The sequence below is a fragment of the Streptomyces sp. NPDC031554 genome, assembly GCF_055580685.1.
Genome location: NZ_JBVIKX010000007.1, coordinates 201468 through 420995, shown reverse-complemented (window position 1 = coordinate 420995; position 219528 = coordinate 201468). Strand labels below are relative to the sequence as shown.

Here is a 219528-nt window from a genome sequence, read left to right as displayed (position 1 = left end):
CCACCCGCTACGACAAGACCGCCGAGTCCTACCAGGCAGCCGTCACCCTCGCATCGCTCCTGATGTGGGCGTGACATTTGAAGACAGAACCTAGGGTGCCCCCGGCCGTTTCCGCCGGGCGCGCGACATCGGCCGGGCGCGCGGCGCCCGGCACGGTTCCCCCACGCCCGGCTCCGCTCGCGCGGGAGGGACCCCCACCGCCGCGTCGCCGGATCACCCGCGTGCGTCCCGTACGCGGGTGATCCTCCGCCCCCGTGACGCCTCCCCGGCGCCCGAACGGCGTGGGGGCACCGGCGCCGGGCGCCGCACGCCGGTGCGACACCGACGGCGGACACGCCCTGAGGGGCGACGGCCCCGTGGTGCGCCCGCGCGCACCTGGCCGTGCACCACCCTGCGGGCTCGCTCCCCGCGCGTTAGTTTGGCCGTGTTTCTCCGGTCACGGGCAACCGACGGGAAAGGGAGCGGACATGGCCGACGGCAGGAACGCCACGCTCGCCGGCGCGCGACGGAGCACGCCGGCGAGTGCGCCCGGCGCGTCCTGGCGGGCGCACGGCTCCCGGGCGCTCGCGGTCGTCGCCGCGGCCTTCACCGTCGCCCAACTGGTCCTCGTCGGGCCGGGCCTGGACCTCGGCTGGGACGAGACGGTGTACGTCAGCCAGATCTCCGCCCAGGCCCCGCCCGCCTTCTTCAGCGCGCCGCGCGCCCGCGGCGTCTCCCTGCTGGTCGCGCCGGTGACGTCCTGGTCGACCTCGACGGAACTGCTGCGCGTCCACCTCGCCGTGCTGTCCGGGGCGGGGCTGTACTTCGCCCTGCGGGTGTGGCGCCCCTTCTTCCCGCCCCGCGTCCTGGCCGCCGCGGGCGCCCTGTTCGCCTCCCTGTGGGTGACGCTGTTCTACGCCCCGACGGCCATGCCCAACCACTGGGTCGCGATCGGCGCCCTCGCCTGCGTCGGCTGCTTCCTGCGGGCCCGCGCCGACCGCGCCGACCGGGCCGCCCTGTGGGGCGTCGCGGCGGGCGCCGCCCTCATGGCCTGGATGCGTCCCACCGACGCCGTCTGGACCGCCCTGCCGCTGCTCGCCCTGCTGATCCCGGTCCGCAACGGCCGCCTGGCCCTCGCCCTCCTGGCGGGCCTCGCCACCGGCGGCGGCCAGTGGATCGCCGAGGCGTACCTCAGCCACGGCGGTCTCGGACGACGGCTGTCCGAGGCCTCCCGCATCCAGGGCGGCCTCGGCCTGAACCTCGCCGTCGACGACCAGTTGCGCAGCCTGGTCGGCCGGACCCTGTGCCGCCCCTGCACCGTCCCGGCCCCCGACCCGGTGGTCGTCGCCTGGTGGTGCCTGCTGCCCCTGGCGGCCGCCGCCGGACTCGCCGTCGCGGTCAGGGCCCGCCGCGCCACGCCGACACTGCTGTCGCTGGCCTGCGCCGCGACCGCCGCCGTGCCGTACCTCTTCCTGATCGGCTACGCCGCCCCGCGCTTCCTGCTGCCCGCCTACGCGCTGCTCGCCCTCCCGGTCGCCGACGCGCTGTCCCACCTGGTCACCGCGCCGGGCGGCCGGGTGCGCCCGCTCGCCGCCGGGCTCCTCGCGCTCGGCCTCGCCGGACACCTGGCGGTGCAGTACGCCGTCCTGGACCGGACCGTGGCCCGCACCGCCGCCGACCGCCGCGACTGGGCCCGCACCGCCGCCGACCTGCACCGGTCGGGCGTACGCCCGCCCTGTCTGGTCACCGGCACGCAGGCCGTCCCGGTCGCCTACTACGCCGGCTGCTCCTCCGCCAACCCGCGCGGCCACGACGCCAACACCACCGAGGCGGACATCGCGCGCACCGCCCGCCGCATCCCCACCGCCGCCCTCTCCCCGCCCGGCGGCCCGGCGCCGCCGTACGCCCGTGGCTGGCGCACCCGGCCGTCCGCCGGGCTCGACCTGCACCTCGCGCCGTCACCGCCCGGCGACGGGAGGCGACCGCCTCCGGCCGGCGGGTGACGCCGGCCCCGCCGTCCGGTCTCCGGGGAGCGACGGACGGCCGGCGTCCGGGTCCGCCCGCGCGGTGGGCGGCCGCCGCGGCCGGGGCACGTGTGGGGCGCGTGCGACGGGATACGCGGACGGGGACAGAGCAGCAGGAACACCCTCCGGGAGGCACCCATGGGCACGGAGCCCGAGACGACCGCCGACGACGCCTACCAGCCCACCGGCACCAACGAGGAGCAGGAGGACGCGGCGCCGCTCGACCTCCAGGACGCGCTCGACGAACGGACCTACGACGACCTGCTGGACGAGGGCTACTCCCCGCCGGAGAGGCCGCTCGGCGTCACCAAGCACGGCACCACCGCGGCCGAGCAGCACGAGGGGGAGAGCCTCGACCAGCGCCTGGCGCAGGAGGTCCCGGACGTGTCCGAGCCCGCCGGTGACGGCGTCGGCGACCTGCCGCGGGGCGAGGGCGAACCGGTCGACCCCGAGGCGGGCGGGGCACGGGCGGGCCGCCTGGTCGCCCCGGACGAGGGCGCGCACGAGGACGCCGTCAAGGAGGAGATCGCCGAGGACGTCGGCATCGACGGCGGCGCCGCGGGCGCGGAGGAGGCCGCCGTGCACATCGTGGACGAACACGACCTTCCCTAGGGCGTGGGCCGGGGGAGGGCACGCCGGAGGCGGGCGCCTCCGGGGTCCGGGGCGCCCGGGGACCGTCCGGGAGAGGGTGAACCGGCCGCGTCCCGGCACCGGGCGGGAGCCGGTTCACCGCGGGGTCAGGGAAGCATCTTCTCGATGCTGTCCGGCCCCTCCGCCTCCAGCTTGCGCCGGGCCCACTCGAGGTTGCGCGGGGTGATGTCCCGGCCGGCGGCCAGGACCATGTCCTCGGGCGACACCTCGGTGCCGGTGCGGGTGTGGAGCAGGTTGTCCGGGGTGGCGCGCTCGGAGGGCGGCCGGGAGGGATCGGGCTCGGTGGTCGGCATGGTCGGGGCTCCTCGGTCCGGAGGGCTGCTGCGGACCCGGTGCGGTCATCGGGTCCACTAACACCATTCATCGCGGGAGCGAAGAGCGCATCCCGGGGCCGGACGCCCACCGGACGGGCCGCGGGCGAGCCCCCTCCGCCGCCCGGGGAACCGGGCCCGGTGCGGGAGTCCGGTGCCGAAGGGGGGCGGACCAGGGGCCGTCCGCCCCGGATGCCCACTCGGGCCGTCCGGCGTCTAATGGGTCGTATCGGGGCATGGTGAACCACTTCCGGCAGCGAAGGCGCGACCCATGGATTCCAGCGGAGCGCCGCGAGGCGGCGCGCTCCGGCGGCTCGGCACCTGGTGCGCCCGCCACTTCCTCGTCGTCATCATCGGGTGGCTGGTCGCCCTCGTCGCCCTCCAGGTGCTCAGCCGCGCCTACGGCGGTACCTACTCCGACGACTTCTCCCTGCCGGGCGTCCAGTCCCAGCAGGGCCTGGACGTGCTGGAGAAGCACGATCCCCAGGCCGGCGGCTACGGCAGCCAGATCGTCCTGCACGACAGCGGGCAGCCCGTGACGGCGCTCGGCTCGCAGATGTCCACCACCGTCACCGACCTGCAGAAACTCCCGCACGTCCTGTCGGCGCAGAACCCCCTCACCCAGACCTCCTCGAAGGTCGGACCGGTCTCGGGCGACGGGAGGACCGCCTACATCACCGTCCGTTTCGACGTCCAGCCCTCCACCCTCGGCGACGGCTACCTCGACGGCGTCGACCGGGCCGTCCAGCCCCTGCGGGCGGCGGGCGCCGACGTCGAGTACGGCGGCCCGCTCGGAGAACTGGCCCGCCCCGACCCCGACGACCGGATCAGCGAACTGATCGGCTTCGCCGTCGCCGTCGTCGTGCTGCTCATCGGTTTCGGCAGCGTCATCGCCGCCGGACTGCCCCTGCTGACCGCCCTGATCAGCGTCGTCGGCGGTCTCGCCTGCCTCGGCCTGCTCGCCGCCGCCTTCACCTTCGCCACCGTCTCGCCCACCCTCGCCACCATGATCGGACTCGGCGTCGGCATCGACTACGCCCTCTTCCTGGTCACCCGGCACCGGCAGAACCTCATGGACGGCGCGGACCCGGTGCGGGCCGCCGGACAGGCGACCGCCACCAGCGGACGGGCCGTCCTGGTCTCCGGCTGCACGGTGATCGTCGCGCTGACCGGCCTGTACGCGTCCGGGGTGAGCTTCATCGGCAAACTGGGCCTCGCCGCCGCCGTCACCGTCGTCTCCGCCGTCGCCGGCGCCCTCACCCTGGTGCCCGCCCTGTTCGGCCTCATCGGCCGGCACATCGACCGCTACCGGGTGCGCACCCCCGTCGCGGAGACCGCCGGCGGCGTCGACGCGCCCGGCGCCCCGGCCCAGGGCACCTGGCACCGCTACGCCCTGCGCGTGGAACACCGGCCCTGGCACTACCTCGCCGCGGGCCTGGTCACCATCGCCGTCCTGGCGATCCCCGTCTTCTCCCTCCAGCTCGGCCACATCGGCGACGGCGCCGACCCGACCTCCTTCACCGACCGGCGCGCCTACGACCTGATGACCGACGCGTTCGGGCCCGGCTCCAACGGCCCCCTCACCGTCGTCGTCGACCAGAGCGCCGTCCCCTCCGACCAGCGCTCCGCCCTCTCCTCACAGGCGCAGAAGACCCTCGACGCCGTACCGGGCGCGGCCACCGTCACCCCGCTCACCCCGACGCAGGACGGCGACGTCCTGCTCGCCACCGTCTACTCCGAGAAGTCGCCGCAGAGCGCCGGCACCACCGACCTGACGAACCGTCTCGTCGACGACACCCTCCCCGAAGCCGTCTCCGGCACCGCCGCCGAGACCTATGTCACCGGTACCACGGCCGCCCAGGTCGACTTCCGCGACATCGTGGCGAGCCGGCTGCCCCTCATCATCGGCGTGGTCGTCGCGCTGGCCTTCCTGATCATCCTCGCCGTCTTCCGCGGCCTCCTGGTCGCCGTCAAGGCGGCCGTCCTCAACGTCCTGTCGATCACGGCCTCCTACGGCGTCGTCGTCGCCGTCTTCCAGTGGGGCTGGGGCGGGCCCGCCCTGGGCGTCTCCGGCACGGTGCCCATCGAGAGCTACGTGCCGATGATGATGTTCGCGATCATCTTCGGCCTGAGCATGGACTACGAGATCTTCCTGCTCTCCCGGGTGCACGAGGCCTGGCTGCGCACCGGGGACGCCAAGGCCTCGGTCGCCCACGCCCTGGAGATCACCGCCCGGGTGATCACCTGCGCCGCCCTGATCATGGTGAGCGTCTTCGCCGCGTTCCTCGTCAGCGACAACATCGTCGTGAAGATGCTCGGACTGGGCCTCGCGGTCAGCGTGCTCGTCGACGCCACCGTCGTACGGCTGCTCATGGTGCCGGCGGTGATGACCCTGCTGGGGCCGCGTGCCTGGTGGACCCCGCGGTGGCTGGACCGGATCCTGCCGCACATCGACGCCGAGGGCGAAGGGGCGGCCGAGGACGAAGGGGCGCCGAAAGGTGAGGGGACGGAGCGGGAGCGCCCGGGAGCGCACCGCCGTGACGCGTCCCGACGGCCCCGATGACCGGTGAACGGCACTTCCCCCGCCCGCCGGTGACGGCCGGCACGGACCGACAGGTTTGCGATTCCCCTCGCCGTGCATTCGGAAGACGTACACGCTTTCAACGGAGATGGGAGGAACCGTGGGCATCATCGCCTGGATTCTGATAGGCCTGCTCGCCGGTGCCATTGCCAAGCTGCTGCTGCCCGGGAAGGACCCCGGCGGCATCATCGTCACCATGCTGATCGGTGTCGCCGGCGGTCTGCTCGGCGGCTGGCTCGGCAAGGTGATCTTCGGCGTCGACTCGATCGACGGTTTCTTCGACCTCTCCACCTGGATCGCCGCGATCGTCGGCTCGCTCATCCTGCTGGTCCTCTACCGGGCCGTCACCGGCAACAAGCGGACCCACCGGCACGCCTGACCGGCCCTCGGCGGCCGTGGCCTCAGCCCGAGCCGCAGGCCGACAGGCCCTCGGCCTCGGCGAGGATCTCGGTGACCCGCAGGCCGAACGCCGCATCGCACGGATGCGGACGCCCGTCACGGGCCGCGGCGCACAGCGCGTCCGCGGCCCGGCCGAGCGCCGTCCCGGCGTCCGCGGCACTCTCGGGGAGGCACGCCACTCCGGCCTCCCCACGGATCTCCACACGTGAACCGGCCGCCCCCGACGGGGCGGTCAGACTGAGCGTCAGCGTGCTGGAGGCACCGCCACAGTGGTCCAGGACCAGGTGGACGGTGTCACCGGGTCCCGGCGCCGCGGCGGTCACCCGGCGGACGTCGCCGAGGACCGGCAGCAGCACGGACAGCGCGTGCGGGCCGACGTCCCACAGGGCGCCCTTCCGCCGCCGCCAGGGAGTGGCGAACGGATGCCCCCCGCCCTGGTCCCCGCCCGTGAACACCGAACCCAGCCACTGTGCGTGCCCCGTGAACCAGCCGCCCACCCGGGCCTGTTCGACGATCCACGCCTGCGGCTCGGGGAGGAAACGGGTCGTGAAGAAGACCACCGAGGCGACCCCCGCCTCCCGCACGGCGCGCACCACCCCGCGCGCCCCCGCCACCGTCGTGGCGAGGGGCTTGTCCAGCAGGAGATGACGGCCGGCCCCGGCGGCCCGGACCGCGAACTCCGCCTGCACGTCCGGCGGCAGCGCCACCGCCACCGCGTCGACCTCCGCGAACAGCTCGTCCACGTCGTCGAAGGCCCGCGTGCCGTGACGGTCCGCCAACTCCCTCGCGGCGGCGGGGCGCCTGCCCCACACCCCGACGAGGTCGAGACCCTCGTGGGAGCTCAGGACGGGCGCGTGGACCATCCGCGCCCAGGGGCCGGTGCCGAGCAGACCGATGCGCATGCCGCTGACTCTCCTCGCCGCCGTCCGGGGTGACGCCGGACGCCGCGCCGGGCGCCGTCCAGGGCGAGCCTCGCACACGAACGGCGTCCCGCCCCACCCCTGCTGCCCCGCCCCGCCGCTCCTGCCGTGACCCGTCCCGCCCCTCCTGCCGTGATCCGCCCCTCCCCGGGGGCCGCGCCCGTCCCTCCTCGGGGGGCCGCGCCCGTCCCTCCTCGGGGGCCACGGCGGCCGCGGTCAGGCCCCGCCGTCAGGCGGCGCGAGGCCCGGCGGCGCTCCCGTCAGCACCCCTGCGGGCGCCCTTGTGGGCGCCCTTGTGAGCGGCCGGCCCCGGACCGCGCGAGGCGCCCCGCACCAGGTGCAGATGCCTCCTGCGCCCGGCGTGCCGCCGCCCGGGCCGGGCGCGGGCGGGCATCCGGTCCTCCACGCGGTCCATCACCACCAGCAGGACGGACAGTGCCGGCAGCAGCAGTACGGCGACCCAGAGCACGGCGTTCCTCCTCGTCCGGCGACCCGCTCCGGGTGCACCGGTGCGCGCCGTCGATGCGTGCGGACGCCCGGAAAACGCCGTCAGGGACGTGAGGGATGTGTGAAACCGTCCAGCAGCGCGTCCGCCCGGGCGGGCCCGCTCCCCGCGACACCTCCCGCAGCGGCCGGTCGCCCCGTACGGACACCGTGCGGGTGGCGACCCGGGCGCGGGCGTGGGTGAGCGCGACCCGGCGGCCGCCGGCGTCCTTCGCCGGAGTAGGAGCCGTCGGTGTCGGCGGGGCGGACGCCGTCGTCGGCGGGGAGCGCCGCGGGAGGGCCTTCTTCGGGGCCGGGCGGGGGGCGGTCACCTCGAGCTTCGTCCCGCGCGGGGGAGCACGGCGACCGCGGACGGTGCCGCGGGCGGCGGGGCGGGCGGCGGGGCGGGCCGCACGAGACCGGCGACATTGCCGGTCCCCCCGGCGGCGATCGCCCCCACAGTGGCACGGCCAGCCCCCACGAGGGCCCGCCCTGCCGGGCGGGCCGCCACGGCAGAGAGGACCACTCGTCGTGCAGCAGCATGCGCGCGCCGGTGCCGCCCACCGGGTGCCCACCGGTTCCCCCCACCGCAGACGCGGCCGGTTCGCCGGCCTCGCGACGGCGATCGCCGCGGTCGTCGGTCTCACCACCCTCGGCCAGCCCACGGCGCAGGCCGCGGCCAACCCCTACGAGCGCGGCCCGGCGCCGACCACGTCGAGCATCGAGGCGGCACGGGGCCCGTACGCCGTCTCGCAGACCACCGTCTCCTCCTCCGCCGTCACCGGCTTCGGCGGGGGCACGATCTACTACCCGACCAGCACCGCCGACGGCACCTTCGGCGCGGTCGCCGTCTCGCCCGGCTTCACCGCCAGCCAGTCCTCCGTCGCCTGGCTGGGCCCGCGGCTCGCCTCCCAGGGCTTCGTCGTCTTCACCATCGACACCACCTCGACGCTCGACCAACCCGCCTCGCGCGGAAAGCAGTTGCTCGCCGCCCTGGACTACCTCACCGGGAGCAGCTCGGTGCGGACCCGCGTCGACGCCACCCGGCTCGGCGTGATGGGCCACTCGATGGGCGGCGGCGGCAGCCTGGAGGCCGCCAAGTCCCGTCCCGCCCTCCAGGCGGCCATCCCGCTGACGCCGTGGAACACCGACAAGACGTGGCCGGAGGTCCGCACGCCCACCCTGATCGTCGGCGCCGACGGCGACAGCGTCGCCCCCGTGGCCAGCCACGCGGAGCCCTTCTACACCTCGCTGCCGTCCTCCCTGGACCGCGCCTACCTGGAGCTCAACGGCGCCACCCACTCCGCCCCGACCAGCTCGAACACCACGGTCGCGAAGTACAGCGTCTCCTGGCTGAAGCGGTTCATCGACAACGACACCCGCTACGAGCAGTTCCTGTGCCCGCTGCCGAGCCCGAGCTCGACCATCGAGGAGTACCGGGGCAACTGCCCGCACACCTCCTGATCCTCCCCGGAGCCGCACGAGGACGGCGGCGGCCGCGCCCACCCGCGCGGCCGCCGCCGTCCGCCGTTGTGCACGATCACGGCGCGGACGGGCGGCAGTTGGGCACCGGCACAAGCCCGCGCACCGGGCGCCAGCCGCGAACGCCCAGGTGACAGGCCGGAATCGGGGCCGCACCCGCACGGACGGGTGACTTCCGCCTCACCCTACGCGTGCGTAACGTCACGAGGATGACCGAACGGACGACCGCGACCCCCGGCCCCGAGCCGCACCGGGCGAGCGCCCCCGCGGACCGGCTCCACGGCGGCGTGCACGTCGTCACGGGCGAACCGGGCTGTGGCCGCACCCGGTTCCTCGACCGGGCCGCCCACGCCTTCGCCGGCACGGCCGTGCGGGTGGGGGCGGACCCCGCCGGCACGGCCGTCCCCGGCGGCGGCCTGCGCGTCCTGCTGCGCGCGCTCGGCGACGCCACCGGCCGCACACCGGCCGGCGGTTCCGGGGCGGCCCTGCTCGACACGCTGTCCACCGCCCCGGCCCCGCTGCTCGTGTGCGTCGACGACGCCCACCTGTGGGACCCGGTCTCCCGCGCCCTGCTGGGTGCCGCCGCCCGGCGGCTGTGCCGCACGGCGACGCCGGCGCGCCTGCTGCTCACGGTCCCCGGACACCGCCCGCCCGCACCGGAGTTCGCCGGCCTGCCGGTGCTGAGGATGGACCCGCTCACCCCGTCCGAGGCGGCGGCGCTCCTCGACGACGTCACCGGACGGGCCCTCGACGGGGGAGTCCGGGACGCGATCGTGGACGCCGCCGAGGGCAACCCGGCCCTCCTGCTGGCCCTCGTCCGGCGGCTCTCGCCCGCCCAGGTGCGCGGGGACCGTCCGCCGCCCCACCCGCTGCCCGGCGCCGAGGTGCTGACGGACCTGGCCGGCGGGTGCCTGGACGGACTCACCCCGGCCCGCGGCGACCTCCTGCTGACGGTGGCGGCCGCCGCCCGCGACGACGAGGACACGGGCGTCGGTCTCGGCCTCGTCCGGCGGGCGGTGGCGCACCTCGGGCACGACGGCGCCGTACCGCTGCCCGATCTGCTCGCGGCCGCCGACGGCGAGGTGCGCTTCCACAGCGAGCTGCTGCGCCGGACGGTGTACGCGGCGGCGCCCGACGAGCGGCGGCGGGCCGTGCACCTCGCGCTGGCCCGGGAGTCGTACGAGGGCGGCCCGCGGGCCCTGCTGCACCGGGCCTGGGCCGGAGCCGCGCGCGGCGACGAACTGGCGGCGGTCGCCGGGGACCTGCCGTCCCGCCGGCTGCGCTGCGCCGCGTACACCCGGGCCGCCGAACTGTGCGACGACGCCCCGCGGCGCGCCGAGCTGTACACGGCCGCCGCCGGACAGGCCCTGCTCGCCGGAGGCTCCCACCGGACGCTGCGGCTCCTCGACGCGGCCCGGATCGACGGCGCGCCCGTCGGCGTGCGCGGCCGTGCCGCACTGCTGCGCGGCACGACGGTGCTGCGCGACGGGCCCGTCGACGAGGCCCACGCCTCCCTCCTGCTCGCCACCGCCCTGCTCGCCGACCGCTCCCCGGCCGACGCCGCGACCGCCGCGCTGGCCGCCTGCGACGCGGCGTGGGCGGCGGGCGACCCGGCGGGATGCCTGGCCGCCCTCGAACGCTGCGGGCAGGTCACGGCGGCGCCCGCCCCGGACGACACCCGCGCCGACTACCGGCTGGGGCTGCGGGCGCTGCTGGAGGCGCGGTTCGAGGAGGCCGCGGTCCGGCTGCGGCGGGTGGTGCCCGGCCCGGACGGCTCCGGCGACCCGGAGGACAGCATGAGGGCCGCCGCGGCGGCCCTCATGCTCGGCGACCTCGACGGCGCCCGCCGGGCGGGCGCGCGGGCCCTGGCCGCCGCCCGCACCCTGGACACCGTCACGGTCGTGCCCCGGGCGCGGGAGTACCTCGCCTACGTCGAACTGCGCGCCGGACGGCACGCGCTGGCCCGCACCCACGCCGAGGAGGGACTGCGCGCCGCGCAACGGGCCGGACAGCGCAACACCGCCGCCCACCACCACGCCGTACTGGCGCTGGCCGCCTCGATCGAGGGGGAGACCGAACGGGTCGCCGGGCACGTGGAGGCCGCGCTCGGCACCGCCCGCCGGCACGGCCTCGCGCAGGCGACGACACTGGCGGAGTGGGCGGCGGCCCGCGCCGACCTGGGGTGCGGGCGGCCCCAGGAGGCCGCGGACCGGCTCGGTCCCCTGGTGCGGCCGGGCACCCGGCGCGGGCACTTCGCGCTGTGGATGCTCGCCGTCCCCTGCTACGTGGAGGCGGCCGTCGGGGCCGGGCAGCCCGAGGGTGCCCGGGGCGTCGTCGAGGACTTCGCGCGGTGGGCGGCCTTCGGCGCCGACCCCCAGGCACCCGCCCAACTCCTGCGCTGCCGCGCCCTGCTGGCCCCGCAGGACCGGGCCGACGCCCTCTACCGGCGCGCGCTGGACCTGCACGAATCGGCCGGCGGCGACTTCGAGAGGGCCCGCACCGAACTCCTCCACGGCAAGTGGCTGCGGCGCCGGCGACGCCTGCGCGAGGCCCGCGACCGGCTCGGCGCCGCCCTCGTCGGCTTCGAACGGTGCGGGGCCCGCGCCTGGGCCGAACAGACCCGTGACGAACTGCGCGCGGGCGGCGCCGCGGCCGCCGGACCGCGCCCGCACGGGTCCGCCGGCCTGACGGGACTGACCCCGCAGCAGCTGCGCATCGCCCGCCGCGTCGCCGAGGGCGCGACCAACCGGGAGGTCGCGCTGACGCTGTCCGTGAGCACCCGCACCGTCGACTACCACCTGCGGAAGGTGTTCGCCACCCTCGGTGTGCGGTCCCGGCTGGAACTGGCCCGGCTGGTCGAGCACGCGGAAAAGACCGGTGCACACCCCTAGGGACCGACCGGACGGTATGTCATCCTTCGGGGCAGGACCCGCCAGCCGGCGGGACCCGCGCGGACCTCCCCGGCCGGCCCGGAGCCGGACGGGGCACCGCCGTGCGGGAGCCGCCGGGTCACCGACCCCTGGGGGAGGACCGCGATGCACCACGCCCTTCGGCCACGGATTGCGGTGCGCCCGGCACCGGCGGGGCCCACCGGGCCGGGCCCGCGGCCGCGGCCGCGCGTCCGGTCGCTGATCGACGCCGACGCCCTGCGCGTGCTGCACCGCGCCGCGCGGGTGCTCCTCGACGATCTGCCCGACCTCACCGACCGGCTCGTCGCCGCCCTCCAGGACCAGGAGCCCGCCTACCGCACCGCCGTGGAGAGCGACCCCGCCGCCACCTGGCAGGAGGTCCACCGCTCCCTGCGGCACAGCGTCAACTCGCTCCTCGACCCGCGCGGCAACCGGGACGCGGCCCGCCGCTGCTCCTGGAAGATCGGCGCCAACCGGGCCGAGCAGGGCCTGCCCCTGGACGCGCTGCTGCACGCCTTCCGGCTCGGCGGCTCCCTGGTGTGGCAGGGCCTGGTCGAGGAGACCTCCCGATCCGCCCCCGAGGACGTGCGCCTCCTGGTGCACGTGGCCGCCGACGTGTGGAACTTCGTCGACGAACACTGCACGCTCGTCGCGGACGCCTACCGGCAGGTCGAACGGCAGCTCGCCTGGCGGCGCGAGAACCGGCTGCGACTGCTCGCCGCCGCCCTCCTGGAGGGCACCAGCCGCATCGTCGACCTGCCCGAGGCCGCACAGGCCCTGGACCTGCCCGAGCAGGGCCGCTACGTCGTCGTCGCGGTGTCCGGCGGCTCCCCGTCCGAGGCGGCCGGTGCACGTGCCGCCGTGGGACGCGGCGCGCGTGTGCACTGGCACACCGGGGTCGAGGTGGACTACGGCATCGTCCTGCTCGGCGACGGCCGGGACGGCACGGCGATCGACGGCGGCCCGCCCTCGGGCGCGCGCGTCGGCGTCGGCACGGCCGTGTCGGGCCTGGCCGCCGTCGGCGACGCCCGCCGGCTCGCGGACACCGCGCTGCGCATGTGCCCGGGGACCGGCGGCACGATACGCCTGACCGAACACCTCCCCGCCGCCCTGGTGATCTCCTCGCCCGACCTCGCCACCGCCCTCGCCGACCGGGTGTTCGGCCCCCTGAGATCCCTGGAACCCGCCGACGCGGCCGTCCTCCTGGACACCCTCGCCACCTGGCTGGCCTGCGACGGCTCCGCCCAGCGCGCGGGCGAACGCCTCTACTGCCACCGCAACACCGTCCTCAACCGTCTCCGCCGTTACGAACAGCTCACCGGCCGCAGCCTCTCCCGCCCGACGGACGTCGTCGAGATCACCCTCGCCCTGGCGGCCCTGCCGGCGCCCCTGACGGCGCCCTGACGGCCCCCCCGGCAGAGCCCCCTGCCGGCCCTCCTCCGACAACCGCCGGGGCGAGGCGGCGGCGCGGCGGACGCGGTACGGCGGTGGCGGCCCGCCGCGCCGCCCACCGACCCGTGCGCGCGTCCCCCTCGCGCAGGCGCCCCGGCGTCTGCCCGGCGCCGCCGGTGCTTTCCGGCCGGTGCTCCCGTCGGGTCCGGCCCGGTCGCGGCGACCCGGCCCACCCGTCGGCGGCCACCGCGGTGGGGCGGTAGGGCGATCCGGCGAGGCGATCCGGTGACCGGGCCGTGCCGCCGTACCTCCGTGCCCCGCCGCGTGCCCTGCCCCGTGCGTGCCCATGTCCCCGCCCTGCCCCGTGCGTGCCCATGTCCCCGCCCTGCCCCGTGCGTGCCCATGTCCCCGCCCTGCCCCGTGCGTGCCCATGTCCCCGCCCCGTCCCGCGCGTGCCCGTGCCCCGCCCCCGCGGCGGCCCGCGTTCCCCGCCTGGGCACCCGCACAAGCCCCCGCCCCCCGCACTGGGCCCGCGCAGCGACCCCGTCCCCGTGCCTGTACCGGCCCCGGCGCCCCGTGCTGTGGTGAGCGCCCCCGTCCCCCGAAGTGCCGTGACCGGCCGGCACGGACCCGAGGAGCCGCGATGCCCGAAGCACCACCGCAGGATCCGCCCGCGCTGCGCGTCGAAGGGCTCGACGTCATGTACGGCCGGGCCCTGTCAGCCCTGCGTTCCGTGTCCCTGACCGTCCCGCACGGCGCGGTCGTCGCCCTGCTCGGCGCCAACGGCGCCGGCAAGACCACGCTGCTGAGGGCCGTCTCGGGCACCCTGCGCCTGCACCGCGGCACCGTCACCGCGGGCCGCGTCCGCTACGGCGACACGGAACTCGACGGACGCGACCCGGTCGCCGCGGTCCGGGCCGGAGTCGTCCAGGTCCCCGAAGGCCGACGGGTCTTCGCCGGTCTCACCGTCGAGGAGAACCTGCGCGCCGGCGGTCTCGGCCTGGGCCGGCGCGCCCCCGCCCTGGTCCGGGAGTCCCGCGACCGCGTGTACGGCCTCTTCCCCGTCCTCGCCGAACGCAGCCGGCAGGCGGCCGGCCTGCTGTCCGGCGGCGAGCAGCAGATGCTCGCCATCGGCCGCGCCCTGATGGCCGCCCCCCGCCTGCTCCTGCTCGACGAGCCGTCCCTCGGCCTCGCCCCGCAGATGGTGTTCCGCATCGCCGAGGTCGTCCGCGAGATCAACGCGCAGGGCACCGCCGTGCTGCTGGTCGAGCAGAACGCCGGCATGGCCCTGTCCCTCGCCGACCACGCGCACGTCCTCGAGGTGGGTGAGATCCGGCTCTCCGGCCCCGCCGGTGAACTCGCCCGCACGGACGCCGTACGCCGCCTCTACCTCGGCGAGAGCGCCGACGGACCGGCCGGCGAGCAGGGGGCCGCGTGAACCTCCGCACCACCGGCCGTACGGCCGCCCGCGCCACCGCCGGCCCCCCGGCCGCACCCCCCGCGCTCCACGTCCGCGACGTCACCGTCCGCTTCGCCGGCCTCACCGCCCTCGACGCGGTCTCCTTCACCGTGGCCCCGGGCTCGGTGCACGCCCTGATCGGACCCAACGGCGCGGGCAAGTCCACCTGCTTCAACGTCCTGTCGGGCCTGTGCCGCCCGGCCGCCGGCCGGGTCCTGCTCGGCGACACCGACCTGACCGGACTCGCCCCGCACCGGATCGCCGCGCTCGGCGTGGCCCGCACCTTCCAGAACATCGTCACGACCGAGGGGACGGTCGCCGACAACCTCATGCTCGGCCGGCACGCCCTGTCCCGCGCCGGCTTCGCCGCCAGCGCCCTGCGCCTGCCGGGCGCGGTGCGCGAACAACGCGCCCACCTGGAACGGGTCCACGAGATCGCCGGACTCACCGGCCTCGCCGCCCACGTCGACACCCCGGTGGCCCTGCTGTCGTACGGCGACCGCAAACGCGTCGAACTCGCCCGCGCGCTCTGCCTGGAGCCGCGCGTGCTGCTGCTCGACGAGCCGGTGGCCGGCATGAACGGCGCCGAACGCGCCGCCACGGCCGACGTCGTCCGCACGGTCCGGGAACGGCTCGGCCTGTCCGTCGTCCTCGTGGAGCACGACATGGGCCTGGTCATGCGCCTCGCCGACGAGGTCACCGTCCTCGACTTCGGCCGCCGGCTCGCCCACGGCACCCCCGAGGAGATCCGCCGCCACCCCGAGGTGCTGCGCGCCTACCTGGGCACCGGCGCCCCCGACGAGGCCGGTGCCCCCGGCGCCCCCGACGAGGCCGGCGTCCCCGGCGCCCCCGACGAGGCCGGCGTCCCCGGCGGGACCGGCGGGACCGGTGGAGCCGACAGGACCGGCGGGTCACGGTCCGGGACCACCGGGACCACCGGTGCGACCGGCACGGCCGACGCCGCCGCGACCCGTGCAGAGACCGACGTGACCGAACCCCCCGGGGAGAACGCCCAGTGACCACCCTCCTCGACACCCTCCTCAACGGCCTCGCCCTCGGCGCCGTCTACGCCCTCGTCGCCCTCGGCTTCGTCGTCATCTTCAAGGCCTCCGGCGTCCTCAACTTCGCCCACGGCTCGCTGCTCCTGCTCGGCGGCTACCTCGTCGCCGTCCTCCACGACGACCTCGGCTTCGCCGGCGCCCTCGCGGTGGCCGTCCTGGCGACCGCGGCCGTGGCCGGCGCCGTCGACCGGCTGCTGCTGCAACGCGGCGACCCGGACCCCAAGGCCGCCCACGTGCAGACCATCGTCACCATCGGCGTGGACATCGTGCTGGTGACCGACCTGGCCCGGCGCATCGGCGGCGACCTCCTCACCCTCGGCGACCCGTGGGGCGACGCGGTGACCGGCCTCGGCCCGGTGACCGTCGCCGACAGCCGGCTCGCCGCCGTCGCCGTCTCCGCCGTCGTCATCGCCGCCGTCTTCGCCCTCTTCCGGTTCACGCCCTGGGGCCTGTCCCTGCGCGCCGCGGCCGAGGACGTGGAGGCCGCCGCCCTGATGGGCGTACGGCTGAGCCGGGTCCGCATGCTCGCCTGGTGCCTGGCCGGCGCGCTCGCCGCCCTCGCCGCCGTGTTCCTCGCCGCCTTCCCGGCGCCGGGCCTGGAACGCACCACCGGCCAGATCGCCCTCAAGGCCTTCCCCGCGGCCATCCTCGGCGGCATGGCCTCACCGCCCGGCGCCCTCGCCGGCAGCCTGCTGATCGGCCTGACCGAGGCCCTCGTGGCCGGCTACCAGTCCGAACTGCACGTCCTCGGCGAGGGGTTCGGCGACGTCGCGCCCTACGCCGTGATGGTGGTCGTCCTGCTGGTGCGGCCCACCGGCCTGTTCGGCGCGAAGGGAGCGGTCCGTGTCTGAACTCGTCCCGAAGTGGGCCAGGCTGCTGCTGCCCGCCCTCGTGCTGTGCGCGCTGCCCTTCTACCTCGACGCCTTCTGGCTGCGCATCGGCCTGTTCTCGCTGGCCGCCGCCATCGGCGCCGTCGGCCTCGGCCTGCTCAGCGGCACCGCCGGCCAGCTCTCCCTCGGCCACGCCTTCTTCCTCGCCGTGGGGGCGTACGGCTACACCTGGCTGGCCGGCGATCCCGGCCCGGCCCTGCCCCCGGTGCTCGCCGCCGTCCTCGCCGTGCTGCTGGCCGGTGCGGCGGGCGGCCTGTTCAGCCCCGTCGCCGGCCGGGTGCGCGGCATCTACCTGGGCATCGCCACCCTCGCGCTGGTCTTCCTCGGCCACCACCTGCTGCTCACCGCCGACTCCGTCACCGGCGGCTTCAACGGCCGTTCGGTCCCGCCGCTCACCCTGGGCGGCTTCGGCTTCACCGCCGACGACCCCGAACTCACCGTGCTGGGCGTGCCGTTCGGTGCCGAGGAACGCCTCTGGTACCTCGGCCTCGCCCTGTTCGCCCTCACCTGGTACACCGCGCGCGGACTGCTGCGCGGCCGCCCCGGCCGGGCCCTCGCGGCCGTCCGCGACAGCGAGACCGCGGCGGCCGTCATGGGCGTGAACGTCGCCCGCTACCGCTCGGCCGCCTTCGTGGTGTCGTCGATGTACGCCGGCCTGGCCGGGGTCCTGCTGGCCCTCTCCTTCCGCCGGGTCGTGCCCGACTACTTCGGCCTGGCCCTCTCCGTCGACTACCTCGCCATGATCGTCATCGGCGGCCTCGGCTCCGTCGCCGGAGCCACCGCGGGAGCCTTCTTCGTCACCGCGCTGCCCCTGCTGATGACCCGGTACGCCGACCAGCTCCCGCTGGTCGCCGCCCCCGGCACCGGCGGCGAGGGCGCCGTCGGCCCCACCGAGGCCGCCCGCTACCTCTACGGCGCCGCGATCGTCGTCATCCTCCTGTACGCCCCCGACGGCCTGCACGGCCTGACCCGTCGCGTGCGCGCCCGCCTGCGGCCCGCCCGCTCGCCCGACCGGACGCCGTCCGCACCCCCGCCGGCCACCACTGACACCTCACCGGACTCACCCGCCTCACCGGACTCACCCGCACGAGCCAAGGAGCACACCCCGTGAACCCCAAGCACCGCACCCGCGGCACCGCCCTCACCGCGGCACTGGCTGCCCTGCTGATCGCGGCCACCGGCTGTAGCTCCAAAGCGGACGGCGACACCACCTCCGACGGCGCCGACGGCGTCAGGTCCGGCCCCGGAGTGACCGACAAGGCCATCAGACTGGGCGCCCTCACCGACCTCACCGGCCCCTACGCCACCCTCGGCAAGTCCATCGTGCAGGCCCAGCAGATGTGGGCCGACGAGACCAACGCCGCGGGCGGCATCTGCGGCCGCAAGGTCGAGATCGTCGTCAAGGACCACGGCTACGACGTCCAGAAGGCCGTCACCGCCTACGCCGACATCTCCCCGGACGTCGTCGCCCTGCCCCAGGTCATCGGCTCCCCGGTGGTCGCGGCCCTCCTCGACGACATCGAGCGCGACCACCTGCTCACCTACCCCCAGGCCTGGGCCGCCTCCCTGCTGGGCAAGGACTCCGTCCAGGTCATGGCCACCACGTACGACCTCGACATGATCGCCGCGGTCGACTTCCTCACCCGCACCAAGGGCCTGGCGAAGGGCGACACGATCGGGCACGTCTACTTCGAGGGCGACTACGGCGCCAACGCGCTCCAGGGTTCCACCTGGGCGGCGCAGAAGGCCGGGCTGAAGATCGCGGGCCAGAAGATCAAGGCGACGGACACCGACCTCTCCGCCCAGGTGACGGCGCTGAAGAAGGAGGGCGTGAAGGCGATCCTGATCAGCGCCGGGCCCGCCCAGACGGCCTCCCTGGTCGGTGTCGCCGCCTCCCGCGGCCTGCGCGTCCCCGTCGTCAGCAGCGCGCCCGGCTTCGCCCCGCAACTGATGAAGACCCCCGCCGCGCCGGCCCTGACGGCCATGCTGAGCATCGTCAGCGGCGCCCCGGCCGTCAGCTCCGACATCCCCGGAGTCAAGAAGATGGCCACCGCCTACACCGCGAAGTACCCGGCCTCCCCGGTCGACTCCGGGGCGCTCTCCGGCTACAACGCGGCCCAGCTCCTGGGCGCCGACCTGAAGAAGGCCTGCGAGGGCGGAAGCCTCGCCCGCGAGGACGTGGTGAAGGCGCATCGTTCGCAGAAGAGCGTCGACACCGGCCTCGGCAGCCCGCAGGACTTCACCGACGTCGGCCGGCCCGCCGCGCTGTCGACGTACGTGCTGAAGCCGGACGCGAAGGCGGCCGGCGGTGTGGTGGGCGTCGAGGACGCGCACCGGGCGCCGGGGGTGGAGGAGTACCTGACGTCGAAGTCCTGAACCGGGCCCGCATTCAGCGGCCCCGCTGCTGAATGCGTTCGCTTTCTTCCATTGGACCTCCGAGGCCCGCCGGGGCCAGGCTGGAACGCGTCCGGTGCACCGCGCTCACCTTCCGGTGCACCGGACTTCGTCACGCCCACCGCCCGGAGAGGTCACGACCCATGCACACCCGCCGCATCGGTGACGTCGAGGTCAGCGCGATCGGGCTGGGGGCCATGCCCCTGTCGATCGAGGGCCGCCCCGACGAGGCGCGCTCCCTCGCCACCGTGCACGCCGCGCTGGACGCCGGCGTCACCCTGATCGACACCGCGGACGCCTACCACCTGCACGCCGACGAGGTCGGCCACAACGAGACCCTCGTCGCCAAGGCCCTCGCCTCCCACGACCGGGGCGCCGAGGTGCTGGTCGCCACCAAGGGCGGTCACCTGCGCCCCGGCGACGGCGGCTGGACCCTCGACGGCAGCCCCCGGCACCTCAAGGAGGCCTGCGAGGCCTCGCTGCGCCGGCTCGGCGTGGAGGCGATCGGCCTCTACCAGTTCCACCGCCCCGACCCGCGCGTCCCCTACGCCGACTCGGTCGGCGCGGTGCGCGAACTGCTCGACGAGGGAAAGATCCTCGCGGCCGGCGTCTCCAACGCCGACCCCGACCGGATCAGGCTGGCGAACGAGATCCTGGACGGCCGGCTGGTCTCCGTGCAGAACCAGTTCTCGCCCGCCTTCCGCTCCAGCGAGCCCGAACTGCGCCTGTGCGACGAGCTGGGCATCGCCTTCCTGCCCTGGAGCCCGCTCGGCGGCATCTCCCGCGCCGCCGGACTCGGCTCCGCCCACGCGCCGTTCGCCCGGATCGCCGAGCGGCACGGGGTGAGCCCGCAGCGCGTGTGCCTGGCCTGGATGCTCGCCAAGTCGCCGGTGGTGGTGCCCATTCCGGGCGCCAGCCGCCCGGAGACGATCCGCGACTCGGCCGCCGCGGCCGAGTTGACCCTCACGGCCGAGGAACTGGCGGAACTGGACGGGGCCTGACCGCCCGCGCCGACGGGACGACGGGACGGGCGGGACGCGGGAACGGGCCGGACCGCGCCGGGGCACGCCGCTCGGGTGCCCTGGCGCGGTCCGGTCGCCCTGGACAGAAAGCGCTTGCTCTACGCTCGGGTCCCGCACGCCCCACCCGATTCCCGCATCCCGAACCCGGGGAAGGACCACCGCCGATGGCGTCGTCGCTCGACAGACCCCTCGACCACCGCTACCGCGACGAGCACCCGATCCGCACGCTCGCCTACCTCTTCCGCGCCGACCGTCACCGACTGGCCGGCGCGGTCGTCGTCTTCACCGTCAAGCACAGTCCCGTCTGGCTGCTGCCGCTCATCACCGCGTCCATCATCGACACCGTCGTCGAGCACCAGCCCATCGGCCGCCTGTGGACCAGCACCGGCGTCATCCTCTTCATCCTGATCGTCAACTACCCGCTCCACCTGCTCTACGTCCGCCTCCTGTACGGCAGCGTCCGCCGCATGGGCACCACCCTGCGCTCCGCGCTGTGCACCCGCATGCAGCAACTGTCCATCGGATACCACTCGCGGGTCAGCGCCGGCGTGCTCCAGGCCAAGGTCGTCCGGGACGTCGAGGCCGTCGAGCAGATGGTGCAGCAGACCGCGGAGAACGGGCTCGGCGCGATCACCGTGCTCACCGGCGGCCTCGTCATCATCGCCGTGCGCACTCCCGAGTTCGTGCCCGTCTTCCTGATCGTGGTGCCCGTCGCCGCGTTCGTCGTGGCCCGCCTGCGGTCCCGGCTGCGCACCCACAACGAGCACTTCCGCCACGAGGTGGAGACCCTCTCCTCGCGCGTCACGGAGATGACCCGCCTGATCCCGGTCACCCGCGCCCACGGCCTGGAGGGCAAGGCCCTCACCCGCATGGACGGCACCCTGCGCCGCCTGCTGACCTCCGGGATGCGCCTCGACCTGGTCAACGGCCGCTTCGGCTCGATCTCCTGGGTCGTGCTCAACGTGGTGGGCGTCCTGGTCCTGACGGGCGCGGCCCTCGTGTCGTACTACGAGGTCTGGGGCGTCACCCCCGGTGACGTCGTCATGCTCAGCGCCTTCCTCACCACCCTGACCAACTCCACGACCACGCTGACCGGCTTGGCGCCGGTCATCACCAAGGGGCTGGAGTCGGTCCGCTCGGTCGGCGAGGTCCTCCAGGCGCCCGAACTGGAGGACAACGCGGGCAAGGCCGAACTGACCGCGCTGCACGGCGCGGTGGCCTTCGAGGACGTCGGACACGCCTACGACGGCGGCCGGCCCTCGGTGCGCGACTTCACCCTGTCCGTGGCGCCCGGCGAGACCGTCGCCCTGGTCGGCGCCTCCGGCGCGGGCAAGTCCACCGTGCTCAACCTCGTCATCGGTTTCATCCGGCCCACCTCGGGCCGGCTGCTGCTGGACGGCACCGACATGAACACCCTCGACCTGCGCACCTACCGGCGGTTCGTCTCGGTGGTCCCGCAGGAGTCGATCCTCTTCGACGGCACCGTCCGCGAGAACGTCGCCTACGGCATGGAGGACGAGGCCGACGAGGAGGCGGTGCGCGCCGCCCTGCGCGACGCCAACGCTCTGGAGTTCGTCGACCGGTTGCCCCAGGGACTCGACACCCTGGTCGGCGAGCGGGGGGCACGTCTGTCGGGCGGACAGAAGCAGCGGCTGGCGATCGCCCGCGCGCTGATCCGGGACCCCAAGGTGCTCATCCTGGACGAGGCCACGTCCGCGCTCGACACCCGCTCGGAGGCCCTGGTCCAGCAGGCGCTGGCCCGGCTGCTGCACGGGCGCACCACCTTCGTGGTGGCGCACCGCCTGTCCACGGTGCGCGGCGCCGACCGGATCGTGGTCATGGGCGAGGGACGGATCCTGGAGACCGGCACCCACGAGGAACTCCTGCGCCGCGGCGGCGCCTACGCGGCCCTGCACAGCGGGCAGGCGGCCTGACGCCGCGGGGCGGCCCGCGGCCGTGACGACCGCGCGCGGAGGCGGGGAGCACGGGGCCGAGTGGCGAAAAACGTACCCCCGGAGGGTGACACGCGCCCCATCCGCGCATGAATCGCCCCGGTCCGGGCACACGGAGCCCACCACACCTGGAGAAAGGGGCGCTCGTGATCGTTCCGGACCCGAAGACCGTCAGGACGCTGCTCACCCGCTACGCCACGCTGAGGATCGCTCAGACGGAGCGGGAGACGCCGCAGACGGCCCGCGAGTTGGAGGACGTCACCTACACGCTGTGCGTCCTCATGGCCACGTCCGACGTCCGTGAGGCGGTCGCCGCCGCGGACGCCCTGCTCGCCGCCGGGGCGCCGTCGCCGACGGCCCTGCTGCCCCAGCAGGAGAAGGACGTGGCGAAGGAGGTCACGACGAGGGACGGCGAGCGGGACGAGGAGAGCGGCCTGTCCCTGGCGGTCTGATCACGTCGCCCCCGGCCCGGCTCACGGCACCGCGCAACCACAGCGGTCCGCGTGCCGGGCCGGCCGTCGCGGGGGAGTCCCGGCCAGCCAGTGCGCGATGGCGTGGGCGATCGGCTGACCGGTGTCCACCTCGACGAAGCCGAACTGGCCCGCCTGGTTGCACTCCAGGAACCACCACGTGCCGTCGGCGTCCTCCGCGAAGTCGAAGGCCCCGTAGGCCAGTTCCGCCTCGCGCAGGTAGGTCCGCACGGCCTCCGCCAGGCGCGGCGGGACGTCGACCGGGCGCCACGGCGCGGTGGACGGCGCGAACCGTACGTCCACCACCTCCGGGTCGTCGTCGGCGCCGGCCGCCTTGCGGGCCGCCAGTAACCGGTCGCCCACCGCCGTCAGCCGGATGTCGGCCCGCTTGGCGACCCGCCGCTGCAGCAGCGTCGGGCCGTAGGCGACGGCGGCGAAGTCGGTGCCGGGCGGGACCCGGGTGGTGGGCACCGCCCGGGGCGGGTCCTGCGGGTGCGCCCCGGACACCGGCTTGACCACCAGGTCGGGGTAGCGCTCGGCGAAGTCCCGCGCCGCCTGCGGGAACGTCGTGATGAGCGTGGCCGGCACGGGCAGCCCGCTGCGCTGGGCGAGCCGCAGCTGCCACGGCTTGTGACGGGCCCGCCGGGACGCGTCCGGATGGTTCATCCAGCGCGCCCCACCGCCGCGCAGCATCCCGTACAGCGCCTGCGAGGCCTCCTCCGTGAGCCACGCGGACGGTTCGGGGGCGCGGGCCGCCGCCGTGCCGGGCCGGCGGACCCACACCGAGCGCAGCGAGTCGATGCTCACCAGCCGCCCCGCGGACGACAGATGGCCCCGGAAGGCGCCGTGCACGTACTCCCCGGAGAGCGCGACGGAACCGGTCAGGTCGGCGGGATCGAGCCGCACGACGGGAACGCCGGCGGCGTTCAGGTGCACGACCACCATGTCCGCCGTGACGTCCTCTTCGCTGGTGAGGATGAGCACGGTCATCTCGGCCGCCGCGCTCAGTCGTCGAAGTGCGTCTTGGAGCCCGCTGTGGAGGTCGTCGTACCGAGCTCTCTCAGCAGGGCGTGGTCGCGGGCGGCGATCCGGCCGTCGAGGAGCACGTTCAACTGCATTCCTGGGTCGTAGGCGTACGGAGTGGTGAAGTCCAACTCCGCCGCCGGGCGTGCGTAGTTGAGCGCGAACGGTTGCATCGTCTCTCCCTCGTCGGTACTGCGTCGATCAAGCGGTGCCGCCGTGCGACGTCACTCGGGCCCGCTGCTGTGGTGCGACCTTCAGTCACTTATACGAATCGAACGCGTGGTTGGTTTCCTTACTCTCCGTGATCGCCGCCGGGTCGGGTCGGGCACGGGGAGCTGAGCAGGGGCGATGAGCCTCGTACGGGGTGAAAACGTCTTCCCGGACGGTCAGTCGGCGGTGTCCGCGTGACCGGGGGCGCGGCGCAGGGAGCGCAGGGCGAGGAGCAGGACGCCGATGTCGTCGAGGTAGACCGGGTCGGGCAGCAGGTCGGCCGGGAGGACGAAGTACGCGACCGCGCCCCAGAACACCCAACGCGGTCCGGTCGGCAGACCCGCCTGCCGCAGGCCGCGCCGGGCCCGGACCAGCCGCACCATGACGGTGGCGGCCACGGCGAACAGCGCCACCGCCACCACCGCGGCGACGGTCACGAGCGTGGTGGTCGCATCCACGGGCCCTCCCTGTGTGCGGTCCCTCGCGCGGTGTGTCCGGTGGTTCCCCGACTGTCGGTTTCCCCGTTCCCCGGTGCCGGATGCCCCGTCGGGGAAGGGAAATCGCGCCGATCGGGTGGCGTTCGACACGGCCGCGCGCCCGCCCCGGCCGGCTGCCGGGCGCTCACACGGTTGCCGCGTCCGGGTGGCGGCGGCGCCGGGGGTCCGTCGTAATGGTCAGCGTCACGCGGCGTGTCACATCCGGGGGCGCAGGTGGCGGCCGCAGCCTGCAGAGAGAGCCAAGCATGATCACCCGCTCCGTACGGCAGCCCGTCCCGGACGATGCCGTTCCGCCCCTTTCGCCCTCCACCGGCGCGGACCGCGCCTCGTCGTCGGCGGCCGGCGCGCCGGCCCCGGCCGAGGACGTCCGCACCGCCTACCCCGACCCCGTCGACGGCCTGCTGCACGCCGCCGCGGCCCACCGGCCGCTCGAGGACGTCGTCCGCCTCGTCGCCCTGCTCGAGGAGTCCGAGGAGGGCCGGCAGGCCGCGGCCGACGTGCTGCGGGCGATCGGCACGGACCGCCCGGTGGAGGACGTCGCCCGTCTGGTGGCCGTACTGTCCCGGTCGCCCCACGACGCCGGGCACGCCGACCACGTGATCCGCGCCGCGGCCGGGAGCCGGCCGGTCGAGGAGGTGACACGGCTGATGACGCTGCTGTACCGGGAACCGCTGGAACGGCACTGCGGCGACGAGGCGGTCCGGGCGGCCGCCGCCCACCGGCCGGTCGAGGAACTCGCCGAACTCGTCGCACGGCTCGCGCGGCACCGCCGGGAGGGGGCGGCCGGCCCCCGGCCCGTCACCGGACCGGTGCAGGCGGCCCCCGAGGAGCCCTCGGCCCCCTCCGACGCCGTCGAGAGCCCGGCGCGCGTACCCGTCGGGCCGTCGACCGCACCTGCCCGGCTGACGGTCGTGCCCGTCGAGCGGTCGGTCGTGCCCGTCGGGTCGTCGGGCGCGACCGTCGAGGCCCCGGCCCGCCGGGTACTCGCGTTCGCTTCCGCGCCGGCACCCGCCGTCACCGCGCCCGCCCCGCCGCCCCCGCCGGCCTGGACCGCCCGGACGGACCGGGCGGCCGCGGTGACGCTGGCGCTGTGCGGCGTCGCCCACATCGCCGTGCACCGGCAGGGCGTCTCCGTCGGTGCCCTCGCCGCCACGCTGGCCCTGTCCGGGCTCTGCCTCCTGCTCTCCCTGGCGCTGCTGCGCCGGCCCGCCCTGCCGCTGCTGGTGCCGGGCGTGCTGGTGCCGGCGGTCTTCGCGGGCGCCCAGGCGTCCGTGGGCGGCACCGACGTGATGGGGCTGCTGCCGCTCGCCGGGGCCACCCTCGCCCCGCCGTGGATAGCGGCCCCGGTCGCCGTGACCACCGCGGTGACCGCGGCGGCGGCGCTCCTCGTCCGGCTGCGGGGCGACCGGCGGACGGCCCCCGCCCGGGAACCCGACCGCGCGGCCGCGGTCCTGCCCGTACGGGACTGACCCGGCACCGGCCGATCGCCCGCCCCGGCCGCCCGCCCCGCCCGCGCGGACGCACGCGGCCGGGGCGGGCGCCGCCTCAGCGGCCGGACTCCGACAGCGCGGTGAGCACCCGGTCCGGGGTGAGGGGGAGTTCACGGAAACGGACGCCGGTCGCGTGGTGGACCGCGTTGCCCACCGCGGCGGCCGTGCCGACGATGCCGATCTCCCCGATGCCCTTGCTGCCCATGGGGTTGAGGTGCGGGTCGTCCTCCTCGACCCAGTAGGCCTCGACGTCCGGCACGTCGGCGTGCGCGGGCACGTGGTACGACGCCAGGTCGGACTCCGCGAAGTCGCCGAAGGAGGCGTCCATCGTGCTGCCCTCGGTCAACGCCATGCCCAGGCCCATCGTCATGCCGCCGACGAACTGGGAACGGGCGGTGCGGGCGTTGAGGATGCGCCCCGCCGCGTACACCCCGAGCAGCCGGCGCGCCCGCACCTCGCCGGTCACCGTGTCCACGGCGACCTCCGCGAAGTGCGCCCCGAACGCGTGCCGGGCGTACCCGGTGTCCGCGTCGGCGGTACCGGTGGTGTCGGCGTGCTCGACCAGGCCGTGCTCGGACACGGGCCCCGGGAAGGCGGCCAGGCGGTGCGCGAGCCGCACGCACGCCTCGTGCACCGGCCCGCCCCAGGACGCCGTACCGGAGGAGCCGCCGGCCAGCGGGGCGGACGGCAGGTCGCTGCTGCCGAGCCGGACCCGGACGCGCTCCAGGGGCACGTCGAGGGCGTCGGCGGCGATCTGCGCGAGGACGGTACGGGCCCCGGTGCCGATGTCCGTGGCGTTGACCTCGACGAGGAAGCTCCCGTCGGGCAGGGCGCGGGCCGCCGCGGTCGACGGCGACACCAGCACCGGGTAGGTGGCCGCGGCCACGCCCGTCCCGACCAGCAGCGGGCCCCGCCGGCCGGAGCGCGGCCGCGGATCGCGCCGCTCCCAGCCGAACCTGCGCGCCCCCTCACGCAGGCACTCGACGAGGTGACGGCTGCTGAACGGCCGGCCGCTGTCCGGCTCCGTCTCCGGCTCGTTGCGCACCCGCAGCTCGATCGGGTCCACGCCCAGCTCCGCGGCGAGTTCGTCCATGGCCGACTCCAGCGCGTACATGCCCGGCGCCTCCCCGGGCGCCCGCATCCAGGAGGGGCTCGGCACGTCGAGCGGCACCACGCGGTGCGCCGTACGGCTGTGCGGGGCGGCGTACATGACGCGGCCCGGTACCGCCGCCTGCTCCACGAACTCCTTCACGCGGGAGGTGTGCGTGGTGACCTCGTGGTCCAGGCAGGTCAGCCGGCCGTCGGCGTCCGCGCCGAGGCGCAGCCGGTGCAGGGTCGGCGCCCGGTGCCCGACCACCGAGGGCAGGAAGCGTCGCGGCAGGGCGACCGTGACCTGCCGTCCGGTGTGCCGCAGGGCGGCCATCACGGCGAGCACCACGTCCGGCCGGGGCGTGCCCTTGGAGCCGAAGCCGCCGCCGACGTGCTCGGCGACGACGGTGATCCGCTCCGCCGCCAGCCCGAACAGGGCGGCGAGCACGTCCCGTACGGTCGTGGTGCCCTGGCTGGAGGTGTGCACCGTCAGGTGCTCCCCGTCCCAGCGCGCGGTGCTGGCGTGCGGCTCCATGGGGTGGTTGTGCAGCGGCGGCACCCGGTAGCCGACGTCGACCCGGACGGCCGCGGCCGCGAACGCCTCCGCCGGGTGCCCGCGTTCGCGGACCGCCGGATACCCGCCGTTGGCCTCCTCGGGCACGTAGGCGTCCGGGTGCGTCGCGGACAGCGCGACGTCGTGCGGCTCCGCCGCGCAGTCGACGCGCACGGCGCCGGCCCCGTCCCGCGCGGCCTCCGGGCTGTCCGCCACCACCAGGGCGACGAACCAGCCCCGGTGCGGCACCCGGGCGTCCTGGAGCACGGCGAGGGTCGGATCGTCCGGCTCGGCGAGCCGCGGCGCGTTCTCGTGGGTGAGCACGGACACGACGCCGGGCAGGGCGAGCGCGCCCGAGGCGTCCACCCCCGTCACCCGGCCGCGGGCGACCCGGGCGGGCACCGGACGGGCGAACAGCCGCCCGGAGGCGGGGAACTCGGCGGCGTAGCGGGCGGTCCCGGTGACCTTCTCGCGGCCTTCGCGGCGCTCGGCCGGAGCGCCCGTGGCGGGGGTCCTCACGCGTCCTCCCCGGGTCGTGGTGCCGGGCCGCCGCGCGCGAGCCGGTCGAGGACGTCGACGGCGAGACCCCGCGCGAGGGGCACCTTGTAGGCGTTGCCGGGCAGCGGCCGGGCCTGCTCCAGTTCGAGGCCGACGGCACGCTCGCACGCCGCCCGGGTCGGCGCCGCCCCCACGAGCGCCTCCTCGGCCCGCCGGGCCCGCCAGGGCCGGTGCGCCAGCCCTCCGAACGCGATCCCCGCGTGCGCGACCACGCCGTCCGACACCTCCAGGACCACCGCGACGGAGGCCAGCGCGAAGGCGTACGACGCCCGGTCGCGCGCCTTGCGGTACGCGGACGGCATCCCGGCCGTGGCGGCCGGCAGCAGGACCGCGGTCACCAGCTCGCCCGGCTCCACCACGGAGTCCCGCTCCGGGTGGTCGCCGGGCAGCCGGTGGAACTCCGCCGCGGGCACCCGCCGTACGCCCGCCAGGCCGTACAGCTCGACCTCGGCGTCCAGCGCGGCCAGGGCGACCGCCATGTCCGAGGGGTGGGTGGCGACGCAGTGCTCGGAGTGGCCGAGCACCGCGTGATCGCGGTGCACCCCGGTCAGGGCGCCGCAGCCGCTGCCCGGCTCCCGCTTGTTGCAGGGCTTGGAGACGTCCTGGAAGTACGGGCAGCGGGTGCGCTGGAGGAGGTTCCCGCCGGTCGTCGCGGCGTTGCGCAGCTGGCCGGAGGCACCGGCGAGCAGCGCCTGCGACAGGACCGGGAAGCGCTCGCGGACCAGCGGATGCGCCGCCAGGTCGCTGTTGCGCACCAGCGCGCCCACCCGCAGCGAACCGTCCGGCAGCTCCGTCACCCCGTCCATGGGCAGCCGGGTGACGTCGATCAGGGTGGTGGGCCGCTCGACGCCGAGTTTCATCAGGTCGACGAGGTTGGTGCCGCCGCCCAGGTAGCGGGCGCCGGGGTGGGAGGCGTAGGCGTCGGCGGCCTCGGCGAGACTGCCGGCCCGTACGTAGGCGAAGGATTTCACCGGATCACGTCCTCGACCGCGTCGACGATGCGGGGATACGCCCCGCACCGGCACAGATTGCCGCTGAGCCGCTCACGGATCTCGTCCCGGTCGAGCGGCACCGGGCCGTGGACCGGGCCCGCGCCGGTGACGTGCGAGGGGTGGCCGGCCTCCGCCTCGGCGAGGGCGCCGACCGCGGAGCAGAGCTGCCCCGGCGTGCAGTAGCCGCACTGGAAGGCGTCGCGTGCCAGGAAGGCCCGCTGGAGCGGGTGCGGCTCCTCGCCGTCGCCCGACAGTCCCTCCACGGTCGTGACGTCGCAGCCGTCGGCGGCCACGGCGAGCAGCAGGCAGCTGTTCACCCGCCGGCCGTCGACCAGGACCGTGCAGGCGCCGCACTGGCCGTGGTCGCAGCCCTTCTTGGCGCCGGTGAGGTCCAGGTCCTCCCGCAGGAGGTCCAGCAGGACGCGCCGGTGGTCCACCGTCAGGGTGTGCGGTTTGCCGTTGACCCGCAGGGTCGTCTCGGAACGGTACGGAGGCGGTGCGCCGGCGTCGTGCGCGGGTTGCTGCTCGCTGCCCATGTCGTGGACCCCTTCGGAAGACCCGTCGTGCGATGGGGACCGCGTATCCAGCGGACGCCGCCCGACACGTCCCGGAGGGCCAAAAACGGCCTCGTCGCCCGCCGGACAGGCCCTACCCCGCCTCGTCGCCCGCCGGCCCCCGCTCCCGCGCGCCCTCGGCCGTGGCCGGGCGCAGGCCCTTCGCCGTCTCGCGGAGGCGTTCCAGGGTCCGGCCCAGCTGCTGGAACGGCGAGCCGGCGGGTCTGGCGGCCGGCTGCGGGGGCTCGTCGGGCCCGGCCGCCTCCCGGTAGGCCTTCAGCGCCTCGTGCGCCTGTTCGGCGGCTTCCCGGTACAGGTCGCGGGACTGCGTCATCGCCTCCAGTGCCTCCCGGTACCTGACCACGAGGGCGCGCTCGCGGGCCAGCTCCTCCTCCGGCGTCAGCAGCCGCCACTCCTCCCGCAGCGCGGTCAGCGCGGCCTCGCCGCCGTCCGGCAGCGACGTGGGCAGGGCGGCGAACCGGTGCACCGCGTCCAGCAGCTCGGTGGGGTGCGTGCCGTCCAGGAAGACGCTGCGCACCGAGAAGTCGGCGGCCTCGTACCCGGCCGGGGCCGGGGACCCCGGCAGCACCAGCGCGCCGCCGCGGGGCAGCTCCACGCCCGACTCGCGCAGCGCCCAGTTCGCGGTCCGCAGCTGGTGCGGCGCCGCGCGGTGCTCCACCACCCGGTGGTGCAGCCCGGGCGGCAGCAGCCGGATCAGGGAACGGCGGCCCCGCTCGTCGGGGGTCATGGCCTCGTGCACCAGCACGTCGATGGTCCAGGTGTCGCGCTGGGCGCCGCGCAGCACCCGCCGCAGTTCCTTGTCGTCCGCCGGGAGCGGGCTGACGTCGAGGTAGCGGCCGCCGGCGACCGTCTCCTGACCCCACGGGGAGTCCTCGTCCCAGGGCCAGAACATGGCGGCCGGCGACGGCCAGCGCAGGTCCCACGGCCGCTCCGCCTCCGCGACCAGCGTCCATTCCTGCCCGCGCCCGGACCACTCGCCGAGCGTCAGCCGGGCCCGCACGGTGATGTCGTCGAGCACCTGCCAGCGGGCTTCGAAGACCAGTTCGCCCTCGGCGGTGTCGGCGTCGGGGACCTCCAGGAAATCCTGGAGCCTGCCGGCGTCCTTGAGGGATCGGAGGTTCTTGCGCAGGACGTCCGGCGCGGTCGGCCCGGTGTGACGGCCGCGGGTCAGCCACACCGTGGAGGGCGTCGGGACCGGGACGGTCGGGGAGGTGAGCATGAGTCCCTTCGTGAGGAGCGAGGGCGACGGGGGAGTGCCAGTATCGCCGTCGCGACGGGCGGGTGATCGAGCGGGGTCGGCGCATATCGGGTCGTGGTGCGCATTCCCGTCCGGGCCCCGCGCCACGCGCGGAGTGGGGCATCCGGGCGACGCCCCGGCGGGGGCGGGCGGCGGGGCCCGGCCGACCGTACGCAGGAGGAACACCCCGACGACACCCGATCTCACAGGGCGGACCGCGCCGGTGACCGCCTCGGTCTCGCGTCCCGGCCCGGGGGCTCCGTTCGGGGCCTCGGCCTGCTGGGACCTCGGCTCGATGCCCGGTCCAGGGGCTCCGCTCGGGGTCCCCGTCCGGCGCCTTGCCCCGGGGTCTCCGTCCGGCGCCTTGCCCCGGGGTCTCCGCCCGGGGCTTCGGCGCGGTGACCGCCGCCGGTCCCGCCGCACCGGATCGTCCGGCCGGGGGAGACCGCCGGCCCCGTCGTCCGCCTCGTCCCACCGCCCGCCCCATTTCGCCGTGCACCACCCGCCGTGCGCTGCTCGCCACTCGCCACTCGTCATGAGCTGCTCGCCGCCTGCCGTGCGCCGTGCGCCGCGCGCCGTTCGCCTCCGTGAGGGCGGGCGGCGTGCCGCGCGCGGGCGGCACGCCGACCCGGTGCCGCCGTGATCCGCGCGCGGTCCGTACACGGCCCGTACGCGAGGTGTGCGGCGTCCACCGCCGGACGCGGACGCGCACCCGTGGTGCGCGCCGCGGCGGCCGCCGCCGATCGACCCGGCGGACGGTCCTCACCCGCCGTCCGCGTCGGGGCGGGCCCGTTCCCGTGCCCGCGGCAGCCCTCGTGCGGAGCCCGCGGACCGTTCACCGGAACCGGGCCGCATGTTCCAGAGGAAAATGCCGAAGAGCCCACCCGGGACCGCCACTTTCCGTAACCTCGAGGTCACGCCCCGGTGGCCGCCCGCCGCCGGCCCCGCCGGACCGGCGACCGCCGCGCCGCCGACCCGCGCCGAAAGGAGACCGGTCATGGCCGTCGAGGCCGAGGTCCTGAACGAACTGCACCGGCTGCGCTCCCGCATGCCCCTGCTGACGGGGGCACTGGCGGCCAGCGTCGACGGACTCGTCCTCGCCCAGGACATGCCCGGCGTCCAGCCGGAGGGCCTCGCGGCCCTCACCGCGGCCGCCCTCGGCGTCGGCCACCGCATGGTGGACCTCACGGCGCGGGGCGAGTTCCGCGAACTCCTCGTGCGCGGGGCCGGGGGATACGTCGCCACGTACGCGGCCGGCCCCACCGCCGTCCTCACGCTGCTCGCCGACGACCGCGCCAACGTCGGCCGTCTGCACCTCGAGGGCCGGCGCAGCGGCGCCCACATCGCCGGCCTGATGGCGGCCCGGCCCGCGCCGCGGCCGGCGCGCCCGGCCGTCCCCACCGTCCCGCCCCCGCCCGAGAACCGTCCCCTGGGCGCCCTGCCGATGCGCATCCCCCGGCAGCTCGGACCCCAGCGGGGCTCGGAGCACGGCGGCTGAACCGGGCTCGGGCCGGACCGCGGAGCGGCCCCGCGTCCTCACCTCACGGCGGCCCCTCACCTCTTCGTGGAGCAGCCCTACGCGCCGCCGCCCCCCGCCCGGCCCCGGCGGCGGTCGGCGCCGCGCCGCCGGCCCACGGCCCGTTCCGCACCGCCAGGAGCCGCGCCGGGCGCGCTGAAGCCGCCGGGCACCAGCCGCGGCGGTGCCGCGGCCGACTCCGGGCCGACGTCCGCCACCCGGCCGCCGGCCGGATCCGGGCCGCCCGCGCGGGCCGCCGGCGGCGCGGCACGGCCGATGACGCGGGTGTGCGGCATCAACGCGGCGCAGGCGGAGCAGACCTCGCTGAGCGTCCACACCTGGCCCACGGCCGGATCGTGCCGCAGCACCAGCAGGACCGCGCCGGCACAGACGACCCGCGTGTCCTCGTGCAGGGCGCACCGCTCGCGCCGGCACCCGCAGGCGGCGTCGTGGCGCACCGACGCCGCCCGGGCGTGCGCGGCGGCATGGGCTTCGGCGAAGCGGCGCAGGGCCGTGAGATCGCGCGAGCGCGACGGCATCGCGCACGCGGAGGAGCAGGTGACCGACGCGGTGCGGTCCCGGTGCCCGACCACGCGGATGGTCCAGGAGCGGCCGGGACGGCGGGCTGACGGCGCCTCGGGGTACGTTTGAGCCAAGACCTGATTCCTTCATGCGACGCGGGCGGGAAGAGGGGGAGGGCACTGCGCTCCGGTTCCGGTACGGACCACCGGAGGCGACCTCGCCCAGAGCATGCCCGCACCCCGACCACGCCATTCCCGCCGAGCCCGTACGGCGGGTGCACGGGAGGTCGCGCCGGGGCACGGGCGGGCGCGCCCTGGGTGTGTCGGCCCGCCTCGACAGCCCTGTGGGTCGGCACACCCAGCCCGGAGCCGCCCTTCCGCGGGCACGGGGGGATCCGACGGACGGGTCGTGGACGCCCGGTCCGCGCGGGTCGCGCAGTCCGCCCGGACCGAACGGCCCGGCGGCGGGGAGCGGGCCGGGTGCGGCGGGCCCACGGCCTCGTGCCGCACCGCGGCGTCCCCGTGAGGAGGCGCGGCCCCCGGATCCGTACCCGCCCGGGCACGGCCCCGAAAGCGCCCGCACATCGCGCGAGCGCGCCCCGCCGGAGGGCGTCCTGAGCGGGTGCGCCCCGCGGGAGGGCGTCCGCGGAACCGGTCCGCGACCGCCTCCACTTGCGGCACGTCCGGCGCGGCGTTTCGGTTGAAGGGACCCGTCGCCGCACCGGGAGCCACTCCTGTCGATGCCGTCGCCGGGTGGTGCTCCGTCCGGCGGCCCGCGCGTCGCCGAGGCGCGGGACGACTCCCTCCGGCGCACCGCGCGCAGCGGCCGCGCGGACGTGGCGGAGGAGAAGGAGGGCGAGACGGTATGACGCATCACAAATCCAACCGCGCCGTCGAGGGCGATCCGTACTCCGGCCACGGCAAAGGGCTGCCCCTGCGGCCCGACGAGGAGGAACTCGCGCGGCGCACCGCCCTGGACCGGCAGGAGGCGGGCCTGCCGGACCGGCCCGCGGAGAACCCCGACCTCGTGTACCGGGAGGTGCACGAAGCGGTCGACCAAGCGGTGGACGACGGGATGATCCCGGGAGCCCCCGCCATCCGGCGGACGAGGGAGGACTGAGCGCACAGGGCGGGCCGGCCGGGGCCGGCAGAGGACTCCGGCCGGCCCGCCCCGACAGCGGGAAGGGCCCGCGGACGGCAGTCCCGGACCCTTCCCCGACGATCACGCGCCGCTTCCGCGGCCGGTCAGGCGCCGCTCTCGCGGAGCATGTCCTCGCGCTCGACGATCTTGACGCGCTCGCGGCCCTGCGGCTCGCCCAGCGCCTTCTCCGCGGCGTCCAGCTTGTACCAGCCCTCCCAGGTGGTGTAGCGGACGTCGCGTTCGGCGAGGAACGCGTCCACCGCCTCGGGAGCGGGGGAGGACGGCGTGTGCAGACGGCCGTGGGCGAAGTCGTCCAGCAGGTTCGACACCGTCTCGTTGGCGTCGCCCTTGGTGTGGCCGATCAGACCGACCGGGCCGCGCCTGATCCAGCCGGTGACGTACGTCGACTGCAGGTGCGCGCCGCTCTCCTCGATGACCCGGCCGCCCTCGTCCGGGACCGTGCCCGAGTCCATGTCCCAGGGCAGCTTCGGCAGCTTCTCCGACAGGTAGCCGACGGCGCGGTAGACCGCCGTGACGTCCCAGTCCTTGAACTCGCCGGTGCCCTTGACGTTGCCGGTGCCGTCGAGGGCGGTGCGCTCGGTGCGCAGGCCCACGACCCTGCCGTCCTCGCCGAGGATCTCCGCGGGCGACTCGAAGAAGTGCAGGAACAGCTTGTGCGGACGGTCGCCGGTGTCGCGGATCGCCCAGTTCTCCAGCGTCTTGGCGACCATGTCGGCCTGCTTGTTGCCGCGCCGGGTGGCGATCGAACCCTCGTCGTAGTCGATGTCCTCGGGGTCGACGATCACCTCGATGTTGGGGGAGTGGTCCAGCTCCCGCAGCTCCATCGGGGAGAACTTCGCCTGCGCCGGGCCGCGGCGGCCGAAGACGTGGACCTCCAGCGCCTTGTTGGCCTTCAGACCCTCGTGGACGTTCGGCGGGATCTCGGTGGGCAGCAGCTCGTCCGCCGTCTTGGCGAGGACGCGGGCCACGTCCAGGGCGACGTTGCCGACGCCGAGGACGGCGACCTTCTCCGCCTCCAGCGGCCAGGTGCGCGGCACGTCCGGGTGACCGTCGTACCAGGACACGAAGTCGGCGGCACCGTAGGAGCCGTCGAGGTCGATGCCCGGGATCGACATCTCGCGGTCCGCCATGGCGCCGGTCGAGAAGATCACGGCGTCGTAGAAGGCGCGCAGGTCGTCCAGGTTCAGGTCGGCCGGGTAGTCGACATTGCCGAAGAGACGTATCTGCGGCTTGTCGAGGACCTGGTGCAGGGCGGTGATGATGCCCTTGATCCGGGGGTGGTCGGGGGCCACGCCGTACCGGATCAGACCGAACGGGGCCGGCATGCGCTCGAAGAGGTCGATGGAGACACCGGGCTCGGTGGCCACATCCGACTTGAGCAGCGCGTCGGCGGCGTAGATCCCGGCGGGGCCGGCTCCGACGATGGCTACCCGCAGGGGGCGGGGCATGATCAGGTTCCCTTCGAGCGGTGACAGGTCGACTCGGGGGAAGCCTAAACTGAGGCAAACCTAACCCGGTACGCGGGTCCGGTCTATGGACTCATAAGCGCCGTTTATGGGACGTGGGCGGCTTCGCGGGACGTCCCCGCCGGACACCCCCGGCCCCCGCGCGCCGATCGGTTCAGGGCAGCGGCTGCTCCGCCCAGATCACCTTCCCCGTCGGCGTGTAGCGGGTCCCCCAGCGGTCCGTGAGCTGGGCGACCAGGAACAGCCCGCGCCCGCCCTCGTCCGTCATGGCCGCGTACCTCAGGTGCGGCGAGGTGTTGCTGCTGTCGGAGACCTCGCAGATCAGCGTGCGGTCGCGCAGCAGACGCACCCGGACGGGCGGGCTGCCGTACCGGATCGCGTTGGTGACCAGCTCGCTGAGGATCAGCTCCGTCGTGAACGACAGCTCCTCCAGCCCCCAGCGCGCCAGCTGCCGGGCCACCGCCGCCCGCACCTCGCCGACGGCGGCCGGGTCCACCGGCACCTCCCACTCCGCGACCCGGTCCGCGCCGAGCGCCCGGGTGCGGGCCACGATCAGGGCGATGTCGTCGTCCGGACGGGCCGGCAGCAGCGACTCCAGGACGACCCGGCAGGTGTCCTCGGGCGAGCCGTCACCGTCCCCGAGCGCGGTGCGCAGCCGTTCCAGACCGGTGTCGATGTCCTGCGCGCGGTCCTCCACCAGGCCGTCGGTGTACAGCACCAGCCGGCTGCCCTCGGGCAGTTCCACCTCGGCCGTCTCGAAGGGCAGCCCGCCGAGCCCCAGCGGCGGGCCCGCCGGGACGTCGAGGAACTCCACCCGCCCGTCCGGACGGACCAGCGCGGGCGGCGGATGGCCGGCGCGGGCGACGGCGCAGCACCGGGACACCGGATCGTAGATCGCGTACAGGCAGGTCGCCCCCGCCACGGGCGCGGCGGTGCCGTCGGCCGTCTCGTCCTGGTCGATGCGCGCGACCATCTCGTCGAGCAGCGACAGGAGCTCCTCCGGCGCCAGGTCCAGGGCGGAGAAGTTGTGGACCGCGGTGCGCAGCCGCCCCATGGTGGCCGCCGCGTGCAGCCCGTGCCCGACGACGTCCCCGACGACCAGCGCGACCCGGGCCCCCGACAGCGGCAGCACGTCGAACCAGTCGCCGCCGACCCCCGCCTGCGCCGGCAGATAGCGGTAGGCGACGTCCAGGGCGCCCTGCTCGGGCAGGGTGCGCGGCAGCAGACTGCGCTGGAGGGTGACGGCCATGCCGTGCTCGCGGGTGAAGCGGCGCGCGTTGTCGATGGAGACCGCGGCCCGCGCCACCAGCTCCTCCGCGAGGGCGACCTCCTCGTGGTCGAAGGGCTGCGGCCGCTCCGAACGCCAGAAGCTGACCACGCCCAGCACCAGCGCCCCGGCCCGCACGGGCACGGCGATCAGCGAGTGGATGCCGTACTCCACCACCTGCTCGGTCCGTTCCAGGTCCTGCGCCCGCCAGCCCGGCGACTCGGCGAGCCGGGTCTCCAGCACGGGCCGGCCCTCCGCCAGGCTGCGGGCCTGCGGGGACGACGCCACGAACCGGATCCGTCCGTCCACCGCGTACAGCGGCGCACCCTCGCGGACCGCGCTCACCGCCGTGCGCCGCAGGGTGCCCCGCGTCCCGGGCTCCTCGCCCTCCAGCACGGCGTCGAAGAGGTCGACGCACGCGAAGTCCGCGAACCGGGGCACGGCCAGCTCCGCCAGCTCCTCGGCGGTCCGCGTCACGTCCAGGCTGGTCCCGATGCCCACCCCGGCCGCGTACAGCATGTCCAGGCGCTCGCGTGCCGCCTCCGCCCGGCCGGACAGGGCCCGCAGCTCCGTCGAGTCGCGCAGCGTGGCGACACTGCCGGCCGGGCCGCCCTCGGCGTCGGTGGGCCGCTGGTTGATCGCCAGCAGCCGCTCCCCGACCAGGTGCACCTCGTCGGTCGCCGTCCGGCCGGAGGCGAGCAGCTCGGCGGTGTCGGCGTCCAGGCCCAGATCGAACACCTTGCGCAGCTCGGCGTCCTTCGGCAGGTCCAGCAGCCGGTGCGCCTCGTCGTTGGCGAGCAGCAGGTCGCCCTCGCCGTCGACGATGATCACCCCTTCGCGCACGGAGTGCAGGACCGCGTCGTGGTGCTCGTACATGCGGGTCATCTCGCGCGGGCCCAGGCCGTGCGTCTGCCGCAGCAGGCGGCGGCTGACCAGGGCCGTGCCCCCGGTGGCCAGGGCCAGCGCCACCCCGGCCGTCACCAGCACCAGCGGCAGCTGACGGTCGGCGTCGCCGCCGACCCGGGCGGTGGTGATGCCGGCCGACACCAGCCCCACGACCTCGCCGTCGGCCGCCTTCACCGGCACCACGGCCTGCACCAGCCGCCCGATCGTCCCGTCGACCTCCTCGACGACCGTCCCGCCGGCCTGCGCCGGGGCCAGCGTGCCGACGAACTTCTTGCCGATGCGGTCCGGCTTGGGGTGGGTGTAGCGGATGCCGTCCGGGTCCATGACGACGATGAAGTCGACCTCCGACGCCTCGCGGGCGGCCTCGGCCCGCGGCTGGAGCACGGCCGTCGGGTCGGGGCTGCGCAGCGCCGCCAGGATGCCGGGCGAGTTCGCGAAGGTCTGCGCGACGGCGAGCGAGCGGTTGCGGGCCTCCTCGGTGGTGTCGCGCCGGGCCTGGAGCACCAGGGCGACGACCGCGGCGACGACCAGCAACAGGACGACGACCACCTGCAGGACGAACACCTGCGCGGCGAGACTGCGCCCGCCGAGCGAGCTCTCGGGCGTGCGCCGCACCAGCGGGGCCCGGGGACGACGGGCCGGCCGGGCACCCGATCGCCCCAGGAGTCGGACCATGTGCCATGTCTACACTGCCCGGCCCCGTCAGGCGAGAGGCATCACGCGGGGTGACGGACCGGGGCGGCCCGCACGGCGCCGACGACACCGGTGACGCGGGCCGGTGGCGGCGCCCCCGACGGCCGTCGCGGGGCGGGGCGCTCCCAGCGGCCGGCCCGACTGCCGTCGAGGGGTCGAGGGGCGGGGCCGGGTGACGACGGTGGCGGTCCCGGGGCGGTCGGCGGCACGGCCGATGCCGGAGGCAGGACCGATGCCGGTGGCGCGGGCGGTCCCGGTGGCGCGGGCGGTTTCCATGGCCCGGCCGGTCCTGGTGGTGCCGCGTCGCCCGCGGCGCGGGCGGTCTACGGCGGCGGGCCGCGGCGGGTGGCGAGCAGCAGGGCCATGTCGTCGGGCCGGTCGGGCGCCTGACGGGCGGACGCGGTGAGCCGGTCGGCCAGGTCCGCGAGGGAACGTCCCCGCGCGGCGCCCGCCTCCGCCAGCGCCGCCCGCAGGGTGCCGATGCCGTCGTCGATGTCGTACCCCGGCCGCTCGACCAGCCCGTCCGTGTACAGCGCCAGCACGGCGCCCGGCTCCAGACGCAGCTCCGCCACCGCGTACCGGGCGCGGGCGTCGACGCCGAGCACCATTCCCTCCGGCAGGCCCACGACGCGCGTCCCTCCGTCCGGGTGACGCAGCAGCGGCGGGAGGTGCCCGGCGTTGGCCACCCGGGCCAGACCGGTGGCCGGGTCCAGACGGACGTAGCAGCAGCTGGCGAACTGGCCGGGGTCGAGGTCGATCAGCAGGCGGTTCGTGCCGCCCATGACCTCCTGGGGCGGCCGGTCGCTCAGCGCGAAGGCCCGCACCGCGCTGCGCAGTTGCCCCATGGTCGCGGCGGCCTGCACCCCGTGGCCCTGGACGTCTCCGATGACCAGCGCCAGGCCGTCCCCGGCCTCCACGACGTCGTACCAGTCGCCGCCCACCTCCAGGCCCTCGGTGCCCGCCAGGTAGCGTCCGGCGGTCTCCACGCCCGCGTGCTGCGACAGCCGCCGGGGGAGCAGCGCCTGCTGGAGACCGCGGGCCAGGGCCGCCTCGGTGTCGTAGCGCTGGGCCTTCTCCATCGCGTGGGCGATCAGCCCGGCGAGCGCGGTGAGGACCGTGCGCTCCTCGGAGCTGAAACTGCGCGGGCGGTCGAAACCGAGGATGCACGAGCCGACCGCGCGGCCGGAGGCGATCAGCGGGAGGAAGGCACGGGCGCCCTCCGCCGCGTCCATCGCGATGCCGGGGTAGGCCTCGGCGATCTGCTCCATCGAGTCGAAGAAGAGGGGGCGGCCGGTGGTGAGCGTCTCCACGCCCGGCAGCCGGGCGTCCAGCGCCACGCCCTCGAACGGCGCCAGGAAGCCCTCGGGGAAGCCGCTCTCCCACGCCAGGCGCAGGTGCCTGTCCTGCAGCAGGTAGATGGCGATGCGCCGGCCGCCGAACGCGGGCAGCAGCTCCTGCATGACCACCGCCGACACCTGACGGGCGGTCACCGCCTCCGTGAGCGCGATGGCCAGCGCGATCGGCCGGTACGGCGGGGCCGTCGCGGCGGCGAGATCCGGGGCGGGAACGTCGGCCTCCGGGTCGACGGAGGACCCGGCGGCCGCCGGGACGCCGGCCCCGGCGGCCCCCGGGGCCTCCGGCACCCGGTTCGCCGGGACGGCGGTGCAGGTCAGGACGTCGGGACCGGGGTACACCGCCAGGCTCAGCCAGTCGCCCTCGTACGGGCGCGGGGGCGGGGGCCGGTCGTACCCCGGCCGGCCGCCGCCGTCGTGGGGGCGGGACTCACCGGGGTCGGGCCGGCGGACGTGGAAGTGCACCGGCTCCGGGGACAGCAGCGCGCCGCGCAGGTGTTCCTCGCAGACGGGCTGGTCCAGCCACGGCACGGCGTCCCAGAGGGACCTGCCGAGCAGCCCGCTCGGGGGGACGCCCAGGAGGTGCGCGGCGCGGGGGTTGGCGTAGACGACCAGCCCGAGCCGGTCCAGGCAGAAGACGCCCTCGGGCAGCAGGTCGGCGGCGCCGTCGGCCAGGGCGCCCGGACCCGGGTCGAACAGCACCCCGCTGACGGGAAGCGGGCCGCGGACGGGTGCCACCGTGCCGGAGGGCCGCAGCTCCAGCAGGCGCAGGCCGCCGTCGGCCAGGCGGAGCCGGACGGGCCGGGGCGGGGGCCGGCCGTGGGCGGTCTCCCGCAGCAGGGCGGGCAGCCGGTGGGCGTCGGCCGGGTCGACGGACCGGGTCAGGACGGACGGCGTGCCCGGTTCCCGGTCGGGGGGAAGACCCAGCAGGGCGCGGGCGGGACCGTCGGCGGTGACGGCGTCCGTCGCCGGGTCCCAGGTCAGGTGGCCGAAGCGGCCGGGGGGCCGGTCCGCGGCGGGCGGGCGGACGCACAACGGTTCGCCGTCCCAGGTCACGCCGTCGCCCGCCGCGTCCCTCCGCAGCAGGGCGACGCCCAGGTACTCGGCGACGCGCTGCAGGCGGTCGCTCTCGGCCAGCACCGCCGCGGCGTCGGCGGCGGCCGGCCGCAGCACGGTCATCACCCCGAAGGTCCGGCCCGCCGCGCCGACGGGCACGTTGAGCGTCCCGAACTGGAACGGCAGCCCGGCCGCGAACTGCGGATAGCGGCGCATGGCCTCCGTGGCGTTGGCGAGGACCACCGGGACGCCCAGCCGGTAGGCGTCGGCCACCGGGAACGGGCGGTCCACCGCCACCCGGTCCCACGGACGGAACAGGGGGCCGGGCAGACCCGAGAGGACGGCGAGCCGCAGGAGTCCGGGCGTGCCGGAGCACAGGTACAGGCCACCGGCGCGGCCGCCCGCGGTCCGCAGCCCGTCCGCCACGGCCCCGGCCAGCAGCGAGGCCGGCGGAGCGGGCGGTTCCCGCCGGTCCCCGGCGCTCCCAGTCATCGACCCACCTCGTCCGTGCGCCGCCCGGAGGGCGACACAGCAAGAATGCGCCCGGCGGGGACGGATGTGCATCCGCGCGGAGGCGGCGGCGGGGGCTCCCGCGGACCGGGGCGCCGGGCGGCGGGCCTGTCGGGCCGCCGGGCCGCGGGTCCACCAGGTCGCCGGCCCACCGGACCGCCGGTCCATGGGTCCGTGGCTCCGCCGGGCCGCCGGGCCGCCGGGCCGCCGGGTCGCCGGGCCGCCGGGCCGCCGGGCCGCGGGTTCATGGCTCCGCCGGGCCGCCGGGCCGCCGGTCCGCCGGTTCGTCCCTCCGGGGGAGTCCGGCGGCTGACCTCCTCCGTCCGGGGTAACCGGCTGCCATGGGAGAGATACTGATCGGCTCCTGTTCGTGGACGGACCGGGCGCTCCTCGGCAGCGGCTGGTACCCGTCCGGACGGCGGGACGCGGAGGGGCGGTTGCGGCACTACGCCGAGCACTTCCCCCTGGTCGAGGTCGACGCCACCTACTACGCCCTGCCCTCCGAACGCACCAGCCGGCTGTGGGCGCAGCGCACGCCGGACGGGTTCGTGTTCGACGTGAAGGCCTTCTCCCTGCTGACCGGCCACCCCACCCGCTCCGCCGTGCTGCCGCCGGGGCTGCCCGACGACGTCCGCTCGCCGAAGGCGCTCGACGAGGTGTGGCGGCGCTTCTCGGACGGCATCCGGCCGCTGCGCGACGCGGGACGGCTGGGTGCCGTCCTGTTCCAGTTCCCGCCGTGGCTGCGCCCCGGCCCCCGGGCGGACGCCGTCCTCGCCGAGTGCCGCGAGCGCACCGCCGGGTGGCCGGTCTGCGTGGAGTTCCGGCACCCCGACTGGTGGCACGAGCCACGACGGCGTACCACCGAGGACCTGCTGCGGTCGTACGGCTTCTCCGCCGTCGCCGTCGACATGGAGCCGTCGCTGCCGTCCGCGATCCCGCCGGTCACGCCCGTGACCTGCGAACGGCTGGCGGTCGTACGGTTCCACGGCCGCAGCCGTGCCTGGGGGACCGGCAGCAAGGAGGACCGCTTCCGGCACGAGTACACCGACGGCGAACTGCGCGCGTGGGTGCCCAGGGTGCACGCGCTCGCCGGCCGGGCCGAGCGGGTGCACGTGCTGTTCAACAACTGCTGCGCCGACGCGGCGGTGCGGGCCGCCGCCCGGATGCGCGAACTCGTCGCCGCCGGGGAGACCTGACGGGAGCCGAGGGCGGGAGGGCGGCGACCAGCGGGCGGGACGAGGGAGGCGGGAGGACGGACGCGGGAGGGCCGGCGGGCTCCGTCAGGCGGTCACCTCGAGGCTTTTCTTGGCCAGTTCGTACGCCGGCAGCATCGCCTCGTGCTCCTCGGTGTCCATGCCCCCGAGGTGGACGACGACCGGGCCGTCGGGCGTGCTCACGGCCAGGGCGCGTTCCTTCTTCGTCTCCTCCAGCAGCTCGCTCGTCGTGGTGTACTCCACCTCCGTGCCGGAGAGCGAACCGGACGTGAACGAGCGGTACTCCGCCCCGCTCGCCCCCTCCTCGGCGGTCACGAAACCCTCCAGCACGGCGCGGGCGTCGGTGTCACCGGGCCGGCCCGTCCACACCCGGAGGAAGCCGAGCTTGCCGGCCGGCTTGGCGTCGACCTCGCAGGCCATGGTGACCCGGCCCTGGTGCAGGAACGCGTCGGAGAGGTCGTCGACGAGCTCGTTGCCGGTCTCGCCCTGTTGGGAGGCCGCGTCGATGGCCTCGGCCTCCCAGAACTCGGCGATGTCGAACGTGACGGGCAGCTCACAGGCCGATCCCGCGGCGCCGATGCTCTCCCCGCGCGCCGCGACCTCGGCGCCGGCCGACGCCTTCGCCTTCGCCTTCGTGCCGGAGGAGTCCGGGCCGTCGCCCGAATCCCCGCACCCCGCTGCCGCCAGCCCCGTCACCAGGGCCGCCGCCACCAGGCCCCGCCATCCGTTCCCCACCCCGAAGCGCACCGCTGTCCCTCCTCCGTTCGAAACCGGTTTCCTGTTCGACACCGGCGGAGCACTGTAACCGAGGCGGGGGCGGTGCCGGAGGGGCAGGCCGGTACCGCCGCGCACGCCCCCTCTCCCGCACGCCACCGCGCCCCACTCTCCCGCACGGCGGCCGCCGCCCTCCTCGCCGACGCCGTCCTTGCCCGCCGCCCGCCCGCGCCGGACGCCATGGAGGTGGTGTGCGGCAGGGCTCCGCTCCAGATCGCCGCGCCGGTCCCGGCGGTCGTGGGAGGAGTCCCGCCACACCGCCCGTGCCGCCGGCCGCCACGCCGCCCGTGCCGCCGGCCGCCACGCCGCCCGTGCCGCCGGGCCGGGCCGGCCGCGCCCCGCCCGGCGCGGGAATGCCCCGTCCCCCTCCGCTGTTGTACCGCGCGACTGGCATGCACCGCTCAATGAGGGCGATGCCGGTGAAAGGAGGCCCCCATGGCACGCAGCACGGCGCGCCCCGTCGTCACCCTGAGGTCCACGGCCGGTACCGGCGCGACCTACGTGACCCGCAAGAACCGCCGCAACGACGCCGACCGCCTGGTCCTGCGCAAGTACGACGCCGTCGTCGGACGGCACGTCACGTTCCGCGAGGAGCGCTGACCGAGGACCACCGGCCGGGAGCGCGCCCGCCCGCGACGGTGCGGGCGCGCCGGCCCGGAGACGCGGCACAGGAGGAGGCAGTCATGAAGGTGCGCAGTTCCCTGCGCTCCCTGAAGTCCAGGCCCGGAGCGCAGGTCGTGCGCCGGAAGGGGGTCACCTTCGTCGTCAACAGGAAGGAACCCCGCTTCAAGGCCCGCCAGGGCTGAGGCTTTGTGGCGGCCCGGTGGGCCCGGGTTCCGGCACCGACCGGAACCCGGGCCCACCGGCCCGTCCGCCGCCGGTCACCCGCTCCGTCCGCCCGCCGCCGGTCACCCGCTCCGTCCGCCCGCCGCGCGGACACCGCGCGGCCGTCCTACGGTGGAGGAGCGGCCGGTTCCCCCGGGAACCACGGCCGTTCCCGGCCGGCGCCGACTTCCCCCGTGTCCGATCCGGCCGGGACCCCCCTTGCCACCGGCAACGCCGAGCCGGGCCGCCCCGGCCGAGAGCCGCTCCGTGGCATTCGCTCCCGGAGGGGAACTCCCGCACGCATGGGCAACACCGCACTGATCGTCATCGACATGATCAACACGTACGACCACCCCGACGCCGACCTGCTCCTGCCGTCGGCCCGCGAGGTGGTCCCGGCGGCGGCCGGACTGCTGGAACGGGCGCGCGGGTCCGGCGTCCCGGTCGTCTACGTCAACGACAACTTCGGCGAGTGGCGTTCCCACCACGGCGAACTCCTCGACACGGCGCTCTCCGGTCCGCACGCCGGCCTCGTCGAGCCGCTGGTCCCCGACGGCGATTCCCTCTTCGTGGTCAAGGCCCGGCACTCGATCTTCTTCGACACCCCGCTCGCCTACCTGCTCGACCAGCAGGGCGTCGACCACCTCGTCCTGTGCGGCCAGGTCACCGAGCAGTGCGTCCTGTACTCCGCGCTCGACGCCCACATCCGCCACCTGGAGGTGACCGTCCCGCGGGACGCGGTCGCCCACATCCACGCCGACCTCGCGGACGCGGCGCTGCGGATGATGGAACGCAACATGGGAGCGGAACTGTGCGACAGCGGGGAACTGTGGAGCTGACCCACGTCCGGGGCACGCCTTCGGCGGCACGACCGCGCGGGACGACCGCCCCGGTGGACGGCGCCCGGCCGGTCCGGACCCGGCGTTCTTCCTGATCACGGCTCCGGAGTGATCCCGGAAGGCCTTCTCGGCGTCTACATGGGCGTACGACCCGGCGCGCGGGTCCGGCCCCCGGGCCGGCGCCGCGCGCCGGGTGCCGGATCCGGCCGTGCGCTCCCCGCGCGCGGCGAGCGGTGGGGGAGACCTTGAGGACCGTGCGTCCAGGACAGGAACGGCGGCGCGGCGCCGGTGAGGGCCGTGCCGTGCGCGGCGGCGCGAGGGACGGGCGGCCCGGCGCGGCGGCCCGCGTCACCGGCGCGGGCGCGTTCGTCCTGCGCACGCTGCGCGCCGAGGCGGACGGCATCGTCGTCGACCCGGTACGGCGGCTGCTCCGGCGCGGACCCGCCGGGCTGCTGCTCGCCGGTGTGGCCGTCGGGGGCGTCATCTTCTTCCACGCCCTCGCCCAGCGGCCCGCCGGGGCGGACGTCGTGCGTGCCGTCGGCGGCGTCCAGGGCGACCTCCCGCTGTGGCTGACCCTCCTGCGCACCCCGGTCTCGCTGTACGTCCCCGCGCTCGACCTGCCGGTCTGGGCCGGCATCACCCAGCTGTTCCTCGCCTTCGCGCTGGCCGAGAACAGCATCGGCCGGGCCCGCACCCTGGCCGTCGCCTACGCGACCACGCTGGCCGGCACCCTCACCGCACGGGTGATGATCATGGCGGGGCCGGACCGGTGGGGGTTCGGTCTGCCGCCGGAGGCCGGACAGGTGCTCGACACGGGCCCGTCGGCCGCGGTCGTGGGCCTGTTCACCTACATCTCCGTCGTCCGGCGGGCCCCCGTCGTCTTCACCCTCACCGGCGGCTCGATGGTGTGGGAGTCGGTGGCCAGGCCCAACCTCGCGGGACGCGAGCACCTGATAGCGGTGGCCGCCGCGATCGTGCTCGGCCTGCTCCACGGCCGACGACGCCCCGCCCGGCTCCGTGCCCGGCTCCGTGCCTGGTTCCGTACGTGGTTCCGGGTCCGGTCGCGTGCGTGGTCCCCCTCCCGCGCCTTCGCCGGCCCCACCGCCACGGGCGAGCCGACCGCCGCCCGCGAGACCGTCGCCCCGGCCGCCGCGAAGGGTCCCCCGTCCAGGGCCGAAACCCGGATACGTGTGGATGTCTGAGAAACTCCCATGAATTTCCGGGGCGGTTGAACACTCCCGGGTCCGGCTGCGTACAGGGGCACGGGGATCTCATGTCCTTGCCGCCGACGACGTTTTTTGGAGCACTTCGTGGGAGACAACAGGCGCAGGCGCCCGACGGGCGGACGACGGGCGACGTTCGCCGCGGTCGCGCTGATGCTCGGCGGCGGAGGACTGATGGCCGTGAACGTCTACGCCTCCGCCACCGAGGGCGGTCAAGGGCCCTGGACGTCCGGTTCCGTCACCATCGACTGTCCGGACGTGGGCAGCCGGCTGACCTCGGTCCCGGAGGCCGCGGGTGAGGAGGTCGACCGCGAACTCGCCCTGCTGGACCAGCAGACGGCCGCCGCCTACCGGCAACTCCAGGACTCCGCCCAGGCCGTGCGCGACGACGCCGGCTTCGCCGACAACGCGGTGATGAACCCGTTGAAGGAGAAGCGCGCCGCGACGATCGACCGCATCGGGATCGCCATCGACCGCGTGGGCGACCGCCCCGAGGGCCTCGCCGATCTCGCCGCCTGCACGCTGCGCACCGCCGACGACAAGGCGGGCGAGGAGGCCGGGGACGGCCAGGACCAGGGAGACGGCGAGAACCAAGGGGACGGCCAGAACCAAGGAGACGGCCAGAACCAGGGAGACGGGCAGCAGGGCGGAGACGGGCAGCAGGGCAACGGCGGCGGGGGCAACGGCGGCCAGGGCGGCGGGGGCAACGGCGGGCAGGCGGGCAACGGCCCCGTGGCCGCCGACTTCGCCGACATCACGTCCGTGCAGCCCTCCGGGCAGGCCGCCGACCCCGGCGCCGGCCCCTCCAAGGGCACCTTCGCCACCAGCTGCGGCGTCAACGCCAACGGCGTCTTCAACTCCGACAACGTGATCGTCGCGCCCGGCGTCACCAACGGTGCCCACCACTTCCACGACTACGTGGGCAACCAGGCCAACGACGCCTTCGCCTCGGACGGAGACCTCGCCGACGCTGAGACCACCTGCGTCGACCAGGGCGACAGGTCGTCGTACTTCTGGCCCGTGCTGCGGCTGCAGAACGGCGCCCAGGAGCAGGACGCCCAGTCCCCCGGCGGCGGGGTCGAGGGCAACGCGGGCGAGATCGTCACGCCCAAGGAGGTCACCATGACCTTCGTGGGCAACGCGCGCTCCACCGTCACGGCCATGCCCCGGCTGCTGCGCATCATCACCGGCGACGCCAAGGCCTTCGTCAACGGCACGGCCAACGCCAACGCCTCGTGGAGCTGCACCGGCTTCGAGGACCGGCAGCTGAAGGACAAGTACCCGGTCTGCCCGAACGGCAGCGACGTCGTGCGCACCTTCCGCTTCCAGAGCTGCTGGGACGGCAACAACATCGACAGCGCCAACCACCGCACCCACGTGGCGTTCGCCGCGGCGGACGGAAGCTGCCCGGCGGGCTTCAAGGCCGTTCCGCAGCTGGTGCAGCGCATCGTCTACGACGTCGACGCGCCGAGCCTCGAGGACGGCGGCCGCACGACCCCGCTGTTCGCGGTGGACTCCTTCCCCGAGCAGCTGCACAAGCCGGTCACGGACCACGGGGACTTCATCAACGTCTTCGACGAGGACCTGATGAACGAGATGGTCGCCTGCATCAACGAGGGCCGCACCTGCGGCGCCGGCACGGGCGGCGACAACGGCGGCGGCGACAACGGCGGTGCCGACAACGGTGGTGCCGACAACGGCGGCGACAACGCCGGTGGCGCCGACAACGCCGGTGGCGCCGACCAGGGCGGTCAGAACGGCGGCCAGGACCAGGGCGGCCAGCAGCCCCCCGCCCAGAACACGGAGGAGCCCGGTACCGAGCCCGCCGCGGGCGGCGCCGGCTCCGTCGACACCCCCCGCACCGCGGAGCCCCGCGTCGACACGAAGCCGACGGCCGGGTCCACCGGGCCGGCGGCGGAGATCCCCGCCCAGGACACCGGCGCCGGCGCCGTGGGCGAGGTCGGCGCCCCCGCCACGGCCCCCGAACAGAGCCCCGTCGCCGCGGACACGGGCGACACCCCGCCCCCCGTCCCCGCACCGCAGGCCCAGGGCGGTCTGGCCGACACCGGCGCCGACCTGTGGCCGGCCGCCGCGGGCGCGCTGCTGCTGATCGGCGGGTTCGTGCTCCTGCGCCGCTCCGCCAAGCGCGCGTACTGAGGTTCCGCCGGACAACCGCCGCGCACGGGCACGAACGGGTGCTCCCCGCCGCGAGAGACCGCCCCGCCACCGGGCCGCACGGTATATGTCGCTCGGAGTGACCGCACGGGTCGCTCCGGGCGGCGCCGGCCCCGGACCGGCGGGGCGGCCGCACGACGAGGGGAGCCCCATGCAGGACGGAAACGGGACCGCGGACACCGACCCGGAGTACTACGACCTCGGCGACCACCGCCGCACGGTCACCACCTCCTCCGCCGAGGCCCAGCGCTGGTTCGACCGCGGCCTGGTCTGGTCGTACGCCTTCCACCACGAGGAGGCCGTCGTCTGCTTCGAGAACGCGGCCCGCGCCGACCCGGACTGCGCGATGGCCCACTGGGGGATCGCCTACGCGCTCGGCCCCAACTACAACAAGCCCTGGGATTTCTTCGACGACCGGGACCTGGCCCGGACCGTGGCGCGCACCCACGCCGCCGTGGAACTCGCCCACGACAGGGCCGGGCGCGCCACCCCCGTCGAACGCGCCCTGATCGGCGCCCTGCGCGCCCGCTACCCCCGGGACCGGCCGGCCGAGGACTGCTCGGTGTGGAACGCGCCCTACGCCGACGCCATGGCCGCCGTCCACGCCCTCGCGCCCGACGACCTCGACGTCAGCGCCCTGTACGCCGACGCCCTGATGAACCTCACCCCCTGGCAGCTGTGGGACCTGCGCACGGGCGAACCCGCCCGGGGCGCGCGCACGCGTGAGGCGCGGGCCGTGCTCGACGCGGCGCTCGCCACGGAGGCCGGGACCCGCCACCCCGGCGTACTGCACCTCCACGTCCACCTGATGGAGATGTCGCCGGCTCCCGAGCGGGCGCTGCCCGTCGCCGACCGGCTGCGCGACCTCGTCCCCGACGCCGGCCACCTCCAGCACATGCCCTCGCACCTGGAGGTGCTGTGCGGCAACTACCGCGCGGTGGTGGCGGACAACACCCGCGCGATCGCCGCCGACGAGAAGTACGCGGCCCGGTCCGGGGCGATGAACTTCTACACCCTCTACCGCGCCCACAACCACCACTTCCGCATCTACGGCGCGATGTTCCTCGGCCGGTCGGACATCGCCCTGGAGGCGGCCGCCCGGCTGGAGGAGTGCCTGCCGGAGGAACTGCTGCGGGTGGAGAGCCCGCCCATGGCGGACTGGCTGGAGGCGTTCCTCGCGATGCGGGTCCACGTGCTGATCCGCTTCGGCCGCTGGGCCGACGTCCTGGCGCTGCCGGAGCCCGCCGACCCGCTGCTGTACAGCATGACGACCGCGATGCGGCACTACGCCCGCGGCGTCGCCCTCTCCGCGACCGGCCGGATCCCGGAGGCGGAGGCCGAGCGCACCCGGTTCGGGGAGGCCGCCGCCCGGGTCCCGCGGACGCGCATGCTGTTCAACAACACCTGCGCCGACATCCTCGCCGTCGCCGCCGCCATGCTCGACGGCGAACTCGAGTACCGCAAGGGCCGGTACGAGGCCGCCTTCGCCGCCCTGGAACGCTCGATCCGCCTCGACGACGACCTCCCCTACGACGAACCCTGGGGCTGGATGCAGCCCACCCGGCACGCCTACGGGGCCCTGCTGCTCGAACAGGGCCGGATCGCCGAGGCGGAGGCGGTCTACCGGGCCGACCTGGGCCTCGACGACTCGCTGCCCCGGCCCTCCCAGCACCCCGGCAACATCTGGTCCCTGCACGGACTGCACGAGTGCCTCGTCCGGCTCGGCAAGGACGGCGAGGCGCGGATCGTGGCCCAGCAGCTGAAGTTCGCGGACGCGCTGACGGACGTACCCGTCGAGGCCTCCTGCTTCTGCCGTCTCGACACCGCGTCCGGGGCCCCGGACGCGAGCGGCTGCTGCGGCGTGGACAATTGACCGAGCGCCCGCCCGGGATGCCGGGCCGCCCCGCCGTCCCCACCATGGACGCGGAGGGCGGTCCGGGACCCCGGTGCGGACATCCGCAGCGGACGGCGGCACGGTGGCCCGGGCCACGTGGGACAGGGGGACCTCGGAGCATGGCGGGCGCGGGATGAAGGAGACGGGCACGAAGGGGACGACGGACACGAGCCGGCCGCACGGCGGGATCGGCCGCGCCCGCGGCTGGGCACGGCTGGCCCTGGTCCTGCTCGCGGGCTGCGTCGCCGTCGTCTTCTCGGGCGTCGACTCCGGCGGCTGGCTGGTCCTGCTCACCGGGTTCGCCGGGCTCGCGCTCGCCGGGGCCGGCATCTGGTGGATGCTGGCGCACCGCGGCGGGGCCCGGCTGGCGGGCGCCGCGCTGGCCGTGGCCGCGCCCGTGGGCGTGCTGGTGCTGTACGCCGCGTCCGGGCTGTGGGTCGTGGCCGTCGGCGCGCTCGCCCTGTGGACGGCGGCCTTCGCCTCGGCCCGCTCGGCGCTGCGTGCCCTGCGCCGCCCGCGCGGCATGCACACCCGCAGGGTCCCGCCCCCGAAGCGGCCGGTGCTGCTGATGAACGTGCGCTCGGGCGGCGGCAAGGTCGAACGGTTCGACCTGGTCGAGCGGGCCCAGGCACTGGGCGCCCGGGTGATCGTGCTCGGCCCGGACATCTACCCCGACCCCGCGCTGGTGGCCCGGCAGGCCGTGGCCGACGGCGCCGACCTGCTCGGGGTCGCGGGCGGCGACGGCACCCAGGCGCTCGTCGCGGCCGTGGCCGCCGACCACGGACTGCCCTTCCTGGTCATCGCCGCCGGCACCCGCAACCACTTCGCCATGGACCTCGGCCTGGACCGCACCGACCCCGCGCGCAGCCTCGACGCCCTGACCGACGGCGTGGAACTCCGCGTCGACCTCGGCGACGTCGACGGCCGGCCGTTCGTCAACACCGTGTCGTTCGGGGCGTACGCGGAGATCGTGCAGAGCCCGGCGTACCGCGACGCCAAGGCCGCCACCTTCCTGGAGCACCTGCCCGACCTGCTCGCGGGCGAGGCCGGCGCCACGCTCGACGTGCGCACCGACGACGGCGTCCGGCTGCACGCCCCGCAGGCACTCCTGGTCAGCAACAACCCCTACGCCCGCGCCGACCCGCTCGGCGGGGGCCGCCGCCCCCGCCTGGACACCGGAAAGCTCGGCGTCATCGGCGTCCGCGTGGAGGGACCGGGGCAGGCCGCCGAACTGGTCCTGCTGGGCGAACGGGCCAGCGGCATCACGTCCGTGGCGTCCCGCCGGGTCACCGTGGAGGCGCCCGTGGGGCACATCCCGGTGGCCGTCGACGGCGAGGCGCTCGACCTGCCCGTCCCGGTCGTGTGCACGCTGCGGCCCGGCGCGCTCCGGGTCCGGGTGCCCCGCCACCGTCCGGGCGCCCCCTACGCGCCGCCCGCCGTCGACTGGCGGCGCATCGTCGCCCTCGCACTCGGCCGCACCGACACCCGCACGATCCAGGAGACGCACGATGTCTGACCGCCGAACCGAGCCGCGCAGCCGCACACCGCACCTGGTGCGCGACCTCGCCCTCCTCGACCAGGCCCTCTACGAGACCGTCGCCGTGACCAGGACGCCCACCCTGGACACCGCGCTGCGCCGGCTGTCCGCCGCGTCGGACCACTCCAAAGTGTCCTTCGTGATCGCCGGCGGGCTCGCGCTGAGCGGCGGCCGGGCCCGGCGCGCCGCCGCCCTGGGCGTCGCGGCCGTCGGGGTCGCCTCGGCGAGCGCCAACCTGCTCGGCAAGCGCCTCGTCCGCCGTCCGCGCCCGCACCGCGCCGTCGACTCGCCGTTCCCGGGACGGCACGTGCCGATGCCGGACTCGGCCTCGTTCCCCTCCGGGCACACCGCGTCGGCCGTCGCCTTCGCGGCCGCCGTCGGCCAGGCGTTCCCGGTCGCCGCCGTCCCGCTGGGCCTGCTCGCCTGCGCGGTGGGCTACTCGCGCGTCCACACCGGGGTGCACTACCCGGGCGACGTCGTGGCCGGCGCGCTCCTCGGGACGGGGGCGGCGGCCGTGGTGCTGGGGACGGCGGCCCGGCTGGACCGCTGAGGCCGGGGCGCAGGGGCGGGGACCGAGGCGGTCAGGGCCGGCCGCAGTGCAGGAAGACGTGCGGCTCGGGTACGGCCTCGGGGTGGTCGGGGGTGAACAGCAGGTTCTCCTCGGCCAGCACCGTCAGCCCCGCGTCCCCCACCATCTCGACGAGGTCGTCGCGGGCGAAGCTGGTGACCCGCACCGGCTGCCCCATGAACACCGCGTCCACGCCCTCCACGTCCAGCGGCACCGTGGCGAGGACGAGGCTGCCGCCCGGCACCAGGGCCCGTGCCAGCCGGCCGACCAGGGCGCTCTGCTGGGCGCGGTCCATCTGGAGCAGGGAGAAGTAGACGCAGACCGCGTGGAACGAGCCATCTTCCAGCGGCATCTCCCGCACGTCGAGACACCGGAACGTCGCTCCCGGGACCTGCCGGGCGGCGATGCCGACCATGACGGGGGAGACGTCGACGCCCAGTACGTCGTGCCCGGCGTCCACGAGGGTCCCGGCCGTCGGCCGGCCCGTCCCGCTGCCCACGTCCAGCACCCGGCTGCCCGGTGCGAGCCGCCCGAGCAGCCACCGCAGCGATCGGTGGTGCCCCTCGGAACGGGCGAAGGCCTTCTCGTACTCCGAGCCGAGCGCGTCGAACACCGCCGCCGCGCGCCGCTTCCCGTCCTCGCCGGTCACGCCGGCCTCCCCTCGTGGTGGGCGGGCCCCGCGCCCGCGCGGCCCTGACGGTGCTCCAGCGTAGGGGCGGGCCGAAGGAGCCGTGGCCGGTTTCCGCGAGCGGGCGGAAGCCGAGTTTCCGCTACCGTCAGTAACATGATCCACTCTTCTTCCTGAGATGGGGCTACTGGCCGGTAGGTGGGGCCCCGAGACCGTCGTTCCCTTCGGAGGACCCCCGATGACCTCGCCCGAGGACGCCCTGCAGCAAGCCCTTGCCACCTACGAGGAGCACGCCCGTACGTGTCGGCAGTGTCACTACGACGCCGTGCCGTGCGCCGTCTCCAAGCACCTCCTGCGTGCCTACAACAACGCCCGCCGCGGGCAGATGCGGGCGAACTCCGGCGTGCGGTGAGCGATCCTCGTCACACCGGGTGACCGGTCGGGGCGGTGTCAGGCAGGCCGCACCGCGCCGCGCAGGGCGCCCTCGCCGAGCGCGTGGACCGGCTCCTCGCGGATGGCCGCGCCGGGGCCCGGAGCGTGGATCATCATGCCGTCGCCCGTGCACAGACCGGTGTGGCTCAGGTCGTCGTGGAAGAAGACCAGGTCGCCGGGGCGCAGGTCGTCCAGGGCGACCCGGGTGAAGGCCCGCGCCTGGTCGAGCGCCGTGCGCGGCAGCGTCACCCCGGCGGCCCGCCAGGCGGCCTGGGTGAGGCTGGAGGAGTCGTACGACTCCGGCCCCGTGGCACCCGTCACGCACGGCCTGCCGAGCTGGGCGCGGGCGAAGGCGAGGGCCTTGTCCGCCTTGCCGAGGTACCCGGTCCCGGTCGTGCGGACGGTGACGTCGAGGGGGGACGGTGCGGGTACGGCGGACGGTGCGGTCGGGGCGGGCGCGGCCGCCGGCGCGGTCGGGAGGGTGAACTCGGGCAGCGGCAGGCCGATCCCGGGTGCGGGGAGGGCGAACCCGGCCCCGGAGAAGGCCGGTTCCGGTGCCGGGAGCGTGGCCTGGACCGGCTGGGGCGGGACGGCCGGTGCGGCGGGTCCGGGCACGGCGGCCAGGAGATCGCCGTAACTGGCCGCCAACAGGCCCGTCTCGGGCTCCGGGAAGGAGTTCCGGGGCGCCGCCAGCGGGGGCTGGGGCACGGCGAAGTCCGAGGTGGGGGCGGGGAAGCCGTAAGCGGGCGTGCCGGACTCCGCGGCGGGCACCGGCGAGCCGGTCCCGGCGGCGGGACGGACGACGGCGTTGCGGCCGGTCGACGTGAGGACGTCCTCCCCGCTGCCGGTCCACTGCCCCGCCCACGTGCCGGTCCCGGCGTCGTAGGTCTGCTGCAGCCCGGTGTCCCAGGCCTGCTGCCGCCCGGTGTCCCAGGTCTGCCGCTGCCCGGTGTCCCAGGTCTGCCGCTGCCCGGTGTCCCAGGTCTGTCCGGCGGGCCGTGACCCGGCCGCGGGGAGTGCCGGCACCGGCTGTGCGGCTGCGCGGGCCAGCACCTCGCGGGCGGCGGTGAGCTTGTGCCGGACGGCCTCCTTGCCGCTGTGCAGGGCCGCCCGCGGAGCGGCCGGGGCGGGGGAGGGCGCGGTGGCGGCCGGAGCGGGCGGCAGCGCCCTGGGCGCCGGCGACGGGGTGGCGGGAGCCGCGGGCAGTGCGGCCGGGGTCCGCCCGGTCAGCTCCGGCGTGCGTCCGCCGCCGGCCTCCAGTTCGAGCCGGCCCCCGGTTCCCGGCTCCCGTGCGGCGCCGCCGCCGGGCGGCAGTTCCGGTGCGCTCCGCGGGCGCGGGAGGGCGGCGGGCCGCTCCGGCAGGCGGTCGGCGGGCAGGGTGGCGGGGGTGGTCGGCCCGATCCGGCTGCGTGCCATGTCGAACCACTGGCGGGTCACCGCCTCCAGCGAGGGATCGGCCGCCGGCCGCCCGCTGTTGGCGACGGAGGTGACGGTCCGGCGGCCGCCTCCGCCCGACCTGGCGCGGGTGGCGTTGAACGTCCCGGTGTCGGTCTCGGCCCGGTCGTACAGGGCGCTGACCCGCCGCTGGACCTCCGCACGGCTCGGCGCGTCGGCGTCCTCGACGCGTGCGGAGCCGGTGCCCGCCGGGAGCGCGGTGCGATCCGTCGCCATGGAAGACGTACTCCTTCCGTGCTCCGCCGGCCGGGTGGGCGGTGGGCCGGGGAGCGGCCCCTGCGGTGAGGTGCTCCCGCGCCCGCCGTCCCGTCGGGCGTCCCGCCCGGGGGGGCGGACGGTCCCGGCTCCGGCCGCGGCACGTGGTGCCCCGGACCCGGCGGAGGCCGCGCGGCCGGCGGGGTTCGCCGGAGTCGGTCGTGCGGCCTTGCGTCAACCTAGCCAACTTGTGTGGCTGGTGTGAAGGTTCAAGGGTTAAATGTCCGATACGTATTCGTGACCTTGGTCTCTCTTCGCCGCAACGGCGTTTGGCGACGCGCGAGTTGGCGGACCGAATCGACCGCCCGGGCCGACCCCTCGGGCCGACCGCCCGGGGGGATCGGCGCGGCCGGTCGGCGCCGGGCCGCGACGACCCGTCCGGTCAGGCCTCGTCGGGGCGCGGCCCCGGGGTGCGGGCGCGGTGCGCCTCGTCCTGGACGAGCAGGGAGAGCAGGGCCGCCACCGCCAGTCCCGCCTCGGCCGGGTGGCGCAGCACCTTGTCCGGTTCGATCCGGTAGATGTTGCCGCGCCCTTCCCTGGTGTGGGACAGGTAACCGTCCTGTTCCAGGTCGGCGATGATCTTCTGGACGGCGCGTTCGGTCAGCCGGCAGCGCGCGGCGATGTCGCGGATCCGGGCCGTCTGGTCGTCCGCGATGACCGCCAGCACGCGCGCGTGGTTGGTCAGGAACGTCCAGCCTGTGTGCGATCGGGGCACTCCTTCCATGAGGTGATCGTACGACTTAGGATTCACGTAGACAAAAACAGGAACTGCATTTCGTGTATCGGTTGACGCATCACGTGTGCCGGAGCGAGCCTGGGAGGGTAAGTACGGTGACCGGGGAGGCGGTCATGGCGGAGCCTGCGTACGACACGGGTCACGGCGCGGGAGAGGACGGCCCGGGAGCCGGGGGGAGCGGCACGCCGCACACCCGGCCGGTGCCCTGGGTGTCCCTGCACGCGCGGGGTGAGCGGGTGGCCGTGGAGATCCGCGGCGAGCTGGACCTGGACGCCACCGAGCAGCTCGAGCACGCCCTGCGGGCGGCGCTGGCCGGTGCCGCCCGTGCGGTGGACCTCGATCTCGGGGCCGTCGAGTTCTGCGACTGCGCTGTTCTGAACGTCCTGCTCGAACTGCGCGAGCGGGGCCTGAGCCAGGGCAAGGAGGTCGTCATCCGCTCGGCCTCCCCCGTGGTGGAACGGCTTCTCGAACTGACCGGCACCGGCCGGCTGTTCGCCGACCCCGACCCCGACCCCGCCCCCCGTCCCGCGGGCGACGCGCTCGACCCCGGCCCGCCGCAGGACCCCGACGGCGAGCAGGACCCGCGCGTCGAGGTCGTCCAGCTGCGGCGGGCCATGCGGACCCGCCCGGTGATCGACCTCGCCCGCGGCATCCTCATGGCCTCGTTCGCCCTGAGCGCGCAGGAAGCCTGGCGGGTGCTGGTCGACGCCTCCCAGCACACCAACACCAAGCTGCACCACCTCGCCCGCGACCTCGTCGGCGCCGTGGAGGGGGGCCCGCCGCCGGAGGCCGTCCGGGAGCAGGTGGCGGCGGCCGTCGCCAGGGTCCGCTCCGGGGCACCGGCGGGGGAGGGGACCGGCCGCACCGGCGGCTGACCCGCACGGGGCGGCCGTGTCGGCGACACGGCCGAGGGGTACGGCGATCGCGCCCGTGCCCGGTCCGCCGGCCGCCCCTGGACCCGCCGCACCCGGTACCGCTCCGCCGCTCCGCCGCCCCGCCGCCCCGCACCGGCACCGGGGTCGCGACGGCCGGCGACACCGGACCGGAGGACCTCCTCCACCCCTGCCGCGCCCACCGGGGCGTCCTGCTCACCCCGTTCCCCGGCATGGCACTCATGCGCCCGACACGGATCGACGTCGGCCCGCCCCACCTCACCCCGGGCAGCGGCGACCCCGCCCCACCTCATCCCGGGCGGCGGCGACCCCACCCCGATCCCGCGCCGGGCACGGGCGCCTGACGCCGCGTCGGCCCCGGCCGTCCGCCGCTCCGGCGACGGGCGCCGGGGGCCGAGGGCTGGAGCCGCTCCGCACAGGTGACCGAGGGGCGTTGTCAGTGGTCACCGATAGCTTCGTTCTCGTCGCGCCGGCTCCGGTGCGACAGCCCCCCTGTGCTGCGCCGACCCGGCGCGACCGGGCTCTGTGCTGCAAAGGAGATGGTGCGTTGTCGCCCTGGGAGAGGTCGAGCACGGCCCGCGTGGTGCCGCCCGCGCGGCCCCGCAGACTCGCCAAGGTCCCCTTCGTCGAACTGGCCGACGGACGCCTCCAGGGCGTCGTCTCCAGCGGCTCGGACATCGAGCGCGTGTACGTCTCGTCGGTGGCCGCCGGGACGTACGCGTTCGCGTGCAGCACCAACAACAACCGCCCCTGCGGCGGCGCGCGCGGCTCGTACTGCAACCACATCCGCGCCCTGATCACCGAGGCCGCCCTGCAGTACGGCGCCGATCGGGTCGCCCGCTACCTGCGCGTCGAGCCGGCCGGCGGGGAGGCCACGGTCCCCGGCATCACCGACGCCATGACCGCCACCCGGCCCGCCCCGGCCGACGGGAAGACCTCGGCGGCCTCCGTCTTCAGCCGCTTCCTGCGGCACCTCGCCTACCTCGAACTCGAGCCCACCACGGTCCCGTCGCCCGAGATGCAGTGGTTCCCGCCGACCAGGACGGCGGACGCCCCCGGAACACCCGCGGCCGGGCCAAAGGCCGCGTCCGCGACCGGGCCCGTCGCGGACGCGGGCTCCGTGGACCTGCTGGCCGCCCCCGTCGACGGACTCGACGAGGCGCTGGCGGCGGTCGACGCCTTCGACCGGGCCCTCGTCGCGGGCCTGCTCCGCCCGCAGCCCGCCCGCGTCGCCGACCTGACGGAACTCGCCCGCGCCGTGGCCGGCTCGCCGCTGGCCGCCGGGGCCGCGGAAGCCGTCGAGAAGGCGGCGGCGGGAGCCGCGGGCGAGGACCACCTCGTCGTCCTCGCCGCCGCCCGCACCGCCCTCCTGGGCGCCGCCCACGACGCCCTGGCGGCCCGCGCCGACGAGAGCGCCGGCCGCACCCGCGGCGAGGCCGCGGCGCCCGCTCCGGCGCCGGGACGGACCGTCAACCTGCTGCTGGCCGCCCGGACCTGGCTCGCCGACCTGGCCCGCGCCGGCTGGCAGGGCATCGACCACGAACTCGTCGGCTCGGCCGCGCAGATCGTCTCCGCGATGCTGCCCGACCCCGGGCTGCGCCGCCTGGCCACCCTGCTCGACGGCTTCGCCGCCGAACTCGCCGCCTCCTGCCCCGGCGCCGCCCTGGACCGCTTTCCCGCCCGCCGCTGGGGCGACCTGTGGGCGCGCGCCCTGCTGCTGACCCGGCCCGGCGCCGCCGGCCCGGCGCCGACCGCCCCCGCCACCGGCCGTCTGCTCCCCCTCGGCGTCGACCTGCACGAACACGCGACGGCCGCCCAGGCGCAGGTCCACGCGGTGTTCGAGCCTGCGGACGGCGGCCCGGCCCGCCTGGTGCGCGCCGCCGTCTCCGTACCCAAGCCGGACACCGTCGTCGCGGCCGGCGTCTGGCAGCTCCTGCGGCCCCACCTGGCGCTGCTGACGGCCCTCGGCGAAGGCCGGTCCATGCAGCTCACCGACATGCCCCTCACCGAGGACGGCGACCTGATCTGGGACGACGGCCTGGCCCGCGCGGGCGGACCCGCCGACGCCTTCGCCACCGCCCGCGTCGCCCTCCCGACCGCCACGGCGGCGCCCACCGCACCGCTGGACCGCCACCCCGCGCGTCTGGCCGAACCGGTGTTCCTGGAGGGCTACACCGTCCGGCAGGACGACGACACCGCGATCACCTTCGGCTTCGCCGGACACTCCCTCGTCGTGGACACCGACCGCATCCCCGCCGCCGGTCCCCTCACCCCCGCGGCGGTGGCCGCCTCCACCGCCTGCATCGGCCTGCTGCGCTGGGACGACGGCGCGTTCCGCCTCCAGCCGCTCGCCGTCGAGACCACGGTGCGCAGGAGGACCACCGCCCTCCAGGCGGGCGCCTGGGCGGGCGGCACCACCGACAAGACCGGCGCCCGGGCCGAGAAGGCCGCCACGGACGCCGTGACCGTCCTGCGGGAGCGGGCGGGAAGGCTGCTGCGCACATGACCGAGCCCGAGACCGGTGACCGGCACCCGGCCGAGACCGGGGCCGCACCGCACGACAACCGCCGACAGGTCCTCTACTGGCGTCTCCTGGCCCGTCTCTTCGACCCGGAGGAACAGGCCGCGCTGGAGTCCGCGAGCCTCGCCGTCGTCGAGGACATCGGCCTGCCGCCCGCCCTGCTGGACCCGGGAACCTCCGTCGACTCCGTCGTGCAGCGCCACCCGGAGCTGGCCGCCGAGTTCGACGGCCTGATGGTCCCCGAAGCCGAAGCCGACCCGGCCGCCGAGACCGAACCCGGCCCGGCCGCCGGCCCCGACGACACGCGTGACCGTCCGGCCGAGGTGCGGCGCGCGGCCCTCGTCTCCAAGGTGCTGCTCAACGTCTTCGCCACCGGCACCGGAGCCGTCAGCGCCGGTCGGCTGGCGCGCTGGCAGGCGGACGCCGGCTGGCTGGAGCGGGCGCTCGGCTGCGCGCCCGGCGACCTGCGCGGCGGACGGGCCGGCGGCGGCCGCGGTGCCGGCCCGACCGGCTCGGGCGGCAACGGCCGCACCCCCGACCTCAGCCGGCTCGTCCCGCAGATCGGACCCGAACTCGGCGCCCTCGAAGCCGACCTGGTCAAGCGGATGCACCTGCGCGAGGTGCTCGCCGACCCCGCGCTCGCCGCCCGGCTCACCCCGAGCATGTCGCTGATCGAGCAACTGCTGCGGGACAAGAACAACCTGTCCGGAGTCGCCCTCGCCAACGCCAAGGCGCTGATCCGCCGGTTCGTGGACGAGGTCGCCGAAGTGCTGCGCACCCAGGTCGAGAAGACCACGGTCGGCGCCGTCGACCGGTCCGTCCCGCCGAAGCGGGTGTTCCGCAACCTCGATCTCGACCGCACCGTCTGGAAGAACCTCACCAACTACAGCCCCGAGGAGGAACGGCTCTACGTCGACCGCCTCTACTACCGGCACACCGCCCGCAGGACCACACCGCAGCGGCTCGTCGTCGTGGTGGACCAGTCCGGCTCGATGGTCGACTCCATGGTCAACTGCACCATCCTGGCCTCGATCTTCGCCGGGCTGCCGAAGGTCGACGTCCACCTCATCGCGTACGACACCCAGGCGCTCGACCTGACCCCCTGGGTGCACGACCCCTTCGAGACCCTCCTGCGCACCCACCTCGGCGGCGGCACCGACGGCACCGTCGCCATGGCCCTGGCCCAGCCCAAGATCGCCGAGCCGCGCAACACCGTCGTGGTGTGGATCTCCGACTTCTACGAGTGGCGCGGCGAACCCCTCTACGACAGCATGGCCGCCCTGCACCGCTCGGGGGTCAAGTTCATCCCCGTCGGCTCGGTGACCAGCTCCGGCCGCGGCAGCGTCAACCCCTGGTTCCGCGAACGCTTCAAGGACCTCGGCACCCCCGTGCTCTCCGGTCACATCCGCAAGCTCGTGCACGAGCTGAAGACGTTCCTCACCTGATACGCCCGCTCCGCCCCTCTTCCCCCTCCCGTCTTCCCGCCCTTCCGCTGAAAGGCCTGCCGATGTCCGACCTGTTGCGCGCCCCCGCCGAGATCAAGTACGCCGAGGAACTGGACTGGCTGGAGTCGGTGGACGACCACCCCAAACCGTTCTCCTGGCGGCTGTCGCCCAAGATGATCCGGCTGTTCGTCCTCGGCTCCGAGCGGGCGGACGGCCTCGACCGGGACGTCTCCCAGAAGTGGTTCGGCGACCGCAGCATCGTCGAGCGGGCCATCGTCACCCTCGCCTCCGACCGCGGCCTGCTCCTCATCGGCGACCCCGGCACCGGCAAGAGCTGGCTGGCCGAGCTGCTGGCCGCCGCCGTCTGCCGCAACTCCACCCAGGTCGTCCAGGGCACGGCCGGTACCACCGAGGACCACATCAAGTACTCGTGGAACGTGTCCATGGTCATCGCCAAGGGCCAGTCCCGCGAGTCGATGATCCCCTCGCCGATCATGACCGCGATGGAGACCGGCACGATCGGCCGGTTCGAGGAGCTCACCCGCTCCACCAGCGACGTCCAGGACGCCCTGATCTCCATCCTCTCCGAGAAGTACATCTCGGTCCCCGAACTCGACAGCGACGGCATCGTGTTCGCCAAGCCGGGCTTCTCCGTCATCGCCACCGCCAACAGCCGCGACCGGGGCGTCAACGACCTGTCCTCGGCCCTCAAGCGCCGCTTCAACTTCGTCCGCATCCCCGTCGTGACGAACAAGAAGAGCGAGGCGGAGATCGTCCGCTTCCGCACCGAGGAACTGCTGCGCCGCCACCAGATCGAACTGGACGTGCCGCCCACCCTGCTGGACGTGCTGCTGCAGAGCTTCGCCGACCTGCGCGCCTCGGCCGCCGCGGCGGCCGGCGACGACGAGAAGCTGGAGTCCGCGCTCTCCACCGCCGAACAGATCGGTGTCCTGGAGGACGCCGTCCTGCACGGCGACTTCTTCGGCGAACGCGCCCTGAGCGCACGGACCCTCGCCTCCTCCCTGGTCGGCTCCCTCGCCCGCCGCGACCCCGAGGACCTCGCCATCCTCAACAAGTACCTGCACGGCGTCGTCGAGCCGCGCAGCAAGGAGGAGGGGGGCTCCTGGCCGGAGTTCCTGGAGGGCGGCCGCGACGCGATCGCGACCCTGTCGTGAGCGCCCCGTCCGAGGGCACGTTCGGCGCCCTGCGCACCCAGCTCCACGACGCGGCCACCGCGTTCGCCGACGGTCCCGGCGCCCTGGAGGGACTCCTCCGCGGCATCGTCGACGACGTCGAGCGCGCCGTGCGCGAGCCGCTGGAGATCTTCCCGGTCTGCCACCACTCCCCGGCCTCGGCGCTCGCCATGGCCCGCCGGCTGCGCGAGAAGCAGCCGAAGGTGGTCTACCTGGAGCTGTGCGAGGACATGGCGCCCCTCCTGACCGAGCTGCGCAACTGCCGCCTCCCGGTGGCGGTGCAGGCGTTCGCGACCGAGGTCGAGGGCTTCCCCGCCGACTGGTCGCCGCTGTCGGTCGTCGCCCCGGTCACCGAGGCCTCCGCCGAGTACCAGGCCATCGCCTACGCCCTCGACACCCCGGGCGTCGAACTCGTCCTCGTCGACCGCTCCTCGGACCACGTGTTCCAGTGGGAGACCCCGCCCGCCGCGGAGCCCGACCCGGACGCGCCGGCGGCCGACGAGGAGAGCGTCCTGCACGGCGACGCGGTCGGCGTCGAGATCGGCGACCTGCGACCGCGCTTCGCCGAACTGGAGGAGCACCTGCTGCGCCACGGCCGGGTGCGGCACTGGTCGGAGTGGTGGCACCAGTACGTCGAACTGCCGCTCGGGGACAGCGACCACGACACCTACCGGCAGGTCATGCTGCTCATCGGCAGCCTCTTCCGGCGCCTGGCACCCGGCGACCCGCGCCGCCTCCGGGTCGACGAGGACCGCGAACGGTACATGTGGACACGGATGCGCGAGCACCTCGCGGCCACCGGCACCGACCCCGCCGACTGCCTCTACGTCTGCGGCGCGTTCCACGCCGCCAGCCACGTCGAGGAGTTCGGCGTCGAGGGCGGCGGCACCTTCACCGTCACCCCGCCCACCGCCACCACGTGGCGGCACGGGCTCATCCCCTCCAGCCACGCCGCGATCGAGGCGCAGTTCGGCCTCGCCGCCGGATCCGTGTCCATCGCCGCCTCGGAATGGGCCAAGAACCTCAAGCGGACCGGTGTGCGGCCGTACCGCCTGGAAGGACAGGCCGGCACGAGGAGGAGCGCCCGGCCGAGGAAGACGGCCGTGCCCGCGCCACCCGCCTCCCCGGCACCGCCGGCCGACCGGCTCACCGGGTTCCTCCGGCGGCCGCCCGCCCTCGACCCCCTCGACGAGGCCGAACTGCTCGGCTGGTCGGTGGAGATCGTGCGGGCCGCGCGGCGCAACGGCTACCTCGCCTCCACCGCCGACGCCATCGCCGTGTTCGAGACGTCGATCCTGCTGGCCGGGATGCGCGACCGGGTCCGCCCGACGCCGTACGACTTCCAGGACGCGGCCGTCACCTGCATCGAGAAGGAAGCCGTACCGGGACGGCGCGACGTCGGCCGGCTCGTCGAGATCATGATGGGCGGCGACCGGATCGGCCAGGTCGGCTACGACGCGCTGCCGCCCCTCGCCCGGGACGTCCACGACCGGCTCGCCCCGCTGGACCTCGGGCTCGAGCAGCGCGGCGTGCGGCGCGCCCTGCTCGACATCGCCGCCCGGCCCGAACTGGAGCGCTGCTCCGACGTGCTGTGGATGCTGCGCCGCCTGCTGCCCCAGGGCGCCGCCCGGCCGATCATGGGCGACCGGCGCCTGGGGGAGCGCGCCATCCAGGAGTCCTGGGACCTGGCCCTGGGCACCCACCAGCGCGCCCTCATCGAGCTGGGCTACGAGGGCGTCAGCATCGAGCAGGTCCTGGAACAGCGCCTGCGGCGCGCCGCGTACGCCCCGCAGGCGACGGCGGCCCAGGTCCTGGAGACCGTCGAGGACGCCATCCTCCACCTGCGCGGCCGTCGCCTCGCCGACGAGCTGGGCACCCGCGCCCTGGAGGTCCTCGCGGCGGAGCGCACCGTGGACGGCGCCCCCGAGGTGCTGCGCCGCGTGCGGCGCCTGCTGGCGTACTACCGCACGAACGAGCCGGCCCTGCCGCCGTGGATCGAGTCCTTCGTCACGACCGGCTACGCCCACTACTGCACGCTGCTGCCGACGGCGTTCACCGACGAGGACGCCACCGTCCGACAGGTGGCCGCCATGCTGGGCTTCCTCTTCGGCATGGAGGGACTCGCCCTCTCCCTGGGCTGCGACCGCACCCAGCTGGAGCTGGCCCTCGCCCGGTCCCGTCCGGGGGAGCCCTCCCGCACGGCACTGCTGTGGGCGGCGCAGACCCACCTCGGCACGCTGTCCCGGACGGAGCTGCGGGCCCGCTGCGACGAACTGCTCGGCAATCCCCTGGTGGTGCCCGCCTACCCGCGCTACCTCAGCGGGTTCGTGCACGCCCTGGAACCGGTGCCGCAGCTGGCGGACCTCGTCGTCGAGGCGGTGTCGAACGCCTTCGCGCGGCTCCCGGACCCGGTGCTGCTGCCCTGGCTGCCGACGCTGATCACCAGCCTGCGGGCGGGCGGCGCGGAGCTGGCCCCGCTGCTGATCCGCGAGGCGGGCCGCGTCTTCCCGGGACGGCTGGCGGAGCTGGACTCCTGGGTGCCGCCCTGGCGCGCCCCGCGGGAGCCCGCGGCCGTCCCGGCGGACCGGCCGGACGGCGCGGCCCGCGGCGTCGCCCTCCTCGCCGCGCATCCGGCGACGTGTGACGCGCTGGCGGATCTGCTCGGCTGCGAGGGTGCCTGGGGGAGCCCCGCGGTGAACGCCCCGCGCGGCGTCGCCCTCCTCGCCGCGCATCCGGCGACGTGTGACGCGCTGGCGGATCTGCTCGGCTGCGAGGGTGCCTGGGGGAGCCCCACGGTGAACGCCCCGCGCGGGGCCGCGCTCCTCGCCGCGCACCCTGCCACCACGACGGCGCTGGAGGCACTGTCGGCGGCCGGCTGACACGCGGCGGACCGTTCCACCGCGTTCAGGTCGCGGTGGACCGGCCCGCCGCCACCGGCCCGCCGCCACCGGTCCGCCGCCACCGGTCCGCCGCCACCGGGCCGTCGTCCTCGGGCGGGCACCGCCCGAGGACGGGTGCCGGCGGTGCCGGGCGTCGACGCCGGCGGCGTCCGACCGCGCACCCCCGTGCAGACCACGCACCCCCGTGCAGACGGCGCACCCCCGTGCGGACGGCGAGCACCCGTGCGGGGCGGAACCCGCCGTCCGGGTTGTTTACGGGCACCCGCCGTATGGGGGCGGGTACGCAGGGCAGACCGCCCGTGACAGAACGCGCGAGGGCGAGGAGCACGCCGGTGACCGACGTCTGTTTCAGAGCCGATTTCGCCTCGGACCACCAGTGGGTCGCGGGCCGCTCATGGGCCTATCCCGACGGAGGGCCCGTCAACCCCGACGACAACAAACTCGACCACCTCGTGGCGGATCCCGCCTACTCGCGGACCGGCACCTTCCGGGCCACCCGACGCGACGACGGCCTCTGGGACACGGGGCTGCTCACCACCGAGGGCAGCGACGAGGGCTTCATGGCCCGCACCGGCGACCGGCTCGAGGCCCGGGTACGGCTGCCCGTCGAGACCGGAGCCTGGCCCGCGATCTGGACCTGGCGCGACGGCGACCAGGAGATCGACGTCTTCGAGTACCACCCCGACAACCCGGACCTGCTGGAACTCTCCAACCACGTCCGGCCCGCCCACCGCTACCACCGCGACGACGCGGTCGGCCCCGGCGCCTGGGTCGACCTCGCCGTCGAGTTCGGCGCCCGCGACGTCGTGTGGTCCCTGAACGGCACGGCGGTCTTCGCCGACCGGCGCGGCGTCGGCCGGCGGTGGCACGCCCACCTCATCGTCAACCTCTCGGTGTGCGCCGGCCGCTACCACCCGGCGCCCGACCCGGAGGTGACGGAGATGTCCTTCGAGGTGGCCTCCCTCACCGTCCACCGCGACGCCTGAGCCGCCGGTCCCGGGGGACCGGACGGCGCGCGGGGCACTGTGCCACGGCCCGCGCCGGCCGGCCACCCGGGTGGTGCGGCCGGGGCACGGCTTCCCCCGAACGGCCCGCCCCGGGGGCCGCCGGGCGCCGCGCGCGTTCTTCTGGAGGTACGCCCGACAGAAGGGACGAGCCGTGTACGAGATGAAGGTGGGCCTCGCGTCGGGTGGCGGTGGACAGGTGTGGCACGTGGTGATCCCGCACCACGGGACAAGCCTGTGCGGCACCGATGTCTCCGCCACCGGCGCGACGGCCACGAACACCACCGACCGCCACTGCACCCCCTGCATGGCCCATCTGCAGACGCTGCTGGACGCCGACCGGAACTGATCCGGCCGGCCCCCCGCGGGACCTCCCGCCTCGCGCCGTACCCCCCGGGCCCCTCGCCCGGGGGTACGGCCGACGGAGGGACGAAAAGGTGCGGGCGTCCGCGACAGCACATCAGATGGGAGGCATGCGAAGGCCCATGAGAGCGGCGTTCGGCCGCCTGCGTCTGTACGCGACCGGTCTGCCGGTCGCCCTGTCCATACTCTTCTCCGGGCACCAGCCCATATCCCCGCCGGCCCCCGTCGGGGAGTCGCCCGGCGTCCCCGTCCCCGTCCGCGGAACCGCCCGCATGGGCATGGGCGTCGCCCTCCACGACGGGCGGACCGGCTCCCCCGACACCCGCGCGACCGCCCAGCCCGAGGGCGTCGACGTCTCCAGCCACCAGCGGGAGGTCGCCTGGCCGACCCTGTGGGCCTCCGGCGTGACCTGGGCCTACGTCAAGGCCACCGAGGGAACCTCCTACACCAACCCCTACCACGCCCAGCAGTACGACGGTTCCCGCGCCGTCGGCATGCTCCGCGGCGCCTACCACTTCGCGACGCCCGACACCTCCGGCGGCGCCGCGCAGGCCGACTACTTCGTCGACCACGGCGGCGGCTGGACCCCCGACGGCACGACCCTGCCCGGCGTCCTCGACATCGAGTGGAACCCCTACGGCGACGCCTGCTTCGGCAAGACCCACGCCTCGATGGTCTCCTGGATCGCGAGCTTCCTCGCCCGCTACAAGGCCCGCACCGGCCGCGACGCCGTCATCTACACCGCCACCAGCTGGTGGACCCAGTGCACCGGCAACCACGCCGGGTTCGGCGCCACCAACCCCCTGTGGATCGCCCGGTACGCCGCCACACCCGGCCCCCTCCCGGCCGGCTGGGCCTTCCACACCTTCTGGCAGTACACCTCCACCGGACCCACCGTCGGCGACCACGACCGGTTCAACGGGACCCCGGACAGACTGCGGAAACTGGCCGCCGGCTGACGGCGGCGGGCCCGCCGCACCACGACGACGGGCCCGCCGCACCACCGTCGGCCGTCCGACGATCCTGACCGCGCCGGGCATGACCGGCGCGGTCCGGGGGACAGACGAGACCATGCACGCGAACGAAGACGGACCCGACCGCGACCACCGCCGCCCCCCAGGGACGAGCGACGACACCGTGCGGGCCCTGGGCGCCCTGTCGAAAGCACTGGAGACGACGGAGCGCGCCAGGGGCCACCTCTACGGATTCCACCAGCTGACCGGCACCGCGGACCTCCAGCTGGACGAGGCGGTCTCCCTGCTCCGCAGGGCCGGGCACGACGAATGGGCCGAGCAGGTCTCCACCGAGATCCTCGGCCGCAACGTCATCCCCGGCCACTGGACCTTCCAGATCGTCGAGGCCTACGACCGCACGTACTACGAGGCGTTCAAACGGCTCGAGCGCGCCGCCGTCGACGAACTGGCCGGGGGCCGGGACCACCTGTACGAGGCGGAGATGAAGGAGGCCCGCCGTACCGCCGGTCATCCCGACCACACCGCCCGTCCGGGAACGGGGGGAACGTGAGGGCGAGTGGCCCGACTCACATGGCACTCCGGTGACGGCACCGACACCATGGTCCCCTCACCGGCAGGCTGAAGGGATCCAGGATGTTCCGCAAGGTGCTGGTCGCCAACCGTGGCGAGATCGCGATCCGGGCGTTCCGCGCCGGATACGAGCTGGGCGCGCGCACCGTCGCGGTGTTCCCGCACGAGGACCGCAACTCGCTGCACCGGCTGAAGGCCGACGAGGCCTACGAGATCGGTGAGCCGGGGCACCCGGTGCGTGCCTACCTGTCCGTCGAGGAGATCGTCGGCGCGGCACTGCGGGCGGGCGCGGACGCCGTGTACCCCGGCTACGGGTTCCTCTCCGAGAACCCCGAACTGGCCCGCGCCTGCGAGGAGGCGGGCATCACCTTCGTCGGACCCGACGCCCGCACCCTGGAACTGACCGGGAACAAGGCCAGCGCGGTCGCCGCCGCCCGGGCCGCCGGCGTACCCGTCCTCGCCTCCTCGCGGCCCTCCGACGACGTCGACGAACTGCTCCGCGCCGCCGGGGACATCGGCTTCCCGCTCTTCGTCAAGGCGGTCGCCGGCGGCGGCGGACGCGGCATGCGGCGCGTCGAGGACCCCGAGCGGCTGCGCGAGTCCGTCGAGGCCGCGTCCCGCGAGGCGGCGTCCGCGTTCGGCGACCCCACCGTCTTCCTGGAGAGGGCCGTCGTCGACCCCCGCCACATCGAGGTGCAGATCCTCGCGGACGGCGAGGGCGACGTCATCCACCTCTTCGAACGCGACTGCTCGGTCCAGCGCCGCCACCAGAAGGTCATCGAACTGGCGCCCGCCCCGAACCTGGCACCGGAGCTGCGGGAGCGGATCTGCGCCGACGCCGTCCGCTTCGCCCGCGAGATCGGTTACCGCAACGCCGGCACCGTCGAGTTCCTCCTCGACGGCGACGGCGACCACGTCTTCATCGAGATGAACCCGCGCATCCAGGTCGAGCACACGGTCACCGAGGAGGTCACCGACGTCGACCTCGTCCAGGCCCAGATGCGCATCGCCTCCGGCGAGACCCTGGCCGACCTCGGCCTGTCGCAGGACACGGTCACCCTGCGCGGCGCGGCCCTGCAGTGCCGCATCACCACCGAGGACCCCGCCAACGGCTTCCGGCCCGACACCGGCCGCATCAGCGCCTACCGCTCGCCGGGCGGGTCCGGCATCCGCCTCGACGGCGGAACCACCCACGCCGGTACGGACATCAGCGCCCACTTCGACTCGATGCTCGTCAAACTCAGCTGCCGGGGACGGGACTTCCCGACCGCCGTCAACCGCGCCCGGCGCGCCGTCGCCGAGTTCCGCATCCGCGGCGTGGCCACCAACATTCCCTTCCTCCAGGCCGTCCTGGACGACCCCGACTTCCGGGCCGGGCGGGTCACCACCTCGTTCATCGAGGAGCGCCCCCACCTGCTCACCGCCCGCTCCTCCGCCGACCGCGGCACCAAGCTGCTCACCTACCTCGCCGACGTCACCGTGAACAAGCCGCACGGAGAACGGCCCGGCCTCGGCGACCCCGTCGCCAAGCTGCCCCCGCTGCCGGCGGGCGGACCGCCCGCCGGCTCCCGGCAACTGCTCGTCGACCTCGGGCCCGAGGGCTTCGCCCGCCGGCTGCGCGAGTCGCCGACGCTCGGCGTCACCGACACCACCTTCCGCGACGCCCACCAGTCACTGCTCGCGACCCGCGTGCGCACCAAGGACCTCCTCGCCGCCGCCCCGGCCGTCGCCCACACCCTGCCCGGGCTGCTCTCGCTGGAGTGCTGGGGCGGCGCCACCTATGACGTCGCCCTGCGCTTCCTCGCCGAGGACCCCTGGGAGCGGCTCGCCGCCCTGCGCGAGGCCGTCCCCAACATCTGCCTCCAGATGCTGCTGCGCGGCCGCAACACCGTCGGCTACACCCCCTACCCGACCGAGGTCACCGACGCCTTCGTGCAGGAGGCCGCCGCCACCGGCATCGACATCTTCCGCATCTTCGACGCCCTCAACGACGTCGGCCGGATGCGCCCCGCCATCGACGCCGTGCGCGAGACGGGCACCGCGGTCGCCGAGGTCGCCCTCTGCTACACCTCCGACCTGTCCGACCCAGGCGAACGCCTCTACACCCTCGACTACTACCTGCGCCTGGCCGAGCAGATCGTCGAGGCCGGCGCCCACGTCCTGGCCGTCAAGGACATGGCGGGCCTGCTGCGCGCCCCGGCCGCCGCCACCCTCGTCTCCGCGCTGCGCCGCGAGTTCGGCCTACCGGTGCACCTGCACACCCACGACACCGCGGGCGGCCAGCTCGCCACCTACCTCGCCGCGATCCGGGCCGGCGTGGACGCCGTCGACGGCGCCGTGGCCTCCATGGCCGGCACGACCTCCCAGCCGTCGCTGTCGGCGCTGGTCGCCGCCACCGACCACTCCGACCGCCCCACCGGCCTCGCCCTCCGCGCCGTCGGCGACCTGGAGCCGTACTGGGAGGGCGTCCGCCGGATCTACGCCCCCTTCGAGGCGGGTCTCGCCTCGCCCACCGGCCGCGTCTACCACCACGAGATCCCCGGCGGACAGCTGTCCAACCTGCGCACCCAGGCCGTCGCGCTCGGCCTCGGCGACCGCTTCGAGGACATCGAGGCGATGTACGCCGCCGCCGACCGCATCCTGGGCCGCCTGGTGAAGGTCACCCCCTCGTCCAAGGTGGTCGGCGACCTCGCCCTGCACCTCGTCGGCGCCGGCGTCTCCCCGGCCGACTTCGAGTCCCGCCCCGACTCCTACGACATCCCGGACTCCGTCATCGGCTTCCTGCGCGGCGAACTGGGCACCCCGCCCGGCGGCTGGCCCGAGCCGTTCCGCACCAAGGCCCTGCGGGGCCGCGCCGGGGCCAGGCCCGTCACGGAGCTGACCGGCGAGGACCGCGAGGGCCTGGAGAAGTCCCGCCGCGCCACCCTCAACCGGCTGCTGTTCCCCGGCCCCACCCGCGAGTTCGACACCCACCGCCAGACCTACGGCGACACCAGCGTCCTGGACAGCAAGGACTTCTTCTACGGACTGCGGCCGGGCAAGGAGTACGCCGTCGACCTCGAGCCCGGCGTGCGGCTGCTGATCGAGCTGCAGGCGGTGGGCGAGGCCGACGAGCGCGGCATGCGCACCGTGATGTCCTCCCTCAACGGCCAGCTCAGGCCCGTCCAGGTCCGCGACCGGGCGGCCGCCTCCGACGTCCCGGTCACCGAGAAGGCCGACCGTTCCGACCCCGGCCACGTCGCGGCGCCGTTCGCGGGCGTGGTGACCCTGGCGGTCGCCGAGGGCGACGAGGTGGAGGCCGGCGCCACGGTCGCCACCATCGAGGCGATGAAGATGGAGGCCACCATCACCGCCCCGAGGGGCGGCCGGGTCGCCCGCCTGGCCATCAACCGCGTCCAGCAGGTGGAGGGCGGCGACCTGCTCGTCGAGGTCGGCTGAACCGGCCGGGGCGGGCCCGTCCCGCCCCGGCCGCACGGCCACGTCTCGTGGGACGGTCGTCCTCCCGGCGGCCGGTCGTCCTCCCGGCGGCCGGGGCCGCCCGGGCCGCGCCGTCCGCCGACGGACCTACGCGTCGGCCGTGCCGCGCGGCCGCACCAGCCCGCTCTCGTACGCCAGGATCGTGGCCTGCACGCGGTCGCGCAGCCCCAGCTTGGACAGCAGGGCGTTCACATGGGTCTTCACCGTGCCCGTGGTCACCCCGAGGGCGGCGCCGATCTCGGCGTTGGCCAGCCCCGCCGCGATGTGCAGCAGGACCTCCTTCTCCCGGGGCGTGAGCGAGGACAGCGCGCCGGCGGCGACGGGCGGCCGGGGCGCGCCCTGCGCGAAGGCGCCGATCAGGCGGCGCGTCACGGTCGGAGCCAGGATGCCCTCCCCGGCGGCGACCACCCGGATCGCCGACAGCAGGTCCTCGGGCATGGCGTCCTTGAGCAGGAACCCCGACGCCCCCGCACGCAACGCCTCGTAGACGTAGGCGTCCAGGTCGAAGGTGGTCAGCACCAGTACCCGAGGCCCGTCCGGTGCCGCGGTGACGAGACGGGTGGCGGTCAGGCCGTCCATGCCGGGCATGCGGATGTCCATCAGCACCAGGTCGGGCCGCTTCTCGGCGGCCAGGGCCACCGCCGACGCCCCGTCCCCGGCTTCGGCGACCACGGTCAGATCGGGTTCGGCGTCCACGATGGCGGCGAATCCGGCACGGACCACGGCCTGGTCGTCGACGACCATCACACGCGTGGCGACGGGGACACCTCCTGAACGGGCTCCGGACCGGGCCGGGCCGGCAGCAACGCCCTCACGATACCGGGCGCTTCGCACACGATCCGTCCCGACCCGGCGGCGGCCCGCGCCCGCAGCCGCTCGGCCACCGGCCCGGTCACCGCCAGCGGCACGCCCGACACGGTGACCCGCAGCGTCTCCCGGCGCCGCCTGAGCACGACCCGCGCCGGACCCTGGTCACCCGCGCCGAGCGCCGTCTCCACGATCCCGTACGCCGACAGCGCCACCGGGGGCGGCAGGTCCCGCGCGGCCCTCGGCAGGCCGCGCAGGGTCACCCGGCGGCCGGAGGAGGACAGGTCCCGGCACAGCGAGACGAGGTCCGCGGCGGTGGGCGCGGGGGAGTGACGCCGGCCGGGGTCCTCGGACCCGCCCAGACCGTGCAGGAGTTCGCGCATCGCCGACAGCGCCGCCCGGGCCTCCGCGGCCACCTCCTCCAGCTGTCCCTGCCGGGCCCGTTCGACCAGGGCGGTCGTGCGCTCCAGGACGGCGTCGCGCAACTTCGCCGCCAACCGCCGCCGTTCCGCGTCCGCGGCCCGCTCCGCGTGCCACAGCGAGGCGGCGAGCGCGTGGTCGTCCAGGGCCAGCACCCGCAGGCGCCTGCGGCGCACGGCCAGCCCGGCGCCCCACAGGGCGGCGAACACCGCGGCCGTCACGAGGACCAGCGGTACGAACACCACCACGGCGGTGAGCCGTACCGACGCGGCCCCCGTCAGCCTCCCCTCCGCCGCGGCCGTCGTCACCACGACCGCGGAGAGCGACACCGCCGACACCCCCCAGGCCGGCCAGGTCCGGGCGGCGCCACGGCCGTAGACCCCCACCGCGTACACGGCGAGCAGCTCGGTGACGGCCGCCACGTCGAAGAACCGCGACACCCGCACCGGGACGTCCGCCAGGACGACCGTCGCCGGCCACAGCCACGACGTGGCCAGCACCCCGAGGAGAGCCGCCCACGGGGCGCGCCGCCGCCACAGCAGCGGCACGGCGTGGACCGTCAGCAGCGCCGCCAGGACGGCGAGTGCGGGCAGGGCGGCCCGCAGGCTCGCGCCCGTCCAGTCCTGCGCGGCGACCAGCGCGGACAGCAGGGGCAGCATCGCCGCCGAGAAGACCAGGACCGGATCGGCCAGCCGTTGTTCCCGCAGCACGTCCCGGCGCCCGGCCCCCTCGGCCGGGCTCCGGGGCCCGGTGGCGTCGGGCAGCGTGGCCCGCACCCGCCAGCCCCCGTCCGGCCCGGGACCGGCGGTCAGCTCTCCGCCGACGGCGGCCGCCCGCTCCCGCATGCCCGTGAGGCCGCGCCCCGATCCGAGACCGCCGACCCCGGACGGGGCGGAGCCGCGCGGCGGGGCGTTGTCCACGGTCAGCTCCAAGGCGCCGTTCCCGCGCCGGACGACGACGCGGGCGGCGCAGCCCGGCGCGTGACGCAGGGCGTTGGTGAGGGCCTCGCGGACGATCCCGTGCACCGCCTCCGCCGCCGGACCGGCCAGGTCGTCGGGGAGGTCGGCCTCGATCGGCCGTCCCAACCGTCCGAAACCGGCGACGAGTTCCTCGATCCGGGCGGTCATCGCGGGCGACTGCGTGCCGTCGTCGGTGTCCCACAGCAGCCCGACGAGCCGCTGCAGCGAGGTGAGCGTCTCGACACCGGTGCGCTGTGCGAACGACAGGGCCTCCGCCGTCAGTTCCGGTCTTCCCGGCCCCACCCGGCGGGCGGCGTCGGCGGTGATGACGACGGACGTCAGATGGTGCGCGCTCACGTCGTGCAACTCGCGTGCCAGCCGCCGCCGTTCGGTGTCGGCCGCCCGCCGCCGGGCCTCCTCCGCGCCGGCCAGCCGGCGGGCGGCGGCCGACCGCCCGTCGAGCCACTGCCGCCGGCCCTCGCCGAGCCCCGCGCACACCAGGTACACCAGCGCGCCGAGCGTCCACTCCGGAGCGAGGGCCGGGCGGAGGCCGACGCGCGCGAACGACAGCAGCCACTCGACGCCGACGGCCGCGGCGACCGCGCGGACGGTCACCGGCGCGGGGCGGCGGACGGCGACCGAATACAGCGAGACCGGCGCGCCGAGGCCCAGGAAGCCGTCCGCCCAGACCGCCTGGCCGGCCACCAGGGTGCCCAGGGTCCAGACCAGGCACCGGACCGGCGCCCGCCGACGGTGGCCCAGGGCGACGGTCTCGGCGGCCAGGACGGCCAGGACGGCCGCGAACCGGACCGGCCCCGGCGCGTCCGCGCCGGCGGTGCCGGTCGTCCACCAGATGAGCTGCCCGGCCGCGAGCAGGGCGGGGAGCAGCCAGTTGCGTATCGTGTCCATGTCGGCGACGAGCGTAGGCCGCGGCCCGGCGAGGCCGCACCCGTCGCCGGTACGAGGCGGCCCTCCACCCCGGTACGAGACGGCCCTCCACCCCGCGACGCGGGCGCCCTCCACCCTGCGACGAGGGCGCCGTTCCCGCGTCGGGCCGCGCCCGGGCACGGGCCGCCGGCCGGGACGGCCTTCCTGACGTCCCGTCAGTCACGACGTGCCCGCCCGCCCCGGCCGGACGGGCCCCGGCGCCGGTCCCCGGCCTTCCTTCCCCGACGGCCACGGCGCCCGCGGCCACGCCGCCCGCACGGACGTACCGGATCTGCCCCCGAGGACACCTCCCTCTGCCTTTGCGTCCGCTGACTCCGCGCGCGCCCCGCGCTAGCGTCCGTCCGTGAGCACGAGCAACTCCCCCCGGCGGCCGGTGGCATGAGCGAGAACGGGGCCGTCGAGACGCGCCCGCAGGAGGACTCCGCCGGGGAACGGCGGCCGACGGCCGCGGACCAGGACCGGGATCGTCACCAGGACCACCACCAGGACCAGGACACGGCCGCCACCGCGGGCGACGGGTCTTCCCTCCCCGCCGCCGAACCGCCCGCCGAACCGTCCGCCGGGCGGGACGGGGCCGCGGACGCCGACGCGTCGTCCGGCGGTCCCGGCACGCCCCCCGCCCCGCCCGCCTCCGCAGGCCGTCCCCGACGGCGCGGCCCCGGACCCGTCGTCCTGCTGGTGCTGCCCGGTCTGCTCACGCTGTCCGCGGTGACCGGGGTCCTCGCGCTGACCGGCGGCATCCCCTCGGGCTGGACCCCCGGCGCGGACGGGCAGCAGGTCACCGTCCCCGGCATCGACGAGTCCTACGTGCCGTGGCTGCGCAAGGCCGCGGCCGGCTGCACCGTCGTCACTCCGTCCGTGCTCGCCGCGCAGATCGACCAGCTCTCCGGCTGGCGGGACGACACCGGCCGGCTCTCCGGCGGGCAGGGCATCGCCGGGTTCACGGACGCGGAGTGGCGCACCTGGGGCAAGGACGACGACGGCAACGGGAATTCCTCGCCCCGCGACCCCGCCGACGCCATCATGGCGCTCGGCCGCCGGGACTGCGCCCTCGCCGCGGAGGTCACCGGCCTCAGGACCGACGGCACCGTCACCGGCGACCTGGTGGACCTCACCCTGGCCGCGTACGCCGTGGGCGGCCGCGAGGTCGCTGCGGCCGGACGGGTGCCCGCCGGGGCCCGGACCTACCTCGCCGAGGTGAAGCGGCTCGTGCCGCGCTACGAGGCGTTCGACCGCGAGGCCCCGGCCGGCGGCGGGTCCGCGGACGCGATCCTGGCCCCGCCCGTGACGACCCTCGTGATCACGTCGCCGTACGGCTCCCGCGAGCACCCCCTCACCGGCGTGACCAAGCTGCACACCGGCGTGGACTTCGGCGCCCCGCAGGGCGCGCAGGTCTCCGCCGCCCGCGACGGCACGGTCGTCTTCGCGGCGATGACCAAGGCGTACGGCAACCGCGTCGTCGTCGACCACGGCACCGTCGACGGCAAACGGCTGGAGACCACCTACAGCCACCTCTCCGTCCTCGGCGTCGCCGCCGGGCAGGGCGTGCGGACCGGCACCCCGATCGGCCGGGTCGGCTCGACGGGCCTGTCCACCGGTCCCCACCTGCACTTCGAGGTCGTCTACGACGGCTACTACGCCGACCCGGAGCCCTGGCTCGCCCTCGGAGGCTGACCGGGGCGGACCAGGCGCCCGCCCGCCCCGGCTGTCCCGCTCGCCTCGCCCGCCCCGGCCGTCCCGCTCACCCCGGTACGACCGCCTCCCAGGTGTCGACGGCGTAGTGCAGGCTCATCCCGTTGCGGGCGTACAGTCGGGGTGCGCCGGTGGTGTTGGAGGTGTCCACGCCCAGCCCCACCGTGTCCCGGCCCCGTCCGGCGAACGTCGCGAAGGCGTGCCGCAGCAGCAGTCCGGCGAGGCCCCGGCCGCGGGCCTCGCGCACCACGCCGATGCTGCGGATCCAGCCCATCGCCTCGCGGTCGTCGCGCGCGAGCAGGAACCCGGCGTCGCCGAGGTCGTCCGTGGCGGCGATCCACACCAGCGACCAGTCCAGGTTCCGCGCGTCGACGTCGTGCAGCCACTGCTCGTAGCTCCGCGGCTGGAAGTCGAAGTGGTCGGCGAAGCTCGCCCGGTACAGCTCGTGCACCCGTCTGCGGTCCGCCTCGTCGGCGCAGGCGCGCACCCGTACGCCCGCGGGCGGCACCGGCGTGAGGTCGGCGGCCCGGTCCAGGGGGCGGCGCAGCACGTGGTAGCGCCGTACGACGTCCCAGCCGCGGGCGCGGAGCACCCCGGTGTCGAGGGTGGGCCGCACGTTGAGGTGCAGGTGGACCACCGCCCGCCCGCAGCCGTTCTCACGGGCCTTGTCCAGGGCCCTGGCCTCCATCGCCTCCAGCAGGAGCCGCCCGGCCTCCTGGTGCTCGGGCAGGACGTAGTGGTCGATGTCGACGCGCTCGCCGGACGACTCGTCCCACAACAGGCCGTAGGCGACCGGCCGGTCCCCTTCGAGGGCGAGCCAGGAGTCCCGCGCGAGGTCGGTCTCCGGGTGCCTCAGGTCCGCCTCGACGGTGTGCAGGTCGGTCTCGGGCCGGCCTATCTCGATCAGGTCGACGGCGTTGAGGAGGTCGGTGACGGCGGGCGCGTCGGCGAGCGTGACGGGACGCAGGACGTAGGACATGGGGCAAGCGTCCGGGGGAGGGCGAACGGGCCGCAACGGAATTTCCGCGTCGGCTCCCGGTGCCGTCCCCCACACGAGGGGCGCACGCGGCGGGACGGTGAGCCCTGTACGCGCCCCCGCAGGCGTGGGCACAATGCGCTCTGCCAGTGATCACATGGCGGAGGCGCTGATTCCGCCCCGTCGACTTTCCCGGGGTCCCCGGGAAGGAAGGTCGGTCGCCGTGTTGTTGCGTCTCCCCACCTCCGTGTCCGAAGCGCAGGAATGCCTCGCCGAGGGCGCCGTGCCGATAGGCGGGGCCACCCTCGTGTGGGCCACCTGGCAGCGCGACGGCTTTCCGGAACGGGCCATGTCCTTGCGGGAGTTGCCCGAGGCCAACGCGGTCGGGCGCGGCACGCTCGGGGCGGCCGTGGTGCTCCACCGCATCGGCGCCGAGGCGCCGGAGGCGCTGCGCGGGGCCGCCGCCGGTATCGGCACCGGAGCCGTGCGCAGGACCGCCACCGTCGGCGGCAACATCGTCGGCAGCACGCTGCGGTGCCTGCTGCCCGCCGCCCTCGTCCTGGACGCGCGGGCCACGGTCCTCGCCTCCGACCGGATGTACGAGACCGATCTCGCCGAGACCGTGGCCAAGCGCCACCTCATGCTCGGACTGCGCTGGCGCGACCCCGTCGTGAGCGGCTACCACAAGGTGCCCGCGGACCCGGGCGGGCCGCCGCCCTTCGTCGTCGCGACCGCCGTGCACGCCGACGGCGGAGGCCGCGGGCTCCTGCGGGTCGCCGCCCGCGACGGCTACGAGGTGCTCAGCGAGGGCGTCCCGTGCGAGGCCGGGCCCGACGAGGCGTTGCACGCCCTGGAACGCACGGAGTTCGGCGCCCTGCCCGCCGAGGCGCGCGCGGTCGTCCGCCGGCAGGTCACGGACGTCCTGGCCCGCTCCGCCGAGGGCTGAGCGGGCCAGGCCAGGTCGGGCGAGGACGGGCCGGGACGCCGCGCCGCGTGCCCCGGCCGGCCACCGGACCTGCCGGCTACCGGACCTGCCGGTACCGGGCCCGTCGGCCACCGGACCCGTCGGTACCGAGGACCTGCCGGTACGACGGTCGTCGTCGCCGTACCGGCAGGCGGTCATCCCCGTCTCACGGGAACTGCGTGATCTTGGACGGGACGGTGTCCGTGCCCGAGGTCGGCGCCCCGGTGTCGTTGACCACGTGTGCGTACTGGCCCTTGCCGCCCAGGGAGATCACCTGGACGCTGTGCAGCCTCACGCCCGGCCGGACCGGGACCTGGAAGCCGTGGTGCTGCACGATCGAGGAGTCGGACGTGAAGTTGCAGTAACTGCCCAGCCCCCAGGCCTCGTGCTCGTTCACCGTGTCGGCCACCTTGTAGGCCGCGTAGCCGACGATGCCGTCGTGGGTGACGGCGGCCGCGTTCGGGACGTCGTAGGCCTTCTCGTTCTGGAAGAAGACCGTCCGCCCGCGTTCGCCGTTCCAGACGACGTCGTACTTGTTGAAGTGCTCCACGAACAGGCCCGTGGTCAGGACGTCGTCGCCGTTGACCCGCAGGCCGTAGTCGGCACGGTTGGTCTCCCAGCCGACGCCCTCGCCGTGGTCGGCGCGCCAGATCCAGGTGTGGTCGATGACCACGTCGTCGCTGTTGACCACCACCGAGTCGGTCGCCAGGCCGGGGCCGGCGCCGCCGATGCGGACGAACACGTCCTGCATGGTGGTGGGGTTCGCCGCGTGGTCGGCGCTCGACCCGGCCGGACCGATCCGCAGCAGCGTGTCGGAGCGGACCGCACCCGCGTCGATGAGGAACCCGGCGAGCCGGACGCCGTCGACGTCGGCCACGTGCATCGCGTCCACCCCGCCGTCGGGCACGAGCGTGGCCAGACCGAGGCCCAGCACCACCGTGTCGGCGCGGTTCACCTCGATCGCGCGGTCGAGGTGGTAGACCCCGGGCGTGAACAGCAGGTGCAGGCCCTGGGCGAGCGCGGCGTTGATCGTGGCGGCCGTCGCGCCCGGCTTGACGACGTAGAACCGGCTCAGCGGGATCGAGGTGCCACCCGCGTTGGCCGGCCAGGACACCCCGCGCGCGTCGGTGCGCTTGGCGGGCACGAACACCTTGTAGTCGTCGCCGTCGAGGTACAGGAACGGCTTCTCGCGGGAGACCGGGGTGGTGTCCAGGGTGGTGTAGGGGCCGGTGTCGAAATTCGTGGCCGGGGCGCCCTGGACGCCGGTGAACGTCATGTTCCACACGCCGTTGGTCCAACCGCCGACCGAGCTGTCCCGGGTGTACCACTGCTGCTGGGAGTACGGCCCCACGGTGCCGTCGATCTTCGAGTCGGCGATGTAGCCGCCGGAGGCCCAGCCGTAGCCGTTCGGCGCGAGGTTGAGGCCGCCCTGGACGTGGATCCGGCGGAACGGCGCCGCCTGCGCCACCGCCCACCGGTCGGTGCCGTTGACCGGGCGGACGGCCAGGTTCTCCGCCGAACGCCAGAAGTTCTGGGTGGCGTTGCCGTTGAACCAGCCCGCGTCGACGGTGATGTCACCGTTGATCTGCGTGTCGTCGGGGTTGAGCCCGAGCCCGGAGATCGAGGTGTAGAAGCCGAGCTGGGCGTTGACGCCGTTGTACGTGCCGGGCTTCAGCAGGAACTGGTAGCGCCCGGAGCCGAACTGGTTCGACTCCTGCCGGGCGAAGACCTGGTCGAACTTCTGCTGGAGGTCCGGGGTGTTCGGGTCCACGACGATGACGTTGGGTCCCAGGTCGCCGCCGCCCTGGATCGGGGGCGTGCCGCCGGTACCGGTGTGCACGGCCACCTCCCACAGCGAGTAGCCGTACGGCGTGGCGCGGGTGGTCCCCTCGATCCGCACGTACCGGCCGGAGCCGCTCAGGTCGTAACGCGCCCTGCCCCCGGTCGCGCCGGTCACGCTCCGCAGGGTCGTCCAGGTCTGTCCGTCCGCGGAGGCCTGGATCCGGAAGTCCTTCGCGTAGGCGGCCTCCCAGTTCAGGTCGATCCCGCACAGGTCCCGCACCGAGCCCAGGTCGACCCGCAGCCACTGGGGGTCGGCGGCCTGGCTGGACCAGCGGGTGCCGTCGTCGCCGTCGAACGCGGCGGAGGCCGGGGTGCCGGCGTTCTCCGTCGAGGAGGCCGTGGCGGGCCTGCCCTGCGCCGCGTTCGCGGTGTCGCAGGTGCCGGGCGTGGTGCCGCCGGAGGTGCCGTAGACCTGGAACTCCCAGAGGGAGTAGCCCCAGGCGGTGGCCCGGTGCACGCCCTGCATCCGGACGTAGCGGCCCTGGCCGGACACGTCGTGGGCGTCGGTGCCGCCGTCGCCGCCGGTGACCGTCCTCAGGTCGGTCCAGGTGCTGCCGTCCGCGGAGATCTGGAGCCGGTAGTCCTTGCCGTAGGCGGTCTCCCACTGGAGGACCACCCGGGTGACGGTGGCGGTGGCGCCCAGGTCGACCTGGAGCCACTGCGCGTCCGTGGCGGCGGAGGACCACCGCGTGCCGGTGTTCCCGTCCACCGCGAGGGCGGCGGCGGTGCCGGCGTTCTCGGTCGACGACGCGGTGGCCGTCCGGCCCTGGGAGAGCGGGGTCTCGGCCGCCGCCGCGGGTGGCCGGTTCGTGGGGAGGGCGAGCAGCGCCGCCGTGGCGGCGAGCGCGACACCCAGGGATCTGAGTCTCATGCTGGTTCCCTGCGGGGTGAGTGGGGGTGAGTACGGGCGGGTGGGTGCGGGTGGTCACGAGCGGGTGGGTGCGGATGATCACGGGCGGGCGGGTGCGGACGGTCACGGGCGGACGCGGGAACGCGCGGGGTCGACCGGGTGTGCGCAACCCGTCGTGACCGCTGCTTAGTTCACGACTTGATTTAACTGATGACTTCTCCGGTCCGGCAAGCCCCGTGAAGGAGGAAACTTTTCGGGCGGTGACCGCGGCCGACCCGCCGCGGCCACCGCCGTGTTCAGAAGATGACGCCCACGGACCCGCTCCGGACGGACCCCGCATCCGATGCGACGCCCTCACGCCGGACGCCGGACGCCGGCCCGGACACGGGCCGGCCGGAACCGGCCGGCGGCGTCCGCCCCGCGGAGTGCGGGTCCGGAGCCGCCGCTCGAACGGCTGCTCCGGACCCGGGCCGGTCAGTTGACGGCCAGGACCGCCGTGTTGTTCGTGAGGTCCGGGTCGAAGGTGAAGGGGTACTGGCCGAACTCGCCGTACGGGGGGTGGATGCTCACGGCGCCGGTCGCGCCGGGCACCACGGTGTCGACGCGCAGGGAGAACGCGAACGTGCGCCGGGTGTCCTGCAGCACCCAGTAGGGCAGGTTGCAGTCGTAGCGCGGGGCGCCCGTCTGCCTCGGGTGGTAGCCGCCGGCGAGGGTGCGCGGGGAACAGCCGGACGGCACGCCGGTGACCGTGGTGCCTTCGGGCACGATCAGCCGGACCTTGGCGACCGGGTCGCCGGAGACGATGTTGCCGAACCAGGCCGGGCCGTTGTTCGCGAACGTGAGCCCGGCCGTGACCGTCCGGCCCACCGTGCCGGAGACGGTGTCACCGGTCACCGAGAAGTCCGCGGTGTTGTCCACCCCGATCTGGACGACCGTGTAGTCGTTCAGGGAGTCGATGTCCTGGGCGCCGTCACCCGGCTCGACGCCGAGGTCGAGCCGCTCGTTCAGCGCGTGCGGGGCGAGTCGCACCGTCAGCGGCTCGGGCAGCTCGAAGGAGTCGCCCGGCGCCAGCACCCGGTCGAACGTGCAGACCGCCCTGCTCGACGGTGCGTAGTCGTCGCCGTCCGTCGTGGTGTAGGTGCAGGCGTCGTACCGGCTCAGATCCGTCAGGCCGTACGAGGCGTAGATCTTGACGGTGAGTCCGTTCGCGCTCTCGTTGCCGTTGTTGGTGACCTCGAAGGGGATCGTCCGCTCGTCGCCGGGCCGGCCGTCCTCGACGTCGGCGACGGGGGTGATGGCGAGGTCGGGCCCGGTGCCGACGGTCAGCGTGGTGTCGAAGCTCTCGTGCGGCGCGGTGAGCCTGCCGTCGGGGCCGCCGGCGGCCGTCGCCTCGTAGGTGATCCTGCCCCGCGCGCCGACCGCGGCGCCGTCGGCCGCGCTCACCGTCAGGAACACCTGGTCCTCGTAGTCGCTCCCGATCGTGGGCACCACGGGGATGTCGCACACCGCGCCCGTGCCGCTCGGCGTGCAGTTGTCGGGCCAGGTCACCTCGGCGACCCCGGCGAGGCCGGAGACGTCGACGGTGAGCCTGCCGTCGGTCACGGTGAAGTTCTGGTTGTCGTGGTAGAGGCCGACGCCGAGAGTGCGGGACTGCGGCCGGCCGCCGTCGGTGCCGACCGGTAACGTCTGCTCGTACGGCTCGTCGATCCACAACTGGTCGGTCTGCGGCGGATCGTCGTCGGCCGACGCGGGCGCGGCCAAGCCGGCGGTCAGCAGGCCGGCCACCACCGCCACGACGACGCCGGATCCGATCCGTGACGGGCGTCCGCCCGAGAACGGTCTCATTGCTGCTCCCCAAGGGTGTGATGACGCGACCGACGCGCCGGTGACCCCGGCGTGCCGGCAGGATCATCACATGGCGGGGCGGTCCGACGCCCCCTGCTTTTCCGGCCCTCCCGAGGCCGTCACCCCGCCCGGCCGGCCCCCCGGCCGGCGCCCCGCCACCGTCCCTGTCGGTGGCTGTTGGTAGAACTGCGGTCACCACGGAACGCACCCTCTTCCTCCCAGGAGCAGCCGTATGACCATCGGTGACCACCTCGACGCGCTGTACCGGCTGCCCGCCCACACCTTTCCGGGTCCCGGCGCGCCGACCGACGGGCTCCCCGAGGCGGAGGCCGTCGCCTGGCGCGTCACCAGCGACGTGTACGACGCCGACGAGGAGTGGACGCAGGCCTTCGCCCGCTTCTGCGCCGCCGTCGACACCACCCGGGTGCGCGCCCTGATCGTCGGCGCCTGGCAGGAGGCGTACGACAGCGAGCCCACCGCCGTCGTCGAGGCGCTGGTGGCGGCCCGCGAGCGGTTCCCCGCGCTGCGGGCCCTGTTCGTCGGGGACATGGTCATGGAGGAGTGCGAGATCTCCTGGATCAACCAGACCGATCCGACCCCCCTCCTCGCCGCCTACCCCGAGCTGGAGGAGCTCGGCGTCCGCGGCGGCTCGGGCCTGCGCTTCCCGGCGCTCGGGCACGACGCCCTGCGCCGCCTCACCATCGAGTCCGGCGGCCTGCCCGCGGAGGTCGTGCGCGGCATCGCCGCCAGCGACCTGCCCGCGCTGGAGCACCTCGACCTGTGGCTGGGCACCCCCGACTACGGCGGCGACAGCGAGGTCGCCGACCTGGAGCCGATCCTGTCCGGCGCCCGCCTGCCGCGCCTGCGCCACCTGGCGCTGCGCAACAGCGAGATCCAGGACGCCGTCGCCGCGGCCGTCGCCTCCGCGCCGGTGGTCGCCCGCCTGGAGGTCCTCGACCTGTCCATGGGCGTCCTCACCGACGAGGGCGGCGCCGCCCTCCTGGCCGGGCAGTCCCTCACCCACCTGAAGAAGCTCGACCTCCACCACCACTACCTCGGCGAGGACCTCGTGGACCGCATCCGCCGGACCGTCGAGACCGCGGGCGTCGAGGTGGACCTCGACCGCGACGACGCCGACGAGGAGCAGGAGGACGACGGCACGGTGTGGCGGTACGTGGCCGTGGGGGAGTGAACACCCCCTGAGCACCGCCCCCGGCACTCCCCTGGACACCCCTGCGCCACGCAGGCACCCGGACACCCCACGAGAGGACGTCATGCAGCGGCCGGCCCCCCGCCGGCGGCCCCGCTTCGCGGTCGTCGGCAATCCCGAGAACCGCCGGGTCGCCCTCTTCGCGGACGCCGTGCGCGCGGCGGGCCTGCCCGCCCCGCGTGTCGTCGCCTGGACGGAGGTGCTGCGCGCCGGCGGTGCCGAGTTCGGCCCCGAGGAGATCGTCCGGATCGACTCACCGGGCGAGAACGCGGACGTCGACCGGCTGCTGCGCGGCACCGCCGACCCCACCCGCGTCGAGGGCTCGGCCCGCTGGTACGCCGGCTTCACCGCCGCGCTCGCCGGCCTGCGCGGCGGCGTCCGCCTCGACGACCCCGACGACCTCCCCGTCCTGTTCGACAAGAGACGCTGCCACGCGGTCCTCGACGCCGCCGGCGTACCGGTCCCGGCCTCGCCCACCTCGGGCCCCGCGGCCGCCCCGGTGCGCGGCTGGGACGACGTACGGGCGCTGATGCGCGAGCACCGGATGCCGCGGCTGTTCGTCAAACCCGCGCACGGCTCGTCCGCGTCGGGCGTGCTGGCGGTGGAGACGGGCGGACCGGGCCGGATCAGGGCCACCACCTCGGTGGAACTCACCTCCGACGGGCGCCTGTTCAACTCGCTCCGGGTCCGCCGCTACCAGGACGAGCGCGACGTCGCGGCCGTCGTCGACGCGCTCGCCCCCGACGGCCTGCACCTGGAGCGCTGGCTGCCGAAGGCCTCCCAGCAGGGCCGCGCCGCCGACCTGCGGGTCGTCGTCGTGGCCGGCCGCGCCACCCACGCGGTGGTGCGCACCAGCCGCTCGCCCCTCACCAACCTCCATCTCGGCGGCCGCCGCGGCGATCTCGAGGCGGCCCGGCGGGCCGTGGCGGCGGCGGGCGCCCGCTGGTCCGACCTGCTCGACGTGTGCGAACGGGCCGCCGCCTGCTTCCCCCGCACCCTCTGCGTGGGCGTCGACCTGCTGCCGGCCCTCGACTGGCGCAGGGCGGCCGTCGGCGAGGTGAACGCCTTCGGCGACCTGCTGCCCCGCCTCACCGGCCTCCCCGGCAGCGGCGCGGAGGGCCTGGACACCTACGCCGCCCAGGTGGCCGCGGCCCTGCGCGCCCACCCCGCCCGCCACAGAACAGGAACACCCCATGCGTGAGCCGGACCCGACTCGGCCGGACACGGAGAACGACGCCCCGCGCCGGCCGGACACGGACGGCAGTGCCGCGCGCCGGCCAGGCACGGACGGCAGTGCCGCGCGCCAGCCGGACATGAACCAGGTGGTGGGCAGCCACGACCTTCTTCTCGTCACCCTCGACACCCTGCGCCACGACGTCGCCGCCGAACTGGCCGCCGCCGGCCGCCTGCCGAACCTGGCCCGCCACCTCCCCGGCGGCCGCTGGGAGGAGCGGCACGCCCCCGGCAGCTTCACCTACGCCTCCCACCAGGCGATCTTCGCCGGCTTCCTGCCCACCCCGGCCGCCCCCGGACCGCACCCGCGCCTGTTCGCGGCGAGCTTCGCCGGCAGCGAGACCACCGCCGACGAGACCTTCGTCTTCGACACCCCCGACCTGGTCTCCGGCCTGGCGAAGGCGGGCTACCGCACCGTGTGCGTCGGGGGAGTGGGCTTCTTCAACAAGCGGGGCCCGCTGGGCTCGGTGCTGCCCGGCCTGTTCCACGAGTCCCACTGGGAACCGGAGTTCGGCGTCACCTCGCCCCGCTCCTTCGAGAACCAGGTGGCCCGCGCCGAGCGCGTCGTACGCGAACTCCCCGACGGACAGCGCCTGTTCCTGTTCGTCAACGTCTCCGCGCTGCACCAGCCCAACTGGTTCCACCTGCCCGGCGCGACCCGCGAGGCCGGCGACACCCGCGCCTCGCACGCCGCCGCGCTGGAGTACGTCGACCGGCACATCGGCCGGCTGTTCGCGGCGGCGAGCAGCAGGCGCCGCTGCTTCGCGATCGTCTGCTCCGACCACGGCACCGCCTACGGCGACGACGGCTACACCGGTCACCGCCTGGGCCACGAGTCGGTGTGGACCGTGCCCTACGCCCACTTCTTCCTCGACCCCGCACCCCGCCCGACGGAGGCCACCGGATGACCCTCACCGAACCGGCCCTCACCGGGCCGACCGCCCGCACCAGCCCCTACCAGCACTACGTCTACGCCTACCCGCACAAGACGGCCTACCGCGCCCTCCCCGGCCGCCCCGCGCTGCGCACCCTGTGGGCGGCCGAACCCAAGGACGCCCTCTCCCTCTACCTGCACATCCCGTTCTGCGAGGTCCGCTGCGGCTTCTGCAACCTCTTCACCCGCATCGGCGCCCCCGACGGCCTGACCGGCGCCTACCTCGACGCGCTCGAACGCCAGGCGGACGCCGTGCGGGAGGCGCTCGGCGACACCGACGGGGTGCGCTTCGCCACCGCGGCCTTCGGCGGCGGCACCCCCACCTTCCTCACCGCGGCCGAACTGGACCGCCTCTGCGACATCGCCGAGCACCGCATGGGCGCCGACCTGCGGGCCGTCCCCCTGTCCGTCGAGGCCTCGCCCGCCACCGCCACCGCCGACCGGCTCGCCGTCCTGGCCGGCCGCGGCGCCACCCGGCTCAGCCTCGGCGTGCAGAGCTTCGTCGACTCCGAGGCCCGCGCCGCCGTGCGCCCGCAGCGCCGCGCCGACGTCGAGGCCGCCCTCGGCCGGATCCGCGACGCCCGCGTACCGGTCCTCAACATCGACCTCATCTACGGCATCGACGGGCAGACCGAGGACACCTGGCGCCGCTCCCTCGACGCGGCCCTGGCCTGGCGCCCCGAGGAGCTGTACCTCTACCCCCTCTACGTCCGCCCCCTCACCGGCCTCGACCGCCGCCACGGCGGCCCCGACCCGCGATGGGACGCACAGCGGCTGCGCCTGTACCGGGCCGGCCGCGACCACCTCCTCGCCCACGGCTACACCCAGCGGTCCATGCGCATGTTCCGCCGCGCCGACGCCCCGGCCGAGGGCGCCGACGACCACGCCTGCCAGACCGACGGCATGATCGGGCTCGGCTGCGGCGCCCGCTCCTATACTGCCCGCCTGCACTACTCCTTCGACTACGCCGTCGGCATGCACGAGGTCCGCGCGATCATCGACGACTACGTCCGCGCCACCGACTTCGCCCACGCCGAGGTCGGCCACCCCATGGACGACGACGAGGCGCGCCGCCGCCACCTCCTGCAGTCCCTCCTGCAGGCCGACGGGCTGCGCACCGACGACTACCGGGCCCGCTTCGGCTCCGCCCCCGCCGACGACTTCGCCCCCGCCCTCGAACGGCTCGCCGGCCACGGCTGGCTGACCGGCGACCCGGACGTCCTCCGGCTCACCCCGGAAGGCCTCGCCCACTCCGACGCGATCGGCCCCGCCCTGTTCTCCCCGGCCGTGCGGGCCGCCATGGCCGCCTACGAGAGGAAGTGAGCACCGGTCATGGACCTGACCCTCCTCTACCGCGGCCCCCTCGCCTCCTGCGACTACGACTGCCCCTACTGCCCGTTCGCCAAGCGGCGCGACACCGGCGCACAGCTCCGCGCCGACCGCGCCGCCCTGGAACGCTTCGCCGAGTGGGCCGAGGGGCAGACCGGGGACCGCCTCTCCCTGCTGTTCACCCCCTGGGGCGAGGCCCTGGTCCGCTCCTGGTACCGGCGCACCCTCGCCGACCTGTCCCGGCTCCCGCACGTCCGCCGGGTCGCCGTCCAGACCAACCTCAGCTGCCGCACCGACTGGCTCGCCGAAGCGGACCCCGGCACCCTCGCCCTGTGGTGCACCTACCACCCCGGCCAGACCCCCTACGACCGTTTCCTCGCCAAGTGCCGCGACCTCACCGCGCGCGGCATCCGCTTCAGCGTCGGCGTCGTCGGCCTGCCCGAGCACCTCGAAGCGGCCCGCCGCCTGCGCGCCGACCTGCCCGCACACGTCTACCTGTGGATCAACGCCGCGGAGGGCCACACCTACACCGACGCCGACGCCGCCCGGTGGACGGACCTCGACCCGCTGTTCCCCTACAGCCGCCACCCGCACACCAGCGCCGGCCTGCCCTGCCGCACCGGCGACTCCGTGGTCTCCGTCGACGGCGAGGGCACGGTCCGCCGCTGCCACTTCGTCCCCGCGCCCCTCGGCAACCTCTACGACGGCTCCTACCGCGCCGCCCTGCGCCCCCGCCCCTGCCCGCTGGCCGTCTGCGACTGCCACATCGGCTACGTCCACCTGGAGACACTGCCCCTCTACGACGTCTTCGCGGGCGGCGTGCTGGAGCGCGTCCCGGCCGAGGTGCCCTCCCCCCGGCGCACCGTCGACCCGCCGGCCCCGGCGCCCGCGGGCCCGCGGGAGGTTTGACCCGGCGGATCGTGTCAACCGGGTAGACATGACCGAGTCGACGAGGGAGACCGAACGGAAGTACGAGGTGCCGGCGGAGGGCGGCCTCCCGAGCCTGCCCCGGCTGACCGGCGCGGGCACCGGCTGGTCGCTCGTCGACGGCGGCTCCCACGATCTGGACGCGGTGTACTACGACACCGCCGACCTGCGCCTGCTGCGCGCCTCCGCCACCCTGCGCCGCCGTGAGGGCGGCCGAGACGCCGGCTGGCACCTGAAACTGCCGCTCGGCGACGACACCCGCGAGGAGATCCGCGCCCCCCTCGGCACGAACGACCACGGCAACCCGCACGACATCCCCGACGGCCTGCGGGAGCTGGCCCTGTCCCGGACCCGTGGCGCCCGCCTCGAACCGGTGCTGCGCCTGCGCACCCACCGCACCGTGCGCGAACTGCTCGACCCCGACGGCGGCGTCCTCGCCGAGCTGACGCTCGACCGGGTCCGCGCCGACTCGCTGCGCGGCGACCGCGGCCGCACCTCCTGGACGGAGCTGGAGGTCGAGACGGTCGCCGAGGAATCCGCCGCCACCGTCCTGAAGCGCGTCGAGAAGGCACTCGGCAAGGAGGGCTTCACCCGCTCCGACTCCCCGTCCAAGGCGGTCCGCGCCCTGAACGAGACCGTGCCCGGCGCCCTGCCCGCCCCGCAGCCGCCCCCCGCCCCCGGCACCGCCGGCGAGCACGTGGTCGCCTACCTCACCCGGCAGGTCCGGGCGATCGTCGACCTCGACCCGGCCGTACGGCGCGCCCTGCCGGACTCGGTGCACCGGATGCGCGTGGCCTGCCGCCGGCTGCGCAGCTGCCTGCGCTCCCACCGCCCGCTCCTCGACCGCGCGGTCACCGAGCCGCTCCGCGCCGAACTGAAGTGGCTCGGCGGCGAACTGGGCGCCGAACGCGACCAGGAGGTGCTGCTGGAACGGCTGCGCGGCGGCGTCGGCGCGCTGCCCGGAGAACTGGTCCTCGGCCCGGTCTCGGCCCGCCTCCAGGCCTGGGACGCCGCCCGCTCCGCCGAGGCGCGCGAGCGCACCCTCGCGGCGCTGTCCTCGCCCCGCTACGTGGCCCTCCTGGAGGCACTGGACCGGCTGGTCGCCCACCCGCCGCTGCGCGCCAGGGCCGGCCGCAAGCCGGCCGAGGTCCTGCCCGGGACGCTCCGCAAGGAACACGACCGCCTCGCCCACCGGGTCGGGCGCGCCCTGCGCACGCCCGCGGGCCCGGAGCGCGACGCCGCCCTCCACCAGGCCCGCAAGGCGGCCAAGCGGGTCCGGTACGCGGCAGAGGCGTCCCGGCCGGCCCTCGGCGGCACCGCGAAACGCCTCGGCAAGCGCGTCAAGGCCGTGCAGAAGGCGCTCGGCGACCACCACGACGGCGTCGTGGCCCGCGAGACCCTGCGCCGCCAGGCCGTGGCCGCCCACCGGGCCGGCGAACCCGGATTCACCTGGGGGCTGCTGTACGGCCGGGAACAGGCCGTGGCCGCCGACCGTGAACGGGAGCTGCCGCGGCTGTGGCGGGCGGCCGAACGCGGCGGCCCGCGCAAGGCGAAGCGCTCCTGACGCCCCGCCCTCGGCGCGCGAAGACCGCGTCCGCCCCCGGCACACGAAGGGCCGTGCCCGCACCGTCGACTGCACGGTGCGGGCACGGCCCTTCGGACTGCGGGCGGGAGACTACGACGCGTCGGTCACGTCCGTCACCCTCCAGCGCTGGTTGGAACCGGAGTTGGGCGGCCAGGTCGTGACGGCGGCACCCTCGTGGGTCGCCTGGCCGCCGACCTCCAGGACCCGGCCGGTGGCCGGGTTCACCAGGGTCCAGGTGCCGTCACCGGTGGTCGACATGACCCACTCGGTGGCGGGGTCGCGTTCACCGGTGTCGGGCTCCACCACGGGCACGTCGTCGTGGACCGCCAGCCGCTTGCCCTCGGCCGGGTTGGCGAACACGTAGCGCTGACGGGCGCCGGTCTCGCCGTACCGGGCGTCGAGCCGCCACTGCTGGGCGACGGTGCCGGTCCCGGTGCCGAGGACGAGGCCGGTGCCGTTCGCGGCGACCGTGACCGCCTTGCCGCTCTGCACGCCGGTCAGCGTGTAGGTGCGGCCCTTGCGGATCAGCGGGGCGTCCTTCGCGACGCCGGAGACGCCCTCGACGGCGAAGGAGGTCACCGACTGCGCGGGCACGGTGAAGCTGGCCCGGCCGCCCTCGACCGCGACCGGCGCCTGCGGCCGGAGCTTGCCGTCGGCGCTGGTGACCACCGGGGTGACGGTGGCCTTCTTGCCGATCTTGCGGAACTTCGACAGGTCGACGGTGACCGTGCGGGCCTCGGCCGTGCTGTTGACGTGGACCAGCGAGGCGCCCTTGCCGTCCGCGGTGACGGCGGCGGCGGTGGAGGTGTCGTCCACCTTGATCAGCCGGTCGCCGGGCTTGATGAAGTGCGTGAAGTTGCGCGCGGTGTCGAACTTGGTGTTGGTGTGGATCGGGCAGGACTCCAGGGTGTCCTTCGAGGTGCAGCCGAACGGGAGCTGGATGCTGCCCCAGTTGCCGCCCTTCGCCGACTCGCCGCCCGGCCTCATGTTGTCGAGGTCCTCGACCGGCTGCCAGAACACCCAGGCCTTGGGCTCCAGTTCACGCAGGTCGTTCACGATCTGCTGGGCGAGCCCGAGACCCGGGCGCATGTCGGTGAAGCTCTGCCCGTCGCCCCAGTCGCCCTCGACCTCGCTCATCCACAGCGGCTTGTCCGCCGCCTTGGCCAGGTCCCGCACGGTGGTGCGCTGCCCGGTGCCGTAGGTGTGGACGTTCATCCGGTCGACGAGGTCGCGGGAGGCCTGCGAGTAGGAGTTCCAGTTCGTGGCGAACAGGCCCGGGTTGGTCTCGTCCATCGCCGAGATGCCGGCCTTGACCTTCGCCTTCTTCAGCGCCGGCGCCAGGGCGGCAAGGACCTGCTGCTGGACCGTGGGGCCGATGTGGGCGCCCTCCTGACGGCCGCCGACCGGCCGGCCGTCCGCGCCGAGGCGCGTGCCCCAGTAGCTGGTGTTCGGCTCGTTGAACGGGTCGACCGTGTCGACCTTGATGCCCTCGGCCTTCTCCAGCCGCTTCGTGGCGCCCGCGAGGTAGGCGGCGAAGTCGTCGACCGACTCCGGCCGGAGCTGCTCGGCGCCGGCGTCGAACCCGCCGGAGACGTACCCGCTGGCGGTCATGAACCACGGCGGGGAGTTGCTGAACGTCTCCCAGTGGTCGACGTCGTTCTTGATCCGCTCGACCCACCAGCGCTGGGTGGCGTCGGCGTCCTCGTTCCAGTCGGCCGGGTCGTCGGCGCTCCACCAGTCGGTGTCCTCGCGGGTGGTGCCCGCGGGCGCCTTCCACCAGCCCTCGACGGCGCCGCCGGCCCGCAGGTAGTCCTCGACGTCCGGGGCGTTGCCGCCGCCGATGTTGTACCGGGCGATGTTGAGCGCCAGCCCGTCGTCGTCGAAGAGGAGCTTCGCGAGCTTCTCGCGTATCTCCGCCGGGTAGTCGCCGGTCGCGTTGGCGAACCAGACGAGGCTGGTGCCCCAGCCCTCGAACTTCTCCTGCCGGTACGACGGGTCCGGCGTCACGGTCACGGACGCGGCGGCCTCGGCCTGCGCCGGAACGGCGAGCAGGGCGGCCCCCGTGGCCAGGGCGGTCAGTGCGGCGGCCCCGAGGGTCCGTCCGTCGCGTGTACGGCGTGCCATCTGTTCTCCCAACTGCGGTGCGGTCGCTGCATGGGCCCCTCCCGCCGGGGGCGGGAGGGCATGGCCCTCGGCGCGGCACGTGTACGTGCCGCGCCGAGGAGTCGTGCGGGGGTGGGGCGGGCGCCCGTCTCAGCCGACGGGCCGGCGCAGTACGGCGACCTCGCGCGGCCCGAGGACCAGGGCGCCGTCGGTGCCGCCCGTGCCGACCAGGACGTCCCCGTCCAGTCCGGCCACCGGCACCGTGTCGTCGGTGCGGTTGACCAGGAACAGGAAGCGCTCCGAGTCCCCGCGCCGGACGGTCAGTTCGACCCGGCCGCGGGCCTCCGCCGGAAGCTCGCTGACGACCCCGGCCGGCTCCAGCAGCCGCGGCAGCAGCGCCGTCAGGCCCTCGACGCCGAGACGGGTGGAGACGTAGGCGGCCGAACCCTCCCCGGTGGTGCGGCGGGTGACGGCGGGCCGGCCGGCCTGCGCGCCGGTGCGGTAGCCGGCCAGGACCTGCGTGTCGGCGTCGGCGACGCTGATCCGGTCGGTCCACAGGGTGCCCGTGGTGCCGTCGTCCAGCTCCACGCTCTCGCCGGCCAGCAGCGGCCCGAACTCCTCCACGCGGATGCCGAGCAGCTCGCGCAGGGCGCCGGGGTAGCCGCCCAGCCAGACGTGGTCGTTCTCGTCGACGACACCGGAGAAGTACGTGGTGATCAGGTGACCGCCCCGCTCGGCGTACCGGGTCAGCTCCTTGGCCAGCTCGGCGGGGACCACGTGCAGCACCGGGGCGATCAGCACCTCGTGGCGGGAGAGGTCGGAGCGGGTGGTGACGAGGTCGGCGCGGACGCCGAGGGCGAGGAGCGCCGAGTACCAGTCGAGCGCCTCCTGCCGGTAGTCGAGCAGGGAGGTGGGGTGCGAGTCCTGCTCGCTGGCCCACCACGACTGCCAGTCGTACAGGATGCCGACCCGGGCGTTCTCCCGCTCGGTCCCGGCGACCGGCGCGAGGGTCTTCAGGGTCTCGCCGAGCGCGGTCACCGCCCGGAACAGGTCGCTGTCGGCACCGGCGTGCGGGACCATCGCCGAGTGGTACTTCTCGGCACCGGCCGCCGACTGCCGCCACTGGAAGTAGCAGACCGCGTCCGCGCCGTGCGCCACGTGCAGCAGGGCGTCGCGGGCGAGCTCGCCGGGCCGCTTGGCCACGTTGACCGGCTGCCAGTTCACGGCGCTGGTGGAGTGCTCCATCAGGAACCAGGGCCGGCCGGCGGCGATGCCGCTCGTCAGGTTGGCGGAGAAGGACAGCTCGTCGCGGTCCTGCGGGCCGGGGTGGACGTAGTGGTCGTTGGAGACGAAGTCGATCTCGTCGGCCCAGTCCGCGTAGTCCATGCCCTTGGTGTTGCCCATCACCATGAAGTTGGTGGTGGCCGGCACGTCGGGGGTGATCTCGCGGAGGATCTCCCGCTCGGCGCGCAGGTAGTCCTTCAGCGCGTCCGAGGAGAAGCGCTTGAAGTCCAGCTGCTGCGTCGGGTTGGGGTGCGAGGCGGCCAGCCGCGGCGGCAGGATCTGCTCCCAGTCGCTGTAGCGCTGCGACCAGAACGCCGTGCCCCACGCGTGGTTGAGGGCCTCCAGCGTGCCGTAGCGGGCGCGCAGCCAGCCGCGGAAGGCGCGGGCCGCGTCGTCGGAGTAGTCGTAGACGTTGTGGCAGCCCAGCTCGTTGGAGATGTGCCAGGCCACCAGCGCGGGGTGGTCCTTGTAGCGGTCCGCCAGCTTCCGCACCAGCCGCAGGGCGTGCTCGCGGAAGACGGGGGAGGTGGGACGCCAGTGCTGGCGGGCGCCCGGCCACACCGTCGCGCCGTCCGCCGTCACCGGCAGGATCTCCGGGTGGGCGGTGGTCAGCCACGGCGGCGGGGAGGCGGTCGCGGTGGCCAGGTCGACACCGATGTCATGGGCGTGCAGGAGGTCCATGACCTCGTCGAGCCAGGCGAAGTCCCAGGTGTCCTGGGTGGGCTGGATCCGGGCCCAGGAGAAGATCGCCACGGACACCACGGTGACGCCGGCCTCGCGCATCAGCCGGACGTCCTCCTCCCACACGTCCCGTGGCCACTGCTCGGGGTTGTAGTCGGCGCCGTAGGCCAGGCGGGGGGCGGGGTCACCGTCCGCTCCGCGGCGGCGGGAGTGGAGGGTGGAGATCATGGCGGTCCTTCCGGGGTGTGGTGCACGGGACGGCGCGGACCTCGTCCGCGCCGCCCTGCTTCTGGTGCTGTGGTGCTACTTCTCGACGGTGAAGCCCTGCTCCTCGGCGTACTTCACCGAGGCGTCCTGCCAGGCCTTCAGACCGTCCACGAGCTTGGTGTTCGAGACGTAGGCCTTGCCGACCGTGTCGTTGAAGATCGAGTGGGCGTACTGCTGGAAGGGCAGGTACGACCAGTCGCTGGCGACGTTCGCGGCGGACTCGGCGAAGATCTTGTTCGCCTCCTGGCCGCCGAGGTAGTCGAACTTGGTGCTCTGGAACGCGGGGGACTCCAGCTCCGCCTTGGTGGCGGGGAAGGCGCCCTGCTTCACGCGGGTCTGGACACCGTCACCGGAGTTCGCGTACTCCACGAAGGCGTAGGCGAGCTCCTTGTTCTTGCCGAGCGAGGGCAGGGTCAGCGAGCTGCCGCCGTTCTCCGCGCTGGCCTTGTCGCCCTTGGTCCAGGCCGGCATCGCGGCCGCGCGCCACTGGCCGGCCGCGTTCGGCACACCGGTGACGAAGTTGGCGGGCATCCAGGCACCGGTGGTCAGGGTGGCGATGCTGCCGTCGCCCAGGCCCTTGTACCAGTCGTCGGTCCAGCCGGTGACCGGGGCGAGGAGCTTCTCGTCGATGAGCTTCTGCCAGGTCTCCGCGTACTTCTTCGCCTTCGCGTCGCTGAAGTCGATCTTCACGTTGGTGCCGTCGACCTTGTACGGACGCGAACCGGCCTGCCACAGCATGCTGGTGGTGAAGCCGGCGTCGCCGGTGTCGTTGGCGATGTAGACCTTGGGGTCGGCCTTGTGCAGCGCCCGCGCGGCGTCGACGTACTCGTCCCAGGTGGTCGGGACGGCGATCTTGTACTTGTCGAAGATCTTCTTGTTGTAGAACATCGCCATCGGGCCGGAGTCCATCGGCAGGCCGTAGACGGCCTTGTCCTCGCTCACGGCGTTCCACGGGCCGGGCGTGTACTTGGACGCCAGCTTGTCGGCACCGAAGGGGGCCAGGTCGGTGAGGCCCTTGCCGAGGGCGTACTGGTTCACCGCGAAGTACTCGATCTGGGCGACGTCCGGGACGCCCTTCTCGGCCGAGATCGCGTTCGACAGCGCGGTGTAGTGCTTGTCGCCCGACCGCTCGCTGACGAGGTTGATCTTGACCTTGGGGTACTTCTTCTCGAAGTCGGCGGCGACCGTCTTCAGCGTGGGCTCCCAGGACCACACGGTCACCGTGCCGCCCTTCTTCAGGGCCGCCTGGACGTCCGTGGCGGAGACCGCCTTGTCGGCGGAGTCGTCGTCCGAGCCGCCGCAGGCGGTGGCGCCCAGGGCCACGGCCGACAGGAGGGCGATGCCGCGCAGCAGGCGGCTGGTGTTTCTGCGCATGAGGGTGTTTCCACTTCTTCGTGGGTGGGACGGGGTGAGGGTGGGGTGGTGCGGGGTGTGGGGCTGAGGGGGCGGCGGGGGAGCCGCGCGCTCACTCCTTGACGCTGCCCGCGGCGAGACCCGACTGCCAGTACTTCTGGAGCAGCAGGAACGCGGCGATGAGCGGCAGGATCGTGAGCAGCGAACCGGTGATCACCAGGTTGAAGATGACCTCGCCGCCGACGGTCTCGGCCTGGGAGTTCCAGGCGCTCAGACCGAGCGTCAGCGGGTACCAGTCCGCGTCCTTGAGCATGATCAGCGGCAGGAAGTAGTTGTTCCAGGTGGCGACCGTGGTGAACAGCAGCACGGTCACGATGCCGGGGGCGAGCAGCGGGAGGGCGACGGTGAAGAAGGTGCGCGCCTCGCCGGCCCCGTCGATGCGGGCGGCCTCGAGGAGTTCGGTGGGGATGGCCTCGGTGGCGAACACCCACATCAGGTACAGGCCGAACGGCGAGACCAGTGAGGGGATGATCACCGCCCACGGCGTGTCCGTCAAGCCCATCTTGCTGAACATCAGGAAGGTGGGCACCGCGAGGGCCGTGCCGGGGACCGCCACCGCGCCGATGACCGTGGCGAAGATGCCGCGCTTGCCGGGGAAGTCGAACTTCGCCAGCGCGTAACCGCCGAGGACCGCCAGGAGGGTGGCCCCGCCGGCGCCCAGCACCACGTACATCAGGGTGTTCAGCAGCCAGCGCCCGAACACGCCGTCGTGGTAGGTGAACGTGTCGTGGATGTTGTCCCACAGCGCGAAGTCGTCGGCGAACCACATCCCGGACGAGTCGGCCAGACCCGACTGCGTCTTGGTGGCGTTGATGGCCAGCCAGATCAGCGGCACGACGGTGTAGACGACGATCAGCGAGGTCAGCACCGTCAGCAGCACGCTGCGCTTGGGCTTGTCGGGGGAGTGCCGGCTCGGCTTGCGCAGGCGGGGCGTGTTCCGGCCGGGGCCGGAGGTCTTCGCGGGCGCGGCCGGGGAGTCGGTGGTGAGAGGGCTGCTCATCGGGTCACGCTCCCTTGCGCATGCCGCGCAGCTGCACGACGTAGGCGATCACCATCGTGATCAGGCCCATGATGATGGCCACCGTCGCGGAGTAGTTGTGCTGCTGGCCGTTGAAGGACAGCGAGTACGTGTAGAAGTTCGGCGTGTAGTCGGTGGTGATGGCGTTGCGGGCCAGCGGCCGCAGGATGTTCGGCTCGTTGAACAGCTGGAAGCTGCCGATGATCGAGAAGATCGTCGCGATGACCAGGGCGCCCCGGATCGCGGGCAGTTTGATCGCGGTGATCACGCGGAACTGTCCGGCGCCGTCGATCTCCGCCGCCTCGTACAGCGAGTTCGGGATGACGCGCAGCGCCGAGTAGAAGATCAGCATGTTGTAGCCGACGAACTCCCAGGTGACGATGTTGCCGATGGACGCCAGCACCAGGTCGGGGGAGAGCGGGTCGGGCAGCGAGACGCCGAACGCCCCGTTGATGTCACCGACCAGGCCGTACTTGGTGCCGTACATGAAGCCCCACATGAGGGTGGCGACCACGGCGGGCACCGCGTACGGCAGGAAGATCGTGATGCGGAAGAAGCTCTTGCCGTAGAGCCGGCCGCTGTCCAGCGCCAGGGCCACCAGCAGGGCGATGCCCAGCATGATCGGGACCTGGATGACCAGGAACAGCGACACCCGCACGAGCGAGTCCCAGAACTGGTCGTCCTGCAGCGCCTGCGTGTAGTTGTCGAAGCCGACGAACTGGTTGCCGCCGATGAGCTGGTCCCGGAAGAGGCTGAGGTAGATCGAATACACGATCGGCGCCAGGAAGACCAGGGCGAACACGGCCACGAAGGGCCCGATGAAACCCCAGCCCGTCCACGAGCGGCGGTCCCGTTTCGCCGGAGGGGGCGCCGGCCGCGGCTCGGCGGCCACCGGCGGTTGCAGCGTCGTCATGTCGTTCCTCGCTCATCCAGTCCTGGACCAGGCGGTGTCGTGCGGGTGTGCCGTGCGCATCGCCACGATGTTTACGCAAACATCAGCCATCCGGGAGAACCGGTGGGCTGTTATGTTTACGTAAACATCTGATGGCGGCATGTCTACACTGCCCCGATAACCAGGGTCAAGGGTCATCTGCGCAGACCCTGGGAGCCGCAGCGAGAGGAAGAGGGGGGCGACGCGTGGAGATGGCTGAAAGAGCCCCTGCGGGCGAGGCCGGTACGGCCGTGGGCCTGGCAGGGGACACTCAGGGGCAGGAGACCGCGGCACGACGCGCTCGCGGACGCGGCCGGGCCACCACCGCCTCGATGGCGGACGTGGCACGCCTGGCGGGCGTCTCCTCCCAGACGGTCTCCCGGGTGTCCAACGGTTACGCCGGTGTGAACGAGGAGACCCGGCAGCAAGTGCTCGCCGCCATGAAGGAGTTGGGCTACCGGCCGAACAGCGCGGCCCGCGCCCTCAAGCGCGGCGAGTTCCGCACCATAGGCGTCATCACCTTCACGCTGTCCACGACCGGCAACATGCGCACCCTGGACGCCATCGCCACCTCCGCCGCCGCCGAGGGCTACGCGGTGACGCTGCTGCCGGTCGCCCTGCCCACCCAGGACGAGGTGCGCGGCGCGTTCTCCCGCCTGGAGGAGCTCGCCGTCGACGCGGTCATCGTCATCATGGAGGTCCATCTGCTGGACGCGGCGATCGTCACCCTGCCGCCGCACGTCCAGGTCGTGGTCGTCGACTCCGACGCCGGCAGCCACTACACCGTCGTCGACACCGACCAGTGGGGCGGCACCCGGGCGGCCGTCCGGCACCTCCTGGACCTCGGGCACCCGACGGTGTGGCACCTGGCGGGCCCCGCGGACTCCTTCGCCGCCCAGCGCCGGGCCGATGCCTGGCGAGGAGCGCTCACCGACGCCTCCCGCCCCGTCCCGCCCCTCGTCCGGGGGGACTGGTCGGCGGAGTCCGGATACCACGCCGGCCTCGAACTCGCCGCCCGCGAGGAGTGCACCGCCGTCTTCGCCGCCAACGACCAGATGGCCCTCGGCCTGCTGCGCGCCCTGCACGAGCGCGGCCGGCGCGTCCCCGAGGACGTCAGCGTCATCGGCTTCGACGACATCCCCGAGGCCGCCTCCTTCCTGCCCCCGCTGACCACCCTCCACCAGGACTTCGCCGAGGTCGGCCGGCTCTGCGTCCAGGCCGTCCTGCGCAAGATGCGCCGCGACGGCGCTCAGCGCGGCACGACCCTCGTACCGACCCGGCTGGTCCTGCGCGACAGCACCGCGCCGCCGCCGGGCGCCGGTTCCGGGGGCCCGTCGCGGACCGCGGCAGGCCCGGGGGAGGGCTGAGACCGGCCCGGGGGCCGGGGGGCCGGGGGCCCGGCTCGAGGGCCGGGAGGGCTGGGGCCGGCCGGGGCGTGCCGTCCGCCGGGCGGCGGACCCGCGGCCCGGCACACGGCGCGCCCGCCGTCCGCCGGACCCGGACCTCTACACCAGGTCCAGTTCCAGGTCCCGTTCGCCCACCGCTCGGGCCGCCGTGCGCCAGGCGACCGTGACGGCGGTGCGGGCGGCCGCCGTACCCGTGCGGGCCTCCGCGGGGAGCCGCATCGGGGCGCCGACGTGGACGTGGCAGTGGGGGCGGCGAAGCGGTGCCGTGAGGGCCCCCGCCATCTGCTTGGCGGTCGAACCCGAGGAGATCCGCCGGGCGCCGACGTGGCCCACCGGCACCACCAGGGCACCGGAGACCCGCGCGAGGCGGGCGAGCCCGGTGCGGAAGGCCTCCGGCGGGCCGGGCGCGGCGTCCCCGCGGTCCGGCAGCCCGCCCTCGCCGTAGAGCAGGACGTGCCGGCCGCCGGCGAGGGCCTCGGCGGCGGCGTCGAGGGCGTGCGCGGCGCGTGCCGAGCGGCGGTGGACGGGGATGTGCCCCTCGCGGGCCAGCGCCCGGCCGAGCACCGGCACCCGCCAGAGCCCCGCGGTCGCCATCACCACGGGCTCCACGCCGAGTCCGCGCAGCGCGGCCAGCACGATCGCGGGGTCGGCCAGGGAGTCGTGGTTGGCGGCGAAGATGGTCCCCGCGGACAGGCGCATCCGCAGTTCACTGGTCACGGTCAGGCGCCCGAACAAGGGCACCAGGACGGAGGCGGCACGGACGAGCACGGCGGGCCCTTTCCGGTCGGGGACGGGCGAGTGAGCCCAGTCTCACGGCGGCGCGGTGGCCACGCCTGAGTACGGCTACTCAGACTCCCTTACGAATTCCGCGAGTTGGGCCGTGTCCACGGCCCGGTCCGGGGCATCCGCACCACGACGGACCCGACCGGGCCGACACCGGCACCCACGACCCCCCGAAGGGACGGACCCCTTGCTGGCCATCATCGCGGCGGTGGCGTTCTTCATCGCCTTCCTGATCAACGCGGCGGAGATCTCCACCAACGACGCCTTCACCTCCACCAACATCATGCTGCTCGGCCTGACCCTGCTCGCCCTCCACGTCGGCGGCGTCGGCGCGGGCTGGTCGGCGCGCGGCCGCAGACGCTGAGGACGGCTTCGGACGGGCCCGCCCTCCGGGGCGGGCCCGCCGACGCGCGCCCGCGTCCGCGCCGTTCGGACGACCCGCCGACCGGGACGGGTCCGGCGGTGTTCCGATGGCCGGGCGGAACTCGGGGTAGGCGGGAGGAAACCCAGGAAAGGATCGTCATGACGACCTACGTGATCAGCGTCCCCGGCACCTTCACCAACGGCGTCGACGCGGACACCCGGGACCGGATCGGCCGTTCCCTGCGGCCGGCCGACCCGCACCGCACGCAGATGGGGAACAGCGAGGACCTCGACGCCCTCTCCCTCAACGACGACGACACCTTCACCATCCGGCTGACCGTGGAGGCGGACAGCGCGCCGCACGCCGAGGAGAGCGCGCGTCGGCTCGCGCAGTCGGCGCTGCGCGAGTCGGGCCTGGAGGAGGGCGACGCCCCGCTGGGCCCGGCGGCGGTCACGGGCATCGACTCCGACATCTGAACCCGGCCCCGCGCGGACGGCCCCGCGCGGACGGCCCCGCGCGGACGGCCCCGTGCGGACCACCCCCCACGTCAGGTCCCGTACGGACGGCCCCACGCGGACGGTCCCGCGCGGACGGTCCCGCGCGGACGGCCCCGCGCGGACGGTCCCGCACCGGAGGTCCCCCGATCGGCCCCGCACGAACGGGGCCCGGAAGGGACTTCGGGCGGGCCGGCCGCGCCCGGGGACGCCGGGACCGGTCTCCCCGACGTCTGCCGCGAGCCGTACCGGGCACACGCAGGAACCAGGACACGACCCCAGGGAGGACATCGTGAGCGAATACCGAGGACACAGCGTCCCGACCGCCGGGCACACGCCCGACGACGACCTGACCGGCTACCAGGTGGACGCCACCGACGGCCACGCGGGCAGGGTCAGCAAGTACTCCGCCGACCTCGGCCCGCAGTACCTGGTCGTGCGCACCGGCGTGTGGTTCCTCGGCAAGGACGTGGTGCTCCCGGCGGACGCCGTCATGGGCGTCGACCACGGGGCGCGCATCGTGCAGGTCTCCCGGACCAGGGACCAGGTGCGCTCGGCGTCCGTCTTCGACGTGGACACCTACCTGGGCGACCCCCGTCACCGCGACCAGCTCGGCGGCCGGCACGGCTCGGGTCACTGAACCGCGCCGCCGCCTCACGCCGCCGCGGGCCGGGCCCCCCTCGCGGACCGGCCCCCCGACGGGGAAAGATGGGACGGCGAGCGACGGATCAACCCATGCGGAGGAACGGACCATGCAGCACGAACGAGCGGGCCGGCCGGCCGGCCCCGAGGATCTCGTCGACGTGGCCCGGCTGGTCACCGCGTACTACGCGCTGCACCCCGACCCCGCCGACCCGGCGCAGCGGGTGGCCTTCGGCACCTCCGGCCACCGTGGCTCCTCGCTGAACACGGCGTTCAACGAGGACCACATCGCCGCGACCAGCCAGGCCATCTGCGAGTACCGCGCCGCGCAGGGCACCGACGGCCCCCTCTTCCTGGGCGCCGACAGCCACGCTCTGTCCGAGCCCGCCCGGGTCACCGCCCTCGAGGTGTTCGCCGCCAACGACGTGACGGTGCTCATCGACGCCGCCGACGGCTACACGCCCACCCCGGCCGTCTCGCACGCCGTGCTCACCCACAACCGGGGCCGCACGAGCGGCCTCGCGGACGGCGTGGTCGTCACCCCTTCGCACAACCCGCCGGGCGACGGCGGCTTCAAGTACAACCCGCCCAGCGGCGGCCCGGCGGGCTCGGACGCGACCTCCTGGATCCAGGACCGCGCCAACGAGATCATCGCGGCCGGCCTGAAGGACGTACGCCGCGTCCCCTACCGCCGGGCGCTCGCCGCCCCCGGCACGGGCCGCCACGACTTCCTCGGCGCGTACGTCGCCGACCTGCCGGCCGTCCTGGACCTGGACGCGATCCGTGCCGCGGGGGTCCGCATCGGAGCCGATCCGCTCGGCGGGGCCTCCGTGGCCTACTGGGGCCGGATCGCCGAGGAGCACCGGCTCGACCTGACCGTGGTCAACCCGCTCACCGACCCCACCTGGCGGTTCATGACGCTGGACTGGGACGGCAAGATCCGCATGGACTGCTCGTCGCCGTACGCGATGGCCTCGCTCATCGAACGGCGGGACCGTTTCCACATCGCCACCGGCAACGACGCCGACGCCGACCGGCACGGCATCGTCACCCCGGACGCGGGCCTGATGAACCCCAACCACTACCTGGCCGCCGCCATCGCCTACCTCTACACCCACCGCGAGCGGTGGCCCGGACACACCGGGATCGGCAAGACCTTGGTGTCGTCTTCCATGATCGACCGGGTGGCCGCCGATCTCGGCCGCCGTCTGGTCGAAGTGCCCGTCGGCTTCAAGTGGTTCGTGGACGGCCTGGTCGACGGCTCGCTCGGCTTCGGCGGGGAGGAGTCGGCCGGTGCGTCCTTCCTGCGCCGCGACGGCTCGGTGTGGACCACCGACAAGGACGGCATCATCCTGGCGCTGCTCGCCTCCGAGATCACCGCCGTCACCGGGAAGACCCCCTCGGAGCACTACGCGGCCCTGACGGCCCGCTTCGGCGAGCCCGCCTACGCCCGGATCGACGCCCCCGCCACCCGCGAGGAGAAGGCGCTGCTCGCCAAGCTCTCGCCCGCCCAGGTCACCGCGGACACGCTCGCCGGAGAGCCGGTCACCGGCGTCCTCACCGAGGCGCCCGGCAACGGCGCGGCCATCGGCGGCATCAAGGTGACCACCGAGAACGCCTGGTTCGCCGCCCGCCCCTCCGGCACGGAGGACGTGTACAAGATCTACGGCGAGTCGTTCCTGGGCCCCGACCACCTCCGCCGGGTGCAGGAGGAGGCCAAGGACGTGGTGATGACGGCCCTCGGCGGCTGACGCGCGGACCGCGCGGGGGCTCGGGCCGACGGCGTGGAGGGCGTGCCGTCACCCGGGCCCCGCCGCTCACGCCGGCCCCTTCGCACCAGCCGCGGCGCCACGTACGGCCGGCGGGTGGCCCACGGGTGACCGGCGGGTGGCCGCCGGCGGTCGGTGAGGCCGGCCCGGTTCACCGTCCCCGTGCGGAGTCTTGTCGCTATCATCCAATAAACGTAAAAGGTGAATTTCGCCCCGAAGGGGCTACCGTCCTCTCCGGAGGGAGCCATGTTCCGCAAGCGCCCGGCGGACGACGGCGACGAACTGCTGGCCAGGCTCGGTTCGCTCACCGCCCAGGCGCGCGAACGCGCGGAGCTGCAGCGCTCCCGCGTCGAACTCGCCCTCGCCCTCCAGCGCGGCATGCTCCCCAGGGACCTGCCCACCGCACGCGGCTACCGGCTCGCCGTCCGCTACGCGCCCGCCTACCACGGCCTCAACGTGGGCGGCGACTGGTACGACGCCTTCCCGATGGCCGACGGCCGCATCGGCCTGTCCATCGGCGACGTCCAGGGCCACAACATCGAGGCGGCCGCCTTCATGGGCCAGGTCCGCGTCGGCCTGCGCGCCCTCGCCTCCGTCACCGGCGAGCCCGGCGAGCTCCTCGCCGCCACCAACGACCTGCTGCTCTCCCTCGGCGGCGACCTCTTCGCCACCTGCACCTTCATACGCCTCGACCCGGCGACCGGCGTACTGGAGAGCGCCCGCGCCGGCCACGTCCCGTGCGTGTGGGCCACGGCGGACGGCAGGTCCGGCGTCGCCGAGGACCAGGGCGGCCCGCCCCTCGGTGTCCTGGCGGGGACGACGTACCCGGTCACCCGCTACCGGATCGCCCGGGGCGGGGTCTTCGTCCTGCTCACCGACGGCGTCGTGGAGGGCCCCTCGATGAGCGTCGACGAGGGCCTGGACCAGGTCGTACGGCTCGCCGGCGTCGCCGCCGTCGCCGGTCTGGAGGCCCCCGCCCTCGCCACCGCCGTGATGAAGGGCGCCGAGCGCGTCGGGCACGAGGACGACGCCGCCGTCCTGGTCCTCCGGCACGACGGAGCGGACGACGGCGAAGGGGCGGACGACGGCGAAGGGTCGCGGCGCGTTCAGCCGTAGGACCCGTCCCCGCGCCTCCCGCCTCGCCGCGAGCGCGGGCCCGGTGTCTGATGGCTGCTGTGGTGGGTATCAGCGACCTTCGCCGGCCGGCCGTTCTCGGCGCCGAGACGGTGGCGGTCGCGGTCTGCTACTACGCGGCCGGAAGGCTGGGTCTGCTGCGGCAGCTCGTCGTCGGGGGCGCGGTCTTCACCCCCATCTGGCCGCCGTCCGGCGTCGCCGTCGCCTGCCTGCTGATCCGCGGGCCGCGCTGCTGGGCCGGCATCGCCCTCGGGGCGCTGCTCGTGATCCTGTCGATCACCTCGCCCGACCCCGCCCTCGTCCTCAACCTGGCGGGCAACACCGCCGCGCCCCTCCTCGCCTACCTCATGCTGCGCCGGGTGGGCTTCCGCGACGACCTCGCCCGCCTGCGCGACGGACTCGCCCTGGTGTTCCTGGGGGCGCTGACCGCGATGCTGGTCAGCTCGACCGTGGGCGTGGGGACCCTCGTCCTCAACGGCCGGCTGCCCGCGCACTCCTTCTGGCCCGTCTGGCTGGCGTGGTGGGTCGGCGACGCGATGGGCGTCCTCATCGTCACCCCCGTCCTGCTCGTCCTGCGCACCGCCGGCCGGCCGCCGCCCCTGACCCGCTGGAAGGAGGCGACGTGCCTGGCCGTCATCGCCCTCGTGATCGTCCCCCTGGCCGTCTACCACTCCGTCAGCCTGCTCTTCCTCGTCTACCCGCTGCTGATCTGGACCGCCCTGCGCTTCCAGCTCGCCGGCAGCATGCTGTGCGCCCTGTTCGCCTCGGTCCTGGCCACCGTCGCGGCCACCGACGGGGCCGGCTCCTTCGCGCACCTGACGCGACTGGAGGTCATGAGCAAGCTCCAGGCCTTCAACGGCACCATGGCCCTGACCGCCCTGCTGCTCTCGGCCGTCATCACCGAACAGCGCAACACCCGCCGCTCGGTGGAGCGGGCCTGCCAGGAACTGGTCGAGGTGCTGGACCACCTCACGGCGGGCGACCCCCCGCACGGCCGGCCCCAGAAGGGGACGGAGGACGATCCACCCCGCGCCCCGTAGGACGATCCACCCCGTGCCCCGGGGCGGTCCGCCCCGTGTCCCCGGGACGGGACGGCGCGGACCGGGGACGCTTTTCGGGCCCCGGCCGGCGCATGACATGATCGTGCGCATGCGTGAACGAGTGGTGGCCGCGTGCGACGGGGCCTCGAAGGGCAACCCCGGTCCGGCGGCCTGGGCCTGGGTGATCTCCGACGACTCGGGGGCCCCGGCCCGCTGGGAGGCCGGCCCGCTCGGCAAGGCCACCAACAACGTCGCCGAACTCACCGCACTGGAGCGCCTGCTGGCGGCGGTCGACCCCGACGTGCCGCTGGAGATCCGCATGGACTCGCAGTACGCCATGAAGGCCGTCACCACCTGGCTGCCCGGCTGGAAGCGCAACGGCTGGAAGACCGCCGCGGGCAAGCCGGTCGCCAACCAGGACCTGGTCGTGCGCATCGACGGACTGCTCGACGGCCGCACGGTCGACTTCCGCTACGTGCCGGCCCACCAGGTCGACGGCGACAAGCTGAACGACTTCGCGGACCGGGCCGCCAGCCGGGCGGCGGTCGTCCAGGAACCGGCGGGCAGCGCCCTCGGCTCGCCCGAGCCGCCCCCCGCCCCCGACGTCCCGGCGAAGTCCGGCGCACGCCGCAAGGCCGCCGGGGGCACGTCGCCCCGGCGGCCCGGCGGTTCGTCCGCCCGCACGATCAAGGCCAAGTTCCCCGGCCGCTGCCTGTGCGGGCGGACCTACGCGGCGGGGGAACAGATCGCCAAGAACGACCAGGGCTGGGGCCACCCGGACTGCCGCACGGCGGCCGCGGGGTGACCGTGGCGGCGACGGTCAGAGGACCGCGCCGCGCCAGCCGCCGGTCTCGTGACCGCGCTCCTCGATGAACTCCTTGAAGCGCTCGAGATCACCCTTGGTCTGCCGCTTCACGAAGCCGAGCTTGTCGCCGACGGTCTCGGCGAGACCCTCGGGTGCGAAGTCCAGCTGCAGCATGACCTTCGTGCGGTCGTCGTCGAGGCGGTGGAAGGTCACCACGCCGGCCTGCCGGGCCTCGCCGGCCACCGTCGTCCAGGCGACCCGCTCGTCCGGGATCTGCTCGGTGATCTCGGCGTCGAACTCACGGTGCACGCCGTTCACGGCCGTGACCCAGTGGGTGAGCGTGTCGGTGCGCTGTTCGACGCGCTCCACCCCGCCCATGAACTCGGGGAACGTCTCGAACTGCGTCCACTGGTTGTAGGCCGTGTGCACCGGGACACGGACCTCGATGGATTCCTCGACCTGCGTCACGGTCGTCTCCTCCTTGCTCTCGTCGGGTACGTGGCGCCCGGGTACCCGTGACCCCGGCGGCCAATCCGGCCGCGTCCGGGCGGAGTCGGAGGCGTGGTGCTCCAAGTGCGCGTGCGGGAAGGCCGGCAGGGAACGCCAGGAGGACGATCCTGTCGGCGGACGGGCGGCGTGCGGCGGAACGGGCCGTTCCTTTCCCCTGGACGGACCGTTCCGGTGAACCTTCGCGCGCGACCGCTCCGCCGGTGGTGTGGCTCACGTGGGGGAAGTGGCGGAATCGCGAAGAGGACCCCGCCGTGACCACCCGCGGCGACTGCTACTGTGCGTCGTCAACCGACCACGATTCGTCATTCCTGGGGGTGTGCGTGAAGGTCGCCTGCGTCGGCGGCGGGCCCGCCGGTCTGTACCTCTCCATCCTGCTCAAGCGGCAGGACCCGTCCCACGACATCACCGTCCACGAACGCGACCCGGAGGGCTCGACCTACGGCTGGGGCGTCACCTACTGGCGGGGACTCCTCGAGCAACTCCACGCCCGCGACCCCGAGTCGGCACGCGCCGTCGAGGAGAACTCCGTCCGCTGGAACCAGGGCGTCGCCCACGTGCGGGACCTGGTGACCCGTCAGCCCGGCGACGAGGGCCACGGCATCGGCCGTCACAAGCTCCTGGAGATCCTCGCCGCCCGCGCCCGCGCCCTCGGCGTACGCCTGGAGTTCGAGCGCGAGATCACTCCCGACACCCTGCCCGAGGCGGATCTGGTCGTCGCGGCCGACGGCGTGCACAGCGCCCTGCGCACCCGTCACGCCGAGCACTTCGGCGCCCGCCTGACGCCCGGCCGCAACCCGTACGTCTGGCTCGGCACCACCAAGGTCTTCGACTCCTTCACCTTCGCCTTCGTGGAGACCGGTCACGGCTGGATCTGGTGCTACGGCTATCCGTTCAGCTCCGAACGCAGCACCTGCGTCATCGAGTGCTCCCCCGAGACCTGGACCGGCCTCGGCCTCGACCGGGCCGAGGACGCCGACGGAGCGGCACGGCTGGAGAAGCTGTTCGCGCACGTCCTCGACGGACACCCCCTGATCGGCCGCGCCTCCGGCACCGGCGGCGCCGCCTGGCTGACCTTCCGCACCCTGACCAACCGCACCTGGCACCGGGACAACGTCGTCCTGCTCGGCGACGCCGCCCACACCACCCACTACTCCATCGGCGCCGGCACCACCCTCGCCCTGGAGGACGCCTTCGCGCTCGCCGACGCCCTGCGGGACGGCCCCGGCCTCCCGCAGGCCCTCGCCCGCTACGAACGCGACCGCACCGCGGCCCTGCTGACCCCGCAGAGCGCCGCCCGCCACAGCGCCCAGTGGTACGAGAACCTCGACCGCTACATCGATCTGCCCCCGAAGCGGATGTTCGCCCTCCTCGGGCAGCGCCACTCGCCCCTGCTGCCCTACGTCCCGCCCCAGCTGTACTACCGGCTCGACAGGGCCGCCGGACAGCTGGAGGCCCTGCGCCGCCTCAAGCGCTGGCTCGGCCCCCGGCTCGCCAGGACCGCGCAGAGCAGGACCGGGCAGAGCAGGACCGGACAGACCGGACAGACCGGACAGAGCAGGACCGGGGCCGCCCGCGAGCAGCCCCACGGCACCCCGCGCTGAACGCGGCCCCCGGGGGACCGCCGGCCGGTCGCGGCCCGGCGGTCCGGCCCCCGCCGCCGGGCCCGGCTGTCGGCCCCCCACCACCGCCCGCGCCGACGGACGAACCGCAGGTGACCGGCCGGACCGGCCGGTTCCGCGCCCGGCCGCCGCGGATGACAGACTGCCCCCATGGACGAGCGCGAATTCGGCAGGTCTGGTCAGCACGCATCCGTCATCGGTCTCGGCACCTGGCAACTGGGCGCCGACTGGGGTGACGTCGACGACAAGGAGGCCCTGGCGGTACTGGAGGCGGCCGCCGAGTCGGGCGTCACCTTCTTCGACACCGCCGACGTGTACGGCGACGGCCGCAGCGAGCAGACCATCGCCGCCTTCCTGAGCGGACGGCCCGACCTGCACGTGCTGGTCGCCACCAAGATGGGCCGCCGGGTCGACCAGATCCCCGAGAACTACGTCCTCGACAACTTCCGCGCCTGGAACGACCGCTCCCGCCGCAACCTCGGCGTCGACCGCATCGACCTGGTGCAGCTGCACTGCCCGCCCACCTCCGTCTACTCCACGGACGAGGTCTTCGACGCCCTCGACACCCTGGTGGAGGAGGAGCGCATCGCCCACTACGGCGTCAGCGTGGAGACCTGCGCCGAGGCCCTCACGGCGATCGCCCGGCCGGGCGTGGCCAGCGTGCAGATCATCCTCAACCCGTTCCGCATGAAGCCGCTGCGCGAGGTGCTCCCCGCCGCCCGCGAGGCCGGCGTCGGCATCATCGCGCGCGTGCCGCTCGCCTCCGGCCTGCTGTCCGGCAAGTACACCAAGGACACCGTCTTCCCGGCGAACGACCACCGCACCTACAACCGGCACGGCGAGTCCTTCGACCAGGGCGAGACCTTCTCCGGCGTCGACTACGCCACCGGCGTCGAGGCCGCCGCCGAGTTCGCCGCCCTCGCGCCCGAGGGGTACACCCCGGCCCAGCTCGCGCTGCGCTGGATCGTTCAGCAGCCCGGCGTGACCACGGTCATCCCGGGCGCCCGTTCCCCCCGGCAGGCCCGCGCCAACGCGGCCGCCGCCCGCCTGCCCGAGCTGTCCGAGGAGACCCTGGCGGCGGTCCGGGACCTCTACGAGCGGCGGATCGCGGAACAGGTCGAGGGCCGCTGGTAGTCGGGCCGCGGCCGGCCGGAGAAAAACGCCGATCAGCGGGTACTCGCCGGGAGAACATCTACTCGAACCGGGGAGGACACGTGGGTACCGCAGTGGGGGACGAGCGTCGCAAGGGTCGTGACGAGACCGAGGAGGAGAGGGGGGACGAGCGTCGCAGGGGGCGTGACGAGACCGAGGAGGAGAGAGCCGACCGGAAGTGGAGCGAGCTGATCCAGGAGGTCCGCGTCGCCCAGACGGGCGTGCAGATCCTCTTCGGTTTCCTGCTCACCGTCGTCTTCACCCCGCGCTACGCCACCCTCGGGGACACCGAACACGCGATCTATCTCGTGACGGTGGTCCTGGGCGCCTGCGCGACGGGCGCCCTGATAGGCCCGGTCTCCCTGCACCGCCTCGTCTCCGGGCGGCGGGTGAAACCCGAGGCGGTCGTCTGGGCCTCGCGGATGACCTTCACCGGCCTGGTGCTGCTCCTCGCCACGATGACGTCCGCCCTGCTGCTGATCCTGCGGGTGGCGACCCACGACGGCTACGTGCCCTACCTGGTCACCGGGGTGGTCGCCTGGTACCTGCTGTTCTGGTTCGGCATCCCGATGTGGACCCGGCACCGCTACACCTCCCGCTGAGCCCTGGCGGCCCCGGACGGCGGCGCGGGCGGGCGAGGGCCACGGCCCCGCCGCCCGCGCCGCCGTCCGCCGTCCGGCGCGCCCCCGTCAGGCGAACGCCTCGCGCAGCGCGGGCAGCAGCGTCCTCTGCGACCACTCCAGGTACGCCGGCTGCGCGTCACCCCCGATCTGCACCAGGGCGACCTCGGTGAACCCGGCCTCCGCGTACGGGCGGACCGCCTCGACGACGGCGTCCGGGTCGTCGCCGCAGGGGATCGACGCGGCCACGTCGTCCGGGGTGACGAACTGGGTCGCCGCCTCGAAGGAGTCCGGATGCGGCAGTTCGGCGTTCACCTTCCAGCCGCTGCCGAACCAGCGGAACTGGGCGTGCGCCCGCTTCACCGCCGTGTCCCGGTCGGGGTCGTAGGAGATCGGCAGCTGGCCCACGCGCGGCTTGCCCGCGCCGCCGTGCCGGTCGAAGGCCTCCAGCAGGCCCGGCTTCGGCTCGGTGGCGATCACCAGGTCGGCGAGGCGGCCCGCGAGCGCGCACGACTGCTCCCCGGAGACCGCGACGCCGATCTCCGGCGGCCGGTCGGGCAGGTCCCACAGGCGGGCCGAGTCGACGTCGAAGTGCGTGCCGTGGCGCGTCACGTGACCGCCCCCGAAGAGCGCGCGGATGATCTCCACGGCCTCCTCCAGCATCTCGTGCCGCACGTCCACGGCCGGCCAGCCGCCGCCCACCACGTGTTCGTTGAGGTTCTCCCCGGACCCCAGCCCCAGCCGGAAGCGGCCCTCGGACAGCAGTTGCATCGTGGCCGCCTTCTGCGCCACGACCACCGGGTGGTAGCGGACCGTGGGGCAGGTCACGTACGTCATCAGCGGGATGCGGGAGGTGGCCTGGGCGGCGGCGCCCAGCACGCTCCACGCGTACGGCGCGTGCCCCTGCGACCGCAGCCACGGGAAGTAGTGGTCCGAGGTCACCGAGAAGTCGAAACCGGCCTCCTCCGCCCCCACCAGGTGGCCGACCAGCTCACGGGGGCCGGCCTGCTCGGTCATCATCGTGTATCCGATTCGCACCATGGGGGCCGGGTCCCCCGGCGCACGGGGGAGGAAACGGGCCACGGGCGGGACGGGAAAACCCCTCGGTGCCGGCCCGGCGCACGGGGCAGGATGCGGGCATGAACGCCCGCCCCCTGCCTTCCGCCCCCCCGTCCGCCCAGGGCGTCGACGCCTCGGGCGTCCTCGCCTTCCTCGACGCCGTCGAGGCGGACGGGGCCGTCGAGCCGCACAGCCTCATGGTCCTGCGGCACGGACGTGTCGTCGCCGCCGGCTGGTGGGCGCCGTACGCGCCCGACCGCCTCCACCTGCTGTACTCGCTGAGCAAGAGCTTCACCGCCACGGCCGCGGGGTTCGCCGTGGCCGAGGGGCTGATCGGGCTCGACGACCCGGTGATCTCGTACTTCCCCGAGTTCGACGCCGACGTCACCGACCCCCGCAGCCGCGCGATGCGGGTGCGGCACGTGGCGTCGATGGCGAGCGGGCACGAGGCCGAGACCCTGGACCGGGCCCGCGCGCTCGACCGCGACGACCTCGTCCGCGGCTTCCTGATGCTGCCGCCGGACCGCGATCCGGGCACGGTCTTCGCCTACAACCAGCCCGCCACCTACACCCTCGCCGCGATCGTCCAGCGCGTCACCGGTCAGTCGCTCACCGCCTACCTGAGGCCCCGGCTGCTGGACCCGCTCGGCTTCGGCGAGGTCGCCTGGCTGACCGACCGGACCGGCCGCGAGCTGGGCTTCAGCGGCCTGCACGGCACCACCGACGCCATCGCCAGACTGGGGCAGCTGTACCTGGACGAGGGCCGCTGGGACGGCCGGCCGCTGCTGCCGCCCGGCTGGACCGCCGAGGCGACCCGCGCGCACGTACCGACCGCGGGGGCCATGGGTGACACCGGCCGGCAGGACTGGGACCGCGGCTACGGCCTCCAGTTCTGGCGGTCCCGGCACGGCTACCGCGGCGACGGCGCCTACGGCCAGTTCTGCCTCGTCCTGCCCGAGCACGACGCCGTCGTCGCCACCACCGCGGCGACCGACGACATGCAGCGCCTGCTCGACCTCGTCTGGGAACACCTCCTGCCGGCGTTCCGCCCGGCCCCGCTGCCCGCCTCCGGGGCCGCCGACGCGGCACTCGCCGACCGTCTAGCCCGCCTCGCCCTTCCGCCCGCCCCCGGGAAACCCGCGCCGCCGGGACGCCGGCGGGAGTGGCGGGACGCCGCCTTCACCCCGTACGGCGGGATCTGCGCCGACCGGCCGGCCCTCACCGGCGTCACCGTCACGGCGGACGACGACGGCTGGACGCTGGTCCTCACCGAGGGGGACGACCGCCTGACGGCGCGTTTGGGCACCGGCGCCTGGACCGTGACCGAGGAGGACGTGCCCCTCGCGGCGAGCGGCGGCTGGAACGACGGCGACACCCTCACCGCGGACCTCGTCCTCCTGGAGACCCCCCACCGGCTCCGGGTGACCTGCACCCTCCCGGACGGCACCTTCACCGCCCGCTGGGCCACCCGGCCGCTGCACGGCGGCCCGCTGCGCAGGATGCGCGCCCCGCGCGGCCCGGCCCCGTCCGGCGCGGCCCCGTCCGGCGCGGCCCGCCGGACGAAGGACCCTAAGGACTCTCGACCGGGCCCGGCCGGAAGGTCGTGAGGAAGGCGTCCAGGGCCCGCCGGTTGGCGGGGGTGTCCCAGTCGGCGGCGGGGGTCGTCCAGCGCAGGGAGAAGCCGCGGTTCCCGCCGAGCAGGAAACCGCGGCCGAAGGTGCGCACCCGGGTGCCGTCGACGTCGACGAGCCACTCCATGTCGGCCGCCCGGTACCCCTGGTACGTCGTCGCCTCGATCGCCCCGAGGCGCTCGAACCCGTCCGCCCCGCGCAGCCCCGGCTCCACGTCCTCGCGCCAGACGGCCACCGGGTCCGGGCCGACCCGCTCGCTGTAGGTGACCGCGAGGGTGCGCGGGTCGCCCTCGGTGCCGAACGTGACCCGGTAGGCGAGGTCCCCGGAGCGCGAGGTGTCCAGCCGGGTCCAGCCCTCGGGGAGGGCCACGGAGAAGCCCTCGGGCGCCCGGAGGACCCGGAAGCCGGCCGGCGGCGTCCCGGCGCCGGCCGACGGGGAGGCGGCCGTGGGACTCGGGGCCGGGGGCGGGCTCGCGTCCGGGGAGGCGGCGGACGGCGGAGCGGACGCCGTCCGGCCGGGGCCCGGCGCCGGCACGCCGGTGACTCTGTCGGCGCCGTCCTCGCCGGCCGGGGTGCCGGGCGCGGCCGGGCGCACCCGTGCGCCGTCCGACGCGGTCCGTTCGGCACCGGGCAGCTGCCCCGTCGCGGCCAGCGCGGCGACCGCCACCGTGACCACGGCCAGCGCGGTCCCCGCCGCCACCGTCCGCCCGCTCCACCGGGGGCCGGCGACCCGCGCGGCGGCGTACGCCCGCCGCCGGGGCGCGGACGCGGCCACGGCGTGCGCGCCCTCGTCCAGGGCGCGGACGAGGTTCTGGCGCGCCGTCGGCCGGGTCATCCGCTCCCGTGAGTCCTTGCGCAGCAGACCCTGGACGGCGGGCCCGAGCGCACCGGACCGCAGCGGGGCGCGCAGCGGCAGCCGGTCCACGCCCTTGAGCGTGGCCTCCGGCCGGTCCCGGTCCCGGTAGGGCGGCCTGCCCTCGACCACCGTGTAGAGGATCGCGCCCACCGCCCACAGGTCGGCCGCCGGCCCGATGCGTTCGTCGCGTGCCTGCTCGGGGGAGGCGTACGCCGGGGCCGCGAGCCGGGGCGCGAGGGTCGCACCCGCGAGGCCGAAGCCGGTGACGACGACCGGACCGCGCGACCGCACGAACACCTGACCGGGGCTCAGTTCGCCGTGGGTGATGCCCTCACCGTGGGCCGCCTCCAGCACGTCGAGCAGTTCCAGTCCGATCCGGGCGGCGCGGGCGGGCCGCAACGCGCGCCGCTGCTCGATCAGCTGGCCGAGGGGGAGACCGTCGATCCACTCGGTCACCGTCCACAGGGAGCCCGCCTCCACGAGGGCGTCCAGGACGGTGGCGACCCGGCCGGGACACACCCGGGCCATCGTCTCGGACATCCGCACCACGCGTTCGGCGGCGCGGTGCGCGTCCTCCTCGGCGAGGCCCGCGGGCAGTCCGGTCCGGGTGACCAGACACGGCCGGGAACCGGCCGACTCGTCGGCGTACTCGCCGTACCAGCTGACGCGGTTCGTCTCGTGGTGGACGACGTCCAGGAGCCGGTACCGACCGGCGACCAACTCGTGCGTGGAGACGTGCGCCTTGACCATGGTCATCCCTCGCTGAACCCCGGCTGCTCACCTTTCCCAGTGGTACGGCGGCCGGGAGGGTGCGCGTTCAAGGGGCACGCGACTCGGGCGGGATTTCTGTCTTTCGTTCAAGAAGGGCGCGCGCCCGTGCGGGGAGGGGAGGTGAACGCGGGCGGTCCGGCCGCGCGAGCAGCGGTGAACCCGCGGCGGCCGCCGGGGGAACACCCACGTGGCGCGCCCCGGGAGGTGAGCGGGGAAGCATCCGCGCCGGATGCCGGGGAAACGTCCGCGGCGGCGGCCGGCCCCTTGCCGGACGGCGGCCGCCGCCGCGCACGTCCCCCGGTCTCAGCCCAGGCCGAAACGCCCGACCCAGGACGCCATGTCCGCGGCCGACGCGTTGCCCCCGCAGACCACCAGTCCCAGCCGGGCGTCGGGGCCCACCCGCTCCACGACCCGCCGGGCGGCCGGCAGCAGACATCCGGCGGCCGGCTCGGTCCACACCTTCGCGTGCTCGGCCAGCTCCAGACAGCCCCGTACGGCCTCCCGGTCCGGAACCACGAGCACCTCGCCGACCAGGGCCGAGACATGCTCGTACGTCAGCGCCGAGACGGCCGGCGCGCTCAGCGTGGTGGAGATGGACGACACCTCCACCGGTACCGGACCGCCGGCCCTCAGCGCCTCGGCCATCGCCTCCGCGCCCTCGGTCTCCACCCCCCAGATCCGCACCCCCGGCCGCAGCGCCCGCAGGGCTGCCGCGACACCGGAGATCAGGCCGCCGCCCCCGACGCTGACCAGGACGTCCGTCAGCTCGTCGGCGTCCCGCGCCAGCTCCAGGCCGACGGTGCCCTGACCGGCGACGACCACCGGGTCGTCGAACGGGTGGAGCAGGGTCAGTCCCTCGTCCCGCAGGTCGTTCACGAGCGAGAAGGCGTCGGCCATCCCGTCCGTCAGCCGCACCGACGCGCCCGCCTCCTCGGCGATCTCGACGGCCCGGGTCGGCGCCGAACGCGGCATGACGACCGTGGCCTTCACGTCGAGGGCGGCGGCCATGACCGCCACCGCGATCCCGTGGTTGCCGCCGCTCACCGCGACCACCCCCGCCGCCCGCTCCGCCCCGCCGAGCGACAGCAGCTTCGCCGTGGCCCCGCGCGCCTTGAAGGAGCCGGTGCGCTGGAGCAGCTCCAGCTTGACGGTGACGGGGACACCGAGCAGCCCGGAGAGTCCGGGGCTCGGGAGGGTCGGGGTGCGGACGACGTGCCCGGCGATCCGCTCCGCCGCGGCCTCGATGTCCGTGATGCCGATCAAGACGACCACCTTTCCCGCACGCTGTGCCGCGCGCGCTCCCCGAACCCTGTCCCGTGGCGGCGGACCGGGTCAACCGGGGTCCGGGCAGTGGTCACAGGTCGCGTCGCACCAGGAAGTCCAGCAGCGACCGCAGGTCGTCCGCGGCCCCCGCCCGCAGCGGCGCCCCGGCGAGCGCGGACTCCACGGCGGACACCTGCCGGCGCGCCTCGGCGAGCGCCGCGGCCCGGCCCCCGGCCTCCTCGGCCAGCGCCGCCGCCTCGACGGGGTCGCCCCCCGACTCCAGCAGCCGGGCGAGGCGCCGGGCCGCCGGCCGGCCGGACTCCAGGGCCGCCAGCACCGGGAAGGTCTTCTTGCCCTCGCGCAGGTCGCCGTGGACGGGTTTGCCGGTCACGGCCGGATCGCCCCAGATCCCCAGCAGGTCGTCGACCACCTGGAAGGCGATCCCGAGATGCCGTCCGGCCCGGTCCAGCGCGGTGACGGTCGTCTCCGGCGCCCCGCCGAGCACGGCGCCCAGCGCGGCGGCGCAGCCCAGCAGCGCGCCGGTCTTGCCCTCGGCCATCGCCCGGTACGCGTCGGGCCGCACCCGCTCGGGCCCCGACCAGGGCCGCGCGGCGAACAGCAGGTCGTCGGCCTGCCCGTGGACCAGCCCGGCGAGCGCCCCGGACAGCAGCCGTACGCCGCCGGCGCCGCCGGGGGCCGCGGCGAGGGTCTCGACGGCCAGGGCGAACAGGGCGTCGCCGGCGAGGACCGCGGGCCCCGTGCCGTAGGCCTTCCAGACCGTGGGGCGGCGCCTTCGGACGGGGTCGCCGTCCATGATGTCGTCGTGCAACAGGGAGAAGGCGTGCACGAGTTCGACCGAGACGGCCGCGGCGACCCCGGCCCGCGCGGGCGCGCCCGCCGCCTCGGCACCGAGCACGGCGAGGGCCTGTCGCAGCCCCTTCCCGCCGGACGCGGTGGCGGGCGCCCCGCCCACCTCGCACCAGCCGAAGGAGTACGCGGCCATCTCGCCCACCCACGGGTGCAGCCGGCCCACCGCCTCCGCCAGCGCCGGTCGCACCAGCGCGCGGCAGCGGTCGAGCACGGCGGGGGCGGCCGGCGCCTCCGCCGGCGCCCCTGTCGGCGGGACCACCGTCGTGGGGAGGGCGGCCGTGGGGACCACGGGCGTGGGGACCACGGGCGTGGAGAGCGCCGTCACCGTACGGCCGCCGCGGCCCGGCCGCCCGGACGGCCGGCGGCCGTCCCGATGCCGAGTTCCTCCTCGGCCCGCGCCACCATCTCCCGGGCGTGCCGCAATCCGATCCGCTCCAACTCCGCCGCCAGTGAGGCCAGTTCCGTGGCCGTCTCGTGGCGGTCGCGGCCCAGGCGGGCCAGCGACTTGGCCAGGCCGAGCCGGGCGAGGGCCGTCCCGCGCGGCTCGCTCATCGCGCCGAACTCCGCGAGGGCCTGCTCGTAGAGGTCCCGCGCCTCGGCGTAACGGGCCGCCCGGTACAGGACGTTGCCGCGCATCTTGTGGTTGTAGGCCAGCGCGCCGGTGAGGTCCATCGCGCGGCAGGCCGTCTCCGCCTCGGCCAGCAGGGCGAGGGCGCGCTCGGTGTCGCCGTCCCGCACCGAGACGACGTCCGCCAGGCCGCGCAGCGCCCAGGCGTGCCCCCGCCGGTCGTCGGCGCGCGCGGAGATCTCGGCCGCCTCCTGGAACAGCGCGTGGGCGGTGTCGAGGTCCCCGGAGTTGCGGTGCATCTGCGCGATGCCTTCCAGCGCCCACACCGTGTGCCGTGCCTCGCCCCGCCGGCGGGCCTCTGCCAGCAGTTGCTCGTGCAGCCTGCCGACGGCCTCGTAGTCGCCCTGGATGCGCCCGGTCTCCGCGAGGCCGGCCAGCGAGTAACCGCGGACGACGACGTCCCCGCCGCGCTCCCCGAGGTCGGCCGCCAGCGCCAGCAGCCGCCGGGCCAGCGGGAAGGAGCCCCGCTGCCGGGCCAGGGTGCCGCCGCTCCACAGGGCCCACGCCATCGCCGCCACGTCGCCCGCGTCCCGGGCCGCCCGGTAGCTCGCCTTCCAGGCACGGTCGGCCTCGCCCACCTGACCCAGCCTGCGGTGCGCCTCGGCCACCGCGAGCCCGGAGCGCGCCACCTCGGCCCGCTCGCCGGCCCGCTCGGCCGCCGCCAGCCGCTCGGTGCCGGCGCTCAGCACGTCGACCAGGGACGAGTTCACGGACAGGGTGGTGAGGGCGCCCTGGTACTCCGGGGCGAAAGCCTTGCCGTACATCGGTTCCTTTCGGCCACCATCTATGCACTGTGTGTATACATGGCGTGTATAGTGCGTCCGGAAATCGCCCCGGCCGAGGAGACGGCCGGGGCGGGTGCCACCGGATGCCGCGTGTCGTTGCCGGTCAAGACGTCCGTGCGACGGGTCGGGTTGCCTGTGAGGCGCAGATCACCCTGCCGAGGACCGGATCACCCGGCGAACCGCGGCACGGCGGGACGGCCCCGGGGAGCGGCACCGTCCGGGAGCGGGGCGGACCCCGGGGAGAACGGGCGGCCGGGCGTCAGCGGTTCAGCGACCGCGTCCAGTCGTCCGGCACCCGCCCCGCCGGGCCGGGCACGGGCTGGTCCAGGGGATGGGCGGACGGCTGCGCCAACTCCGGCCCCGACTCGTACAGTTCTTCGCCGTCGTAGTCCCAGAACCAGTCCTCGCCCGGCTCGAAGCTCTGCACCAGGGGGTGCCCGGTGGCCTTCCAGTGCGCGGTGGCGTGCTGGGCGGGGGAGGAGTCGCAGCAGCCGATGTGACCGCACCGGGCACAGCGCCGCAGGTGGAACCACCAGCCGCCGGTCGCGTCGCACTCGACGCAGCCGGAGCCGCTCGGCGGGACGTCCGGATCGAGGGCGTGGGCGTCGGTCATGCGGGCTCCTCGGCGGTGTCGGAGGCGGTGTCGGAGGCGGTGTCGGAGGCGCTTTCGGCGCCGGCGGCGTGGGCGTCGGCGCCCGCCGCGGTCGTGGTGTCCGGCGCGGTCAGCGGCAGCAGCACCTGGAAGCGGGTGTCGCCCGGCACGGACTCGACCTGGAGGCTTCCGTGGTGCTTGTTCACGACGATCCGCCAGGAGATGTCCAGGCCGAGGCCGGTGCCCTCGCCGACCGGTTTGGTGGTGAAGAAGGGGTCGAAGATCCGGCTGCGGACGTCCGCCGGGACACCGGGCCCGGTGTCGCCGAACTCCACCAGCAGCCGGTCGCCCTCGCGCGCGGTCCGCACGGTCAACGTGCCTTCCCCGCCCGCGCTGTCGATGGCGAAGACCGCGTTGTCGACGAGGTTCGTCCACACCTGGTTCAGCTCCGCCGGGTAGGCGGGGACCTCCGGCACGGTGCGGTCGTAGTCCTTGACGACCTCGATGCGCGGGCCGATCTTCCCGGACAGCATCAGCAGGGTGCTGTCGAGGAGTTCGTGGACGTCGACGACCCGGTAGGGGGCGCGGTCGAGCTGCGAGTACTGCTTGGCGGCGTCGACGAGGTGCGAGATCCGGTTGGTGGAGTCGCCGATCTCGTCCATCAACAGCTCGGTCTCGACGGTGTAGTTGAGCCAGCCGATCGCGTTGGGCAGGATGTCGGCCGCCACGGCCGCCGCGACCTGCTCCAGCCAGTCCGTGTCGAGTCCGGCCTGCACGAACGTCGGCGCGATCCGCCAGCCCTCCGGGATGCCGTGGTCGTCGAGCCAGTCCGTCAGCTCGTCCTCCCGGTCGGAGGCCTCCAGGGGGCTCAGCACCGGGGCCTTGGCGACCCGTTCGGCGGTGCGCTCCTGGATCTCGATCAGTCCGGCGAGCACTTCGGGGGAGTAGGCGCCCTGCGAGATCACGGCGAGCTTGTGCCGCATCTTCGCCACCCGCTCCCGCAGCGTGGCCGTGGCCCGTACGGCCGCGGCGGCCGGGTTGTTCAGCTCGTGCGTGAGCCCGGCCGACAACGAGCCGAGCGCCAGCAGCCGTTCGCGCTGGCCGACGGCCCGCTGGGTGCTCTTCGAGCCGAAGAACAGCCCCTCCAGCAGGTGCGCGGCCATCGGGAACCACTCCTGCATGACGTCCGAGAACGACTGGGCGGGCAGCACGAAGAAGCGGGTCGGCTCGGTCACCCGCATCGAGTTGTTGTAGACCTGCGGCACCCGGTCCCCGAGGTAGGCCTGCATCGCGCCCCCGTACACACCGCGCTGCGAGGTGCGGCTGACCTCGACGTCGTCGGCCCCGACCCGGCGGTACAGCACCACCGTGCCCTCGATCATCACGTAGAAGCAGGTCGCCGGGTCGCCCTCGGTGTAGACCGGACCGGGCTCGAACCGCTCCACCCGTCCCTCGGCGCACAGCCGTCCGAGCTGCTCGGGGGAGAGCTTCTCGAACAGGAACAGCGTGCTGACCTCGGCCGGGTCGCAGGGCACCGGCCGCCCGCTCACGACTGCTCCAGGTAACGGTGGACGAGCATCACGGCCATGGCTCCCTCTCCGACGGCGGACGCGACGCGCTTGGCGGACTCGGCGCGCGCGTCGCCCGCCACGAACACGCCGGGGATGTTGGTCTCCAGGTGGTACGGCGGCCGGTCCAGCTCCCAGTCCGCCGGCGGCCGCCCGTCCGGGGTGAGGTCCGGCCCGGCCAGGATGAACCCGCGCTCGTCGCGCAGCACGGTGCCGTCCAGCCAGTCGGTCAGCGGGGCCGCGCCGATGAACACGAACATCCACTGCGCGTCGACGAGTTCGCTCGCCCCGCCGTCCACGTCCCGCAGCGTGAGCTGTTCCAGGTGCCCCGCCCCGTGCGCGGCCTCCACGACGGTGCGGGTGCGCACCGAGATGTTCGGCGTCTCCTCGATCTGCTGGATCAGGTAGTACGACATCGACGCCGTCAGGGACTCGCCGCGCACCAGCAGCGTCACCGACTTGGCGCCCCGCGCCAGGTACATCGCCGCCTGGCCCGCGGAGTTGGCGCCGCCCACGATGTACACGTCCTGCCCCTGGCAGGAGGCCGCCTCGGTGAGCGCCGAGCCGTAGTACACCCCGCAGCCGGTCAGGTCGTCGCAGCCCGGCGCCAGGAGCTGCCGGTACGACACACCGGTCGCCAGGATCACGCTGTGCGCGGCGACCGCCGAGCCGTCGGAGAACCGTACGACGCGGGCGGCGCCGTTGACCTCCAGTCCCGTCACCTCGCGCGCGGTGAGGATCTCGGCGCCGAACCGGGTGGCCTGACGGCGGGCCCGGTCGGTGAGCTGCGCGCCGGACACGCCGTCGGGGAAGCCGAGGTAGTTCTCGATGCGGGAGCTCTGCCCGGCCTGCCCGCCGGTCGCGGAACGCTCCACCAGCACCGTCCGCAGCCCCTCCGAGGCGCCGTAGACGGCCGCGCCGAGCCCGGCCGGGCCGCCGCCGATCACCACGAGGTCGTAGAACTCCGCCTCCGGGGTCGTCGCCAGCCCCACCCGGGCGGCCAGCTCGGGGGCGTCCGGCTCGGTCAGCGGCGTGCCGTCGGGGGTGATCACCAGCGGCAGCCGCCGGCCGTCGGCGCCGGCCGCGGCGAGCAGCCGCCGCCCCTCCGGCTCGTCGGAGGAGTACCAGCGGTAGGGGACCTGGTTGCGGGCCAGGAACTCCCGCACCTCGGAGGAGCGCGCCGACCAGCGGTGCCCGACGACCTTGGTGGCCGGCACGGGCCGGTGGTCGCCGGCGCGCCAGGCCGCGAGCAGGTCGTCCAGGACCGGGTAGAGCTTCTCCTCCGGCGGGTCCCACGGCTTGAGCAGGTAGTGGTCGAGGTCGACCACGTTGATCGCGTCGATCGCCGCGTTGGTGTCGGCGTACGCGGTCAGCAGTACGCGCCGTGCGCCGGGATACACGTCCAGCGCCTGTTCGAGGAACTCGATGCCGTTCATCTGCGGCATGCGGTAGTCCGCGAGGATCACGGCCACCAGGTCGCCCCGCAGCTTCAGCTCGCGCAGGGCCTCCAGCGCGGACTCGCCGGACTCGGCGCGCACGATCCGGTACGCGGCGCCGTAGCGGCGCCGCAGGTCGCGGGCGACGGCGCGGGAGACCCCCGGATCGTCGTCCACGGTCAGAATGACGGTCCGCGCGGTCTCGGCGGCCTGTGTCATACGTCTCCCACCCCGAGGGTCCAGGACTCGCGGCACGGCGGGCCCCGCGCCGGTTCCCGCCCATCGTATGGTCGATCGCCCGCGTCCGCTCCGGCGCCGGTGGGAGCGTGCGCTCCCGGTACAGGACGGGGCGCCCTCGGTCCACACGGCGCGGGGCCGCCGGCCGGCGACGGACGGACGCGCGCGGTCGGACCGGGACGGGGCACGGCCCTCGCGGGCGTCCGGCACGCCGGACCCGTCGCCCTCGGGACCCTCCGGGCACCACCCGGGGCTGCTCGCCCCGCCCCACGTCGGCGGGGCGCGCCCCTGGGGGACGGCGGGCGGCCGGCCTCCGCCGCAGGCCCGCAGGCCCTCCGCCCGCAGGCCCTCGGGCCCTCCGCCCGCAGGACCTCGGGCCGGAAGTCCGGGTGCGGCCGGTTCTCGACCGTCCTGGCCCCGGGCACCGACACGAACAGCAGGCCCGGCGGCCGGCCGGGGGCCGGCCCGGTCCCGGACCCGTCGGCGGAGTCGTCGACCACGACCCGGCCGGGGGCGCCGGCCCACCAGCGCCCCGGCGCGGCCGGACCGGCCGTGCCGAAGATCACCCGTTCCCCCTCCGAGGTCATGACCGGCAGGCCGGTGGTGAAGACTGGACCCGACGAATCGATTTCGCGAGACGAAGCGAAGAAGAGCGGGGAGGCGGCGGGATGACGGGCCCGATCACGGCAGGGGTCGACGGAACGGAAGAGAGCCTGGCGGCACTGGCCTGGGCGGCCAGGGAGGCCGTACGGCGGGACCTGGCGCTGCGGGTGGTGCACGCCTGGGCGTACCAGCCGGACGCGGCGGCCGAGGTCGCGGACCGGGAGGCCCAGCGGGACTGGGTGCGGGCCGCGGTCCGGGAGGCCGTCGCCGAGGTCTCGGAACGCCACCCGGGGCTGCGGGTGACCAGCGACGTCCCGGAGGGCGAGCCGGCGGACACGCTGGTCGCCGCCGCGGCGGAGGCGGAACTGCTGGTGCTGGGCTCGCGCGGGCACGGCCCGGTCGTCGGCTTCCTGCTCGGCTCGGTCGGCCAGCAGGTCATCGCCGAGACCCGCCGCCCGGTCGTCCTGGTACGGGCCGGGGACAAGGCCAGCTCCGAGGTGGCCGGGCACGAGATCGTGGTCGGCCAGCACGGCTCGCCCGAGGACAGCGCGGCCACGCTGCGGTTCGCGTTCGAGACGGCGGCCGCCCGCGGCGCCTCCGTCCGCGCGGTGCGGGCCTGGACCCTGCCCCCGGTGTTCTCCTACAGCCCCGCCTCGCTCAAGCTGCTCGACGACGCGGGCGGCCTGGAGCCGTACGAGAAGAAGGCGCTGACCGACGCCCTCGCCCCGTGGCGCGAACGCTTCCCGGACGTGCCGGTGGTGGAGCACGTGGAGATCGGCAGCGCCGGCCAGGTGCTGCTGTCGGTGTCCGGGCGGGCCCAGCTGGTGGTGGTCGGCCGGCGGGCCCGCCGCACCGCCGTCGGCGCCCGGATCGGCTCGGTGGCGCACGGCGTGCTGCACCACGCGGACTGCCCCGTGGCCGTGGTCCCGCACGAGTGACGCGGGCGGGCGCCGGACTCGTCCGGCGCCCGGCTCACTCCGGCGTCGTCGGCTCCAGGGTCTCCCGCGCGCGGGGCAGGATCCTGGCGATGTAGTCCCGCACGGCCGTGTCGAGGCCGATGTCGTGCTGCGCGCGCTCCGACAGGTACCAGCGGTGCTCGAGGAGCTCGTGGTAGATCTCCGCCGGGTCCATGGAGCCGCGCAGCGCGAGCGGCACGGCCCGCACGGTCGGTCGGAACACGTCCCGCACCCAGCGGTGCGCCAGCACCTCGGGGCGGGCGGCGAGGGGGTCGCCCGGGGCGTAGTCGTCCTGGGTGGCCATCCAGCTCTCCAGGTCGTTCAGCAGCCGTCTGGCCTGGTTCTCCTCGGCGTCCAGACCGGTCAGCCGCAGCAACTGCCGCTGGTGGTGGCCCGCGTCGACGACCTTCGGCACGAAGGTGACCGTGTCGCCGTTGGGGGAGTGCTCGATCTGCATCTCCGCCACGTCGAAGCCCAGCTCGTGGAGCCGGCGGATGCGGCGCTCGATGTAGTGGTACTTGCCCGCCGGGTAGACGGAGGTGCGGGTCAGCTCCTGCCACAGGCCTTCGTAGCGGGCGCATATCTCCCTGCCGAACTCGACCGGGTCGACCGACGGGTGCAGCGCGCCGGAGGCCTCCAGGTCGAGCAGTTCGCCGCTGATGTTCACGCGGGCCAGGTCGAGGTCGTAGTCGCGCTGCCCGGGGCTCAGCTGCGGGTGCAGGTCACCGGTCTCGGCGTCGACGAGGTACGCGGCGTAGGCGCCCGCGTCGCGCCGGAACAGGGTGTTGGACAGCGAGCAGTCGCCCCACGCGAACCCGGCCAGGTGCAGCCGCACCAGCAGCACCGCCAGGGCGTCCATCAGCCGGTGCATGGTCGCCGGCCGCATCGTCGTCTCGAACATCGACCGGTACGGCATCGACCCGCCCAGGTGCCGGGTGACCAGGACCGGCTCCAGCGGGTCGCCCGCCGTGCCGGTGCGCCCGGTGACCACGGCCAGCGGGTCGACGGCCGGGATGCCCAGCCGGTCCAGGTCGCGCAGCAGCTCGTACTCGCGCAGCGCCGGGCGCTCGGCCAGTTCCTTGACGGCGATCACCTCCTCGCCGGCGCGGGCGTAGCGCACCACGTGCCGGGAGATGCCGCGCGGCAGCGGTACGAGGACGTCCTCGGGCCACTCCTCCAGCGGGAGCTGCCAGGGCAGTTCCAGCAGGAGGGCCGGGTGCTCCGGATTGGTGGCGCTGATCTGCAAAGCCATGGCCCGACCTTAGACGGAGTGCTCCCGGGCCCGCTGCGCGGCCTCCCGCACCGGCCCCCGGTGCACCGGCCCGTGGCCGGGCAGCAGGACGTCGGCCGCCAGGGACCCGATCACGTCCAGCGAGGCCAGCGCGCGGTCCCGTTCGTGGTGGAACATGCCGGGCAGCAGTTGCGGCCCCCGGATCCGCGAGGTGGCGTGCCCGCTGACCAGCGCGTCACCGGAGACGAGGATCCCGGCCTGCGGGAGGTGGAAGACGGTGTGGCCGTCCGTGTGGCCGGGGGTGTGCACGGGCACGGGCCGGCCCGGCAGGTCCAGCGCGCCGAAGGCACCGGGGCCGGCGGTGGCACCGGGGGCGGCGGGGAACGGCTCCGGGGCGGTGACCGGATGCTGTGCGGTGCCGCCGGCGCACAGCACGTGCACCGCCCACGGCAGGACGCCGGGCCGCCAGGCGTTGCGCAGCACCGTGCCGACGCTCACCTGCTGGAGGAAGTCCCGCCGGGCGTGCGGGACTTCGGCCGGATGCAGGTGAACGGGCGTGCCGTACACGGTGCGCAGGTGTTCGGCGGACCCGAGGTGGTCGTTGTGCGCGTGGGTGACGAGGACGGCGGTGACCGCCCGCGGTGAACCGCCCACCGCGGCCAGGGAGTCCAGCAGCCGCTGCCGGTCCGCCGGGTAGCCGGTGTCGATCAGGGTGATGGCGTCGCCCTCGGTGAGGATCACCCAGTTGGTGTGGCCGCCGTGCACCAGATAGGTGCCGTCCGCGACCTGCCGTACGTCTGCCCGCATGATCGTCCCGTGGGGTGAGGTCCGTGCCCGACGGGGACAGCAAAGCAGATCGCCGGGGGAGCGGGCGTCACCACGGCCGCCGCCACGTTGCCGTTGTCGCTGCCGTTGTGGCTGTCGCGAGTCTTTCGATACACGAGTGCATCGGATACATTCCCGTATCGAACGGAGGTCCGACATGGCGGCGGAACGGACGGCGGGGCGTGTCACCCGGCGCCGGGTGCGCACCCGGGCCAACCTCCTGGACGCCGCCTTCGAGGTGTTCGCCGCCAAGGGCTTCGGGCGGGTCTCCATCGAGGAGGTCTGCGAGGCCGCCGGCTACAGCCGGGGCGCCTTCTACTCCAACTTCGCCAGCCTGGACGAACTCTTCTTCGCCCTCTACCGGCAGCGCGCCGACCTCATCGCCCGGCAGGTCGCCGACGCGCTCGCCGGGGACGGACCCGGCCTCGACGTGCCCGCGTCCGTGGACCGCGTCACCGAGGTGCTGCTCCTCGACCACGACTGGCTGCTGGTGAAGACGGACTTCCTCGTGCACGCCGCCCGCGACCCGGCCGTCGCCCGGACCCTGCTCGACCACCGCGCGACGCTCCGCGGCGCCATCGCCGACCGGCTCGGCCGCGACCGCGGTCCGGGCGCGCCGTCCGCCGTCCTCGGCGACGCCGACGCCGCCGCCCGCGCGGTGGTCGCCGCCTACGACGGGGTCACCACCCAACTGCTGCTCGACAAGGACGTGGACGGCGCCCGCGCCTGGCTCAAGCAGCTCCTCACCGCCCTGCTGACCGAAGGCGGCGCCCGCCCCGGGAACGACCCGGAGCATCACTCCGGGAACGGCCCGGAGCATCACTCCGGGAACGGCCCGGAGCGCCACCCCGGGAACGACCTCGGGCGCCACCCCGAGGAGCACGCCGTGCGTCACCCCGGAGGAGACTCCGGGCGCCACTTCGAGAAGCACCCCGAATGAGAAAGGCAACGGTCGCCATGGACGCGGACGTCATCGTCGTCGGAGCGGGCCTCGCCGGCCTGGTCGCGGCGCACGAACTCACCAGCAGGGGCAGGCGGGTCGCCCTGGTCGACCAGGAGAACGCCGCCAACCTCGGCGGCCAGGCGTTCTGGTCCTTCGGCGGGCTGTTCCTCGTCGACTCGCCCGAGCAGCGCCGCCTCGGCGTCAAGGACTCCTTCGACCTGGCCTGGAGCGACTGGCAGGGCAGCGCGCAGTTCGACCGCACCGACGACGAGGACTCCTGGGCGGTGCGCTGGGCGCGCGCCTACGTCGAGTTCGCCGCCGGGGAGAAGCGGACCTGGCTCGCCGGGCACGGCATCTCCTTCGTGCCGACCGTCGGCTGGGCCGAGCGCGGCGACCTGCGCGCCGACGGGCACGGCAACTCCGTGCCCCGCTTCCACGTCGCGTGGGGGACCGGCACGGGCGTCGTCGAGCCGTTCGCGCGGTACGCCCTGCAGGCCGCCCGGGACGGGCTGCTCACCTTCCACCACCGTCACCGCGTCGACGAGCTGGTCGTCGAGGGCGGCGCGGCGCGGGGCGTGCGCGGCACGGTCCTCGCGCCCGACGACTCGCCGCGCGGTGTCCCCTCCAGCCGCGAGCGCGTCGGCGACTTCGAGCTGACCGCCCAGGCCGTCGTCGTCACCAGCGGCGGCATCGGCGCCAACCACGACATGGTCCGCCGCCACTGGCCCGAACGCCTCGGCACCCCGCCCGCCGAGATGGTCACCGGTGTCCCCGCCTACGTCGACGGCCGCATGCTCGACATCAGCGCCGAGGCCGGTGTCCGGCTCGTCAACCGCGACCGCATGTGGCACTACACGGAGGGCGTCCGCAACTGGGACCCCGTCTGGCCAGGCCACGGCATCCGCATCCTGCCCGGCCCGTCCTCGATGTGGTTCGACGCCCTCGGCCGCCGCCTGCCCGACCCCTGCCTGCCGGGCTACGACACCCTCGGCACCCTCCGGCACCTGCGCACCGCCGAGGACATCGCCGGGTACGACCACTCCTGGTTCGTCCTCACCCGGAAGATCGTCGAGAAGGAGTTCGCGCTGTCGGGCTCCGAGCAGAACCCCGACATCACCGCCAGGGACCGCAAGGCCGTCCTGCGCGACCGCATCCTCGGCAAGGGCGCGCCGGCCCCCGTGCAGGCCTTCCTCGACCGCGGCGCGGACTTCGTCGTCGCCGACACCCTGGACCGGCTGGTGGAGAAGATGAACGGCCTGACGGACGAGGCGCTGCTCGACGCCGACGGCCTGCGCCGCCAGATCCGCGCCCGCGACCTCCAGCTGGCCAACCCGTACGCCAAGGACTCCCAGGTGCAGGGCATCCGCAACGCCCGCCGCTACATCGGTGACCGCCTCGGCCGCGTCGCGACCCCGCACCGCATCCTGGACCCCGCGGCCGGTCCCCTCGTCGCCGTCAAGCTGCACGTCCTCACCCGCAAGACCCTCGGCGGCATCCAGACCGACCTGGACTCGCGCGCCCTCGGCGCCGACGGCAGCCCGGTCGAGGGCCTGTACGCGGCGGGTGAGGTCGCCGGGTTCGGCGGCGGCGGCGTCCACGGCTACAACGCCCTGGAGGGCACCTTCCTCGGAGGCTGCCTCTTCTCCGGCCGCGCGGCGGGACGGGCGGCGGCCCGGCAGACGGGCTGAGACCGGGACCGGGCTCGCCCCGGCGGCGGGCCGCCCTCCCGATCCGGACCGGCCACCGTGCCGGTCCGGATCGGGCCGCCTTCCCGCCCCGGACGGGCCGCCTTCCCGCCCCGGACCGGGCACCGTACCGAACCGGTACGGTGCCGGGACCGGCCGTCGTGCCGAACCCGCCGTGGACCGGGCGTCGTGCCGAACCCGCCGTGGACCGGGCGGCGAGTCTCGCCGGCCGGCGGCCGGAGCGTCCTCAGCCGAGGAGACGGGCCAGGACCGCCGCGTGGCCGTGCTCAGGATCCTTCACCGCGGTGAGCAGGGTCACCGGCCCCGAGGCCACCCACTCCCTCATGTCCCGCAGAGGTTCCTCGGCCTGGGGGCCGGTCAGCTCGGCCTCGTAACGCCGCGCGAACTCCTCGGGGGAGCCCTCGCCCGCGTGGTACCAGCGGCGCAGCTCGTCCGACGGGGCCAGCGCCCTGGGCCACGCGTCGACCCGCGCCGCGTCCTTCGCCAGACCGCGCGGCCACAGCCGGTCGACGAGGACGCGGACCCCGTCCTCGGGCTCGGGCGGGTCGTACACGCGGCGCACGCGGACACTCATGGGCGGCCTCTCCACGGGACGGGCGGTGGTGCCGAGGGTAAGCACGGACCGGCCGCCCGCGCCGCGCGGCTTGACCTGAACGAGGGCGAATCCGCAGGGGCCGGTGCCTAGTCTGATCACGTCTGACCACCCGTCACCCCCTTCAGGAGCGCATGTGACACACCCCCGCAGACGCCCCGCCCTCCTCGCGGCCGTACCCGTGGCCGTGGCGGCGCTGCTCACCGCTGCCGACCCCGCGCTCGCGGCCGGCCCGGTGGGCGCGCCCGGTGTCGGCGACCCCTACTTCCCGCTAGCCGGGAACGGCGGCTACCACGTCGACCACTACGACCTGACCCTGCGGTACGACCCGGCCGGCCGGCACCTCGACGGCAAGGCGGTCCTCACCGCCCGCGCCGCCCGCCCGCTGAGCCGCTTCGACCTCGACCTGAACGGCCTGAAGGTCACCGCCCTGACCGTCGACCACGTCAAGGCAGGTCACCGGCGCGACGGCCAGGAACTCGTCGTCACCCCGCGCCGCGCCCTGCGCAAGGGCGCGCGGTTCCAGGTGACCGTCACCTACTCCGGCACCCCCGGCCCGGTCACCGACCCCGACGGTTCCCCCGACGGCTGGATCCCCACCGACGACGGCGCCTTCGTCGCGGGCGAGCCGCAGGGCGCCATGACCTGGTTCCCCGCGAACAACCACCCCACCGACAAGTCCTCCTACGACTTCACCATCACCGTCCCCGAGGGCCGTACGGCCGTCGCCAACGGCGTCCTCCTCGGCCGGCGGACCGCGCACGGGAGGACCACCTACCGCTGGCGGCAGGCCGAGCCCATGGCCGCCTACCTCGCGACGGCGACCGTCGGCGCCTTCCGGGTGCGGCAGTACACCACCCGCGACGGCATCGAGGTCTACGACGCCGTCGACCCCCGCGAGGCGGCCGCCGCCGGGCCCGTGCTGGCGAAGCTGCCCTCCGTGCTCGCCTGGGGGAGCGGCCTGTTCGGCCCCTACCCGTACCGCGCGGCCGGGTCGATCGTGGACCACGCCCCGGACGTCGGCTACGCCCTGGAGACCCAGACCCGGCCCGTCTACGACGGCGCGCCCGACCTGGGCACCCTCGTCCACGAGACCGCCCACCAGTGGTTCGGCGACTCCGTCTCCCTCACGTCCTGGAAGGACATCTGGCTCAACGAGGGCTTCGCCACCTACGCCGAGTGGCTCTACGATGAACAGCACGGCGGCGCGCGCGCCCAGGCCGCCTTCGACGCGCTGTACGCGCGCCCGGCCGGCGACCGCCTGTGGGCGTTCCCGCCCGGCGACCCCGGCAGCGGCGCGAACATCTTCGGCACGCCCGTCTACGCCCGCGGCGCCATGACCCTGCACGCGCTGCGCACCGAGATCGGGGACCGCGCCTTCTTCCGCGTCCTGCGCGCCTGGGCGTCCGGGCACCGCGACGGCAACGCCACCACCGCCCAGTTCGAGCGCCTGGCGGAGAAGGTGTCCGGCAAGGACCTCGGAAACCTGTTCAGGACCTGGCTGTACGCTCGGGGAAAGCCCGACCTGGCCTGAGGACCTGACCGGTTCCCCACACCTCTCGGCCAAGGCCGAGCCATGATCACGCACCGTGCCCGTGCCGCGCTGCTTCCCGCGTCCCTCCTGCCGGCCGGACGCGGGGGCGGTACGGCCGCCGGCCCCGCGACCCCCGGGCGGCTCCGGGCAGGTCCGGGTCCGGGGCCGCCGCCCGGACGCTCCCGCGGCGGCTGCCGGGCCTCGGCCCGAGGACGCGCGCCGCCGTGCCGGCCACCGCGCGCCAGGCCGTCGTGGTCACCGGACGCGGTCCCGACTCCCCGCTCTCCGAAGTCGTCCCGCACCGCCGCACCGACAGTCGTCCCGCACCGCCGGCAGCGGCCTCGGCCTGTCGATCCTCCGTCATCCGGCCACCGCCCAGGGCGGCACGGCACGGGCGGCGAGCACACCGGGCGCGGGGAGCGTGTTCACCCTGCGGCTGTCCGCTGCCCGCTGCCACGGCCCCGAGCGGCGACTGAGCCCGCCGGGGCCCGCGGGTCGCGCGCTTCCGGCCACGCGTCGGTCGGGCCGCGGGCCGCATCGGCCCACGGCCCGACCGACGCGCGGGGCGGGCCGGTGAGCACCGGTCCGCCCCGCGCGGAGGTCACGAACTGCGGCGTGCCTTGATGCGCCGCTTGAGGGCGCGCCGTTCGGTCTCGCTCGTGCCGCCCCAGACGCCGAGGCCCTGGTCGGTCTCCAGCGCCCATTCCAGGCACTGGTCCCGCACCGAGCAGCCCCGGCAGACCGTCTTCGCCTGCTCGGTCTGCAGCAGGGCCGGCCCCGAGGTGCCGATCGGGAAGAAGAGTTCCGGGTCCTCATGGCGGCACGCGGCGCTCTGTCGCCAGTCGTCCATCGAAGTCACCTGCGATCGAAGTCGTGTGCGGTTTCCGGTATTTGCTCCTGTTCGTGTCACCGCCAGGGCGGAAGTGAAACCGCGCCGCACGGACCGACGGCCAGGACCGACGCCCGGCCGGGCCGCCCGCTCAGCTCCGCAGGGTCCGCGCCGCCGTCGCCGCGACGGCGGCGGCCACGGCGGCCAGGGCGGGGGAGTCGAGCTTCCACTGCTGCCAGAACAAGGGGACGTCGAGGGGACGGTCCGGGGCGAGGGAGACCAGACGCCCCGCCGTCAGCAGCTCCCGGGCCTGCGCCTCGGGCACCATGCCCCAGCCGAGCCCGGCCGCCACCGCGTCGAGGAAGCCCTCCGAGGTCGGTACGGCGTGCCGCAGCCGGCTCGCGCCGTCGGGCCCGCGCCGCAGCCGCCGTACGAACGCGTCCTGGAGGTCGTCGCGGCGGTCGAAGGTGACCACGGGAGCCCGCGCGAGCCCCTCGCCCAGCGGCACGCCGTCGAGGAACGCGGCGGCGAAGCCGGGGCTCGCCGCCGCGAAGTAGCGCATCGAGCCCAGAGCCCTGACCGAGCAGCCCGTGACGGCGTCCGGCAGGGAGGTCACCGCGGCCATCACCAGGCCCTCCCGCAGCAGCTCCGCCGTCCGCGTCTCGTCCTCGCGGTGCAGTTCGAAGCAGAACGGCGGCTCGCGCGGCACGCGGGTCAGGGCGGGCAGGAACCAGGTGGCGAGCGAGTCCGCGTTGACCGCCACCGTCACGCGTGTCGGCTCCCCGGCGCCGTTCATGCCCAGTTCGGACCGCGTGTCGCGCTCCAGCCGGGCCAGCTGCCGGGCGAACCGCACGACGATCTCCCCGGACTCCGTCGGCCGTACCGGCTTGGTGCGCAGCAGCAGGACCCGGCCGGTGCGCTGCTCCAGTGCCTTCACCCGCTGACTGACCGCCGACGGCGTCACGTGCAGGGCGGCGGCCGCGGCGTCGAAGGTGCCCTCGTCGACCACGGCGAGCAGGGTGCGCACCTGGTCGAGGGGGAGATCCGTCATCACGATCGCTAATGTTACGTAAGAATCTTTAGCTGGTACCGCGGTGATTCGCTCCCTAGCGTGGACGCCATGCACACCTCCCTCGCCGCCGCGGCGGCAGGCTTCGGCACCGGTCTCTCCCTCATCGTCGCCATCGGCGCGCAGAACGCCTTCGTCCTGCGCCAGGGCATACGCCGGGACGCCGTCCTCCCCGTCGTCGCCATCTGCGCGCTGTCCGACGCCGTCCTCATCACCCTCGGGGTGGCCGGGGTGGGCGCGCTGGTGGTGGCCTGGCCCGGCGCCCTCACCGCCGTCGCCTGGCTCGGCGGCGCCTTCCTGCTCTGCTACGGCGTCCTCGCCGCCCGCCGGGTGCTCAGGCCGGGCGGCGCCCTGGAGACGGAGGGCGAGGCCACCGGCTCCCGGCGGCGGGCGGTGCTCACCTGCCTCGCGATGACCTGGCTCAACCCGCACGTCTACCTCGACACGGTCTTCCTGCTCGGCACCGTCGCCGCCGACCGCGGCCCGCTGCGCTGGACCTTCGGCCTGGGGGCGGCGGTGGCCAGCCTGTGCTGGTTCGCCGCGCTGGGCTTCGGGGCGCGGCTGTTCGGCCGTTTCCTGGCCCGGCCCGGCGCCTGGCGCGTCCTGGACGGACTGGTCGCCGCCACGATGATCACCCTCGGCGCCACCCTGATCGCGGGCGCCTGAGCACGGGCGTCCGCGGGCCCGCGGCGCCACAGCCGGAACTGCGATAGTGACCCCTGGCCAGAAAGATGTAACGAGCAACCAGGGACTCCGTGGACACGAGCGAGAGCAACGAAGCGCCCGAGACGAGAACCGAGGAGAGGACCGGGGCGGCGTCCCGGACCGCCGCCGCGCCGGGCCGCCCGCCGGACCCGGCCCCGGACCCGCGGGACCCGGCCCTGGACCCGCGGGACACGGCCCCGGATCCGCGGGACACGGCCCCGGATCCGCGGGACACGGCCCCGGATCCGCGGGACCCGGCCCGGCGCGGCTGGCGCCGCTGGGCGATGGACACCCGCCCGCTGCGCCGGCCCGCCTACCGCCGGCTGTGGTCCTCGACCGTCGTCACCGCCGTCGGCAGCCAGCTCACCGCCGTCGCCGTGCCCAAGCAGATCTACGACATCACCGGCTCCTCCGCCTGGGTCGGCTACGCCAGTGTCGCCGGGCTGCTGCCCCTGGTGGTGTTCGCGCTGTGGGGCGGCGCGGTGGCCGACAGCATGGACCGGCGCAAGCTCCTGCTGATCACCAACACCGGCATCGCCGTGACCTCCGTGCTGTTCTGGCTCCAGGCGGCCGCCGGACTCGGCTCGGTCGCGGTGCTGATGGTGCTGCTCGCCACCCAGCAGGCGTTCTTCGGCCTCAACGCGCCGGCCCGCACCGCCTCCATCGCCCGGCTCGTCCCGGCCGGCGAACTGGCCGCCGCGAACGCCCTCGGTTCGACCGTGATGCAGACCGGCCTGGTCGCCGGCCCCCTCCTGGCGGGCGCCCTGATACCCGTCATCGGGCTGCCCGAGCTGTACCTGCTCGACGCGCTCGCCCTGTGCGTGACGCTGTGGGCCGTGGCCCGGCTGCCCGCGCTGCCGCCGCTCGGCGGCCCGGCCGTCCGGCGCGCGGGACTGCGCGAGATCCTGGAGGGGTTCCGTTACATCGCACGGCACAAGGTGCTGCTGCTGTCCTTCCTCGCCGACGTCGTCGCGATGGTCCTCGGCATGCCCCGCGCCCTCTTCCCCCAGCTCGCCGCCGAGACCTACGCGCCCTACGGCGAGGGCCTCGCGCTCGGCCTGCTCTTCGCGGCCGTGCCCCTGGGCGCGGTGCTGGGCGGGTTGTTCTCCGGCACCTTCTCGCGGGCCCGCCGGCACGGCTGGATGGTCATCGGCGCGGTCGTCGCCTGGGGTGCGGCGGTCGCCGGCTCCGGGCTGAGCGGCAGCCTGTGGCTCGCGGTGGTGTTCCTGGCCGCGGCGGGCGTCGCCGACATGGTCTCCATGGTCTTCCGGGGCGCCATCCTGCTGTCCGCCGCCACCGACGAGATGCGCGGCCGCATGCAGGGAGTCTTCACGGTCGTCGTCGCGGGCGGTCCGCGCCTGGCGGACGTCCTCCACGGCACGGCGGGCGCGGCCTTCGGCCCGCGCGCGGCCATGACGGGCGGCGGCCTGCTGGTCGTCGTCGTGATGCTGGGCCTGGCCTGTGCGGCACCGGCCCTGCGACGTCACCGCGTCCCGCCGGACCCGGCCGGGACGGATCAGCCGGGGTGAACGGGCCGGGGGGTGAACGGACCGGGCCGGGTCAGATGACCCGGCGGTGGTGCATGCCGTACTGCTCCATCAGTCTGCTCCGGGTGGTCTCCAGGCGGTGGGCGAGGATCTCGGCCACGATGCGGACCAGGGAGAGGCCGAGCGCGGGGTCCTCCTCGCAGAGCTTGAGCACCGCACGGGCCTCGAACTCGTAGGCGCGGACCGGGCTGAACGCCTCCGCGCCGAAGTCCCACCGGTACGGCGGGAACAGCCAGGACCAGCCGAGCAGGTCGCCGGCGCCGAGAGTGGCGACGGTGACCCGCTGCACGGACGTCACCTGCTGGTCCAGGGAGACCGCGCCGGAGCGGATCACCCAGAAGCGGTCGGCCGTGCCGCCCGCCTCGAAGATCCTGGTGTCCTCCGGGAAGGCCACCTCGCGGGCGAGGTCCGTCAGGCGCCGGCGCTGCGGCGGGGGAAGGGCGGTCAGCAGTTTCGTCGCTCTGGTCATGGCACGGGGCTCCTCGCCGGCGATGGGTTCCGGGACGTTCCCTGAGGCCTCGAGGCCCTAAGCCCATTTCAGCCGCTGCCGCCGCCCGGGGCACCTCGGCGGCGGAAGGTTTCGCGAAAGGGCATGCGAAAGCCCTGGCTGGACGGGGGAAGCCAGCCAGGGCCCTCGCATGCGGTATGCGGAGGAGAAGAACTCGACTCCGCGACCACTGGGTGAACCGTAAACCATTCTGGAGCTTTTCGCGCACTCACAACCCGGTCGCGTGACCTGTTTCACTTCCCCCTCTCCCGTCCCCGTCCGTTTTCGCCGCCCCGCCGGCTCTGCTTCCCCCGCCGGCCCGCCCTGCTTCCCCCGCCCACCGGCCCTGCTTCCCCCGCCCGCCCGTCCACCGGCCCCGCTCCGCTCACTCCGCGTCCCGCGCGACCACCCTGACGGTGTCGAGCCTCCGGTCCGTCGGGTCGGGCAGGTTCATGCCCGCCTCCAGCCCCGAGCGCAGGTAGCGCAGCACCGGCTCGGTGAGCCGCTCGCCGGGCAGGACGGCGGGGATGCCCGGCGGATACGGCGTGATCATCTCCGCCGCGATCCGGCCGGCCGCCTTCGACAGGGGCACGTGCTCGGCCGGACCGAAGAACGCGTCCCGCGGCAACAGCGCCTGTGCCAGACGGAGTTCTGCGGGGGGCGGTACCTCCGTGCGGGGTGACGGCCGCAGGTCCGGCGCGGCGCGCGCGAGGTCCTCGAGGGCTGCGAGCAGTTCCCCGGTCGTCGTCCGGTCGTCGCCGTGGGTGATCTGGGTGCCGATCCGCCGGTGGTCGGTCAGGTGGACGTCGACCGAGCGGTGTTCGTGCAGCCAGTCCGCCGCCCGGAAGCCCGAGACGCCCAGCCCCTCCAGGTCGATGACGACGGGCAGCGGATCGAAGTCGGCGGCCAGGTCCGGACCGCAGTAGTCCGCCCGGCCGTCGACGTGCATGCCGTCGATCTGCTCGACGGCCGCCCGTACCTCGGCCGCCAGCTCCAGGGCCCCGCCCATCAACTCCTCGCCGTGCAGGCACATCTGCCGCCGCCAGCCGTCGAGCCCGGCGTACAGCAGCGTCGACGGGCTGGTCGTGCCCAGCAGGTCCGCGCGCGTCTTCAGCAGCTCCGCCGGGACCCGGTCGCCCCGGAGGTGGAAGACCGAGCCCTGCTCCAGACCGCTGCCCATCTTGTGGACGCTGGTGACGCAGACGTCGGCGCCCGCGTCCATCGCCCAGGACGGCAGCTCCGGGTGGAAGGGCAGGTGCGCACCCCACGCCTCGTCCACGACCAGCGGCAGCGAACGGCGGTGACAGACCTCGGCGATCGCCCGCAGGTCCGCGCAGGCGCCGTACGGCGTCGGACTGGTGACCAGGGCGCCCTTCGCGTCGGGGTGGAGCTCGAAGGCCTTCGCGAAGCTCGCCGCGGACGGCGGATGCGCCAGGTGCCGTTCGGCGTCCCACCGCGGCTCCACCCACACCGGTTCGATCCCGGCCAGGATCAGGCCCGACACCACGGACTTGTGCGCGTCCCGCCCGACCAGCAGCTTCTCGTGCGGCCCGGCCACGGACAGCATCGCGGCCTTGACCGACAGGGAGCTCCCGCACGTCGTGAAGAAGGTGTGCTCGGCGTGGACGGCGTCCGCCATCAGCTCCTCGGCGCGTTCCAGGACCCGGCCCCGGGTCAGCCGGTCGTCGAGCCCGCCCGACGCCAGCACGTCGCCGAGGAACACCGCGTCGCCCAGCACCGCCCGCACGTCGGGGTCGGCGCCGCGCGCCTGTTTGTGCCCGGGCGGCGAGAACGCCAGCCGTCCCTGGCGGTGGTACTCGACGAGGGCTTCCAGTACGGGGGCGCGCGTGTGATCGACCGACATGCGGTGCCGGGTTCCCCCGCCGCCGCACGTCAACCGGGCGCCCGTGGAACCCCCGTGCGGACGGGGTCGGACGCGGGGTCAGGCGGTCTCCGCGTGGCGCCCCGGCGTCACGATCTCGTCCAGCACGTCCAGGACCGCCTCGTACGCCAGGCTCCGCAGGTGCGCCTCGCGCGCCGCGTCCGGATCGGTGCGCCCCAGTTCCTCGCTCCGCGACCGCAGGTTCCGCAGTTCCTCCCGCGCACGGCCCCTGGCCCGCTGGATGCGCCGCAGCAGTTCGTCCGAGTCCACGACATCCGTCATGCACTCCGCCTACCCCCGCCGGGCCCGTCGATGACCCCGTTCCCCGGACGGCCGCCCCCGTCCGGGGCCGATGACCCGCGGGATGCGGCCGAATGCCCGGAAAGGCAGGTTTGGGAGGGCTTTCGGGGGCCAGCCGGAGAGAGAGGGCCACGCCCGTCGGGCGGGGAGAGGGTCCACCCGACCAGTCGAGGACGTCAGGAGAGCGAAGGGATGCGCGTCAACGCGAACCACCGGAGCAACCGAACCGGCGAGACCGACCAGATGACCACCGACACCGATACCGACACCGAAACCGCCCCGACCGGCCGGCCGGACCTTCCGGATCTCCCTGATCTCCCGGACCGGCCCGAGCGCACCGACGGCGCGTACGGCGGCCACGCGCTGCCACCGGTGCACTGTCACGGGGACGGTCCCTGCCGGCCGTCCGACGTCCGCAGCGCCATACGGCGCGCACTCGACGGACGGGGCGGGGCGACCGGCGCCCCCCACGACTACGACGAGGAGGCCCTCTCCGACGCGCTGCTCGTCGCCTCGGAACTCACCTCCAACGCCATCCTCCACGGGGGCGGCATCACCGACTTCGACGTGGACATCGAAGGGTGGGTCGTGCGGGTCTCCGTGAGCGACCGCAGCGACCGGCTGCCCGTCGCCACCGACCCGCTCGACGACCGGGGCCGGCGCCGGCTCGGCGGCCGGGGCTGGCCGATCGTCTGCCGGCTGGCCTGCGACGTCCGGGTGTCCGGCCTCCCCGCCGGCGGCAAGCGCATCACCGCCGTCGTCCCCGTGACCTGACCCGCCGTCGTCGCGCGACCCGACCTGTCGTCGCGTGCCCCGGCCTGCCGCCGGCCCGTCTCCCGACCCGCCGCCGGCCCCTCCCGCGGACGCGGGCCCCGACCGTCGTCGGGGCCCGCGTCCCGGCCGTCCGGGCCGGTCGCGCCGGCCGCCCGGACGGGTTTCCCACCACCGGAGTTTGTTCCTCCGGACCCCGGGCAGACGGAGGTTCGTGCTTCGGACCGGAGGCGCGCCCACAGGAGCGGTACGACCGCTCCGGGGCGTCCCTGGCGCCCCGGACGGCAGCGGACCCCTCCGTGGTCATCCCCCCTGACTCCACCGTTCAGGAGCGATTCCGCATGCTCATCGACATGGCGACAAGCCGTCCCGCCGCATCAGCCCCGAACTCCACCGCCCACTCCCGTCGGAGCCACGACGACGCTCCCGACACCACCGCCCTCTTCGTCCGGCTGACCACGATGGAGGAGGGTCCCGAGCGGGACGCCGTCCGCGACCGGATCGTCACCGCCTGGCTGCCCATGGCCCACCGGATCGCCGGCCGCTTCCGCGACCGCGGCGAGTCCGTCGAGGACCTCCGGCAGGTGGCCGCACTCGGCCTGGTGAAGGCCGTCGACCGCTTCGACCCGGAACGCGGGGCCTTCGAGAGCTACGCCGTCCCCACCATCACCGGGGAGATCAAGCGGCACTTCCGGGACCGGATGTGGGCCCTGCGGGTCCCCCGCCGGGTGCAGGAGCTGCGCAACAAGGTGCGCGTCGCCCGTCGCGAACTGGCCCAGACGCCCGGCGCCCCCGAGCCCTCGACCGCCGACCTCGCCGCCCACACCGGCCTCACCGAGGAGGAGGTCGCCGCGGGCCTCGAAGCCCTGGAGAGCTTCAGCACCCTGTCGCTGGACGCCGAGCTCCCCGCCGGGGACGACGGCTACAGCCTCGTGGACACCCTCGGCGGACCCGACACCTCCTACGACATCGTGGTCGACCGCGAGTCCGCCAAGGAGAGCCTGCGCCGGCTGCCGGAACGCGAACGGGCCATCCTCTACATGCGCTTCTTCGAGGACATGACCCAGAGCCGCATCGCCGACCGGCTCGGCATCTCCCAGATGCACGTCTCGCGGCTCATTAGCCGCAGCTGCGCCCAGGTGCGCCAGGAAGCCCTGGGGCGGCCGGGCGACCGCCGCTGAGCCCGCCCGGGGACCGTACGCCTCCCTTCCCCGTCCCCCCCCGTATCCCATCCGTTCCGGACCAGGAGCAGTCTTGATGCTGATGCCCCACCCCGCCGTCCTGCGCACCCTCGTCGCCGAGTACGAGGCCGCCGCGGCGACCGGATCCGCCGAGGCCGACACGCGGGCGCAGGACCTCGCCTACACCCTGTGCGTCTCCACCGGGACCCGCGAGGTCGCCCGGGCCCTGGAAGTGGCCCGGGGCTGGCTCGTCGCGGCCACCGACACCGACGTCACCGCCGGCCGCAGCACCGACGACGGGCCGCACGTGTACGCCTGACCGGCCGCCACACCGACGCCCCGCCACGGACCTCCCGCGGCGGGGCGTCGGTGTGCCCGCCCGTGCGCACCGCCCGTGCGCACGGCGCCCGAGGGGACGGCGCCCGCGGACGCGGTCCGCGGGCGATCTGTGTGCGGGGCCCGTGCGCGACCCGCGCGAAGGCCCGGGTATGCGGTGCCGAAGCCGGGGCATCCGGGTGTCCGGGACTCTTCCAGGAGGTTGACATGAACGCGAGTGCCCTGGCGCGCAACGGCCGTATGGAGGCCGAACGCGCCGCGCGGGGTTCGGTCACGCGGGGGGCCGCGAGAGCCGGACTGGCCGCACGCGGAGTGATCTACCTGCTCGTCGGGGCGCTGGCCCTCCAGATCGCCTTCGGCGAGAACAAGAACAAGCAGGCCGACCGGCAGGGCGCCCTCGCCGAGATCGCCGGCCGGCCCTTCGGCTCCGTCCTGCTGTGGGCCCTCGGGATCGGGCTGGCCGGCATGGCGCTGTGGCGGCTGTCCGAGGCGGCCTTCGGCGCGGCCGGACCGGACGGCCGCAAGGCGAAGAAGCGCCTGCTGTCGCTGGCCCGCTGCGTCTTCTACTCCTTCGTCGCCTACTCCGTGCTCGCCTTCGCCGCTGGATCGGGCGACGGGGGCGGATCGAGCGACGAGCAGTCGCGCGACGTCACCGCCCGGGTGCTCGAACTCTCCGGAGGCCGGTGGATCGTCGGCGCGGCCGGTGTCGGGATCGTCGTCGCCGGCCTCTGGATCGGCGTCCGTGCCGTGATGCGCAAGTACCACAAGCACCTGCGGCTCGGCGAGATGTCCGCGCGCACACGCCGCCTCGTGGACGTCACCGGGGTGGGCGGCGGCGCGGCGCGCGGCCTGGTCTTCGCGGTGGCCGGCGTCTTCGCCGTCCGGGCCGCCGTCGAGTACCGGCCCGACGAGGCCAAGGGGCTCGACGACACCCTGCGCTCCTTCGCCGACACGCCCGCCGGGCCGTGGCTGCTGGCCTGCGTGGCGGCCGGTCTGGTGCTGTTCGGTCTGTTCTCCTTCGCGATGGCCCGCTGGCGGAAGGTCTGAACATGCCGTCGGCGGGAACCCGGAGGGCATGAACGAATCCGAGTTCCCGCCGGACGGACGGCCCGTGGACATGTACCTCGACCTCCTGCGCGTCCGCATGGACAGCGAGGACTTCGCGATGCTGCTCAAGGTCGTCTCACCCGCCCTGCGCGCCCTGGACGAACAATCCGCCGAGACCGTCGACTTCGCACTCGACCCGCGGGAGACCGAGGAGCTGCCCCAGGAGATCCGGGACGAGGCCGCCCTGGTCATCGCCACGGCCGTCACCGGCCGGCTGGACAACCAGCTCGTCGAGATCCAGGTCGACGGAACCGGCCCGGTCCGCGTGGTCACCGATGCCGAGACCGCCTCCGACCCGGGCCGCCTGGCCGAGATCGCCGGCTGCATCCAGCAGCGCCAGAACGACACCGAAGAACTCCGGGGCATCGCGGCCGCGAGCGGCCTGCCGACGGACTTCTGACCCGCCTCTCCGGCGGCCCCCTCCGGGCGCCCGCCCCGACGCCGACCGGCGCCGGGACGGGCGCCCGCGTCCTGTGCGGGGGAGTGCGGGGGAGAGGGAGCCGCCGCCGCGGCTCGTACGACGTCCGGCCCGGCCGGCCGGTGCGACCGCCCCGCCCGGCCCGGCGGGCACGGGCGACGCGGGGCGGCACGGGCAGGCGGCGGACCGCTCCTCGAGAGCCCGCCGCCGGCCGGCCCCGGGGAGCTCCCCCTGACCGGCCCCGGCCGCCTCGCCCGGGCCACCACCTCCCGCCGGGCCCGTGCCCCGTGCCCCGTGCCCCCGCCCCGCGCCCCTCGTCCGGAGCCGGGGACCGAGCCTCGGCTCCGGACGAGGGGCGCGGGCACGCCCTCACGTCCCCGGTGACGCGACCGGAACCCCCAGCGGCCGGGCCAGGCCCGTCACCGCTTCGTCCAGGCGTTGCAGGTGGCGCAGGACGCGGTCGGTGACGCGGCCGTAGCGGGGGGTGCCGTAGGAGCCCGGGGCGAGGAGGGAGGCCACGCTGGGGCCGGTGCCGACCTCGGCCGTGCTGCGGTCGTCGGCGACGCGTGCGGCGATGGCGTCGATGTTGCCCAGGATGCGCCGGCCGGCGCCGCGCAGCCGGGGGTCCGCCGCGATCGAGGGGTGTGCGGGCAGCAGTTCGGCCGTCGCCGCGAGCGACCGGGCGTGGTAGGCGCAGGTCTCCAGCAGGGCCACGACGTACTGGGCGGTGTCCCGCCGGGCCCGCAGCGGGGTGACCGGATGGGTCAGCGGCTGCGTCGCGGAGCGCAGGTCCGACAGGGCCTGGTCCAGTTCCCGGGCCCGGTCCAGCAGCTCGGTCGGCGCTCCGCCGCTGAGCTGCTCCACGGCGGCCCCGGTGACGTCGGCCAGCCGGTCCAGGACGGTGGTGAGCAGCTCGTCCGTCCGCCGGTCCGTGCGCACGGGCAGCACCAGCGCCGCCGCGACCACCCCGCTGACCACCCCCAGCGCCGTCTCCTCCACGCGCAGGACCAGCACGTCCGGACTGTAAGTGTGCAGCAGCGTGTACAGCACGCCCAGCGCCGCGGTGACGAAGAACGACATCAGGGTGTACGACAGGGGAGCCGTGTAGAACATCGCGAACACGCACAGCAGCACCACCGCGAACGCCGTCCCCGTGTGGTGGCCGACCAGCCCCGCCAGGCCGATGCCCGCGACCACGCCGAGGACGGTGCCGAGCAGCCGCCGGTACCCCTTGACCAGGATCTCCCCGGTGGACGCGGTGTTGATGAAGACGATCCAGCAGGTCAGGACCGCCCAGTACCAGCGGTGGGCGGACAGCAGCTCGCCGCCGACGATGGCCAGCGCCGAGCCGACGGCCACCTGGACGGCCGCGCGGGTGGTGGGCCGCCGCAGCCCCGTGGGCTTCTCCGCGCCCTCCCCGCCGATCGCCGCGTCCTCCGCGTCCAGCTCCTCCCGCGAGCGGGCCGTCTCGGGGCTGTCGTCGGACTCGTCCTGCGGCCCGTCGAGCGCGAGACGCAGCCCCAGCACCGCGCGGGCGCTCTCGCCGACGCCCCGGAAGACGTCCCGCACGGCCGGTGGGGCGGGCGGCAGGTGCTCCTCGTCGCGGTAGCCCAGCAGGCGGTTGCGGACCTGCGCGAGCCCGGTGCCGTCGGTGACGGGACGCCGTACCAGCAGGCCCAGGGCCCGCAGATCGCGGCGGAGCACGTCCGTGGCCTCCTCCTCCGGCATCGGCAGCCGCCCGCTCGCGGGGAGGAGCGCGCCCGGCAGATGCAGGGTCAGCGTGTCCGCGCGCTCGGAGCCGCGCGCCGTCAGCAGGAGCAGCCCGAGCCGCTCGGCGGCGATCTCCGCGTCGGCGATCCGGCGCTGCACCAGCCGGGCCGTCGCCTCGTCGGGCGTGCCCTCCTCCAGCCGGCCCTGGATCATCATCGCCGTCTCGTGCAGCCGGGCGGTGCCCGTGCGCACGCGCGCCAGCGCCTTCTCCACGTCGTCCGGGCCGGCGTCGAGGAGGTCCAGCTGGGCGTCGAGCAACTGCGCGAGCCGCGCCCGGAAGGCGTGCCGCAGCCGCAGCAGGATCCCCGCCGGTGTCTGCGGCACCAGCGCGAACCGGGCCAGCGCGCTGCCCGCGAAGGCGAGGACGAGGACCCCCCACAGTCCCGGCAACAGGGACGGTGCGGCGCCCACGAACAGGGACATGAAGTAGACCTGGAAGCCGATCAGCCCGAGCGCGGTGCCCCGGTCGCCGAACCGGCGTCCGTACACCGCGCAGAAGATGAGCACGACGAAGAAGACGTCCCCGGCCACCACGCGCGCACTCAGCAGCGCCGCCAGGGACACCGAGGCCAGCGCGACCGGCAGCCCCAGGGCCAGGGTCACCGCCTGCGGGCCCCGCTGCTTCTCCCGGACGGCGAACGTGGCGACCATCGACGCGACGGCCCCCGCGACCAGATGCGTCACGTCCGCGTCCAGCAGGGAGAGCACGGCCAGCGTGAGGGCGATCGCGCCGACCGTCCGCAGGCCGGCCGCGAGCCGCAGCAGCCCGGGATCGGATGCCAGCACCCGGTCCCGCACCCCCGCCGCCCACGCCGGTGCCGCCGCCTTCACGCCGCCGTACTCTCCCGCCCGTCTCGACCGGCCCCGCCGTGCTCTCCCGCCCGCCTCAGCCGGCCCCGGGGCGCCCGCCCTCCACCTGGGCCCGTACCTGCTCGGGCGTCAGGTAGGTGTCGGTGTACTCGAAGTCCTTCAGCTTCGCGGGCCGCCGGGCCTGGAAGCCGGTGCGGACGAAATCGTCGCCCGCCACGGCGTTCAGCGTCCAGTTCGTCAGGACGCGCGCCTTGGCCACTCCGGTGCGCAGCGCCCCCCAGTGGTACCCGCGGGCCACCACCTGCGCGGGCAGCCCGTGCAGCTCGACGCCGAGGGGCTTGGACACGGCGTCGGTGCCGCCGAGATCGACCACCAGCCCGAGGTCCTTGTGCGCGTACGGCCGCATCGCCTGGCCGCGCAGCCGCGCGATGACGTTGTCGGCGGCGACCTTGGCCTGCCGCATCGCGTGCTGGGCGGTCGGCGGGCAGACGGCGCCCGCCTCGCCCTTGGTGTCGTCGGGCACGGCCGCGGCGTCGCCGAGCGCGAACACCCCGTCGTGGCCGGGCAGGTCCATGCGCGAGGTGACCGCGAGCCGTCCGCGGACCGTCTCCGCGCCGAGCGTGGCGATCAGCGGGCTCGCCACGACACCGGCGGTCCAGATCAGCGTGCGGGTCGGCACCACGCGGCCGTCGGTGAAGGTGACCTCCTCGGGCCCGGCCTTGGCGATGGACACCCCCAGCGACACCTCGATGCCCCGCCTGCGCAGCACCTCCTGCGCACTGCGGCCGAGCTTGTCGCCGAGTTCCGGCATCAGCTTGGGCGCGATGTCGATCAGGTGCCACTTGATCAGGCTCGGGTCCAGCCGGGGGTAGCGCTTGACCGCGTTGTGGGTGAGCAGCTGGAGGCAGGCGGCGGTCTCGGTGCCGGCGTAGCCGCCGCCGACCACCACGAACTGGAGTCGCGCGGCCCGCTCGGCGGGGTCGTTGCTGGCATCGGCGAGGTCGAGCTGGCTGATGACGTGGTCGCGCAGGTAGGCGGCCTCCGCGAGCGTCTTCAGGCCGAAGGCGTGGTCGGTCAGCCCCGGGATGTCGAAGGTGCGGGTGACGCTGCCGGGCGCGAGCACGATGTGGTCGTAGGGCTCGTTGACGATCTCGTCGGTGATGGTCCGGATGACGCAGACCTTCGACCGCAGGTCCACGCCGACGGCTCCGCCCGGGATGATCCGGGTGCGGTACTTCTCGCTGCGGCGCAGCGACAGCGCGATCGACTGCGGGGTCAGCACCCCGGAGGCGACCTGCGGCAGCAGCGGCAGATAGAGCTGGTAGGCGAACGGCGTCACCAGGGTGACGTCGGCCTCCGCGGCGGCGAGTCTGCGTTCCAGACGCCGAACGCACCCCACTCCCGCGAAGCCCGCGCCCACCACCAGGATCCTGGGTCGTGTCACGATGTCCATCCCTTTCTGCGGCTCCAGGCGGTCTGCCTCGACGTTGTGCGGGTGCCCACCGGACGGCCTTTTCGCACACCGCCGATCCCACCGCGACCGGAGCGGTCGCGCCAGCCGGACGGAGCATGCAGACGAACGCCTGCCCCGGGGCCCCGTGGTACCCGTACGACGACCCGGTACGCCCCGGGCCTTCGGGCGGGCCGGCGCGCACGGGGAGGGCGGCTGCCGGAGGGCGGGGACGCGGGGTGCGCGGTGCGCGGAGGGTCCCGGCGACGGCCGGCGGACGAGCCGTCCGGCGGCGGTGCCCGACACCGTGACACCGCCCGGCCCACCGCCCCGGAGCGGGGCCCCTCCGGCTTCCGCGGCCCGCCGCCGCCCCCGCCCGACGGTGACCGGGGGGACCGGGGGGGCCGGTGGCGGTGACCGTCGGGCGGGGGAGTCGCCGCCGTCAGCCCGCCCGCACCGCCTCGCCGTCCGCGCCGTCGAAGTGGCACAGCAGCAGACACACGTCGTCGTCCCGCTCGGAGTCGCTCAGCATCGGCCCCAGGATGCGGTCGGCCGCGCCGTCGAGGTCCGCGTCCAGCGCGCCGGTGCGGAAGGAGCCGAGGGCTGCCGCGAGCCGTTCTATGCCCGGGTCTATGCCCTGCGCGCGCCGCTCCACCAGCCCGTCGGTGTAGAGGGCCAGCGTCGAGCCGGGCACCAGCGGCACCGTGTGGTCGGCGATCTCCTGGTGCAGCGGGATGCCCAGCATCGCCCCCGGTTTGGCGTCCAGCGTGCGCACCCGTCCGTCCGGGCCGCGCAGCACGGGGGGCGGGTGCCCCGCGGCCGCCCACGTCAGCACCTGCTCCTCGGGCTGGAAACGGGCGATGACGGCGGTGGCGTACAGGTCGGGCTGGAGGTGGTGCAGGAAGGTGTGCAGCCGGGTCAGCAGCACACCGGGACTGCCGCCGTCGACGGCGTAGGCGCGCAGCGCGGTGCGCAGCTGGCTCATCATCACGGCCGCGTGCAGCCCGTGTCCGGTGACGTCGCCGATGACGGTGATGAGGCTGCCGTCGGGCTGCCGGAACGCGTCGTACCAGTCGCCGCCGATGTTCAGCCCGTACGTCGCCGGCAGGTAGCGGGCCGCCAGGCGCAGGCCGGGAGTGGCCGGCAGATCGGTGAGCAGGGCCCGCTGGAGGGTCTCGGCGATGTCCCGGTTGTGCTCGAAGCGGCGGGCGTTGTCCAGGGCGATGCTGGCCCGTCTGGTCAGTTCGACCAGCATCACGGCGTCGTCGGGGTCCCAGCGCTCGCCCGGCGGCGTCAGGGTCAGCACGCCCAGGGGGGCGCCGCGGGTCGGCAGCGGGACGCACAGCAGCGGCCGGTCGGGGCGCAGCGCCGACGGCGGCTGGTCGTCGACGCCGGGCAGTCCGCCGGGGTGCGCGGCGGCGTACTGGGGGCGGCCGGTCCGGGCGGCGACCACCGCGGCCGCGGGCTGCGGGGCGGGGGGCTGCCGGTCGTCCTCGGCGTCGAAGAGCCAGACGTCGGCCGTGCGCGCGTATTCGGGCACCAGCAGCTCGGGCAGCCGGCGCACGATCTCCTCGTGGTTGAGGGACGCCGTCAGCACCGCGCTGGAGTCCGCGAGGAACGTCAGCCGGCGCCGGGCGCGCTCCGCCTCCTGGCGGGCCGCGCGTTCGGCGGCGAACGCCTCGCGCTGGGCCCGCCCGGCCGCGTCCAGCTCGGCGTGCAGCGCCAGGACGCCCTGGTTGGTCTGGTGCAGCTCTTCCCGGTGGAAGGCGACCAGCTCCTCCTGCCCGGCGAGCCGCTCCAGCACCAGGGCGGTGTCCTCGTCGGCGCCCAGCAGGGCCTCCGCGAGCACCCCGGTGTCCTCGGCCGGCCAGGCGGGCACCGGGGGGTCGGCCGGCTCGGGACAGGGCACGCTGAAGCACCACGGCGGCTCCGCGGCGGCGGGCAGCGGGGCGACCTCGACGCGCAGCAGGTCCCCGTCCGCCTCCAGGCGGAGCCGCCAGCTGCCGCCCTTGGTCAGACACTGGCGCAGCCGCCCGCTGAGCGCGGCCGCCAGCCGGGTCCGCTCCAGCGGGGCGACGCCGTACGCCGCGGCCAGCCGCGCGGCGGCGATCCGGGCGCGCGCCGCGTCGGTGACGGTGGTGATCTGCCAGGTGCGTGTCATGTGTGGTCCGGCGGGGTCGGGGACAGGACGGCCACGGTGGTGTCGTCACGTACCGGGCGGGCGGAGCTGCTGGTGTCACGGATGATCACCGCGGCCGTCACCGCGGGGTCGGCCGTCGCCGGCCGGGGGTCGTCGGGCGGCGCCCAGCGGCTGGGCAGCCCGTCGCTGTGCAGGATCAGCAGCCGGTCGGCCGCCCAGGGCGCCGCGGTCTCCGGCAGCCTCGTCGGGCGGTGCACGCCCACGATGCCGGGCCGGGAGAGCAGATGGCGCCAGGAGTCGCCCTCGCGCAGCCGCGCCCCCACGTTGCCGATCCCGGCGAACCGCAGCAGCTCGGACCGCGCGTCGAGCTGCGCCACCGCGACGGCGGCGCCCCGCGTGCCGCGCAGCGCGGCGTCCAGCCGGTGCATGATCTCGGCGGGCGGGAACTGGGCGCAGCGGTGCAGCTCGTCCACGGCCGCCGTGGAGGCGCGGGCCGCCTGCGGGCCGTGGCCCAGCCCGTCGGCGAGCATCAGGGTCAGCAGGTCGCCGGCCCGCACCCAGGTCCAGGCGTCCCCCGACCACTCGGCGCGGGCGAGGGGGACGTTCACCCCGCCGGCCCGGGCCGGCGCCGGGTCGTCCGGACCGGGCCGCGCGGCGGCGCCGAGCCGGGCCAGCGCGACCGTGCCGCGCCCCGGCACGCTGTGCAGGTCGAAGCCGTCGCAGACCTGCCGGCACGTCCCCAGCCCGGCACCCAGGGAGCCGGCCGTGGAGAACCCGTCGCCGAACGCGGCCGGTACGTCGGCCATGCCCGGGCCGTGGTCCACGGCGGCTATCTGCACCACGGTCCCGCCCCGCCCGGCCGGCGGGGGGACCAGGTCGACGAGCAGCCGGCCGCCGCGGGCGTGCTTGAGCAGGTTGGTGGCCAGCTCCGTGGCCACCAGCGCGGCCGCCGCCGTGCGGTCCTCGTCGAGGCCGACGAGCACCGCGGCCTCCTCGGCGGCCACCCGTGCGTCGCGCACACGCGTCGAGTCGTGCACCGGCACGTCCCACACCCTGGGCATCAGAACTCCTCACGGGGTCGGGGCGTCCTGGCCGCCCAGGAGGCCACGGTGATCGTCGTACCGGCACCGGGGGTGCTGTCGACGGCGAACTCGTGCACCAGCCGCCGGGCGCCGCCGAGCCCCATGCCGAGCCCGCCGCCGGAGGTGTAGCCGTCCCGCAGGGCCTGCTCCACGTCCGGGATGCCGGGGCCGGAGTCGGAGAACACCAGCCGCAGCCCCGTGGCCCGGCCGTCGGCGAGCGGCACGGTCCGCACCTCTCCGCCCCCGCCGTACACCAGCGTGTTGCGGGCCAGCTCGCTGGCGGCCGTGACCAGTTTGGTCTGCTCCACCAGTCCGAAGCCCTGTGCGGCGGCGGCCTGCCGCACGTGCTGCCGTACCCACACCAGGTCCTTGTCGGAGCGGATCGGCAGGCGGGTCTCGACGCCCGCGGCCGTCCCGCTCACCGACACTCCCGGCGCGGGCCGCCGGCCGCCGCGGTGTCCGTCCGCCCGAGGAGCTCCAGGGCCGCCTCCGTGCTCAGGGCGGTGCGCGGGCCCGGCGGCGTCAGCCCGGGTCCCGCCGGCGTGAACGCGACCGCGGGCCGCATCGCGGCCACCACGGTCCGCGCGCCCGGCAACCGCGCGTCGGCCGCGATCTCGGCCGGCACCCGCCCCGGGAAGGAGCCGACGGCCTCGACGCCGGAGATGTCGATGACCACACCGGCCACCCTGCTGCGGGCGGTCGGCTCCCCGGTGTCCTGCCGGAGCTGCTCCGCCGTGCCGTCGTGGAGATCCCCCTGGAGGGTGAGCAGCAGGACGTCGCCCGGCCTGAGCACCGGTACGGGGGCCCCGTCGACGCGGGGGAGGTCGTCGTTCACCGCGGGCCCGCACCGCCGGGTGCCGCCCGCACGATGTCGGCGCCCAGCCCGTGCAGGGCGTGGGCCAGGGCGTCGGCGAGGCCGCGTCCCGCCTCCACCGCCTCGTCGCGCGAGACGGTGAACACGGCGCGGAACAGGGGTTCGTCGGCCCAGCGCTGGGCGATCCGCTCCCGGCGGCGGCTCAGGAAGGCCCCGACCTCCTCCGTCGGTGTTCCCCGCGGTGCGGTCGCCTCTTGCTCCGGCACTGCGTCACTCCTCTCTGCGTCCTGCCGTCGCACACCGCAGGACGGCCGGCGGGACGGTGTCCGTCCGCGGCGGCCGGACGCGCGCCGCGACACCGCGGCACCCGCCGCCGGCCTCGCTCACTCTCTTGCCCACCGCACATAGTTGTCAAATGACAACTGTCCGCCGGTCGTTGGCCGCGCCCCGCGGGGCGCTGCCGACGACCGGCCCGGCTCTACGGGGCCTCGGGAGAGGACTGCATGCGGTCGATGAGCGCCAGGGCGTCGTCCACTTTGTCGGAGATGGGGACCGTGATGCTGACGCCGGTCAGGTCCAGGACCCGGCGCACGGCGGGTGTCGGATCGATCACGTGCACGCTGCCGGGCAGTTCCCGCGCCTCCTGGTACACCCGCAGGATGATGTTCATGCCGGAGGAGTCCATGAACGGCACCTCCGACAGGTCCAGCAGGAAGTGGCGCCTGCCGTGATGGAGCTGGTTCGCCAGATGGGCCTGGAACTCGGTCGCGGTGTCGAGGTCCAGATACCCCTCGACCGTGACCAGGGCCACGTCCTCGCGGGGCAGGGTGACCTCGACGGACAGCGGGTTCTGGGCGATGGACACGGGTACCTCCGAAGACTTACGGTCCGGGCTCTGCGCACCGGCGGACGGCTGCGCCGCGCGGCCGGAACCCCGGCGGACCGGTGGTGCACCGGCCCTCGGCCCGCGCACCGCGTCCACCACCCGCGGATCCCGGCCTCACGCCGCGCCTCGGCGGATACCCCCGAACGGCACCGCCATGCCTGCTCGGCCGGGTGAACCGCTCGGGACCTGTCCGGCGCCTCGCGGTCCGGGCGAGCGGGGCCCGGCACGCCCTCCTCCGGAGGGGTGCCCCGGCGGCGTCGCCGTCGGCCCTCGGCTCCCCCCGCCCGGTCACGCTCGCGCGGCAACCCGGGCGGCGCCCCCGGCCGGGGCGTCGCCCGTCGCCCGGCCGCGCTCGTGCGGGGGACCGCCGTCGCGCCGACGCGGAGCGTCGGCACCGGACGACGACGCCGCGGACGCGCGTGCGGGCCCCTCACGTCCGCGGCGTGATCCGAACGGCGGGCCCTAACCGAGCCTGATGCCCACGATGCAGGTGTCGTCGTCCGTGTCGGACCTGCTGTGGGTCAGCAGCCGGTCCAGCTGCTGGTCCAGCGACGGCTGCGCCGAGCGCGCCTGGCTCAGCAGCTGCGTCAGCGACTCCTCCACCGAACGGTCCCGCCGCTCTATGAGGCCGTCGGTGTACATCAGCAGCGTGTCGTCGACCGCCAGCTCGATCTCCGCCTCCTCGTACGAGGTGTCCGGCACGGCGCCCAGCAGCATCCCGCTCAGCAGGGGCAGCGGGGCGGCGCCCGAGCCGCGCACCAGCACCGGCGGCAGATGGCCCGCCCTGGCCCACCGCAGGGTGCGCCGCACCGGGTCGTACAGCCCGCACACCGCCGTCGCCGTGACCGCGCCCGTCAGATGGTGGGCGACGATGTTCAGCCACGACAGCAGCTGGCCCGGACCCGCGCCGGTCACGGCGAGACCGCGCAGCGCGTTGCGCAGCACGACCATGCTGGTCGCCGCCTCGATGCCGTGTCCGGCCACGTCGCCGACGCACAGCATCACCAGCCGGGACGGCAGCACGACGGCGTCGTACCAGTCGCCGCCCACGAGGTGCTCCTCCTCGGCCGGCCGGTAGCGGACCGCCACCTGCAGGCCGGCCATGTCCAGCGGCGCCCGCGTGGGAGGCATGATCGCGTTCTGGAGCTGGAGCGCCAGCCGGCTGCGCTCGCTGGCCTGCTGCTCGGTCTGGACGAGCTGGTCGCGGGTGGCGGCGAGCGCCACCTCCGTCCAGTGCTGGGAGGAGATGTCCTGGTACGCGCCGCGTACGGACACCAGCTGGCCGTCGGTGTCCAGCACCGGCTCGGCGACGACGCGCACGTGCCGGGTCACCCCGTCCGGACGCTGGAGCCGGAAGGCGGCGGACGACGGACGCAGATGGTGCAGCAGCGTGCGCAGGAAGCGGCCGATGGGGACCGCGTCGTCCGCGTGGGCGTAGGCCCCCAGTTCCTCCAGCCGCACCGGGGGACTCGACGGTTCCCGCCCGTACAGCGCGTACAGCTGGCCGTTCCACGTGGTCTCGCCCGTGAGGACGTTCTCCTCGAAGCCGCCGATCCGGCCGAGGCGCTGGGCGTGCTGCAACAGACTCGCCAGCCGTGCCGTCTCGTCCTCGATGCGCCAGATGAGCAGCACGCAGGTGCCGTGCCGGCTGATGCTCAGGTCCGCGACCGCCGACAGCGGCACCTCGTCGACGAGCGCGGTCAGGCTCATGCGGCGGGCCCGGAACGGCTCGCCCGTCGCGTGGACCCGCTCGATGCGCTGGAAGAGGTCGCTGTCGCCCGCCGCCATCGGGTAGGCCTCCAGCAGCAGGGCGCCGTTGACGACGGCCCGCGGCCGGCCCGCCGGGTCGAGGAAGTGGTCGTTGACGTGCTGGATGCGGAAGTCCACCAGCCGCCCCGCCGCGTCGACGACCGGCACGAGCACCAGCGCCGGGTCGTGCAGGCCGTCCGCGAGGTCCATCAGCTCGGCGGCGTCCGGCAGCATCCGCTGCTCCCGGTCGACGGCCTGGGCATGGGGGTATGCCTGCAGCGTGTGCGCGCACAACTCGGCGAGCGCCTCCACCTGGCGCACCACCTGCGGCGGCTGCTGCTCCAGGAACGACGGCCAGGCGATCTCCAGGACACCGTGGATCCGGCCGCCGGTCCCGGCGGGGACGGCGACCCGGCCGCCCTCCGGGTGGGCCTGCCGGCCGATGGTGGGCAGCCCGGTCTGCGCGAGCGAGCCGATCCATTGGCCCGCGTGCTCGGTGAGGCCGAGCCGGGCCACCGTGGCGACGTCCGGCGGGACGTAGTGCCAGCGGGCGGCCTCGACGGGGGTGAAACCGGCGCTGCCGGCGAGGGTCAGCGAGCCGTCGGAGCCGGCCGCCCAGATCGCCACCGCCACCGCGCCCAGCGGTCCCAGCGCGTGCTGGAGCAGCGAATCGGCGACGGCCTGCGTGTCGTGGGCCGCCAGCGCCCCGCTCTCGGCCGCCCGCAGCCGCACGGCCGCGGACTCGTCGGCCGCCACGTGCCCCGTCACGGCCGCCAGGAAGGCGTCGGTGACCTCGGAGACCCGGTCCCGGGCGGCCTGGTTGATGACGTCGACGGCGAACTCCAGGGGCGTCGTCCCCGCCTGCCCGGCCAGCTCGGTGAGCTGCCGGGCCGCCTCCGCGGGTCCGCAGCCGAGCCGCTCCACGAGGATGCCCTTGGCCAGCTCGACCAGCGCCCGGCCCTCGGCCTCGGCCTGCGCCGCCCGCACCTCGCGGCGCAGCCGCTCCACGGTGGCCGCCAGCCGCCCGACGGAGGAGGGCTCCTTCTCCCGCTCCCGGCCGGACACGGGGACCGGCTCCCGCGCGCTGCCGGAGGCCACCTCCGGCAGGGACGCGGCGGCCGGGTCCCCTGTGGCCGGGTCCTCGGCGGTCGAGTCCCCGGCTGTGGGGGACCCGACCGCCGGGCCCTCGTAGGTGCGGACCTCACCGGCGAGGCCGGGTGCCCCACCGGGCGCCGCGGCCGGGCCGCGGCCCGGCGCGACGCGCGCACCGGCGGCGGGCGTCGCGGAGGAGGCGGGCTCGGCCGGGCCCCCGGCCCGTTCTGGCTGCTCTTCGGACATGTTCACGGTGCGATGACTCCTCGGCCGGTGCGCCTGCTGCTCGGACGGGCTGACCGCCCTCAGGCGGTCAGCCAGCGGCGGACGCAGGACATGAGATCGTGCGTGTCCACGGGCTTGGTGACGTAGTCGCTGGCCCCCGAGGCGAGACTCTTCTCCCGGTCGCCCGGCATCGCCTTCGCGGTCACCGCGATGATGGGCAGGTCGGCGTACTGCGGCATGGTGCGGATCTCCGCCGTGGCCGTGTACCCGTCCATCTCCGGCATCATCACGTCCATCAGCACCAGTGCGATCTCCGGGTTGGCGCGCAGCGCCTCGATGCCCTCGCGCCCGTTCTCCGCGTGCAGCACCCGGATGCCGTGCAGCTCCAGGATCCCGCTGAGCGCGAACAGGTTGCGCGCGTCGTCGTCGACGACGAGGACCGTCCGGCCCACGACGGCGTCGTCGACGGGCTGCGGCGCCACGGGCTGCGGCTCGTCCTGGCGGACCAGGGCGAGGACGTCGCCCGGCTCCTCCGCGGACAGGTGCAGCGTGATGCGCTCGCGCAGTTCGTCCAGGCTCGACAGGAACTCCAGCGGCCGGCCCGCGGACCAGGACCGCAGCGCCTCCTCCTGGGCGAAGTCCGCGCGGTGACCGCTGTGCACGAGCACCGGCACATTGGTCAGCGCCGAGTCGCCCTGCAGGGCCTCCAGGAAGCGCGAGGCCTCCGCGTCGGGCATCCCCAGTTCCAGCACCACGCAGTGGCACGGCTCGGCGGCCAGCGCCCCCGCCGCCTCCTGCGCCCCCACCGCGGTGACGACGTCGACCGGCGGCGCCGGAGTGCCGTCCTCCCGGCCGCCCGCGACGTCGGCCACCACGCTCTCGGCGACCAGCGTCAGCAGCCCGCGGGGCCGCTCCTCCACCACCAGCAGCCGGCGCGGACGCCGGGCCGTGCCCGAGGACGCGGGCAGGCTCAGGGGGTGCGCGGCGTCCTCCGGGGTCCCTTCCTCGCCGTCGCGCTCCACCGGCCGGCCGCCGGCGATCACCTCCGCGAAGTCCCCGCGGGCCACCGGCAGATACAGCGTGAACGTGCTGCCCTTGCCGGGCGCGCTGTCCACCGTCACGGCACCGCCGAGCAGGTGGGCGATCTCCCGGGTGATGGACAGTCCGAGGCCGGTGCCGCCGTACTTGCGGCTCGTGGTGCCGTCGGCCTGCTGGAAGGCCCCGAAGATGGTCTCGAGCTGCTGCTCGGGGATGCCGATGCCGGTGTCCTTCACCCGGAAGGCCACCACCGTGCCGCCGCGGACCACGCCCGCCGGCACCTCCTCCGCGGCCACCGGTTCGATACGCAGTTCCACGCCGCCCTGTTCGGTGAACTTCACCGCGTTGGACAGCAGGTTGCGCAGCACCTGGCGCAGCCGGGAGTCGTCCGTCAGCAGGTCCGCGGGAGCGCCGGCGGCCGTGCTGATCGAGAAGTCGAGGCTCTTCTGCGTCGTCATCGGCCGGAACGTCGCCTCGACGTACTCGATGAGCTGCCGCAGCGGCACCCGCTCCGGGGACACGTCCATCTTCCCCGCCTCGACCTTCGACAGGTCCAGGATGTCGTTGATCAGCTGGAGCAGGTCCGAGCCCGCGGAGTGGATGATGCCCGCGTACTCCACCTGCTTCGGCGTCAGGTTGCGGGAGGGGTTCTGCGCGAGCAGCTGGGCGAGGATCAGGAGGCTGTTGAGCGGCGTACGCAGCTCGTGGCTCATGTTGGCCAGGAACTCGGACTTGTACTTCGACGCCAGCGACAGCTGCTGGGCGCGCGCCTCCAGCTCCTGCCGCGCCTGCTCGATCTGGAGGTTCTTCGCCTCGATGTCCCGGTTCTGCGCCACGAGCAGCGAGGCCTTCTCCTCCAGCTCGGCGTTGGAGCGCTGCAGCTCCTCCTGCTGGGACTGCAGCTCCGCGGACCGCGTCTGGAGTTCGGCCGTCAGCCGCTGGGACTCGCCGAGCAGCTCGTCGGTGCGGGCGTTGGCCACGATCGTGTTGACGTTGACCCCGATGGTCTCCCTGAGCTGTTCCAGGAAGTCCCGGTGGATCTCCTTGAACGCGGTGACCGACGCCAGCTCGATGACCCCGAGCACCTGCCCCTCGAACAGGATCGGCAGCAGCACCAGCGCGCTGGGCTCCACGCTGCCGAGCCCCGAGGAGACGACGACGTACCCGGCGGGCAGGTCGTCGACCATGATCGTACGACGGCTGCGCGCGGCCTGGCCGACGAGCGAGCGGCCGAACGGGATCCGGGTCGGGCGGGAGTCGTCGTCGGGGTAGCCGTAGGCACCCACCAGCCGCAGCTCCGGCCCCTTGACGCCCTCCTCGGCGAGGTAGAAGGCGCCGTACTGGGCGGAGACCAGCGGCACCAGCTCGTCCATGATCAGTTCGGCCACCACGGGCAGCTCGCGGTGCCCCTGCATGAGCCCGGAGACCCGGGCGAGGTTGGTCTTGAGCCAGTCCTGCTCCTGGTTGGCGAGCGTCGTCTCGCGCAGGGACCCCACCATCGAGTTGATGTTGTCCTTGAGCTCGGCGACCTCGCCGGAGGCCTCGACCGTGATCGAGCGGGTGAGGTCGCCCTCGGCGACGGCGCTCGTCACCTCGGCGATCGCCCGCACCTGGCGGGTGAGGTTGCCGGCCAGCTCGTTGACGTTCTCGGTGAGGCGCTTCCAGGTGCCGGAGACACCCTCCACCTCGGCCTGGCCGCCGAGGCGCCCCTCGGTGCCGACCTCGCGGGCGACGCGGGTGACCTCGTCGGCGAAGGCGGAGAGCTGGTCGACCATCGTGTTGATGGTCGTCTTGAGCTCGAGGATCTCGCCGCGCGCGTCGACGTCGATCTTCTTCGACAGGTCGCCCTTGGCCACCGCCGTCGTCACCAGCGCGATGTTGCGCACCTGGCCGGTGAGGTTGTTGGCCATGGAGTTGACGTTGTCGGTGAGGTCCTTCCAGGTGCCCGCCACGTTCGGCACGTGGGCCTGGCCGCCGAGGCGTCCCTCGGTGCCGACCTCGCGGGCGACGCGGGTGACCTCGTCGGCGAAGGCCGACAGCGTGTCCACCATGGTGTTGATGACGTCGGCCAGCGCGGCGACCTCGCCCTTGGCCTCCACGGTGATCTTCTGCGACAGGTCGCCGCGCGCCACCGCCGTGGCCACCTGTGCGATGGAACGCACCTGGCCCGTCAGGTTCGACGCCATGACGTTGACGTTGTCGGTGAGGTCCTTCCAGGTGCCGGAGACGCCCCGGACCGTGGCCTGTCCACCGAGGTTGCCCGCGGTGCCGACCTCGCGGGCGACGCGGGTGACCTCGTCGGCGAAGGCGGAGAGCTGGTCGACCATCGTGTTGATGGTGTTCTTGAGTTCGAGGATCTCGCCGCGGGCGTCGACGTCGATCTTCTTCGACAGGTCGCCCTTGGCCACCGCGGTGGCCACCTGGGCGATGTTGCGCACCTGGGCGGTCAGGTTGCCCGCCATGAAGTTGACCGAGTCGGTGAGGTCCCGCCAGGTGCCCTTGACGCCCTTGACGTCCGCCTGGCCGCCGAGGCGTCCTTCGGTGCCGACCTCGCGGGCGACGCGGGTGACCTCGTCGGCGAAGGCGGAGAGCTGGTCGACCATCGTGTTGATGGTGTTCTTGAGTTCGAGGATCTCGCCGCGGGCGTCGACGTCGATCTTCTTCGACAGGTCGCCCTTGGCCACCGCGGTGGTCACCTGGGCGATGTTGCGCACCTGGGCGGTGAGGTTTCCGGCCATGAAGTTGACCGAATCCGTCAGATCGCGCCAGACACCGGCCACGCCGGGCACCTGCGCCTGGCCGCCGAGGCGTCCTTCGGTGCCGACCTCGCGGGCGACGCGGGTGACCTCGTCGGCGAAGGCGGAGAGCTGGTCGACCATCGTGTTGATGGTGTTCTTGAGTTCGAGGATCTCGCCGCGCGCGGGCACGTCGATCTTCTGCGAGAGATCGCCCTTGGCCACCGCCGTCGCCACCTGGGCGATGTCGCGGACCTGGGTCGTCAGGTTGCCCGCCATGGCGTTCACGGAGTCCGTGAGGTCGGCCCACGTGCCCGACACCCCCGGCACCTCGGCCTGGCCGCCGAGGGTCCCCTCGGTGCCGACCTCGCGGGCCACGCGGGTGACCTCGGAGGTGAAGACGGAGAGCTGGTCGACCATGCCGTTGAACACGGTCGCGATGTCGCCCATCAGGCCTTCGCCGTCGGCGGGCAGCCGGGTGCCGAAGTCTCCGTCCCGTACGGCGGTCAGCCCGGCCAGGAGGCGCCTCAGCTCCTGGTCGCCCGGTGCTTCGGCGGCCTCGGTGGCGTTGCTGGTCATGCGTACCCTCGTTCCGCTCCCCAGGAGCCCCCCTGGCGGGGGCTCGGAACCGGGCCGTCCAAAGGAGACGGTGCTCGCCGGTTGTGCGTCCATTTTCGCAGTTCACGGATGTGCGCGAAGAGATAAATCCGCCGCAGGCTAACCCATCGGCCCGCGGCGGAACAAAGTGTCGCATCACCTGGGGCGCACAGAAGATTCACCGGTCGCACATGATGCATGCGGGGCCTGAAACGGGGTAGTCGAAAGGATTTTGACGGTGCGCCCGACACGGTGTGCCCGACGCCGGGGCCGCGGCCCGGCGGGCGGTCCCGGAACCCGGCGGACCGGCCCCGCCGACTCGCCCCCCGGGGCGCCACCGCAGGCCGGGGCGGCGTCGGAGGAGGCCGTTCGCGGGTCCGGCGAACCGCCTGGCCGGAGGCCGTCGACCCGGCCGTCGACCCGCTCCGTCCGCCCCCCGCTTCCCGGCCCGTGCCGTGCCGGACGCGCCGCCGCCCCGCGTCGTCCCGCGCGGCGCGGACGGACCGGGGCCGGACGGTGCGAAGCTCTCCGAATGCGGCCGCGACGGAGGGGTATCAGGCCTGTGGAACGCGAGAAGGGAGCAGCGTGACCATCGACAACATCTGGTCCTACCCGTCGGACAGCGGGCGTGCCGAAGGACAGGACCTCACGGGGTACGGGGTGGTGGGGACCGACGGCACCCTGGGGCACGTCGAACGGGAGGACGGCCACCACGGCATGTGGCACCTGGTCGTCGACACGGGCGTCTGGCTGTTCGGCAGGAGCGCCGTCGTCCCGGTGGGCGTCGTCACCTCCGTCGACGAGGCCGAACGGAAGGTCTCCGTCGCCTGCACCGTGGACGAGGTCAAGGAGGCGCCGCGCTTCCACACCGACAGCGAGACGATGGACCCCGACTACCTGACGGCCGTCGCCGACTACTATCGACGCCTGATGCCGCACGGGACGACGACCGCGTGACCGTGGCGCGGTTTCCCTGACGGTCGTGTCGTGAGGTTCGTGCCATGAGGGGAGAGGAACTCCTGCCCGCCCGGGCGGCGGAGACCGCCCGGGTCACGACCGCGGCCTCGGCACGGGCCCACGTCCGCGCCCTGGTCGACGCCGGCTGGGACGCCGCTACCCGGCCGGCCGCGGAACGCGACCTCATCGACCTGCTGCTCGTCGTCTCGGAGCTGGTCGCCAACGCCGTCCGGCACGGCGGCGGCCTGGCCGGCTTCGAGGCGGCACCGGCACCGGACGGGGTACGGCTGTCCGTGCACGACCACAGCGACGTCGTGCCCGAGGCGGCGTACGGCCCCGGCACCCTGCCCGCCGGCCACCGCGGCAGCGGCTACGGCTGGCCGCTGATCCTGCGCCTGGCCCGCGACATCAGCATCCGTCCCCACCCCTCGGGCGGGAAGACGATCACCGTCTTCGTGCCGATCGGGATCGAGACCGGGGCTCCCTGACGGACGGACGACCCCGCGACGTCCCCTCCGGGCACCGCGGCCCCGGTCACCACGGCAGGAAGACGTGGACGTCCTTGCCCTCACCCGCGGACACCACGCTCACCTGGCTGCACAGCGTGTGGATCAGGTGCCAGCCGATGCCACCGCCCCCGGCGTCGGGGTGGAAGGGCCGCGGGGCCGGCGCCGTGGGGTTGGTGTCGTGCAGCGTCACGTGCACCCCGTCGAAGGTGGGGCGCAGGTGCAGCGAGAAGGGACCCGGCGCGTACTGGACGGCGTTGGAGGCCAACTCCGTGACGATCAGCACGATGTCGTGCCAGCACTCGGGCGCCGCGGGCGGAGCCGCCCGGGCGAGGGCGCGCAGGAAGTCCTCCGCGGCCAGGCGCGCACCCGTCACGTCCTGCGGGGCACCCGCGAAACGGGCGGTGCGGCCCGGGACCGCCCAGGACGCCGGTGAGTCATTACCACGGGGCTCGGTCGCCATGTCGTCGTGCGGCCCTTCTTCGGGACCGTCGTCCTTTCTCGTGCGGCTCTCTCGTCGCCTCTGCACAGGGTTCCCTGGGCGGCGCGGCCTACGCGTACCGCTCCCGGCGGCGTGAGCCGACCACGTACGGCACCGCGTCGACCGCGCAGCGTGCGCCGGCCCCCCTCCCCGCCCGCCCGGCGTACGGAGAGGGGCCTCGCGGCACGTCAGCGGAACACGTCGTCGGAGTCGTCCCAGCTCAGCACCTCGGTCGACGGGTTCTCCCGGGGCACCCGCACGCGGGCCCGGTACATCGCCTCGATCTCGGCCGCGTAATGCTGCACGATCGAGTCGCGGCGCAGCTTCATCGACGGCGTCAGCAGTCCGTTGGCCTGGTCGAACGGCTCCGGCAGGACCCGGAAGACCCGGATCGACTCCGCCCGGGACACCGCGTTGTTGGCCGCGGCCACCGCCCGCCCGACCTCCTCCCGCAGCGCGTTCTCCTCCCGCGCCTCCCGGCCGGCCCTGTCGCCCCCGTACGGCGGCAGGTTGCGGCGCCAGTGCGCCAGGAACTCCGGGTCCAGCGTGATCAGCGCGCCCACGCAGGGCCGGTTGTCGCCGACGACCACCGCCTGGTGGACGAGCGGGTGCAGCCGCAGCCGCTGCTCCAGCGCGGTCGGGGCCACGCTCTTGCCGCCGCTGGTGATGATCACGTCCTTCTTGCGGCCGGTGATGGTCAGGAAGCCCTCGGTGTCCAGGCGGCCGAGGTCCCCGGTGGCCAGCCAGCCGCCCCGGAACGCGGCCCGGGTGGAGGCGTCGTCGTTGACGTAGCCCTGGAACAGCGACGGGCCGCGCACCAGGATCTCCCCGTCGTCGGCCACCCGGATCTCCGTGCCCGGCAGGGCCTGCCCCACCGTCCCCGACTTCTCCCGGCCCAGCGGCTGCATGGTGATCCCGCCGCTGGTCTCCGTCAGGCCGTACCCGTCGTGGACGTAGATGCCGATGCCCTCGTAGAAGAGGGACAGGTCGCGGTGGAGCGGCGAGCCGCCCGACGTCGCCCGGTGCACGCGGCCGCCCAGGGCCGCGCGGAGCCTGCGGTACACCGTCCGCTCGTACACGGCGTGCTGGAGCCGCAGGTCGAGGCCGGGGCCCGAACCCCGGCCCAGCCGCTGCCGTTCGACGGCCGCCGCGAAGTGCCGGGCGGTGTCCGCGGCCCGCTCGAACAGCGCGCCGCGGCCCGCCTCCTGGGCCGCCCGCAGGAAGTTCTTGTAGATCTTCTCGAAGACCGACGGGACCCCGTACAGGTAGGTCGGGCGGAAGGAGCGCAGGGCCTCGGAGAGGGCGTCCCCGCTCAGGTCCGGCTCGTGGCCCATCAGGATCCCGCCGCGCAGGCACAGCCCCTGGACCATCAGCCCGTACACGTGGGAGAACGGCAGGAAGGCGAGGACGGACGGCTGCTGTCCGGGCGGCCCGGCGGTGTCCCCCCAGCCGGCCAGCAGGGTGTCGCAGGGCGCGGCCAGGCCGCGGTGGGTGAGCGCGCAGCCCAGCGGGCGGCCCGAGGTGCCGGAGGTGTACGCGATCACCGCGGTGGAGTCCGGCAGCACGATCCGGCGCAGCGAGTCGACGGTGGTCCGCGGGACGACCTCACCGCGCCGGGTGAGCTCCTCGAACGCCCCGGCGTCGAGCTGCCAGACGTGCCGCAGGGCCGGCAGCACCGCGCACACCGAGCCGACCGTCATGACGCTCTGCTCGTCCTCGACGACCACCCCCACGCAGCCCGCGTCCCGCAGGATCCACTCGACCTGGTCGCGCGAGGACGTCGGATGGACGGGGACGACCTCGGCGCCCACCGCCCACAGGGCGTGGCCGAGGACCGTCCACTCGTAGCGGGTGCGGGCCATGACCGCCACCCGGTGGCCCGGCGATATCCCCGAGGCGACGAGCCCCTTGGCCAGATCCAGGACCTCGTCCCGCAGCTCCGCGGCCGTCACCTCCTCCCACGGTCCGCGGGGCGCGGACCGGCGCGCGAGCACCGGCAGGGACGGGGTGCGGGCGGCTGTCTCGAAAACGCTGTCGGCGAGCCCTCCGGTCAGGGGCGAGGCGGCCGGGGGAGCGAGGGCGACGTCGCGCATGCGCTGCTCCTGACGGGTACGGGCTGTGACTCCGCCGACGGGAACTGTCATCGGCGGTGGTCGGAATGTAGCTCAGGCAGGAGCGGTTGTGGCCGGGAACGCACAACTATTCCACGCGGATGATCTCGGCGGCGGACTGTTGGCGGCCGCCGGTCCGGGGACCCGGGACACATGACCCACATCAATCCGGACCCCGACCCGCGACGCAGCACCGGCCTCGAACCGGGCGGCGGCGTGCCGCCGGGTGAGACCCCGCCCGCGGAGAGCAGCATGCCAGGGGCCGGCCCCCGGGAGACCCACAATCCCCCCACGGGCTGGGCCAAGGGCCCGCTCACCCTGATCATCGTCCTCGTCGTCCTGGTCGCGGCCTTCTTCCTGGCCTACGCCCTGATCCTCATCTTCTGACCACCCGGCCGCCGGCCCGCCGCCGCGTGGCCGGGGGCCGTCACCACGCGCTCACGAAGCCGCGGTCCCGTGACCACGCGCGACGACGCGTGTCGCAGAAACGCGCGGTTCAGCCCTGCGTGTGCCGGACGCAGCCGGTGACGACCTCGCGCAGGCTGCCCGTGCGCTCCCACAGCTCACGCTGCGCCGTCGCCCCGTTGCCGTGCCGCAGCAGGTCCGCGCAGGCCGCGCGCACCCTCTTGAGGTCCCCGTGGTCGGCCAGCGCCTGCGACACGTGGGCGAGCAGGGCCTCCACCACCGCCTCGGCGGGCGCGGGCCGCAGGGTCGCGGGGTGCAGCAGGTCGCCGGTGAGACCGGACCTGGCCGCCCGCCAGCCCGCGAGCCGGAGCAGGCTCACGCTGTGGTCCACCGGCTCCCGGCCGGCCCGCCACTCGCGGGCCGCCGTCTCGACGAGCCCGCGTACCAGGGCGGCGACGAGCACGGCGCCGTCCGCGCGCAGACAGACGTCCGAGACCCGGACCTCCACCGTCGGATAGCGGGCCGACGGCCGGGCGTCGAAGTAGACCATCGCCTCGTCGAGGATGGTGCCGGTGGCCACCATGTCCGCCACCCGCCGGCGGTAGCGCTCCGCCGAACCGAACAGCTCGGTCGGACCGGCCGACGGCCAGCGCTGCCACACCTGGCTGCGGTAGCTGCTGTACCCCGTCTCGTTGCCCTGCCAGAAAGGCGAGTTGGCGCTCAGCGCCAGCAGCACCGACAGCCACGGCCGGATCCGGTCGACGACCGCGACGCCCTCCTCGTCGGACTCCACCGACACATGGACGTGGCAGCCGCAGACGAGCTGTTCACGGGTGGCGATGCCGTACTGCTCCGCCATCCACCGGTAGCGCGGGTTCATGCCGACGGAGGGGCGCACCGGCAGCGGCGACGTCGCCAGCGCCGCCACCGTGCACCCGATCTCCCCGGCGTGCCGGGCCGCCTCCGCGCGGATGCGGACGATCTCCTCGCCGAGTTCGTCCATGCCCGACTGCGGCCGGGTGGCGAACTCCAGCATCTGGTCGTGGAGCTCCTTCTCGAAGACCTCCGGTTCGGCCCGGTCCCGGGTGGCACGGGCCAGGACGGCGGCGGAGAGCGCCCGCGGCTCTCCCGTCTCCGGGTCGACGAGGAGGAGTTCCTCCTCGACTCCGACAGTGCGCACGTGACGCTGCCCTTCTGCCGGGGGTGGTACGCACCCGACTGCCCCGTCCGGCCCGGTTCACACGACCGTGGGCGTCAGCCACATCGTCGCCAGGGGCGGCAGGGTGAGGGTGATCTCCCCGTTCTCCGGCTTCACCCCGTCGAACAGCCGCACGTCACCGCCGCCGTAGCGCACGTCGTCGGTGTTGAGGGCCTCGTACCAGACGGGGACGTCGTCCGGGACGGCCAGCCGGTAGTCGTGGCGCACCACGGGGGAGAAGTTGCTGACCGCGAGCAGCGGGACACCCTCGGCGTCGTGGCGCAGGAACGCGAGGACGTTGTCCTCGGCCGCGTCGCAGAGCACCCAGCGGAAGCCGCCCGGGTCGGTGTCCCGCTGCCACAGCGCCGGGATGGCGCGGTAGCGCGTGTTGAGGTCGCGGACCAGGTCCCGGACCCCGCGGTGGTCGGCCGAGGGGCCGTAGTCCTCGTCGAGCAGCCACCACTCCGGGCCGTGCCGCTCGGACCACTCGGCGCCCTGGGCGAACTCCTGCCCCATGAAGAGGAGCTGCTTGCCGGGGTGGGCCCACATGAAGGCGAGGTACGCGCGGTGGTTGGCCCGCCGCTGCCACCAGTCGCCCGGCATCTTCGACACCAGCGCCTGCTTGCCGTGCACGACCTCGTCGTGCGAGATGGGCAGCACGTAGTTCTCGCTGTAGGCGTACACCATGGAGAAGGTCATCTCGTGGTGGTGGTACTTGCGGTGCACCGGCTCCTTGGCGATGTACTCCAGCGAGTCGTGCATCCACCCCATGTTCCACTTCAGCCCGAAGCCGAGGCCGCCGCCGTCGGTGGGCCGGGTCACGCCCTCCCAGGCCGTGGACTCCTCCGCGATGGTCACCACCCCCGGGCAGCGCCGGTAGACCGTCGCGTTCATCTCCTGCAGGAACGCCTTCGCGTCCAGGTCCTCCCGGCCGCCGAACACGTTCGGCGTCCACTGCCCGGAGTCCCGCGAGTAGTCGAGGTAGAGCATGGAGGCCACGGCGTCGACCCGCAGCCCGTCGATGTGGAACTCCTCGCACCAGTACACGGCGTTGGCGACCAGGAAGTTGCGCACCTCGGTGCGCCCGAAGTCGAACTCGAACGTCCCCCAGTCCGGGTGCTCGGCCCGCTGCTCGTTCCCCGGTTCGTACAGCGGGTCCCCGTCGAAACGGGCCAGTGCCCAGTCGTCCTTGGGGAAGTGCGCCGGCACCCAGTCCACGATCACGCCGATACCGGCCCGGTGCAGCGCGTCGACCAGGTGCTTGAAGTCGTCGGGCGACCCGAGCCGCGAGGCCGGGGCGTAGAAGCCGGTGATCTGGTAACCCCAGGAACCGGAGAACGGGTGCTGGGCGACCGGCATGAACTCCACGTGCGTGAAGCCCAGGTCGTTGACGTAGGCGGGCAGTTCCTCGGCGAGCTGACGGTAGTTCAGTCCCGGTCGCCAGGAGGGCAGGTGGACCTCGTACACCGAGAACGGCGCCACGTGCACGGGCACGTCCCCCCGGTGCGCCATCCACTCGGCGTCGCCCCACTCGTGGTGCGAGGCGTGCACGATCGACGCGGTGTCCGGCGGCACCTCCGCGTACCGGGCCATCGGGTCGGCCTTGAGGAAGCGATGCCCGTGGCGCGAGGTGATCTCGAACTTGTACCGGGTGCCCTCGCCGACCCCGGGCAGGAACAGCTCCCACACCCCGGACGAGCCGAGGGAACGCATCGGGAAGGCGGTGCCGTCCCAGTAGGTGAAGTCCGCGGCGACCCGCACCCCCCGGGCGTTCGGCGCCCACACGGTGAACCGGGTGCCGGCGACGCCCTGGTGGGTCGTCGGCTCGGCACCGAGCGCCTTCCACAGCTGCTCGTGCCGGCCCTCCCGGATCAGGTGCAGATCGAGGTCGCCCAGCGCCGGCAGGAACCGGTAGGGATCGTGCACCTCGCACTCGTCGCCCTCGTACGCCACCAGCAGCGTGTACGCGGGGATCTCCCGCAGCGGCAGCACGGCCGCGAAGAGACCGTCGCCCTCCGACACCAGCGGGGTGCGCTCGCCGTCCACCAGGACGGCGACCGAGCGCGCGAAGGGGCGCAGCGCCCGGAACAGCACGCCGCCGCCGGGCACGGGGTGGGCGCCCAGCAGGGCGTGCGGGTCGTGGTGCGCGCCCGCCAGCAGGCGTCCCCGGTCGGCGGGGTCGAGCGCGGGCGCCACCGGCGGGCGGGGGCCGGCCGACTCGGGCAGGGAAGAGTCACGCAGAGCCATCGGTCAGCCTCCTCGGACGGCGAGTCGTTCGATCGCCGCCATGGGTACGGGTAGCCAGTCGGGACGGTGCCGCGCCTCGTACAGCACCTCGTAGACGGCACGGTCGGTCTCGTAGGCACGCAGCAGGGCGTGCTTCTTGCGGGGATCCCAGCCGGAGCGTCCCGCGTACCCGGCGCAGAACGCCTCCCGGCAGCGGCGGGCCCATTCGGGACGCCAGGGACGGCGCTGCCGGGCGGCGTAGTCGAACGAGCGCAGCATGCCCGCGATGTCCCGGACCGGGGAGTGCGCGCTGCGCCGCTCGGCGAGCGGCCGCGAGGGTTCGCCCTCGAAGTCGATGACGAACCACTCGCGTCCGGCGCGCAGCACCTGGCCCAGGTGCAGGTCGCCGTGGATGCGCTGGGCCGGCGGGCCCGCGTCGCAGGCGGCGAGCGCGCCGAAGGCGCTGGTGAGTCCGGGGACGTAGGGACGCAGGGCCGGTACGTGGTGGGCGGCGGCCTCCAGCCGCTCGGTCATCCCGGCCGCCGTCCGCGCGTTGTCGCCGAGCGGCCCGGCGGGGAAGGCCGCGGCCAGCGCGAGGTGCACCTCGGCGGTGGCCCCGCCCAGCGCGTGGGCCTGGCGGGTGAAGTCCTCCCCGCGGGCCAGCGCGTCCAGGGCCAGCGTCCAGCCGTCGGAGGCGTCGGGAAGGAACGGCTGGAGGACACCGAGCGTCGCCTCCTGCGGATGGGTCGTGCGGTACCAGGCCACCGGCGCCGGCACCCGGCCGCACCCCTGTCCCGCCAGCGCGACCGGCACCTCCAGGTCGGGGTTGACTCCGGGCTGGATGCGCCGGAACACCTTGAGGATGAACGCGTCGCCGTAGACCAGCGACGTGTTCGACTGCTCGGCCTCCAGCAGCCGGGGCGCCAGCCCCGCCGGCACGTGGACCGACGGGTCGGACTCGAAGGACAGCGGACCCAGCGGCCCCGGATGCCGCAGCCGCTCCAGCAGCAGGTGCGCCGACCGCGGGTCCTGCAACGCGTCGTGCACGGTCAGCCCGGCCAGCGCCCCCTCCTCGACCTTGCCGATCAGGGCCCGGCCGAGCCGGGGGGACAGGTGCTCCTGGATGCCCAGGAGCAGCTGGTAGCAGTCACCGGGCGGGGGAGTGCCGCCCGGTGAGGGCACCCCCGACTGGGCTGTCTGCACCAGCAGGTGCAGACAGCCCGGATACAGCTCCGTCATGGAGAGCAGACGCAGGTCGTTGAGGGGCCTGTCCTTGCCCGCGAACCAGCGCTGCCGGGGCAGCCACTCGCGCAGCAGCGCCCCGAGCGTCCCGGTGGAGCGGACGCCGACGGCACTGCCCGGGCTCAGAGATGCGGTCTTCTGCATGGTGACGCGTCCTTCCCTCGGCGCACGCTCACAGGCGCCGGCCGACGCGGGATGCGGCTCGGGTGAGCCGGAACCAGTAGAAACCGTGTCCTGCGAGGGTGAGCAGGTAGGGCAGTTCACCGATCGCCGGGAAGCGGACCCCGCCGAACAGCTCGACCGGGTGGCGGCCGTCGAAGCGACGCAGGTCCAGTTCGGTGGGCTGGGCGAAGCGGGAGAAGTTGTGGACGCACAGCACCAGGTCGTCCCCGTGCTCGCGCAGGAAGGCGAGGACGGCCGGGTTGGAGGAGGGCAGTTCGGTGTAGGAGCCGAGGCCGAAGGCGGGGTTCTGCTTGCGGATCTCGATCATGCGGCGGGTCCAGTGCAGCAGCGAGGAGGGCGACGCCATCGACGCCTCCACGTTGGTGACCTGGTAGCCGTGGACGGGGTCCATGATGGTCGGCAGGTACAGACGGCCCGGGTCGGAGGTGGAGAAGCCCGCGTTGCGGTCCGGTGTCCACTGCATGGGGGTGCGGACGGCGTCGCGGTCGCCGAGCCAGATGTTGTCGCCCATGCCGATCTCGTCGCCGTAGTAGAGGATCGGCGAGCCGGGCAGGGAGAGCAGCAGGGCGGTGAAGAGCTCGATCTGGTTGCGGTCGTTGTCGAGGAGGGGGGCGAGGCGGCGGCGGATGCCGATGTTGGCGCGCATGCGCGGGTCCTTGGCGTACTCCGCGTACATGTAGTCGCGTTCCTCGTCGGTGACCATCTCCAGGGTCAGCTCGTCGTGGTTGCGCAGGAAGATGCCCCACTGGCACCTCGCCGGGATGGCGGGTGTCTTGGCGAGGATCTCCGACACCGGGTAGTGGGACTCGCGGCGGACGGCCATGAAGATGCGGGGCATGACGGGGAAGTGGAACGCCATGTGGCACTCGTCGCCGCCGGAGGCGTAGTCGCCGAAGTAGTCGACGACGTCCTCGGGCCACTGGTTGGCCTCCGCCAGGATCACGGTGTCCGGGTACTGCGCGTCGATCTCCTTGCGGACCCGCTTGAGGAAGGCGTGGGTGGCCGGGAGGTTCTCGCAGTTGGTGCCCTCCTCGGCGTAGAGGTAGGGCACCGCGTCGAGCCGGAAGCCGTCGATGCCGAGGTCCAGCCAGAAGCGGAGGGCGGCCAGGATCTCCTCCTGGACGGCGGGGTTCTCGTAGTTGAGGTCGGGCTGGTGGGAGAAGAAGCGGTGGAAGAAGTACTGCTTGCGGACCGGGTCGAAGGTCCAGTTGGAGACCTCGGTGTCGACGAAGATGATGCGGGCGTCGGCGTACTGCTTGTCGTCGTCGGCCCACATGTAGTAGTCGCCGTAGGGCCCGTCGGGGTCCTTCCTGGACTCCTGGAACCACGGGTGCTGGTCGCTGGTGTGGTTCATGACGAAGTCGATGATGACGCGCATGCCGCGCTGGTGGGCGGCGTCGACGAACTCCACGAAGTCGGCGAGGTCGCCGAACTCGGGCAGCACGGCGGTGTAGTCGGAGACGTCGTAACCGCCGTCCCTCAGGGGGGACTTGAAGAAGGGCGGCAGCCACAGGCAGTCGACGCCGAGCCATTGGAGGTAGTCGAGTTTGGCGGTGAGGCCCTTGAGGTCGCCGACGCCGTCGCCGTTGCTGTCCTGGAAGGAGCGGACGAGGACCTCGTAGAAGACGGCACGCTTGAACCAGTCGGGATCGCGGTCCTTGGCCGGGGTGTCCTCGAAGGTGTCCGGGACGGGGGAGTTGACGGTCATGGCGCTCTGGGGTCTCCGCTCTGCGCTGTGGGTCACCGGACGTGGAACACGTGGGCCGGCGTCCGGCCGGGCTCCAGGCGTACGTAGTTGTCGCTTCCCCACTGGTAGGTCTCGCCGGTGAGCTCGTCGCGCACCGGCACCGACGCGTGCCGGTCCAGGCCGAGTTGCGGCATGTCCAACGAGACCGTGGCCTCCTGGGCGTGGTGGGGGTCGAGGTTGACCACGACGAGCACCGTGTCGTCGCCCCGGCGCTTGCTGTAGGCGATGACGGAGGGGTTGTCCGTGCCGTGGAAGCGGAGGTTGCGGAGCCGGTGCAGCGCCGGGTGGGTGCGGCGGATCTCGTTGAGGCGGGTGATGAGGGGGGCGATGGTGCGGCCCTCGTGGGCGGCGGCGTCCCAGTCGCGGGGGCGCAGCTGGTACTTCTCGGAGTCGAGGTACTCCTCGCTGCCGGGTGTGAGGGGGGTGTTCTCGCACAGTTCGTAGCCGCTGTAGAGGCCCCAGGTGGGGGAGAGGGTGGCGGCCAGTACCGCGCGGGCCTCGAAGGCGGGGCGTCCGCCGTGCTGGAGAAAGGCGTGCAGGATGTCGGGGGTGCTGGGGAAGAAGTTGGGCCGCATGTAGCTCGCCGCCTCGCCCGACAGCTCCGTCAGGTACTCCGTCAGCTCTTCCTTGGTGGTGCGCCAGGTGAAGTAGGTGTAGGACTGCTGGAAGCCGATCTGGGCCAGGGTGTGCATCATCGCGGGCCGGGTGAACGCCTCGGCCAGGAAGATCACGTCCGGGTCGGACCCGTTGATCTCGCCGATCACCCGTTCCCAGAACACGACCGGTTTGGTGTGCGGGTTGTCCACCCGGAAGATCCGCACCCCGTGGTCCATCCAGTGCCGCAGCACCCGCAGCGTCTCGGCGACGATGCCGTCCATGTCGGCGTCGAAGGCGATGGGGTAGATGTCCTGGTACTTCTTCGGCGGGTTCTCCGCGTAGGCGATCGTGCCGTCGGGGCGGTGGTGGAACCACTCCGGGTGCTTGTGCACCCAGGGATGGTCCGGCGAGCACTGCAGCGCGAAGTCCAGGGCCACCTCCAGGCCCTCCTCCCGTGCCCGCTGCACGAACCAGTCGAAGTCCTCGAGCGTGCCCAGCTCCGGGTGCACCGCGTCGTGCCCGCCCTCCGGCGAACCGATCGCCCACGGCACCCCCACGTCCTCGGGCCCGGGATCGAGACTGTTGTTGCGGCCCTTGCGAAACGTCGTCCCGATCGGATGGACCGGCGGCAGATAGACCACGTCGAACCCCATCGCCGCGATCGCCGGCAACCGCCGCGCCGCCGTCCGCAACGTCCCGTGCGGCCGCTCGGCCGTCCCCTCCGACCGCGGGAAGAACTCGTACCACGACCCGTACAACGCCCGCTCCCGCTCCACCAGCAACGGCATGGCGGCACTCGCGGAGACGAGCTCCCGGAAGGGGTGGCGGGCCAGGACCGCGTCCACCTCGGGGGTCAGTGCCGCCGCGTACCGCTCGGCCACCGGGAGCGAGTCGTCGAGCAGCCGGCGCGCCGCCTCCCGCACCAGGCTCCGCGCCGGGCCGCGCGGCACCCGGGCCGCCGCCCGCTCGTGGAGGTGCCCGCCCTCCTCCAGCACCAGTCCCGTGTCGATGTCCGCGGGGATCTTGATCTCGGCGTGCCGGCGCCAGGTCGTGACGGGATCGCTCCAGGCCTCCACGGTGTACGTCCAGCGGCCCACCTCGTCGAGCGTCACCTCGGCACCCCAGCGGTCGGTGCCCGGCGCGAGTTCCCGCATCGGCGTCCACGGTCCACGGCGGCCGTCGGGGCCCTTGAGGACCACGTTCGCGCCGATGGCGTCGTGGCCCTCGCGGAACACCGTCGCGCTGATCTCGAACGTCTCGCCGCTCACGGACTTCGCCGGACGCCGGCCGCACTCCACGCGCGGATGGACGTCCCGCACCGGGATACGGCCGATCGTTCTGGTGGACCTCACGCTGCACCTCCGCTGTACCGAAAAAGGTTTCTGTCGCCCGCTGCTGGTGCCCCGGCCCAAGCGGCCGGGGCGCTACCGGTCCGCCGCCAGCCGCAGCGTGGGCCGGGTCGCCGCGAGCCGCGCGACGCCGTTCCTGCGGGTCGCCCCGCCGCGCAGGAGGCGGGTGTCCGCGCCCGCGCGCAGGTACTGCTCCGCGGCGTCCGCGGCCTCCCGCGCGCAACGCTTGCCCATCAGCACGCACAGGGTGTATCCGCAGTTCTCGAAGGTGGCCCGCACCGCGCGGTCGCCCGGGCGCGCGAGCATCACCCGTTCCCAGGCGCGGTAACTGCGCAGACGTCTGGCGACTTCGGTCTTCGCTGGTAGCAGCATGGCGCTGTTCACCTTCCGGGAGTTCGAGAGGTACGTCGCCCCGCGGCGAGCGGGTCGGCCATGTAAGCAGAGGTGCGAAACCGTCAAACCTCCCGAGGCCTTCACTTATGGTGCACGGCCCACCACCCAACGTCCTGTTGGATCTTGGTTGTGGTGCGCTCGTGTTGCACGAATGGCGTAGCAGGCCCACTGTGGTTGTGACTCAGGAGCGACAAACGCTCACGCTTCGTGTTCGGGGCTCGGCCCGCCGGGCCGAGAAGGAGCGGAGCCTCGCCGGTGAGGAGACGAACGACGATGAAGACCGCAGTTCCCTGCTACTACCACCTCGACGTGGACGTGAGCCCGGACCGGGTCGGACAGGTCAGGCGCATCCTGGCCGCACACCTGAGGCACTGGGACCTCGAAACGCTCGTCGAGCCCGTCTGCGGTGGGACCGGGATGCTGCTCGAGGCCATAGACGAGCACGCCACGGACAAGCACACCTCCGTCGAGCTGTGGTGGAACGGCCAGCACCTGATCACCGCGGTCGGCGGCGACGACCGGAACCTGCGCCCGGACCAGGACCTGCGGGCCTGCCTGGAGCGCATCGCCGCCATGAGCGACGGCTGGGGCTGCTGCGCCACCGACACCGGCAGCAAGGTCATCTGGTTCTCGCAGCGCGCCCGCGCCGGCGAGCGCGTCCCGCTCGTGCCGACCCTCCCCGAGCGGGACCTGCGCGAGATGCTGCAGGTGCCGCGCGAACTGCCGGTCGCGGCCCTCGCCACCACCGAACAGACGGACGGCGTCCTGGAGGGCGCCCGGTGACGTCCCGGCCGGACCGGAGCGCAGGGGTGCCCGCCTGGAGCGGGCGCCCCTACCCGTTGGGCGCCGACTTCGACGGGAACGGCACCAATTTCGCCCTGTTCAGCGAGGTCGCGCACCGCGTCGACCTCGTCCTCCTCGACGACGGAGGCGGCAGCCGCGACGTACCGCTGGGCGAGGTCGACGGTTTCGTCTGGCACGCCTACCTGCCCGGCGTCGGCCCCGGGCAGCGCTACGGCTACCGGGTCCACGGCCCCTGGGACCCGGCCGCCGGGCACCGCTGCAACCCGGCCAAGCTCCTCCTCGACCCCTACGCCCGCGCGGTCGACGGGCAGATCGACAACCACGCCTCGCTGTTCGAACGGGCCGGGGGGCGCCCCGACCCCGGGGACAGCGCCGGACACACCCTGCTCGGCGTGGTCACCGACCCGGCCTTCGACTGGGGCGGGGACCGGCCGCCGCAGCGTTCCTACGCCGACACGGTGATCTACGAGGCCCACGTGCGGGGCCTGACCCGCACCCACCCCGACGTCCCGCCCGCCCTGCGCGGCACCTACGCCGGCCTCGCCCACCCCGCGGTCACCGGGCACCTCACCTCACTGGGCGTGACCGCGATCGAGCTGATGCCCGTCCACCAGTACGTGCAGGACGGCGTCCTGACGGACCGGGGCCTGTCCAACTACTGGGGCTACAACACCATCGGCTTCTTCGCCCCGCACAACGCCTACGCCGCCCACGGCACCCGCGGCCGGCAGGTCGCCGAGTTCAAGACGATGGTGAAGGAGCTGCACGAGGCCGGCCTCGAGGTCATCCTCGACGTCGTCTACAACCACACCGCCGAGGGCAACGAGAGGGGCCCCACCCTCTCCTTCCGCGGCATCGACAACGCCTCGTACTACCGCCTGGTCGACGGGGACTGGTCGCACTACTACGACACCACCGGTACCGGCAACAGCCTGCTGATGCGCCACCCCCACGTCCTCCAGCTGATCATGGACTCGCTGCGGTACTGGGTGACCGAGATGCACGTCGACGGCTTCCGCTTCGACCTCGCGGCCACCCTCGCCCGCCAGTTCCACGAGGTGGACCGGCTCTCGGCGTTCTTCGACCTGATCCAGCAGGACCCGGTGATCAACCGCGTGAAGCTGATCGCCGAGCCGTGGGACGTCGGCGAGGGCGGCTACCACGTGGGCAACTTCCCGCCCCTGTGGTCGGAGTGGAACGGCCGCTACCGCGACACCGTACGGGACTTCTGGCGCACCGAACCCGGCTCGCTCGCCGAGTTCGCCTCCCGCCTGACCGGCTCCGCCGACCTGTACGCCCACCACCGGCGCCGCCCCCGCGCCAGCGTCAACTTCGTCACCGCGCACGACGGGTTCACCCTGCGCGACCTCGTCTCCTACAACGACAAGCACAACGAGGCCAACGGCGAGGACAACCAGGACGGCGAGAGCGACAACCGGTCCTGGAACTGCGGAACCGAGGGCGACACCGACGACCCGGCCGTGCTGGAGCTGCGCGCCCGCCAGCAGCGCAACCTCCTCGCCACCCTGCTGCTGTCCCAGGGCATCCCGATGATCTGCCACGGCGACGAACTCGGCCGCACCCAGCGCGGCAACAACAACGCCTACTGCCAGGACAACGAGGTCTCCTGGATCGACTGGCGGCCGTCCCGGGAGCGGAGCGACCTCGTCGACTTCACCCGGCGGCTGATCGCCCTGCGCTCGGCCCACCCCGTGCTGCGGCGGCGCCGCTTCTTCCGCGGCGAGTCCGCCGGCCGCGCCGGGCAGCCGCTGCCCGATCTGGTGTGGCTGCTGCCGAACGCCCGCAGGATGACCGACCGTGACTGGCAGCGCTCCGACGCGCACTGCGTAGGGGTGTTCCTGAACGGCGACGCCATCGCCGAACCCGGCCCGCGCGGCCGGCCCGTCGTCGACGACTCGTTCCTGCTGCTGCTCAACAGCTACTGGGAGCCCGTCGTCTTCCGGCTGCCCGGCGCCCGCTACGGGGAGCGCTGGACGGTCCGCGTCGACACGGTGGAACCGGACGGCGGCCCGGACGAGACGGAGTACAAGGCGGGCGCCGAGGTGACGGTGCAGGCCCGCGCCCTCGTCGTGCTCTCGCGGCCGCCGCGCCGCTGCGCACCGAAGCCGGCGTAGGCGCCCGCGCGGGCGGTCAGCGGCCGCGGTGCGAGGTCACCGTGAACTGGGCGCCGTCGGGGTCGCGCAGCACGGCCTCGTCGGCGCCCTTGGTCAGCACGCTGCCGCCATGCCGTTCGGCGTCCCGCGCGCAGGCCGCCACGTCCGGCACCGCGAAGTGGACCTGCCAGTGCGGCCGGATCGTCGGGTCGGGGGCCGCCTCCAGGGCGCCCGACTCGATCCGGGCCACGATGTCGCCCCGGCTGCGCAGCACCACCTCGCCGCCCTCGTAGTGGACCTCGCAGCAGCCCGGCCGGTCGCTCGCCCAGTCGAGGATCTCGCCGTAGAAGATGGCGGAGTCGAAGGCGTCGCGGGTGTGCAGCCTGATGAAGGCGGGGGCGGCCTGCCGCCAGGCCTCCCAGTTGCCGACCAGGGCGCCCTCCCACACCCCGAAGGTCGCGCCGTCGCGGTCGGCCAGCAGCGCCGCCCGGCCCGGCGGCAGCGAGATCGGCCCGACGGCGACCGTGCCGCCCCGCTCCCGCGCGCGGGAGGCCGCCACGTCCGCGCTCGGCACGGCGAAGTACGGCGTCCAGGCCACCGCCATCTGCCACACCGAGGCGACGCCGGCGATGCCCGCCACGGGGACGCCGTTCACCAGGGCCGTGCGGAAGTGGTCGCCGAGGCTGCCCCGACGCCAGTCCCAGCCGAGGACGGCCCCGTAGAACCGCTGGGTGGCCTCCATGTCCCGGCTGGTCAGGCTCACCCAGCAGGGCGCGCCGAACACGGAGTGTGTGGAGACGACCTCCATCGCACCGGAGGCGGCATCAGAGCGGTGATGGTTCATGGCACTCGCGTTCCTGGTCGGTCGGCGGTCGGCGGCACGGCACCAGTGTCCCGCCGGACCCTTCCACGGCGCCTGCCGGGAGACCCGGTGGCACGATGGAGGAGTGCCTCGAGTACCGAGCGAATCCCGTGGTGAAACGGACCGCATCGTCGAACTCCAGCGGGAGGTCGGCCAGCTCAAGGACGCCGTCGCCTCGCACGCCGTGGTCGACCAGGCGATCGGGGTGATCGTCGGCCTGGGGCGGATGACGCCGGACGGGGGATGGACGGTGCTGAAGGAGGTCTCCCAGCACACGAACATCAAGCTGCGCAACGTCGCGGAGCTGATCCTCCTGTGGGGCCGCAGCGGGCGGATGCCCGAGGAGATCCGCGCGGAGCTGGAGGACGCGGTGGACCGCCACAGCCCCGTGCAGATCCCCGGTGCGCCGCCGCTGGAGTGACGTCCGCCGCGGCGACGGCGCCCGTGCCGCGTCGGGGGGAGGGGCGGTCAGCGGGTGCCGACGGCGATCTCCTCGCGCAGCCGCTCGAAGCATCCGCTCAGCAGCCGGGAGACGTGCATCTGCGAGATGCCGAGCTGTTCGGCGATGCTGCTCTGGGTCATGCCGCCGAAGAAGCGCAGGTACAGGATGGTCCGCTCGCGTTCCGGCAGGGCCCGCAGGCACGGGGCGACGGCCACCCGGTCGATGACGGTGTCGTACGCCGGGTCGGGGTCGCCCAGGGCGTCCTCCAGCGCGTACCCGTCGGTGCCGGGCATCTCGGCCTCCAGCGACAGCGCGGAGAAGCATTCGAGGGCCTCCGTGCCGGTGCGGACCTCGTCCTCGGTCAGCTGCGCGTACTCCGCGATCTCGGCGAGGGTCGGAGCCCGTCCCGACGTGGTCTGGGAGAGGTCCTTGACGGCGTGCCGCACCCGGTTACGCAGGTCCTGGACCCGGCGCGGGACGTGCAGCGTCCACATGTGGTCGCGGAAGTGGCGCTTGATCTCACCGGTGATCGTCGGCACCGCGTAGGCCTCGAAGGCGCGGCCCCGGTCCGGGTCGTAGTGGTCGACGGCCTTGACGAGCCCGAGGGCCGCCACCTGGTAGAGGTCTTCGAGGCACTCGCCGCGCCCGCGGAAGCGGACGGCTATGCGTTCGGCCATGGGCAGCCAGAGGCGGACCAGTTCGTCGCGGAGCCGCCGGCGCTCGGGGCCGTCGGGGAGCCGGGCGAGCCGGGCGAAGGTCTCGGCGGTGTCCGGTGCGTCGTCGTGGGGGTGCTGCTTGGTTCTGACGGTGGTACGCATCAGGCGTGCCTCCCTCAGGCGGGTGCCGGTGGATGGACGGACACCGTGGGACGCACGCACGCGCGCTCGGACCTCGGGGATCCCCCGGAGCCGGCCCGTCGGCGGGCTCCCACGGAGGTGCCTCCGGTCCGAAGCACTGGTGTGCTGATGCCCGTCATGCGGTGATCTAAAACAGATAATCCCATTAAGGCTGTTCGTCTGCATGTGGTCCACCGCCCGGCCGGCCCGTCCGCCGCCCGCCGATCTTGCCCGTGACGTGATGTGCGGCACGCCCGCCGTGCCGCCCGCGCGGCCCCGGACGGGATTCTTCCTGCGCACGGCTTGATCACCGATCAAAAGGGGTGAAGGCCCTGGCCGCACCGCATTCCGCTCATTTGACAGTGCGCCGAGCCCACGGATAGGAAGCAGCCCGTAGAAGTCGAGAGGTGGACTGTGTACGAGCCGAACGTGGTCGGGGACTGGCACGAGTACGACGAGCATGCCGGTCTGCGGATCCGCGTCCACCGTCTGGAGCGGGCGGAGCCGCCCCGGGGACGCGACGACGCGGCCGAGGGGCTGACGTACTTCACCCTGCGGGTGACCGTCGAGAACCGCGGCGAGCGGAGCTTCGGCGTCCACCTGGAGGACGGGCAGATCGACGTGCGGATCGGACCCGACGGCGAGAGCGCCTTCATCGACTGGCGCAACTCGCAGTTCGTCGAGGGGTTCGACGTCTACCCGCTGCGCCGCGCCACCGCCGTGCTGTACGCCGCCGGGCCCGAGGCCGCGCTGGGCCAGGTCGACGTGCAGATCCAGCTGCGCGTCGACGAGGAGTGGGCCGGGCGGCGGATGTGGGCCGGCGGCGTCGGTCTGCACGAGGGGCCCGCCGGGGCCCCCGCCGCGGTCCGCGACAGCCTGGCGCGCCAGGTGAGCAACTTCCTGCGCGACCAGGCGGAGGAGGGCACCGCCTGACGCCCCGCCCGGCGCCCCGTCCCGCTCAGTGCGGGATGCCGTCGATGATCTCGCGGGCGCCCTGGCGCAGCAGCGCGACGGCCACCGACGTGCCGAGCGTGGCCGGGTCGAGGCGGCCCGCCCACTCGTGGGCGTTCAGCCGGGTCTTGCCGTCCGCGGTGAACACGCAGGCCCGCAGGGAGAGCTCGCCGCCGCGGTCCACCCGTGCGAAACCGGCGATGGGGCTGTTGCAGTGGCCCTGCAGGACGTGCAGGAACATCCGTTCGGCGGTGGCCTCCCGGTGGGTCGCCGGATCGCCGAGCCCGCTGACCGCGTCGATCAGGTCGCCGTCGCCCGCACGGCACTGCAGGGCGAGGACGCCCGCGCCGATGGGCGGCATCATCGTCTCCGGCGAGAGCACCTCGCTGATCACGTCCGGCCGGCCGATGCGCTCCAGGCCCGCCACCGCGAGCAGCAGCGCGTCCGCCTCGCCCGCCGCGAGCTTCGCCAGCCGCCGGTTGGCGTTGCCGCGGAACGGCACGCATTCCAGATGCGGGTGGGTCGCGGCCAGTTGGGCGACCCGGCGCACCGAGGAGGTGCCGATCCGGGTCCCCGCCGGGAGTTCGTCGAGGGTGAGCCCGCCCGGGTGCACGAGGGCGTCCCGGATGTCGTCCCGCTTCAGGAACGCCGCGAAGACCGTGCCGGCCGGCAGGGGGCGGTCCGCCGGGACGTCCTTGACGCAGTGCACCGCGAGATCGGCCTCGCCGGCCAGCAGGGCCGCGTCGACCTCCTTGGTGAACGCGCCCTTCCCCTCGACCTGGGACAGGTCCCCCAGCCACTTGTCGCCGGTGGTCCTCACGGGGACGACCTCGGTGCGCACCCCGGGGTGCAGGGCGGCCAGCTCCGCGCGGACGCGCTCCACCTGGGCCAGGGCCATGGGCGAGTCGCGGGAGACGATGCGGATCAGTTCCGGAACGGACATGCGGGACACGATAGACCCTCGGGGGGCCGCTGTTCGACGCCTGGGACGAAGAGCGGCCCGCCCGCTGTCCGGCCGGCGCACGGGGCCGTCGCGGGGCCGGTCGCCGGTCCGGTCCGGTGACCGGGGCGCGACCCGCGTCCCGCTCGGGTCCCGTCCCGGTACCGGACCGGGTCACCGGGTCACGCGTAGGCGTCGAAGGTGATCCCGGACGGCTTGGCCGAGTTGAGGTGGTTGCCGAAGCTGTCGTCCCGCAGGCCGAAGTGGGCGCTGCCGAAGTCGTAGGAGCTCAACTTCTCGCGCACGCCCGCCGGGTAGCCGTTCCAGCCGACCAGCGGCGGGTACTGCCAGGTGCCCTTGTGGTTCTCCGGCGGTTCGTCGTTGGAATTGGCGAGCCGGAAGCAGTGCGTGCTGATGCCGTCCTTGTGGTAGACGACCTTCGCGTGGGTGCCGTCGAAGCGGACCCCGGAGGCGGCGGTGACGGTGAACGAGCCGTGGTTGGACGTCGAGACGTACTTCACCGCGTTGTTCTGCACCCACACCACGACGTGCTCCCAGTCGTGCCGGTGCCCGCCGATGCTGGTGCCCGCCAGCGCCTGGTCCTTCTCGAAGTACAGGCCGTACAGGTAGGCGCACCAGCCGTTGTTGCACTTGTAGCGGGAGTAGCTGTTGGTGTTGTCGAGGTCCGAGGCGTCACGGCAGTTGCCGTTGAGGGCGCCGGTCGGGTTGAGGCCGCCGTTGACGGTTCCGTCGGGGCCGATCGCGGGGGTGGAGTAGCAGCCGTCCGTGTCGTAGTCGAAGGCCGGCAGGTACGCGCGTTCGCCCGCCTCGGCGTTGGCCGGGAGCGACGTGGGAGGGGCCGCGTGGGCGATCGTGGGGACGGCGACGACGAGTGCGGCGGCACCGGCGAGACCGGTCAGCCATCTCCTGCCGTGCTTCTTGAACGCGGGTGACGACACTGCGTCCTCCTCAGGACCGGGCGCAGCCGAACGGCTGTGTGGGGAAAGGGAGTTCAGCTTCCCCGATCTTCGGTCCCACGCCAAGGGGTCGTGGCCGTCCTGGTGGTGAAGCGCAGCACAACAAATGGCTCCTGACGGATCGTCAGGAGCCTCGGGGGTCGCTCGCGGCAGGCGGTCCCGCCCCGTCGGCCGGGGGTGGCGGCCCGCCGGGCAGGGGTGGTGTCCCGTCGGTCAGAGGTGGTGGCCCGGCGGCAGCGGCGGGGCCTGGACGAGGCCCGTCTGGTAGGCGACGACGACCAGTTGGGCGCGGTCGCGGGCGCCCAGTTTGGTCATGGCGCGGTGGACGTGGGTGCGCACGGTCAGCGGGCTCACGAACAGCTTCTCGGCGATCTCGTCGTTGGAGTGGCCCTCGGCCACCCGGGCCATCACCTCGCGTTCGCGCGCGGTGAGCGCGGACAGGTCCTCGGGCACGGCCGTGCGGGCGCCCTCGACGGAGGAGGTGAGGAAGCGGGTGATCAGGGCGCGGGTGGCGAGCGGGGACAGCAGGGACTCGCCGGAGGCCACGGTGCGGATGCCGTCCAGGAGGGCGTCGGCGGTGACGTCCTTGCCGAGGAAACCGCTCGCGCCGGAGCGCAGCGCGGCGGCGACGTACTCGTCGATCTCGAAGGTCGTCAGGATCAGCACGCGCGTGGTGGACAGGTCCGGGTCGGCGCAGACGGCGGCGGTGGCGGCGAGGCCGTCGGTGCCGGGCATGCGGATGTCCATCAGGACGACGTCCGGCCGGTGCTCGCGGGTCAGTCCGACCGCCTCGGCGCCGTCGGCGGCCTCGGCGACGACCTCCATGTCGTCGCAGGAGTCGATGAGGATCCGGAAGGTGGCCCGCAGCAGGGCCTGGTCGTCGGCGAGCAGTACGCGGATGGTCATGACGTCCGTTCTCCAGGGTCCCCGGCGCGGCCCGGCCGGGGTGCCCGGCCGTGGTCCGGGAGGGGCTGCCTCCATGGTGACGGACGGGGCTGCCTCCATGGTGACGGACGGGGCTGCCTCCATGGTGACGGAGGGGGCGCCCCGTGTCGTCGTACGGTCGCCGCACGTCCGGCGTACTCGTCCCGCCGTACGGTCCGCCGCGCCCGTACGCCGCGAGGGGGAGCCGGCCGGCCCCGGGCGGCAAGGTCTCCGGGGCGCGGCCGGACCCACCGACGGAGCGGCCTCTACTCTCCGGTAATCTCGCGCCAGGCCGTCAGAGGAGAGAGCCGTGTCCCGGTCCCACCGTTCACCCCTGTTGCTCGCGGGCCTCCTGGCCTCCGCGGGCGTCGCCCACTTCGCCGCGCCGCGCGCCTTCGACGCGATCGTGCCGCGCTCCCTGCCGGGTTCGCCGCGGACCTGGACGTACGCGAGCGGTGCCGTCGAACTGGCCCTGGCCGCCGGCGTCGCCCTCCCCGCGACCCGCAGGAGGACCGCGCTGGCGACGGCCGCGTTCTTCGTGGGTGTCTTCCCCGCCAACGTCAAGATGGCCGCGGACCGGCGCCACCGCCCGGCCCCGCTCAAGGCCGCCGCCCTCGGCCGGCTGCCCCTTCAGGTGCCCCTCGTGCTGTGGGCCCGCAATGTCGCACGGAACACGCGGAAGACGGAGGGAACCCCGTGAGCAAGGCACTCGAGACCGGTGACCTGGTCGAGGACTTCGCGCTGCCGGACGAGACCGGCACCGTCCGCAGGCTCACCGAACTGCTCGCCGAGGGCCCCGTCGTCCTCTTCTTCTACCCCGCCGCCCTCACCTCCGGCTGCACCGCGGAGGCCTGCCACTTCCGCGACCTCGCCGCCGAGTTCGCCGCCGTCGGCGCGCGTCCCGTCGGCGTCAGCGGCGACTCCGTCGACCGCCAGCAGGAGTTCGCCGGCCGCCACACGCTCGGCATGCCGCTGCTGTCCGACGCCGACGGCACCGTGCGGGAACGGTTCGGTGTGAAACGCGGCTTCTCCCTGGCCCCCACCAAGCGCGTCACCTTCGTCATCGACCGGGACCGCACCGTCCTGGCGGTCGTCCGCAGCGAACTGCGGATGAACACCCACGCCGACCGCGCCCTGGAGGCGCTGCGCGACCACCGCGCCTGAGGGCCGTGCGGGCACGCCTCGCCGCGAAAGGGGCCCCTCGGGCCGGCTGTGCCTCCCCTCGATCGGAGGACGGGCGGACGGCGGAGGCACCGTCGTCACGCCGCCGGTCCGCTGTCACGATCTCCTGGGAGCCGTACCGGCGACGAGGACGAGCGGAGCGCACATGACGACCGGGTTCGACAGCGAGGCGCAGGACATGGCGGGGGACGCGCGGGGCGGGGCAGGAGGCGCCCCGGCGCCCGCGGCGGTGCGCGCGGCGCTCGACCAGGCACTGGACGAGGCCGTGCGGGAGGCCGGTCTGACGGTCCGGCCGGCCGCCGGGCACATCGGCGCCGACATCGACGGCGTCGACCTGGCCGGCCACCTCGGCGACGCACAGGTCGCCGCGATCAGGGCGGCGGTGCTGCGCTGGAAGGTGGTCTTCTTCCGCGGGCAGCGCCTGGACCACGCCGGGCACGTGGCGTTCGCCCGCCGCTTCGGCGAGCCGGTCGTCCCGCGCCGGCGCGGCAGCGCCTCCCCGGCGGACTTCCCCGAGATCGAGACCACCGCCGACCGGCTGGAACTCGGCGGCCGGTTCGGCATGGAGCACGACGAGTGGCTGCGGCGCCGCCGCCACACCCTGCTGCGCGGCTGGCACCGCGACCACGGCGCGCGCGTGGACCCGCCCGCGGCGACGATCCTGCGCGCCGAGACCGTCCCCCCGTACGGCGGCGACACCACCTGGTCCAACCTGGCCGCCGCCCACGCGGGACTCTCCGCGCCCCTGCGCCGCTTCGTCGAGGGACTGCGCGCCGAACACCGCCTCGGCGTGGGCTACCAGCCCCGCCCCGGCGACGACGCCTACGTCCGTCACCTCCTCGACCACCAGGTCGCGTCCGTGCACCCGCTGGTACGGGTCCACCCCGAGACGGGCGAGCGGATCCTCTACGTCGACGGCTACTACGTCGAGCAGATCGCCGGCCTCTCCCGCGCGGAGAGCGCGGCGATCCTGGAACTGCTGCTGGCGGAGGCGACCCGCCCCGAGTACACGGTGCGCTTCCGCTGGGAACCGGGCAGCGTGGCCTTCTGGGACAACCGCGCCACCATCCACCTCGCCCCCGCCGACAACGCCCACCTCGGCCTCCCGCGCACCATGCACCGGGTGATGCTCGCGGGAGACGTCCCGGTCGGCGTGGACGGCGAGCCGTCGCTGCCGGTCACGGGGACGGAGGCGGGCCGCTGGTGAGACCACCGCGGCCCGGCGGCCGCCCGACGGCACCCGCCGCCCCGCCGACCGGCCGCCCGGTCCCGGCGCCCGGTCCCGTGGCCCGGTCCCGTGGCCCGGCCCCGACGGCCGGTCGCGGACGCCCGGTCTCAGACGCCCGGCTTCCATCCCAGTGCCGGTCCCAGCGCGGTCGCCATGTCGGTGAGGATCTGTACGTAGTCCTCGTGCTCGAAGGTGAACGGGAGGGCGAAGGCGACCTCGTCGATCTCGCGGAACGCCGCGTGCGCGTGGAGGCGTTCGGCGAGTTCGGCGGAGGTGCCGACCAGGTCCGGGGCGAACAGCAGCCGGGCCGGGCCCTGCGGGGACGTGGTGCGCGGGAGGCGCTCGGCGGCGAACCGCTCGTACTTCGCGCGCTGCCGGGGCGTCGCGGAGTCGGTGGGGACGACCACGAGGCCCTGCGAGACGCGGGCCGCGTCACCGTCGGGGTGCGCGGCGCGGAAGGCCCGCACCTGGGAGAGCTGGACGTCGGCGAAGTCCCGTGCGTCGTCCGGTCCTTCGGCCTTCACCACGCTGCTGGTGAGGAGGTTCACGCCGTTCTCCCCGGCCCAGCGCGCCGAGCCGACGCTGCCGCCGCCGTACCACAGGCGGCCGGCCAGGCCCGGGGAGTGCGGCTGCACGCGGTCGGAGAACACCTCGAAGCCCTCGACGCCGCTGAAACCGGTGGCGGGCTCGCCGCGCACCAGGTCGAGCAGCCGCCGCACCCTCCCGTACCCGAAGTCCTCGGCGTCGGCGGTGTCCGGGTACAGGGCCTCCTTGACCCGGTCGTAGTGCATCGGGGGACCGGTGCTCACCCCCGGATTGAGCCGGCCCCCCGACAGGACGTCGACGGTCGCGAGGTCCTCCGCCAGCCGCAGCGGGTTCTCCCAGCCCAGCGGGATCACCGCGGTCCCCAGTTCGATGCGGCTGGTGCGCTGCGAGGCGGCCGCCAGGACGGCGACCGGGGAGGAGATGCCGTACTGGAGGTGCCGGTGGCGCAGCCAGGCGCTGTCGAAGCCGAGCCGCTCGCCCAGTTCGATGATCTCCAGCGTGGTCTCGTGCCCGCGGCGCGGGTCGGCCCCGTCGAACAGGCCGATGGTGAGGAAGCCCAGCTTGCGCAGCGGGCGGGGAGCGGTCGGCATCGTTTCCTCCATCGTCGACGGCGGGCACCGCGTACCCGCCGTGCTCAGGCGATTGTCGCAGCGAAGGGTCAGGTCAGCGGGATGACGACCTCGTCCTCGACCGGCGGGTCCAGCTCCTGCGCGCGGTTGCCGGTGGCCGCGAAACACCGCAGCCGCACGCTCTCGGGGCTCACGTCCAGACGCAGGAAGCACTTGAAGAACGGCGGGCTGTACGTCGCCGAACCCGGTGAGAACAGCGAGGTGTAGATCTTGCGCACGGGCAGCCGGAACCGTGCTCCGCGGTCCGGCCGGCGGGCGGTGCCCAGCAGGGTGGCGACCAGCCGGATCCGCCGGGTGATCCGCACCGGACCGCCCGGAACCCGGGTCGGCGGAATGCCCAGCCGCTCGGCGATCACCGCGGTCGCCTCGGCCTCGGTGATCCTGAACAGCCGCCGCAGCCGCAGCCGTCGGCCGTACAGGCGGCTGTAGAAGGCGAGGGAGTCGCCGCGCAGCGGATAGCAGCGGAAGTCCGCCTCCGTGACCCCGCCCACGGCGACCCGCGGGATGGTGTGCGTGGCGTGCATGAACGCGCCGCCGCCGCCCGCGACGACGTACTGGAGCGTGCGGCCGTCCGCCAGCGGCACCGGATAGCGCTGGTAGTTGTGGATGTCGCCGCCGATCGCCGCGACGAACCGGTGCGCGGGATCGCGCACGATCTCGTCGACCGTGCCGCCGCCCTCGATCGGGCAGGGGTGGTGCGCGCCGTCCACGTACAGCGGCGAGCCGGTGATCAGGATCTTCGGACGCGGCCCGCGCGCCGTCTCCCGCAGCCAGGCGCCCTGTTCGGCGTCCAGGGTGCCCAGCAGGCCGGTGTCGAGGCCGATGATCCGCACCGGCCCGGAGTCGATCGCCCAGTACGGGCCGGGCTGCACGGCCTGTTGGGCCGGGTGGCTCCGCAACTCCCTCGCCCGGGAGAGCTGTTCGCCGCCGTCGTGGCGCGGGCGGTGCCACAGCAGGGAACGCAGCCAGGCCCGGCCGAACGGCCGGGGCGCGGGTTCCCCGGGCAGCGGCGGGGCGTCGCCGCAGAAGACCCGCATGAAGGCACCGAGGTCCTCGTACCAGTCGTGGTTGCCGGGTATCGCGTAGATCGGCGCCCGGTAGTCGCGGTACGGGCGGAAGAACTTGCCGGCGTAGCCGTCCGCGCCGCCCACGGGGTAGATGACGTCGCTGGCCAGGACGGCGAAGTCGGTGTCCCGGCCCACTTTCAGGAAACCGGGGACGACGGCGTACTGCGGGTCGTCGCCCTCGCCCGTGTCGCCGATCACCAGGAAGGAGAAGCGGTCGGGGTCCGGGCGCCGGATCACCTTGTCCGCCGGCGCCCCGGCCGCCGCCCGCTGGGCCACCCACCGGCCGCGCGTACGGCCGGTGGGGTCCCCGAACCAGGACGCCAGGACGCCGTTGCGCGCGGCCCACAGCGTCCTGGGGTCCAGCCACGAGATCCTGCGGACCTCGGCGGGCATCAACTGCCGGTAGGTACCGGGGTCTTCGGCGCCCCAGCCGGCGCCTTCGGCGGTGTCACGTGAGGAGTCGGGCACCGGTGCACCGTAACAACGCTCCGGGCCGGGGCGGCGGGGAGGGTGACCGGGGAGCGGATCCGGTTCCGCCCGCCCCGCTCGAGCGGGATCCGCTCGCCCGCCTCGATCGCGACCGGCAGCCGGTTCCCGGCCGGGCGGCAGCGGGCAGGTGGCCAGATCCGTGTAGGCGCAGGGCAGGTTGCCGGCCCGGTTGAAGTCCGGCGTCACCCGGCCCTCGCCGTCCGGCGCGGCGAGCCGGAGGGAGCGGTCGGCGGCGTACGTCGTCACCCCCGAGGTCGCGTCCGTGAACAGCACCGTCAGGCTGCCCGGCGTGCCGCCGCCGAAGGCCGTGAGGCGGTACGCCGGGCCGTCCAGGCCGAACTCGGCCCGGCCGGGGGAGTCGTACACGTGCTCCAGGCCCTCGACGCGGCGCCCACCGTCGCCCTGAAGTTCACGGGCGCCGGGGACTCCTCCCTCCAGACCGGCTTCGTCGTGGACGACACCGCCCTCACGACCGGCTGACCGGCCTCTCGCCCCGGGGGGAGACGTCCCGCACGTGGGTTTCCGCGCGTGCGGGACGTCCGCCCTCCTCAGCTCAGCGGGTCGAGCGTCAGGTAGGCCTGGAGCGGCGACCCGTCGTGCACGAGCGACTCGTGACGGCCGACGTCGTCGAAGGCGAACGCGTACGCCTTCCCGTCGGCCGTCCGCGCGTGGATCGCGCGGGCGTAGTGATCGGTCACCGCGTCCTGGTAGAAGGCCGCCGAGGTGGTGTCCGGCTGGTTCGGGTTGACCAGCAGGGTGGACCGGTGGAACCCGGCGCACAGGGTGCGGGAGATCGGCCCGCGCACGGCGTCGTTGGGGGCGTCCAGCAGGCGGTGGCAGCCGAACACGCTGTCCGCGTCGGGCTTCTGGAAGCTGGTGACGACGGCGCCCGAACCGTTGGTGAAGTTCATGACGCCGCCGGAGACCCGGCCGTAGTACTTCGTGCCCGGCTGGTCCGCGAACGGCGTCACCGTCAGCGTCGAGGCCGTGTACTTCTGCCAGACGCGGTTGATGTAGTCGTCCAGCACGGTACGGGGCAGCGCCCCGGTCTCGACGCCGTACAGCGGGGACAGCGCCCGCAGGACGGTGCCGTCGGAACGGGTCTGGATCAGGTTCGCCCAGCCGCCGGCCTGTCCGCGCAGGGCGTCGAAGAAGCCGTTGTAGCCGCCCGCCTTGAGGCGGCCGGTGGTCACCGTGCTCCCGTCGGCGCGCTGCACGCCGACCGAGTAGGGCGCGGAGAACATGTCGACCTGGGTGCTGTTGAGCCACAGCCCCGCGTCGTTGAGCGTGTACTCCGACCAGTTGAACAGGATGTTCCGGTTGGGGTCGCCCGGATTCTGCACGGCCGGCTGCACGAGCCCGCCCGTGGTCAGCTTGAACACCAGCTTCTGGCCGTACGAGAAGTAGATGCGGCCGGAGAACTTCGGGATCCGGACGGTCGTCGACCTCCCGGCCGCCGGGCCCGTGATCGAGGCGTCCGGCGCCGGTGTGGGCGGGTTGCCGCCGGCGGGCCACGGGTGGAAGGTGCCGTTCGCGTCGGCCCAGCCCTGCTGACCCGTCGTCAGGAGGGTGCCGAGGTTGTAGACGTAGAGGGGTTCGCCCCGCCCCGAGTTGTTGGTGATCTTGAGCGGGATCGTGGTGGGAACGGCGGCCTGGGCCGGTGGTCCCAGGGTGAGCAACGTGCCGACGAGCGCGGCGGCTCCTGCCGCCGCCGCCAGCCGGGACCTGAGGGTGCGCAGCACTCTCCACCTCCGTGCGGGTAGGCCTGTGGGGGTAGGCCTGTGGGGTTGGTCCGTACCTGTTGAGAGCGCTCTCAAGGTCGCATCAGGATGTGAGCATGTCAATAACCGCGTACGGGACGTCCACGAGACCCGCACGGAGGGGCGCCCGCGGTGTCCTCGCCGCGGGCGCCCGGCCGGAGCCGTGCCGGAGCCCCTCCGTGACGCCTTCCGGCTCCCGCCGGAGTCAGAAGGTGCGCTCCAGCAGGTCCAGCAGGGCCGCCCAGTGCCGCTCGGAGGCCGCCTCCTGGTAGGCGGCGGTGTCGGCCTGGGTGAAGCCGTGGCGTGCGCCCTCGTAGACCTCGCAGCGGTGGCGGACACCGGCCGCCGTCAGGGCCTTCTCCAGCCGCTCCTGCTGCTCGGGCGGGAGCGAGGCGTCCTGGTCGGCGTGGCCGAAGTACAGCTCGGCGGTGATCCGGCCGGCCGTCAGGTGCGGACTGTCCGGCTCCTCGGTCGCCAGGCGTCCGCCGTGGAACCCGGCCGCCGCCGCGACCCGCTCGGGATGGGTGCCCGCGGTCAGCAGGGAGAGCCGGGCGCCCATGCAGTACCCGGTCACCGCCACCGGCCCCGCGGTGACCAGCGGGCTCTCCGCCATCCAGCGCAGGTACGCGCCGGCGTCCCGCATCGCCAGCTCGTCGGTCAGGGACCTGATCACCGGGCCCAGCTTCTCGAAGATCTCCGGGCGGGCCGGCGGGTCGATGAAGTCGGGTATCTCCACGACGGGGCTGCGCCCGTGGCGGTGGAAGACGTTCGGCACCAGCACCGTGTACCCGGCCCCGGCCAGCCGGTCGGCCATCGCCCGCAGGTGGGGCCGCAGCCCGAACGCGTCCTGGTACAGCAGGACGCCCGGACGGGGCGCGCCGTCGGCGGGACGGGAGAGATAGGCGTCCGCGACGCCGTCCTCGGTGGGGACGTCCACGGCTGTTCCCTGTACGGGGGGCATGCGGGGGTGCCTCTCTGTGTGTGCGGCGGACGGTCGGAGGTCGGCGGTGGTCGACGGCGGGTGGTCGACGGTAGGTGGTCGGCGGCGGGTGGCCCGCCGATCCGCCGGTCCGTCGTTGTCGTTGCATGGGCCATCGAAATCGGCCGCGTCGGGACCCGCTCCCGCCCCCGTCCCCGGCCGGTGACGGTCCTACTCGAAGCGGGAGGCGTCGCCCGCCCCGTACCGGACGATCTCCGCCTCGCCGCTCGAGAAGTCGATGACCGTGGTCGGCTCGGTGCCGCAGTCCCCGGAGTCGACCACCCCGTCCACGGAGTGGTCGAGCCGGTCCTTGATCTCCCAGCCCTGGGTCATCGGCTCCTCCTCGCCCGGCAGCAGCAGCGTGCTGGACAGCAGGGGCTCGCCGAGTTCGGCCAGCAGCGCCTGGGTGACGACGTGGTCGGGGATGCGCACGCCCACCGTCTTCTTCTTCGGGTGCTGGAGCATGCGGGGCACCTCCTTCGTCGCCGGGAGGATGAAGGTGTAGCTGCCGGGCGTCGAGGCCTTGACCGCGCGGAACACGTCGTTGTCGACGTGCACGAACTGTCCGAGCTGCGCGAAGTCCTGGCAGACCAGGGTGAAGTGGTGCTTGTCGTCCAGTTCGCGGACGGCCCGGATCCGGTCGACGCCGTTCCGGCTGCCGATCCGGCAGCCGAGCGCGTAGCAGGAGTCCGTCGGGTACGCGATCAGCGCGTCCGCCCGGATGGCCGCCGCGACCTGGGCGATGGTGCGCGGCTGCGGGTTGTCGGGGTGAACGTCGTAGTACTTCGCCATTGGGGGAGCTTATGCCGTGCGGAGGGAGAGCGGCCTTTTTTGACATAGGTATGAAGGGATACCTATCCTTTCTGTCATGTCCGACACCAGCGCGCCCTCCGGGGGCACCGACCGTACGGCCTCCGGGCTGGCGGCCTGCCTCCCTGCGCTGCACCGGGCCCTGGACCGCCGGGTGGCTTCCGCCTACCCGCACCCCAAGCCGCCCGAGGGACAGCTCCTGCTGCTGAGGTTCGTCGCGCAGCAGGAGGGCGCCACCGTGCGCGAGGCCGCCGACGCCCTGCTGATGAAGCCCAACAACGTCAGCGCCCTGGTCTCCCAGATGACGGAGGGGGGCCTGCTGGAGCGCCGCCGGGACAGCACCGACAAACGGGTCGCCCGCCTGTATCCGACGGCGACCTCCCGGCGGCGCCTCGCCGAGGTCCGCGACCTGGAGACCGGTTACCTCTCCGAGGCCCTGCTCTCCCTCACCGACGGCGAGCTGGACGCCCTCGGCTCCGCGATCGGCGCCCTCGTCTCCCTGACGCGCCACCTGCACGCCGCCGCGCACTGAACCGGGACAGGCCGCCTCGGCCTGTTCCCGGCCGGGCACGCGGTGCCCGGGGCCTCCGGCGCCGCGTCCCGCGGAGCGCCGCCGTCCAAGGCCGCCGTCACCCGTGGTCACCGCCACCCGTGGTCACCGTCGTCCGTGGTCACCGTCGTCCGAGGCCGCCGCACCGTGGGCGTCCGGGCGCCCTCGGCGCCGCCGGTCCGCGTCCCCGGCGGGTGCCGCCCCTTTCCTCGGCTTCCTCGGCGAACCCGCACCCACCCCTGCGCGGAACCCCGTCACACCATCCCCGTACACAGAGAAGGCTCCTCCATGCCGTCCACCACCGTGGATCACTCCGGCGCGCCCGCGCGCGCCGCCGCGCCGCCGTCGGCCACCGGCCGCTTCCGCTCCAACCCCTGGCTCACCCTCTGCGCGGTCGCCTTCGGCCTGTTCATGGTCCAGCTGGACGCGTCCGTCGTCGCCATCGCCAACCCCGAGATCGGCCGCGACCTCCAGGCCTCCACCGCCGACCTCCAGTGGGTCACCAACTCCTACCTGCTGGCCCTGGCCGCCACCCTGATCCTCGGCGGCAAACTCGGCGACCGCTTCGGCCGGCGCACCTTCTACCTCGTCGGCGTCGCCGGCTTCGCCGTCTCCTCGGTCGCCATCGGACTGTCCGGCTCCATCACCGGCGTGATCGTCTTCCGCGCCCTCCAGGGCGTCTTCGGCGGCCTGCTCATGCCCAACACCCTGGGGCTGCTGCGGGCGGTGTTCCCGCCGAAGAAGTTCGGCATGGCCGTCGGCATCTGGGCCATGGTCTCCGCCGTCTCCACCGCCCTCGGCCCGATCGTGGGCGGCCTGCTCGTCGAGCACGTCAGCTGGGAGTCGGTCTTCTACGTCAACCTGCCCATCGGTGTCGTGGCGTTCGCCTTCAGCGCCCTCGTGCTGCCGCAGTCGCGGAACTCCACCGGACACCACCGCTTCGACGTCCCCGGCGTCCTGCTGCTCGCCGTCGGCCTGATCGTCCTCGTCCTCGGCGTCGTCAAGGGGGAGACCTGGGGCTGGACCTCTCCGGGCACCTGGGGCGCCCTCCTCGCCGGGCTCCTCCTCCTCGCCGTCTTCGGCTGGTACGAGACCCGCGTCGAGCACCCGCTGCTGCCGATGCGGCTGTTCCGCAGCCGCTCGCTGACCGTCGGCGCGGTCATCACCGCGCTCAACTTCTTCGTGCTGCTCGGCGCGATCTTCTTCATCATGCTGTACCTGCAGAACGTGCGCGGTCACACCCCCGTCGAGGCCGGTGTGCGCACCCTCCCGCTCAGCCTCGCCTCGCTGGTCGCCTCCCCGCTCGGCGCGGCCCTCACCGGCCGCTTCGGCGCCCGCTTCTGCATGCCGCTGGGCATGACCCTCCAGGCCGCCGCCTGCTTCGGCCTGCTCACCTGGTCCACGGACTCCTCCTACGCCACCATGTGGCCGCCGTTCGTCGCGCTCGGCCTCGGCGTCGGCATGGTGCTGGCCGCCTCCTCGGACGCCATCGTCGGCAACGCCCCGGTCCGGGACGGCGGGGTCGCGGGCGGCCTGCAGGCCACCACGCTCCAGATCGGCGGCGCCCTCGGCACCTCCGTCCTGGTCTCCGTGATCAGCGCCGAGGTCGGCGCCACGCTCGGCGGCGAACTCACCCGGGCCGGAGTCCCCGCGGCCACGGCGGCCCGGCTCGGCGAGGCCGAGGACGCGGTCGCCATGGGCGTCGCCCCCGTCTCCGCGGACATGCCGGAGCAGCTGCGGGCGGCCGTGCTCGAAGGCAGTGGCCAGGCCTTCATGAACGGCCTGCACGCGGCCTCCCTGGTCACGGGCCTGCTGTGCCTGGCCGGCGCGGTGGTGGCCGCCGCGGGTCTGGGCGGCAGGTCCTCCGCCTCCGCCCACTGACACGACCGGCACACGCCGCGATCCGTCCCGGTGCCGTACCGGCGGGGCGGATCGCGGCGCGTCGCCCGCGCGCCGGGCGTCACCCCTGCGCGGGGGCGAGCGCGCGCCCCCGCCCGGCCCGTCTGCCCGGCCCGTCTGCCCGGCCCGTCCTGCCCGGCCCGGCCCCGTTCCGCCCCCAGGCCTCGTCCCGCCCGCCCTGTTCGGCCTGCCCGGCTCGCTTGTCCTGCTCGGCTTCGTCCCGTCCGTCCCGTCCGTCCCGTCCGTCCCGTCCGTCCCGTCCGTCCCGTCCGTCCCGTCCGTCCCGCACCCCGGGCCCGTCCCGCCCTGGCCTGCCTCGTCCGTCCCACTCGGCTTCGTCCCGCCCGGCCCGGACCACCCCGGCCGCGTCCCGCCCGGCCGCGTCCCACCTGGCCCGCTCCGGCCGGCCGTGGGCGGCGGCGGACACGGTCCGGGTCGGTGCCGGCGTCGGTGAGGTAACGTCCCCGACCGATATGACGGGTTCGGCCCAGGGGGCCGTGAGGGACGAGGAGTGCGCCGACATGACCGGCCGGGACGACGAGCACCGCCCCACGGGTGCGGCGGTGACGGACCACGCCGACTCGACGTGGGCGCAGGAACTGCTGGACCACCTGCGTCCCGCCGGACGCGACGTCGCCAGGATCGTCGGCTGGCTCGGCGCCACCGTCGACGCGACCGTCTCCCTGCGCGACGAGAACGGCACCCCCCTCGCGGGATCGCCCGCGCCGCTCGACGAGGCCCTGGTGACGGACATCCTCACCGGCCGTCTCGCCTCCGCCTCCTGGGAGGGCGACGGCCGCCACCTGCGGATGATCCGCGTCGAACTGCCGCCGCCCGCCGCGGCCGGAGTGCTCGCCGTCGCCCGGACCGCGCCCTTCGACCGGCGCGCCGCCGACATCGTCACCCACACGGCCGCCGCCCTCGAACTCCTGCTGCGCGCCCAGCGCACCACCGCCACCGGACACCGCCTCGCGCGGGCCACCTCCGACCTGCGCCTGGCCATCCTCCAACTGCTCATGGTCGAGGACACGAGCGCGGCCCGCAGGGTCGCCGCGGGCCTGTGGCCCGGCCTCCTCGACACCGACACCGCGTGCGTCTACGTCGTCGAGAGCCGTCCCGCGGACCGGGACCGGTTGGCCGAGGCCTGCATCGAGGCCACCCGTGAGCAGAGCCTGGTCGTGCGCTGCCCGGCCGAGGACGCCCACGTCATCGTGGTGACCCCGCGCGACACCGCGGGCGCCGACCTGCGCGCCCTGTGCCACCGGCGGCGCGACACCTTCCTCGGCGGCAGCGCCCGCCAGAGCCTCGCCCACACCGCCGCTGCCTACGGCCAGGCCGTCAGCGCGCTCGCCGTCGCCCGCTTCCGCCCCGACAAGACGGCCGTCTACGCCGAACGCACCCACCCCGAGCGGCTGATGGACCCCGCCGCGCTGGGCGCCTGGACCACCCGCCTGCTGCGCCCCCTCGACACCCTCGCCCACCACACCCGCGCCGAACTCCTCGCCACCACCCGGCTCGGGCTGGAGTTCACCGCCGTCAGCGCGGCGAAGGTGCTCGGCGTCAGCCGCAACACCGTCCGCGCGCGCATGGAACGCGTGGAGAACCTCCTCGGCGCGGACTTCTCCGACCTGGCCGTCCGCGCCGCCGTGCACCTCGCCCTGAACACCGAGGCCTGCCCGGTCGAGGACCGCCGTCCCCGTGCCGGCGCGCCCGCCCGCCTCGGCGACCTGCTCACCGGGCCCGCGCTGCGCACCTGGGCCCACGGCCTGCTCGCCCGCCTCGACGCCGACGGCCGCGACCTGCGCGGGACCCTGCGCGCCTGGATCGCCGCCGGTGGCAACGCCGAACGGGCCGCCCAGTTCCTCGGCGTGCACGCCCAGACGGTCCGCGAGCACGTCCGCGGCGCCGAACCCGTCCTCGAACGCCGGCTCCTCGCCGCCGGCAGCGACCTGTACGAGGTCGTTCTCGCCCACCTCGCGACCGGGGCCCTCGGCCCGCCCCGCCTGCACGCCGACCCGCAGGCCGCCCCGCACCCCGACCGCCACCAGGCGTAATCGGGCCATCCGGACGCACCTGTGCACAGGTGAGCCCTCGGGCGCCGGGAGCGGGCACCGGCACGATTCACAGGCGGCGCGCCCGGCACGTAGGTTCGACGTGCCGCGGGGGCGCGACCGGCACGGGGGACTGGTCGCGCCCCCGCGATGCCGCCCCCGCCGTGATGCCGTCCCCCTCCCGAGCGCGGTCAGCCGCGCAGCCGGACCGGGATCTCCTGCCAGCCGCTCGCGATGAACGACGCCACCTGCTCCAGCTTTCCGGCGTCCGTGTCCAGCCGCAGCCCGGGGAACCGGTCGAACAGGGCGGGCAGCGCGGTGAGCGCCTCCATCCGGGCCAGCGGAGCGCCGATGCACCGGTGCACGCCGATCCCGAAGGACAGGTGGTCGTCCGCCCGGCGCGCCGCGTCGAAGACCTCCGCGTCCGCGCCGTAGTGCGCCGGGTCCACGCCGGCCGCCGCGTACGTCGTGACGATGGCGTCCCCGGCCGGGATCGTCACGTCGCCCACCTTCAGGTCGCTGACGGCGAACCGCAGCGGCAGCGTGGCGATCGACGGGCGCAGCCGCAGGGTCTCGTCGACCACCGCGTCCCAGCCGACGTCCCCGCGCCGCACGGCCGCCAGCTGTTCGGGCGCGTCCAGCAGCGCCACCACGGCGTTCCCGATGAGGTTCACGGTCGTCTCGAACCCGGCGCCGATCACCAGCAGCAGCGTGTAGAGCAGCTCCTCGTCACTGAGCCGGTCGCCCTCCTCGTCGCGCACCCGGATCAGCTCGGTGGTCATGTCGTCGCCGGGGTGCGCGCTCTTGTACGCGATGAGCCCGCCGAGGACCGAGCCGATCCGCTCCTGGACGCGCGCGGCGTGCTCCGGGGTGGGATCGGTGGTGTCCATGATCGAGGCGACCAGCCGGACGTGGTCCTCGCGCATGTCGTCGGGCACGCCGAACAGTTCGCAGATGATCCGCATCGGCAGGGGATGGGCGAACGCGGCCTTGAGGTCGACCGTGTCCCCGCCCCGGTCGAGGGTGTCCAGCAGCTCCGCCGTGATCGTCTCCACCCGCCGCCGCAGCGACTCGGTGCGCCGCTGCGTGAAGCTCGGCGCGACCAGGCGCCGCAGCCGGGCGTGGTCGGCGCCGTAGGTGGAGAGCATGTTGATCACGCCGACCCAGCCCAGGATCCAGCCCCAGGAGGGGTGTTCGCCCAGTTCCGGCCACAACCGCCAGTGCCGGCGCGGGTCCTTGCTGACCTGCGGGTCGAGGATCAGCTCCCTGAGGGTGTCGTACCGCGTGGGCGCCCAGGCGGGGATGCCGCCGGGCAGTTCGATCGGCACGACCGGGCCGAGCGCGCGCAGCCGGGCGCTCTCGGCGTGCGGGTCGGAGCCGAACGGGTCGAGGACGATGCGGTCGGTCACGGTCACGAGGGAACTCCCGGATGGTCGGTGGCGCGGGGGCTGAAGCGGACGGGCAGCGCGGTCAGGGAGCGATGGAAGGGGCCCGGCCGCCAGGAGAGCCGCTCGCGGGGCAGCACCGGGTCGAGGTCGGGCAGCCACTGGGTGAGCCGCTCGATCGCCTCGGTGACGATCAGCAGCGTGTGCTGCTTCACCGGACAGGCGTGCGGTCCGGCGCCCCACGACAGGTGCGAGGCGTCGTGGGGGTGCCGGTCCGTTGCCGCTCCCCGTTCGGCGAAGAGGCCGAGCGCCCCGTACGACACCACCACCGGTACGGCGTCGCGCAGCCACACCCCGTGGAAGGAGACGGGCCGGCGCGCGTAGTAGATGCCGTAGTTGGCCAGGGGCGTCTCGTGGTGCAGCACCTCGACCACCGCGTCCATGACGGGGCGGGCGCCGCTGGTGAGGGTGGAGTAGTAGAGCGGGTTGCCCAGGATCCGCGACAGGGTGTTGGACAGCAGGTTCGCGGTCGGCTCGTAGCCGGCGCCGAGGGTGAGGAACACCTGCCAGGTGACCTCCTCGCCGGTGAGTCCGGCGGGATGGCCGAGGAGCCGGCTGGGCAGGTCGTCGCCGGGCCGCCCGGTCTTGGCCGCGATCAGCTCCAGGACGTACCGGGCGTACTCCGCCTCGCCCTCGGCGGCCTGCGCACCGCCCTCCATCATCTTGCCCAGACCCGCCTCGAGCCGGTCGCCGGCGCTGTCCGGCAGCCCGAACAGGTCGTTGAAGACCAGCGCCATCAGCGGCCGCGAGAAGTCCGCGACGAGATCGGCCGTGCCGTGCGGACCGATCCGGTCCACCAGCAGGCGCACCGCACGGTGCACCCGCGCCCGGAGGTCGTGCGGCTCCACCAGGTCGAACACGTCGATGAGGGTGGTCCGGTAGCGGACGTGCGCGGCGCCGTCGGCGAACAGGGCGTTGGGCCGCCACCGCATCATGCCGAGCACCGGGGAGTCCGCCGGGACGGTCCCCTCCCAGGCGCGCGGATCGTGCGAGAACGTCTCCTCGTCGTGCAGCACGTCCAGCGCCGCCCGCCGGTCCGTGACCAGGTACGCCGGCACGCCGGGCGCCAACTCCGCCCAGCCGATCGGGCCCTGGGCCCGCAGGGCGGCGTAGTGGCGCCGCGGGTCCGACGCGAAGCCGTCCTCCCACAGGCGCACGGGAGCCGAACGCGAGAAGTCGTGCCGGTCCGGGGGATAGGTGGTCACCGGGCCTCCGCCGGGTCGCGGGCGATCAGATGGTCGACCAGCGCGAGCAGCGCGTCGACGGAGGAGTCCGCGTCCCGCGCGTCGCAGGTCACCAAAGGGGTGGACGGCTCCAGGTCCAGGGCGCGCCGCAGCCGCTCCTCGCCGTGGTGCAGGGGCGCGTCCGGGAACGCGTTGAGGGCGACGGCGTACGGCAGTCCGCTCTCCTCCACCAGGCCCAGCACGCCGAACGACGCGTCGAGCCGGCGGCTGTCGACCAGGACGAGCGCGCCGAGCGCGCCGTGGGCGATGTCGTCCCACAGCGACCGGAACCGCTCCTGTCCCGGGGTGCCGAAGAGGTAGAGGACCACCCCGCCGGGCAGGCTGATCCGGCCGAAGTCGATGGCGACGGTCGTCGTGGCCTTGTCCCGCGTCCCGGCCAGGTCGTCCACCTGCGCGGACGCCTCGCTGAGGGGTTCCTCGGTGTGCAGCGGGCGGATCTCGGACACCGAGTCGATCAGGGTCGTCTTGCCCACCCCGAACGGTCCGGCGACCAGGATCTTCACCAGGTCACGGGCGGTGTCGGGCTGGTGGACCGCGCCGGGGACGCCGGGCCCCGCCTCTCCGGCGCGGTCCGCGGGACGGGGGTCAGGCGTGCTTGAGGGCGCGGAGGCCATCGGCCACTCTCTTCAGCAGGTCGGGGTCGAAGCGGTCGGCGGGCGGAATCGGCGCGCGGGTGTGGATCAGGTCCCGGTCGGCGAGCCCGGCCGCCAGCACCCGGACCGCGGAGACCGGCAGCCGGAGCAGCGCCGCCGCCTCCACCACCGCCAGCGAGCCCTCCTCCAGGGCGTCCAGCAGGGCGAGCTGGGCGGCGGGCAGGCCGGGCGGCGGATGCTCACCGGTGCGGGCGAGCACCGAGAGCCGCTCCAGACGCGGGTGGCCGGGCCCGGCCACCCCGCCGGTCGACAGGTACGCGGGAACCAGGGGACGGCCGGCCGGGCGAGCGGTCACGCCGGAGTGCGGTCGTCGGCTCCCCGGGGCGCGGCCGTCATGGCCTTCCCGCCCAGTCGCGCCACCTGCGAGTGCACCCGGTGCGCCAGCAGGTCCAGCCGCACCTCGCCGTCGCCGTACGCGGCGACGCAGGTGCCGTGGTCCGTCGGCACGATCAGCACGTAGCCGTGGTCGGACTCGATGACGACCTGGCGCACCTCGGCCCCCTCCCGGTCGGCGAACGCCGCCGCCGCGGTCCGGCACGCCCCCTGCACGGTGCTGGTGATCGCGGCCACCCGCTCCGCCGACGGCTGCGACAGCGCGTCGGTGTACCCCGTCACGAGCCCGTCGCGGGTCAGCATGACGGCGGCCACCACGTGCGGCACCTGGAGGATCGGCTCCAGCACCCATGCCGTGTCACCCGTGTTGCGGCCGGTCATGCCGCACCCCCTTCGTGGTCGATGTCGTCGGTGCGGTCGGTGCGGTCGGTGCGGTCGGTGTCGCGGGCCGTCGGCCGGGCGGCGCCCGCGGGTGCGGCGCCGGCGCGCGCCGCCGTGGTGCCCGTCTGGAGCGCGCCGAGCACCGCCGCGGCCTCCTCCGGCCGCCGGGCCTGCCGCGCGGGCCCGGGCACGGCCGGCCCGGGCGCGGGGACGGCGGGCGCGGGGCGGGTGCGGCGCCGCCGCCGCGGCAGCCCGTCCTCGTCCGTGGGGGCGCGGTGCCCGGGGGAGTCCGGTACGGCGTCCTCCGTGCCGTAGGCGTGCGCCGGGGCGGGAGCCGGAGCGGAGGCGGCGGGGGTGGCGGGGGTGGACCTGCGGGTGGTGCGCGGCGCACTCGGGGCCGGGGGCCGGTCCGCCGGGTCGAGCCGGCTCAGCAGGTGGCTGCCGACCCGCAGGACCGCGCGGACCCCGCCGTAGGGGGAGGCCGACGAGACGTCGACGGACAGGTCGAACTGGCGGGTGAGACGGCCGATCGCGGCCAGGCCCATGCGCGGCGGGTCGCCCAGGTCGGTCAGGAGGATGGGGGCGTCGCCGGCCACCAGCCGCTGGGCGCGGTCGCGTTCGTCGCGGGTCATGCCGAGGCCCGCGTCGTCGACGGTGACGCACACCCCGTGGTGGACGTGCTCCAGGCTCACCACCACCTCGGTGTCGGGCGCGGAGTGCCGCAGCGCGTTGTCGAGGAGTTCGGCGACGATGATGGCGACCGGCTCCACGGCGTGCGAGACCAGGGCCGTGCCGGGCTCCAGGTGGTTGTGGACCTCGACCCGCTGGTAGCCCGCGAGCCGCGCCTGGCCGCCGGTGACCGCGTCCACCAGGTGCGACTCCTCGCGGGCGAGCCCCACCCAGGCCCCGCACACCACCGCGGCGACCTGGGCGCGCCGCAGCGACTGCTCGTTCTCGTGGTCGAGCTGGAACAGGGTCTGCGCCAACTCGGGGTCGTCGTAACGCTGCTGGAGTTGCCGCAGGGCGTCCTGGAGCCGGTACAGGGCCGCCTGGATCTCCCGGGTGGCGCCGCGCATCCCGGCCTGGGCGGCCGCGTCCACCCGGGTGCGCTGGGCGGTCACCTCGGACCGGAGCGCCGCGAGCACGTTCTCCAGGGCGATGCCGAGCGGGGTGCCGGCCGTCAGCGGCTGGAGCGGGCCGGGCACCGCCAGGTGCGGATGGGCCGTCTGCCGGGCGGCGGCGGGCACCCGGTGGGCCGCGAGGTGCTCGACCTCGGCGGTGAACGCCCTCTGGGAACCGTCGAGCCGGGTGCGCAGGGCGGCGATCTCCGCCCGCTGCCGGGTCTGTCGCCGTCGTAACCGCAGCAGCCCGCCGCCGAGGGCGAGCGCGGACAGTGTGCCGGCGGCGAGGCCGCCGGCCACCAGGTCCGGTAATTCGATCATCGATTCGGTTCCAGGGAGGGTCGGTGTTTCGGGGAAGGGCGGGACAGGGGTGGACCCGGGAGACGCGGACCGGGCACCCGCAGCACAGTACACACTGTCATCGTTCGATTTCGCACGGTCGAGCGAGACTCCGCGCCGAAAGTGTCCGCTGTCTGTTCGCTTCTGTGCCGACTGTCGGAATTGCCTTGCGGTGCAAGGGGGTTGGCCCTGTCCCGGAGTGACCGGTCGCTGCCGTGCGTCCGGTCAGCCGTTCGGCAGGATCACCGCGCGGCCGTCGATCCGTCCGGCGTGCAGCCGCTCGTACGCCAGCGGCGCCTCGTCGAGGGAGAACGTCTCGGTGTGCACCGACACCGCTCCCGCGCGGGCCAGTGCCAGCACCTCCGCCAGCTCGCCACGGCTGCCCCAGTACGGCGCGTGCACCGACACCTCGAAGGGCAGGCTGCCGAAACCGACCGGCAGCGCGCCACCGCCGATGCCGACGATCGCCACCTCGCCCTCCACGGCCGCGACGGCTCCCGCGGTGCGCACCGTGGGCTCCGCGCCGACGAAGTCGAAGACCGCCTCGGCGCCCAGGCCGCCGGTGAGTGCCCGCACCGCGTCGGCGGCCCCGGCGTCCGACAGCACCGCCTCGTGCGCGCCCACTTCGCGCGCCAGACGCAGCTTGTCCTCGCTCACGTCCAGCGCGACGACCCGTGCGGGCGTCAGCGCGCGCAGCAGCTGCACGGCGACGTGCCCGAGTCCGCCGGCGCCGATGACCACCGCGGTCGACCCCGGCACCAGCCGCGGCAGCGCCCGCTTGATCGCGTGGTACGGCGTGAGTCCGGCGTCCGTCAGCGGCACGGCCGCGACCGGGTCCAGGCCCGCCAGCGGCACGAGGTGGCGCACGTCGTCCACCAGCAGGTACTCCGCCATCGCGCCGGGCGAACCCAGGCCGGGCGGCCGGATGCCGAGGGCGTCGGCGCGCAGGCAGTAGTTCTCCTTGCCCTCCGCGCACTTGACGCACGTCCCGCAGCCCCAGGGCCCGTAGACGGCGACCTCGTCGCCCTCGCGCACCCCGCTCACCCCGGCGCCGAGCGCGGCGACCGTGCCGACGCCCTCGTGGCCGAGGGTCAGGGGCAGCTCGTAGGGGAAGCCCTCCGCGGGCCAGCTCATCACCGCGATGTCGGAGTGGCACACCCCGGCCGCCGTGACCTTCAACAGGACCTGGCCGGGCCCCGGTTCGGGGTCGGGGACGGTGACGACCTCGGGAGGGGCGCCGATCGCGCGGTACTGAAGTGCCTTCATGACCTGACTCCTTGTGCCGTTCCTCTTTTTCGGTTTTCCGTCGTTCCGTCGTTCCGTCGTTCCGTCGTTGCGTCGTTCCGGGTTCAGACGGCCGTGTAGGCGCCGTCGACCAGGTGGTGGCCGCCCGCGACGAACGAGGCGCGGTCGGACAGCAGGAAGACGATCAGCTCGGCGACCTCCTCGGAGCGGCCGAGGCGGCCGGCCGGGTGCAGGGCGACGAGACCGTCGTAGGCCGCCTGTTCCATGCCCTCGAGCAGGGGCGTCTCGATGAAGCCGGGGCCGACCGCGTTGACGCGGATGCCCTTCGCAGCGTACTCGGCGGCGGCCGACCTGGTCAGGCCCACCACGCCGTGCTTGGCGGCCACGTAGGCGGGCGAGCCGGCGAAGGCCACCGAGCCGAGGACGGAGGCCACGTCGACGATGGCGCCGCCCTTGCCGGCCGCCTCGATGACGGGCAGCTCGTGACGCATCGAGGAGAAGACGCCGTCGAGGTCGGTGCGCACGACCCGGTCGTACGCCGCGATGTCGTACTCGCCGGTCGGCGCGCTCGGACCGCCGATGCCCGCGTTGTTCACGGCCAGGTCCAGACCGCCGAAGGTGTCGACGGCGAACCGCACGGCCGCCTCCGCGCCCGCCCCGCGGGGCCCTTGGCTGCGCGGTACCGCTCCGCGCCCGTCCCGTCGCGGAGCGGCGTGTCCGCGGCCGGACCGTGCCCGCCCGGCCCGACGCGCGGGGGACGTCCTCCGCCGGGCTCCCGTCACGGGGGCGGCCCGGCGGGAGCCCGGCCGTGGTCCCGTTCACGGGGTCGGCGCCGGGCTCGGTCCGGGGGCCGTGACGCGCTACGCGCCGTGCCGCGGGGTGAGGACGGCCATGGTGCCGTTGGCCTGCCGCAGCGCGAGTTCCAGGGCGCCGGGGGAGTGCAGCGCACCCGATCCGTCCGGCGGGACCAGCCACTCCAGGAACCGGGCCGGGCGGTACGGCGGGGGCACCGCGACCCAGGAGCCCCGGCCCGCCTGCCGCAGCCCCTCGCCGACCCAGCGGCTCGCCGGGTCCGGCGGCAGGAAGAAGCCGATCCGGTGGGCCGCGGTGTCCACGAGGGTCGGCCCCGGCACCGGCAGCGACGGCTGCCACAGCAGGTCCAGGGTGAGCAGCCCCAGGCGCTCGGGCACGCTCAGCACGTCCCAGTAGCGGCCCGCCTCCAGCAGGGCGATGCCGTGGCCCTGGTCCCACTCCCGCTTGCAGTTCCGCGGGTCCGTCGAGGCGGCGGCCAGCCACTCCACGCCGCGCGCCCCCATACCGTGACTCATCGTCCGACTCCGTCCGACTCCGTCCGAGTCCGCCCGGAGCCGGCGCGCGAGGGCGCCACCGGCACCGGGGCCCGGCCGTCGGCCGCACGCAGACTCGGCACATGCATGCTGGTGGATGTCCCTCCGTGGCGGAAGGGGTGGCGAGCGGTGGCGTTCGGGTGCGGTCCGTTCGAGGCCCGCACGGCCGTTCGGCGCGGCTGGTGCACGCGGCGAGGACCACCACCTCGCCCGGTACGCAGAGGCGTACGCGAACGGCGGGCCACGTCCGGAGGCCCGCGTCCGGGACGCGGGAAAGATCCGAGGCCGCTCGGCCCGCCCGGCTCGCGTCCGGAACGCTGGACGCGGGAAGGACCCGAGCCCGCCCGCCCGGCCTGCCCGGTCCGCGTCTCCGGCCGCCGTACGACCGAGGCCGCGGCGGCCGGAGACGCGGTGCGCGCTCGGTGTCCCGCTCGGCCCCGCCGGCCGTCAGGGCAGCCGCGAGCCGCCCTGCGGAACGGGCAGCGGCCGCGCCGAGGGGACCGACGGACCCGATGACGCCGCCGGAACCGCGGGCGCCGTCGGATCCGACGCCGCCGACGGATCCGACTGCCGCAGCTCCGCGAGCAACTCGTTCCGCCCGGCCAGCAGTTCGGTCAGGATCCGGCGGGCCGCGCGGAGCAGTTCGGCGACGTCGCCGCCGGCCAGCGCGTAGCTGACCGTCGAGCCCTCCCGGATCGACACCACGATCCCGGACCGCCGCAGCACGGCCAACTGCTGGGAGAGGCTGGACGGTTCGATCTCGATCTCGCTGAGCAGGTCCCGCACGGCGACGGGCCCGCCCTGAAGCAGTTCGAGGACCCTGATCCGCACCGGGTGCCCCAGCATGCGGAAGAACTCGGCCTTGGCCTGGTAGAGGGGGACCTGCATGGTCAATCGCTCGCTCCCTGCCGCTCTCGGGGTCCTGCGTCCGTCACGATCCTGGTGACTGCGGGCTCCGCACGCCCCGGTGATGCACTGATGTGGATGTGTCGAGATGAAGAAATTTTCAATTCACGGGCGTGCGAAGCCGCAGGTCGCGAAATGGGCTACACCTCGAGGTCCGTCTCGATGCGCTTGAGCTGGTGACGCGCCATCGCCAGGTTGGACCGCTCGCGGTCCAGGACGAGGTAGAGGAACAGTCCGCTGCCCTGCCGCCCCTTCAGCAGCCGGATGAGGTGGTACTGGCTCCCGAGGGTGATCAGGATGTCCTCGATCTCGCCCTTCAGACCGAGGTGCTCCATCGTGCGGACCTTGGCCCGGATCACGTCGGTGTTGCCCGCGGCGGCGACGGCCAGGTCGAGGTCCTTGCCGCCGCCCATGGTGCCCAGGGCCATGCCGCTGGTGTAGTCCACGACGGCCGCGCCCAGCGCCCCCTCGATCGAGGTCATCGTCTCCTTGAGGGAGATTTCCACATTCGCCATGGCGGTCCTCCTGCCGGTTGCACGGGACCGGGCTCCTCCGGCCCCGTTCGTGTTCCGACCGTACGGAGGGGGTCGCCGGGAAGGGTGACGGCTTCCGGGACTGGCGCAGAGAGAACCGGAACGTGCTGATGCGTGCCGCCCTTTGATCGCACGCGGTGCGGAATCCGACCGTCTCGTGCGTCTCGTGCCCCACGCGCGTCCCGGGACGGGGCGGGGGCGCGACGGGAGACGGGACGGGGGAGCCGAAGCGGGGGAGGGGCAGCCGCGCCGGGGCCGCACGGTCCCGTCCGGATCGCGTCGGCGCCGCGGCCGTCGCCCCGGTGCGAGGGCCGGTGGGGCGCCCGGTGCGGACGTCGCTTGCGGCGGGCCTCCCGAGCGGGCAGGGTTCGATGCCGTGGCCACTTTGCTGATCGTTCACCACACGCCCTCGCCGAACTGCCAGGCGATGCTCGAAGCGGTCGTCCGGGGCGCGACGGCGCCGGAGATCGAGGGGGTCCGCGTCGTCCGCCGGGCCGCCCTCGCCGCCACCGCCTCCGACGTCCTGGCCGCCGACGGCTACCTGCTGGGCACGCCGGCCAACCTCGGCTACATGTCCGGCGCCCTCAAGCACTTCTTCGACCAGGTCTACTACCCCTGCCTCGACGCCACCCGCGGCCGGCCCTTCGCCTACTACGTGCACGGCGGCAACGACGTCACGGGCGCCGTGCGCGGCATCGAGGCCGTCACGACCGGCCTCGGCTGGCGGCGTACCGCCGAACCCGTGACCGTCACCGGGGAACCCGGCAAGGCGGACGTGGAGGCCTGCTGGGAACTCGGCGCGGCGACGGCCGCGGGCCTCACCGCGGCCGGGTGAGGGACACCGCGGCGCGGCCGGACCCGCGGGGGGAGCCCGTCCCGTGCGGGACCCCGCTCAGTCCCACAGGGGGTAGGTCATCACCTTCGCGAACTGTTCCGGCCGCTGGGCCGGGTACTCCAGGGTGATGCGGCCGTAGCGTTCCGTTGCGGGGTCCTTCTCCCACGACTGCGCCCTGTCCAGCCGTACGACCACCGGGTACGAGCGGAAGGTGCCGGCCGCGCAGTAGGGCTTGCAGTCGTTGACGACGTTGACGCCCCTGGCCTTCGCCGACCTGTCGTCCCACCGGACCCACTTCAGCGAGACGAGGCGGCTGTTGCCGTCGCCGCAGGCCAGTACGAAGTCGTCGGGCCGCACCTGCGGGTGCTGGAAGCAGTCGACCAGGACGGGGGGCGCGCTCCGGCGCGCGACGGGCCGGTCGGCGGGTGGTGACGCGGCGGGCGCGGCCGAGGCCGTCCCGACCGCCGCGGTGAGTCCCAGTGCCGCGCAGAGCAGCGCCGCCGTCCTCGTCGTCCTGTGTCCGTGCATGACCGCTCCCGCCCGTCTCGGGACCCGGCTGTTCCCCGCGTCCCGTGGAGGTTCTCCACCGACGCTACGACGGCGAGCCGACCGGGACCACTCGAACGGCTCAGCGGCAGCGTGCGGGCGCCGCCGACGGCGTACCGCGGCACGCCGGAAACCCACCCCGGGCCCCCGCCCCGGGTACGCCCCGGACGCCCTTCGCGTCCGGCCGAAAAAGAGTGCCAGGATCTCCAACTCCCTTCGCACCAAGGCGAATTCAAGCCGTTGTATTGGCATTCCCATGACAAAACTGTGAGGTGGGTGCCACGCTGCTGCCGAACGTTCACCCTTCCTTCACGCCTCTCAGGGGTGACATCCCACCCCGCCCCCCACTCCACCCCCACCCTTCGCCACCCGACGGACGCCCGCACACCGCACCCGCCCTGCCGTGCGCGCGTTCCGGACCGTGCCCACCCCGCCGGTCCGCCCCCACCTCGGCCCGCACGACGGGCCGACCGTCGCAGAAGGAGAAGCCGTTGTCCCGGCGACCCCGTTTTGCCCACCGGCGCAGACACGCCGCCGCCCTCGCCCTCACCGCCGTCGGCACCCTGCTCGCCCTCGGCGCGCCCGCGCTCCCCGCCGCGGCGGCCCCCGCCGACCCGGGTCCCGCCACCCTCGCCGCCACCCCGCGGGCCGGCGCCGCGCCGGCCGTGCTCCCGCCCGCCCGGCGGGCCGCGCTCGTCCGGAGCGCCCAGGCCGCGGCCGGCGCCACCGCCCAGCGCCTCGACCTCGGCACCCGCGAGAAACTCGTCGTCAAGGACGTCGTCCAGGACGCCGACGGCACCACCCACACCCGCTACGAACGCACCTACGCCGGACTGCCCGTTCTCGGCGGCGACCTGGTCGTCCACCTCCGGAGCGGCCGCACCACCGTCTCCCGGGCGAGCGAGGCCGCCCTCGCGGTGCCGTCGCTCACCCCGAAGCTGTCCGCCGCGAAGGCCGGCGGCAAGGCGCTGGCGGCCGCCCGCGAGGCCGACATCACGCGTTCCGCGGCCGAGGGGGCCCCGCGCCTGGTGGTCTGGGCCGGCGAGGACAGGGCCGTCCTCGCCTGGGAGTCGGTCGTCGAGGGCGTCCAGCGGGACGGCACGCCCAGCGAACTCCACGTCGTCACCGACGCGGCCTCCGGCAAGGAGATCCAGGTCTCCGAACAGGTGCACACCGGCAGCGGCACCGGCCAGTACAACGGCACGGTCACCGTCGGCAGCACCCTGTCCGGATCGACGTACCAGCTGCTCGACGGCGACCGCGCGGGGCAGCGCACGTACGACCTGAACCAGGGCACCTCCGGCACCGGCGCCCTCTTCACCGACGACAACGATGTCTGGGGCGACGGCACACCCGGCGACCGCCAGACCGCGGGCGTCGACGTGGCCTTCGGCGCCGCCGCCACCTGGGACTACTACAAGGACGTGCACGGCCGCAACGGCATCCGGGGCGACGGCGTCGCCGCCTACAGCCGCGCCCACTACGGCAACAACTACGTCAACGCCTTCTGGCAGGACAGCTGCTTCTGCATGACCTACGGCGACGGCTCCGGCAACACCCACCCGCTGACCTCGCTCGACGTGGCCGCCCACGAGATGAGCCACGGCGTCACCAGCGCCACCGCGAACCTGACCTACTCGGGAGAGTCCGGCGGCCTCAACGAGGCGACCTCCGACATCTTCGCCGCCGCGGTCGAGTTCCACGCCGGCCTCGACGCCGACGTCCCCGACTACCTCGTCGGCGAGAAGATCGACATCAACGGCGACGGCACCCCGCTGCGTCACATGGACAAACCCTCCAAGGACGGCGACTCCCGCGACTACTGGAGCTCCACCCTCGGCAGTGTCGACGTCCACTACTCCTCGGGCCCCGCGAACCACTTCTTCTACCTCCTGTCCGAGGGCAGCGGCGCCAAGACCGTCAACGGCGTCGCCTACGACAGCCCGACCTACGACGGACAGGCCGTCACCGGCATCGGCATCGACAACGCCGCCGCCGTCTGGTACCGCGCGCTGACCACGTACATGACCTCCTCCACCAACTACGCCGGCGCCCGCACCGCCACCCTCCAGGCCGCCGCCGACCTCTTCGGCGCCTACAGCCCCGCCCACCTCGCCGTCGCCGACGCCTGGGCCGCCGTCAACGTCGGCAACCGCATCGCCCTCGGCGTCAACGTCGCCCCGATCGCCGACCAGACCAGCGGCGTCGGCCAGGCGGTCTCCCTCCAGGTGGACGCCTACACCACCAACAGCGGCTCCGCCCTCACCTACACCGCCGACGGACTCCCCGACGGCCTGGCCGTCGGCGACACCGGACTGATCTCCGGCGTGCCCACCACCACCGGCACCGCCCCGGTCACCGTGACCGTCACCGACGCCACCGGAGCCTCCGCCACGGTGGGCTTCGACTGGCGGGTGGCCCACGTCTACGCCGACGCCACCCGCGTCGACATCCCCGACGCGGGCGCCGCCGTGGAGTCCTCGATCACCATCGGCGGCCGCGGCGGCAACGCCTCCCCGGCCACCGAGGTGCACGTCGACATCGTCCACACCTACCGCGGTGACCTGACGGTGGATCTGGTCGGCCCCGACGGCACCGTTTACCGGCTGCTCAACCGCAGCGGCGGCGCCGCCGACAACGTCGACCAGACCTTCGTCGTCGACGCCTCCGCCCAGCCCGTGGACGGCACGTGGAAGCTGCGCGTGCGGGACCTCGCGGCGATCGACGTCGGCTACATCCGGAGCTGGCAGCTCACTCCCTGACCCGGGCCGGACGGGCCCCGGACCCCATCGGGCCCGGGGCCCGTCCGGGCGGGAGCGCGGGGCCCGTCCGGACCGGAATGGGTGTCGGACCCGATGGTCCGCGGCACCGGCCGCGTGCGACGGTGGGGAGGCCGGAGGCGCCGCACGGGCGCACCCCGGGACCCCGAGGAGGACCGCCCATCCATCCCCGTCACACACGATCGATCAGACTCCCCCTCCGCGGCGGGGAGGTGACGCATGGGACACGCTGACACGCTGCTCGCCCTCGGCGGCGCCTTCCTCGCCGCGGCCTTCCTCGCCCGCCTGGGCAACCGGATCGGCCTGCCGACCATCCCGCTCTTCACCCTCGCGGGCATCCTCCTCGGCCCGCACACCCCCGGACTGGTGATCGTCGAGGACGCGCACGACTTCGAGATGCTCTCGGCGCTCGGCCTGGTCCTGCTGCTGTTCTACCTCGGTCTCGAGTTCCACCTCGACGACCTGAGGAAAGGCGGACGGCGGCTGGCCCTCGCGGGCGGCAGCTACCTGCTGCTGAACGTCGGCGCCGGCCTCGGCTTCGGGTTCGCGCTCGGCTGGGGCGCGCGGGAGGCCCTCGTTCTCGCGGGCGTGCTGGGCATCTCCTCCTCCGCCATCGTCACCAAGATCCTCATCGACCTGGGGCGGCTGGGCCGCCCGGAGACCCGGCTGATCCTCGGCGTCATCGTGGTCGAGGACATCTTCCTGGCGCTGTACCTCGCCGCCCTCCAGCCCGTGATCGGCGGCGCGCACGGGGCGGTGGCGGTCCTGCTGGAGGTGGGCAGGGCCTTCGCGTTCCTGCTGGCGCTGGCCGCCGCGGCCCGCTACGGGACCCGGCTGGTGGGCCGCCTGATCCACGTCCGCGACGACGAACTCCTCGTCATCAGCTTCCTCGGCGCCGCGGTCCTGGTGGCCGGCGTCTCCGAACTCCTGGGCGTCGCCGACGCCATCGGCGCCTTCATGGTCGGTCTCATCCTCGCCGGGACCCCCTCCGCGCCCCGCATCCGCCGACTGGTGCACCCCCTCAGGGACGCCTTCGCGGCGATCTTCTTCTTCGCCTTCGGACTGGCCATCGACCCCGGCGACTTCGCCGTCGTCCTGGTCCCGGTGGCCGTCGCCGTCACGCTGACCGTCGTCATGAACGTGGCGGCCGGCCTGATCGCCGCCCGCCTGTACGGCTACGGCCCCGAACCCGCCGTCAACATCGCCACCACCCTGCTGGCCCGCGGCGAGTTCGCGCTGATCCTCGCCGCCATGGCCGCCGGCGCCGGCCTCGACGACCGCCTCGCCCCCTTCATCGCCGGATACGTCCTCGTCCTGGCCGTCCTCGGCCCGGTCGCCGCCGGACGCGTCCCCTTCCTCCTGCGGCTGGTGCCCCGCAAGGACGCCCCGGCCGCGCGACCGCACGGCACGCCGCCCCGCACCGACGCGGACCCCGACACCGATGCCGCCGCCGCCGGTGCCGGTGCCGGTGCCGACGAGGAGGGGGGACGGCCGTCCCCGGTGCCGACGACGAACGCCTGACCACCGGGCCGCCGCCGGCCCGCCATGGGCCCGGCCGCCCGCCGGGTCTCTCGTCGGGAGCGGGGCGGGGCGCGCCGGCCCGGGCCCCGCACATCGGGGCCCCGTCCGCCGGCCGCCGGAGCCCCACGCCGGCCGTCGGGGGCGTGCCGCACACCCGGGGCCGGCCGGCTGCCCGGCCGACCCCGGCGCGGCGGCGCGTACCGCCGGCTCCGGCGCGGCGCCGCGGACGGTCCCTCGGCTCCGGTGCGGCGGTGCGGACGGTCCCTCAGCTCCGGTGCGGCGGTGCGGTTCAGGCGCGGCGTCGCGGTGCCGGGGTGCCGAGGCCCGTGATCTCGGCCAGCGGGGTGCCGCCCGCCCACAGCAGCAGGCGGGCGCCGTCGAGAAGGCGGACGTCCCCCTGGCGCGCGGCCCACACCTCGTCGCGGTGCGAGAACGTGCCGCGGTGCACCACGAGCCGTACCGAACGGGCGGACCTCCACCGCGACCGGCACGAGCAGGCGTCCTCCTCGTCCGGCAGCGGCTCGGCCACCGGCCGGAACGACACGTCGAGCAGCCGGCCCCGCCGGTCGCGGGCGGCGAGGTGGACGGCGTCGTGCGCGGACGGCGGCAGCACCCGCCAGCCGTCCCGCCGCAGCATCCGCGCCACCGCGACCATCAGCCCCGGCTGGTCCAGATCCGCCAACTCCTCGGCGGTGTAGTAGCCGTGACGCCGCCGTGCCGGGCGCCGGGACCGCCGCAGCGCGACGACGGCGACCACGCCGAGCACCGTCAGCGCCAGGGCCGGGACCCACGGGCCGACGGCCCGGCCGGCCAGCGCCAGCCCGGCGGCCGCCCCGCACACGACGGCGGCCAGCACGGTGAGGCCGGGCAGCACCTCGCGCAACCGCGGCCCGTGGCGTCCCGACGCGCGCAGTTCCCGCACGGCCCGCCGCCGGGCACGCCGGGACCCGCCCGCCGACGCTCGCTGTCCCCTGCGTGTCCCCAGGGCCGGCACCCCCCACCCCGTACCCCGCGATGTGCCAGGACCGGATGCATACCCGCCGTGGGGGCGAAATGCCCGTGCTCGGCGCTTTTCGGCCATCGCCTTGGCCGAAGGGCGGTCCGGCCGCCGACGGCTCGACGGGCCGTTGTCAGTGACGGATGCGAAGCTGCTGGTCATGGACGAGGCTGACTTCATGCGGGGCCGGGTCTACGGCGCCGACCACGAGGATGCGGCACCCCGCCCGGACCGCGAGTACGCGGAGCTGGTGGGCGGCCCGCTGGACGGGCTGCTCCTGGACGTCACCGACCGCCCGGACAGCGACCTGCACGAGGTGGCGCTGACGACCGAGATAGGCCGCTACGGCCCCGGCGGCTGGGCCCTCTACAAGGAACGGCCCGGCGGCGCCCGTCGCTTCGACTGGTGGGGGGACGCGCCCGGCGCCCCCTGAGGCCCGAGCGGGCGACGGGGCGGCGGGGTGACGAGGCGCCGAGCCGAGAGGCTCGTCCGATCGCACGAATCCTCCTCCGCGGGGGTTACCCCGTGCGACCGGACTTGATAGGAAACCTTCCTGTCGGTCGCAGCGCGAAAACCCCCTCTCCACCCACCCTCCACCCCCCACTGGAGTCACCGTGGTGCACACACCCCCGGGCGCGCGGGGTCCGGCCCTCCGGACGGCCGCCGCCCGCCGCAGGGTCCTCGCCCTCCTCGCCGTCATGACGGCGACCCCCTTCCTCGCCTCCCCCTCGGCGTCCGCCGCCCTCGGCCCCCGCGGGCCGGTGGGGCTCGACGACCCGGCGAAGAAGGAGATCGCCATGAAGCTGGTGTCGAGCGCGGAGAACTCCTCGCTCGACTGGAAGGCCCAGTATCGCTACATCGAGGACATCGGCGACGGCCGCGGCTACACCGCCGGCATCATCGGCTTCTGCTCCGGCACCGGCGACATGCTCGACCTCGTCGAGCTGTACGCCGCCCGCAGACCGGGCAACGTCCTCGCCGGGTACCTGCCCGCCCTGCGGGCGGTCGACGGCGGCGACTCCCACGCCGGCCTCGACCCGGACTACCCGCGGGACTGGCGCGAGGCGGCCCGGGACACGGTGTTCCGGCAGGCGCAGGACGACGAACGCGACCGCGTCTGCTTCGATCCGGCCGTCCGCCGTGCCAAGGCCGACGGCCTGCGCGCCCTGGGCCAGTTCGCCTACTACGACGCCATGGTCATGCACGGCGAGGGCGGTGACGCCGGCTTCGGCTGCATCCGCCGGCGCGCGCTGGCCGGGGCGAGGACCCCGGCCCAGGGCGGCGACGAGACGGCGTACCTCGACGCCTTCCTCGACGCACGCGTGTGGGCGATGCGGCAGGAGGAGGCGCACAGCGACACCAGCCGCGTCGACACCGCCCAGCGCGTCTTCCTCCGCGAGGGCAACCTGGACCTCCGACCGCCCCTGGACTGGAAGGTGTACGGCGACGGCTACCACCTCGACTGATCACGGCGCGCCCCGTCCCGGCCGGTGTCCCCCGCGGTGACACCGGCCGGGGCGGGGCGCACGCCACCGGACACCGGGAGCGGGGCCGTCGCGGCACCGGGCGAAAGAGTGGTGCGGCTGGGGCGTAGGAGTCGGATTCAGGGGTATGCGCGCGGTCATGAACGGGGTAATGAAGGCGGTCCGCATGGAACCTGTCCCTCCCGACGAGGGTTTCCCGGGTCCTGAGCGGAGCCGGATCGAGAAAACGGTGGCCCTCGACGGGCAGAGCGGCTGCATCGCCGGCGCACGGGAACTGACGGGCGACTTCCTTGCGGGTGCGCAGCGCGAGCACGGGGTGCCGGTCTCGGCCCGCACCATGGACCTCTCGCAGCTCGTGGTGAGCGAACTGGTCACCAACGCCCTGCGGTACGCGCCCGGCCCGGTCATGCTGCACCTGCGCATCGTGGGGGACGCCGTGGAGATCGCGGTCTGGGACAGCGACCCGGCGCTGCCGGTGCCGCGCGGCGCCGATCCGACGCGGGTGGGCCAGCACGGCCTGGAGATCGTGATGGCCGTGGCCCAGGGCGTCGACGTGGTACCGGAACCGGTCGGCAAGCGCGTCGTCGCCCGCCTCGGGCTGCTCGACGGTCTGTAGGCGACGGACGGTCTGTGGGCGAAGGTCAGGCGGAGCCCGCCGCGTCCTCCTCCTCGAGGACGCGGAACGTGGCTCCGCCGAGGGTGAGCACCCCGTCCGACAGGGGAGTGCACCGCACCCCGCCCCCGCCGCGCAGGGCACGCTGCGCGCCCGGCCCGACCGTGACGTCCAGCCACGCGCACGGCCTGGCCGGGCGGTTGACGGCAAGGGTCACGGCGCCGTCCCCGGAGTCCAGGACGACGGTCCTGCCGACGAGGGCGTCGATGTCGACGCCGCGCAGCAGGACGTTGCGGCGGGTGTGCCGCAGACCGGCGGCGGGGGCGATGTCCCGGGGGAGGCGCTCGGCCGCCATGAGGGTCACCGAGGCGTCCCGGTGGGCGGGCCGGCCGAAGTAGCGGTCGCCCACCACTCCGAGACCGGCGCGCACCCGCACCGACCGCACGAGTTCGTCGCCCGGGCCGCCCGAAGGCCCGTCCCCGGGACGCCCCGAGAACCGGTGCACCGGCGACACCAGCAACTGCACGATCTCCACCTCGGCCATGCCGTCCACCCTAGGCCGCGTCCGCGAGGTCCCTCCCCCGGAGGGGGGTGCCCCCAGCCCCTCCGGGCGGACGACGGGCCTTGCGGGCGCGACGACGGCGGGAGCCGGGGCCGGCGCGGGCGTGGTCCCCCGGGCTCAGGGCCTGTACGGCAGCGTGGCGCAGTCGGAGCCGGCGGGCCGGCCGTCGAGGCGGTCGGTCAGCCAGGAGATCGCGTCGCCCTGGTCGGTGAGCAGCGGTGCGAAGTGGTTGAGCAGGGCGTTGCCCAGCGGCAGCAGGACGACGGGCTTGTAGGTGACGTCCGCCCCCTTCGCGCACCACGCGACGGCGAGGTCGCGGGCCTGCCCGTGCGGCACGAGGTCGTCGGCGGTGCCGGTCGCCACCCGCACCGGGGACGCGGGCCTGATCCTGCCGATGAGCTGGTCGGCCAGGAACGCCTTGAGCGCGGGCTCCTCCTCGATGACGGCGCCCAGGGAGCTCCCGTCGGTGGTCCAGGCGGTGCTGCGCGCCGAGTTGTAGGCGAGCAGGGCGTCCCCCACGCACATGGTGGACAGGTCCTTCAGGGCCGCCTTGCCGGCCGCGCTCAGGTGCGCTTCCGCGATCGGCTTCAACTCCGGGTCGGACTCCAGGAAGCCGTTGACCGACCAGCCGAGCGCCCCGGCGAGGTCGCTGCCGTCGATGGCCGCGGTGACGGCCACCAGGTCGGCGGGCGGAGCCCCGGAATAGGTGCCGGCGAGCGGGACGTCGGGGGCGTACGCGGGCTGGAGTTCGGCGGCGGCCGCGGTGGCCCCGCCGCCCTGGCTGTAGCCGAACAGCGCCACCCGTGAGCCGTCGGTGAGGGACGTCCCCTCGAGGGAACGGGCGGCGCGGGCGGCGTCCAGCACGGCGTGGGCCTCGTCGACCCGGTTGACGTAGGTGTGCAGCCGGTCCGTGGTGCCGAGGCCGGTGTAGTCGGTGACCACGACGGCGACCCCGCGGGCGAGCAGCCGGTAGACGGCCAGGTTCTCGTAACCGACCGACACGGTCTGCCCGTTGAGCGCGAGCGGGTGCTCCAGGCCCAGGGAGGCGGCGCACTGGTCGCCCTGCCCCATGGTGCCGGGCGCCACGACGACCAGCGGCCGCGCTCCACGGCCCCTCCAGGCGGCCGCCGGCTCGATGTAGGTGCCGGTGACGGCCATCGGCCGGCCCGCCGAGTCGGTCGACCGGTACATCAGGCGGGTCGCCCGGCCGGGCAGCGGACCGTCGATGCCGGGCAGGCTCAGGGCGAGGGGGAGCCGTTCGGTGCGGATCAGCGCGCCGTCGGCGGCCGGCAGCGAGGCGGGCGGGTCGTAGAAGGCGGGGATGGTGACGCCGCGGGAGACCACGGGGGCGGCCGGTGTCGCGGCGGCGGCCGGAACGGCTGTCGTGCCGAGGCAGGCGGCGGCCGTGACGGCCGCGGCGAGCAGACGGGCGGGGGCGGGCATGACGGACCTCCGGTGGGGAGAGGGGAGGCCGAGCCTGAGACTGCGGCTCGGGTGACACGCGGTCCGGTGAGGACGGACCGCCCGGCACGCGGCGCCGGTCGTCCACCGCCGTCGCGTGCCGTGCTCGGAACGTTCCCGGAACGTTCTTAGACGAGTTGTCAGGACGGTAGCGGTGCGGGAGTTACCCGGGGTAGCGGTCGGTAGGTTACGGTTCAGTAATATGGCGTCGGGGGACAGGACCGTCCCGTCGCGTTCGTACCGCGGGCCCGCCGACCGCCCCCGACTCCCGCGGTCACCGGTGTGATTGACTGCGGGCGTGGTGCACGAGTCGGTCTTCCGGACCCAGGACCTCCCGGCGGCCGACCGGTTCGAGGCCTGGATCCAGCGCATGGGCCGTACCCATGCGCCGATGCAGCTGAGCAGCGAACACGCCCGGGACTACGACGGCTCCCAGCGCGCGATCCTCCTCGGCGACGTCACCGTGTGGCCCGCCACCTTCGACCCCCTGGTCTTCCGCAGGACCCCCCGGCTCATCCGCGACTCCGACCCCGAGGTCTACCACCTCTCCCTGCTCCTCAAGGGCGAGGGGGCGGCCAGTTGGGGCAGCAGCCGGCAGGCGGTCTACACGATGAACGACTTCCACGTCAGCACCTCCTCGCGCCCCTTCGAGATCCACACCGGAGCCGACCCCGTCACCATCGTCGGGGTGGAGATCCCCCGCGCCCAGGTGCCCCTGCCCGGCCGGCACTCCGACCAGGTGATGGGGCGCCGCATCTCGGCGACGGAGGGCATCGGCGCGCTGCTGGCGCAGTTCCTCCTCCGGCTCGCCGCGGACACCTCCTGCTACCGGCCCGCCGACGGGCCCCGCCTCGCCACCGTCGTCACCGACCTGGTCGCGGCGGCCTTCGCGCACGCCCTCGACGCCGACCCGGGCCTGCCGCCGGAGAGCCACGACCGGACGCTCGTCCTGCGCGCCAAGGCGTTCGTCCGCCACCACCTCGCCGACCCCGCACTGACCCCCGCGGCGATCGCCGCCGCCCACCACGTCTCCCGCAGCCACCTGTACCGCCTCTTCCGGGCGGAAGGGCTCACCGTGGCCTCGTACATCAGGGACCAGCGGCTGGAGCACGCCCGCCGCGACCTCCTCGACCCCGCCCGGAGCACGATGCCGATCCACGCCGTCGCCGCGCGCTGGGGCTTCCCGCGGGCCGCCGAGTTCACCCGCGCCTTCCGCACCGCCTACGGCCTCCCGCCCAGCGAACTGCGCGCCCGTGGACACCCGCGGTCCGGCCCGCCCGGAGACGCTCCGCCAAGCGGTCGTGGACGCCTCGCCAACGACACGGCCCCCGGCTCCGGGGCATCCTGGTGACTCCACGGCGGCGGACCGCCGCCGGAGCCGGGGCGGCGTGCCAGGACCACGGGGGAGTTCTGGCACGCCGATGCCCGACGGGCGGGTCCCCGCCGCCGGAACGGGCGACGGCCGGGCGGACGGCCCCGGTGATCGAGTGGTGACCACCCGGACCGCGGCGTACGGTCGAACGGTGAACACGACGGTGGACGCGATCGTTCACTGAACCCCCAGGGGCCCGCCCCCCGTGCGGGCGACACACCATGAGCACATCCCGGCAGTCCTCCTCCGCGTCCCCGACCTCCGCGCGTCCCGCGGGCGGTGACAAGCACACGATGGCACTGTTCGTCATCGCCTCGTGCCAGCTGATGGTGGTCCTCGACATCACCATCGTGAACATCGCGCTCCCCGACATCCAGCGCTCCCTGGACTTCTCCACCGCCAACCTGTCGTGGGTGGTCAACGCCTACACGCTGACCTTCGGCGGTCTGCTGCTGCTCGGCGGCCGGGTCGGGGACATCCTCGGACGCCGGCGGGTCTTCGTCCTCGGCGTGCTGCTGTTCGCCCTCGCCTCCCTCCTCGGCGGACTCGCCCGGGGCCCCGGCCAACTCCTGGCCGCCCGCGCCCTCCAGGGCGTCGGCGGGGCCGTCGCCTCCCCGACCGCCCTCGCCCTGATCAGCACCACCTTCCGCGAAGGACCCGAGCGCAACCGGGCGTTCGGCGTGTTCGCCGCGGTCTCGGCGGGCGGCGGCGCGATCGGACTGCTCGCCGGCGGCATCCTCGTCGAGTGGCTGGACTGGCGCTGGGTCTTCTTCGTCAACGTGCCCATCGGCCTGCTCATCGCCCTCGCGGCACCCCGCTGGATCAAGGAGTCCGCACGCCACCCGGGCCACTTCGACATCGCCGGCGCGGTGACCTCCACGGCGGGCATGGTCCTGCTGGTGTACGGCTTCATCCGGGCCGCCCAGGACGGCTGGCGCGACGCGCTCACCGTGGCCTCCTTCGCCGGGGCCGTCGTCCTCCTCGCCGTCTTCGTCGCGGTGGAGAAACGCTCCCGGCAGCCGATCACACCGCTGCGCATGTTCGCCGACCGCAACCGCGCGGGCACCTACGGCATCATGCTCTGCCTGGCCGCCGCCATCTTCGGCATGTTCTTCTTCCTCACCCTGTTCGTGCAGAACGTGCTGGACTTCAGCCCCCTGCGGGCGGGCCTCGCCTTCCTCCCGGTGAGCGCGGTCATCGCGGTCGGCGCGGGGCTGGCCTCCCGGTTCCTGCCGACGTACGGCCCCAAACCGTTCATGGTGGCGGGCGCGGTCCTGGCCGCGGCGGGACTGGGCTGGCTGACCCTGACCGACGTCCACTCCACCTACGCGGGCAGCGTGCTCGGCCCGATGCTGGTCTTCAGCCTGGGCATGGGCATGGAGTTCGTCTCCCTGACCCTGATGGCCCTGTCCGACGTCCCCACCCGGGAGACCGGCGCCGCCTCCGGGATGCTCAACGCCACGCAGCAGGTGGGCGGTTCGCTCGGCCTGTCCATCCTGGTCACGGTGTTCGGCACGGCCAGCGGCAACGAGGCGGACGGACAGGTCCCGGCGTTCCTGTCCCAGGCGACTCCCGCGGAACGCCTGGACTTCCGGCGCACCGGTGAACTCCCGCCGCCCTGGGGCGACGAGGTCCTGACGGCGGGCGTCTCCGCGGCCTTCGTGGCAGCGGCCGCCTTCACGCTGGTCGCCGCCCTGATCGCCCTCCTCGTCATCCAGGTCCGTCCCTCCGACCTCGAACGTCTCAAGGGCGCCGGAGCGGGGCCGCCCGGCGGCTGAGCCGAGGCCCGCGCACGCCACCCGCCGGGCCCCGCCGGGGTGGCACGCGCGGCGGGACCGCGGGATCGGTAGGGTCCGCTCATGGTTCGTCGAGACGTGGGGATCCTGCACCCCGGTGACATGGGCGCGAGCGTGGCGGCGCAGGCGATGGCGGGGGGCGCCCGGGTGTGGTGGCTGCCCGCGGGACGGTCGGCGGCGACGCGACGGCGGGCGGACGGCATCGGCCTGCGGGCCGCGGCCGGCCCGCGGGAGCTGGTCGAGAGCTGCGAGGTCGTCCTGAGCGTCTGCCCGCCGGCCGCCGCCCTCGCCGTGGCCGAGGAGGTGGCGGGGGCCGGCTTCCGCGGTGTCTACGTCGACGCCAACGCGGTCAGCCCGCAGCGGATGGCACACATCACCGAGGTCCTCGCGGACGGCGGCGCCACGGTGGTGGACGGCGGGATCACCGGCCCCCCGCCGCGCGAGCCCGGCGCGAGCCGCCTGTACCTCTCCGGCGACGCCGGGGCCGTCGCCCGTGTCGCCGCCCTCTTCGCCGGCACCGCGCTCGCGCCCGTCCCGCTGGCGGGTCCCGTCGGCCGCGCCTCGGCGCTCAAGCTGTCCTTCGCCGCCTACAACAAGATCGCCTACGCCCTCGCCGCGCAGGCCTGCGCGCTGGCCGACGGCCACGGCGTCCTCGACGAGCTGATCGAACTGACCGCCGGGGCGCTGCCCGGCACACCGGTGGCCGGACCCGAGCGGCTGGCCGGCGCGGGCCGCAAGGCCTGGCGCTGGGAACCGGAGATGGCCGAGATCGCGCGCGCCTGCGCGCAGGTCGGCCTGCCGACCGGCTTCGCCGACGCCGCCGCGGAGACCTTCGCGCGCTGGGAGGAGCACAAGGACGACCCGGCCGTGACCGGCGCCCGGCTCATCGCCGACCTGCGCCGGGCCGGACGCCGCGCGGAGCCCGGCACACCGTGAGCGGCCCGGGTGCGGCGGAGGGAGCCCCGTCCCGCCGCACCCGGGCGCCGGCTCAGTCGTCGAGCGCCGTCAGGACCTCGCGCAGGTCGACGAACTTGAAGTTCGTCGCCGGGCGGTCCTCGGCCCGCCCGGCGTCGTCGTGACCGTCCTGCACGACGAGCAGACCGCCCGGGAACCTGCGGCCCAGCGGGGCGTCGAGCGCCGCGGCGCCGTCGCACTCCTCCGAACCGTCCGGGCCCGTCGCGGTGGCGGCGACCCGGAAGCCGCCCTCGTACTCGTTGTCGTCGCCGCGCTCGCGGTCGTAGGCGGCGAAGGTGTCGTCGCCCTGGCTGGAGGCCAGCAGGTAGCCGTCGCCGTCCGCCTGAGTGACCAGGGTCAGGCCCTCGACGTCCGCCGCGATCCGCGTGCCGCCGTACCCGGGGTCGGCGCCGCTCACGCACTCCTCGGCGGCCTCGTCGTAGGTGCCGGGGACGCCGTACTCCCGCACGGTGTCGACGAGCCGGGGCGTTCCGTCGAGGGAGGCGGGCATCCGCCAGATGCCGACGTCCTCCTGGCCCGCGTACAGCGTGCCGTCCGCCGGGTCGACGACCATGCCCTCGACCTGCGGCAGTTCACCGGGCTCCGCGCACGGCGACCAGGAGGTGCCGTTCGGCAGGCGGAAGGAGGACGGCAGGTCCAGGGTGCGGATCCTGCGGTAGCCGACCCGGCCGCCGGCCTTCGGCGTCAGTTCGAGCAGGGCGACGGTGGTGCGTTCACGCCGGCTGACGAGCGCGTAGGTGCGGCCGCTCGTCCGGTCCGTCCAGGTGGCGAGGCCGTACGCGGTGCGCTGCTCGTTGATCTCCGCCTGGTCGGCGGAGAAGACCGGCGCGGCCGCCGGGTCCGTGACGTCCGAGAGGGGGCGGCGGGGCGAGGAGGGGTCGATGCGGTAGATCCGCAGCCGGTCGTTGCCCCGGTCGGTGGTGACCGCGAGGTCGGCGCGCCCGGTGGACAGCTTCAGGCCCCGCACCACGTCCACGTTGTTGTAGCGGCCGGGCGCGTCCCGGGGCCCCGGTCCGGCGGGCGCGGCGAGCGACTGCACGAGCCGGGCGCCGAGGTCGTACACCCGCAGGCCGCCCTCCTTCGCGGTGGCGACGACCAGACTGGCGTCCGGGTCGGCGGCGTTGCGCCAGATCGCCGGGTCGTCGGCGTCGGAGTCGCCGCCCGCCTCGTCGTCGTACAGGGCCGGCGTCTCGACGCGCGGGAGGACGGCCGGCAGGGCCTCGTCGTCCTCGGCGGAGGCGGGAAGCGCGGCGGTCAGGGCGAGTGACGCCGCGAGGACGGACACGGCGAAAGTCCTCGGGAGCGATCTGGCCACGTCGACCTTCCTTCGATCGGGGGCGAGGGGAGCGGGGCCGAACGTGATGATCTTGGTGGTGCGGGTGAACGGCGGGGCGGCGCGGGGGTGAAGGGCGGACGCCGGTACGGGGAACAGCTGCCGTGCGCGGCCGGTCCGGGCCGCGGGGCCGGGGCCGGGCCGTGAGGAGGGGCCGGGGTCACGAGGGGGAGTGGGCGAGCAGGTGGTCGACGGCTCGCGGGACGTCGGGGGCGCGGTGATGGGGGACGGTGAGGCCCTCCGGCCAGGGCCGCCCCGTCACCCAGATCGTCCGCAGGCCCGCCAGGTGGCCGCCCCGGATGTCGTTCTCCGGGTTGTCGCCGGTCATCCAGTCGCCCGCACCGATCTGGGTTCCGCAGCGTGCCGCCGCCAGTTCGAAGAGGCGCGGGTCGGGCTTGCGGACGGCGATGTCCCCGGACGCGGCGATCCCGTCGAGGAGATCGGCGAGCCCCGTGGCCCTGACCTTGGCGCGCTGGATGTCGGAGGACCCGTTCGTGGCGACGCCGATGCTCCAGCCGCGCTCGCGCAGCCGGGCCAGGCTGTCCAGCACCGCGGGACGGCAGGTGACGGCGGCGGCCATGCGGTCGACGTAGACCCGCCACAGGTGGTCCGCCGACTCGCCCAGCCCGAACGCGGCGCGCAGCCGCGCGAAGTCCGACCGCTCGGCGTGGTCGGCGAGTTCGGTCAGCAGCCACCGCTCGATCTCCGGTCCGTACGCGTGGTCGTGGCAGAGTTCGGCGACGGCGTCGGCGAAGGCGGACGTGCGGTCCACCAGGGTGCCGTCCAGGTCGAAGAGGGCGAGGCGCATGACCGGGACCCTACCCACGAACCGTGCGCCGATCCGTCCCGGCCGGACGCGGGCGGCACACGGGCACATGGCGGGTTTGCGGCCCGGGGGAGCGGCAACGCGAAGTCCATGACTGAACCGAACACGGACACCAACGAAGAGCGCGCCACCAAGGGCGCGACCGCATCCAAGGCCCGGCGCGCGGCCGGCAAGGCGACCGCTCCCGCCGCACGCGCCGCAAAGGGCGCCGCGGACAAGGCGGATGACGCCGCGTCGGCCGCCGGCTCCGGGGCCGGGCGCGCCGCCGAGAAGACGGCGGGCGTGGCGCAGGGCGCGGCCCGTGGCGTCGAGGCGGGCCGCCAGGCGCTCGTCGCGAGGACCGGTCAGGTCGCGGCCACCGCCAAGACGGCCACCGGCCAGGTCGCGGCCACCGCGAAGACCGCCACCGGTCAGGTCGCCGCCACCGCCAAGACGGCCTGGACGGTGATCGCCCACCGCAAGGTGATCGCGGCCGGGGTGGGCGCCGGTGTGACCGCGCTGACCGCCGTGTCGTACGCGGCGGGCCGCCGCTCCGGCCGTCAGACGCTCGGCCCGATCACCCGGCTCACCGGCGGCCGCATCTGACGTCCCGCACGCGCGGTGGGACGCGCCCCGGCACGTCCGGGCCCACCGCGCGGAGCCGTGGAGGACGCCGCCGGCCGCACCCGCGAACCCGGGCGGCCGGCCGCGTCGTGTCGGGCGGGAGACCCGGCCGCGTCGTACCACTCGGAGCGGGAGACCCGGCCGCGCGGCACCGCCCGCGAAGCGGCGACCGGCCGAGCCGAGCCAAGCCGTGCCGTGCCGTGCCGAGCCGTGCCGTGCCGCCCGCACGGGGCC

182 protein-coding genes and 5 pseudogenes are annotated in these 219528 nt (G+C 74.6%); 94 read left to right on the top strand and 93 right to left on the bottom strand.

Features of this window, described 5'->3' with window-relative positions:
- Positions 1-467 precede the first annotated feature (467 nt).
- Together ACZ5FU_RS21075 and ACZ5FU_RS21070 are read left to right on the top strand one after the other, a co-directional pair.
- Positions 468-1982: a hypothetical protein gene (locus tag ACZ5FU_RS21075; RefSeq protein ID WP_468643323.1), complete on the top strand. Its 1515-nt coding sequence runs from the start codon at positions 468-470 to the stop codon at positions 1980-1982.
- A 159-nt stretch (positions 1983-2141) separates the two neighbouring features.
- The gene (locus ACZ5FU_RS21070; RefSeq protein ID WP_451527666.1) at positions 2142-2615 is read left to right on the top strand and encodes a DUF5709 domain-containing protein; all 474 of its coding nucleotides are present in this window, start codon (positions 2142-2144) and stop codon (positions 2613-2615) included.
- 125 nt (positions 2616-2740) lie between these two features.
- Here the strand turns inward: ACZ5FU_RS21070 and ACZ5FU_RS21065 are convergent, their stop codons facing one another.
- Entirely contained in the window at positions 2741-2947 is a 207-nt protein-coding gene (locus tag ACZ5FU_RS21065; protein WP_451527667.1) for a hypothetical protein, read from the bottom strand.
- A 289-nt stretch (positions 2948-3236) separates the two neighbouring features.
- Between ACZ5FU_RS21065 and ACZ5FU_RS21060 the strand changes: the two genes are divergently transcribed.
- The gene (locus tag ACZ5FU_RS21060; protein ID WP_468643326.1) at positions 3237-5528 is read left to right on the top strand and encodes an MMPL family transporter; all 2292 of its coding nucleotides are present in this window, start codon (positions 3237-3239) and stop codon (positions 5526-5528) included.
- 118 nt (positions 5529-5646) lie between these two features.
- Positions 5647-5925 (top strand): GlsB/YeaQ/YmgE family stress response membrane protein, encoded by a 279-nt coding sequence (locus ACZ5FU_RS21055; protein ID WP_392245089.1) that lies wholly within the window; start codon positions 5647-5649, stop codon positions 5923-5925.
- 22 nt (positions 5926-5947) lie between these two features.
- On the opposite strand, the gene ACZ5FU_RS21050 is transcribed toward ACZ5FU_RS21055, so the two are convergent.
- Entirely contained in the window at positions 5948-6847 is a 900-nt protein-coding gene (locus tag ACZ5FU_RS21050) for a Gfo/Idh/MocA family protein (protein ID WP_468643328.1), read from the bottom strand.
- Between the two features lie 247 nt (positions 6848-7094).
- Positions 7095-7334, bottom strand: coding sequence for a hypothetical protein (locus ACZ5FU_RS21045; protein ID WP_468643330.1), 240 nt, complete (start codon positions 7332-7334; stop codon positions 7095-7097).
- Positions 7335-7879: 545 nt separating this feature from the next.
- On the opposite strand from ACZ5FU_RS21045, the gene bdeA reads away from it, so the two are divergent.
- From bdeA to ACZ5FU_RS20990, 11 genes and pseudogenes are all read left to right on the top strand, one after another.
- Positions 7880-8812 carry a bis(hydroxyethyl) terephthalate hydrolase gene (bdeA, locus tag ACZ5FU_RS21040; RefSeq protein WP_451527671.1) on the top strand — a complete coding sequence of 311 codons (933 nt, stop codon included), beginning with the start codon at positions 7880-7882 and terminating at the stop codon, positions 8810-8812.
- Positions 8813-9039: 227 nt separating this feature from the next.
- Positions 9040-11721 (top strand): helix-turn-helix transcriptional regulator, encoded by a 2682-nt coding sequence (locus tag ACZ5FU_RS21035; protein WP_451527672.1) that lies wholly within the window; start codon positions 9040-9042, stop codon positions 11719-11721.
- Between the two features lie 144 nt (positions 11722-11865).
- On the top strand, positions 11866-13143 hold the full coding sequence (locus ACZ5FU_RS21030; protein WP_451527673.1) for a PucR family transcriptional regulator: 1278 nt from the start codon (positions 11866-11868) through the stop codon (positions 13141-13143).
- Between the two features lie 631 nt (positions 13144-13774).
- Positions 13775-14569 (top strand): ABC transporter ATP-binding protein, encoded by a 795-nt coding sequence (locus ACZ5FU_RS21025; RefSeq protein WP_451527674.1) that lies wholly within the window; start codon positions 13775-13777, stop codon positions 14567-14569.
- Positions 14566-15402, top strand: a pseudogene (locus ACZ5FU_RS21020) (ABC transporter ATP-binding protein); the annotation flags it as partial. The gene ACZ5FU_RS21025 and the pseudogene ACZ5FU_RS21020, both read left to right, overlap by 4 nt.
- 203 nt (positions 15403-15605) lie before the next feature.
- Entirely contained in the window at positions 15606-16502 is an 897-nt protein-coding gene (locus ACZ5FU_RS21015; protein WP_451527675.1) for a branched-chain amino acid ABC transporter permease, read from the top strand.
- On the top strand, positions 16495-17652 hold the full coding sequence (locus ACZ5FU_RS21010) for a branched-chain amino acid ABC transporter permease (RefSeq protein ID WP_468836394.1): 1158 nt from the start codon (positions 16495-16497) through the stop codon (positions 17650-17652). Before ACZ5FU_RS21015 ends, ACZ5FU_RS21010 begins: the two co-directional genes overlap by 8 nt.
- Entirely contained in the window at positions 17649-18917 is a 1269-nt protein-coding gene (locus tag ACZ5FU_RS21005) for an ABC transporter substrate-binding protein (RefSeq protein WP_451527677.1), read from the top strand. Before ACZ5FU_RS21010 ends, ACZ5FU_RS21005 begins: the two co-directional genes overlap by 4 nt.
- A gap of 161 nt (positions 18918-19078) precedes the next feature.
- Positions 19079-19936, top strand: coding sequence for an aldo/keto reductase (locus ACZ5FU_RS21000; RefSeq protein ID WP_451778174.1), 858 nt, complete (start codon positions 19079-19081; stop codon positions 19934-19936).
- 185 nt (positions 19937-20121) lie between these two features.
- A complete protein-coding gene (locus tag ACZ5FU_RS20995) occupies positions 20122-21891 on the top strand; it encodes an ABC transporter ATP-binding protein (RefSeq protein ID WP_451527679.1) in 1770 nt (589 codons plus the stop codon).
- A gap of 164 nt (positions 21892-22055) precedes the next feature.
- Positions 22056-22361: a DUF5133 domain-containing protein gene (locus ACZ5FU_RS20990; RefSeq protein WP_451527680.1), complete on the top strand. Its 306-nt coding sequence runs from the start codon at positions 22056-22058 to the stop codon at positions 22359-22361.
- A 21-nt stretch (positions 22362-22382) separates the two neighbouring features.
- Here ACZ5FU_RS20990 and tgmB read toward each other — a convergent pair whose 3' ends face one another.
- The 3 genes from tgmB to ACZ5FU_RS20975 form a co-directional block, all read right to left on the bottom strand.
- The gene (gene tgmB, locus ACZ5FU_RS20985) at positions 22383-23369 is read right to left on the bottom strand and encodes an ATP-grasp ribosomal peptide maturase (protein ID WP_451778176.1); all 987 of its coding nucleotides are present in this window, start codon (positions 23367-23369) and stop codon (positions 22383-22385) included.
- 14 nt (positions 23370-23383) lie between these two features.
- Positions 23384-23575 (bottom strand): putative ATP-grasp-modified RiPP, encoded by a 192-nt coding sequence (gene tgmA, locus ACZ5FU_RS20980; RefSeq protein ID WP_451527682.1) that lies wholly within the window; start codon positions 23573-23575, stop codon positions 23384-23386.
- Positions 23576-23788: 213 nt separating this feature from the next.
- The gene (locus ACZ5FU_RS20975) at positions 23789-24070 is read right to left on the bottom strand and encodes a DUF1232 domain-containing protein (protein WP_451527683.1); all 282 of its coding nucleotides are present in this window, start codon (positions 24068-24070) and stop codon (positions 23789-23791) included.
- A gap of 284 nt (positions 24071-24354) precedes the next feature.
- Here ACZ5FU_RS20975 and ACZ5FU_RS20970 point away from each other — a divergent pair, with 284 nt between their 5' ends.
- Positions 24355-25578, top strand: a complete 1224-nt coding sequence (locus ACZ5FU_RS20970; protein ID WP_468836398.1) for a hypothetical protein — start codon at positions 24355-24357, stop codon at positions 25576-25578.
- A gap of 76 nt (positions 25579-25654) precedes the next feature.
- Here the strand turns inward: ACZ5FU_RS20970 and ACZ5FU_RS20965 are convergent, their stop codons facing one another.
- The 4 genes from ACZ5FU_RS20965 to ACZ5FU_RS20950 all read right to left on the bottom strand — a co-directional run bounded on the left by ACZ5FU_RS20965 (position 25655) and on the right by ACZ5FU_RS20950 (position 30585).
- Complete coding sequence (locus ACZ5FU_RS20965; RefSeq protein WP_451778180.1) at positions 25655-27760, bottom strand: xanthine dehydrogenase family protein molybdopterin-binding subunit; 2106 nt, start codon at positions 27758-27760, stop codon at positions 25655-25657.
- Positions 27757-28770, bottom strand: coding sequence for an FAD binding domain-containing protein (locus tag ACZ5FU_RS20960; protein WP_451527686.1), 1014 nt, complete (start codon positions 28768-28770; stop codon positions 27757-27759). Before ACZ5FU_RS20960 ends, ACZ5FU_RS20965 begins: the two co-directional genes overlap by 4 nt.
- Positions 28767-29327: a 2Fe-2S iron-sulfur cluster-binding protein gene (locus ACZ5FU_RS20955; RefSeq protein WP_451527687.1), complete on the bottom strand. Its 561-nt coding sequence runs from the start codon at positions 29325-29327 to the stop codon at positions 28767-28769. The genes ACZ5FU_RS20960 and ACZ5FU_RS20955 overlap by 4 nt, the downstream gene beginning before the upstream one ends.
- A gap of 112 nt (positions 29328-29439) precedes the next feature.
- A complete protein-coding gene (locus ACZ5FU_RS20950; RefSeq protein ID WP_451527688.1) occupies positions 29440-30585 on the bottom strand; it encodes a hypothetical protein in 1146 nt (381 codons plus the stop codon).
- A gap of 1015 nt (positions 30586-31600) precedes the next feature.
- Between ACZ5FU_RS20950 and ACZ5FU_RS20945 the strand changes: the two genes are divergently transcribed.
- Positions 31601-32101: a roadblock/LC7 domain-containing protein gene (locus ACZ5FU_RS20945; RefSeq protein WP_451527689.1), complete on the top strand. Its 501-nt coding sequence runs from the start codon at positions 31601-31603 to the stop codon at positions 32099-32101.
- A 77-nt stretch (positions 32102-32178) separates the two neighbouring features.
- Here the strand turns inward: ACZ5FU_RS20945 and ACZ5FU_RS20940 are convergent, their stop codons facing one another.
- On the bottom strand, positions 32179-32775 hold the full coding sequence (locus tag ACZ5FU_RS20940) for a hypothetical protein (protein ID WP_468836402.1): 597 nt from the start codon (positions 32773-32775) through the stop codon (positions 32179-32181).
- A gap of 605 nt (positions 32776-33380) precedes the next feature.
- Here ACZ5FU_RS20940 and ACZ5FU_RS20935 point away from each other — a divergent pair.
- Both ACZ5FU_RS20935 and ACZ5FU_RS20930 read left to right on the top strand, forming a co-directional pair.
- Entirely contained in the window at positions 33381-33509 is a 129-nt protein-coding gene (locus ACZ5FU_RS20935) for a hypothetical protein (RefSeq protein WP_468643345.1), read from the top strand.
- A complete protein-coding gene (locus ACZ5FU_RS20930; protein ID WP_451527691.1) occupies positions 33506-33760 on the top strand; it encodes a hypothetical protein in 255 nt (84 codons plus the stop codon). The genes ACZ5FU_RS20935 and ACZ5FU_RS20930 overlap by 4 nt, the downstream gene beginning before the upstream one ends.
- Before the next feature lie 125 nt (positions 33761-33885).
- Here the strand turns inward: ACZ5FU_RS20930 and ACZ5FU_RS20925 are convergent, their stop codons facing one another.
- The 3 genes from ACZ5FU_RS20925 to ACZ5FU_RS20915 form a co-directional block, all read right to left on the bottom strand.
- Positions 33886-35250, bottom strand: coding sequence for an FAD-dependent oxidoreductase (locus ACZ5FU_RS20925; protein WP_468836406.1), 1365 nt, complete (start codon positions 35248-35250; stop codon positions 33886-33888).
- A 172-nt stretch (positions 35251-35422) separates the two neighbouring features.
- A complete protein-coding gene (locus ACZ5FU_RS20920; RefSeq protein WP_451527693.1) occupies positions 35423-38116 on the bottom strand; it encodes a SpoIIE family protein phosphatase in 2694 nt (897 codons plus the stop codon).
- A gap of 341 nt (positions 38117-38457) precedes the next feature.
- Positions 38458-41034: a SpoIIE family protein phosphatase gene (locus tag ACZ5FU_RS20915; protein WP_468643348.1), complete on the bottom strand. Its 2577-nt coding sequence runs from the start codon at positions 41032-41034 to the stop codon at positions 38458-38460.
- A gap of 359 nt (positions 41035-41393) precedes the next feature.
- Here ACZ5FU_RS20915 and ACZ5FU_RS20910 point away from each other — a divergent pair, with 359 nt between their 5' ends.
- Positions 41394-42248: a DUF72 domain-containing protein gene (locus ACZ5FU_RS20910; protein WP_451527695.1), complete on the top strand. Its 855-nt coding sequence runs from the start codon at positions 41394-41396 to the stop codon at positions 42246-42248.
- A gap of 84 nt (positions 42249-42332) precedes the next feature.
- On the opposite strand, the gene ACZ5FU_RS20905 is transcribed toward ACZ5FU_RS20910, so the two are convergent.
- The gene (locus ACZ5FU_RS20905) at positions 42333-43013 is read right to left on the bottom strand and encodes a lipoprotein (RefSeq protein ID WP_451527696.1); all 681 of its coding nucleotides are present in this window, start codon (positions 43011-43013) and stop codon (positions 42333-42335) included.
- Positions 43014-43475: 462 nt separating this feature from the next.
- Between ACZ5FU_RS20905 and rpmG the strand changes: the two genes are divergently transcribed.
- The 8 genes from rpmG to ACZ5FU_RS20865 all read left to right on the top strand — a co-directional run bounded on the left by rpmG (position 43476) and on the right by ACZ5FU_RS20865 (position 52083).
- Positions 43476-43640, top strand: coding sequence for a 50S ribosomal protein L33 (gene rpmG / locus ACZ5FU_RS20900; protein ID WP_451527697.1), 165 nt, complete (start codon positions 43476-43478; stop codon positions 43638-43640).
- An 83-nt stretch (positions 43641-43723) separates the two neighbouring features.
- Entirely contained in the window at positions 43724-43846 is a 123-nt protein-coding gene (gene ykgO / locus ACZ5FU_RS20895) for a type B 50S ribosomal protein L36 (RefSeq protein WP_451527698.1), read from the top strand.
- 321 nt (positions 43847-44167) lie between these two features.
- Positions 44168-44704, top strand: coding sequence for a cysteine hydrolase family protein (locus ACZ5FU_RS20890; protein WP_451527699.1), 537 nt, complete (start codon positions 44168-44170; stop codon positions 44702-44704).
- Positions 44705-44958: 254 nt separating this feature from the next.
- Complete coding sequence (locus tag ACZ5FU_RS20885) at positions 44959-45906, top strand: hypothetical protein (RefSeq protein WP_468836414.1); 948 nt, start codon at positions 44959-44961, stop codon at positions 45904-45906.
- 195 nt (positions 45907-46101) lie between these two features.
- Positions 46102-48084, top strand: coding sequence for a DUF1996 domain-containing protein (locus tag ACZ5FU_RS20880; protein WP_468836521.1), 1983 nt, complete (start codon positions 46102-46104; stop codon positions 48082-48084).
- 169 nt (positions 48085-48253) lie between these two features.
- Entirely contained in the window at positions 48254-49975 is a 1722-nt protein-coding gene (locus ACZ5FU_RS20875; protein ID WP_469046135.1) for a hypothetical protein, read from the top strand.
- 154 nt (positions 49976-50129) lie between these two features.
- Entirely contained in the window at positions 50130-51512 is a 1383-nt protein-coding gene (locus tag ACZ5FU_RS20870) for a diacylglycerol/lipid kinase family protein (RefSeq protein WP_451527702.1), read from the top strand.
- A complete protein-coding gene (locus ACZ5FU_RS20865) occupies positions 51505-52083 on the top strand; it encodes a phosphatase PAP2 family protein (protein ID WP_451527703.1) in 579 nt (192 codons plus the stop codon). Before ACZ5FU_RS20870 ends, ACZ5FU_RS20865 begins: the two co-directional genes overlap by 8 nt.
- Before the next feature lie 31 nt (positions 52084-52114).
- On the opposite strand, the gene ACZ5FU_RS20860 is transcribed toward ACZ5FU_RS20865, so the two are convergent.
- Complete coding sequence (locus ACZ5FU_RS20860; protein WP_451527704.1) at positions 52115-52750, bottom strand: class I SAM-dependent methyltransferase; 636 nt, start codon at positions 52748-52750, stop codon at positions 52115-52117.
- Positions 52751-52967: 217 nt separating this feature from the next.
- Here ACZ5FU_RS20860 and ACZ5FU_RS20855 point away from each other — a divergent pair, with 217 nt between their 5' ends.
- Positions 52968-53141, top strand: a complete 174-nt coding sequence (locus ACZ5FU_RS20855) for a hypothetical protein (protein WP_451527705.1) — start codon at positions 52968-52970, stop codon at positions 53139-53141.
- A gap of 38 nt (positions 53142-53179) precedes the next feature.
- Here the strand turns inward: ACZ5FU_RS20855 and ACZ5FU_RS20850 are convergent, their stop codons facing one another.
- Positions 53180-54832 carry a C40 family peptidase gene (locus tag ACZ5FU_RS20850; protein WP_468836420.1) on the bottom strand — a complete coding sequence of 551 codons (1653 nt, stop codon included), beginning with the start codon at positions 54830-54832 and terminating at the stop codon, positions 53180-53182.
- 421 nt (positions 54833-55253) lie between these two features.
- Positions 55254-55595, bottom strand: a complete 342-nt coding sequence (locus ACZ5FU_RS20845; protein ID WP_468836425.1) for a helix-turn-helix transcriptional regulator — start codon at positions 55593-55595, stop codon at positions 55254-55256.
- Between the two features lie 125 nt (positions 55596-55720).
- Between ACZ5FU_RS20845 and ACZ5FU_RS20840 the strand changes: the two genes are divergently transcribed.
- From ACZ5FU_RS20840 to ACZ5FU_RS20790, 11 genes and pseudogenes are all read left to right on the top strand, one after another.
- Positions 55721-56482 (top strand): anti-sigma factor antagonist, encoded by a 762-nt coding sequence (locus ACZ5FU_RS20840; RefSeq protein WP_468836428.1) that lies wholly within the window; start codon positions 55721-55723, stop codon positions 56480-56482.
- Between the two features lie 565 nt (positions 56483-57047).
- Positions 57048-57539, top strand: a pseudogene (locus ACZ5FU_RS20835) (hypothetical protein); the annotation flags it as partial.
- 81 nt (positions 57540-57620) lie between these two features.
- Positions 57621-59006, top strand: a complete 1386-nt coding sequence (locus ACZ5FU_RS20830) for a hypothetical protein (RefSeq protein WP_469046212.1) — start codon at positions 57621-57623, stop codon at positions 59004-59006.
- Positions 59003-60466 (top strand): vWA domain-containing protein, encoded by a 1464-nt coding sequence (locus tag ACZ5FU_RS20825; RefSeq protein WP_469046133.1) that lies wholly within the window; start codon positions 59003-59005, stop codon positions 60464-60466. The genes ACZ5FU_RS20830 and ACZ5FU_RS20825 overlap by 4 nt, the downstream gene beginning before the upstream one ends.
- Positions 60467-60528: 62 nt before the next feature.
- Complete coding sequence (locus ACZ5FU_RS20820) at positions 60529-61641, top strand: ATP-binding protein (protein WP_451527710.1); 1113 nt, start codon at positions 60529-60531, stop codon at positions 61639-61641.
- Entirely contained in the window at positions 61638-64538 is a 2901-nt protein-coding gene (locus ACZ5FU_RS20815) for a DUF5682 family protein (RefSeq protein ID WP_469046131.1), read from the top strand. The genes ACZ5FU_RS20820 and ACZ5FU_RS20815 overlap by 4 nt, the downstream gene beginning before the upstream one ends.
- A gap of 353 nt (positions 64539-64891) precedes the next feature.
- Positions 64892-65545, top strand: coding sequence for a LamG domain-containing protein (locus ACZ5FU_RS20810; protein ID WP_468646653.1), 654 nt, complete (start codon positions 64892-64894; stop codon positions 65543-65545).
- 172 nt (positions 65546-65717) lie between these two features.
- Entirely contained in the window at positions 65718-65912 is a 195-nt protein-coding gene (locus tag ACZ5FU_RS20805) for a hypothetical protein (RefSeq protein WP_451527713.1), read from the top strand.
- Positions 65913-66036: 124 nt separating this feature from the next.
- Complete coding sequence (locus ACZ5FU_RS20800; protein WP_451527714.1) at positions 66037-66885, top strand: lysozyme; 849 nt, start codon at positions 66037-66039, stop codon at positions 66883-66885.
- Between the two features lie 112 nt (positions 66886-66997).
- Positions 66998-67450 carry a hypothetical protein gene (locus ACZ5FU_RS20795; RefSeq protein ID WP_468836434.1) on the top strand — a complete coding sequence of 151 codons (453 nt, stop codon included), beginning with the start codon at positions 66998-67000 and terminating at the stop codon, positions 67448-67450.
- An 83-nt stretch (positions 67451-67533) separates the two neighbouring features.
- A complete protein-coding gene (locus ACZ5FU_RS20790; RefSeq protein WP_451527716.1) occupies positions 67534-70908 on the top strand; it encodes a pyruvate carboxylase in 3375 nt (1124 codons plus the stop codon).
- A gap of 126 nt (positions 70909-71034) precedes the next feature.
- Here the strand turns inward: ACZ5FU_RS20790 and ACZ5FU_RS20785 are convergent, their stop codons facing one another.
- A complete protein-coding gene (locus tag ACZ5FU_RS20785; protein ID WP_451527717.1) occupies positions 71035-71691 on the bottom strand; it encodes a response regulator in 657 nt (218 codons plus the stop codon).
- Complete coding sequence (locus tag ACZ5FU_RS20780) at positions 71691-74042, bottom strand: sensor histidine kinase (RefSeq protein ID WP_469046129.1); 2352 nt, start codon at positions 74040-74042, stop codon at positions 71691-71693. Before ACZ5FU_RS20780 ends, ACZ5FU_RS20785 begins: the two co-directional genes overlap by 1 nt.
- 417 nt (positions 74043-74459) lie before the next feature.
- Between ACZ5FU_RS20780 and ACZ5FU_RS20775 the strand changes: the two genes are divergently transcribed.
- On the top strand, positions 74460-75755 hold the full coding sequence (locus ACZ5FU_RS20775; protein ID WP_469046127.1) for a M23 family metallopeptidase: 1296 nt from the start codon (positions 74460-74462) through the stop codon (positions 75753-75755).
- Positions 75756-75822: 67 nt separating this feature from the next.
- On the opposite strand, the gene ACZ5FU_RS20770 is transcribed toward ACZ5FU_RS20775, so the two are convergent.
- On the bottom strand, positions 75823-76752 hold the full coding sequence (locus ACZ5FU_RS20770) for a GNAT family N-acetyltransferase (RefSeq protein WP_451778209.1): 930 nt from the start codon (positions 76750-76752) through the stop codon (positions 75823-75825).
- 220 nt (positions 76753-76972) lie between these two features.
- Here ACZ5FU_RS20770 and ACZ5FU_RS20765 point away from each other — a divergent pair, with 220 nt between their 5' ends.
- On the top strand, positions 76973-77695 hold the full coding sequence (locus tag ACZ5FU_RS20765) for an FAD binding domain-containing protein (protein WP_451527721.1): 723 nt from the start codon (positions 76973-76975) through the stop codon (positions 77693-77695).
- A gap of 184 nt (positions 77696-77879) precedes the next feature.
- On the opposite strand, the gene ACZ5FU_RS20760 is transcribed toward ACZ5FU_RS20765, so the two are convergent.
- Together ACZ5FU_RS20760 and ACZ5FU_RS20755 are read right to left on the bottom strand one after the other, a co-directional pair.
- Positions 77880-80426 (bottom strand): discoidin domain-containing protein, encoded by a 2547-nt coding sequence (locus tag ACZ5FU_RS20760; protein WP_468646657.1) that lies wholly within the window; start codon positions 80424-80426, stop codon positions 77880-77882.
- A 453-nt stretch (positions 80427-80879) separates the two neighbouring features.
- On the bottom strand, positions 80880-82250 hold the full coding sequence (locus ACZ5FU_RS20755; protein ID WP_468836450.1) for a COG1361 family protein: 1371 nt from the start codon (positions 82248-82250) through the stop codon (positions 80880-80882).
- A 232-nt stretch (positions 82251-82482) separates the two neighbouring features.
- Between ACZ5FU_RS20755 and ACZ5FU_RS20750 the strand changes: the two genes are divergently transcribed.
- The 6 genes from ACZ5FU_RS20750 (at position 82483) to ACZ5FU_RS20725 (ending at position 89447) form a co-directional block, all read left to right on the top strand.
- The gene (locus ACZ5FU_RS20750; protein ID WP_451527724.1) at positions 82483-83442 is read left to right on the top strand and encodes an STM4015 family protein; all 960 of its coding nucleotides are present in this window, start codon (positions 82483-82485) and stop codon (positions 83440-83442) included.
- A gap of 82 nt (positions 83443-83524) precedes the next feature.
- A complete protein-coding gene (locus ACZ5FU_RS20745; protein ID WP_451527725.1) occupies positions 83525-84661 on the top strand; it encodes an STM4014 family protein in 1137 nt (378 codons plus the stop codon).
- Positions 84662-84773: 112 nt separating this feature from the next.
- Positions 84774-85601 carry an STM4013/SEN3800 family hydrolase gene (locus ACZ5FU_RS20740; RefSeq protein ID WP_468646661.1) on the top strand — a complete coding sequence of 276 codons (828 nt, stop codon included), beginning with the start codon at positions 84774-84776 and terminating at the stop codon, positions 85599-85601.
- A complete protein-coding gene (locus tag ACZ5FU_RS20735) occupies positions 85598-86950 on the top strand; it encodes an STM4012 family radical SAM protein (protein ID WP_451778217.1) in 1353 nt (450 codons plus the stop codon). The genes ACZ5FU_RS20740 and ACZ5FU_RS20735 overlap by 4 nt, the downstream gene beginning before the upstream one ends.
- A 9-nt stretch (positions 86951-86959) precedes the next feature.
- Entirely contained in the window at positions 86960-87865 is a 906-nt protein-coding gene (locus ACZ5FU_RS20730) for an STM4011 family radical SAM protein (protein WP_451527727.1), read from the top strand.
- Between the two features lie 28 nt (positions 87866-87893).
- Positions 87894-89447, top strand: coding sequence for a CYTH and CHAD domain-containing protein (locus ACZ5FU_RS20725; RefSeq protein ID WP_469046125.1), 1554 nt, complete (start codon positions 87894-87896; stop codon positions 89445-89447).
- Positions 89448-89558: 111 nt separating this feature from the next.
- Here the strand turns inward: ACZ5FU_RS20725 and ACZ5FU_RS20720 are convergent, their stop codons facing one another.
- The 5 genes from ACZ5FU_RS20720 to ACZ5FU_RS20700 all read right to left on the bottom strand — a co-directional run bounded on the left by ACZ5FU_RS20720 (position 89559) and on the right by ACZ5FU_RS20700 (position 97147).
- Positions 89559-91592, bottom strand: a complete 2034-nt coding sequence (locus ACZ5FU_RS20720) for an RICIN domain-containing protein (protein ID WP_469046123.1) — start codon at positions 91590-91592, stop codon at positions 89559-89561.
- Positions 91593-91721: 129 nt separating this feature from the next.
- Positions 91722-93764: a beta-galactosidase gene (locus ACZ5FU_RS20715; protein ID WP_451530670.1), complete on the bottom strand. Its 2043-nt coding sequence runs from the start codon at positions 93762-93764 to the stop codon at positions 91722-91724.
- Positions 93765-93839: 75 nt separating this feature from the next.
- The gene (locus ACZ5FU_RS20710; protein ID WP_451530671.1) at positions 93840-95177 is read right to left on the bottom strand and encodes an ABC transporter substrate-binding protein; all 1338 of its coding nucleotides are present in this window, start codon (positions 95175-95177) and stop codon (positions 93840-93842) included.
- Between the two features lie 91 nt (positions 95178-95268).
- Entirely contained in the window at positions 95269-96216 is a 948-nt protein-coding gene (locus tag ACZ5FU_RS20705) for a carbohydrate ABC transporter permease (RefSeq protein ID WP_451530672.1), read from the bottom strand.
- 4 nt (positions 96217-96220) lie between these two features.
- The gene (locus tag ACZ5FU_RS20700; RefSeq protein ID WP_451530673.1) at positions 96221-97147 is read right to left on the bottom strand and encodes a carbohydrate ABC transporter permease; all 927 of its coding nucleotides are present in this window, start codon (positions 97145-97147) and stop codon (positions 96221-96223) included.
- Between the two features lie 350 nt (positions 97148-97497).
- On the opposite strand from ACZ5FU_RS20700, the gene ACZ5FU_RS20695 reads away from it, so the two are divergent.
- A complete protein-coding gene (locus ACZ5FU_RS20695; RefSeq protein WP_469046121.1) occupies positions 97498-98532 on the top strand; it encodes a LacI family DNA-binding transcriptional regulator in 1035 nt (344 codons plus the stop codon).
- A 138-nt stretch (positions 98533-98670) separates the two neighbouring features.
- Here ACZ5FU_RS20695 and ACZ5FU_RS20690 read toward each other — a convergent pair whose 3' ends face one another.
- Positions 98671-99339 carry a lysophospholipid acyltransferase family protein gene (locus tag ACZ5FU_RS20690; protein WP_468646918.1) on the bottom strand — a complete coding sequence of 223 codons (669 nt, stop codon included), beginning with the start codon at positions 99337-99339 and terminating at the stop codon, positions 98671-98673.
- A gap of 202 nt (positions 99340-99541) precedes the next feature.
- Between ACZ5FU_RS20690 and ACZ5FU_RS20685 the strand changes: the two genes are divergently transcribed.
- The 7 genes from ACZ5FU_RS20685 to ACZ5FU_RS20655 all read left to right on the top strand — a co-directional run bounded on the left by ACZ5FU_RS20685 (position 99542) and on the right by ACZ5FU_RS20655 (position 105602).
- The gene (locus ACZ5FU_RS20685) at positions 99542-99718 is read left to right on the top strand and encodes a hypothetical protein (RefSeq protein ID WP_451530676.1); all 177 of its coding nucleotides are present in this window, start codon (positions 99542-99544) and stop codon (positions 99716-99718) included.
- 158 nt (positions 99719-99876) lie between these two features.
- A complete protein-coding gene (locus ACZ5FU_RS20680; protein ID WP_451530677.1) occupies positions 99877-100194 on the top strand; it encodes a hypothetical protein in 318 nt (105 codons plus the stop codon).
- Positions 100195-100504: 310 nt separating this feature from the next.
- Entirely contained in the window at positions 100505-100852 is a 348-nt protein-coding gene (locus ACZ5FU_RS20675) for a PRC-barrel domain containing protein (protein WP_451530678.1), read from the top strand.
- 112 nt (positions 100853-100964) lie between these two features.
- Positions 100965-102605, top strand: a complete 1641-nt coding sequence (pgm, locus tag ACZ5FU_RS20670; protein WP_451530679.1) for a phosphoglucomutase (alpha-D-glucose-1,6-bisphosphate-dependent) — start codon at positions 100965-100967, stop codon at positions 102603-102605.
- A gap of 264 nt (positions 102606-102869) precedes the next feature.
- Positions 102870-103739 (top strand): PP2C family protein-serine/threonine phosphatase, encoded by an 870-nt coding sequence (locus ACZ5FU_RS20665; protein ID WP_468836465.1) that lies wholly within the window; start codon positions 102870-102872, stop codon positions 103737-103739.
- Positions 103740-103798: 59 nt separating this feature from the next.
- The gene (locus ACZ5FU_RS20660; RefSeq protein ID WP_468836529.1) at positions 103799-104797 is read left to right on the top strand and encodes an MASE1 domain-containing protein; all 999 of its coding nucleotides are present in this window, start codon (positions 103799-103801) and stop codon (positions 104795-104797) included.
- Positions 104798-104894: 97 nt separating this feature from the next.
- Positions 104895-105602, top strand: coding sequence for a ribonuclease H family protein (locus ACZ5FU_RS20655; RefSeq protein WP_451530682.1), 708 nt, complete (start codon positions 104895-104897; stop codon positions 105600-105602).
- Positions 105603-105617: 15 nt separating this feature from the next.
- On the opposite strand, the gene ACZ5FU_RS20650 is transcribed toward ACZ5FU_RS20655, so the two are convergent.
- Positions 105618-106070, bottom strand: a complete 453-nt coding sequence (locus ACZ5FU_RS20650) for an SRPBCC family protein (RefSeq protein ID WP_451530683.1) — start codon at positions 106068-106070, stop codon at positions 105618-105620.
- Between the two features lie 362 nt (positions 106071-106432).
- On the opposite strand from ACZ5FU_RS20650, the gene ACZ5FU_RS20645 reads away from it, so the two are divergent.
- The 3 genes from ACZ5FU_RS20645 (at position 106433) to ACZ5FU_RS20635 (ending at position 109485) form a co-directional block, all read left to right on the top strand.
- Positions 106433-107713, top strand: coding sequence for an FAD-dependent monooxygenase (locus ACZ5FU_RS20645; protein WP_469046210.1), 1281 nt, complete (start codon positions 106433-106435; stop codon positions 107711-107713).
- A gap of 168 nt (positions 107714-107881) precedes the next feature.
- The gene (locus tag ACZ5FU_RS20640) at positions 107882-108865 is read left to right on the top strand and encodes an aldo/keto reductase (protein ID WP_451530685.1); all 984 of its coding nucleotides are present in this window, start codon (positions 107882-107884) and stop codon (positions 108863-108865) included.
- 92 nt (positions 108866-108957) lie between these two features.
- Complete coding sequence (locus tag ACZ5FU_RS20635; RefSeq protein ID WP_451778283.1) at positions 108958-109485, top strand: DUF6328 family protein; 528 nt, start codon at positions 108958-108960, stop codon at positions 109483-109485.
- Between the two features lie 87 nt (positions 109486-109572).
- On the opposite strand, the gene ACZ5FU_RS20630 is transcribed toward ACZ5FU_RS20635, so the two are convergent.
- On the bottom strand, positions 109573-110544 hold the full coding sequence (locus ACZ5FU_RS20630; protein ID WP_451530686.1) for an LLM class F420-dependent oxidoreductase: 972 nt from the start codon (positions 110542-110544) through the stop codon (positions 109573-109575).
- A gap of 98 nt (positions 110545-110642) precedes the next feature.
- Between ACZ5FU_RS20630 and ACZ5FU_RS20625 the strand changes: the two genes are divergently transcribed.
- Positions 110643-112169 carry a serine hydrolase domain-containing protein gene (locus ACZ5FU_RS20625; RefSeq protein WP_468836467.1) on the top strand — a complete coding sequence of 509 codons (1527 nt, stop codon included), beginning with the start codon at positions 110643-110645 and terminating at the stop codon, positions 112167-112169.
- Here the strand turns inward: ACZ5FU_RS20625 and ACZ5FU_RS20620 are convergent.
- The 8 genes from ACZ5FU_RS20620 to ACZ5FU_RS20585 form a co-directional block, all read right to left on the bottom strand.
- A complete protein-coding gene (locus ACZ5FU_RS20620) occupies positions 112132-113805 on the bottom strand; it encodes a serine/threonine-protein kinase (protein WP_468836469.1) in 1674 nt (557 codons plus the stop codon). The two genes, ACZ5FU_RS20625 and ACZ5FU_RS20620, sit on opposite strands and share 38 nt — an antisense overlap.
- Positions 113806-114123: 318 nt before the next feature.
- Positions 114124-115083, bottom strand: a complete 960-nt coding sequence (locus ACZ5FU_RS20615; RefSeq protein WP_451778235.1) for a threonine ammonia-lyase — start codon at positions 115081-115083, stop codon at positions 114124-114126.
- A 91-nt stretch (positions 115084-115174) separates the two neighbouring features.
- Complete coding sequence (locus ACZ5FU_RS20610) at positions 115175-116278, bottom strand: polyprenyl synthetase family protein (RefSeq protein WP_468836473.1); 1104 nt, start codon at positions 116276-116278, stop codon at positions 115175-115177.
- The gene (locus ACZ5FU_RS20605; protein WP_451530691.1) at positions 116275-117345 is read right to left on the bottom strand and encodes a tetratricopeptide repeat protein; all 1071 of its coding nucleotides are present in this window, start codon (positions 117343-117345) and stop codon (positions 116275-116277) included. Before ACZ5FU_RS20605 ends, ACZ5FU_RS20610 begins: the two co-directional genes overlap by 4 nt.
- 280 nt (positions 117346-117625) lie before the next feature.
- On the bottom strand, positions 117626-117979 hold the full coding sequence (locus ACZ5FU_RS20600; RefSeq protein WP_451778240.1) for a UBP-type zinc finger domain-containing protein: 354 nt from the start codon (positions 117977-117979) through the stop codon (positions 117626-117628).
- The gene (locus ACZ5FU_RS20595; protein WP_468836476.1) at positions 117976-119508 is read right to left on the bottom strand and encodes an ATP-binding protein; all 1533 of its coding nucleotides are present in this window, start codon (positions 119506-119508) and stop codon (positions 117976-117978) included. The genes ACZ5FU_RS20600 and ACZ5FU_RS20595 overlap by 4 nt, the downstream gene beginning before the upstream one ends.
- Entirely contained in the window at positions 119505-121181 is a 1677-nt protein-coding gene (locus ACZ5FU_RS20590) for an NAD(P)/FAD-dependent oxidoreductase (protein WP_451530694.1), read from the bottom strand. Before ACZ5FU_RS20590 ends, ACZ5FU_RS20595 begins: the two co-directional genes overlap by 4 nt.
- A complete protein-coding gene (locus ACZ5FU_RS20585; RefSeq protein WP_468836479.1) occupies positions 121178-121786 on the bottom strand; it encodes a VOC family protein in 609 nt (202 codons plus the stop codon). Before ACZ5FU_RS20585 ends, ACZ5FU_RS20590 begins: the two co-directional genes overlap by 4 nt.
- 81 nt (positions 121787-121867) lie before the next feature.
- On the opposite strand from ACZ5FU_RS20585, the gene ACZ5FU_RS20580 reads away from it, so the two are divergent.
- Positions 121868-122740 (top strand): universal stress protein, encoded by an 873-nt coding sequence (locus ACZ5FU_RS20580; RefSeq protein ID WP_451530695.1) that lies wholly within the window; start codon positions 121868-121870, stop codon positions 122738-122740.
- Between the two features lie 34 nt (positions 122741-122774).
- Here the strand turns inward: ACZ5FU_RS20580 and ACZ5FU_RS20575 are convergent, their stop codons facing one another.
- Both ACZ5FU_RS20575 and ACZ5FU_RS20570 read right to left on the bottom strand, forming a co-directional pair.
- Complete coding sequence (locus tag ACZ5FU_RS20575) at positions 122775-124010, bottom strand: DUF4032 domain-containing protein (protein ID WP_468646902.1); 1236 nt, start codon at positions 124008-124010, stop codon at positions 122775-122777.
- Positions 124011-124019: 9 nt separating this feature from the next.
- Positions 124020-124796 carry an MBL fold metallo-hydrolase gene (locus ACZ5FU_RS20570; RefSeq protein ID WP_451530697.1) on the bottom strand — a complete coding sequence of 259 codons (777 nt, stop codon included), beginning with the start codon at positions 124794-124796 and terminating at the stop codon, positions 124020-124022.
- 175 nt (positions 124797-124971) lie between these two features.
- Here ACZ5FU_RS20570 and ACZ5FU_RS20565 point away from each other — a divergent pair.
- Together ACZ5FU_RS20565 and ACZ5FU_RS20560 are read left to right on the top strand one after the other, a co-directional pair.
- Positions 124972-125592, top strand: a pseudogene (locus tag ACZ5FU_RS20565) (TetR/AcrR family transcriptional regulator); the annotation flags it as partial.
- Positions 125593-125771: 179 nt separating this feature from the next.
- The gene (locus ACZ5FU_RS20560) at positions 125772-127445 is read left to right on the top strand and encodes an FAD-binding dehydrogenase (RefSeq protein WP_451530701.1); all 1674 of its coding nucleotides are present in this window, start codon (positions 125772-125774) and stop codon (positions 127443-127445) included.
- A gap of 244 nt (positions 127446-127689) precedes the next feature.
- Here ACZ5FU_RS20560 and ACZ5FU_RS20555 read toward each other — a convergent pair whose 3' ends face one another.
- The gene (locus tag ACZ5FU_RS20555; RefSeq protein ID WP_468646900.1) at positions 127690-128037 is read right to left on the bottom strand and encodes a DUF488 domain-containing protein; all 348 of its coding nucleotides are present in this window, start codon (positions 128035-128037) and stop codon (positions 127690-127692) included.
- Positions 128038-128191: 154 nt separating this feature from the next.
- Between ACZ5FU_RS20555 and ACZ5FU_RS20550 the strand changes: the two genes are divergently transcribed.
- On the top strand, positions 128192-129589 hold the full coding sequence (locus tag ACZ5FU_RS20550) for a M1 family metallopeptidase (RefSeq protein WP_451778250.1): 1398 nt from the start codon (positions 128192-128194) through the stop codon (positions 129587-129589).
- A gap of 601 nt (positions 129590-130190) precedes the next feature.
- On the opposite strand, the gene ACZ5FU_RS20545 is transcribed toward ACZ5FU_RS20550, so the two are convergent.
- Both ACZ5FU_RS20545 and ACZ5FU_RS20540 read right to left on the bottom strand, forming a co-directional pair.
- Entirely contained in the window at positions 130191-130439 is a 249-nt protein-coding gene (locus tag ACZ5FU_RS20545; RefSeq protein WP_451778252.1) for a WhiB family transcriptional regulator, read from the bottom strand.
- Between the two features lie 130 nt (positions 130440-130569).
- Positions 130570-131469: a LysR family transcriptional regulator ArgP gene (locus ACZ5FU_RS20540; protein ID WP_468836483.1), complete on the bottom strand. Its 900-nt coding sequence runs from the start codon at positions 131467-131469 to the stop codon at positions 130570-130572.
- A gap of 69 nt (positions 131470-131538) precedes the next feature.
- Between ACZ5FU_RS20540 and ACZ5FU_RS20535 the strand changes: the two genes are divergently transcribed.
- Complete coding sequence (locus ACZ5FU_RS20535; RefSeq protein WP_468836485.1) at positions 131539-132153, top strand: LysE/ArgO family amino acid transporter; 615 nt, start codon at positions 131539-131541, stop codon at positions 132151-132153.
- A gap of 215 nt (positions 132154-132368) precedes the next feature.
- The gene (locus ACZ5FU_RS20530; protein WP_468646769.1) at positions 132369-133721 is read left to right on the top strand and encodes an MFS transporter; all 1353 of its coding nucleotides are present in this window, start codon (positions 132369-132371) and stop codon (positions 133719-133721) included.
- Between the two features lie 31 nt (positions 133722-133752).
- Here the strand turns inward: ACZ5FU_RS20530 and ACZ5FU_RS20525 are convergent, their stop codons facing one another.
- The 3 genes from ACZ5FU_RS20525 to ACZ5FU_RS20515 all read right to left on the bottom strand — a co-directional run bounded on the left by ACZ5FU_RS20525 (position 133753) and on the right by ACZ5FU_RS20515 (position 136390).
- Positions 133753-134208: a cyclic nucleotide-binding domain-containing protein gene (locus tag ACZ5FU_RS20525; protein ID WP_451530794.1), complete on the bottom strand. Its 456-nt coding sequence runs from the start codon at positions 134206-134208 to the stop codon at positions 133753-133755.
- 403 nt (positions 134209-134611) lie between these two features.
- The gene (locus ACZ5FU_RS20520) at positions 134612-136090 is read right to left on the bottom strand and encodes an aminotransferase class I/II-fold pyridoxal phosphate-dependent enzyme (protein ID WP_468836490.1); all 1479 of its coding nucleotides are present in this window, start codon (positions 136088-136090) and stop codon (positions 134612-134614) included.
- A 78-nt stretch (positions 136091-136168) separates the two neighbouring features.
- Positions 136169-136390, bottom strand: a complete 222-nt coding sequence (locus ACZ5FU_RS20515; protein WP_451530796.1) for a hypothetical protein — start codon at positions 136388-136390, stop codon at positions 136169-136171.
- A gap of 381 nt (positions 136391-136771) precedes the next feature.
- Here ACZ5FU_RS20515 and ACZ5FU_RS20510 point away from each other — a divergent pair, with 381 nt between their 5' ends.
- From ACZ5FU_RS20510 to ACZ5FU_RS20490, 5 genes are all read left to right on the top strand, one after another.
- A complete protein-coding gene (locus ACZ5FU_RS20510) occupies positions 136772-137182 on the top strand; it encodes an ATP-binding protein (protein ID WP_451530818.1) in 411 nt (136 codons plus the stop codon).
- Positions 137183-137520: 338 nt separating this feature from the next.
- A complete protein-coding gene (locus ACZ5FU_RS20505; protein WP_468646764.1) occupies positions 137521-138360 on the top strand; it encodes a SigB/SigF/SigG family RNA polymerase sigma factor in 840 nt (279 codons plus the stop codon).
- A gap of 76 nt (positions 138361-138436) precedes the next feature.
- Complete coding sequence (locus ACZ5FU_RS20500; RefSeq protein ID WP_451530798.1) at positions 138437-138679, top strand: DUF5133 domain-containing protein; 243 nt, start codon at positions 138437-138439, stop codon at positions 138677-138679.
- A 224-nt stretch (positions 138680-138903) separates the two neighbouring features.
- Positions 138904-139743: a DUF1206 domain-containing protein gene (locus ACZ5FU_RS20495; RefSeq protein ID WP_451530799.1), complete on the top strand. Its 840-nt coding sequence runs from the start codon at positions 138904-138906 to the stop codon at positions 139741-139743.
- Positions 139744-139771: 28 nt separating this feature from the next.
- Positions 139772-140203, top strand: coding sequence for a hypothetical protein (locus tag ACZ5FU_RS20490; RefSeq protein ID WP_451530800.1), 432 nt, complete (start codon positions 139772-139774; stop codon positions 140201-140203).
- 387 nt (positions 140204-140590) lie between these two features.
- Here ACZ5FU_RS20490 and ACZ5FU_RS20485 read toward each other — a convergent pair whose 3' ends face one another.
- The 10 genes and pseudogenes from ACZ5FU_RS20485 to ACZ5FU_RS20440 form a co-directional block, all read right to left on the bottom strand.
- Positions 140591-142822: an FUSC family protein gene (locus ACZ5FU_RS20485; protein WP_468836493.1), complete on the bottom strand. Its 2232-nt coding sequence runs from the start codon at positions 142820-142822 to the stop codon at positions 140591-140593.
- A gap of 55 nt (positions 142823-142877) precedes the next feature.
- Positions 142878-144254, bottom strand: a complete 1377-nt coding sequence (locus tag ACZ5FU_RS20480) for an NAD(P)/FAD-dependent oxidoreductase (protein WP_451530802.1) — start codon at positions 144252-144254, stop codon at positions 142878-142880.
- Positions 144255-144693: 439 nt separating this feature from the next.
- The gene (locus ACZ5FU_RS20475) at positions 144694-146412 is read right to left on the bottom strand and encodes a PP2C family protein-serine/threonine phosphatase (RefSeq protein ID WP_468836497.1); all 1719 of its coding nucleotides are present in this window, start codon (positions 146410-146412) and stop codon (positions 144694-144696) included.
- Positions 146409-147452, bottom strand: coding sequence for a SpoIIE family protein phosphatase (locus tag ACZ5FU_RS20470; protein WP_468836499.1), 1044 nt, complete (start codon positions 147450-147452; stop codon positions 146409-146411). Before ACZ5FU_RS20470 ends, ACZ5FU_RS20475 begins: the two co-directional genes overlap by 4 nt.
- Complete coding sequence (locus tag ACZ5FU_RS20465; RefSeq protein WP_451530805.1) at positions 147452-147895, bottom strand: anti-sigma regulatory factor; 444 nt, start codon at positions 147893-147895, stop codon at positions 147452-147454. Before ACZ5FU_RS20465 ends, ACZ5FU_RS20470 begins: the two co-directional genes overlap by 1 nt.
- Positions 147892-148308, bottom strand: coding sequence for an STAS domain-containing protein (locus ACZ5FU_RS20460; protein WP_451530806.1), 417 nt, complete (start codon positions 148306-148308; stop codon positions 147892-147894). Before ACZ5FU_RS20460 ends, ACZ5FU_RS20465 begins: the two co-directional genes overlap by 4 nt.
- A 62-nt stretch (positions 148309-148370) precedes the next feature.
- A pseudogene (locus tag ACZ5FU_RS20455) lies at positions 148371-148553 on the bottom strand (hypothetical protein); the annotation flags it as partial.
- Between the two features lie 212 nt (positions 148554-148765).
- On the bottom strand, positions 148766-149152 hold the full coding sequence (locus ACZ5FU_RS20450) for an STAS domain-containing protein (RefSeq protein ID WP_451530807.1): 387 nt from the start codon (positions 149150-149152) through the stop codon (positions 148766-148768).
- Between the two features lie 483 nt (positions 149153-149635).
- Entirely contained in the window at positions 149636-152260 is a 2625-nt protein-coding gene (locus ACZ5FU_RS20445; protein ID WP_468836546.1) for a PP2C family protein-serine/threonine phosphatase, read from the bottom strand.
- Between the two features lie 59 nt (positions 152261-152319).
- Entirely contained in the window at positions 152320-156591 is a 4272-nt protein-coding gene (locus ACZ5FU_RS20440) for a hybrid sensor histidine kinase/response regulator (RefSeq protein ID WP_451530808.1), read from the bottom strand.
- A gap of 603 nt (positions 156592-157194) precedes the next feature.
- Between ACZ5FU_RS20440 and ACZ5FU_RS20435 the strand changes: the two genes are divergently transcribed.
- Together ACZ5FU_RS20435 and ACZ5FU_RS20430 are read left to right on the top strand one after the other, a co-directional pair.
- Positions 157195-157566 carry a PRC-barrel domain containing protein gene (locus ACZ5FU_RS20435; protein WP_451530809.1) on the top strand — a complete coding sequence of 124 codons (372 nt, stop codon included), beginning with the start codon at positions 157195-157197 and terminating at the stop codon, positions 157564-157566.
- Between the two features lie 44 nt (positions 157567-157610).
- Entirely contained in the window at positions 157611-158054 is a 444-nt protein-coding gene (locus ACZ5FU_RS20430) for an ATP-binding protein (protein WP_451530810.1), read from the top strand.
- A gap of 46 nt (positions 158055-158100) precedes the next feature.
- Here ACZ5FU_RS20430 and ACZ5FU_RS20425 read toward each other — a convergent pair whose 3' ends face one another.
- Together ACZ5FU_RS20425 and ACZ5FU_RS20420 are read right to left on the bottom strand one after the other, a co-directional pair.
- Positions 158101-158535 carry an ATP-binding protein gene (locus ACZ5FU_RS20425; RefSeq protein ID WP_451530811.1) on the bottom strand — a complete coding sequence of 145 codons (435 nt, stop codon included), beginning with the start codon at positions 158533-158535 and terminating at the stop codon, positions 158101-158103.
- A 206-nt stretch (positions 158536-158741) separates the two neighbouring features.
- Positions 158742-160646: an AMP-dependent synthetase/ligase gene (locus ACZ5FU_RS20420; RefSeq protein ID WP_451530812.1), complete on the bottom strand. Its 1905-nt coding sequence runs from the start codon at positions 160644-160646 to the stop codon at positions 158742-158744.
- 171 nt (positions 160647-160817) lie between these two features.
- Here ACZ5FU_RS20420 and ACZ5FU_RS20415 point away from each other — a divergent pair, with 171 nt between their 5' ends.
- Complete coding sequence (locus ACZ5FU_RS20415; protein WP_451530813.1) at positions 160818-161051, top strand: DUF6480 family protein; 234 nt, start codon at positions 160818-160820, stop codon at positions 161049-161051.
- Positions 161052-161160: 109 nt separating this feature from the next.
- Here the strand turns inward: ACZ5FU_RS20415 and ACZ5FU_RS20410 are convergent, their stop codons facing one another.
- The 6 genes from ACZ5FU_RS20410 to ACZ5FU_RS20385 form a co-directional block, all read right to left on the bottom strand.
- Positions 161161-162249 (bottom strand): glutamate--cysteine ligase 2, encoded by a 1089-nt coding sequence (locus ACZ5FU_RS20410; protein ID WP_451530814.1) that lies wholly within the window; start codon positions 162247-162249, stop codon positions 161161-161163.
- A gap of 57 nt (positions 162250-162306) precedes the next feature.
- Entirely contained in the window at positions 162307-164514 is a 2208-nt protein-coding gene (gene glgB / locus ACZ5FU_RS20405) for a 1,4-alpha-glucan branching enzyme (RefSeq protein ID WP_451782092.1), read from the bottom strand.
- A 3-nt stretch (positions 164515-164517) separates the two neighbouring features.
- The gene (locus ACZ5FU_RS20400) at positions 164518-165879 is read right to left on the bottom strand and encodes a maltokinase N-terminal cap-like domain-containing protein (protein WP_469046119.1); all 1362 of its coding nucleotides are present in this window, start codon (positions 165877-165879) and stop codon (positions 164518-164520) included.
- Between the two features lie 28 nt (positions 165880-165907).
- Complete coding sequence (gene treS, locus ACZ5FU_RS20395) at positions 165908-167626, bottom strand: maltose alpha-D-glucosyltransferase (RefSeq protein ID WP_469046117.1); 1719 nt, start codon at positions 167624-167626, stop codon at positions 165908-165910.
- 32 nt (positions 167627-167658) lie between these two features.
- On the bottom strand, positions 167659-169614 hold the full coding sequence (locus ACZ5FU_RS20390; RefSeq protein WP_469046115.1) for an alpha-1,4-glucan--maltose-1-phosphate maltosyltransferase: 1956 nt from the start codon (positions 169612-169614) through the stop codon (positions 167659-167661).
- 72 nt (positions 169615-169686) lie between these two features.
- The gene (locus ACZ5FU_RS20385) at positions 169687-169983 is read right to left on the bottom strand and encodes a DUF5133 domain-containing protein (protein WP_451528640.1); all 297 of its coding nucleotides are present in this window, start codon (positions 169981-169983) and stop codon (positions 169687-169689) included.
- A 294-nt stretch (positions 169984-170277) separates the two neighbouring features.
- On the opposite strand from ACZ5FU_RS20385, the gene ACZ5FU_RS20380 reads away from it, so the two are divergent.
- Together ACZ5FU_RS20380 and glgX are read left to right on the top strand one after the other, a co-directional pair.
- Positions 170278-170787, top strand: coding sequence for a pep a2 (locus ACZ5FU_RS20380; protein WP_451528639.1), 510 nt, complete (start codon positions 170278-170280; stop codon positions 170785-170787).
- Between the two features lie 26 nt (positions 170788-170813).
- Positions 170814-172943, top strand: a complete 2130-nt coding sequence (gene glgX / locus ACZ5FU_RS20375; protein WP_451528638.1) for a glycogen debranching protein GlgX — start codon at positions 170814-170816, stop codon at positions 172941-172943.
- A 16-nt stretch (positions 172944-172959) separates the two neighbouring features.
- Here glgX and ACZ5FU_RS20370 read toward each other — a convergent pair whose 3' ends face one another.
- Positions 172960-173766, bottom strand: coding sequence for a VOC family protein (locus ACZ5FU_RS20370; RefSeq protein WP_451528637.1), 807 nt, complete (start codon positions 173764-173766; stop codon positions 172960-172962).
- Between the two features lie 103 nt (positions 173767-173869).
- Between ACZ5FU_RS20370 and ACZ5FU_RS20365 the strand changes: the two genes are divergently transcribed.
- Positions 173870-174205: an ANTAR domain-containing protein gene (locus ACZ5FU_RS20365; RefSeq protein ID WP_451528636.1), complete on the top strand. Its 336-nt coding sequence runs from the start codon at positions 173870-173872 to the stop codon at positions 174203-174205.
- Between the two features lie 47 nt (positions 174206-174252).
- On the opposite strand, the gene ACZ5FU_RS20360 is transcribed toward ACZ5FU_RS20365, so the two are convergent.
- Positions 174253-175044, bottom strand: a complete 792-nt coding sequence (locus tag ACZ5FU_RS20360) for a SigB/SigF/SigG family RNA polymerase sigma factor (protein ID WP_451528635.1) — start codon at positions 175042-175044, stop codon at positions 174253-174255.
- Between the two features lie 432 nt (positions 175045-175476).
- On the opposite strand from ACZ5FU_RS20360, the gene ACZ5FU_RS20355 reads away from it, so the two are divergent.
- The gene (locus ACZ5FU_RS20355) at positions 175477-175995 is read left to right on the top strand and encodes a hypothetical protein (protein WP_451528634.1); all 519 of its coding nucleotides are present in this window, start codon (positions 175477-175479) and stop codon (positions 175993-175995) included.
- A 25-nt stretch (positions 175996-176020) separates the two neighbouring features.
- On the opposite strand, the gene hemC is transcribed toward ACZ5FU_RS20355, so the two are convergent.
- The 3 genes from hemC to ACZ5FU_RS20340 form a co-directional block, all read right to left on the bottom strand.
- The gene (gene hemC / locus ACZ5FU_RS20350; RefSeq protein WP_451528633.1) at positions 176021-176956 is read right to left on the bottom strand and encodes a hydroxymethylbilane synthase; all 936 of its coding nucleotides are present in this window, start codon (positions 176954-176956) and stop codon (positions 176021-176023) included.
- 179 nt (positions 176957-177135) lie between these two features.
- Positions 177136-177912 (bottom strand): NPP1 family protein, encoded by a 777-nt coding sequence (locus ACZ5FU_RS20345; RefSeq protein WP_451528632.1) that lies wholly within the window; start codon positions 177910-177912, stop codon positions 177136-177138.
- A 231-nt stretch (positions 177913-178143) separates the two neighbouring features.
- Positions 178144-178836: a response regulator gene (locus ACZ5FU_RS20340; protein ID WP_451528631.1), complete on the bottom strand. Its 693-nt coding sequence runs from the start codon at positions 178834-178836 to the stop codon at positions 178144-178146.
- Positions 178837-179164: 328 nt separating this feature from the next.
- Between ACZ5FU_RS20340 and ACZ5FU_RS20335 the strand changes: the two genes are divergently transcribed.
- The 3 genes from ACZ5FU_RS20335 (at position 179165) to ACZ5FU_RS20325 (ending at position 181243) form a co-directional block, all read left to right on the top strand.
- The gene (locus ACZ5FU_RS20335; RefSeq protein ID WP_451528630.1) at positions 179165-179554 is read left to right on the top strand and encodes a DoxX family protein; all 390 of its coding nucleotides are present in this window, start codon (positions 179165-179167) and stop codon (positions 179552-179554) included.
- Positions 179551-180018 (top strand): peroxiredoxin, encoded by a 468-nt coding sequence (locus ACZ5FU_RS20330; RefSeq protein ID WP_468838210.1) that lies wholly within the window; start codon positions 179551-179553, stop codon positions 180016-180018. Before ACZ5FU_RS20335 ends, ACZ5FU_RS20330 begins: the two co-directional genes overlap by 4 nt.
- 163 nt (positions 180019-180181) lie before the next feature.
- A complete protein-coding gene (locus ACZ5FU_RS20325; protein ID WP_451528628.1) occupies positions 180182-181243 on the top strand; it encodes a TauD/TfdA dioxygenase family protein in 1062 nt (353 codons plus the stop codon).
- Positions 181244-181371: 128 nt separating this feature from the next.
- Here ACZ5FU_RS20325 and ACZ5FU_RS20320 read toward each other — a convergent pair whose 3' ends face one another.
- The 6 genes and pseudogenes from ACZ5FU_RS20320 to ACZ5FU_RS20295 form a co-directional block, all read right to left on the bottom strand.
- A complete protein-coding gene (locus ACZ5FU_RS20320) occupies positions 181372-182400 on the bottom strand; it encodes an LLM class flavin-dependent oxidoreductase (RefSeq protein WP_451528627.1) in 1029 nt (342 codons plus the stop codon).
- A gap of 68 nt (positions 182401-182468) precedes the next feature.
- Complete coding sequence (locus tag ACZ5FU_RS20315) at positions 182469-183974, bottom strand: metallophosphoesterase family protein (RefSeq protein ID WP_451528626.1); 1506 nt, start codon at positions 183972-183974, stop codon at positions 182469-182471.
- Between the two features lie 68 nt (positions 183975-184042).
- Positions 184043-184388 (bottom strand): annotated as a pseudogene (locus tag ACZ5FU_RS20310) (DUF1684 domain-containing protein); the annotation flags it as partial.
- 155 nt (positions 184389-184543) lie between these two features.
- Positions 184544-185737 (bottom strand): glycoside hydrolase family 64 protein, encoded by a 1194-nt coding sequence (locus tag ACZ5FU_RS20305; RefSeq protein ID WP_468646747.1) that lies wholly within the window; start codon positions 185735-185737, stop codon positions 184544-184546.
- A 223-nt stretch (positions 185738-185960) separates the two neighbouring features.
- On the bottom strand, positions 185961-186716 hold the full coding sequence (locus ACZ5FU_RS20300) for a dienelactone hydrolase family protein (RefSeq protein ID WP_468838206.1): 756 nt from the start codon (positions 186714-186716) through the stop codon (positions 185961-185963).
- A gap of 189 nt (positions 186717-186905) precedes the next feature.
- Positions 186906-187526 carry an L-threonylcarbamoyladenylate synthase gene (locus ACZ5FU_RS20295; protein WP_451528623.1) on the bottom strand — a complete coding sequence of 207 codons (621 nt, stop codon included), beginning with the start codon at positions 187524-187526 and terminating at the stop codon, positions 186906-186908.
- Positions 187527-187602: 76 nt separating this feature from the next.
- On the opposite strand from ACZ5FU_RS20295, the gene ACZ5FU_RS20290 reads away from it, so the two are divergent.
- The 3 genes from ACZ5FU_RS20290 to ACZ5FU_RS20280 all read left to right on the top strand — a co-directional run bounded on the left by ACZ5FU_RS20290 (position 187603) and on the right by ACZ5FU_RS20280 (position 192047).
- Positions 187603-188076, top strand: coding sequence for a MarR family winged helix-turn-helix transcriptional regulator (locus ACZ5FU_RS20290; protein WP_468646745.1), 474 nt, complete (start codon positions 187603-187605; stop codon positions 188074-188076).
- A gap of 306 nt (positions 188077-188382) precedes the next feature.
- Positions 188383-189975: an MFS transporter gene (locus ACZ5FU_RS20285; RefSeq protein WP_451779808.1), complete on the top strand. Its 1593-nt coding sequence runs from the start codon at positions 188383-188385 to the stop codon at positions 189973-189975.
- A gap of 539 nt (positions 189976-190514) precedes the next feature.
- Positions 190515-192047: a helix-turn-helix domain-containing protein gene (locus tag ACZ5FU_RS20280; RefSeq protein ID WP_451528620.1), complete on the top strand. Its 1533-nt coding sequence runs from the start codon at positions 190515-190517 to the stop codon at positions 192045-192047.
- A gap of 188 nt (positions 192048-192235) precedes the next feature.
- Here the strand turns inward: ACZ5FU_RS20280 and ACZ5FU_RS20275 are convergent, their stop codons facing one another.
- The 11 genes from ACZ5FU_RS20275 to ACZ5FU_RS20225 form a co-directional block, all read right to left on the bottom strand.
- Positions 192236-193459: a cytochrome P450 family protein gene (locus ACZ5FU_RS20275; RefSeq protein ID WP_468646743.1), complete on the bottom strand. Its 1224-nt coding sequence runs from the start codon at positions 193457-193459 to the stop codon at positions 192236-192238.
- Positions 193456-194694 carry a cytochrome P450 family protein gene (locus tag ACZ5FU_RS20270; protein WP_451779811.1) on the bottom strand — a complete coding sequence of 413 codons (1239 nt, stop codon included), beginning with the start codon at positions 194692-194694 and terminating at the stop codon, positions 193456-193458. Before ACZ5FU_RS20270 ends, ACZ5FU_RS20275 begins: the two co-directional genes overlap by 4 nt.
- On the bottom strand, positions 194691-195347 hold the full coding sequence (locus ACZ5FU_RS20265) for a GTP-binding protein (protein ID WP_451528617.1): 657 nt from the start codon (positions 195345-195347) through the stop codon (positions 194691-194693). Before ACZ5FU_RS20265 ends, ACZ5FU_RS20270 begins: the two co-directional genes overlap by 4 nt.
- Entirely contained in the window at positions 195319-195681 is a 363-nt protein-coding gene (locus tag ACZ5FU_RS20260; protein ID WP_451528616.1) for a DUF742 domain-containing protein, read from the bottom strand. The genes ACZ5FU_RS20265 and ACZ5FU_RS20260 overlap by 29 nt, the downstream gene beginning before the upstream one ends.
- Positions 195678-196100: a roadblock/LC7 domain-containing protein gene (locus ACZ5FU_RS20255; protein ID WP_468646742.1), complete on the bottom strand. Its 423-nt coding sequence runs from the start codon at positions 196098-196100 to the stop codon at positions 195678-195680. The genes ACZ5FU_RS20260 and ACZ5FU_RS20255 overlap by 4 nt, the downstream gene beginning before the upstream one ends.
- Positions 196097-197542 (bottom strand): ATP-binding protein, encoded by a 1446-nt coding sequence (locus ACZ5FU_RS20250; protein ID WP_468646741.1) that lies wholly within the window; start codon positions 197540-197542, stop codon positions 196097-196099. Before ACZ5FU_RS20250 ends, ACZ5FU_RS20255 begins: the two co-directional genes overlap by 4 nt.
- Before the next feature lie 243 nt (positions 197543-197785).
- A complete protein-coding gene (locus ACZ5FU_RS20245) occupies positions 197786-198826 on the bottom strand; it encodes an NAD(P)-dependent alcohol dehydrogenase (protein WP_468838198.1) in 1041 nt (346 codons plus the stop codon).
- 83 nt (positions 198827-198909) lie between these two features.
- Complete coding sequence (locus ACZ5FU_RS20240; protein ID WP_468838195.1) at positions 198910-199587, bottom strand: SDR family NAD(P)-dependent oxidoreductase; 678 nt, start codon at positions 199585-199587, stop codon at positions 198910-198912.
- 78 nt (positions 199588-199665) lie between these two features.
- Complete coding sequence (locus tag ACZ5FU_RS20235; RefSeq protein ID WP_468646738.1) at positions 199666-200133, bottom strand: hypothetical protein; 468 nt, start codon at positions 200131-200133, stop codon at positions 199666-199668.
- A gap of 465 nt (positions 200134-200598) precedes the next feature.
- Entirely contained in the window at positions 200599-201039 is a 441-nt protein-coding gene (locus tag ACZ5FU_RS20230) for an ArsR/SmtB family transcription factor (protein WP_469046143.1), read from the bottom strand.
- 158 nt (positions 201040-201197) lie between these two features.
- Positions 201198-201572, bottom strand: coding sequence for a roadblock/LC7 domain-containing protein (locus ACZ5FU_RS20225; RefSeq protein WP_451528610.1), 375 nt, complete (start codon positions 201570-201572; stop codon positions 201198-201200).
- Between the two features lie 394 nt (positions 201573-201966).
- On the opposite strand from ACZ5FU_RS20225, the gene ACZ5FU_RS20220 reads away from it, so the two are divergent.
- Positions 201967-202425, top strand: coding sequence for a flavodoxin family protein (locus ACZ5FU_RS20220; protein WP_451528609.1), 459 nt, complete (start codon positions 201967-201969; stop codon positions 202423-202425).
- 57 nt (positions 202426-202482) lie between these two features.
- Here the strand turns inward: ACZ5FU_RS20220 and ACZ5FU_RS20215 are convergent, their stop codons facing one another.
- Entirely contained in the window at positions 202483-202953 is a 471-nt protein-coding gene (locus tag ACZ5FU_RS20215; RefSeq protein WP_451528608.1) for a hypothetical protein, read from the bottom strand.
- Positions 202954-203462: 509 nt separating this feature from the next.
- Between ACZ5FU_RS20215 and ACZ5FU_RS20210 the strand changes: the two genes are divergently transcribed.
- Both ACZ5FU_RS20210 and ACZ5FU_RS20205 read left to right on the top strand, forming a co-directional pair.
- On the top strand, positions 203463-205733 hold the full coding sequence (locus ACZ5FU_RS20210) for a M4 family metallopeptidase (RefSeq protein WP_468646737.1): 2271 nt from the start codon (positions 203463-203465) through the stop codon (positions 205731-205733).
- A 237-nt stretch (positions 205734-205970) separates the two neighbouring features.
- A complete protein-coding gene (locus tag ACZ5FU_RS20205) occupies positions 205971-207272 on the top strand; it encodes a cation:proton antiporter (RefSeq protein WP_468646736.1) in 1302 nt (433 codons plus the stop codon).
- A 289-nt stretch (positions 207273-207561) separates the two neighbouring features.
- On the opposite strand, the gene ACZ5FU_RS20200 is transcribed toward ACZ5FU_RS20205, so the two are convergent.
- The gene (locus ACZ5FU_RS20200; RefSeq protein ID WP_451528605.1) at positions 207562-208194 is read right to left on the bottom strand and encodes a hypothetical protein; all 633 of its coding nucleotides are present in this window, start codon (positions 208192-208194) and stop codon (positions 207562-207564) included.
- 235 nt (positions 208195-208429) lie between these two features.
- Here ACZ5FU_RS20200 and ACZ5FU_RS20195 point away from each other — a divergent pair, with 235 nt between their 5' ends.
- The 3 genes from ACZ5FU_RS20195 (at position 208430) to ACZ5FU_RS20185 (ending at position 210369) form a co-directional block, all read left to right on the top strand.
- A complete protein-coding gene (locus ACZ5FU_RS20195) occupies positions 208430-208702 on the top strand; it encodes a hypothetical protein (protein ID WP_451528604.1) in 273 nt (90 codons plus the stop codon).
- Positions 208703-208967: 265 nt separating this feature from the next.
- The gene (locus tag ACZ5FU_RS20190; protein WP_451779886.1) at positions 208968-209735 is read left to right on the top strand and encodes a chitosanase; all 768 of its coding nucleotides are present in this window, start codon (positions 208968-208970) and stop codon (positions 209733-209735) included.
- A gap of 184 nt (positions 209736-209919) precedes the next feature.
- Positions 209920-210369 carry an ATP-binding protein gene (locus tag ACZ5FU_RS20185; protein WP_451528603.1) on the top strand — a complete coding sequence of 150 codons (450 nt, stop codon included), beginning with the start codon at positions 209920-209922 and terminating at the stop codon, positions 210367-210369.
- Between the two features lie 25 nt (positions 210370-210394).
- Here ACZ5FU_RS20185 and ACZ5FU_RS20180 read toward each other — a convergent pair whose 3' ends face one another.
- Both ACZ5FU_RS20180 and ACZ5FU_RS20175 read right to left on the bottom strand, forming a co-directional pair.
- Positions 210395-210910: a molybdenum cofactor biosysynthesis protein gene (locus tag ACZ5FU_RS20180; RefSeq protein ID WP_451528602.1), complete on the bottom strand. Its 516-nt coding sequence runs from the start codon at positions 210908-210910 to the stop codon at positions 210395-210397.
- 135 nt (positions 210911-211045) lie between these two features.
- Entirely contained in the window at positions 211046-212371 is a 1326-nt protein-coding gene (locus ACZ5FU_RS20175; protein WP_469046053.1) for a lipase family protein, read from the bottom strand.
- 316 nt (positions 212372-212687) lie between these two features.
- Here ACZ5FU_RS20175 and ACZ5FU_RS20170 point away from each other — a divergent pair, with 316 nt between their 5' ends.
- The 3 genes from ACZ5FU_RS20170 (at position 212688) to ACZ5FU_RS20160 (ending at position 216493) form a co-directional block, all read left to right on the top strand.
- A complete protein-coding gene (locus ACZ5FU_RS20170) occupies positions 212688-213740 on the top strand; it encodes a helix-turn-helix domain-containing protein (RefSeq protein ID WP_451779823.1) in 1053 nt (350 codons plus the stop codon).
- A 314-nt stretch (positions 213741-214054) separates the two neighbouring features.
- Positions 214055-215539, top strand: coding sequence for an MFS transporter (locus ACZ5FU_RS20165; RefSeq protein ID WP_451528645.1), 1485 nt, complete (start codon positions 214055-214057; stop codon positions 215537-215539).
- An 81-nt stretch (positions 215540-215620) separates the two neighbouring features.
- Positions 215621-216493 (top strand): NAD(P)-dependent oxidoreductase, encoded by an 873-nt coding sequence (locus tag ACZ5FU_RS20160; RefSeq protein ID WP_451528599.1) that lies wholly within the window; start codon positions 215621-215623, stop codon positions 216491-216493.
- A gap of 52 nt (positions 216494-216545) precedes the next feature.
- Here ACZ5FU_RS20160 and ACZ5FU_RS20155 read toward each other — a convergent pair whose 3' ends face one another.
- Both ACZ5FU_RS20155 and ACZ5FU_RS20150 read right to left on the bottom strand, forming a co-directional pair.
- Positions 216546-217847 carry a phytase gene (locus ACZ5FU_RS20155; protein ID WP_468646579.1) on the bottom strand — a complete coding sequence of 434 codons (1302 nt, stop codon included), beginning with the start codon at positions 217845-217847 and terminating at the stop codon, positions 216546-216548.
- 178 nt (positions 217848-218025) lie between these two features.
- Positions 218026-218673, bottom strand: a complete 648-nt coding sequence (locus ACZ5FU_RS20150) for an HAD family hydrolase (protein WP_451528597.1) — start codon at positions 218671-218673, stop codon at positions 218026-218028.
- 108 nt (positions 218674-218781) lie between these two features.
- Between ACZ5FU_RS20150 and ACZ5FU_RS20145 the strand changes: the two genes are divergently transcribed.
- Complete coding sequence (locus ACZ5FU_RS20145; RefSeq protein WP_451528596.1) at positions 218782-219276, top strand: hypothetical protein; 495 nt, start codon at positions 218782-218784, stop codon at positions 219274-219276.
- The last annotated feature ends 252 nt before the right edge of the window (positions 219277-219528 follow it).

Bases quoted from the DNA above. Each gene is read 5' to 3' on its own strand.
- ACZ5FU_RS21075 (WP_468643323.1), top strand. From the start codon at position 468: ATGGCCGACGGCAGGAACGCCACGCTCGCCGGCGCGCGACGGAGCACG.
- ACZ5FU_RS21070 (WP_451527666.1), top strand. From the start codon at position 2,142: ATGGGCACGGAGCCCGAGACGACCGCCGACGACGCCTACCAGCCCACC.
- ACZ5FU_RS21065 (WP_451527667.1), bottom strand. From the start codon at position 2,947: ATGCCGACCACCGAGCCCGATCCCTCCCGGCCGCCCTCCGAGCGCGCC.
- ACZ5FU_RS21060 (WP_468643326.1), top strand. From the start codon at position 3,237: ATGGATTCCAGCGGAGCGCCGCGAGGCGGCGCGCTCCGGCGGCTCGGC.
- ACZ5FU_RS21050 (WP_468643328.1), bottom strand. From the start codon at position 6,847: ATGCGCATCGGTCTGCTCGGCACCGGCCCCTGGGCGCGGATGGTCCAC.
- ACZ5FU_RS21035 (WP_451527672.1), top strand. From the start codon at position 9,040: ATGACCGAACGGACGACCGCGACCCCCGGCCCCGAGCCGCACCGGGCG.
- ACZ5FU_RS21030 (WP_451527673.1), top strand. From the start codon at position 11,866: ATGCACCACGCCCTTCGGCCACGGATTGCGGTGCGCCCGGCACCGGCG.
- ACZ5FU_RS21025 (WP_451527674.1), top strand. From the start codon at position 13,775: ATGCCCGAAGCACCACCGCAGGATCCGCCCGCGCTGCGCGTCGAAGGG.
- ACZ5FU_RS21000 (WP_451778174.1), top strand. From the start codon at position 19,079: ATGCACACCCGCCGCATCGGTGACGTCGAGGTCAGCGCGATCGGGCTG.
- ACZ5FU_RS20995 (WP_451527679.1), top strand. From the start codon at position 20,122: ATGGCGTCGTCGCTCGACAGACCCCTCGACCACCGCTACCGCGACGAG.
- tgmB (WP_451778176.1), bottom strand. From the start codon at position 23,369: ATGACCGTGCTCATCCTCACCAGCGAAGAGGACGTCACGGCGGACATG.
- tgmA (WP_451527682.1), bottom strand. From the start codon at position 23,575: ATGCAACCGTTCGCGCTCAACTACGCACGCCCGGCGGCGGAGTTGGAC.
- ACZ5FU_RS20970 (WP_468836398.1), top strand. From the start codon at position 24,355: ATGATCACCCGCTCCGTACGGCAGCCCGTCCCGGACGATGCCGTTCCG.
- ACZ5FU_RS20955 (WP_451527687.1), bottom strand. From the start codon at position 29,327: ATGGGCAGCGAGCAGCAACCCGCGCACGACGCCGGCGCACCGCCTCCG.
- ACZ5FU_RS20950 (WP_451527688.1), bottom strand. From the start codon at position 30,585: ATGCTCACCTCCCCGACCGTCCCGGTCCCGACGCCCTCCACGGTGTGG.
- ACZ5FU_RS20945 (WP_451527689.1), top strand. From the start codon at position 31,601: ATGGCCGTCGAGGCCGAGGTCCTGAACGAACTGCACCGGCTGCGCTCC.
- ACZ5FU_RS20935 (WP_468643345.1), top strand. From the start codon at position 33,381: ATGCCGTCGCCGGGTGGTGCTCCGTCCGGCGGCCCGCGCGTCGCCGAG.
- ACZ5FU_RS20930 (WP_451527691.1), top strand. From the start codon at position 33,506: ATGACGCATCACAAATCCAACCGCGCCGTCGAGGGCGATCCGTACTCC.
- ACZ5FU_RS20925 (WP_468836406.1), bottom strand. From the start codon at position 35,250: ATGCCCCGCCCCCTGCGGGTAGCCATCGTCGGAGCCGGCCCCGCCGGG.
- ACZ5FU_RS20920 (WP_451527693.1), bottom strand. From the start codon at position 38,116: ATGGTCCGACTCCTGGGGCGATCGGGTGCCCGGCCGGCCCGTCGTCCC.
- ACZ5FU_RS20915 (WP_468643348.1), bottom strand. From the start codon at position 41,034: ATGACTGGGAGCGCCGGGGACCGGCGGGAACCGCCCGCTCCGCCGGCC.
- ACZ5FU_RS20910 (WP_451527695.1), top strand. From the start codon at position 41,394: ATGGGAGAGATACTGATCGGCTCCTGTTCGTGGACGGACCGGGCGCTC.
- rpmG (WP_451527697.1), top strand. From the start codon at position 43,476: ATGGCACGCAGCACGGCGCGCCCCGTCGTCACCCTGAGGTCCACGGCC.
- ykgO (WP_451527698.1), top strand. From the start codon at position 43,724: ATGAAGGTGCGCAGTTCCCTGCGCTCCCTGAAGTCCAGGCCCGGAGCG.
- ACZ5FU_RS20890 (WP_451527699.1), top strand. From the start codon at position 44,168: ATGGGCAACACCGCACTGATCGTCATCGACATGATCAACACGTACGAC.
- ACZ5FU_RS20880 (WP_468836521.1), top strand. From the start codon at position 46,102: ATGGCCGTGAACGTCTACGCCTCCGCCACCGAGGGCGGTCAAGGGCCC.
- ACZ5FU_RS20875 (WP_469046135.1), top strand. From the start codon at position 48,254: ATGCAGGACGGAAACGGGACCGCGGACACCGACCCGGAGTACTACGAC.
- ACZ5FU_RS20870 (WP_451527702.1), top strand. From the start codon at position 50,130: ATGAAGGAGACGGGCACGAAGGGGACGACGGACACGAGCCGGCCGCAC.
- ACZ5FU_RS20865 (WP_451527703.1), top strand. From the start codon at position 51,505: ATGTCTGACCGCCGAACCGAGCCGCGCAGCCGCACACCGCACCTGGTG.
- ACZ5FU_RS20855 (WP_451527705.1), top strand. From the start codon at position 52,968: ATGACCTCGCCCGAGGACGCCCTGCAGCAAGCCCTTGCCACCTACGAG.
- ACZ5FU_RS20850 (WP_468836420.1), bottom strand. From the start codon at position 54,832: ATGGCGACGGATCGCACCGCGCTCCCGGCGGGCACCGGCTCCGCACGC.
- ACZ5FU_RS20845 (WP_468836425.1), bottom strand. From the start codon at position 55,595: ATGGAAGGAGTGCCCCGATCGCACACAGGCTGGACGTTCCTGACCAAC.
- ACZ5FU_RS20840 (WP_468836428.1), top strand. From the start codon at position 55,721: ATGGCGGAGCCTGCGTACGACACGGGTCACGGCGCGGGAGAGGACGGC.
- ACZ5FU_RS20825 (WP_469046133.1), top strand. From the start codon at position 59,003: ATGACCGAGCCCGAGACCGGTGACCGGCACCCGGCCGAGACCGGGGCC.
- ACZ5FU_RS20820 (WP_451527710.1), top strand. From the start codon at position 60,529: ATGTCCGACCTGTTGCGCGCCCCCGCCGAGATCAAGTACGCCGAGGAA.
- ACZ5FU_RS20800 (WP_451527714.1), top strand. From the start codon at position 66,037: ATGCGAAGGCCCATGAGAGCGGCGTTCGGCCGCCTGCGTCTGTACGCG.
- ACZ5FU_RS20795 (WP_468836434.1), top strand. From the start codon at position 66,998: ATGCACGCGAACGAAGACGGACCCGACCGCGACCACCGCCGCCCCCCA.
- ACZ5FU_RS20790 (WP_451527716.1), top strand. From the start codon at position 67,534: ATGTTCCGCAAGGTGCTGGTCGCCAACCGTGGCGAGATCGCGATCCGG.
- ACZ5FU_RS20785 (WP_451527717.1), bottom strand. From the start codon at position 71,691: ATGGTCGTCGACGACCAGGCCGTGGTCCGTGCCGGATTCGCCGCCATC.
- ACZ5FU_RS20780 (WP_469046129.1), bottom strand. From the start codon at position 74,042: ATGGACACGATACGCAACTGGCTGCTCCCCGCCCTGCTCGCGGCCGGG.
- ACZ5FU_RS20775 (WP_469046127.1), top strand. From the start codon at position 74,460: ATGAGCGAGAACGGGGCCGTCGAGACGCGCCCGCAGGAGGACTCCGCC.
- ACZ5FU_RS20770 (WP_451778209.1), bottom strand. From the start codon at position 76,752: ATGTCCTACGTCCTGCGTCCCGTCACGCTCGCCGACGCGCCCGCCGTC.
- ACZ5FU_RS20760 (WP_468646657.1), bottom strand. From the start codon at position 80,426: ATGAGACTCAGATCCCTGGGTGTCGCGCTCGCCGCCACGGCGGCGCTG.
- ACZ5FU_RS20755 (WP_468836450.1), bottom strand. From the start codon at position 82,250: ATGAGACCGTTCTCGGGCGGACGCCCGTCACGGATCGGATCCGGCGTC.
- ACZ5FU_RS20750 (WP_451527724.1), top strand. From the start codon at position 82,483: ATGACCATCGGTGACCACCTCGACGCGCTGTACCGGCTGCCCGCCCAC.
- ACZ5FU_RS20745 (WP_451527725.1), top strand. From the start codon at position 83,525: ATGCAGCGGCCGGCCCCCCGCCGGCGGCCCCGCTTCGCGGTCGTCGGC.
- ACZ5FU_RS20740 (WP_468646661.1), top strand. From the start codon at position 84,774: ATGAACCAGGTGGTGGGCAGCCACGACCTTCTTCTCGTCACCCTCGAC.
- ACZ5FU_RS20735 (WP_451778217.1), top strand. From the start codon at position 85,598: ATGACCCTCACCGAACCGGCCCTCACCGGGCCGACCGCCCGCACCAGC.
- ACZ5FU_RS20730 (WP_451527727.1), top strand. From the start codon at position 86,960: ATGGACCTGACCCTCCTCTACCGCGGCCCCCTCGCCTCCTGCGACTAC.
- ACZ5FU_RS20725 (WP_469046125.1), top strand. From the start codon at position 87,894: ATGACCGAGTCGACGAGGGAGACCGAACGGAAGTACGAGGTGCCGGCG.
- ACZ5FU_RS20720 (WP_469046123.1), bottom strand. From the start codon at position 91,592: ATGGCACGCCGTACACGCGACGGACGGACCCTCGGGGCCGCCGCACTG.
- ACZ5FU_RS20715 (WP_451530670.1), bottom strand. From the start codon at position 93,764: ATGATCTCCACCCTCCACTCCCGCCGCCGCGGAGCGGACGGTGACCCC.
- ACZ5FU_RS20710 (WP_451530671.1), bottom strand. From the start codon at position 95,177: ATGCGCAGAAACACCAGCCGCCTGCTGCGCGGCATCGCCCTCCTGTCG.
- ACZ5FU_RS20705 (WP_451530672.1), bottom strand. From the start codon at position 96,216: ATGAGCAGCCCTCTCACCACCGACTCCCCGGCCGCGCCCGCGAAGACC.
- ACZ5FU_RS20700 (WP_451530673.1), bottom strand. From the start codon at position 97,147: ATGACGACGCTGCAACCGCCGGTGGCCGCCGAGCCGCGGCCGGCGCCC.
- ACZ5FU_RS20695 (WP_469046121.1), top strand. From the start codon at position 97,498: ATGGCGGACGTGGCACGCCTGGCGGGCGTCTCCTCCCAGACGGTCTCC.
- ACZ5FU_RS20680 (WP_451530677.1), top strand. From the start codon at position 99,877: ATGACGACCTACGTGATCAGCGTCCCCGGCACCTTCACCAACGGCGTC.
- pgm (WP_451530679.1), top strand. From the start codon at position 100,965: ATGCAGCACGAACGAGCGGGCCGGCCGGCCGGCCCCGAGGATCTCGTC.
- ACZ5FU_RS20665 (WP_468836465.1), top strand. From the start codon at position 102,870: ATGTTCCGCAAGCGCCCGGCGGACGACGGCGACGAACTGCTGGCCAGG.
- ACZ5FU_RS20655 (WP_451530682.1), top strand. From the start codon at position 104,895: ATGATCGTGCGCATGCGTGAACGAGTGGTGGCCGCGTGCGACGGGGCC.
- ACZ5FU_RS20640 (WP_451530685.1), top strand. From the start codon at position 107,882: ATGGACGAGCGCGAATTCGGCAGGTCTGGTCAGCACGCATCCGTCATC.
- ACZ5FU_RS20630 (WP_451530686.1), bottom strand. From the start codon at position 110,544: ATGGTGCGAATCGGATACACGATGATGACCGAGCAGGCCGGCCCCCGT.
- ACZ5FU_RS20625 (WP_468836467.1), top strand. From the start codon at position 110,643: ATGAACGCCCGCCCCCTGCCTTCCGCCCCCCCGTCCGCCCAGGGCGTC.
- ACZ5FU_RS20620 (WP_468836469.1), bottom strand. From the start codon at position 113,805: ATGACCATGGTCAAGGCGCACGTCTCCACGCACGAGTTGGTCGCCGGT.
- ACZ5FU_RS20605 (WP_451530691.1), bottom strand. From the start codon at position 117,345: ATGTACGGCAAGGCTTTCGCCCCGGAGTACCAGGGCGCCCTCACCACC.
- ACZ5FU_RS20600 (WP_451778240.1), bottom strand. From the start codon at position 117,979: ATGACCGACGCCCACGCCCTCGATCCGGACGTCCCGCCGAGCGGCTCC.
- ACZ5FU_RS20590 (WP_451530694.1), bottom strand. From the start codon at position 121,181: ATGACACAGGCCGCCGAGACCGCGCGGACCGTCATTCTGACCGTGGAC.
- ACZ5FU_RS20585 (WP_468836479.1), bottom strand. From the start codon at position 121,786: ATGACCTCGGAGGGGGAACGGGTGATCTTCGGCACGGCCGGTCCGGCC.
- ACZ5FU_RS20580 (WP_451530695.1), top strand. From the start codon at position 121,868: ATGACGGGCCCGATCACGGCAGGGGTCGACGGAACGGAAGAGAGCCTG.
- ACZ5FU_RS20575 (WP_468646902.1), bottom strand. From the start codon at position 124,010: ATGGCTTTGCAGATCAGCGCCACCAATCCGGAGCACCCGGCCCTCCTG.
- ACZ5FU_RS20570 (WP_451530697.1), bottom strand. From the start codon at position 124,796: ATGCGGGCAGACGTACGGCAGGTCGCGGACGGCACCTATCTGGTGCAC.
- ACZ5FU_RS20560 (WP_451530701.1), top strand. From the start codon at position 125,772: ATGGACGCGGACGTCATCGTCGTCGGAGCGGGCCTCGCCGGCCTGGTC.
- ACZ5FU_RS20555 (WP_468646900.1), bottom strand. From the start codon at position 128,037: ATGAGTGTCCGCGTGCGCCGCGTGTACGACCCGCCCGAGCCCGAGGAC.
- ACZ5FU_RS20545 (WP_451778252.1), bottom strand. From the start codon at position 130,439: ATGGACGACTGGCGACAGAGCGCCGCGTGCCGCCATGAGGACCCGGAA.
- ACZ5FU_RS20540 (WP_468836483.1), bottom strand. From the start codon at position 131,469: ATGACGGATCTCCCCCTCGACCAGGTGCGCACCCTGCTCGCCGTGGTC.
- ACZ5FU_RS20535 (WP_468836485.1), top strand. From the start codon at position 131,539: ATGCACACCTCCCTCGCCGCCGCGGCGGCAGGCTTCGGCACCGGTCTC.
- ACZ5FU_RS20525 (WP_451530794.1), bottom strand. From the start codon at position 134,208: ATGACCAGAGCGACGAAACTGCTGACCGCCCTTCCCCCGCCGCAGCGC.
- ACZ5FU_RS20520 (WP_468836490.1), bottom strand. From the start codon at position 136,090: ATGTCGGTCGATCACACGCGCGCCCCCGTACTGGAAGCCCTCGTCGAG.
- ACZ5FU_RS20515 (WP_451530796.1), bottom strand. From the start codon at position 136,390: ATGACGGATGTCGTGGACTCGGACGAACTGCTGCGGCGCATCCAGCGG.
- ACZ5FU_RS20505 (WP_468646764.1), top strand. From the start codon at position 137,521: ATGCTCATCGACATGGCGACAAGCCGTCCCGCCGCATCAGCCCCGAAC.
- ACZ5FU_RS20500 (WP_451530798.1), top strand. From the start codon at position 138,437: ATGCTGATGCCCCACCCCGCCGTCCTGCGCACCCTCGTCGCCGAGTAC.
- ACZ5FU_RS20495 (WP_451530799.1), top strand. From the start codon at position 138,904: ATGAACGCGAGTGCCCTGGCGCGCAACGGCCGTATGGAGGCCGAACGC.
- ACZ5FU_RS20490 (WP_451530800.1), top strand. From the start codon at position 139,772: ATGAACGAATCCGAGTTCCCGCCGGACGGACGGCCCGTGGACATGTAC.
- ACZ5FU_RS20480 (WP_451530802.1), bottom strand. From the start codon at position 144,254: ATGGACATCGTGACACGACCCAGGATCCTGGTGGTGGGCGCGGGCTTC.
- ACZ5FU_RS20475 (WP_468836497.1), bottom strand. From the start codon at position 146,412: ATGACACGCACCTGGCAGATCACCACCGTCACCGACGCGGCGCGCGCC.
- ACZ5FU_RS20470 (WP_468836499.1), bottom strand. From the start codon at position 147,452: ATGCCCAGGGTGTGGGACGTGCCGGTGCACGACTCGACGCGTGTGCGC.
- ACZ5FU_RS20445 (WP_468836546.1), bottom strand. From the start codon at position 152,260: ATGTCCGAAGAGCAGCCAGAACGGGCCGGGGGCCCGGCCGAGCCCGCC.
- ACZ5FU_RS20440 (WP_451530808.1), bottom strand. From the start codon at position 156,591: ATGACCAGCAACGCCACCGAGGCCGCCGAAGCACCGGGCGACCAGGAG.
- ACZ5FU_RS20430 (WP_451530810.1), top strand. From the start codon at position 157,611: ATGAGGGGAGAGGAACTCCTGCCCGCCCGGGCGGCGGAGACCGCCCGG.
- ACZ5FU_RS20425 (WP_451530811.1), bottom strand. From the start codon at position 158,535: ATGGCGACCGAGCCCCGTGGTAATGACTCACCGGCGTCCTGGGCGGTC.
- ACZ5FU_RS20420 (WP_451530812.1), bottom strand. From the start codon at position 160,646: ATGCGCGACGTCGCCCTCGCTCCCCCGGCCGCCTCGCCCCTGACCGGA.
- ACZ5FU_RS20415 (WP_451530813.1), top strand. From the start codon at position 160,818: ATGACCCACATCAATCCGGACCCCGACCCGCGACGCAGCACCGGCCTC.
- glgB (WP_451782092.1), bottom strand. From the start codon at position 164,514: ATGGCTCTGCGTGACTCTTCCCTGCCCGAGTCGGCCGGCCCCCGCCCG.
- ACZ5FU_RS20400 (WP_469046119.1), bottom strand. From the start codon at position 165,879: ATGCAGAAGACCGCATCTCTGAGCCCGGGCAGTGCCGTCGGCGTCCGC.
- treS (WP_469046117.1), bottom strand. From the start codon at position 167,626: ATGACCGTCAACTCCCCCGTCCCGGACACCTTCGAGGACACCCCGGCC.
- ACZ5FU_RS20385 (WP_451528640.1), bottom strand. From the start codon at position 169,983: ATGCTGCTACCAGCGAAGACCGAAGTCGCCAGACGTCTGCGCAGTTAC.
- ACZ5FU_RS20380 (WP_451528639.1), top strand. From the start codon at position 170,278: ATGAAGACCGCAGTTCCCTGCTACTACCACCTCGACGTGGACGTGAGC.
- ACZ5FU_RS20370 (WP_451528637.1), bottom strand. From the start codon at position 173,766: ATGAACCATCACCGCTCTGATGCCGCCTCCGGTGCGATGGAGGTCGTC.
- ACZ5FU_RS20360 (WP_451528635.1), bottom strand. From the start codon at position 175,044: ATGCGTACCACCGTCAGAACCAAGCAGCACCCCCACGACGACGCACCG.
- hemC (WP_451528633.1), bottom strand. From the start codon at position 176,956: ATGTCCGTTCCGGAACTGATCCGCATCGTCTCCCGCGACTCGCCCATG.
- ACZ5FU_RS20340 (WP_451528631.1), bottom strand. From the start codon at position 178,836: ATGACCATCCGCGTACTGCTCGCCGACGACCAGGCCCTGCTGCGGGCC.
- ACZ5FU_RS20325 (WP_451528628.1), top strand. From the start codon at position 180,182: ATGACGACCGGGTTCGACAGCGAGGCGCAGGACATGGCGGGGGACGCG.
- ACZ5FU_RS20320 (WP_451528627.1), bottom strand. From the start codon at position 182,400: ATGCCGACCGCTCCCCGCCCGCTGCGCAAGCTGGGCTTCCTCACCATC.
- ACZ5FU_RS20300 (WP_468838206.1), bottom strand. From the start codon at position 186,716: ATGCCCCCCGTACAGGGAACAGCCGTGGACGTCCCCACCGAGGACGGC.
- ACZ5FU_RS20295 (WP_451528623.1), bottom strand. From the start codon at position 187,526: ATGGCGAAGTACTACGACGTTCACCCCGACAACCCGCAGCCGCGCACC.
- ACZ5FU_RS20290 (WP_468646745.1), top strand. From the start codon at position 187,603: ATGTCCGACACCAGCGCGCCCTCCGGGGGCACCGACCGTACGGCCTCC.
- ACZ5FU_RS20285 (WP_451779808.1), top strand. From the start codon at position 188,383: ATGCCGTCCACCACCGTGGATCACTCCGGCGCGCCCGCGCGCGCCGCC.
- ACZ5FU_RS20280 (WP_451528620.1), top strand. From the start codon at position 190,515: ATGACCGGCCGGGACGACGAGCACCGCCCCACGGGTGCGGCGGTGACG.
- ACZ5FU_RS20265 (WP_451528617.1), bottom strand. From the start codon at position 195,347: ATGGCCTCCGCGCCCTCAAGCACGCCTGACCCCCGTCCCGCGGACCGC.
- ACZ5FU_RS20255 (WP_468646742.1), bottom strand. From the start codon at position 196,100: ATGACCGGCCGCAACACGGGTGACACGGCATGGGTGCTGGAGCCGATC.
- ACZ5FU_RS20250 (WP_468646741.1), bottom strand. From the start codon at position 197,542: ATGATCGAATTACCGGACCTGGTGGCCGGCGGCCTCGCCGCCGGCACA.
- ACZ5FU_RS20245 (WP_468838198.1), bottom strand. From the start codon at position 198,826: ATGAAGGCACTTCAGTACCGCGCGATCGGCGCCCCTCCCGAGGTCGTC.
- ACZ5FU_RS20235 (WP_468646738.1), bottom strand. From the start codon at position 200,133: ATGAGTCACGGTATGGGGGCGCGCGGCGTGGAGTGGCTGGCCGCCGCC.
- ACZ5FU_RS20230 (WP_469046143.1), bottom strand. From the start codon at position 201,039: ATGCAGGTCCCCCTCTACCAGGCCAAGGCCGAGTTCTTCCGCATGCTG.
- ACZ5FU_RS20225 (WP_451528610.1), bottom strand. From the start codon at position 201,572: ATGGCGAATGTGGAAATCTCCCTCAAGGAGACGATGACCTCGATCGAG.
- ACZ5FU_RS20215 (WP_451528608.1), bottom strand. From the start codon at position 202,953: ATGCACGGACACAGGACGACGAGGACGGCGGCGCTGCTCTGCGCGGCA.
- ACZ5FU_RS20205 (WP_468646736.1), top strand. From the start codon at position 205,971: ATGGGACACGCTGACACGCTGCTCGCCCTCGGCGGCGCCTTCCTCGCC.
- ACZ5FU_RS20195 (WP_451528604.1), top strand. From the start codon at position 208,430: ATGGACGAGGCTGACTTCATGCGGGGCCGGGTCTACGGCGCCGACCAC.
- ACZ5FU_RS20190 (WP_451779886.1), top strand. From the start codon at position 208,968: ATGACGGCGACCCCCTTCCTCGCCTCCCCCTCGGCGTCCGCCGCCCTC.
- ACZ5FU_RS20185 (WP_451528603.1), top strand. From the start codon at position 209,920: ATGGAACCTGTCCCTCCCGACGAGGGTTTCCCGGGTCCTGAGCGGAGC.
- ACZ5FU_RS20180 (WP_451528602.1), bottom strand. From the start codon at position 210,910: ATGGCCGAGGTGGAGATCGTGCAGTTGCTGGTGTCGCCGGTGCACCGG.
- ACZ5FU_RS20175 (WP_469046053.1), bottom strand. From the start codon at position 212,371: ATGCCCGCCCCCGCCCGTCTGCTCGCCGCGGCCGTCACGGCCGCCGCC.
- ACZ5FU_RS20165 (WP_451528645.1), top strand. From the start codon at position 214,055: ATGGCACTGTTCGTCATCGCCTCGTGCCAGCTGATGGTGGTCCTCGAC.
- ACZ5FU_RS20160 (WP_451528599.1), top strand. From the start codon at position 215,621: ATGGTTCGTCGAGACGTGGGGATCCTGCACCCCGGTGACATGGGCGCG.
- ACZ5FU_RS20150 (WP_451528597.1), bottom strand. From the start codon at position 218,673: ATGCGCCTCGCCCTCTTCGACCTGGACGGCACCCTGGTGGACCGCACG.
- ACZ5FU_RS20145 (WP_451528596.1), top strand. From the start codon at position 218,782: ATGACTGAACCGAACACGGACACCAACGAAGAGCGCGCCACCAAGGGC.